Origin of the sequence: Streptomyces sp. NBC_00663 (genome assembly GCF_036226885.1) — a bacterium.
Taxonomy (GTDB): domain Bacteria; phylum Actinomycetota; class Actinomycetes; order Streptomycetales; family Streptomycetaceae; genus Streptomyces.
Map to the genome: position 1 here is coordinate 8,780,327 of NZ_CP109027.1, position 228,117 is coordinate 9,008,443.

At 71.7% G+C, this 228,117-nt stretch carries 205 protein-coding genes, 2 pseudogenes and 1 riboswitch (2 of these 208 only partly in view); of the genes and pseudogenes, 104 read left to right on the forward strand and 103 right to left on the reverse strand.

From position 1 onward, the window contains the following. The 5 genes in view from OG866_RS39975 to OG866_RS39995 are tightly spaced (at most 6 nt apart) and all read left to right on the forward strand, a layout consistent with a single transcriptional unit that may run on beyond the window. Window positions 1–698 carry the 3' portion of an ATP-binding protein gene (locus OG866_RS39975; RefSeq protein WP_329342431.1) on the forward strand. It extends 1,036 nt beyond the left edge of the window, so only the last 698 of its 1,734 coding nucleotides appear in the window; the start codon falls outside the window, past its left edge; the stop codon is at window positions 696–698. A gap of 6 nt (window positions 699–704) precedes the next feature. Next, the gene (locus OG866_RS39980; RefSeq protein WP_329342433.1) at window positions 705–1,124 is read left to right on the forward strand and encodes a roadblock/LC7 domain-containing protein; all 420 of its coding nucleotides are present in this window, start codon (window positions 705–707) and stop codon (window positions 1,122–1,124) included. Next, window positions 1,121–1,492 carry a DUF742 domain-containing protein gene (locus OG866_RS39985; RefSeq protein ID WP_329342434.1) on the forward strand — a complete coding sequence of 124 codons (372 nt, stop codon included), beginning with the start codon at window positions 1,121–1,123 and terminating at the stop codon, window positions 1,490–1,492. The genes OG866_RS39980 and OG866_RS39985 overlap by 4 nt, the downstream gene beginning before the upstream one ends. Further along, window positions 1,473–2,075 (forward strand): GTP-binding protein, encoded by a 603-nt coding sequence (locus OG866_RS39990; protein WP_329342435.1) that lies wholly within the window; start codon window positions 1,473–1,475, stop codon window positions 2,073–2,075. The genes OG866_RS39985 and OG866_RS39990 overlap by 20 nt, the downstream gene beginning before the upstream one ends. Further along, window positions 2,072–3,322: a cytochrome P450 gene (locus OG866_RS39995; protein WP_329342438.1), complete on the forward strand. Its 1,251-nt coding sequence runs from the start codon at window positions 2,072–2,074 to the stop codon at window positions 3,320–3,322. Before OG866_RS39990 ends, OG866_RS39995 begins: the two co-directional genes overlap by 4 nt. A gap of 66 nt (window positions 3,323–3,388) precedes the next feature. On the opposite strand, the gene OG866_RS40000 is transcribed toward OG866_RS39995, so the two are convergent. The 3 genes from OG866_RS40000 to OG866_RS40010 all read right to left on the reverse strand — a co-directional run bounded on the left by OG866_RS40000 (window position 3,389) and on the right by OG866_RS40010 (window position 8,491). Then, window positions 3,389–5,095 (reverse strand): hypothetical protein, encoded by a 1,707-nt coding sequence (locus OG866_RS40000; RefSeq protein ID WP_329342439.1) that lies wholly within the window; start codon window positions 5,093–5,095, stop codon window positions 3,389–3,391. Between the two features lie 182 nt (window positions 5,096–5,277). Further along, window positions 5,278–6,963, reverse strand: coding sequence for an amidohydrolase (locus OG866_RS40005; protein ID WP_329342441.1), 1,686 nt, complete (start codon window positions 6,961–6,963; stop codon window positions 5,278–5,280). Between the two features lie 10 nt (window positions 6,964–6,973). Continuing rightward, a complete protein-coding gene (locus OG866_RS40010) occupies window positions 6,974–8,491 on the reverse strand; it encodes an APC family permease (protein ID WP_329342442.1) in 1,518 nt (505 codons plus the stop codon). Window positions 8,492–8,617: 126 nt separating this feature from the next. Here OG866_RS40010 and OG866_RS40015 point away from each other — a divergent pair, with 126 nt between their 5' ends. The 3 genes from OG866_RS40015 to OG866_RS40025 all read left to right on the forward strand — a co-directional run bounded on the left by OG866_RS40015 (window position 8,618) and on the right by OG866_RS40025 (window position 10,325). Next, window positions 8,618–9,337, forward strand: a complete 720-nt coding sequence (locus tag OG866_RS40015; protein WP_329342443.1) for a TetR/AcrR family transcriptional regulator — start codon at window positions 8,618–8,620, stop codon at window positions 9,335–9,337. Between the two features lie 51 nt (window positions 9,338–9,388). Next, the gene (locus OG866_RS40020) at window positions 9,389–9,853 is read left to right on the forward strand and encodes a pyridoxamine 5'-phosphate oxidase family protein (RefSeq protein WP_329342445.1); all 465 of its coding nucleotides are present in this window, start codon (window positions 9,389–9,391) and stop codon (window positions 9,851–9,853) included. Window positions 9,854–9,932: 79 nt separating this feature from the next. Next, window positions 9,933–10,325: a VOC family protein gene (locus OG866_RS40025; RefSeq protein WP_329342446.1), complete on the forward strand. Its 393-nt coding sequence runs from the start codon at window positions 9,933–9,935 to the stop codon at window positions 10,323–10,325. A 32-nt stretch (window positions 10,326–10,357) separates the two neighbouring features. Here the strand turns inward: OG866_RS40025 and OG866_RS40030 are convergent, their stop codons facing one another. After that, window positions 10,358–10,666, reverse strand: coding sequence for a DUF4235 domain-containing protein (locus OG866_RS40030; RefSeq protein WP_329342447.1), 309 nt, complete (start codon window positions 10,664–10,666; stop codon window positions 10,358–10,360). A gap of 23 nt (window positions 10,667–10,689) precedes the next feature. Continuing rightward, window positions 10,690–11,718: a glutathione S-transferase family protein gene (locus OG866_RS40035; RefSeq protein ID WP_329342449.1), complete on the reverse strand. Its 1,029-nt coding sequence runs from the start codon at window positions 11,716–11,718 to the stop codon at window positions 10,690–10,692. Window positions 11,719–11,987: 269 nt separating this feature from the next. Between OG866_RS40035 and OG866_RS40040 the strand changes: the two genes are divergently transcribed. Then, complete coding sequence (locus tag OG866_RS40040; protein ID WP_329342450.1) at window positions 11,988–12,902, forward strand: cation diffusion facilitator family transporter; 915 nt, start codon at window positions 11,988–11,990, stop codon at window positions 12,900–12,902. A 91-nt stretch (window positions 12,903–12,993) separates the two neighbouring features. On the opposite strand, the gene OG866_RS40045 is transcribed toward OG866_RS40040, so the two are convergent. Then, window positions 12,994–13,443: a nitroreductase family deazaflavin-dependent oxidoreductase gene (locus OG866_RS40045; RefSeq protein WP_329342451.1), complete on the reverse strand. Its 450-nt coding sequence runs from the start codon at window positions 13,441–13,443 to the stop codon at window positions 12,994–12,996. 157 nt (window positions 13,444–13,600) lie between these two features. On the opposite strand from OG866_RS40045, the gene OG866_RS40050 reads away from it, so the two are divergent. Beyond that, window positions 13,601–14,047, forward strand: coding sequence for a nuclear transport factor 2 family protein (locus OG866_RS40050; RefSeq protein ID WP_329342452.1), 447 nt, complete (start codon window positions 13,601–13,603; stop codon window positions 14,045–14,047). Between the two features lie 227 nt (window positions 14,048–14,274). Here the strand turns inward: OG866_RS40050 and OG866_RS40055 are convergent, their stop codons facing one another. Beyond that, window positions 14,275–14,898 (reverse strand): LysE family transporter, encoded by a 624-nt coding sequence (locus OG866_RS40055; RefSeq protein WP_329342453.1) that lies wholly within the window; start codon window positions 14,896–14,898, stop codon window positions 14,275–14,277. A 941-nt stretch (window positions 14,899–15,839) separates the two neighbouring features. Here OG866_RS40055 and OG866_RS40060 point away from each other — a divergent pair. Both OG866_RS40060 and OG866_RS40065 read left to right on the forward strand, forming a co-directional pair. Continuing rightward, the gene (locus tag OG866_RS40060; protein WP_329342454.1) at window positions 15,840–17,054 is read left to right on the forward strand and encodes a cytochrome P450; all 1,215 of its coding nucleotides are present in this window, start codon (window positions 15,840–15,842) and stop codon (window positions 17,052–17,054) included. A gap of 13 nt (window positions 17,055–17,067) precedes the next feature. Next, a complete protein-coding gene (locus OG866_RS40065; RefSeq protein WP_329342455.1) occupies window positions 17,068–17,256 on the forward strand; it encodes a ferredoxin in 189 nt (62 codons plus the stop codon). A gap of 7 nt (window positions 17,257–17,263) precedes the next feature. On the opposite strand, the gene OG866_RS40070 is transcribed toward OG866_RS40065, so the two are convergent. Further along, window positions 17,264–17,821, reverse strand: coding sequence for a TetR/AcrR family transcriptional regulator (locus OG866_RS40070; RefSeq protein ID WP_329342456.1), 558 nt, complete (start codon window positions 17,819–17,821; stop codon window positions 17,264–17,266). 132 nt (window positions 17,822–17,953) lie between these two features. Between OG866_RS40070 and OG866_RS40075 the strand changes: the two genes are divergently transcribed. The 3 genes from OG866_RS40075 to OG866_RS40085 all read left to right on the forward strand — a co-directional run bounded on the left by OG866_RS40075 (window position 17,954) and on the right by OG866_RS40085 (window position 19,992). After that, window positions 17,954–18,412 (forward strand): nuclear transport factor 2 family protein, encoded by a 459-nt coding sequence (locus tag OG866_RS40075; protein WP_329342457.1) that lies wholly within the window; start codon window positions 17,954–17,956, stop codon window positions 18,410–18,412. Window positions 18,413–18,437: 25 nt separating this feature from the next. Next, window positions 18,438–18,953 (forward strand): flavoprotein, encoded by a 516-nt coding sequence (locus OG866_RS40080; RefSeq protein ID WP_329342458.1) that lies wholly within the window; start codon window positions 18,438–18,440, stop codon window positions 18,951–18,953. Between the two features lie 70 nt (window positions 18,954–19,023). Continuing rightward, the gene (locus tag OG866_RS40085; protein WP_329342459.1) at window positions 19,024–19,992 is read left to right on the forward strand and encodes an aldo/keto reductase; all 969 of its coding nucleotides are present in this window, start codon (window positions 19,024–19,026) and stop codon (window positions 19,990–19,992) included. Between the two features lie 9 nt (window positions 19,993–20,001). Here OG866_RS40085 and OG866_RS40090 read toward each other — a convergent pair whose 3' ends face one another. Continuing rightward, entirely contained in the window at window positions 20,002–20,799 is a 798-nt protein-coding gene (locus tag OG866_RS40090) for a phytanoyl-CoA dioxygenase family protein (protein ID WP_329342461.1), read from the reverse strand. 63 nt (window positions 20,800–20,862) lie between these two features. Between OG866_RS40090 and OG866_RS40095 the strand changes: the two genes are divergently transcribed. Both OG866_RS40095 and OG866_RS40100 read left to right on the forward strand, forming a co-directional pair. Beyond that, a complete protein-coding gene (locus tag OG866_RS40095; RefSeq protein WP_329342463.1) occupies window positions 20,863–21,741 on the forward strand; it encodes a helix-turn-helix domain-containing protein in 879 nt (292 codons plus the stop codon). 318 nt (window positions 21,742–22,059) lie between these two features. After that, complete coding sequence (locus OG866_RS40100; protein ID WP_329342464.1) at window positions 22,060–23,994, forward strand: ricin-type beta-trefoil lectin domain protein; 1,935 nt, start codon at window positions 22,060–22,062, stop codon at window positions 23,992–23,994. Between the two features lie 10 nt (window positions 23,995–24,004). On the opposite strand, the gene OG866_RS40105 is transcribed toward OG866_RS40100, so the two are convergent. The 3 genes from OG866_RS40105 to OG866_RS40115 form a co-directional block, all read right to left on the reverse strand. Then, window positions 24,005–25,261, reverse strand: coding sequence for an arsenic transporter (locus OG866_RS40105; protein ID WP_329344519.1), 1,257 nt, complete (start codon window positions 25,259–25,261; stop codon window positions 24,005–24,007). Window positions 25,262–25,336: 75 nt separating this feature from the next. After that, on the reverse strand, window positions 25,337–26,008 hold the full coding sequence (locus OG866_RS40110; RefSeq protein WP_329342466.1) for a DUF4232 domain-containing protein: 672 nt from the start codon (window positions 26,006–26,008) through the stop codon (window positions 25,337–25,339). 78 nt (window positions 26,009–26,086) lie between these two features. Further along, window positions 26,087–27,439 (reverse strand): serine/threonine-protein kinase, encoded by a 1,353-nt coding sequence (locus OG866_RS40115; protein ID WP_329342468.1) that lies wholly within the window; start codon window positions 27,437–27,439, stop codon window positions 26,087–26,089. A gap of 9 nt (window positions 27,440–27,448) precedes the next feature. Between OG866_RS40115 and OG866_RS40120 the strand changes: the two genes are divergently transcribed. Beyond that, entirely contained in the window at window positions 27,449–28,036 is a 588-nt protein-coding gene (locus OG866_RS40120; RefSeq protein WP_329342470.1) for an RNA polymerase sigma factor, read from the forward strand. A 4-nt stretch (window positions 28,037–28,040) separates the two neighbouring features. On the opposite strand, the gene OG866_RS40125 is transcribed toward OG866_RS40120, so the two are convergent. Further along, window positions 28,041–30,422: a SpoIIE family protein phosphatase gene (locus OG866_RS40125; protein WP_329342472.1), complete on the reverse strand. Its 2,382-nt coding sequence runs from the start codon at window positions 30,420–30,422 to the stop codon at window positions 28,041–28,043. Between the two features lie 286 nt (window positions 30,423–30,708). Here OG866_RS40125 and OG866_RS40130 point away from each other — a divergent pair, with 286 nt between their 5' ends. The 3 genes from OG866_RS40130 to OG866_RS40140 all read left to right on the forward strand — a co-directional run bounded on the left by OG866_RS40130 (window position 30,709) and on the right by OG866_RS40140 (window position 36,416). Next, window positions 30,709–33,804: a glycoside hydrolase family 2 TIM barrel-domain containing protein gene (locus tag OG866_RS40130; RefSeq protein WP_329342474.1), complete on the forward strand. Its 3,096-nt coding sequence runs from the start codon at window positions 30,709–30,711 to the stop codon at window positions 33,802–33,804. Window positions 33,805–33,957: 153 nt separating this feature from the next. Continuing rightward, window positions 33,958–36,201 (forward strand): glycoside hydrolase family 9 protein, encoded by a 2,244-nt coding sequence (locus OG866_RS40135; protein ID WP_329342476.1) that lies wholly within the window; start codon window positions 33,958–33,960, stop codon window positions 36,199–36,201. A 47-nt stretch (window positions 36,202–36,248) separates the two neighbouring features. Then, the gene (locus OG866_RS40140) at window positions 36,249–36,416 is read left to right on the forward strand and encodes a hypothetical protein (RefSeq protein WP_329342477.1); all 168 of its coding nucleotides are present in this window, start codon (window positions 36,249–36,251) and stop codon (window positions 36,414–36,416) included. Window positions 36,417–36,436: 20 nt separating this feature from the next. Here the strand turns inward: OG866_RS40140 and sigJ are convergent, their stop codons facing one another. Then, window positions 36,437–37,360, reverse strand: a complete 924-nt coding sequence (gene sigJ / locus OG866_RS40145) for an RNA polymerase sigma factor SigJ (RefSeq protein WP_329342478.1) — start codon at window positions 37,358–37,360, stop codon at window positions 36,437–36,439. A 173-nt stretch (window positions 37,361–37,533) separates the two neighbouring features. Here sigJ and OG866_RS40150 point away from each other — a divergent pair, with 173 nt between their 5' ends. Next, window positions 37,534–38,145 carry a hemerythrin domain-containing protein gene (locus tag OG866_RS40150; RefSeq protein WP_329342479.1) on the forward strand — a complete coding sequence of 204 codons (612 nt, stop codon included), beginning with the start codon at window positions 37,534–37,536 and terminating at the stop codon, window positions 38,143–38,145. Window positions 38,146–38,167: 22 nt separating this feature from the next. Here OG866_RS40150 and OG866_RS40155 read toward each other — a convergent pair whose 3' ends face one another. Together OG866_RS40155 and OG866_RS40160 are read right to left on the reverse strand one after the other, a co-directional pair. Then, a complete protein-coding gene (locus OG866_RS40155) occupies window positions 38,168–38,890 on the reverse strand; it encodes a 2OG-Fe(II) oxygenase (protein WP_329342480.1) in 723 nt (240 codons plus the stop codon). A gap of 24 nt (window positions 38,891–38,914) precedes the next feature. Further along, window positions 38,915–39,406: a methylated-DNA--[protein]-cysteine S-methyltransferase gene (locus tag OG866_RS40160; protein ID WP_329342481.1), complete on the reverse strand. Its 492-nt coding sequence runs from the start codon at window positions 39,404–39,406 to the stop codon at window positions 38,915–38,917. 137 nt (window positions 39,407–39,543) lie between these two features. On the opposite strand from OG866_RS40160, the gene OG866_RS40165 reads away from it, so the two are divergent. From OG866_RS40165 to OG866_RS40175, 3 genes are all read left to right on the forward strand, one after another. After that, window positions 39,544–39,789, forward strand: a complete 246-nt coding sequence (locus OG866_RS40165) for a hypothetical protein (RefSeq protein ID WP_329342483.1) — start codon at window positions 39,544–39,546, stop codon at window positions 39,787–39,789. Between the two features lie 3 nt (window positions 39,790–39,792). Continuing rightward, entirely contained in the window at window positions 39,793–40,170 is a 378-nt protein-coding gene (locus tag OG866_RS40170) for a toxin Doc (RefSeq protein ID WP_329342484.1), read from the forward strand. A gap of 516 nt (window positions 40,171–40,686) precedes the next feature. After that, complete coding sequence (locus tag OG866_RS40175; protein ID WP_329342486.1) at window positions 40,687–42,303, forward strand: RICIN domain-containing protein; 1,617 nt, start codon at window positions 40,687–40,689, stop codon at window positions 42,301–42,303. Here OG866_RS40175 and OG866_RS40180 read toward each other — a convergent pair. From OG866_RS40180 to OG866_RS40195, 4 genes are all read right to left on the reverse strand, one after another. After that, entirely contained in the window at window positions 42,278–43,273 is a 996-nt protein-coding gene (locus OG866_RS40180) for a 2-hydroxyacid dehydrogenase (RefSeq protein ID WP_329342488.1), read from the reverse strand. The genes OG866_RS40175 and OG866_RS40180 overlap by 26 nt on opposite strands. Further along, window positions 43,270–44,439: a lactate 2-monooxygenase gene (locus OG866_RS40185; protein ID WP_329342489.1), complete on the reverse strand. Its 1,170-nt coding sequence runs from the start codon at window positions 44,437–44,439 to the stop codon at window positions 43,270–43,272. The genes OG866_RS40180 and OG866_RS40185 overlap by 4 nt, the downstream gene beginning before the upstream one ends. A gap of 81 nt (window positions 44,440–44,520) precedes the next feature. After that, window positions 44,521–46,104 carry a purine-cytosine permease family protein gene (locus OG866_RS40190; protein ID WP_329342491.1) on the reverse strand — a complete coding sequence of 528 codons (1,584 nt, stop codon included), beginning with the start codon at window positions 46,102–46,104 and terminating at the stop codon, window positions 44,521–44,523. A 201-nt stretch (window positions 46,105–46,305) separates the two neighbouring features. Continuing rightward, window positions 46,306–46,857 (reverse strand): hypothetical protein, encoded by a 552-nt coding sequence (locus OG866_RS40195; protein ID WP_329342492.1) that lies wholly within the window; start codon window positions 46,855–46,857, stop codon window positions 46,306–46,308. A 324-nt stretch (window positions 46,858–47,181) separates the two neighbouring features. On the opposite strand from OG866_RS40195, the gene OG866_RS40200 reads away from it, so the two are divergent. After that, window positions 47,182–47,604: a protease inhibitor gene (locus tag OG866_RS40200; protein ID WP_329342494.1), complete on the forward strand. Its 423-nt coding sequence runs from the start codon at window positions 47,182–47,184 to the stop codon at window positions 47,602–47,604. 143 nt (window positions 47,605–47,747) lie between these two features. Here the strand turns inward: OG866_RS40200 and OG866_RS40205 are convergent, their stop codons facing one another. Beyond that, complete coding sequence (locus OG866_RS40205) at window positions 47,748–48,122, reverse strand: STAS domain-containing protein (RefSeq protein ID WP_329342495.1); 375 nt, start codon at window positions 48,120–48,122, stop codon at window positions 47,748–47,750. A gap of 246 nt (window positions 48,123–48,368) precedes the next feature. On the opposite strand from OG866_RS40205, the gene OG866_RS40210 reads away from it, so the two are divergent. After that, window positions 48,369–48,830, forward strand: a complete 462-nt coding sequence (locus OG866_RS40210) for a hypothetical protein (protein WP_329342497.1) — start codon at window positions 48,369–48,371, stop codon at window positions 48,828–48,830. An 81-nt stretch (window positions 48,831–48,911) separates the two neighbouring features. Here OG866_RS40210 and OG866_RS40215 read toward each other — a convergent pair whose 3' ends face one another. Both OG866_RS40215 and OG866_RS40220 read right to left on the reverse strand, forming a co-directional pair. Next, window positions 48,912–49,919 carry a Ppx/GppA phosphatase family protein gene (locus OG866_RS40215; RefSeq protein WP_329342499.1) on the reverse strand — a complete coding sequence of 336 codons (1,008 nt, stop codon included), beginning with the start codon at window positions 49,917–49,919 and terminating at the stop codon, window positions 48,912–48,914. A gap of 161 nt (window positions 49,920–50,080) precedes the next feature. Beyond that, window positions 50,081–51,586 carry an MFS transporter gene (locus OG866_RS40220; protein ID WP_329342501.1) on the reverse strand — a complete coding sequence of 502 codons (1,506 nt, stop codon included), beginning with the start codon at window positions 51,584–51,586 and terminating at the stop codon, window positions 50,081–50,083. Between the two features lie 198 nt (window positions 51,587–51,784). Here OG866_RS40220 and OG866_RS40225 point away from each other — a divergent pair, with 198 nt between their 5' ends. The 3 genes from OG866_RS40225 to OG866_RS40235 are packed head-to-tail and all read left to right on the forward strand — an operon-like array spanning window position 51,785 to window position 53,255. After that, the gene (locus tag OG866_RS40225) at window positions 51,785–52,360 is read left to right on the forward strand and encodes an alpha/beta fold hydrolase (RefSeq protein ID WP_329342503.1); all 576 of its coding nucleotides are present in this window, start codon (window positions 51,785–51,787) and stop codon (window positions 52,358–52,360) included. Window positions 52,361–52,392: 32 nt separating this feature from the next. Further along, window positions 52,393–52,740, forward strand: coding sequence for an ArsR/SmtB family transcription factor (locus OG866_RS40230; RefSeq protein WP_329342504.1), 348 nt, complete (start codon window positions 52,393–52,395; stop codon window positions 52,738–52,740). A 5-nt stretch (window positions 52,741–52,745) separates the two neighbouring features. Then, a complete protein-coding gene (locus tag OG866_RS40235) occupies window positions 52,746–53,255 on the forward strand; it encodes an SRPBCC family protein (RefSeq protein WP_329342506.1) in 510 nt (169 codons plus the stop codon). An 11-nt stretch (window positions 53,256–53,266) separates the two neighbouring features. On the opposite strand, the gene OG866_RS40240 is transcribed toward OG866_RS40235, so the two are convergent. The 5 genes from OG866_RS40240 to OG866_RS40260 form a co-directional block, all read right to left on the reverse strand. Further along, window positions 53,267–56,083, reverse strand: a complete 2,817-nt coding sequence (locus OG866_RS40240) for an NHLP bacteriocin export ABC transporter permease/ATPase subunit (RefSeq protein ID WP_329342507.1) — start codon at window positions 56,081–56,083, stop codon at window positions 53,267–53,269. A gap of 1 nt (window position 56,084) precedes the next feature. Continuing rightward, the gene (locus OG866_RS40245) at window positions 56,085–58,307 is read right to left on the reverse strand and encodes an NHLP family bacteriocin export ABC transporter peptidase/permease/ATPase subunit (protein WP_329342508.1); all 2,223 of its coding nucleotides are present in this window, start codon (window positions 58,305–58,307) and stop codon (window positions 56,085–56,087) included. Further along, on the reverse strand, window positions 58,304–59,110 hold the full coding sequence (locus tag OG866_RS40250) for an HlyD family efflux transporter periplasmic adaptor subunit (protein WP_329342509.1): 807 nt from the start codon (window positions 59,108–59,110) through the stop codon (window positions 58,304–58,306). Before OG866_RS40250 ends, OG866_RS40245 begins: the two co-directional genes overlap by 4 nt. A gap of 117 nt (window positions 59,111–59,227) precedes the next feature. Next, a complete protein-coding gene (locus tag OG866_RS40255) occupies window positions 59,228–59,443 on the reverse strand; it encodes a hypothetical protein (RefSeq protein WP_046256964.1) in 216 nt (71 codons plus the stop codon). Between the two features lie 459 nt (window positions 59,444–59,902). Further along, window positions 59,903–60,316 (reverse strand): PaaI family thioesterase, encoded by a 414-nt coding sequence (locus OG866_RS40260; RefSeq protein ID WP_329342511.1) that lies wholly within the window; start codon window positions 60,314–60,316, stop codon window positions 59,903–59,905. Window positions 60,317–60,515: 199 nt separating this feature from the next. Here OG866_RS40260 and OG866_RS40265 point away from each other — a divergent pair, with 199 nt between their 5' ends. Then, window positions 60,516–61,850, forward strand: coding sequence for a S1 family peptidase (locus OG866_RS40265; RefSeq protein WP_329342512.1), 1,335 nt, complete (start codon window positions 60,516–60,518; stop codon window positions 61,848–61,850). Between the two features lie 90 nt (window positions 61,851–61,940). Here the strand turns inward: OG866_RS40265 and OG866_RS40270 are convergent, their stop codons facing one another. Further along, complete coding sequence (locus tag OG866_RS40270) at window positions 61,941–64,082, reverse strand: PP2C family protein-serine/threonine phosphatase (RefSeq protein WP_443063614.1); 2,142 nt, start codon at window positions 64,080–64,082, stop codon at window positions 61,941–61,943. Window positions 64,083–64,371: 289 nt separating this feature from the next. On the opposite strand from OG866_RS40270, the pseudogene OG866_RS40275 reads away from it, so the two are divergent. After that, window positions 64,372–64,932 (forward strand): annotated as a pseudogene (locus tag OG866_RS40275) (LuxR C-terminal-related transcriptional regulator); the annotation flags it as partial. On the opposite strand, the gene OG866_RS40280 reads toward OG866_RS40275, so the two are convergent. The 4 genes from OG866_RS40280 to lanKC all read right to left on the reverse strand — a co-directional run bounded on the left by OG866_RS40280 (window position 64,855) and on the right by lanKC (window position 71,269). Further along, the gene (locus tag OG866_RS40280) at window positions 64,855–66,699 is read right to left on the reverse strand and encodes an ATP-binding cassette domain-containing protein (protein WP_443063675.1); all 1,845 of its coding nucleotides are present in this window, start codon (window positions 66,697–66,699) and stop codon (window positions 64,855–64,857) included. The pseudogene OG866_RS40275 and the gene OG866_RS40280 overlap by 78 nt on opposite strands. After that, the gene (locus OG866_RS40285) at window positions 66,699–68,402 is read right to left on the reverse strand and encodes an ABC transporter ATP-binding protein (protein WP_329342517.1); all 1,704 of its coding nucleotides are present in this window, start codon (window positions 68,400–68,402) and stop codon (window positions 66,699–66,701) included. The genes OG866_RS40280 and OG866_RS40285 overlap by 1 nt, the downstream gene beginning before the upstream one ends. 85 nt (window positions 68,403–68,487) lie before the next feature. Then, window positions 68,488–68,604 (reverse strand): SapB/AmfS family lanthipeptide, encoded by a 117-nt coding sequence (locus OG866_RS40290; RefSeq protein WP_329342519.1) that lies wholly within the window; start codon window positions 68,602–68,604, stop codon window positions 68,488–68,490. Window positions 68,605–68,665: 61 nt separating this feature from the next. Beyond that, window positions 68,666–71,269 carry a class III lanthionine synthetase LanKC gene (lanKC, locus tag OG866_RS40295; protein WP_329342520.1) on the reverse strand — a complete coding sequence of 868 codons (2,604 nt, stop codon included), beginning with the start codon at window positions 71,267–71,269 and terminating at the stop codon, window positions 68,666–68,668. A 207-nt stretch (window positions 71,270–71,476) separates the two neighbouring features. Here lanKC and OG866_RS40300 point away from each other — a divergent pair, with 207 nt between their 5' ends. The 4 genes from OG866_RS40300 to OG866_RS40315 all read left to right on the forward strand — a co-directional run bounded on the left by OG866_RS40300 (window position 71,477) and on the right by OG866_RS40315 (window position 76,960). Continuing rightward, on the forward strand, window positions 71,477–73,921 hold the full coding sequence (locus OG866_RS40300; RefSeq protein ID WP_329342522.1) for a SpoIIE family protein phosphatase: 2,445 nt from the start codon (window positions 71,477–71,479) through the stop codon (window positions 73,919–73,921). A 139-nt stretch (window positions 73,922–74,060) separates the two neighbouring features. Next, a complete protein-coding gene (locus OG866_RS40305; protein ID WP_329342523.1) occupies window positions 74,061–75,128 on the forward strand; it encodes a glucose-1-phosphate thymidylyltransferase in 1,068 nt (355 codons plus the stop codon). Continuing rightward, window positions 75,125–76,099, forward strand: a complete 975-nt coding sequence (gene rfbB / locus OG866_RS40310) for a dTDP-glucose 4,6-dehydratase (RefSeq protein ID WP_329342525.1) — start codon at window positions 75,125–75,127, stop codon at window positions 76,097–76,099. Before OG866_RS40305 ends, rfbB begins: the two co-directional genes overlap by 4 nt. 42 nt (window positions 76,100–76,141) lie before the next feature. After that, the gene (locus OG866_RS40315) at window positions 76,142–76,960 is read left to right on the forward strand and encodes a class I SAM-dependent methyltransferase (RefSeq protein ID WP_329342526.1); all 819 of its coding nucleotides are present in this window, start codon (window positions 76,142–76,144) and stop codon (window positions 76,958–76,960) included. Window positions 76,961–77,028: 68 nt separating this feature from the next. On the opposite strand, the gene OG866_RS40320 is transcribed toward OG866_RS40315, so the two are convergent. Beyond that, on the reverse strand, window positions 77,029–78,984 hold the full coding sequence (locus OG866_RS40320; protein ID WP_329342527.1) for a glycosyltransferase family 2 protein: 1,956 nt from the start codon (window positions 78,982–78,984) through the stop codon (window positions 77,029–77,031). A 158-nt stretch (window positions 78,985–79,142) separates the two neighbouring features. Between OG866_RS40320 and OG866_RS40325 the strand changes: the two genes are divergently transcribed. Together OG866_RS40325 and OG866_RS40330 are read left to right on the forward strand one after the other, a co-directional pair. Then, on the forward strand, window positions 79,143–79,643 hold the full coding sequence (locus tag OG866_RS40325; protein WP_329342528.1) for a metallophosphoesterase family protein: 501 nt from the start codon (window positions 79,143–79,145) through the stop codon (window positions 79,641–79,643). Between the two features lie 222 nt (window positions 79,644–79,865). Further along, a complete protein-coding gene (locus OG866_RS40330) occupies window positions 79,866–80,786 on the forward strand; it encodes an aminoglycoside phosphotransferase family protein (RefSeq protein ID WP_443063615.1) in 921 nt (306 codons plus the stop codon). 20 nt (window positions 80,787–80,806) lie between these two features. On the opposite strand, the gene OG866_RS40335 is transcribed toward OG866_RS40330, so the two are convergent. From OG866_RS40335 to OG866_RS40365, 7 genes are read right to left on the reverse strand one after another with little or no spacing between them, the layout of a single operon-like run. Continuing rightward, window positions 80,807–81,406 carry an SRPBCC family protein gene (locus tag OG866_RS40335; protein WP_329342532.1) on the reverse strand — a complete coding sequence of 200 codons (600 nt, stop codon included), beginning with the start codon at window positions 81,404–81,406 and terminating at the stop codon, window positions 80,807–80,809. An 11-nt stretch (window positions 81,407–81,417) separates the two neighbouring features. Next, window positions 81,418–82,521, reverse strand: coding sequence for an XdhC family protein (locus OG866_RS40340; RefSeq protein ID WP_329342534.1), 1,104 nt, complete (start codon window positions 82,519–82,521; stop codon window positions 81,418–81,420). Then, the gene (locus OG866_RS40345) at window positions 82,514–83,650 is read right to left on the reverse strand and encodes a vWA domain-containing protein (RefSeq protein ID WP_329342536.1); all 1,137 of its coding nucleotides are present in this window, start codon (window positions 83,648–83,650) and stop codon (window positions 82,514–82,516) included. Before OG866_RS40345 ends, OG866_RS40340 begins: the two co-directional genes overlap by 8 nt. Next, window positions 83,650–84,513, reverse strand: coding sequence for an AAA family ATPase (locus OG866_RS40350; RefSeq protein ID WP_443063616.1), 864 nt, complete (start codon window positions 84,511–84,513; stop codon window positions 83,650–83,652). Before OG866_RS40350 ends, OG866_RS40345 begins: the two co-directional genes overlap by 1 nt. Window positions 84,514–84,558: 45 nt before the next feature. Then, a complete protein-coding gene (locus tag OG866_RS40355) occupies window positions 84,559–85,413 on the reverse strand; it encodes an FAD binding domain-containing protein (RefSeq protein ID WP_329342537.1) in 855 nt (284 codons plus the stop codon). Next, the gene (locus tag OG866_RS40360) at window positions 85,410–87,770 is read right to left on the reverse strand and encodes a xanthine dehydrogenase family protein molybdopterin-binding subunit (RefSeq protein ID WP_329342538.1); all 2,361 of its coding nucleotides are present in this window, start codon (window positions 87,768–87,770) and stop codon (window positions 85,410–85,412) included. Before OG866_RS40360 ends, OG866_RS40355 begins: the two co-directional genes overlap by 4 nt. Next, window positions 87,767–88,240 carry a (2Fe-2S)-binding protein gene (locus OG866_RS40365; protein ID WP_329342540.1) on the reverse strand — a complete coding sequence of 158 codons (474 nt, stop codon included), beginning with the start codon at window positions 88,238–88,240 and terminating at the stop codon, window positions 87,767–87,769. Before OG866_RS40365 ends, OG866_RS40360 begins: the two co-directional genes overlap by 4 nt. Window positions 88,241–88,471: 231 nt before the next feature. Here OG866_RS40365 and OG866_RS40370 point away from each other — a divergent pair, with 231 nt between their 5' ends. The 3 genes and pseudogenes from OG866_RS40370 to OG866_RS40380 form a co-directional block, all read left to right on the forward strand. After that, the gene (locus OG866_RS40370; protein WP_329342542.1) at window positions 88,472–90,436 is read left to right on the forward strand and encodes a translation factor GTPase family protein; all 1,965 of its coding nucleotides are present in this window, start codon (window positions 88,472–88,474) and stop codon (window positions 90,434–90,436) included. Window positions 90,437–90,523: 87 nt separating this feature from the next. After that, window positions 90,524–92,386, forward strand: coding sequence for an endoglycosylceramidase (locus tag OG866_RS40375; RefSeq protein ID WP_329342544.1), 1,863 nt, complete (start codon window positions 90,524–90,526; stop codon window positions 92,384–92,386). 166 nt (window positions 92,387–92,552) lie between these two features. Beyond that, window positions 92,553–92,996 (forward strand): annotated as a pseudogene (locus tag OG866_RS40380) (glycosyltransferase); the annotation flags it as partial. A gap of 3 nt (window positions 92,997–92,999) precedes the next feature. On the opposite strand, the gene OG866_RS40385 reads toward OG866_RS40380, so the two are convergent. Further along, complete coding sequence (locus tag OG866_RS40385) at window positions 93,000–94,244, reverse strand: YncE family protein (protein WP_329342546.1); 1,245 nt, start codon at window positions 94,242–94,244, stop codon at window positions 93,000–93,002. Window positions 94,245–94,435: 191 nt separating this feature from the next. Between OG866_RS40385 and OG866_RS40390 the strand changes: the two genes are divergently transcribed. Further along, on the forward strand, window positions 94,436–95,089 hold the full coding sequence (locus OG866_RS40390; RefSeq protein WP_329342549.1) for a TetR/AcrR family transcriptional regulator: 654 nt from the start codon (window positions 94,436–94,438) through the stop codon (window positions 95,087–95,089). A gap of 64 nt (window positions 95,090–95,153) precedes the next feature. Here the strand turns inward: OG866_RS40390 and OG866_RS40395 are convergent, their stop codons facing one another. Beyond that, complete coding sequence (locus OG866_RS40395; RefSeq protein ID WP_329344522.1) at window positions 95,154–96,383, reverse strand: glycosyltransferase; 1,230 nt, start codon at window positions 96,381–96,383, stop codon at window positions 95,154–95,156. Window positions 96,384–96,588: 205 nt separating this feature from the next. On the opposite strand from OG866_RS40395, the gene OG866_RS40400 reads away from it, so the two are divergent. Beyond that, the gene (locus OG866_RS40400) at window positions 96,589–98,556 is read left to right on the forward strand and encodes a ricin-type beta-trefoil lectin domain protein (protein ID WP_329342551.1); all 1,968 of its coding nucleotides are present in this window, start codon (window positions 96,589–96,591) and stop codon (window positions 98,554–98,556) included. Here OG866_RS40400 and OG866_RS40405 read toward each other — a convergent pair. Continuing rightward, the gene (locus tag OG866_RS40405; protein ID WP_329342553.1) at window positions 98,553–98,867 is read right to left on the reverse strand and encodes a hypothetical protein; all 315 of its coding nucleotides are present in this window, start codon (window positions 98,865–98,867) and stop codon (window positions 98,553–98,555) included. The genes OG866_RS40400 and OG866_RS40405 overlap by 4 nt on opposite strands. Further along, window positions 98,864–100,465 (reverse strand): aa3-type cytochrome oxidase subunit I, encoded by a 1,602-nt coding sequence (ctaD, locus tag OG866_RS40410; RefSeq protein WP_329342555.1) that lies wholly within the window; start codon window positions 100,463–100,465, stop codon window positions 98,864–98,866. The genes OG866_RS40405 and ctaD overlap by 4 nt, the downstream gene beginning before the upstream one ends. Before the next feature lie 105 nt (window positions 100,466–100,570). On the opposite strand from ctaD, the gene OG866_RS40415 reads away from it, so the two are divergent. Beyond that, window positions 100,571–101,110, forward strand: a complete 540-nt coding sequence (locus tag OG866_RS40415) for an RNA polymerase sigma factor (RefSeq protein ID WP_329342556.1) — start codon at window positions 100,571–100,573, stop codon at window positions 101,108–101,110. Next, window positions 101,103–101,999: a CU044_5270 family protein gene (locus OG866_RS40420; RefSeq protein WP_329342557.1), complete on the forward strand. Its 897-nt coding sequence runs from the start codon at window positions 101,103–101,105 to the stop codon at window positions 101,997–101,999. The genes OG866_RS40415 and OG866_RS40420 overlap by 8 nt, the downstream gene beginning before the upstream one ends. A 1-nt stretch (window position 102,000) precedes the next feature. On the opposite strand, the gene OG866_RS40425 is transcribed toward OG866_RS40420, so the two are convergent. After that, the gene (locus OG866_RS40425) at window positions 102,001–102,849 is read right to left on the reverse strand and encodes a bifunctional 5,10-methylenetetrahydrofolate dehydrogenase/5,10-methenyltetrahydrofolate cyclohydrolase (protein WP_329342558.1); all 849 of its coding nucleotides are present in this window, start codon (window positions 102,847–102,849) and stop codon (window positions 102,001–102,003) included. A gap of 22 nt (window positions 102,850–102,871) precedes the next feature. Continuing rightward, window positions 102,872–102,955: riboswitch (ZMP/ZTP riboswitch) on the reverse strand. Window positions 102,956–103,201: 246 nt separating this feature from the next. Next, a complete protein-coding gene (locus OG866_RS40430) occupies window positions 103,202–103,555 on the reverse strand; it encodes a nuclear transport factor 2 family protein (RefSeq protein ID WP_329342560.1) in 354 nt (117 codons plus the stop codon). A gap of 170 nt (window positions 103,556–103,725) precedes the next feature. Here OG866_RS40430 and OG866_RS40435 point away from each other — a divergent pair, with 170 nt between their 5' ends. Both OG866_RS40435 and OG866_RS40440 read left to right on the forward strand, forming a co-directional pair. Continuing rightward, entirely contained in the window at window positions 103,726–104,016 is a 291-nt protein-coding gene (locus OG866_RS40435; RefSeq protein WP_329342561.1) for a hypothetical protein, read from the forward strand. A 178-nt stretch (window positions 104,017–104,194) separates the two neighbouring features. After that, window positions 104,195–105,655 carry an aldehyde dehydrogenase family protein gene (locus OG866_RS40440; protein ID WP_329342563.1) on the forward strand — a complete coding sequence of 487 codons (1,461 nt, stop codon included), beginning with the start codon at window positions 104,195–104,197 and terminating at the stop codon, window positions 105,653–105,655. Here OG866_RS40440 and OG866_RS40445 read toward each other — a convergent pair. From OG866_RS40445 to OG866_RS40485, 9 genes are all read right to left on the reverse strand, one after another. Beyond that, window positions 105,652–106,851: a type III PLP-dependent enzyme gene (locus OG866_RS40445; RefSeq protein ID WP_329342565.1), complete on the reverse strand. Its 1,200-nt coding sequence runs from the start codon at window positions 106,849–106,851 to the stop codon at window positions 105,652–105,654. The two genes, OG866_RS40440 and OG866_RS40445, sit on opposite strands and share 4 nt — an antisense overlap. Then, complete coding sequence (locus tag OG866_RS40450) at window positions 106,848–108,548, reverse strand: IucA/IucC family protein (protein ID WP_329342566.1); 1,701 nt, start codon at window positions 108,546–108,548, stop codon at window positions 106,848–106,850. Before OG866_RS40450 ends, OG866_RS40445 begins: the two co-directional genes overlap by 4 nt. Next, a complete protein-coding gene (locus tag OG866_RS40455) occupies window positions 108,548–109,741 on the reverse strand; it encodes an MFS transporter (protein ID WP_329342567.1) in 1,194 nt (397 codons plus the stop codon). The genes OG866_RS40450 and OG866_RS40455 overlap by 1 nt, the downstream gene beginning before the upstream one ends. Further along, window positions 109,738–111,390: an IucA/IucC family protein gene (locus tag OG866_RS40460; RefSeq protein ID WP_329342568.1), complete on the reverse strand. Its 1,653-nt coding sequence runs from the start codon at window positions 111,388–111,390 to the stop codon at window positions 109,738–109,740. The genes OG866_RS40455 and OG866_RS40460 overlap by 4 nt, the downstream gene beginning before the upstream one ends. Then, the gene (locus OG866_RS40465; protein ID WP_329342570.1) at window positions 111,387–112,565 is read right to left on the reverse strand and encodes an ATP-grasp domain-containing protein; all 1,179 of its coding nucleotides are present in this window, start codon (window positions 112,563–112,565) and stop codon (window positions 111,387–111,389) included. The genes OG866_RS40460 and OG866_RS40465 overlap by 4 nt, the downstream gene beginning before the upstream one ends. Before the next feature lie 89 nt (window positions 112,566–112,654). After that, complete coding sequence (locus OG866_RS40470; RefSeq protein WP_329342571.1) at window positions 112,655–113,689, reverse strand: ABC transporter substrate-binding protein; 1,035 nt, start codon at window positions 113,687–113,689, stop codon at window positions 112,655–112,657. Window positions 113,690–113,720: 31 nt separating this feature from the next. Continuing rightward, the gene (locus OG866_RS40475; protein WP_329342573.1) at window positions 113,721–114,554 is read right to left on the reverse strand and encodes an ABC transporter ATP-binding protein; all 834 of its coding nucleotides are present in this window, start codon (window positions 114,552–114,554) and stop codon (window positions 113,721–113,723) included. Continuing rightward, window positions 114,551–115,558, reverse strand: coding sequence for a FecCD family ABC transporter permease (locus OG866_RS40480; RefSeq protein WP_329342575.1), 1,008 nt, complete (start codon window positions 115,556–115,558; stop codon window positions 114,551–114,553). Before OG866_RS40480 ends, OG866_RS40475 begins: the two co-directional genes overlap by 4 nt. Then, window positions 115,555–116,547: a FecCD family ABC transporter permease gene (locus OG866_RS40485; protein ID WP_329344523.1), complete on the reverse strand. Its 993-nt coding sequence runs from the start codon at window positions 116,545–116,547 to the stop codon at window positions 115,555–115,557. The genes OG866_RS40480 and OG866_RS40485 overlap by 4 nt, the downstream gene beginning before the upstream one ends. Window positions 116,548–116,736: 189 nt before the next feature. Here OG866_RS40485 and OG866_RS40490 point away from each other — a divergent pair, with 189 nt between their 5' ends. Continuing rightward, the gene (locus tag OG866_RS40490; RefSeq protein WP_329342576.1) at window positions 116,737–117,570 is read left to right on the forward strand and encodes a (2Fe-2S)-binding protein; all 834 of its coding nucleotides are present in this window, start codon (window positions 116,737–116,739) and stop codon (window positions 117,568–117,570) included. 178 nt (window positions 117,571–117,748) lie between these two features. On the opposite strand, the gene OG866_RS40495 is transcribed toward OG866_RS40490, so the two are convergent. Continuing rightward, a complete protein-coding gene (locus OG866_RS40495) occupies window positions 117,749–119,503 on the reverse strand; it encodes an ABC transporter ATP-binding protein (protein WP_329342578.1) in 1,755 nt (584 codons plus the stop codon). A 350-nt stretch (window positions 119,504–119,853) separates the two neighbouring features. Between OG866_RS40495 and OG866_RS40500 the strand changes: the two genes are divergently transcribed. The 5 genes from OG866_RS40500 to OG866_RS40520 all read left to right on the forward strand — a co-directional run bounded on the left by OG866_RS40500 (window position 119,854) and on the right by OG866_RS40520 (window position 123,823). Then, window positions 119,854–120,939 carry an S-(hydroxymethyl)mycothiol dehydrogenase gene (locus tag OG866_RS40500; protein ID WP_329342579.1) on the forward strand — a complete coding sequence of 362 codons (1,086 nt, stop codon included), beginning with the start codon at window positions 119,854–119,856 and terminating at the stop codon, window positions 120,937–120,939. After that, window positions 120,939–121,568 (forward strand): MBL fold metallo-hydrolase, encoded by a 630-nt coding sequence (locus tag OG866_RS40505; protein WP_329342581.1) that lies wholly within the window; start codon window positions 120,939–120,941, stop codon window positions 121,566–121,568. Before OG866_RS40500 ends, OG866_RS40505 begins: the two co-directional genes overlap by 1 nt. 44 nt (window positions 121,569–121,612) lie before the next feature. Next, the gene (locus tag OG866_RS40510; RefSeq protein ID WP_329342583.1) at window positions 121,613–121,987 is read left to right on the forward strand and encodes a DUF4180 domain-containing protein; all 375 of its coding nucleotides are present in this window, start codon (window positions 121,613–121,615) and stop codon (window positions 121,985–121,987) included. A gap of 104 nt (window positions 121,988–122,091) precedes the next feature. Beyond that, window positions 122,092–123,009, forward strand: a complete 918-nt coding sequence (locus OG866_RS40515) for an SDR family oxidoreductase (protein ID WP_329342585.1) — start codon at window positions 122,092–122,094, stop codon at window positions 123,007–123,009. Window positions 123,010–123,037: 28 nt separating this feature from the next. Continuing rightward, entirely contained in the window at window positions 123,038–123,823 is a 786-nt protein-coding gene (locus OG866_RS40520) for an SDR family NAD(P)-dependent oxidoreductase (RefSeq protein WP_329342587.1), read from the forward strand. On the opposite strand, the gene OG866_RS40525 is transcribed toward OG866_RS40520, so the two are convergent. Next, window positions 123,820–125,214, reverse strand: coding sequence for a pyridoxal phosphate-dependent decarboxylase family protein (locus tag OG866_RS40525; RefSeq protein WP_329342589.1), 1,395 nt, complete (start codon window positions 125,212–125,214; stop codon window positions 123,820–123,822). The two genes, OG866_RS40520 and OG866_RS40525, sit on opposite strands and share 4 nt — an antisense overlap. A gap of 121 nt (window positions 125,215–125,335) precedes the next feature. Between OG866_RS40525 and yczR the strand changes: the two genes are divergently transcribed. Together yczR and OG866_RS40535 are read left to right on the forward strand one after the other, a co-directional pair. Further along, window positions 125,336–126,730 (forward strand): aminotransferase-like domain-containing protein, encoded by a 1,395-nt coding sequence (gene yczR / locus OG866_RS40530; RefSeq protein WP_329342590.1) that lies wholly within the window; start codon window positions 125,336–125,338, stop codon window positions 126,728–126,730. Window positions 126,731–126,817: 87 nt separating this feature from the next. Continuing rightward, window positions 126,818–127,516: a L,D-transpeptidase family protein gene (locus OG866_RS40535; RefSeq protein ID WP_329342591.1), complete on the forward strand. Its 699-nt coding sequence runs from the start codon at window positions 126,818–126,820 to the stop codon at window positions 127,514–127,516. 29 nt (window positions 127,517–127,545) lie between these two features. Here OG866_RS40535 and OG866_RS40540 read toward each other — a convergent pair whose 3' ends face one another. Genes OG866_RS40540 through OG866_RS40555 form a run of 4 tightly spaced genes read right to left on the reverse strand, consistent with a single transcriptional unit; the run spans window position 127,546 to window position 132,046 of the window. Continuing rightward, on the reverse strand, window positions 127,546–128,745 hold the full coding sequence (locus OG866_RS40540) for a Gfo/Idh/MocA family protein (RefSeq protein ID WP_329344525.1): 1,200 nt from the start codon (window positions 128,743–128,745) through the stop codon (window positions 127,546–127,548). Window positions 128,746–128,771: 26 nt separating this feature from the next. Next, the gene (locus OG866_RS40545; RefSeq protein ID WP_329342594.1) at window positions 128,772–130,115 is read right to left on the reverse strand and encodes an ABC transporter substrate-binding protein; all 1,344 of its coding nucleotides are present in this window, start codon (window positions 130,113–130,115) and stop codon (window positions 128,772–128,774) included. 10 nt (window positions 130,116–130,125) lie between these two features. Then, window positions 130,126–131,061, reverse strand: a complete 936-nt coding sequence (locus OG866_RS40550) for a carbohydrate ABC transporter permease (RefSeq protein ID WP_329342595.1) — start codon at window positions 131,059–131,061, stop codon at window positions 130,126–130,128. 19 nt (window positions 131,062–131,080) lie between these two features. Beyond that, window positions 131,081–132,046: a carbohydrate ABC transporter permease gene (locus OG866_RS40555; RefSeq protein WP_329342596.1), complete on the reverse strand. Its 966-nt coding sequence runs from the start codon at window positions 132,044–132,046 to the stop codon at window positions 131,081–131,083. Between the two features lie 169 nt (window positions 132,047–132,215). Between OG866_RS40555 and OG866_RS40560 the strand changes: the two genes are divergently transcribed. After that, on the forward strand, window positions 132,216–133,379 hold the full coding sequence (locus OG866_RS40560; protein ID WP_329342598.1) for an ROK family transcriptional regulator: 1,164 nt from the start codon (window positions 132,216–132,218) through the stop codon (window positions 133,377–133,379). Between the two features lie 137 nt (window positions 133,380–133,516). Further along, window positions 133,517–133,681: a hypothetical protein gene (locus OG866_RS40565; RefSeq protein WP_194082231.1), complete on the forward strand. Its 165-nt coding sequence runs from the start codon at window positions 133,517–133,519 to the stop codon at window positions 133,679–133,681. 82 nt (window positions 133,682–133,763) lie between these two features. On the opposite strand, the gene OG866_RS40570 is transcribed toward OG866_RS40565, so the two are convergent. From OG866_RS40570 to OG866_RS40580, 3 genes are all read right to left on the reverse strand, one after another. Continuing rightward, window positions 133,764–135,143, reverse strand: coding sequence for a S1 family peptidase (locus OG866_RS40570; RefSeq protein WP_329342601.1), 1,380 nt, complete (start codon window positions 135,141–135,143; stop codon window positions 133,764–133,766). A gap of 110 nt (window positions 135,144–135,253) precedes the next feature. Continuing rightward, window positions 135,254–136,075 carry an SAM-dependent methyltransferase gene (locus tag OG866_RS40575; RefSeq protein ID WP_329342603.1) on the reverse strand — a complete coding sequence of 274 codons (822 nt, stop codon included), beginning with the start codon at window positions 136,073–136,075 and terminating at the stop codon, window positions 135,254–135,256. A 51-nt stretch (window positions 136,076–136,126) separates the two neighbouring features. Further along, entirely contained in the window at window positions 136,127–137,200 is a 1,074-nt protein-coding gene (locus OG866_RS40580; RefSeq protein WP_329342605.1) for a hypothetical protein, read from the reverse strand. Between the two features lie 124 nt (window positions 137,201–137,324). Here OG866_RS40580 and OG866_RS40585 point away from each other — a divergent pair, with 124 nt between their 5' ends. Continuing rightward, window positions 137,325–137,711 carry a PPOX class F420-dependent oxidoreductase gene (locus OG866_RS40585; RefSeq protein ID WP_329342606.1) on the forward strand — a complete coding sequence of 129 codons (387 nt, stop codon included), beginning with the start codon at window positions 137,325–137,327 and terminating at the stop codon, window positions 137,709–137,711. Window positions 137,712–137,772: 61 nt separating this feature from the next. Here the strand turns inward: OG866_RS40585 and OG866_RS40590 are convergent, their stop codons facing one another. Then, window positions 137,773–138,186 (reverse strand): Zn-ribbon domain-containing OB-fold protein, encoded by a 414-nt coding sequence (locus OG866_RS40590; RefSeq protein WP_329344526.1) that lies wholly within the window; start codon window positions 138,184–138,186, stop codon window positions 137,773–137,775. 166 nt (window positions 138,187–138,352) lie between these two features. Next, window positions 138,353–139,108: a TetR family transcriptional regulator gene (locus OG866_RS40595; protein ID WP_329342608.1), complete on the reverse strand. Its 756-nt coding sequence runs from the start codon at window positions 139,106–139,108 to the stop codon at window positions 138,353–138,355. A gap of 197 nt (window positions 139,109–139,305) precedes the next feature. On the opposite strand from OG866_RS40595, the gene OG866_RS40600 reads away from it, so the two are divergent. The 7 genes from OG866_RS40600 to OG866_RS40630 all read left to right on the forward strand — a co-directional run bounded on the left by OG866_RS40600 (window position 139,306) and on the right by OG866_RS40630 (window position 147,282). Next, on the forward strand, window positions 139,306–140,400 hold the full coding sequence (locus OG866_RS40600; RefSeq protein WP_329342610.1) for a substrate-binding domain-containing protein: 1,095 nt from the start codon (window positions 139,306–139,308) through the stop codon (window positions 140,398–140,400). Between the two features lie 146 nt (window positions 140,401–140,546). Beyond that, entirely contained in the window at window positions 140,547–141,857 is a 1,311-nt protein-coding gene (locus OG866_RS40605; protein WP_329342611.1) for an ABC transporter substrate-binding protein, read from the forward strand. A gap of 173 nt (window positions 141,858–142,030) precedes the next feature. Next, entirely contained in the window at window positions 142,031–143,005 is a 975-nt protein-coding gene (locus tag OG866_RS40610) for a carbohydrate ABC transporter permease (protein ID WP_329342613.1), read from the forward strand. Then, a complete protein-coding gene (locus OG866_RS40615) occupies window positions 143,002–143,874 on the forward strand; it encodes a carbohydrate ABC transporter permease (protein WP_329342614.1) in 873 nt (290 codons plus the stop codon). Before OG866_RS40610 ends, OG866_RS40615 begins: the two co-directional genes overlap by 4 nt. Next, entirely contained in the window at window positions 143,871–144,914 is a 1,044-nt protein-coding gene (locus OG866_RS40620) for a hydroxyacid dehydrogenase (protein ID WP_329342616.1), read from the forward strand. The genes OG866_RS40615 and OG866_RS40620 overlap by 4 nt, the downstream gene beginning before the upstream one ends. Window positions 144,915–144,939: 25 nt before the next feature. Next, complete coding sequence (locus tag OG866_RS40625; protein WP_329342617.1) at window positions 144,940–146,385, forward strand: HAD-IA family hydrolase; 1,446 nt, start codon at window positions 144,940–144,942, stop codon at window positions 146,383–146,385. Between the two features lie 78 nt (window positions 146,386–146,463). Further along, complete coding sequence (locus tag OG866_RS40630) at window positions 146,464–147,282, forward strand: hypothetical protein (RefSeq protein ID WP_329342619.1); 819 nt, start codon at window positions 146,464–146,466, stop codon at window positions 147,280–147,282. Here the strand turns inward: OG866_RS40630 and OG866_RS40635 are convergent. Further along, window positions 147,269–149,728, reverse strand: a complete 2,460-nt coding sequence (locus OG866_RS40635) for a polysaccharide lyase 8 family protein (protein WP_329342620.1) — start codon at window positions 149,726–149,728, stop codon at window positions 147,269–147,271. The genes OG866_RS40630 and OG866_RS40635 overlap by 14 nt on opposite strands. 149 nt (window positions 149,729–149,877) lie before the next feature. On the opposite strand from OG866_RS40635, the gene OG866_RS40640 reads away from it, so the two are divergent. Both OG866_RS40640 and OG866_RS40645 read left to right on the forward strand, forming a co-directional pair. After that, on the forward strand, window positions 149,878–150,522 hold the full coding sequence (locus OG866_RS40640; protein WP_329342622.1) for a peptidoglycan-binding domain-containing protein: 645 nt from the start codon (window positions 149,878–149,880) through the stop codon (window positions 150,520–150,522). A 76-nt stretch (window positions 150,523–150,598) separates the two neighbouring features. Then, window positions 150,599–150,760, forward strand: coding sequence for a hypothetical protein (locus OG866_RS40645; RefSeq protein WP_329342624.1), 162 nt, complete (start codon window positions 150,599–150,601; stop codon window positions 150,758–150,760). Window positions 150,761–150,785: 25 nt separating this feature from the next. Here OG866_RS40645 and OG866_RS40650 read toward each other — a convergent pair whose 3' ends face one another. The 6 genes from OG866_RS40650 to OG866_RS40675 all read right to left on the reverse strand — a co-directional run bounded on the left by OG866_RS40650 (window position 150,786) and on the right by OG866_RS40675 (window position 159,933). Beyond that, the gene (locus OG866_RS40650) at window positions 150,786–153,143 is read right to left on the reverse strand and encodes a SpoIIE family protein phosphatase (RefSeq protein WP_443063617.1); all 2,358 of its coding nucleotides are present in this window, start codon (window positions 153,141–153,143) and stop codon (window positions 150,786–150,788) included. Between the two features lie 101 nt (window positions 153,144–153,244). After that, the gene (locus OG866_RS40655) at window positions 153,245–153,628 is read right to left on the reverse strand and encodes a hypothetical protein (protein WP_329342626.1); all 384 of its coding nucleotides are present in this window, start codon (window positions 153,626–153,628) and stop codon (window positions 153,245–153,247) included. Window positions 153,629–154,068: 440 nt separating this feature from the next. Continuing rightward, window positions 154,069–154,992 (reverse strand): MurR/RpiR family transcriptional regulator, encoded by a 924-nt coding sequence (locus OG866_RS40660; RefSeq protein ID WP_329342628.1) that lies wholly within the window; start codon window positions 154,990–154,992, stop codon window positions 154,069–154,071. 124 nt (window positions 154,993–155,116) lie between these two features. After that, window positions 155,117–156,829: a phospholipid carrier-dependent glycosyltransferase gene (locus OG866_RS40665; protein WP_329342629.1), complete on the reverse strand. Its 1,713-nt coding sequence runs from the start codon at window positions 156,827–156,829 to the stop codon at window positions 155,117–155,119. A 92-nt stretch (window positions 156,830–156,921) separates the two neighbouring features. Then, window positions 156,922–158,856: a phosphatase PAP2 family protein gene (locus tag OG866_RS40670; RefSeq protein WP_329342630.1), complete on the reverse strand. Its 1,935-nt coding sequence runs from the start codon at window positions 158,854–158,856 to the stop codon at window positions 156,922–156,924. Window positions 158,857–159,024: 168 nt separating this feature from the next. Continuing rightward, the gene (locus OG866_RS40675) at window positions 159,025–159,933 is read right to left on the reverse strand and encodes a BadF/BadG/BcrA/BcrD ATPase family protein (protein ID WP_329342632.1); all 909 of its coding nucleotides are present in this window, start codon (window positions 159,931–159,933) and stop codon (window positions 159,025–159,027) included. A gap of 317 nt (window positions 159,934–160,250) precedes the next feature. On the opposite strand from OG866_RS40675, the gene OG866_RS40680 reads away from it, so the two are divergent. The 6 genes from OG866_RS40680 (at window position 160,251) to OG866_RS40705 (ending at window position 168,484) form a co-directional block, all read left to right on the forward strand. Beyond that, entirely contained in the window at window positions 160,251–161,381 is a 1,131-nt protein-coding gene (locus OG866_RS40680; RefSeq protein WP_329342634.1) for an ROK family transcriptional regulator, read from the forward strand. A gap of 277 nt (window positions 161,382–161,658) precedes the next feature. Beyond that, entirely contained in the window at window positions 161,659–162,981 is a 1,323-nt protein-coding gene (locus OG866_RS40685) for an ABC transporter substrate-binding protein (RefSeq protein ID WP_329342636.1), read from the forward strand. 128 nt (window positions 162,982–163,109) lie between these two features. After that, window positions 163,110–164,030 carry a carbohydrate ABC transporter permease gene (locus OG866_RS40690; RefSeq protein WP_329342639.1) on the forward strand — a complete coding sequence of 307 codons (921 nt, stop codon included), beginning with the start codon at window positions 163,110–163,112 and terminating at the stop codon, window positions 164,028–164,030. Then, a complete protein-coding gene (locus OG866_RS40695) occupies window positions 164,027–164,932 on the forward strand; it encodes a carbohydrate ABC transporter permease (protein ID WP_329342641.1) in 906 nt (301 codons plus the stop codon). Before OG866_RS40690 ends, OG866_RS40695 begins: the two co-directional genes overlap by 4 nt. A gap of 2 nt (window positions 164,933–164,934) precedes the next feature. Beyond that, window positions 164,935–166,641 carry a hypothetical protein gene (locus OG866_RS40700; RefSeq protein WP_329342642.1) on the forward strand — a complete coding sequence of 569 codons (1,707 nt, stop codon included), beginning with the start codon at window positions 164,935–164,937 and terminating at the stop codon, window positions 166,639–166,641. A gap of 13 nt (window positions 166,642–166,654) precedes the next feature. Next, window positions 166,655–168,484 (forward strand): hypothetical protein, encoded by a 1,830-nt coding sequence (locus OG866_RS40705; protein ID WP_329342644.1) that lies wholly within the window; start codon window positions 166,655–166,657, stop codon window positions 168,482–168,484. Window positions 168,485–168,505: 21 nt separating this feature from the next. On the opposite strand, the gene OG866_RS40710 is transcribed toward OG866_RS40705, so the two are convergent. After that, the gene (locus OG866_RS40710) at window positions 168,506–169,351 is read right to left on the reverse strand and encodes an NAD(P)H-binding protein (protein WP_329342646.1); all 846 of its coding nucleotides are present in this window, start codon (window positions 169,349–169,351) and stop codon (window positions 168,506–168,508) included. 103 nt (window positions 169,352–169,454) lie between these two features. On the opposite strand from OG866_RS40710, the gene OG866_RS40715 reads away from it, so the two are divergent. After that, window positions 169,455–169,823, forward strand: coding sequence for a winged helix-turn-helix transcriptional regulator (locus OG866_RS40715; protein ID WP_329342647.1), 369 nt, complete (start codon window positions 169,455–169,457; stop codon window positions 169,821–169,823). Window positions 169,824–169,926: 103 nt separating this feature from the next. Here OG866_RS40715 and OG866_RS40720 read toward each other — a convergent pair whose 3' ends face one another. Continuing rightward, the gene (locus OG866_RS40720) at window positions 169,927–170,598 is read right to left on the reverse strand and encodes a nucleoside/nucleotide kinase family protein (RefSeq protein ID WP_329342648.1); all 672 of its coding nucleotides are present in this window, start codon (window positions 170,596–170,598) and stop codon (window positions 169,927–169,929) included. A 278-nt stretch (window positions 170,599–170,876) separates the two neighbouring features. Here OG866_RS40720 and OG866_RS40725 point away from each other — a divergent pair, with 278 nt between their 5' ends. The 5 genes from OG866_RS40725 to OG866_RS40745 all read left to right on the forward strand — a co-directional run bounded on the left by OG866_RS40725 (window position 170,877) and on the right by OG866_RS40745 (window position 176,083). Continuing rightward, a complete protein-coding gene (locus OG866_RS40725) occupies window positions 170,877–171,296 on the forward strand; it encodes a YybH family protein (protein ID WP_329342649.1) in 420 nt (139 codons plus the stop codon). Between the two features lie 165 nt (window positions 171,297–171,461). Then, window positions 171,462–172,934 (forward strand): hypothetical protein, encoded by a 1,473-nt coding sequence (locus OG866_RS40730; protein WP_329342651.1) that lies wholly within the window; start codon window positions 171,462–171,464, stop codon window positions 172,932–172,934. Beyond that, window positions 172,931–173,866, forward strand: a complete 936-nt coding sequence (locus OG866_RS40735) for a lysylphosphatidylglycerol synthase transmembrane domain-containing protein (RefSeq protein ID WP_329342653.1) — start codon at window positions 172,931–172,933, stop codon at window positions 173,864–173,866. The genes OG866_RS40730 and OG866_RS40735 overlap by 4 nt, the downstream gene beginning before the upstream one ends. Before the next feature lie 79 nt (window positions 173,867–173,945). Next, window positions 173,946–174,800: a proteasome subunit beta gene (gene prcB / locus OG866_RS40740; RefSeq protein WP_329342655.1), complete on the forward strand. Its 855-nt coding sequence runs from the start codon at window positions 173,946–173,948 to the stop codon at window positions 174,798–174,800. A gap of 143 nt (window positions 174,801–174,943) precedes the next feature. Then, a complete protein-coding gene (locus tag OG866_RS40745) occupies window positions 174,944–176,083 on the forward strand; it encodes a HoxN/HupN/NixA family nickel/cobalt transporter (protein WP_329342658.1) in 1,140 nt (379 codons plus the stop codon). Window positions 176,084–176,089: 6 nt separating this feature from the next. Here the strand turns inward: OG866_RS40745 and OG866_RS40750 are convergent, their stop codons facing one another. From OG866_RS40750 to sthA, 3 genes are all read right to left on the reverse strand, one after another. Next, window positions 176,090–177,043 carry a hypothetical protein gene (locus tag OG866_RS40750; protein WP_329342659.1) on the reverse strand — a complete coding sequence of 318 codons (954 nt, stop codon included), beginning with the start codon at window positions 177,041–177,043 and terminating at the stop codon, window positions 176,090–176,092. An 11-nt stretch (window positions 177,044–177,054) separates the two neighbouring features. Further along, window positions 177,055–178,527, reverse strand: a complete 1,473-nt coding sequence (locus tag OG866_RS40755; protein WP_329342661.1) for an APC family permease — start codon at window positions 178,525–178,527, stop codon at window positions 177,055–177,057. Window positions 178,528–178,817: 290 nt separating this feature from the next. Beyond that, window positions 178,818–180,227 carry a Si-specific NAD(P)(+) transhydrogenase gene (gene sthA, locus OG866_RS40760; protein WP_329342663.1) on the reverse strand — a complete coding sequence of 470 codons (1,410 nt, stop codon included), beginning with the start codon at window positions 180,225–180,227 and terminating at the stop codon, window positions 178,818–178,820. A gap of 137 nt (window positions 180,228–180,364) precedes the next feature. On the opposite strand from sthA, the gene OG866_RS40765 reads away from it, so the two are divergent. Continuing rightward, entirely contained in the window at window positions 180,365–181,495 is a 1,131-nt protein-coding gene (locus tag OG866_RS40765) for a sulfite oxidase (protein WP_329342665.1), read from the forward strand. Window positions 181,496–181,531: 36 nt separating this feature from the next. Here the strand turns inward: OG866_RS40765 and OG866_RS40770 are convergent, their stop codons facing one another. After that, window positions 181,532–181,738 (reverse strand): hypothetical protein, encoded by a 207-nt coding sequence (locus OG866_RS40770; RefSeq protein WP_329342667.1) that lies wholly within the window; start codon window positions 181,736–181,738, stop codon window positions 181,532–181,534. A 141-nt stretch (window positions 181,739–181,879) separates the two neighbouring features. Between OG866_RS40770 and OG866_RS40775 the strand changes: the two genes are divergently transcribed. After that, a complete protein-coding gene (locus OG866_RS40775) occupies window positions 181,880–184,129 on the forward strand; it encodes an MMPL family transporter (RefSeq protein WP_329342669.1) in 2,250 nt (749 codons plus the stop codon). On the opposite strand, the gene OG866_RS40780 is transcribed toward OG866_RS40775, so the two are convergent. Further along, entirely contained in the window at window positions 184,116–185,192 is a 1,077-nt protein-coding gene (locus tag OG866_RS40780; RefSeq protein ID WP_329342671.1) for a PP2C family protein-serine/threonine phosphatase, read from the reverse strand. The two genes, OG866_RS40775 and OG866_RS40780, sit on opposite strands and share 14 nt — an antisense overlap. 254 nt (window positions 185,193–185,446) lie before the next feature. Between OG866_RS40780 and OG866_RS40785 the strand changes: the two genes are divergently transcribed. Genes OG866_RS40785 through OG866_RS40795 form a run of 3 tightly spaced genes read left to right on the forward strand, consistent with a single transcriptional unit; the run spans window position 185,447 to window position 187,706 of the window. Beyond that, entirely contained in the window at window positions 185,447–186,337 is an 891-nt protein-coding gene (locus tag OG866_RS40785; protein WP_329342673.1) for a GNAT family N-acetyltransferase, read from the forward strand. Between the two features lie 33 nt (window positions 186,338–186,370). Next, window positions 186,371–186,697 (forward strand): hypothetical protein, encoded by a 327-nt coding sequence (locus OG866_RS40790; protein ID WP_329342674.1) that lies wholly within the window; start codon window positions 186,371–186,373, stop codon window positions 186,695–186,697. A 46-nt stretch (window positions 186,698–186,743) separates the two neighbouring features. Next, complete coding sequence (locus OG866_RS40795; RefSeq protein ID WP_329342675.1) at window positions 186,744–187,706, forward strand: phosphotransferase enzyme family protein; 963 nt, start codon at window positions 186,744–186,746, stop codon at window positions 187,704–187,706. Window positions 187,707–187,872: 166 nt separating this feature from the next. On the opposite strand, the gene OG866_RS40800 is transcribed toward OG866_RS40795, so the two are convergent. Then, a complete protein-coding gene (locus tag OG866_RS40800) occupies window positions 187,873–188,760 on the reverse strand; it encodes a Gfo/Idh/MocA family protein (protein WP_329342677.1) in 888 nt (295 codons plus the stop codon). Window positions 188,761–189,026: 266 nt separating this feature from the next. Here OG866_RS40800 and OG866_RS40805 point away from each other — a divergent pair, with 266 nt between their 5' ends. Together OG866_RS40805 and OG866_RS40810 are read left to right on the forward strand one after the other, a co-directional pair. Then, window positions 189,027–189,884 carry an aldo/keto reductase gene (locus tag OG866_RS40805; RefSeq protein WP_329342679.1) on the forward strand — a complete coding sequence of 286 codons (858 nt, stop codon included), beginning with the start codon at window positions 189,027–189,029 and terminating at the stop codon, window positions 189,882–189,884. Between the two features lie 95 nt (window positions 189,885–189,979). Continuing rightward, the gene (locus OG866_RS40810; protein WP_329342680.1) at window positions 189,980–191,752 is read left to right on the forward strand and encodes an ABC transporter ATP-binding protein; all 1,773 of its coding nucleotides are present in this window, start codon (window positions 189,980–189,982) and stop codon (window positions 191,750–191,752) included. Window positions 191,753–191,856: 104 nt separating this feature from the next. Here the strand turns inward: OG866_RS40810 and OG866_RS40815 are convergent, their stop codons facing one another. Further along, entirely contained in the window at window positions 191,857–192,204 is a 348-nt protein-coding gene (locus OG866_RS40815; RefSeq protein WP_329342681.1) for a hypothetical protein, read from the reverse strand. Between the two features lie 236 nt (window positions 192,205–192,440). Between OG866_RS40815 and OG866_RS40820 the strand changes: the two genes are divergently transcribed. Continuing rightward, window positions 192,441–192,629, forward strand: a complete 189-nt coding sequence (locus tag OG866_RS40820) for a DUF5133 domain-containing protein (protein WP_329342682.1) — start codon at window positions 192,441–192,443, stop codon at window positions 192,627–192,629. A 7-nt stretch (window positions 192,630–192,636) separates the two neighbouring features. Here OG866_RS40820 and OG866_RS40825 read toward each other — a convergent pair whose 3' ends face one another. Then, window positions 192,637–193,614: a GlxA family transcriptional regulator gene (locus tag OG866_RS40825; RefSeq protein WP_329342684.1), complete on the reverse strand. Its 978-nt coding sequence runs from the start codon at window positions 193,612–193,614 to the stop codon at window positions 192,637–192,639. 169 nt (window positions 193,615–193,783) lie between these two features. Here OG866_RS40825 and OG866_RS40830 point away from each other — a divergent pair, with 169 nt between their 5' ends. Together OG866_RS40830 and OG866_RS40835 are read left to right on the forward strand one after the other, a co-directional pair. Beyond that, window positions 193,784–194,239, forward strand: coding sequence for a hypothetical protein (locus OG866_RS40830; protein WP_329342686.1), 456 nt, complete (start codon window positions 193,784–193,786; stop codon window positions 194,237–194,239). 102 nt (window positions 194,240–194,341) lie between these two features. Then, entirely contained in the window at window positions 194,342–194,560 is a 219-nt protein-coding gene (locus OG866_RS40835; protein ID WP_329342688.1) for a hypothetical protein, read from the forward strand. A gap of 3 nt (window positions 194,561–194,563) precedes the next feature. Here OG866_RS40835 and tgmB read toward each other — a convergent pair whose 3' ends face one another. The 3 genes from tgmB to OG866_RS40850 all read right to left on the reverse strand — a co-directional run bounded on the left by tgmB (window position 194,564) and on the right by OG866_RS40850 (window position 196,227). After that, on the reverse strand, window positions 194,564–195,541 hold the full coding sequence (gene tgmB / locus OG866_RS40840; protein WP_329342690.1) for an ATP-grasp ribosomal peptide maturase: 978 nt from the start codon (window positions 195,539–195,541) through the stop codon (window positions 194,564–194,566). A 16-nt stretch (window positions 195,542–195,557) separates the two neighbouring features. Beyond that, a complete protein-coding gene (gene tgmA, locus OG866_RS40845) occupies window positions 195,558–195,749 on the reverse strand; it encodes a putative ATP-grasp-modified RiPP (protein ID WP_329342691.1) in 192 nt (63 codons plus the stop codon). A 190-nt stretch (window positions 195,750–195,939) separates the two neighbouring features. Then, window positions 195,940–196,227 carry a YkvA family protein gene (locus OG866_RS40850; protein ID WP_329342692.1) on the reverse strand — a complete coding sequence of 96 codons (288 nt, stop codon included), beginning with the start codon at window positions 196,225–196,227 and terminating at the stop codon, window positions 195,940–195,942. Window positions 196,228–196,503: 276 nt separating this feature from the next. On the opposite strand from OG866_RS40850, the gene OG866_RS40855 reads away from it, so the two are divergent. After that, entirely contained in the window at window positions 196,504–197,556 is a 1,053-nt protein-coding gene (locus OG866_RS40855; RefSeq protein WP_329342693.1) for a hypothetical protein, read from the forward strand. A gap of 50 nt (window positions 197,557–197,606) precedes the next feature. After that, window positions 197,607–198,293, forward strand: a complete 687-nt coding sequence (locus tag OG866_RS40860; RefSeq protein ID WP_329342694.1) for a maleylpyruvate isomerase N-terminal domain-containing protein — start codon at window positions 197,607–197,609, stop codon at window positions 198,291–198,293. Here OG866_RS40860 and OG866_RS40865 read toward each other — a convergent pair. Beyond that, on the reverse strand, window positions 198,286–199,359 hold the full coding sequence (locus tag OG866_RS40865) for a hypothetical protein (protein WP_329342695.1): 1,074 nt from the start codon (window positions 199,357–199,359) through the stop codon (window positions 198,286–198,288). The two genes, OG866_RS40860 and OG866_RS40865, sit on opposite strands and share 8 nt — an antisense overlap. Before the next feature lie 301 nt (window positions 199,360–199,660). Between OG866_RS40865 and OG866_RS40870 the strand changes: the two genes are divergently transcribed. After that, window positions 199,661–200,326 carry an SDR family NAD(P)-dependent oxidoreductase gene (locus OG866_RS40870; RefSeq protein ID WP_329342696.1) on the forward strand — a complete coding sequence of 222 codons (666 nt, stop codon included), beginning with the start codon at window positions 199,661–199,663 and terminating at the stop codon, window positions 200,324–200,326. Window positions 200,327–200,351: 25 nt separating this feature from the next. Here the strand turns inward: OG866_RS40870 and OG866_RS40875 are convergent, their stop codons facing one another. Both OG866_RS40875 and OG866_RS40880 read right to left on the reverse strand, forming a co-directional pair. Then, complete coding sequence (locus OG866_RS40875; RefSeq protein ID WP_329342697.1) at window positions 200,352–200,684, reverse strand: ArsR/SmtB family transcription factor; 333 nt, start codon at window positions 200,682–200,684, stop codon at window positions 200,352–200,354. A 72-nt stretch (window positions 200,685–200,756) separates the two neighbouring features. Continuing rightward, the gene (locus OG866_RS40880) at window positions 200,757–203,144 is read right to left on the reverse strand and encodes an excinuclease ABC subunit UvrA (protein ID WP_329342699.1); all 2,388 of its coding nucleotides are present in this window, start codon (window positions 203,142–203,144) and stop codon (window positions 200,757–200,759) included. 181 nt (window positions 203,145–203,325) lie between these two features. Between OG866_RS40880 and OG866_RS40885 the strand changes: the two genes are divergently transcribed. Then, complete coding sequence (locus tag OG866_RS40885; protein ID WP_329344528.1) at window positions 203,326–203,688, forward strand: PadR family transcriptional regulator; 363 nt, start codon at window positions 203,326–203,328, stop codon at window positions 203,686–203,688. Then, complete coding sequence (locus OG866_RS40890; RefSeq protein ID WP_329342700.1) at window positions 203,685–204,686, forward strand: hypothetical protein; 1,002 nt, start codon at window positions 203,685–203,687, stop codon at window positions 204,684–204,686. Before OG866_RS40885 ends, OG866_RS40890 begins: the two co-directional genes overlap by 4 nt. Window positions 204,687–204,704: 18 nt before the next feature. Here the strand turns inward: OG866_RS40890 and OG866_RS40895 are convergent, their stop codons facing one another. Beyond that, a complete protein-coding gene (locus OG866_RS40895) occupies window positions 204,705–205,208 on the reverse strand; it encodes a lamin tail domain-containing protein (protein ID WP_329342701.1) in 504 nt (167 codons plus the stop codon). Window positions 205,209–205,303: 95 nt separating this feature from the next. Next, on the reverse strand, window positions 205,304–206,269 hold the full coding sequence (locus OG866_RS40900; protein WP_329342703.1) for a DUF1152 domain-containing protein: 966 nt from the start codon (window positions 206,267–206,269) through the stop codon (window positions 205,304–205,306). Window positions 206,270–206,360: 91 nt separating this feature from the next. Here OG866_RS40900 and OG866_RS40905 point away from each other — a divergent pair, with 91 nt between their 5' ends. Beyond that, on the forward strand, window positions 206,361–206,993 hold the full coding sequence (locus OG866_RS40905; RefSeq protein WP_329342704.1) for a GNAT family N-acetyltransferase: 633 nt from the start codon (window positions 206,361–206,363) through the stop codon (window positions 206,991–206,993). 77 nt (window positions 206,994–207,070) lie between these two features. Beyond that, window positions 207,071–208,072 (forward strand): zinc-dependent alcohol dehydrogenase family protein, encoded by a 1,002-nt coding sequence (locus OG866_RS40910; protein ID WP_329342706.1) that lies wholly within the window; start codon window positions 207,071–207,073, stop codon window positions 208,070–208,072. Between the two features lie 60 nt (window positions 208,073–208,132). Here OG866_RS40910 and OG866_RS40915 read toward each other — a convergent pair whose 3' ends face one another. Next, the gene (locus tag OG866_RS40915; protein ID WP_329342708.1) at window positions 208,133–209,497 is read right to left on the reverse strand and encodes an FAD-dependent oxidoreductase; all 1,365 of its coding nucleotides are present in this window, start codon (window positions 209,495–209,497) and stop codon (window positions 208,133–208,135) included. A gap of 212 nt (window positions 209,498–209,709) precedes the next feature. Here OG866_RS40915 and OG866_RS40920 point away from each other — a divergent pair, with 212 nt between their 5' ends. Together OG866_RS40920 and OG866_RS40925 are read left to right on the forward strand one after the other, a co-directional pair. Continuing rightward, entirely contained in the window at window positions 209,710–210,363 is a 654-nt protein-coding gene (locus OG866_RS40920; RefSeq protein WP_329342710.1) for an RNA polymerase sigma factor, read from the forward strand. Continuing rightward, window positions 210,356–211,279 (forward strand): CU044_5270 family protein, encoded by a 924-nt coding sequence (locus OG866_RS40925; protein ID WP_329342713.1) that lies wholly within the window; start codon window positions 210,356–210,358, stop codon window positions 211,277–211,279. Before OG866_RS40920 ends, OG866_RS40925 begins: the two co-directional genes overlap by 8 nt. An 18-nt stretch (window positions 211,280–211,297) precedes the next feature. Here the strand turns inward: OG866_RS40925 and OG866_RS40930 are convergent, their stop codons facing one another. The 4 genes from OG866_RS40930 to OG866_RS40945 form a co-directional block, all read right to left on the reverse strand. Beyond that, window positions 211,298–212,116 (reverse strand): chitosanase, encoded by an 819-nt coding sequence (locus OG866_RS40930; protein WP_329342715.1) that lies wholly within the window; start codon window positions 212,114–212,116, stop codon window positions 211,298–211,300. A gap of 135 nt (window positions 212,117–212,251) precedes the next feature. Next, window positions 212,252–214,927: a SpoIIE family protein phosphatase gene (locus tag OG866_RS40935; protein ID WP_329342716.1), complete on the reverse strand. Its 2,676-nt coding sequence runs from the start codon at window positions 214,925–214,927 to the stop codon at window positions 212,252–212,254. A gap of 129 nt (window positions 214,928–215,056) precedes the next feature. Continuing rightward, on the reverse strand, window positions 215,057–217,555 hold the full coding sequence (locus OG866_RS40940; protein ID WP_329342718.1) for a SpoIIE family protein phosphatase: 2,499 nt from the start codon (window positions 217,553–217,555) through the stop codon (window positions 215,057–215,059). 109 nt (window positions 217,556–217,664) lie between these two features. After that, window positions 217,665–218,771: a serine hydrolase domain-containing protein gene (locus OG866_RS40945; RefSeq protein WP_329342720.1), complete on the reverse strand. Its 1,107-nt coding sequence runs from the start codon at window positions 218,769–218,771 to the stop codon at window positions 217,665–217,667. 146 nt (window positions 218,772–218,917) lie between these two features. On the opposite strand from OG866_RS40945, the gene OG866_RS40950 reads away from it, so the two are divergent. The 4 genes from OG866_RS40950 to OG866_RS40965 all read left to right on the forward strand — a co-directional run bounded on the left by OG866_RS40950 (window position 218,918) and on the right by OG866_RS40965 (window position 221,874). Then, a complete protein-coding gene (locus OG866_RS40950) occupies window positions 218,918–220,147 on the forward strand; it encodes a PP2C family protein-serine/threonine phosphatase (RefSeq protein WP_329342723.1) in 1,230 nt (409 codons plus the stop codon). A 110-nt stretch (window positions 220,148–220,257) separates the two neighbouring features. After that, entirely contained in the window at window positions 220,258–221,424 is a 1,167-nt protein-coding gene (locus OG866_RS40955) for a serine hydrolase domain-containing protein (protein ID WP_329342724.1), read from the forward strand. Between the two features lie 86 nt (window positions 221,425–221,510). Beyond that, window positions 221,511–221,720 carry a hypothetical protein gene (locus tag OG866_RS40960; RefSeq protein WP_329342726.1) on the forward strand — a complete coding sequence of 70 codons (210 nt, stop codon included), beginning with the start codon at window positions 221,511–221,513 and terminating at the stop codon, window positions 221,718–221,720. A 13-nt stretch (window positions 221,721–221,733) separates the two neighbouring features. Then, window positions 221,734–221,874, forward strand: a complete 141-nt coding sequence (locus OG866_RS40965) for a hypothetical protein (protein WP_329342727.1) — start codon at window positions 221,734–221,736, stop codon at window positions 221,872–221,874. 48 nt (window positions 221,875–221,922) lie between these two features. Here the strand turns inward: OG866_RS40965 and OG866_RS40970 are convergent, their stop codons facing one another. Together OG866_RS40970 and OG866_RS40975 are read right to left on the reverse strand one after the other, a co-directional pair. Next, entirely contained in the window at window positions 221,923–222,756 is an 834-nt protein-coding gene (locus OG866_RS40970) for a class I SAM-dependent methyltransferase (RefSeq protein ID WP_329342729.1), read from the reverse strand. Window positions 222,757–222,775: 19 nt separating this feature from the next. Then, window positions 222,776–223,666, reverse strand: a complete 891-nt coding sequence (locus OG866_RS40975; RefSeq protein WP_329342730.1) for an EamA family transporter — start codon at window positions 223,664–223,666, stop codon at window positions 222,776–222,778. A 40-nt stretch (window positions 223,667–223,706) separates the two neighbouring features. On the opposite strand from OG866_RS40975, the gene OG866_RS40980 reads away from it, so the two are divergent. Next, window positions 223,707–224,228: a MarR family winged helix-turn-helix transcriptional regulator gene (locus OG866_RS40980; protein ID WP_329342732.1), complete on the forward strand. Its 522-nt coding sequence runs from the start codon at window positions 223,707–223,709 to the stop codon at window positions 224,226–224,228. A gap of 9 nt (window positions 224,229–224,237) precedes the next feature. Here OG866_RS40980 and OG866_RS40985 read toward each other — a convergent pair whose 3' ends face one another. The 4 genes from OG866_RS40985 to OG866_RS41000 all read right to left on the reverse strand — a co-directional run bounded on the left by OG866_RS40985 (window position 224,238) and on the right by OG866_RS41000 (window position 227,408). Beyond that, window positions 224,238–225,209 carry an NAD(P)-dependent alcohol dehydrogenase gene (locus OG866_RS40985; protein WP_329342734.1) on the reverse strand — a complete coding sequence of 324 codons (972 nt, stop codon included), beginning with the start codon at window positions 225,207–225,209 and terminating at the stop codon, window positions 224,238–224,240. A gap of 83 nt (window positions 225,210–225,292) precedes the next feature. Next, complete coding sequence (locus OG866_RS40990; protein ID WP_329342735.1) at window positions 225,293–226,015, reverse strand: DUF1775 domain-containing protein; 723 nt, start codon at window positions 226,013–226,015, stop codon at window positions 225,293–225,295. Between the two features lie 70 nt (window positions 226,016–226,085). After that, window positions 226,086–226,712, reverse strand: a complete 627-nt coding sequence (locus OG866_RS40995) for a hypothetical protein (protein ID WP_329342736.1) — start codon at window positions 226,710–226,712, stop codon at window positions 226,086–226,088. 63 nt (window positions 226,713–226,775) lie between these two features. Then, on the reverse strand, window positions 226,776–227,408 hold the full coding sequence (locus OG866_RS41000) for a DUF6629 family protein (protein WP_329342739.1): 633 nt from the start codon (window positions 227,406–227,408) through the stop codon (window positions 226,776–226,778). 227 nt (window positions 227,409–227,635) lie between these two features. Between OG866_RS41000 and OG866_RS41005 the strand changes: the two genes are divergently transcribed. Next, window positions 227,636–228,117: the 5' portion of a serine/threonine-protein kinase gene (locus OG866_RS41005; RefSeq protein WP_329342741.1), read on the forward strand. Its footprint extends 1,399 nt past the window's final position; the window shows 482 of its 1,881 coding nt (coding positions 1–482); its start codon is at window positions 227,636–227,638; its stop codon lies off the right edge, out of view.

A 228,117-nucleotide genomic window follows, 5' to 3' on the forward strand; every position in this document is an offset into this window, starting at 1 on the left:
TCTTCGCCCACCTCCTGGACAACGCGGCCCGCTACTCGCCGCCCACCGAGCCGGTGCTCGTCTCCGGCAAGGAGGTGCCGAACGGTGTCGGCATCGAGATCCAGGACTCCGGCAAGGGTCTGAGCGAGGAGAAGAAGCGCGAGGCCGAACAGGCCCTGGCCGGTACCGGATCCGGTCCCGGACTCGGCGGTGTCTCGGAGGACGCGACGATCGGTCTCAGGGTCGTCGGCATCCTCGCCCGTCGCTACGGCATCCGCGTCACCTACGCGGACTCGCCCTGGCTCGGCACCTCGGTGGTCGTGGTGGTCCCGCACAAGTACTTCAGCCCGCTGCCCGCGGCCGCACCCGTGGTGCAGGCCTCCGCCCCGACTCCCGTCAGGGAGGAGACCCCGGCGCCCGCTGCCGCGACGACCGAGACGACCGAGGTGACCGACACGACGGGGGCCACGGACACCACGCCCGGCGGACTGCCCCGGCGCCGGAGCAGGCGGAGCGAGGAGGTCCGGTACACCCCGGCCGCGCGCCAGGAGCGGGGCGAGGAGGCGACGTCAGCCGTCTCCGCCGTCCCGCCGGACGCGTCCTTCGCCGGCCTGGCCGCCTTCGCCACCGCCGGACGCGAGTCCGGACCGGTCCAGGGCGGCGACGGCACGGCCGACGGCCGCGAGTCCACCGAGCACAGCACTGAAGAGAGCGACTGAGTCGACATGACGCAACAGGGAACCGACGTGAGCTGGGCGCTCCGCGATCTCGTGGAGTCCATCCCGGAGATCCGTTTCGCCCTCGTGGCCTCCAGCGACGGCAAGGCCATCACCTCCTTCGGCGCCGAGGACCCCGACGACGTGGACCGCTTCGCGGCGGTGGTGGCCGGCCTCCAGGCGCTGGCCCAGCCGGTCGCGGAGCAGTTCGCCCGGCCCGGCGGACAGCTGGGCCAGTTGCGGCTGGCGATGATCGAGGTCGACGGCGGGCACCTCTTCGTCGTACGCGCGGGTGTGGAGACGTATCTCGGTGTGCTCGCCCGTGAGGGCCTCGACCAGGGGCTGCTCGGGCACCAGATGAGGGACCTTGCCCGCCGGATGGGTGAGCTCCTCGGCACCACTCCGCGCCTGGAGGAGCACTCTGGATGAGTGCTCCCCGCCGGCCCACGGATCCGTCCGGTCTCGAGCGCTACTACGTCCTCACCGGAGGACGTAGCGGACCGGGCGGTTCGGCATCGAGTCTCGACGTGGCGACCCTCATCGTCTCCCGATCCACCCCGGGCACGGGGATGCAGCACGAGCACGAGGAGATCGTCCGGCGCTGCCGCGATCCGCTGTCGGTGGCCGAACTCTGCGCCCACCTCGGATTGCCCTTCAACATTCTCGCGGTGCTGCTGGCGGACCTGCTGGAGGCAGACCGCGTCGAAGCCCGTGACCCGATCCCGGCGCACGGCGCCGGCCGCGGGCCCGACCTCGCGCTCCTTGAGGAGGTACTCAGTGGACTTCAAAGGCTTTGACCATCCCGGGCCGGACGCCGGCGGGACCCGCTCGGTGAAGGTGATGATCGCCGGCGGCTTCGGCACCGGGAAGACCACGATGGTCCGCTCGGTCAGCGACATCAAGCCGCTGACCACCGAGGAGACCCTCACCCAGGCCAGCGCCGACGTCGACCACCTGATCGGCGTCGCCGACAAGACGGAGACCACCGTCAGCCTGGACTTCGGCAAGATCAGCCTCAACGACAGCCTGATGCTGTACCTGTTCGGCACCCCCGGCCAGGAGCGGTTCTGGTTCCTGTGGAACGGGCTGTTCAAGGGCGCCCTCGGCGCGGTCGTGCTGGTGGACACCCGCCGGCTCGCCTCCAGCTTCCGGGCGATCGAGGAGATGGAGCGGCAGAACGTCCCCTTCGTCGTCGCCCTGAACGTCTTCCCGGACTCCAAGGACTACCCGGTCGAGGAGATCCGGGACGCCCTGGACATCCCCGAGCACATCCCGGTCGTGGCCTGCGACGCCCGTGACCGGGCTTCCAGCCGTGACGTACTGGTCGCCCTCATACGTCACTTGAAGGACCGCTCCGCCGTCGCTCTGGAGTCCCGATGACCGATCAGCCCTTAAACGGCACCGACGCCCCGCGCGGCTGCCCCGTCGCCCACGGCGGAGTCGATCTCGCCCGGCTCTACGGGCCGGAGGCGGCGACCGACCCGCAGGCGATCTACGAGCGGCTGCGCAAGGAGCACGGTTCGGTCGCGCCGGTGCTGCTGGAGGGCGATGTGCCGGCCTGGCTGGTCCTCGGCTACCGGGACAACCGGCGGGTGCTCGACAACCCCCGCCAGTTCAGCAGGGACGCACGGATCTGGCGGGACTGGCGGGAGGGGCACATCCCGGAGACACACCCGCTGATCCCGATGGTCGGCTGGCGGCCCGACTGCGTCTCCCAGGACGGCGAACCGCACCGTCGGCTGCGCGGCGCGGTCACCGACGGGCTGCTCGCGGCGTCCAGCCGTGGTGTGCGCCGGCATGCCACGTACTTCGCGAACAAGCAGATCGACGCGTTCGCCGACACGGGGCACGCCGACCTGGTCGCCGACTACGCCGAGCTCCTGCCGATGCTCGTGCTCACCCGGATCCTGGGCCTGCGCACGGAGGACGGGCTCCGCCTGGTCGAGTCGTGTGCCCAGGTCTTCAAGGGCGGCGAGGGCGCTCTCGAACACAACGGCCGGATCATGCAGATCCTCTCGGACCTCACCGACCGCAAACGGGCCGAGCCCGGCTCCGACTTCGCCACGGCCCTGCTGGAACACCCCGCCGGACTCGACCACGACGAGGTCGTCAGCCATCTGCGCCTGGTGCTGATCGCCGCGCACACCACCACCAGCAACCTGCTGGCCCGGGTCCTGCAACTGGTCCTCACCGACTCCGCCCGGCTGTCCGGTCTGGTCAGCGGGCAGCTGAACATCTCCTCGGTGGTGGAGGAGGTCATGTGGGACACCCCGCCGCTGGCCGTGCTGCCGGGCCGCTTCGCCGCCGCCGACCTGGAACTCGGCGGCCATCACATCCAGGAGGGCGAGCTCCTCGTACTCGGGCTGGCCGCGGGCAACGTCGACCCGGAGGTACGGCCCGACGCGGACGTGGCCGTGCAGGGCAACCAGTCGCACCTGGCGTTCAGCGCCGGACCGCACGAGTGCCCGGGGCAGAGCATCGGTCAGTCCATCATCGAGATCGGCGTGGACGTGCTGCTGCACCGGCTGCCGGGCCTGCGGCTGGCCGTGCCGTCGGAGGAACTCTCCTCGACCGCCTCCACCTGGGAGTTCCGACTCGACAGCCTGCCCGTCGAGTTCTCCGTCTGACGGTCTCCCCGAACGACACCAGCGCTGCCCGGCCGGAACCCCGGCCGGGCAGCGGTGTGTTCGAGGTCAGCCGTCGAGCCAGTCGCCTGCCACGTCCGTGGGCACGTACCCCGTGGCGTTCCAGAGGAAGTGCGGGTGGGCGCAGGCGAACATGTAGGCGAGCAGCGCGATGTCCTCCCTGCCGGTCCCGGGGTCGTGCAGGGCATGGAACCGCTCGGCACCGACCACGCCGGCGTCCACCTGGACCTCACGGGCGCGGTCCGTGGACGCCGCGGCCATGGACGCCTCCACGCCGGCGATGTAGGTGCGGCGCAGGATCTCCCACGCGTTGTCGACATCGCCGGACCAGGGTCCGTGCACCGCCTCGAAGGCGTGCAGCTCGGCGTCGAACAGGGGCCATGCCCGGGGGTGTTGGGCCTTGCAGCGGGCGGACAGCTCGGCGGTCCTGGCGCTCAGCGCCGGTACGGTGGCCCGCGGGGCGACGGTGAGGGTGGTGCCCTCGGTGAGGATGCCGGTGCAGGGGTTGGGCTGTAGGTCGCACAGCGGGCACGCCTCGGCCGGGGGGAGGCCCTGGGTGATGCCGTCGAACCACAGGGCGTGGCGGCCCGTGAGCCCCATCCAGACGATGGTCGTCGTCATCAGCCAGGTGTTCCACATCGGCTCGTGTGCCTCGGGCGTGCAGCCGTACTTGACGATGGCCATGGCACAGGCGGCGTAGAGCGCCTTGGTGTGACCGGGCAGGTCGGCCAGCCAGAAGTTGCTGATCTCGCCGGTCAGCGCGTCGGCCCGGACGTCGGCCATGTCGTCGATGACGCGGCACAGCAGCAGCGAGGCGAGGTTCTCCTCCTGCCAGAGCTCGGTGTCGGGCGCGACGTGCCAGAACAGGCAGTCCATCATTTGCAGGGCCGAATAGGTGCTGTGGCTGAGCGGGTTGGTCTGCGGAAGCGTGACGGTGCCCGCGCCGTGCTGCTGGAGCCAGTACTCGTCCACGGACCGCTTGTGGGCCGCGAAGAGTCCGGCGACCAGGGCCCGCGCCGTGTTGGTGCTGAAGTTCTCCGCCAGGCGGCCTTCGATGAGCTGGGTGAGGCGGGTCGTGTCGATGGTGTCGACCACGCGTTTGTACTCGTGGAAGACGAGGATGTCGTCCTCGAAGCGGTGGCGGTGGCCGAGGTCGTGTTCCAGGTCGTTCATCTGCCGGGTCCAGGACCAGCCACCGGTCAGCACGCTGTCCAGCTCCCGGCGGTACGGCCAGGTCTTGACGGCGAGGGGACGCCCGGCGCTCTGCCGCCAGCCGTAGTCGTCCAGCGTGCGGGCGGGGGGTACGGGCAGCCGGCGGCACAGCGCGCAGGCGCAGGCGGTCGTCCGCTCCTGCGCATGCGGCGGGGCGAGCGCGCGGCTGCGCCAGGCCCCTTCCAGCATCGTGCAGGTCAGCCGGCATATCTCGGCGTCGGTGCCGACCTGGGGGAAGGCCGCCTCTATCACGCGCAGCCCGGCGTCGAGACGGGCCAGCCTCGCCTGCCCCTCCTCGTCGGGAGGGAGGAACGCGGGCCGCGCCAGGTGGAGGGCTCCCTCCACCCGCAGCGTGGTGCCGGGGTGCGGGGAGCGGAGAGCGTCCAGCCGGTGCTGAACGGAGCTCTGGGAATCGCGGTGTTGCTCGGTGATCCCCTTGATGTGTTCGACCAGGAGGCGGGTCAGGGCGTCCCCCGCCTCCGTGGGGCGGTGCCGGCCGGCGGGGGTGTCGGAGGGGAGGTCGGACGTGACGGCCTGAGGCATGTGGATCCTTTCGGGAAACGGCGCGCAGAACCCCCCCACCCCTGGGAAGGGCGGTCCAGGGGGAGACCGCCCATGCACTCGAACTCAGCTTCGTGAAACGAAAGTTGAAACGAGAAGCGGAACGAGGCTTCCCAGAGCGTAAATGATCTACACCGTGACCCGGCCGTGATCTCCGTTACTGCTCAAGCCCCTTGAGCTGCGTACACTCGCGCGCCACCCACGTACGTCAGCGCCACCCGCGTGTCCGCGATCCCCTCGGGCCCAGCGGCGAACGGGTCGCGGTCCAGCACGACCAGGTCCGCCAGCGCCCCCACGCGCACCCGGCCGGTGTCGTCGAGGTGGTTCACATGGGCCGAACCCGCCGTGTAGGCGGTCAACGCCTCGGCGAGTCCCAGGCGTTCGGCGGGCAGGAAGACGGGCGCGCCGTCCGCTCCCGGTGCCACCCGGTTCACCGCGACATGGATGCCCTCCAGCGGATCGGGGCTGCTCACCGGCCAGTCGCTGCCCGCCGCGAGCGTGGCGCCGGAGCGCAGCAGCGCGCCGAACGGGTACTGCCACGCGGCCCGTTCGGCCCCTAGGAAGGGAATGGTCAGCTCGTCCATCTGCGGCTCGTGCGCCGCCCACAGCGGCTGGATGTTGGCGGTGGCGCCGAGCCTGGCGAAGCGCGGCACGTCGTCGGGGTGCACCACCTGAAGATGTGCCAGGTGGGGTCGCGTGTCGCTGTGTCCGTTCGCGATGCGCGCGGCCTCGATCGCGTCGAGCGCGTCCCGTACGGCACGGTCGCCCAGGGCGTGGAAGTGGCACTGGAAGCCGAGCGCGTCCAACTCCGTGACGTACTTGGGCAGCTGACCGGGGTCGATGAAGCTGGTGCCCCGGTTGGCGGTGGCACAGCCGCACTTGTCCAGGTACGGGTCGAGCAGCGCCGCCGTCCCGGTCTCGGCGACCCCGTCCAGCATCAGCTTGACGGTGCCCGCCCGGAACCGGCCGTGGCTCAACGCGGCCCGCTTCTCGACGAGTTCGGGGATCTGCTCGGCCCCGCGCTCGCGGTCCCACCACAGGGCGCCGACGACACGCGCGGTCAGCGAGCCGTCCCGGGCGGCCGTCAGATACGCCTCGGCCGGGTCGTCCATGCCGAGGAAGTCCCCGACGAGCGCGTCCTGCCAGGCCGTGACGCCGAGCGTGTGCAGATGGCGCTGGGCGTGCAGCAGGGCGGCGAGCCGGTCGGCCGGCGTGGCTGGGGGAGCGAGGCGTCCGACGAGCTGCATCGCCCCTTCCTGGAGGGTGCCGCTCGGCTCGCCCGAGCCCGCGGGGTCCCTTTCGATCCGTCCGTCGGCCGGGTCGGGCGTGTCGCGGGTGATGCCGGCCAACGCGAGGGCGCGGCTGTTGACCCAGGCGCCGTGGTGGTCGCGGTTGGGCAGATAGACGGGCCGGTCGGGGACGACGGCGTCCAGCAGCTCCTTCGTCGGCGTGCCGCCCTCGAACGCCTCCATGGACCAGCCGCCGCCGGTGATCCACTCCCGCTCGGGATGCGCGTCGGCGTACGCGCGCACGGCGGCGACGGTCTCCGCGGCCGTCCGCGTCCCGGTGAGATCGCACTGGGTCAGTTCCAGTCCGGCCGGCACGGGATGCACATGCGCGTCCTGGAAGCCCGGCAGCAGCAACCGCCCTGCGAGGTCGACCACTTCGGTCCGCGGCCCCCGGAGCTCCAGGACCTCGTCCCCTCCTACGGCGGTGATGCGGTCGCCGGTGACGGCCACGGCGGTGGCGCTGCGGCCCCCGGAACTCCCAGGGCCCTCGGGACCTCTGGTTCCCTCGCGACCTTCGGGGGTGAGGACGGGGCCGCCGGTGAAGAGCAGGTCTGCGTACATGGTCCGTTTCCTAGTGGGGTGTCGGGATCAGGCGGGGCGCGTCCGCGTCGGTGCCCCTGCCGGTGTGGAAGTAGGCCGACCGGCGCACCCACTTGGCCCATGCCGCGGCCACGAAGCCGGACGCGATCATCGCCAGCGGTGTGCTGAGCAGGAACCAGCCGTTGTCCGCGCGGAGTGCGAAGTGATCGGTGGAGGTGTAGAAGGACCAGCCGAGATATCCGCCGAGACCGAGCAGGGTCAGCGCACTGAGCGTGGGCAGCACCACGGCCCGTACGCCCTCACGCCAGTCCTCGCGCAGCAGCGAACGGAAACGCACGGCGGCCGCGAGGGCGGTCAGCGCGTACGACAGGGCCACCACGATGCCGATGGCGCTCACCGTCGCCATGATCATGTCCGCGAGCCGGGGAATGACCAGGGCGAGGAGCGCGACCCCGGCCGCCAGCGCGCCGATCAGCACGGTCCCGGCGGCGGGAGTGCCGTACCGGCGGCTGACCTTGGACCACACCGGCCCGAGGGTACGGTCCCGGCTCATCGCGAACATCCCCCGGGCTGTTGGGATCACCCCGGCCTGGAGCGAGGCGACCGCCGAGAACATCAGCGCCACCAACGGGAGCGCGGCCAGCGGCTGCGAGGCCAGCCGGTCCCCGAAGAACGCCAGGCCCTCGGCGCCGTGCCCGGCCAACTCCTGTTCGGACAGGACGCGTTGGAAGGCGATCGAGCCGAGGAGGAACAGTCCGAGCATCGTGAACAGCGTCGTCAGGCCCGCCCGGGAGGCGTCCCGGGGGTCGCGGACCTCCTCGGAGACGCTGAACGCGGCCTCGAAGCCCCAGTAGCAGAACACCGACAGCAGCAGCCCCTGGGCCAGCGCGGTCGCGGACGGGATCGCGAACGGGTCGAACCAGCTCCAGCTGAAGGCGTGCGGGCCGGTGACGATGCCGTAGGCGCAAAAGCCCAGCAGGACCACGTACTCGAAGACCAGCAGCCCGGCCTGAAGGCGTGCCGCGGTCCGTACGCCCGTCACGGCGGTCAGGGTGACCGCGGCGAGGACCACGACGCCGAGGAGTGTCGTCTGGGCGGTGGAGCCCGGGTCCAGCGTGAGGCCGGCCAGCCGGTGCACTCCGGCGTCCCCGGCCAGCTGGATCAGGGCCGAGCCGGTGACGGCGGTGGTGTAGGCGAGGAACGCCACCGTCGCCACGATGTTCACCCAGCCGACCAGGAAACCCAGCCAGGGGGTGAGCGAACGGCCCACCCACACATAGCCGTTGCCGGCGTTCGGCTCGACGCGGTTGAGGCGGGCGTACGCGCCGGCGATGCCGAGGACCGGCAGGAACGCCAGGAGCATGATCGCCGGCAGATGCAGTCCGACGACCCCGGCCGTGACACCGAGGCCGATGCCGATGCTGGTGGTCGCGGCCGTGCTGGAGGCGGCGATGGCGACGCCGTCCAGGACGCCGAGGGACTTGCGCAGGGTCGATCCGGCGGAGGGCTCTCCGCCGGGCGGTCTCACTGAGGGCTGGTGGTCGGGCATGGCCGCGTCTCCGCTCGCACCGGGGGGCCTGGTCGGCCCCGGTGAGGCGACATGAAACTGTCCGCGGGGTTAACAGGTCAACGGTGTTGTCGTAAGGTCGGGGCATCCGGCCCACGGAGGCATGCCATGAGCGAACGTGTCGTCCCGCCCGACGCCCGGCGGCGCAGACGCCCCACCAAACAGGGTGTCGTGCTGTCCGAGGAGCTGATCGTCGCCACGGCCCTCCGGCTGATCGAGGAGCACGGCGCCGAGGCCCTCTCCGTGCGCCGCCTCGGCCGCGCCCTCGGCGCCGACCCCAGCTCCCTGTACCGCTACTTCCGGCACACCGACGACCTCATGCTCGCCGTCGCCGACGAGCTGATCGGCCACACCCTGCGCACCTGGCGGCCCACCGGAGACTGGCGGGCCGACCTGCGGGACCTGGGCCTGCGCATGCACGCCGGCGCGCTCGCCCACCCCCGGGCCGCCGTCCTCAGCTCGCACCGGGTCACCGGGCGCGACCATGAGATCCAGGCCGTGGAGACCATCCTCGGCGTGCTGCGTCGTGCCGGGTTCCCCGACGCCGAGGCGGTGCGGATCTACCACGCCTTCGTCGACCAGGCGCTCGCCTTCGCCGCCCTCGACTCGGCGAGCACCGCGCTGCCGAAACCGGCCCGGGAGGCGGCGACGGCCGTATGGCGGGCCACGTACGCCCGACTGCCCGCCGGCACCCACCCGCACATCGCCGCGACCGCCCGCCACCTCGTCGCCGACATGCCGCGCAGCTCCTACCCGACGGCGCTGGACCTGCTGCTCGGCGCGGCGGCGGCCCGGCTCGCGGAGATCCAGGACGAGGCGGCTCTCTGACCGCGAGACTGGTCCCGTCCGTTCCCCATGAGTTCAGGAGACCGACCGGCGATGACGAACCCGCCCGCACGTCCCGCGAAACAGCGGAAGCTCGACACCCTGCACCGCCTGGAGCACGACGAGGACGTCTGGGTCGCGACGGCCGACGCCGCGGGCGGGCTGCCGTTCCTCACCCCGCTCTCCTTCCTCTGGAACGGCGCCACCCTGCTCCTCGCGACCCCGGCCAAGAGCCCCACCGGACGCAATCTGCGCACCACCGGCCGCACCCGGCTCGGCATCGGACCGACCAGGGACGTCACGATGATCGAGGGCACCGTCGAGACGATCACGCTCGCCGAACTGTCCGAGGAGGACGGCGACCGCTTCGCGGCCAAGACCGGCTTCGACCCGCGTCAACTGTCCACCCCGTACGAGTACTTCAGGGTCCGCCCGGTGCGGATCCAGGCCTGGCACGAGGCCGATGAACTCGTCGGGCGAGAACTGATGCGGGACGGTGAGTGGCTGATCGCCGACTGAACCCGGCGGACCGGGATATCCGTGAGGTACAGGGCCGCGGGGCACGAACGCCCCGCGCCCCGGACCGTACGGAGGAGACATGGCACTGGTGAAAGCGGGCGTCGTGGTGCTCGACTGCGCCGAGCCGGAGAAGCTCGCCGGGTTCTACAAGGAGCTGCTGGAGGGCGAGGAGACGGACGCGACCGCCAACCGCGTGGAGATCAGGGGCTCGGAGGGGATGCGGCTGGCGTTCCGCCGGGACATGAACGCCACTCCGCCCAGCTGGCCGCGCCCCGAGAACGCCCTCCAGGCCCACCTCGACTTCGTCGTCGACGACCTGGACGAGGCGGAGCGCAGGGTCATCGGGCTCGGCGGGCGTCCACTGGAGACCAAGGACGCCTCGGGCCCGTTCGAGGAGCGCGGCTACGCCGACCCGGCCGGCCACTCCTTCACCCTGCGCCGGGTCACCCCGACGGCGCCCAAGCTGGGCTGACGACGGGGCGACCAGGCAGAGTTGACGCAGCGTCAGTCACGGCCGCCGTCGTCGTCGGTCGGCCAGACCCCGGTGGACCGCTCGATGGCCTTCGCGCCCGTGCGGTCCACCGCGCTGCGCACCACCGCGAAGATCGCGCCCTGTACGGCCGCCGCGAGCAGGATCTCGCCCCAACCCCGGTTGCGGTCCAGGGCGTCGGGCGCGTCGTCCTCGTGCCGGATCACTTTCCACGTCTTGCGGAACGCGGCCCCGGCCAACGCCCCGCTCGACCAACCCAGCACGAAACCAAGAGGCTTGTAGGCCAGGGGGAGCTTCATCTTCTTCTTGTTCTTCTTGGCCATCAGTCTCTCCTTCGTCCGTTCTGCTACGCCGGTGTGGGCCGGCCCTGAGGTGACACCTGCTCCTGCGGCGGCGGTGGGCCCGGCGGTGTCCCGTCGCCGAACGGCCGGCCGGCCAGCTCCTCGCGGTGGTGCGGGGTCAGCCAGTCCGACAGATCCGGTCCGAGCGGCACGATCCGCGTGGGGTTGATGCCGGTGTGCACCTGGTAGTAGTGGTGCTTGATGTGGTCGAAGTCGACCGTGTCACCGAAACCGGGCGTCTGGTAGAGGTCCCGGACGTACCCCCACAGCACCTCGTTCTCCGCCAGCTTCCAGCGGTTGCACTTGAAGTGGCCGTGATAGACCGCGTCGAAGCGCACCAGCGTGGTGAACAGCCGGATGTCGGCCTCGGTGATCGTGTCCCCGACCAGATAGCGCTGCCGGGCGAGCCTTCGGGCCAGCAGCTCGAGCCGTCGGAACACCGCCGAGCAGGCGGCCTCGTACTCCGCCTGCTCGGTGGCGAACCCGGCCCGGTACACACCGTTGTTGACGTCCTCGTAGACGTCCGCCATCACCGCGTCGATCTCGTCGCGCAGCGCAAGCGGATACAGATCCGGGGCGCCGTCCCGGTGCAGGGCACGCCACTCGGTGGCGAGGTCGAGGGTGAGCTGCTGGTAGTCGTTGGTGACCAGCTTCCCGCTGGGCACGTCCACGATCGCGGGCACGCTCACCCCGCCCGGGTAGTCGCTCTCCCGCCGGTCGTAGGCCTCGCTGAGGTAGCGGATGCCAAGGACCGGGTCACGGCCGTCGGGATCGAGGGTGAAGCGCCAACTGCGGTCGTCCTGGATCGGATCGGCCACCGCGAGCGACAGGACGCCCTCCAGGCCCAGCAGCCGCCGGGAGACCAGGGCCCGGCTCGCCCAGGGGCAGGCCCGGCTGACCACCAGACGGTAGCGGCCGGGCTCCACCGGCCAGCCGTCCCGGCCGTCCGTGGTGATCCGGTCCGTGAAGTGGGCCTTGGAGCGCTGGAACGTACGGTTCCCGTACGCGCTGTTGCCTCCGTCCGAGCCACTCATGCCGCCTCCCTGCTTGTGCCGTGCCGTGTCGCCGTGCGGGTGTCTGGTGACCGCGTTCCCCGATTTCGGCGTGTGAGCCCCGCCAGTCGGGGCAGTCGGCGAAGGTGAGCGGGACACATTCGAACGCAACATCGAACGCACCCCTGAACACACCACAACAGGCATCGCCACCGGCCTCACCAGAGGCATCACCACCGGCGTCGCCGCAACCACCGGGAAACGCGGCACCAACCCGGAAAGCGGACCGCAGAACGCGGGTCACCGTCCTCGTGGCGCTCGTCGCCAATCTGGTCATCGCGGTCGCCAAGGCGGTCGGCGGTCTGATCGCGCACTCCCCGGCCCTGCTGTCGGAGGCCGCACATTCGGTCGCCGACAGCCTCAACGAGGTCTTCCTCCTGGCCGCGCTGCGCCGCAGCCGCCGACCCGCCGACACACGTCACCCCTTCGGCTACGGCAAGGAGCGGTTCTTCTGGTCGCTCCTCGCCGCGGTGGGGATCTTCGTCATGGGCGGCTGCTTCTCCTTCTTCCAGGGCGTCGAGGCACTGCGCAACGGAGCCGAGGAGAAGTTCAGCGGATACGTCGCCGGGCTCGTCGTCCTCGGTGTCGCCTTCCTCGCCGAGGGCGCGTCGCTGGTGCGGGCGCTCTACCAGACGCACGGGCAGGGCGGGAAGGGCGACGGCCTGCGCGACCCGGCGCTGCGCACGGTCGTCGCCGAGGACGGCACGGCGGTGCTGGGCGTCAGCCTGGCCATGGCCGGCATGGCTCTGCACATGGTGACCGGGCAGGTCGTGTGGGAGGCGTCCGCGTCGCTGGCGATCGGGGCGCTGCTCGTCTACGTGGCCTATCGGCTCGGCCGGGAGGCCCGCGACCAGCTGATCGGGGAGGCCGTCGACACGGAGACCAGCGGGCGGATCCGGGCGCTGCTCCAGGAGCAGCCCGAGATCGACAGCGTGGAGGCGCTGTTCACGATGAAGACGGGGCTGGAATCGGTCCTGGTGGCCGCACGCGTCGACCTCGTGCCGGGCCTGGACAGCGAGCAGGTCGAGGAGGTCGCCGTACGCATCAAGCGCTCCGTCGCCGACACCTTCGCCGAGACGGACCAGATCTTCCTCGACATCACCGACCGGCCCGCGGGCGAGGCAGACGAAAGCCCCGCCGCGACGGGGGAGCGCGGCGGGGCCTGACGCACAGGTGCCCGGCCGAGGGGGCTTCATGCGCCCGGTCTCAAGATTTTTCGCGAGTTCCTTTTCGCGAGATCTTCTCCGGGCCGCTCGCTCAGTGCTCGGCGGCGGGTTCCAGCACGAAGACCGGGATCTCGCGGTCCGTCTTCTCCTGGTACTCCGCGTACGGGGGATAGGCCGCCACAGCCCGCTCCCACCACTCCGCCTTCTCCGCGCCGGTCACCTCACGCGCGGACATGTCCCACTTCTCGGGTCCGTCCTGGAGTTCCGCGCGGGGGTCGGCCTTGAGGTTGTGGTACCAGACCGGGTGCTTGGGGGCTCCGCCCTGCGAGGCGACCACGGCGTACCGGCCCTCGTGCTCGACCCGCATCAGCGGGGTCTTGCGGATCTTTCCGCTCTTCGCGCCCACAGTGGTCAGCAGGATCACGGGCATCCCGGTCTCCAGCAGGGTCGTCCCCTCGGTGCCGCCCGAGCTCTCGTACAACTCCACCTGCTCGCGCACCCACCCGGTCGGACTCGGCTCGTACTCGCCCTCGAGAGGCATGAAATCCATCCCATCGTCGTCGTGTCCCACGGTTCACTGCACGGTCCACAACACCGGAACCCCGCGGATTCATCCGCTCCGCGATGACCTCGGAGGTAATCGCCTCGCTCGGCCCCCGCGGGGCACAGTGGCAACCGTCGAAAGGGGAGGAGTACCCATGACCACCACTGCCACCGCCACCGCCGAGATCGCGACCCGTTCCGTGGTCGCGGAACTGCTGCGACGCATCGGCCAGGGCGACCCGGAGCGGATCGCCGAGCTGTACGCCGAACACGGCGACTGGAAGCTCGACTGGCCCGAGGACGAGCACGGCCACGCCGCCACCCCGTGGATCCGCCACCGCTCCACCCGCGCGGACGCCGCCGCGCACTACCGGGAACTGGCCGCCCACCATGTCCCCGAGCAGGCGGACACACAGATCGAGCGCGTCCTCGTCGACGGCGCCGACGCGGTGGTCCTCGGCGAGATCCGGCAGACGGCACGGGCCACCGGACGCCCCTATCGCGCCAGGTTCGCGCTGCACCTGACAGTCGAGGACGGGCTGATCGTCCGCCACCACGTCTACGAGGACAGCCTCGCCGTGTCCCGCGCCTTCACACCCTGACGAGCAACGCGAACCACCGGCCCCACGCCCACCATCGGCCAGGCCCACGCGCCCTGACCGGCTGCGGGGTCGGCCCATTCGCGGCGTCATCCGTCCGGCCTGTGCGCTGTTGACCGTCCGGCCGTGGCAGCACCGTACACGCCGTCACCCACCGGCCTGCGGCCTCCGACCGACTGCGCGGCCACCCGGACCGCCGCGCCCTGAGCGGCTGTGCGCGGGCCGCCCGTTCACCCCATCATCCGGACCGCGAGAGCCATGATCACCGTGCTCGACACGAGTGCCGTCACCAGTCGCCCGCGCCGTCCGGTCAGTGCCCGGCCGAGCAGTGCCCCGCCGGCGGCCAGCAGGACCTGCCAGCTCGCGGACGCGACAAAGGCGGCCAGGACGAACACGCCCTGCTCCATCGGCCGCACCGCGTCCGCGGTCCGCGTACCGAGCACCAGGGCGGCGAAGTAGATCACGGTGGTCGGGTTGAGCAGGGTGATCCCGAGCAGTGCCAGGTAGGCGCGGGCGGGGCTCGGGGGAGGCGGATCGGCGCGGGTGGCGAGCCGACGGCCGCGGTACTGGCGTACGGCGGTGACCGCGCCCCGGACCGCCAGCGCGAGCAGCAGCAGGGCCGAGGCCCAGCGCAGCGGTCCGAGCACCGGACGCAGCGCGGCGGCGAGGGCGGTACCCCCGAGCGCGGCCACCAGCGCGTACAGCCCGTCGGCAGTGGCGACGCCCAGCGCGGCACAGACCCCGGTGCGCAGGGTGGTGCGGGCGGTGAGCGAGACGAGGTAGGTCGCGACCGCGCCGACGGGCATGGCGATGCCGTAGCCCGCGAGCAGCCCCGCGACGAGCGCCCCGGTCACGACGTGAGCGGTGTCGGCCCCTCCGGACGGCCGGACTGCTGCTGGAACCGCACCGGCATGGCGGCGGCGGTCAGCGGCAGAAAGGCGTAGGTCGTAGGCATGGCGGGATTCTGCGGCCCCGCCGCCCCCACCCACAACCGGTTTTCGCCACAGCCCCGCCCGGCAGTCGCCGGAAGCCCGCCCGGCCCGTGCCGGAAGCCGGCCCCGCCTGGTCGTTCCCGTAGGCGCGCCTCGTCGTCACTGGAGCCCCCGGCCGTCCCCGGAGGCCTGCCCTGCCCTCACTGGAGCCCGGGCCGTCCCTGGAGGCGCGCCCCGTTCTCACCGGAGGCCTGCCCCGTCGTCGCCGGAGCCCCGGCCGTCCCCGGAGGCCGGCCCTGTCCTCACTGGAGCCCCGGCCGTCCCTGGAGGCGCGCCCCGTTCTCACCGGAGGCCTGCCCCGTCGTCGCCGGAGCCCGGGCCGTCCCCGGAGGCCGGCCCTGTCCTCACTGGAGCCCCGGCCGTCCCTGGAGGCGCGCCCCGTTCTCACCGGAGGCCTGCCCCGTCGTCGCCGGAGCCCGGGCCGTCCCCGGAGGCCTGCCCTGCCCTCACTGGAGCCCCGGCCGTCCCTGGAGGCGCGCCCCGTTCTCACCGGAGGCCTGCCCCGTTGTCACCGGAGCCCCGGCCGTCCCCGGAGGCCGGCCCCGTCCTCCACCGAAGCCCCCGCCGGGCCCCGCCCCGTCCGATGCCCGTGGAAGTCCCCCGCAACCCCCCGTCCCGCCCGCGGTCAGCAAGCCGTCCCGTCGGCGGCTCGTCCCGTTTTCGATTTTCGAGCGAGCATCCCCGGCCAACCTGCCCCCGCCACCGATCTGGCCGAACTTGTCGTCGCCCGTTAGATGCCCCGGGCATCTAATGAAGATCTGCACGCCGCTGCACGACGCACACCTTCGTCTGCGAGGTCTTCCATGACGGCAACCCCCCGCACGCAAACGGAACCCGTCGCCTTCCCTCAGGACCGGACCTGCCCCTACCACCCGCCCACCGCCTACGACACCCTGCGCGACGGCCGTCCGCTGGCCCGCATCACGCTCTACGACGGCCGACCGGCCTGGCTGGTCACGGGGCACGCGCTCGCCCGTACCCTCCTCACCGACCCCCGGTTGTCGAGCGACCGCACCCGCCCCGACTTCCCCGCGCCCACGGAACGCTTCGCGGCGACCCAGAACCGGAGGGTGGCGCTGCTCGGTTTCGACGACCCGCAGCACCACACGCAACGGCGGATGATGGTGCCCAGTTTCACCCTGCGCAGGGCCGTGGAACTGCGTCCGGAGATCCAGCGGATCGTGGACGAGCGGCTCGACGCGATGATCGCGCAGGGCCCGCCCGCCGAGCTGGTGAGCGCCTTCGCGCTGCCGGTGCCGTCGATGGTGATCTGCGCCCTGCTCGGCGTCCCGTACGCCGACCACGACTTCTTCGAGGAGCAGTCACGCCGGCTGCTGCGCGGTCCGAAGGCCTCCGACACCCAGAACGCGCGCGATCAACTGGACGCGTACTTCGGAGAGTTGATCGACCGGAAGCTCAAGGAGGAGCGGCCTGGTGACGGGGTGCTGGACGAACTCGTCCACGACCGGCTGCGCTCCGGCGAGCTGAGCCGCGTCGACGTCATCGCCTTCGCCACCATCCTGCTGGTCGCCGGCCATGAGACGACCGCCAACATGATCTCGCTCGGCACCTTCACCCTGCTCCAACACCCCGAGCGGCTGGCCGAGTTGCGGGCCGACCCGGCACTGCTGCCGGCCGCGGTGGAGGAGCTGATGCGCATGCTGTCGATCGCCGACGGCCTGCTGCGGATGGCCACCGAGGACGTCGAGGCGGGCGGCGAGACCATCCGGGCCGGCGACGGGGTGGTCTTCGCGACCTCGGTCATCAACCGCGACGAGGACGTGTACCCCGACGCCGACGCCCTGGACTGGCACCGCTCCGCCCGGCACCACGTCGGCTTCGGCTTCGGCATCCACCAGTGCCTCGGCCAGAACCTGGCCCGCGCCGAGATGGAGATCGCCCTGCACACCCTCTTCGCCCGACTGCCCGGACTGCGCCTCGCCGCTCCCGCGGACGAGATCCCCTTCAAGCCCGGCGACACGATCCAGGGGATGCTGGAACTCCCCGTGACCTGGTAAGAGGCTCAAGGCCATGCACATCGACATCGACAAGGACGTCTGTATCGGCGCCGGCCAGTGCGCCCTGTCCGCCCCCTCCGTGTTCACCCAGGACGACGACGGATTCAGCGCGCTGCTGCCCGGCCGGGAGGACGGCGCCGGGGACCCGATGGTCCGCGAGGCGGCGCGGTCCTGCCCCGTGGCCGCCATCACCGTGACCTAGCGACGTCTCAGCGGCCCGCCGCCCGCACCAGGACCCGCGCCGCCTCGCGCGCCTCCCGCGCGGGCGCGGTGCTCCCGGTGATCCCCGCCGTCACCATCGCCCCCTCGGCGAGCAGGAACAGCTGCCCGGCCACCGTGCCGGGCAGTCCCGCGTCCGCCACCAGGGCGGCGAGATACTCCCGGAACGCCCCTTTGTGGGCCCGCACTTGAGACGCGACCGGGGCCGACTTCGCGCCCAGTTCGCCGTACGAGTTGATCCAGGCGCACCCGCGGAAACCGTCCTCGCCGAACCATGACTCCAGCCAGTCGAAGACGGCGAGGATCCGCTCCTCGGGGTCCGGGTGGCGCTCCACGTGCCCGGCCAGCCGCCCGCGCCAGCGCACGTCCCGGCGTTCCAGGTAGGCCACCACCAACTGCTCCTTCGCGGGGAAGAGTTGGTACAGCCGCTTGAGCGAGACGCCGGAGGCGCCACGGATGTCGTCCATGCCGACGGACTGGATGCCGCGGCCGTAGAACAGCTCCTCCGCGGCGTCCAGGGCCCGCTCCCGGGCGGTCGCGCTGTCCATGAGGGTCACTCCTTGGCGATCGTGACGAACCCTGAGGGTCCTTGACGGTCCTTGACGAGAGAACGGGCGTTCTCCTACGGTAGCAGCAGCCGGGAGAACGTACGTTCTCCCTTTCTGGTCACGGAGGATGACATGACCGACCGCCCGCCCCTGCCGCCCTTCACCCGCGAGACCGCCGCCCGGAAGGTGCAGGCCGCGGAGGACGCCTGGAACACCCGCGACCCGCACAGGGTGGCGCTCGCGTACTCGCGGGACTCGGTGTGGCGCAACCGCGACACCTTCCTCACCGGCCGCGACGAGATCGTCGCGTTCCTCACCGCGAAATGGGCACGCGAGCGGGAGTACGCCCTGCGCAAGGACCTGTGGGCCTTCGACGGCAACCGCATCGCCGTCCGCTTCCAGTACGAGTGCCGCGACGCCGACGGACAGTGGTGGCGTTCGTACGGCAACGAACTCTGGGAGTTCGACGAGCACGGCCTGATGACCCGCCGCGAGGCCGGCATCAACGACGTGGCCATCGAGGAGAAGGACCGCCGCGTCTTCGGCCCGCGCCCCGAGAGCGAGCAGGGGAAGTCCTTCCCGCTGCACTAGGTTTCCCCTTCAGTAGGGTTCCGGAGTGACCCAACAGGCCGAGAAACCCTTCCTGTACGTCGTCGTCTGCGCCGCCGGGATCGCCGCCGACGTCAGCAAACTCATCACCGCGGCCCAGGAACGAGGTTGGGAGGTCGGCGTCATCGCCACGCCCGTCGCGATGAACGGCTTCTTCGACACCGCCGCCGTCGCGACCCTGACCGGTCGCCCGATCCGCTCCGCCTGGCGCAGCCCGGGCGACCCGCGCCCCTTTCCGTCGCCGGATGCCGTCGTCGTCGCGCCCGCCACCTTCAACACCGTCAACAAATGGGCGGCCGGACTGGCCGACACCCTGGCCGTGGCCACCCTGTGCGAGGCGTACGGTCTGGGCGTCCCCACAGCCGTACTGCCGTGCGTGGCCGACGCGTTGGCCGGCCACCCCGCCTACCAGGACAGCCTGATACGGCTGCGGGGAATGGGCGTGCGGTTCGGTCCGCCCTTCGCGGGCGAGCCGGGGGCGGAGTTCGGCTGGGAGCAGGCGCTGGACCTGCTCGGGCGGTGACCTGCTGAGGCTTCGGGGCGGACGCCGTACGCTCCCTTTCGTCACCACTCGGAAGGCGGGAGCAGCAACGATGGAGTACGTGAAGCTCGGTTCGACGGGTCTGGACGTGTCACGGATCTGTCTGGGGTGCATGACCTACGGCCTGCCCGACCGCGGCGTGCACGAGTGGACGCTCGACGCGGAGGCGTCCCGGCCGCTGATCCGGCAGGCGCTGGACGCGGGCATCAACTTCTTCGACACGGCGAACGTCTACTCCGACGGCACCAGCGAGGAGATCGTCGGCAAGGCGCTGCGTGACTTCGCCGACCGGGACGAGATCGTCCTCGCCACCAAGGTGCACGGCCGGATGCGCTCGGGGCCCAACGGCGGCGGACTGTCCCGCAAGGCGATCATGACGGAGATCGACCACAGCCTGACCCGCCTCGGCACCGACCACGTCGACCTCTACCAGATCCACCGCTTCGACCCGCACACCCCGGTCGAGGAGACGATGGAGGCCCTGCACGACCTGGTCAAGGCCGGCAAGGTCCGCTATCTGGGGGCCAGTTCGATGTACGCCTGGCAGTTCTCCAAGATGCAGTACACGGCGGAGAAGCACGGCTGGACGAAGTTCGTGTCCATGCAGAACCACTACAACCTCCTCTACCGCGAGGAGGAGCGCGAGATGCTCCCGCTCTGCGCCGACCAGGGCGTCAGCGCGCTGCCCTGGAGCCCGCTGGCCCGGGGCCGGCTGACCCGGGACTGGGGCACGGTCACCGAGCGCAGCGCGGGCGACAACTTCGGCAACCGCCTCTACCAGGAAGGCGACCGCACCATCGTCGAGGCGGTCACCCGTATCGCCGGCGACCGCGGTGTGCCCCGCGCCCAGGTCGCCCTGGCCTGGCTGCTGCACCAGGACACGGTGGCGGCCCCGATCGTCGGCGCCGCCAAGCCGCACCACATCGAGGACGCGGTGGCGGCGGTCGAACTCGCCCTCAGCGAGAAGGAGATAGAGGAGCTGGAGCGGTCGTACACGGCCCGTCCGATCGTCGGCCACTGAAGCCGCTCCTCAGTGCGGCCCCTGCGGTGCGAACTCGGTGCCGCAGGGGCCGGCCCCCTCGCTCTCCGGCAGCGCGACCGGCTCTCCCCGCATCGACATCGTCCGGTAGTACGCGCCGATCCGCTCGGTCGACCGTCCCACGTAATGCCCGATGAACGACCGCCGGAAGCGGTCACCGCTCCGGTTCGGCCGCGACCCGTGCACCAGGCTCCCGTTGAAGAACAGGACGTCCCCCGGCGCCATGTCCACCGGCACGGCCTCCAGTCCCGCGGGCGGCGCCACGTACTCCCGGGCGAACGACACCCCTTCGTCCGCCTCCTCCGGGCAGAACAGGTCCATCCGGTGGGTACCGGGAACGACCTCAAGGCCCCCGTTCTCCCGGTCGATCACATCGCACGCCACCCACGCCGCGACACACGTCCCCGGCTCGACCCGCAGATAGAAGTTGTCCTGGTGCAGCGCCTGGCCCCGCGCCCCCGGCGGCTTGAAGTAGAACATGCTCTGCGCGGCCAGCGCCTCCTCGTCCAGCAGGGCCTCAAGGACCACCCGCAGCCGCGTGTCGAGCAGCGTCCGACGGGCGACCGTGTTGATCTCGTGCGGCTGCATCACCCGCGGCCACACCGCCAACGGGTCGTCCCCGGGCCGCGGTGCGAAGTGCCCGGGCACCGGCCCGGCCGCGTGCAGCGCCGTGAACTCCGCGCACAGCAGGTCGATCTCCTCCTGGGCGAACAATCCCCGTACGACGGTGAATCCGTCCTCCTCGAACTCCCTCACCCAGTGCGCGGTGTCCTTGTCCGTGACGGTCATGCGGCCCTCCTCGGTCAGCGGCGTGTACGCATGTCAAGCTAGGCGGCACGGGAGTTCGGGAGGATGCTCGTGACCGCTGACGGACTGCCTGAGGCTGCTGCCCCAGGCGTGCCCGCGCCGCCCGCGGGCCTGGTCGTGCTCGGCCGCTACGACGAGTCGCCGGGCTACTTCATCAACCGGCCGCAGGGCTCCGACAGCTGGCTGTTCACCTGGACCGTCGCCGGCGCTGGGCATCTGCGCCACGGCTCGGCCACCACGCGGGCCGGGGCCGGCGACCTCGTCGCCCTCGCCCCCGGCTCCCCGCACGGCTACGGCGTCGCGCCGGACGCCCCGCACTGGCGGTTCTGGTGGGTGCACTGCCAGGCCCGGCCCTCCTGGCTGCCCTGGCTGCGCTCGTACGACCGCGGCGCGGGCCTGTACGTCGTCACCCCGACCCCGACCGGACTGCGCGACCGCGTGGAGGCGGCGTTCCACCGGATGCACGCGTCCCCGCACGACCGGATCGCCGTCGCGCACGACACCGTCGCCCGTGAACTCGCCCTGTGCGCGCTGGAGGAGGTCGTGCTGCTCACCGCCGGCGGCGCCCGTCGCCGGCCCCCCACACCCGGCCTGGACCCCCGCATCGCCCGGGTCCAGGAACTCCTCGCCGCCGACCCCGGCGCGCCCCACACCGTCGACTCCCTCGCCGCGCATGTCTCTTTGTCGCCCTCGCGGCTGGCGCACCTGTTCACCCGCCAGGTGGGCCAGTCGCCGATGCGCGCCCTGCGTGAGGCGCGGCTGCGGCACGCGGCGCGGCTGCTGGAGGCCACCGACCTGCCCGTGGAACGGGTGGCCCAGGCGTCGGGGTTCGTGAGCCCCTTCCATTTCCACCGGGTCTTCCGCGAGCGATTCGGCATGCCGCCCGGCGCGTACCGGTCCGGCGGGCCAATGGTTGAGGCATGAGCTGTCCGGGCTGATCGGATACGCGGTGGAGTGGCCGTTCAATGGTTCACCGAAGGAAAGTCATTCACTATCCCTCGGGCTATTGACCCAACGTCAAAAACACCTGGTGCGCACGTAATGCACAAAACAGCGGGCTCCCTTGTTACATCTCGCTAACCTGTGGAAAGGTGGGGCCTTGTCGGCGCACGGACAAGGACGTCCCGGTACGTGCGCGATCCCTCCCGTGCGCCCCCCACGCTTCACGAGAGCTGTCGTCGGCGGGACCACATACCCATTGGTATGGACTTTCTTGTGCAAGCCCCCGAGAGGAATGCCGCCGTGAATGACGCAGGCCTGCCGAATTCCCCTGCCCCGGCCCGCCTGTTCGACGTGACGGACGCACAACTCAGCGCCGAGCTGAAGAAGTGGACGGGCGCGGCACCGGCCCTGCATCCCGTCGGTGAACTCCTCGACCGGCACTGGGAAGCCGCCTTCGCGTATGCCCGGCTGTGCACCGACGGAGCGCGTTCCGCGGGAATGCTCACCACCGCCGCATTCACCCGGCTCTTCGGCGAATCCCTGCGGCACAACGGACCGACGGCCGCCTGGCGCCCGCAGATCCTCGTCACCGTGCGGCGGATCGCCGCCGAATGGGACACCGACCGCCGCCGCGAACAACTCCACCCCGAGCTGCGCTCCGATGCCGGCGACGGGGAGCGGGCCGCGGCCCGGCTGCTGCCGCCCGCCGGCCGGCGCCTGCTGTCCGGCGCGTTCCAGCGGCTGCCGCAGTCCGCCCGCGCTCTGCTGTGGCACAGCGAGGTCGAGGGCGAGCCGCTGGAGATACCCGGCGCCCTGCTCGGTCTGGACGTGGAGGATGTCCGGGTCGAACTGGGCCGGGCCCGTGAGCGGCTGCGCGAGGAGTGCCTCCAGGTCCACCGCGAACTCGCCCCCGAACAGGAGTGCCGCAGCTTCCTGCGGATGCTCGACGTCACCTACCGGCGCGGGGGCGTCGACGTCGACCCCGACCTCCGCGCCCACCTCGACCGCTGCAAGCACTGCCGGCACACCGCCGACCAGCTGAACCAGTTCCACGACGACCTCGGCGTCGCCCTCGCCGAGGCGGTCCTCGGCTGGGGCGGGCGCGCCTACGCGGAGGCCCGGGCCGCCCAGGAGGCGGACGCGGGGGTGACACCCGAGGAGGCCGAGCCGGCCAGGGGCCACGCCATCGCGGGCGAGCCCTTCTTCGACCTCCCCCCGGTTCCCCGCACCAGCCCCTCCGTCCCCGGCACCCCGGCCCCCGACAGGGCCGCCGCTCCCCGTACCGGGGCACCCGCGGCAGGCCCTCGTACCGGGGCTCCCGCGTCGACGCGAAGAACCCGCAGACGGCACTCGGCGAAGAAGGCCGCCCGCCGTCGCAACCTCACCGCGGCCGTCCTGACCGTCAGCACCCTGGTCGCCCTCCCGCTGGTCCTGTGGGCCGTCCACGGCGGCGACGACCCCGCCCCGACCGCGGGCTCCCGGGCCTCCGACGCACCCGACGCCGGGGCGGACCGCTCCACCACCGACCCGACCTGGATCGGCGCCGGCGAGGAGGGCCAGGGCACACTGAGCGGCCGGATCCACAACGTCGACTCCGGGCTCTGTGTGGCCGTGGTCGGCAAGAAGGCCGTCAAGGGCGCCGAGACCGAGGTCACCGACTGCACCTCGGACAGCACCCAGCAGTGGACGTACGAGACCGACGGACTGCTGCGCAGCTCCGCCGACCCCGAGCTGTGCCTCGACTCCCACCTCGGCTACTCGGTGCAGCTGGGCCCGTGCACCGGACTGGCGAAGACCGAGGCCAAGGACGTCCGCTACGACTTCACGACACGCGGCAACCTGGTGCCGCGCCAGAACCAGGACCTGGCCCTGACCCCGGCCGCCACCGACGGCACCGGCGCCCTGGTCCTGAAGGCGCGCGCCGACGACACCGCCGTCCAGCGCTGGGTCTTCGACACCTCGAAGGCCGACCTCCAGATGGAGTGGGTCAACTGGGATGCCGTGGCCGAGCCCACGCCGACCCCCACCCCGACTCCCACGCCCACCCCGAAGAAGGCGACCCCCACGCCGACCCCGTCCGCGACCGCGTCGACCCCGGCGCCGACCCCCAGCGGCGCCTATCCGAGCGACGTTCCCTGCTCCTACACGTACTCCTGCGACTGGGGCGGCCAGTACGGCTCCGGATACGGGGGCTACGGCGGGTACGGGGGCTACGGAGGCGGCGGCCGGCGCTGACCCCCGCAGCTCACGCCCCGATCAGCTGGATCGAGCCCCACAGGGCGAGGGTGGCCGGCACCAGTGCCGCCGGGACGGCGAGCAGGCCGAGGCGGGTGAACTCGCCGAGTTCGACGGCCTGCCCGTCGCGCTGCACGATCCGCCGCCACAGCAGTGTGGCCAGCGAACCGGCGTAGGTGAGGTTCGGGCCGATGTTGACGCCGATCAGCACCGCGAGGACCGCGCCCGGCCCGGCACTCGCGGTGAGCGGCAGCAGGACCAGCACCGCGGGCAGGTTGTTGATCAGGTTCGCCAGTACGGCGGCCAGCGCGGCGATCCCGAGCAGCGCCACCACACCGGACCCGTCGGGGATCGCATGGCGCAGCGCGTCGGCGAGCCCGTTGTCGACGACCGCCCGGACGACCACGCCGAGCGCGAGCACGAACGCCAGGAACCCCGGCGCGGCGGCCTTCACCACGGTCAGCGGTGTGGCCCGGCGCCGGACCAGCGCCCGCCCGGCCAGCACCAGCGCGCCCGCGAGGGCCACCCACGCCGGGTCGACACCGACCGCGGACGCCACCACGAACCCGGCCAGGGTGCAGCCGACGGTGACGAGCGCGAACCGCGGCAGCTCGGGCGGCTCGGCCGTGTCGGGAGCGGCGACGGCGGCCTGGAGGTCGTCCGCGAAGAAGCGCCGGAACACCAGGTACTCGGCGCCGATCGCGACCAGCCAGGGCAGCGCCATCAGCGCCGCGAACCGGGTGAAGCTCAGCCCGCTCGCCTCGAAGGCGAGGAGGTTGGTCAGGTTGGACACCGGAAGCAGCAGCGACGCCGTGTTCGACAGATGCGCGCAGGCGTACAGATGGGGCCGGGCCCGGACCCCGCTGCGGGCCGCGGTGGCCAGCACGACCGGGGTGAGCAGGACGACCGTGGCGTCGAGGCTCAGCACGGCGGTGATCGCCGAGGCGAGCACGAACACCGATGTCAGCAGGGCGCGGGGACGGCCCGCGGCGCGACGGGACATCCACGCCCCGCAGGCCCGGAAGAGCCCCTCGACATCACAGAAGTGGGCGAGCACGAGCACCGCGGCGAGGAACCCGACCACCGGTCCGAGCCGTTCGGCCTCGGCCCACGCGTGCTCCGGCGAGATCGCGCCGGTCGCGACCGCGAGGCCCGCCGCCGGAACCGCCACCACCGCCTCGGGCAGCCCGCGCGGGCGCACCACGGCCCAGGCGAGTACGGCGACGAGCAGCGCTATGGACAGGACTTCGGCGAGCGGGGCGTTCAGGGGAAATCCTTCGGTGCGTGTTCGAGCCGTACCCACCCATGAAAACAGGCGAAGGTAAGAGACCTCGGCGGTGGGTCAGGCGCCCGGGCCCTTGGCGAACACCGTCAGGAACACCGAGGACTCGTTGCCGGAGACCGGCACCTCACCGGCCGACCAGGACACCTTCAGCGGGTCCCGCTCGTCAGGGGGCGTCACCAGCAGGGCGTCGGGGTTGGCGGTACGGGCCCCGCTGATCTCCGGGTTGGAGAAGGTGATCCCCGACCAGGCGCTGTGGCCGGGCGCCAGCCGCACGGTCGTGGGCGTACCGGGGGAGCGCTTGGGGTCGGGGCCCAGTTGCCTGCCGGCGGCGTCGACGAAGGCGGCGCCCGGATAGCCGTGGATCGTGCAGGTGCGCCGGGAGGTGTTCGTCAGGATCACGGGGAAGTTCTCCTGTCCGGCCCCCGGGTCGTTGCGGCCGAGGACGGCCTCCAGTTCGGAGGTGTGGCAGCGGCCGCCGGCGGCCGGACTCGGGGTGGGTGAGGGGGAGGGCGGTGATGTCGTCGGGCCGGCGCTCGGGGGCACCGAGGGTGTCGCCGAGGTCACGTCGCCGGTGGCCGGCGCGGCCGTGCCCGGCAGCGTCGACGGCGCGGTCGCCGCATCGCCCTCGCCGCTGCCGCCACCGCTTCCGCAGGCTGTCAGCAGGCTCAGCACAGCGGCGGCGCTCGCGAGCAACGCCGCCCGGTGCGCGGACCGGTACATGTTCGCCATGTCTTCTCACTCCTCGTAGGGCGCGTTGTGCCCCGTCATGAGAGTCCGATGCACCGAACGCCGGAAAAGTTCGTGCGGTCAGCCCCCGGCCCGCACCGAGCCGAGGATCCCCTGGGCCGCCGAGGCCCTGCCGTCCGTCCTGATCTGCACGTACACCTGCGGCTGTCCGCCGCCGTCCGGAGGCGTGAGCCCGGCCTCGACGACCGAGCCGCCGCCGGGGCAGTCGCTCCAACTGCGGACCCGGGCGGACCAGCGGGCCAGGGTGTGGTCGCGGGCGCCGTCGTAGTGGCACTCGGGGTGGGCGAGGTCGTCGACCACGGCTGTGACGTCACCCTGTTCCAGTACCCCGGCGAAGACGCCGTTGACGTCCGCGCCGAGGTCCTGCCAGCGCGCCAGGTCGTCGGCGACGGCGAACCCCGGCTCGTGCCCGGCGCGCAGACCGAGAGCCCGCGGGTCCCACCCCGCCGCGCGTACCTGACCGGCCCACGCGGCGGGTACGGCGGCCGACACCCGCCCCGTCACGTCCTCGATCCGCCGGTCGGCGGGCACGGTGCCGTGCGGCCACAGGGCGAAGGCCGTGCCGGTCAGGGCCGCCGTCACCACCAGCCCGGCGAGAAGGGCGGGCCACCGGCGGGGACGACGGCCCGCCGCCAGCCGTTCCAGCTCCGCCGCGAACGCCCGCGCGTCGGGCCAGCGGCGCGCACGGTCCGGACGCAGGGCGCGCAGCAGGGCACGCCGGACGCCGGGATCGAGGCCCGGACGCAGCCGGTCGGGCCGTACGACCTTGCCGGGCGCGCCCGGCACCACCCCGGTGAGCAGGTGGTAGCCGACCGCGCCCAGACCGTAGACGTCGGCACGCGCGTCGATGCCGGTGCCGGGCTCGGCCTGCTCGGGCGGCCGGTATCCCGCCGACCCGGCGGCCAGGGTCAGCCCGGACGCCTCCGCGAGGATCTTGGCCAGTCCGAGGTCGGCCAGCAGCACCTGCCGGGTGCCGTCCGGGCCGGTGCGCAGCAGCAGGTTGGACGGCTTGATGTCCCGGTGCACGATCCCCGCCTCGTGCAGCGCGGCCGCCCCGAGCGCCGCCGACGCCGTCAGCCGCAGCGCCTCCGCGACGGGCAGCGGGCCGTCCTGGAGCAGTTCTGCGAGGGTGCCGCCGTCGGCGTACTCCATCACGAAGTACGGTCTGCCGTCCGGGAGTTCACCGATGTCGTGGACCTGCACCACCCGCCGTGACGCGGCCCGGCGCAGCAACCGGGCCTCGGACAGGAAGCGTTCACGGACGTCGAGGCGGTGCGCCCAGTTGTCGGCGAGCACCTTCACGGCCACCGGCGCGTCCAGCGTGTCGTCGTGGGCGAGCCACACCGTCCCGAACGCGCCGGTGCCCAGGCGTCGTTCGACCCGGTAGCGGCCGATGCGCTCGACGGAGTGCATACGACTATCATGCCTGCCGCACCGACCATGGCGAGGGGAGCAGCCGTGCCGGACCGGCCCCCGACCGAGGACCTCGCCCGGCGCGCGGCCGACGGCGACCGGGCGGCGCTCGACGCGCTGCTCGCGGAGATCCGCCCCGAGGTCGTCCGGCGCTGCGGCCGGTTCCTGCCCTGCCGCGAGGACGCCGAGGAGGCGGCGCAGGACGTGCTGCTCCAAGTCGCCCGCAGGATCGGTACGTTCGAGGGACGCAGCCGCTTCGGCACCTGGCTGTACACCGTGGTGGCCAACTGCTGCCGACAGAAGTACCGCGAGCTCAGGCGGCGCTCCGCCGAACAGCCCGCCCCGACGGTCGACGACCTTCGCGCCGACCCCCGCACCACCAGCGTCATCGCCGGATCCCGCATCGACCTGCTGGAGGCGCTGGAACGGCTGGAGCGCGAACACCCGCTGCTGGTCGAGCCGTTGGTCTACCGGGACATCTGCCGGCTGGAGTACGCGGAGGCCGCGGAACGCGTCGGCATTCCGCTGGGCACCTTCAAGTCCCGACTGCACGAGGCACGTCGACAGATCAGGCCCTGGCTGGCCGAGTCGCCGTGACCGCTCACTCCTCCTCGAGCAGCGTGATCTCCGCCCAGATCGTCTTGCCGTCGGCCGTGTGCCGGCTGCCCCAGCGCTGGGTGAGCTGGGCGACCAGGAGGAGACCGCGGCCGCCCTCGTCCCAGGTCTTGGCGCGGCGCAGATGCGGGGCGGTGTGGCTGGTGTCGGAGACCTCGCAGATGAGGGTGGTCGCGTCGTGGATCAGGCGCAGCCGGATGGGGTGCGCGCCGTACCGGATGGCGTTGGTGACCAGCTCGCTCACCACCAGTTCCGCGGTGAACGACGCCTCCGACAGACCCCAGGTGCCCAGCTGCTCGACGACCTGCTTGCGGATGGGGGCGACGAGGGAGGGATCGGCGGGGATGTGCCAGGTCGCGACCTGGGAGGCGGGCAGGCCCCGGGTGCGGGCCAGCAGCAGGGCCACGTCGTCGGTGGAGCCGCCCGGCGGCAGGAGGGTGTTCAGGACCCGGTCGCAGGTCTCGTCGAGGGAGTCGGAGAAGGCCGCCAGTGCCTCGCCCAGCAGTGCGGTGCCCGCGTCCGCGTCGCGTTCCGCGGACTCGACCAGGCCGTCCGTGTAGAACGCCAGGACCGAGCCCTCGCGCAGCTCCAGCTCGGCCGACTCGAAGGGCAGTCCGCCCACGCCCAGCGGCGGCCCTGACGGCAGGTCGACCTGTCGGGGAGCGCCGCCCGGCGGGATCAGCAGCGGGGTGGGGTGTCCGGCCCGGGCCAGGGTGCAGCGCCGCGACACCGGGTCGTACACCGCGTACACACAGGTCGCCCCGACCTCGCCCGGGCTGCCGTCGGTGCCGGCCTCCGCGGACAGCCGGACCACGAGGTCGTCGAGGTGGGTGAGGAGCTCGTCCGGGGCGAGGTCGATGTCGGCGAGGGTGCGCACGGCGGTGCGCAGCCGGCCCATGGTGGCCGAGGCCTGGATGCCGTGACCGACGACGTCCCCGACGACCATCGCGACCCGCATCCCGGACAGCGGGATCACGTCGAACCAGTCGCCGCCCACCCCGGCCCGGGCCGCGGGCAGATACCGGGAGGCCGCCAGCACGGCCGCGGTGTGCGGCAGCGAGCGGGGCAGCAGGCTGCGCTGGAGCGCGAGCGCTGTCTCCCTCTCGCGGGAGTAGCGGCGGGCGTTGTCGATACAGACGGCCGCGCGCGTTGTCACCTCCTCGGCCAGCAGTACGTCGTCCGGCGTGAACGGATCGGGCCGCCGGAACCGGGTCAGCACCGCGACCCCGAGGGTCAGCCCGCGGGCCTGGATCGGCACCGACATCGTGGAGTGGATGCCGAACTGCCGGACGGCGTCGCCGCGCGCCTGGTTCCAGGACAGCCACTCGTCCAGCTGCCCGGAGGCCACGGTGGCGACGATGGTCCGGCCCGCGACCAGTGAGTCCGCCTGGGGCGAGGAGGCCGGATACATCTCGACCTGCCCCGGCTTGGCCACGGCCTCCGGGGTGCCCGGGTTGACCGACTGGTGCGCGGCCCGGCGCAGCCCGATCGGGGTGGTGAGGGCCGGGGGAGGCTCGCCGTTCTCCTGCGGGTCCAGCAGGTCGACGCTGACGAAGTCGGCGAGCGCGGGCACGCAGACGTCCGCGAGTTCCTGCGCCGTCCGGGTGACGTCGAGCGTGGAGCCGATGCGCACGCTCGCCTCGTTGACCAGTTGCAGCCGCTCGCGGGCCAGGTAGTTCTCGGTGAAGTCGTGCGCCGCCAGACACACGCCCCGCACCCGGCCCTCGCGGTCGGTGACCGGGGCCATTCTGGCCAGCCAGGCGTGCGCCAGTGTCTCGCCGCCGGTGCGCATGTACGTCTGGACGTCTTCCGCCCGGCCCGTGGTGAGCACCCGCAGCAGATGTGCCTCCAGCTCCGCGCTCTGCGGTTTGCCGCCGATCTCCGACAGTCTGAGGCCCCGGATGCGTTCCTCGGGCAGTCCGATCACGTCGGCCATGGCGTCGTTGAGCCGGCTCAGCCGCAGCCGCTCGTCGTAGACCGCGACGGCGCACGGTGACTGCACGAGCGCCGCCGTGGCGAGCGGGTCGTCGCCGGAGCGCGGTCCGCCGCCCTCCAGGGGGGTGACGACGAGCCACCGGCCGGGGGTGCCGTCCTCGGAGCGGTGGTGATGGGCGAGCAGCCATACGGACACGGTGCGGCCGTCGCGGTGGCGGAGCGTGACCGTGCCGTCCCAGCGCGGGCCGGCCGGGGCGAAGGCCGTCGGCACACCATCGCTGACCAGCAGGTACTCGGCCGGACTCCCCACGACCTCGGTGGCCGGCCGGCCCAGCAGGCGCTCCGCGCCGGCGTTCCACTCCACGACCGTGCCCTGGTCGTCGATGACAGCCCGTGCCGTCGCGGCATCGTCGAACGGATAGTCCGGGCTCATCGTCGCCACTCCATTGCGCACACTCACAGTGAACAAGCGCGTCACTTGAGTTCCAGCCTAGTGCGTCACGCTCCCGCGCGGACCGGAACCCCCCGCGTCCAGCGCGGTCCGCTGCCGGACGGGGTCAAGGCGGAAATCCGGCCGATGTGGTGGCCGAGGCACCTGTGCTCTTCCGCACCCTTGACGGTCCTGAGTGGCAGCACGTCAGAATCTGTGTGTTCACGATCAGTTGTGAGTACTTCTGGGCCCTGTTGAGAAAGAGCCGGATGAGGGAGAGCCGCACGTCATGACGGTCACTCGCAGATCTGTTCTGATCGCCTCCGCCGCCGCCCCCGCGGCCGGGGCGCTGCTCGGCACCGCCGCGGCGTCGGCCGCCGAGGCGGCGGGAGGTGCCGCGGGCCGCAGCACGGTCGCCCTGCGGGACGGCTGGCGCTTCGCCCTGGTCGACCCGGGCGGCATCACCGACCCGACCGGCGCCTTCGCCGGCGCCGCCGACCCCGCCTACGACGACTCGGCGTGGCGCGAGGTGGCCGTGCCGCACGACTGGAGCATCGAGCTCGCCCCGACCACACAGCACGGCACCACCAGCGGCACCGGCTTCTTCCCGGGCGGCCTCGGCTGGTACCGCCTCTCCTTCACTCTGCCGCCCGGCTGTGCCGGCAAGCGCGTCGCGGTGGAGTTCGACGGCGTCTACATGGACTCGTACGTCTACTGCAACGGCACCGAGGTCGGCCGTCACCCCTACGGCTACACCGGCTTCGCCTTCGACCTCACCGAGCTGCTGCACACCGACGGCACCACCGAGAACGTCATCGCCGTCAAGGTGCAGAACCGGCTGCCCAGCAGCCGCTGGTACTCGGGCAGCGGCATCTACCGCGAGGCCCGCCTCGTCGTCACCGAGCCGGTGCACGTGGAGCGCTGGGGCACCCAGGTCACCACACCCGACATCACCGAGGAGCGGGCCGTCGTCCGGGTGCGGACCTCCGTGGTGAACGCGTCCGGCACCGCGAGCCGGGTCGAGATCCGCTCGACGGTGAAGGATGCCAGGGGCCGGAAGGTCACCCGTACGGCGTCCACGGTCGACCTCACCGACAAGGCGACCGAGACCCACGAACTCACCGTCCCCGAACCCAGGTTGTGGGACTTCGCCGACCCTCACCGCTACACCCTGCTGACCGAACTCCGTGTCGACGGGCGGACCGTCGACACCCACCGCACCCCCTTCGGCATCCGCACCGTCCGCATCGACCCGGACGAGGGGTTCCATCTCAACGGCGTCCACACCAAGTTGAAGGGCGTCGACCTGCACCATGACCTCGGCGCGCTCGGCGCGGCCGTCAGCGTCGAGGCGATCCGCCGCCAGATGACGATCATGAAGTCGATGGGCGTCAACGCCTTCCGCACCTCGCACAACCCGCCCTCGCCGGAGATGATCCGGGTCTGCGAGGAGCTCGGCATCGTGATGATGGTGGAGGCCTTCGACTGCTGGCGCAGCCCCAAGACCCGTTACGACTACGGCCGGTTCTTCGACGAGTGGTCGGACCGGGACATCGCGGAGATGGTGCGGGCCGCCCGCAACTCACCCGCCGTGATCATGTGGTCGATCGGCAACGAGATCTCCGAGTTCACCTCCACCGCGGGCCTGACCATCGCGGACCGCCTCATCGCCGGGATCAAGGCCCACGACGACACCCGCCCGGTCGTCATCGGCTCCCACCGCCACCGGACCGTGCCCACCCCCGGCACCCCCGCCGACCTGATCCTCGCCAAACTGGACGGCCTCGGCCTCAACTACAACACCGCCAAGTCGGTGGACGCGCTGCACGCCCGCTATCCGCACCTGTTCCTCTTCGAGTCCGAGTCGTCCTCCGAGACCTCCACCCGGGGCGCCTACCAGGAGCCGGAGCACCTCAACACCGGCGAGAACCACACCCCCGGCAAACGGGCCGTCTCCTCGTACGACAACAACCTCGCCTCCTGGACCATGAGCGGCGAGTACGGCCACAAGAAGGACCGCGACCGGAAGTGGTTCACCGGCCAGTTCCTGTGGTCCGGCATCGACTACATCGGCGAACCCGCGCCGTACGACGTCTTCCCGGTGAAGGCGTCCTTCTTCGGCGCCGTCGACACGGCCGGCTTCCCGAAGGACATGTACTACCTGTTCCAGAGCCAGTGGGTCGAGGAACCCATGGTCCATCTGTTGCCGATGACCTGGAACCACGAGGAAGGGGACACGGTCGAGGTGTGGGCGTACTCCAACGTCGACACCGTCGAGCTGTTCCTCAACGGAAAGTCCCTGGGTGTGCGGAAGTTCGACACGAAGACGACCGTCGACGGGCGTCGCTACCTGGAGACCACCGAGGCGACCGGCGACGACAAGACCTTCACCGACGGCCCCTACCCCGGCAGCTACACCAGTCCGAACGGCAGCGCCGGCAAGCTCCACCTGACGTGGAAGGTCCCCTACCGGGCCGGTGAGTTGAGGGCCGTGGCCCGGCGGGGCGGGAAGGTCGTCGCCACCGATGTGCTGCGCACCGCGGGTGCGGCACACGCCGTGCGGCTGACGGCCGACCGCAAGTCCGTGGCCGCGGACGGGCGTTCGCTGGTGTTCGTCACCGCGGAGATCGTCGACGCGCGCGGGGTGGTCGTGCCCGACGCCGAGGAGCTGATCTCGTTCGAGGTCAAGGGCGGCTCCCTCGCCGGGCTCGACAACGGACGTCAGGAGAGCGCCGAGCGCTACCAGGCGAGCACGCGCACCGCGTTCCACGGCAAGGCACTCGCCGTCGTACGGTCGGGCGCCGAGCCGGGGGCGCTGAAGGTGACCGGGCGGGCGGAAGGGCTGCGCTCGGACTCCGTGACCCTGCGTGCCGAGCCCGCCCGCTCGGCCGCGACCACCCCCGCGGCCGGCGTCCAGCCCGACTACCCTGTCCCGCCGAACTACCCGTACGCGGACGCCAGTTACTCCGGCCGCACCGACACCCTGCCCGCCGCGATGCTCGACGGCGACCCGGCGACCGGTTGGTCCAACGCCTTCAGCAAGGCCGCCACCGCCCTGTTGCCGGTGTTCAACGGGGCCAGGGCCGAGGACTGGGTCTCCGTCGACTTCGGGCGAACACGGACCTTCGACCGGGTGGAGGTCTCGTTCACCCTGGGCCCGGTCCACAGCCTGCCCGCGTCCGTGGAGGTGGAGGCGTGGGACGGGAAGCGCTGGGTGAAGGCGGAGGGCGCGGCTGTGGAGTGGGCGGGCGAGTCCGACGCGCCGACCGTGGTCACCTTCGACGCGCTCGGCGGATCCCGGCTGCGGCTGCTTCTGGCCAGCGGCCATCCCGGTGAAGTCCGAGGCGCGGTGAGGATCAGCAGGCTGTCGGTGCCGGCCGTCTGACCCGCCTTCGCGTACGGTCCGGACGGGATCGGGCCAATCAGTCACGTCCGGACCGTTGACGAGGTGTCATGCCTGCAACAAGCATGGCACCGACCGCACTTGGGAGCGCTCCCATCATGGGCGCCGCCCGCCGCTCACCGAGGAGCCCCGGACGTGAAAAGACGTAACACCACGCTGTTGTCCCTGACGGCCCTGCTGGGCGCGGTACTTGTCGCCGCGCCGACCTCACCGGCATCCGCCGACGAGGTCGAGCAGTTGAAGAACGGCACCTTCGACACCACCACCGAGCCCTGGTGGGCGACCAGCAACGTCACCGCGGGTCTGTCCGACGGGCGGCTGTGCGCGGACGTGCCGGGCGGCACCACCAACCGCTGGGACGCCGCCGTCGGCCAGAACGACGTCACGCTGGTCAAGGGGGAGTCGTACAAGTTCGCCTTCACCGCGGACGGTGTGCCCGACGGGCATGTCGTGCGCGCCATCGTGGGGCTCCAAGTGGCCCCGTACGACACCTACTTCGAGGTCAGCCCGCAGCTCAGTGTCTCCGGCAACAGTTACTCCTACACCTTCACCTCGCCCGTCGACGCCACCCAGGCCCAGGTCGGCTTCCAGCTCGGCGGCAGCGCTGACGCCTGGAAGTTCTGCATGGACGACGTGTCCCTGCTCGGCGGGGTGCCGCCGGAGGTGTACGAGCCCGACACCGGGCCGCGGGTGCGCGTGAACCAGGTCGCCTATCTGCCGTCCGGGCCGAAGAACGCCACGCTCGTGACGGACGGTACGGCGAAACTGCCCTGGCAGCTGAAGAACGCCTCCGGCACCGTGGTGGCGCAGGGCTCGACCACGCCGCGCGGCGTCGACGCGTCCTCCGGGCAGAACGTCCACTCCATCGACTTCGGGGCGTACAAGAAGGCGGGCACCGGCTACACGCTGGTCGCCGACGGTGAGACGAGCCGCCCGTTCGACATCGGCACCGGCGCCTATGAGCAACTGCGCCTGGACGCCCTCAAGTACTACTACACCCAGCGCAGCGGCATCCCGATACGGGACGATCTGCGGCCCGGCTACGGCCGCGCCGCCGGTCATGTCGACGTGGCCCCCAACCAGGGCGACTCCGCCGTCCCCTGCCAGCCGGGCGTCTGTGACTACAAGCTCGATGTCACCGGCGGCTGGTACGACGCCGGCGACCACGGCAAGTACGTCGTCAACGGCGGTATCTCCACCTGGGAGCTGCTGAGCACCTACGAGCGTGCCCTGCACGCCCGCACCGGGAAGCCCGGGAAGCTCGGCGACGGCACCCTCGCCATTCCGGAGAGCGGCAACAAGGTGCCGGACATCCTCGACGAGACCCGCTGGGAGCTGGAGTTCCTGCTGAAGATGCAGGTGCCCGCCGGACAGCCGCTGGCCGGGATGGCCCACCACAAGATCCACGACGAGGCGTGGACCGGCCTCCCGCTGCTGCCGAGCGAGGATCCGCAAAAGCGTGAACTGCACCCCGCGACAACCGAGGCGACCCTGAACCTCGCGGCCACCGCGGCGCAGGCGGCCCGGCTGTACAAGCCCTACGACAAGGCGTTCGCGGCGAAGACCCTCGCGGCGGCCCGCACCGCCTGGACGGCGGCGCTCGCCCACCCGGCCCTGCACGCCGACCCCAACGACGGCACCGGCGGCGGCGCCTACCCGGACACCGACGCCACCGACGAGTTCTACTGGGCGGCGGCCGAGCTGTATCTCACCACGGGGGAGAAGCAGTTCGCGGACTACGTCCTCAACTCGCCCGTCCACACGGCTGACATCTTCGGCCCCCTCGGCTACGACTGGGCCCGCACGGCGGCAGCCGCCCGCCTGGACCTGGCGACCGTCCCCAGCAAGCTGCCCGGCCGCGACAAGGTGCGCCAGTCGGTGGTCAAGGGCGCCGACCGCTACCTCACCACGCTGAGGTCACAGCCGTACGGCATGCCGTACGCGCCCACCGACAACCTCTACGACTGGGGTTCCAACCACCAGATCCTGCACAACGGCATCGTCATCGCCACCGCGTACGACATCACGGGCGCCACGAAGTACCGGGACGGCGCCCTCCAGAGCGTCGACTACCTCTTCGGCCGCAACGCGCTGAACATGTCGTACGTCACCGGCTACGGCGAGGTGAACTCCCACAACCAGCACAGCCGTTGGTACGCCCACCAGCTCGACGCGAACCTCCCGAACCCGCCCAAGGGCACCCTGGCGGGCGGGCCGAACTCGAGCATCCAGGACCCCTACGCACAGAGCAAACTCCAGGGCTGCGTCGGCCAGTTCTGCTACATCGACGACATCCAGTCCTGGTCGACCAACGAGCACACCATCAACTGGAACTCCGCGCTGAGCCGGATGGCCTCCTTCGTGGCGGACCAGACGTAGCCGGAAGACGGTTCGCAGGGGCTCCCTGCGCACGGTGACCTCCGCTCATGAGCAGAACCGCGGAGGTCATCGTGCCGGCGCTGGGCAATTCCGGGAAGGGCAGGTTCGCCCCGAGCCCCGGCTGTCTCGTCCGCACGGACCACGGCGACACCGGCACCGACCGGCGCTCCCACCAGACCCCGGAGCGCCTGCGCGACCCCCGTCGCGCCTGGTGACCAGCCGTTGAGCAGGACGCTCACCGCTCCTCCCGCCGGACGTGCGTGAGCTTCTCGGGGTTGGTGACGATGTACACGTCGGACACGCGGTCGCCCTCGGGTGTGAGGTCCATGACCATCACCGCGTACGGCGAGTCCCCCTCGAACAGCACGGCCGCCGGGTCGCCGTTGGCCTGCTCGTAGCGCAGCTCCAGGTCGAGGGCGGCGCCACGGGAGCGGAAACCGTCGATGAAGCGGACGACCTTGTCCCGGCCGCGCACCGGACGCAGCCCCGCCGTCCTGCGGTTGCCGCCGCCGTCCGTCCAGATCGTCACGTCGGGCGCGAGGATCTCCATCAGCGCGCCGATGTCCCCGCCGAGCGCGGCCTCCACGAACCGCTCGGTCGCCTCCCGCCGCACCCTCGGATGCGCGTCGTACAGCGGCCGACGCGCGTGCACATGCTCCCGGGCCCGGTGCGCGACCTGCCGTACCGCCGCCGGGGTGCGGTCGAGGATGTCCGCGATCTCGGTGTGCGGATAGCCGAACACCTCGTTGAGCACGAACACCGCCCGCTCCAGCGGCGTGAGGGACTCCAGGACCACCAGCATCGCCATCGACACCGACTCGCCGCGCAGCGCCGCGTCCTCGGCGGCGGCGTCGGTGAGCAGGGGCTCGGGCAGCCACGGGCCGACGTACGTCTCGCGCCGCCTGCTGATCGTGGCACGGCGGGCCAGGGCGTGGTTCACGGCGATACGGACCAGGTACGCGCGGGGGTTGGCGATCCCGTCCAGGGGCGAGTCGCCGCCCCGGCCCCGGGCCGTCCAGGACAGCCAGGTCTCCTGCACCACGTCCTCGGTGTCCGCGACGCTGCCCAGCATGTTGTAGACGATGCCGAACAGCAGCTCACGGTGGTCGACGAAGACGTCCGTCGCCTCGTCCGTCTCCGGAACACGGATCTCGGTCATGCGTGGCCTCCCCGGTACGCGCTCACCACTGCGAGGGGCCTCGGGCGCGGGAACGTGACATCGGAGGGCGGAAATGTGACGTGTGCCTCACCGTGAGGACGTCGCGTCACACCGCGGAGCCACCCCCGCCTCTCAACCGTGAATCCGCATCCCGCGGTCCCTGAGGAGGTCCGGTGACCATCGACTTCACCGCCATGTACGCGTCCCACGACGCCTTCCGCCGCGATCTGGCGCGGCTGGCCGACGCCGTCGCCGAGGGGCGGGGCGGCACGCCCGCGGTCCGGGCCGGCTGGCAGAACTTCAAGCACCAACTGCACATCCACCACACCGCCGAGGACACCGGACTGTGGCCGCGGGTCCGCACCCGGTGCGCCGGACGCCCGCGTGATCTCGCGCTGCTCGACGCGATGGAGGACGAGCACTCCCGCATCGACCCGCTGCTCTCCGCCGTCGACACCGCGCTGGCCGAGGGCGCGGCCGAACTCCCCGACCTGGTGCGCGCGTTGGCCGCCACTCTCGACGACCACCTCAAGCACGAGGAGGACAGCGCCCTGCCGCTGATCCAGGACGTCCTCACGGACGCCGACTGGGGCGCCTTCACCGGCCGTATCCGGGAGACGCAGGGGATTCGCGGCGCGGCCGTGTTCGTGCCGTGGGTCGTCGACGGCGCCCCTTCCGCGGACCGGGCCGCATTCCTGGACAGCATGCCGCCGCCCGTCCGCGTCCTCAACCGGCTCTTCTGGGAAGGGGGTTACCGGCGCAGGGGGCTGTGGGCGCACAGCTAGAGACACGTGCCGGCCCGCACGGCTAGGCCGCGTCGTGGAAGACCAGGCCCAGGGCGTGGCGCCGGCCCGAGCGGACCGTGCTCACGCCGTGCCGCATCGCCCCCGCGGACCAGCCGCGGCGGGTGCGCACCGGGTGGTCCCGGGTGGTGAAGACCAGGCCGTGGCCCTGCCGCAGCACGGTCGAGGTGCCCCGGGACTGCGCCCTGGGCCGCTGCTCCACCATCAGGAACTCACCGCCCGTGTAGTCGGTGCCGTACACGTCGAGCCCGACCACGACCTGGAGCGGGAAGACCAGCTCGCCGAAGACGTCCCGGTGCAGGGCGTTCCAGTCGCCCGCCCCGTAGCGCAGCAGGATCTGAGCCGACCGGTCCTGCCCGGCCGTGTGGCAGCGCTCCAGCCACTCGGCGAGGGAGTCCGGCCAGGGCGCGGGACGGCCGAGGCGGGCCGCCCACTCCCGGGCGACCGGCAGCAGGCGGGGGTAGAGCGCGGCGCGCAGGGCGGCCACCGGGTCGGGCAGGTCGTGGGTGAAGTACCGGTACTCGCCCGACCCGAAGCGGTGCCGGGCCAGGTCGACGGTCGTGCGGAACAGCTCGGGCTTGTCGTACAGCGCCGCCAGGTCACGGCACTCGGCGGGCGTCAGCAACTCGCCCGTGGGCGCGCTGCCGTGCTCGTCCAGCTCCGCGGCGAGCGCGTCCCAGTCCGTGCCGGCGACGCGTCGGCGGGCCTGCGTGGGGGTGGGGGTCATGAGGGGCCTCCTGTCGTACGGACGTCAGACGAGCGTCGGCCGCAGCGCGCCCTCGTGCGTGAGCAGCCGCACCTTGCGCTCCACTCCGCCCGCGTACCCGCGCATCGAGCCGTCGGCGCCGATCACCCGATGGCAGGGCCGCACGATCAGCAAGGGGTTGGCGGCGAGCGCCGCGCCCACGGCCGGGGTGTCGGACCGCGCCAGACCGAGCCGCGCTGCGAGCGCGCCGTACGTGGTCGTGGTGCCGTACGGGACGGCGTCCACCGCCTGCCACACGCGCCGCTGGAACTCCGTGCCGGCGGCGGCGAACGGCAGCTCGAAACGGGTGAGCCGGCCCGCGAAGTACGCGGCGAGCTGGGTGGTGGCCTCGGCGAAGGCCGCGTCGTCGCGGCGCCAGTCGGCGCGCACGGCGGGGGCGGTGCGCTGCCCCGGCATCGACAGCGAGGCGAGCTTCCCTCCCCGGCCCACGAGCAGCAGTTCGCCGAGCGGACTCTCGATGGTCGTGTACGTCGTCATGTCCCCGAGTCTGCTGCGCCGGGCGGCCTGTCACCGGCGGGAATCGGACTTCGCGCTGTGCGGTCCGCGGTACCCCTGGCGGACGGCTCTGACCTGGCGGTATTTACGGTGGAGTACCTCGGCGGTACCGTAAGGGCATGCCAGCTCTCAACGTCGAGTTCAGTGATCGTGAGCTAGAGGACCTGCGGCAGATCGCCAAGGAGCGCGGTACGTCGATGAAGGCCCTCGTCCGGGAGGCAGCCGCCGCCGACATCGCGCGGCATCGTGCCCTCCAGGAAGGCGCGGAGGCCTTCCGGCGCTTCTTCGCGGCCCACGCGGACGAGTTCGCGGCGGCCTTCCCCGACGACGAACCGGCCGTGCGGCGCGAGGAGCGGGTCGTCTGACCGATGGCCTCCGTGGTCCACATCGACGTGCCCTGGCTGCTCCAGCGTCACGAAGAGGTCCTGCCGGACCAGCCCACCATCAACGACTTCTCCGCGCTGGTGGCCGCCGTCGCCCGCCACCGGGTCGACCCGCCCCGCCTCGGGGTGGACTCCGACCCGGCCTGGCGGGCCGCCGCCCTGCTGCACACCCTCGCCCTGCTCAAGCCGCTGCCGTCGGCCAACGCCCGTTTCGCCTGCGCGACGGCCGTGGCGTACATGTTCGTCAGCGATGTCGGCATCGACCCGCCCTACGGCGCTCTCGTCGACCTCGCCCGCGATCTGATCTCCGGCAAGACCGACGTCTACGGCGCGGCCGACCGGCTGCGCTCCTGGCAGATCTGAGTCCCGGGCGGGCCGCGAGGACATGGCCGGCCCGGTCGGCCCCGACCCGCCCTCGGGGCCGCCGACCGAGGGCGGGAGGATCGGGGTCGGCGGCCGGTTTCGCACAGGAGAGCCGCCGTCCTGCGCGTGGCCTCCGAGGGGCCGGTACCAGTGCACTACGCGGTGGTGCGCGCCGGGAGCGTGCGCGGTGCTCCGGCGTGTGCGCGTGTTTCACACGGGGCGTGTGGAATACCGAAAGCGGGATGGCGAGAGCCGCGCCGACCGTGTTTCTGACTTTCTTTCAATGAGGCTGATGTTGCTCAAGTGCCTTGTTGCCATGACCCCTTTGTGCAAGGGTGAACTACCCGCGCGGGGGGTAAAGTCCGGGTCTTCATTCGTCCCGTGGGGAACCGGGCCGGACGAGCCGTCGGTGAATTTCACGCTCCTCGCGCAGCGCCAAAGAGGACGCACACGTCCCCGCTCCTTTTCGGCGAGCAGAAGCCCAGAGCCACCTGCGTGTGGGAAGGAACCCGCTCAGTGCCCACCCCCCACCCCCCTCGTCCGCCGTACCCGCCCCCCGGCGGAGTTCCAGGGGAATCCGACGACGACCTCGGTGCCCGTCTCCGCGGCCGTCCGGACGGCGAAGGGGCCCAGTCGGCCGCGCTCTTGATGGCGCGTCACTGGCAGCCGGTCCACGAGTACGCCGTGATCTGCCTCGCCTCCCGGTCGGAGGTGGCCTCGATGGTCACCGCCGCCGCCTTTCACCAAGTCCTCGACCGCGTCGCGCTCGGCGAACCCGCCACCGCGCTGCGCCCCCGGCTGCTCGTGCGCGCGCGGGACACGGTCCGGGAGTGGTCGGCCGAGGACCGAATATCCGGTGTTCTCCCCGACCTCGCGAAACCCGCCGGCGGTCGCGGTATGCGGGCGGCGAAGTCCATGACGCCGGAAAACCGCAAACTCGCCGAGCGTTCATTCCTCGCCCTGCCCGGACTCGCCCGCTGTCTGCTGTGGCACACCGAGGTCGAGGCCGAGCCGATTGCCGTCCCCGCCGGTCTGCTCGGCATGGATACCGACGCCGCGTCGGCCGCTCTCGAACAGGCGCGTGACAAATTCCGCGAGGGTTGTGTACATGCCCATCGGGAACTCGCGCCGACCAAGGATTGCCGGTTCTACAACCGACTCCTCGACGTCCCGATTCGGCGCGGCGGCGCCCTGTTGCCGGATGTCCAGCAGCATCTGGACGAGTGCCGTTACTGCCGTTTCGCCGCCGAACAACTCAGCCATTTCGAAGGCGGGTTGGGGGTGCTGCTCGCCGAGTCCGTGCTCGGCTGGGGAGCCCGCCGCTACCTCGACTCCCGCCGCGGGAACGACCGGCAGGGCCCGCGCGCCCAGGGCGGCGCCCGGCACGGCGGCGGGCGCCGTCGTCTGCTGTCCCGCATACCGTCCCCCGGCCGCCGTCCCCCCGAGGGCCCCCGGCCCTCCCGGGTGCTGCTCACCGGAGTGGGCCTCGCCTCGGTGGGGCTGATCGCCAGTGTGCTCGCCGTGAGCCTGTGGTCGGACGACGGCGGCGCCGACCCGGCCGCCTCCACCAGCGCCACCGGCAGCGAGTCGGCCCCGGACGGCGTCTCCGCCTCCCCGCCCGGCACCGCCCAACTGCCCCTGGCGCCAAGCCGGTCCAGGCTGCGCAACGTCGGCGCCGACCTCTGCCTCGACATCCGCGGCGAGGTGAAGAAGGGCGCCGGGACCGAACTGGAGGCCTGCTCGGACGACGACACCCAGAAATGGACGTACGACGAGGAGGACGGGCTGCTGCGCAGCGCCGCGGACCCCGATCTGTGCCTCGACTCGCGGGCCGACGCCGGTGTGGTCATCCTCGGCAGCTGCGCGGACGAGAAGAGCGGGCGCGCCGCCGACGTGCGCTACGACATCACCGTGCAGGGCGAGTTGCTCACCCGCTGGGACGAGCAGCTCGCCGTCACCTCCACCAGCGGGGAGCCGGACTCCGACATCGTCGTCAAGGTCCGTGACGGCTCGAACCAGCAGCGCTGGGTGACGGACGCCGTCTCGCCCAGCGCCGGCGCGCTGTCGGTGCCGGACTCCGACGCCCCGTCCGTGCGGGCCGTCGACCTCACCGAGCGGGGGGAGCCCCGCTGACCACGTCCCGGGGCGGATCGCCCGCCAGATAACCGGCCACGTTCCGCACGGCGGCCAGGGCGATCCGCACCAGCGTCTCGCGGGTGACGCCCCCGACGTGCGGCGACAGCACCACGCCCGGGGCGCGGAGCAACCGCAGGGCCGGGGTGGGGGGTTCGGGGTCGAAGACGTCGATGCCCGCCCCGGCGAGGGCGCCCTTGTCCAGGGCGTCGGCGAGGGCGTCCTGGTCGATCAGGGCGCCCCGCGCGGTGTTGACGACGAACGCGGTCGGCTTGAGCAGCGCGAGCCCTGCCGCGTCGAGGAGATGGCGGGTCTCGTCGGTCAGGGGCGCGTGCAGGGAGACGTAGTCGCTGACGCGCAGCAGTTCGTCGAGCGGCACATAGCGGGCGCCGCCGAGTCGGGTCTCCGTCTCCTCCGCCACCCGGCGTCGTCCGGTGTAGACGACGGTCATGTCGAACGCGACCGCCCGCCGGGCGACTTCACGCCCGATCTGGCCCAGCCCGACGATGCCCAGCGTCTTGCCCGACAGCTCGGTCAGGGACCGCTGGAGACGGGGGAGCGCCCAGTCGGCCTCGACGAGCGCGGTGTGGGCCGGAACCACCTGCTTGGCGAGCGCCAGCATCAGGGCGAAGGTCTGCTCGGCCACGTTCTGCGCCTCGGCGCCGCTGGAGCCGATGGTGCACACGGGCACCCCGAGGTCGCGTGCGGCCTCGACGTCTACGTAGTCGAAGCCGTGACTCGCGCACTGCACCAGCTCCAACTCGGGTGCGGCGGCGAGGTGTTCGGCGGTGACCGGGGCCAGCGCCGTGATGACGACATGGGCCGCGCGCAGCGCCGCCGGGTCCTCGTCGGCGCGCTCGACCACGGTGACCTCGGCGTCGCCGGGGAAGAGTGTGGCGAGCCCGGCGCCGGCGGTGCGACCGCCTACGTGCGGGGCGATGACGGCGAGTACGTTCTTCGGCGCGGTCATACGGGGTCCTCGGTGAGGTCGGCGGGGCCCACGGTGGTGGGGGAGGCGTGGCCGGACAGGGCGAGGGTGAGGTCGAGTTCGGCGAGCAGACAGCGGATCACGTGCTCGACGCCGGCCTGTCCGTCCAGGCCGAGACCGTAGACGTACGGCCGTCCCACGAGCACCGCCCGCGCGCCGAGCGCGAGCGCCTTGAAGACGTCGTCGCCGGTGCGGACACCACTGTCGAAGAGGACGGTGAGCCGGTCGCCGACCGCCTCGGCGACCAGGGGCAGCGCGTCGGCCGCGCCGATCGCCCCGGCGACCTGCCGGCCACCGTGGTTGGAGACCACGACGCCGTCCATCCCGGCGTCGGCGGCCAGGCGTGCGTCGTCCGGGTGCTGGATGCCCTTCAGCACGATCGGCCCGTCCCAGTTCTCCCGCAGGAACGCCAGGTCCGGCCAGGTCTTCGCCGGGTCCGCGAACATGCCCACGAAGTGCATGACCGCCGCGTTCGGGTCCTCGTGCACCGGCTTGGCCAGGGCCGCCTGGAACGCCGGGTCGGAGAAGTAGTTGGCGGTGCCGACCCCGTGCAGGAACGGCAGATACGCCTGGTCCAGGTCACGGGGCCGCCAGGCCAGCAGCGGGGTGTCCAGCGTGACCACGAGCACCGTGAACCCGGCCGCCTTCGCGCGCCGCAGGAAGCTCCGGGCGACCTCCGGGTCCTTGGGCCAGTACAGCTGGAACCAGCGCTCGGCGTCCCCCATCGCCTCCGCGACCTGCTCCATCGGTGTGCTGGAGGCGGAGGACAGGATGTACGGCACGCCCTGCGCGGCGGCGGCCCGGGCGGCGGCGCACTCGGCGTCCGGGTGCATGATCGACAGCACGCCGACCGGCGCCAGGGCCAGCGGGGCGGGCAGCGAGCGGCCGAGGACCTCCACGGAGAGATCGCGCTCGTGCACGTCCCGCAGCATGCGGGGCACGATCCGACGGCGTTCCAGGGCCGCCCGGTTGGCGCGGGCGGTGCTGCCGTCGCCCGCGCTGCCCGCCACATAGCCGACCGGCCCGGGCCCGAGCCGCTGCTCGGTGAGCTCCTCCAGGCGGGTCAGATCGGTCGGGAGCCGCGGCACGGCCCCCGACATCCCGTTGAGATAGATCTCGTACTGGAAATCCGCCCAGTGCTTGGCCATCCGATGGTCCCGCCTCTCGTCGCTGAGAACGCGTTGCGCCCCGACGATACTGGCGAGTAAGGGCCGGTCGGCACACCGGGGTCAGCCGCCCTTCGCCGCCGCGACCGGCTCCGGCTCGCCGGACCCCGCGCCCGGTCCCGTGATGGCCGGGACCGGCATGTCGACGGTGCGGGCCAGCCGTGCGCCCTGCGGCCCGTACACGGCACGGGGTTCGGGGAACACCCGCAGCAGCGTCAGGAACAGCACCGCGGAGACCACCAGCGACAGCGGCAGGCTGATGTCGACGCCGTTGGCCAGATCGCCCAGCGGGCCGACGAACTGGCCCGGGATGTTGGTGAACAGCACACCGAGCAGCGCGGAGACCCACCAGGCGGTCATGCCGCGCCAGTTCCAGCCGTGCGCGAACCAGTAACGGCCGCCGCGCTGACGGCGGTTGAAGACCTGGAGCGCCTCCGGGTCGTACCAGCCGCGGCGGGTCCAGAAGCCGAGCATCATCACGACCATCCACGGCGTCGTGCAGGTGATGATCATCGTGGCGAACGTCGAGATCGACTGGACGAGGTCCAGGCCGAACCGGCCGATGAAGATGAACGCGATCGACGCGACACCGACCAGCAGCGTCGCCTGCACCCGGGACAGCCGCGGGAACACCGAGGAGAAGTCGAGGCCGGTGCCGTACAGCGCGGTCGTGCCCGTCGACATGCCGCCGATCAGCGCCAGCAGACACACCGGCAGGAAGAACCAGCCCGGCGAGATGGCGAGCAGTCCGCCCACGAAGTCGGGGGCCGCGGGGTCGACGTAGTCCGGGGCCTTGGTCGCGATGATGCTGGCGGTGCCCAGGCCGAACAGGAACGGCAGCAGCGTGGCGATCTGCGACAGGAACGCCGCGCCGATCACCCGGCGGCGCGGGGTGTGCGCCGGGATGTAGCGCGACCAGTCGCCGAGGAACGCGCCGAAGGACACCGGGTTCGACAGCACGATCAGCGCGGCGCCGATGAAGGACGGCCAGAACAGGGACTGTGTCGCCGCGTCCGCCGAGTCGGTGAAGACACCCGTGTACGAGGGGTCGAAGTCACCGGCGAAGGCGATCGCGCCGACCACGAACAGCACGCTCGCCGAGGTCACCGCGACCTTGTTGACGAACAGCATGAACCGGAAGCCGTACACGCACACCGCGAGGACCAGACAGGCGAACAGCGCGTACGCCACGACGTAGCTCAGATCGCCGCGCGGCAGCCCGAACAGCCGGTGGGCGCCGCCGACCAGGGCGTCGCCGGAGCTCCACACCGAGATGGAGAAGAAGGCGATCGCCGTCAGCAGGGAGAGGAACGAGCCGACCACCCGGCCGTGCACACCGAGGTGCGCAGAGGAGGAGACGGCGTTGTTGGTGCCGTTGACCGGTCCGAACACCGCCATCGGACACAGGATCAGCGCACCCACGACCACGCCGAGGAGGGTGGCCGCCAGACCCTGCCAGAAGGAGAGCCCGAACAGGATCGGGAAGGCGCCCAGCACACAGGTGGAGAAGGTGTTGGCGCCGCCGAAGGCGAGCCGGAACAGGTCCAGCGGGGTGGCGGTGCGGTCCGCGTCGGGGATGCGGTCGACGCCGTGGGTCTCGACCTCGGTCAGGGACGGCGCGGACGAGGGGTCGGGCTGCGGGGACAAGGGGGCTCCAGCGAGGGGGACCGGCGGTGGAGCGCGTCGTGGCGCGGGGAGGGGGCGGGGGAGGGCCGGTCGCCGTCGCGGGGGTGTGCGGCGGGAGAGGGGCCGTCCTCTCGGGGGTCTGCCGACGGTAAGGCCGGGGTCAAGGACCGCACCAGAGGAAGTTTCATCCATTCCTCGCGCCGCTGATGTACGAAACCTCCATCACTCGGTGTCCTTCGGTGCCTCCTCCTGCTCGGCGTCGGGTCCCTGCGCCCGTACCCGCTGGACGTGTTCGAGGGAATCGCGCAGCTCGGTGAGCCAGTCGTCGGTGTGCCGCTGGACGAGCCGGACGCACCAGGCGAGCGCGTCGCTGCGGCTGCGCGCGACCCCGCCCGCGATGAGCGTGTCCAGGACCTGGCGCTCGGGCTGGCGCAGCCGGGTCATCACGGGCGCGGCCACGTGCGTGAACAGGGCGCGTTCCCCGGCGCACTCCACACCCCAGGACACCTTGCGGCGGAACCGGTGCTCGGCCTCGCCGGCCACCTCGATCCGGGCCTCGCGGGTGCGCTCCCGGAACTCCTGTATCCGGCTCTGCACGGCCGCCTCCCGCTCGGTGGCCGAGGCGCCCTCGGCGAGCCGCGGGGCGGGGATGCGGCCGATGACGGTGATCTCCTCGCGGTCGACCGTCAGCTCGGCCAGTTCCTCGAAGAGGTCGTCCGGCAGCCGTCCGGCGAACCAGCCGCGCAGCTTCTCTCGTTGCTCTGTCGTAATCATGTAATGACGATTACTCCACCGGAGCATGAACACAAGGGGGCGGAGCGGGGTCAGCCGAGAGCTCAACCGGAATGTTTCAGGCCGATTGCGGAGCCGGTGTGAACCGGCCATTCGGTCGGGCGCGGCGATCAAGAACCGTGTGGTTACTGGGCTCCGGTGTTCGAATTCCGTGACTTCGCGCCACTGATTCAACACGCAAGGTTACTGAATCACGTGGGGTCGATGTGTGTTCCGGCCGCCGACTCGGCAGACTCGCGCTCGCCGCACCGACGCCGACCGTGCCGGGCGCGGCACCACCCTCGTCTCAGCGGAAGGATGCTCATCATGCGGAACACCGCGCGCTGGGCGGCGACCCTCGCTCTCACGGCCACCGCCGTCTGCGGCCCCCTCACCGGGACCGCGCTCGCCGCCACTGACTCGCTCTACGCCCCCTCGGCCCTGGTCCTCACCACGGGCCACGGCGACAGCGCCGCCACCGCCACCCCGGCCCGCGCGGTCACCCTCACCTGCGCCCCCACGTCCTCCGGCACCCATCCCGCGGCGGCCCTCGCCTGCGCGGAACTGCGCGGCGTGGGCGGCGACTTCGACGCGCTGGAGCCCCGCGACGACGTGATGTGCACCAAGGAGTACGACCCCGTGGTGGTCACCGTCGACGGTGTCTGGCAGGGCCGACGCGTCTCCTACGAGCGCACCTTCGCCAACGAGTGCGTGAAGAGCTCCCTCGGGTCGAGTCTCTTCACCTTCTAGGACCGGGGTCGCTCGGTCCCTGTGGAACCGGACGGCCGCCCGTGGCTGGGGAGCGCGGGCGCCGTCACGGGGACCGGTGCGATCTCGCACCGGGGGCCGGCTGGGCGGAGTGGGGCCGCCCGGCCGGCCTTCGTAACGTGTGTTCACCGCCGCTGCCCGGGGATTCCGGGCAGCGGCGGAAACCGGCCGAGGAGCCCCGAGGCCCGCAACAGCCGTCGTATACGGGGACTTTCCGAGACCACCCGCAGCCGGCCGCCGCGCTCCCGGGCGCGGGACTCCGCCCGGCACAGGACGCGCAGACCGGAGCAGTCGAAGAAGGCGACAGTGCGCAGGTCGACCAGGACGTCCGGTCGAGTCACCTCCGTCACCGCGTGCAGATGCTCCGCGAGGGAGCCGGCGGTCGCCATGTCGATGTCTCCCGTCGCCTCGACCACGGTGAAGCCGCCGTCGTGCGGATAGGTGCGGGCGTACGGGTTGGCTGTTGGATCGGGGGCGCGATCGCCGGATCCCGGTGTCATGTCGGCTCCACCTCGGCTGGGGCGCGCATTGGATCTCGGTAGCTACCCCGGCCGGGTACCCGGCATCCCGCGGGTCCTCCCCGCACAAGATCTAGTTCACCCGACCCGGTGAATTTCAGGCGGAGACATTGACTCTCCACCTGTCTTTCTGCGAACAGCCGCCCTGTTCAAGCGGTCCGCGGCGTCGTACAGTCGCGGTGCTGCCCTGGTCCCCGGCCGCATCGACGGCGAAGCAAGGGGTGGGGCGTGGGTACGCCGGTACGGACGAGCGCGGACGAGCCTCCGCTGCTCACCGAGTACGGGCTCATGGAGCCCGCCTTGGAGATGGAGTTCGCGGCGCACTTCACCCGACTCGGCGGTGCCGACGCCTCGGACGCCGCCGCGGCAGCGGTCACCGGAGTGGTCGAGGCCCCGGCCGCCTTCGTCGCCGCCCTGCTGGACGCCGCGCACCGGGTGAACGGCTGCCTCCTCGCCCGCACCAGGGCCGACGTCTGCCGGATCGTCCTCACCGCCGACCGCACCGGCATCACCGTCGCGGGCACCGACGACACCACGATCGCGCTGGACCGCGCCCACGACAGCCGCGCCCGTGATCTGCCCGTGTCGGCCGTCGTCGACGGCCTGCACATCCGGCACGGGCCCGAGGGTCATGTGTGGGTGGTGTGGCAGGGGGCCTGGTGCGCCGGAGGCGGACAGCCGGAGCCGTAGGTGGCCGTGGGCGTCGGCCTACGGAGTCCGCCGGGCGCGCTCGGACTGCTTCCTGTCGTGGGTCGTCACGGTGTCCTCATCTCAGTTCGTCGCGGCCGACATGCGCAGCGGTACGAGTTCCTGGTCCCCGGGCTCCTCGGCGCGGCGGCTGACCCCCGCCCACCAGGAGGGGCCCTCCTCGATGTGACGCAGCAGGATGCCCTCGCGGATCGCCCACGGGCAGATGCCGACGGTCCTGATGCCGGTGAGCTTCAGCGCCGTGTGCCCGACCACCGCGCCGGCCAGGCTCTGTGCGGCGCGGGGCGCAGAGATGCCGGGGAGCCGGGCGCGTTCGGCGGTGGACAGGGCGGCGAGGCGGGTGATCGCGGCCTTCAGGTCCGAGCGGTGCAACTGCCGCTCCACGAACGGCCCGTGCCGTCCCGGCGGCGCCCCGCACAACCGGCCCAGCTGCTGGAACGTACGGGAGGTGACCACCGCCGTGCGGGGCCCCTCCCAGCGGATCCGGGCCGCCACGTCCCGCAGTTGATGCCGGACCCGGCGCCGCAGCGCCCGCAGCAGCTCAGGGGAGGGCGGGTCCTCGCCGGAGAGGAACTCCTGGGTGAGCCGGCCCGCGCCCAGCGGCAGCGAGGCCACGAAATCCGGCAACCGTCCCCGCCCGAAGGCCACTTCGAGGGAACCGCCGCCGATGTCCAGCAGGGCCAGCGGCCCCGCCCGCCAGCCCATCCAGCGCCGCGCCCCCAGGAAGGTGAGCTCCGCCTCCAGCTCGCCCGGCAGCGTGCACAGTTCGACCCCCGTGCGGGTCCGTACCGCGCGCAGCACCGCCCGGCAGTTGGGCGCACCGCGTACCACCGCCGTGGCGAAGGCGAGCGGCGGCGCCGAGCCCCACTCGGTCGCCGTCCGGTCCGCCTCGGTCACGGCGGTGACGAGTCTGTCGACCGCCTCCTCGGGCAGCGCGCCGCCCGGCTCGACCTGTTCGGACAGGCGCAGCCGCCACTTCGCGGTGTGCACCGGCAGCGGAACCCCGCCCTCGGCGTCCGCCACCACCAGCCGGACCGTCTTCGACCCCACATCCACCACGCTCATTCGCATGGGCCGGTGAGTACCCGCTTCGGGGCCCTCGCTCACCGCGCCGGGGTGTGATGCGCGGCAACCAGCCACGAACGGCACGCCGATGTGCGCATCCGGCCACCACGGCAGCGCGGAGGGGCCGCCGTCTCCCTGATGACGGCGGCCCCTCGGTCCTGGGGGAACTACATGTGGACGACGGGTGCGGCGTCCGGGTCCTGCTCCGGCACCCCGCGGCGGTAGAGCAGGAACGCGATCAGCGTGCCGGCGGCGAACAGGCCCGCCGACCACCAGAAGGCGGTGGTGTAGCTCTCGATGGTGGCCTGGGCCTGCACGAGCTTGTTGCTCGGGTCCTTGCCGGCCAGGTAGTCGGTCGCGGCGCTCGCGGCCAGGGTGTTCAGCAGCGCCGTACCGATCGAACCGCCCACCTGCTGCATGGCGTTGACGGTGGCGGAGGCGACACCGGCGTCCTCGGCGGCGACCCCGCCCGTGGCCAGCTGCATCGCGGGCGGCATGACCAGACCGAGTCCGAAGCCGACCACGATCAGCTGCGGCAGCACGGCGCTCGTGTACGACGACCCGACCGCGATGCCGGTCAGCCAGGCCATACCGACGGCGGCGATACCGAAGCCCAGCGGGATGACGGCCTTCGGGCCCATCCGCGGCACCAGCTTGGTCGTGCCCAGCTGGGCGCCGGCCATCAGCGCGGCGACCATCGGCAGGAAGGCGACACCGGTCTTCGTCGGGCTGAAGCCCAGGTTGAGCTGGAGGTAGTAGGTGAGGAAGAGGAACACACCGAACATGCCGCCGCCGGAGATCAGCACGGCGAGGAACGAGGCGGCGCGGTTGCGGTCGAGCAGGATGCGCAGCGGCAGCAGCGGGTGCGCGGCCCTGGTCTGCCACCAGGCGAAGGCCACCAGCAGCACACCGCCGGCGATCAGGAAGCCCCAGGTGGCGGGCGAGTTCCAGTCGTGGGTCTCGGCGTTGGAGAAGCCGTAGACCAGGGAGAACAGGCCGGCGGCGACCAGGACCGTGCCCGGCACGTCGAGCTTGGAGTTCCCGGCGTCACGGTGGTTGTGCAGCAGCAGCCAGCCACCGGCGAAGGCGACCACGGCGATGACGACGTTGACGTAGAGGGTCCAGCGCCAGTCGAGGGCGTCGGTCAGGATGCCGCCGAGCAGCAGACCCACCGCACCGCCGGCGCCGGCGATGGCGCCGTAGACGCTGAAGGCCTTGGCGCGCTCCTTGGCGTCGGTGAACGTCGTGTTCAGGAGGGAGAGCGCGGCGGGCGCGAGGAGGGCGCCGAAGGCACCCTGGAGAGCGCGGGCGGTGACCAGCATCTCGAAGTTGGTCGCGGCGCCGCCGAGCGCGGAGACCGCGGCGAAGCCGACGACACCGATCAGGAAGGCCGTCTTGCGGCCGAAGAGGTCGGCGATCCGGCCGCCCAGCAGCAGGAGGGAGGCGAAGGCCAGGGCGTAGGCGGTGACGATCCACTGCCGGTTGCCGTCGGAGAACCCGAGGTCGGCCTGGGCCGAGGGAAGGGCGATGTTCACGATGGTCGCGTCCAGGACCACCATCAGCTGGGCGAGGGCGATGACGCCGAGGATCCACCACCGCTTGGTGGAGGCAGCCTCGGGCGACGCCTCGACCGCGCCCACCTGGGCGCCGTCGGTCAGGGTCTTCTGGGACATGGCAGAACCACTCCAGGGAAGTCGTTCGGAATTTACGAAGCCATAAACGAAACTGTTTCGTACACATCGAGGCTAGAGCACTTCCAGCGAAACGGCAACGTTTCGCTGGGGAGGGAGGTCGAGTGTGATCAGCGGCACGTTCGAGGTCGAGGGCGCGGAGCTGTACTACGAGCTGCGGGGAGCGGTCCACCGCTGCTGATGATCGGCGGCGCGGGCTACTGTGCGGAGGTCGCCGCGGACCTCGCCGACGCGTTCACCGTGATCACCTACGACCGGCGCGGAACCTCCCGCGGCACCGGCCGCTCCGGGGTGCCGATGGACCTCGCCGGGCGGGCGGCCGACGCCCGCGCGCTGATCGAGGGGCCGGCCGACGGCCGGGTGCTGGTCTTCGGCGACAGCGGGAGCGCGCTCCACGCCGAGTACCTGTCCGGCCTGATCGCCCACGAGCCGTCCGTCGTGAACGTCCCGCCCGCCGACGATCCGGGGCGCGCCTTCCTCGCCGACGTGGCCGACCGGTACACGCGTGGTGGCGCCCCGGCCCCGGGGCGCCGGTTCGCCGAGACGGTCCGCGGCGAGGGGACGTACCGATGGCCGGACGGCCTGTGGCGACGGGTCCTGGGCAACCAGCACCATCTCTTCGGCACCGAGTGGGTGGAGTTCCCCGGCCTCCACATGGAGTTCCTGCGCCACCCCGAGCGGTTCGCGGCAGTGCTGCGTGCGCCGGTGACCTGGGCGTACGCGGACGACCGGCCATCGGAGTCTCGTATGCCTTGAGCAGCATATAACCGAAGAGGCATATTGGAGCCATGTCCGACGCCGCGCTCTGGACCGCCCTCGCCGATCCCCACCGGCGGGCCATCGTCGCGCTGCTCCTGGAGCGGCCGAGGTCTGTCGGGGAGATCGTGGAGGCATGCGGCCTGAGCCAGCCGAGCACCTCCAAGCATCTGAGAGTGCTCAAAGACGCCGGTCTGGTCCGGGTCAGGCAGGACGCGCAACGCCGCGTCTACGCCCTCGACCCGGCCCCGATCGCCGCACTCGACGCCTGGCTCGCCCCGTACCGCAGGCTGTGGAACAGCGGCCTGGACGCGCTGGGGCGACGCCTCGACGAGACCGCGCCGGACGGCACGTCCGAGGAACCCTCTTCGAAGGACTGATCGCCATGTCCGCAGACCCCACCGGCACCTATCTGACCCTCGACGACGGCCGCCCGGCCGTCCGCTTCAGCCGCGTCTACGACCATCCGATCGACCGTGTCTGGCAGTTCGTCACCGACGCCGACGAACTCGCCCACTGGTTCCCCTCCCGCGCCGAGATCGACCTGCGCCCCGGCGGCGAGGTCAGGTTCAGCGGCGACCCCCACATGCCGGACTCCACCGGCCGCGTCCTCGCCGTCGACCCACCCCGGCACCTCTCCTTCGCCTGGGGCGACGACGAACTCCACTTCGACCTTGAGGCGCTCGGCGAGAAGAGCACCCGCTTCACGCTCACCAACGTGCTCAGCGAGGCGAACACCGCTGCCCGCAACGGCGCCGGCTGGGAGGTCTGCCTGGCCGCCCTGGAGCGGCATGCCGACGGCTCGCCCGGGAGTCAGGTGCCCTGGAAGGAGTTCTACGACGGTTATCTCGCCGCCGGTGTCCCCTCCGGCGCCCCCGTTCCGGGCCTCGACTGACTGACCCCTGCCTATGCCAGCTGCCGCCGCACCAGCTCGTGCAGCCGCCCGTTCGTGTCCGCCAGCAGGTGCGCGGGCGGGCCCTGCTGGGCGACCTTGCCGTCCTCCATCACGATCACGCGGTCGGCGTCGAGCACCGTCGACAGCCGGTGCGCGATGACGATCCGGGTGGCGTTGAGGGCCTTGGTGGACTCGATGACCGTGCGCTGTGTCTCGTTGTCCAGGGCGCTGGTCGCCTCGTCGAAGAACAGGATGCGCGGGCGGCGGATCAACGCCTGGGCGATCATCAGCCGTTGACGCTGGCCGCCGGAGACGGCACCGCTGCCGGAGACGATGGTGTGCAGGCCCATCGGCATCCGCTGGATGTCCTCCGCGAGCCCCGCCATCTGCGCCGCCGCCATCACCTCCTCCGGCGTGTAGGGCTCGGTGCCGCAGATGACGTCCATGATCGAACCGGTGAACGGCTGGGCGTGCTGGAGCACCACTCCGCACTGCCGGCGCACCGCCGACTGATCCAGCGCCGCCAGGTCCTGGCCGTCGTACAGCACACTCCCCGAGACCGGCGGGTCGAAGCCGATCAGCAGCCTGAGCAGCGTCGACTTGCCGCAGCCGCTCGGGCCGACGATCGCCACGAACTCGCCGGCGCGGATGTCGAAGGACACGTCGTCGAGGATCAGCGGACCGTCGTCCGCGTAGCGGAAGGACAGCCGGCGGGCCTCGATCGCGCCGGTCAGCGGGCCCGGCCGGGTGCTCGCCGTGCGGACCTCGGGGGTGGCCTCCAGGACCGGCTTGATCTCCTCGAACAGCGGCAGCGCGCCCACCGCCGACACGAACGCGCCGGTCAGCTGGGTCACCGACGTCAGCACCATCGTCACCGAGGTGTTGAAGGTGAGGAACTCCGCCGCCGACATCGAGCCGCGCGCCGGGCCCGCCAGCAGCATGAACATCAGCAGGGTGCAGACCGGCAGATAGACCGCGCCGAGCACCGTGGTGAGGTTCTTGATCCGGCCCACCTTCTGCTGGAGCTCACGGCTGCGCGCGAACTCCGAGGCCCAGGCCGCGTACGCGTAGTTCTCGGCCGCCGCGACCCGCAGCTTGGGCAGTCCGCGCAGCGTCTGGAAGGCCTGGTTGTTCAGCTTGTTGCCGAGCACCACGAGCCGCCGCTGCCAGCGCACCTGCCACAGCCCGAGCCCCAGGAACACCCCGGCGATCACGACGAGCATGCCGATCGCCGCGAACGCCATCGGCACGCTGTACCAGAACAGCAGCCCCAGGTTCATCGCGCCGACCGTCACCGACTGGGCGACCACGGGCCCAACCCCCGCCAGCAGCCTGCGGATCGAGCTGATGCCCATCGCCGCGCTCGCCAGCTCACCCGTCGAGCGCTGGGTGAAGAACTTGGTGGGCAACCTCAACAGCCGGTCCCACACGGCCGGTTGAAGGGTCGCCTCGATACGGCCCTCCAGGCGCAGGATCGTCAGGTTCTGGAGCAGCATGAAGGTCGCGGCGACGAGACTGCTGACCATCACCGCGAGACAGACCTGGACGATGAGATGCGTCTGCGCCTTCGGCACGAACTCGCCGAGCACCCGGCCGGTGGCGATCGGCACGATCGCCCCGATCGCGACGGTCACGAGACCGCTGAGCAGCAGGTTCGTCAGATCGCCGCCCATGTTCTGCATGCTGAACCGCAGCAGCCGGAGCGGGCTGAGCGCACGGTCGGGCAGCGGGCGGTAGAACATCACCGCGCGCGGCTCGAACTCCTCCGCGTTGGCCTTCTCGATGGGCGTCTCCCGGCCCGTCGCCGGATGCACCGCCACATAGCCGCCGCGCCGCCACAGCAGCGCGACCGGCGCACCGGACAGCGCCCGATGCCCCACCAGCGGACCGACGTTGTCCCGCCACCAGGTGCCGTCCAGGCGCACGGCCCGGGCGCGCACGCGGGAGGCGAGCGCGATCTGCTCGACCGGGTCGAGCCGGTCGGTGCCCGTACCGGACTGCGCCGGATCGGCCAGGGTGATCCCGGCCGCCTGGGCGACCAGCTTGCACGCCGCGTACGAGGCATCCGCGTCGGCAGCGGTGGCGCGCTTGCCCGACGCCTTGCCGATGGACGCGAGCAGCGTCCGGTCGGCCTGGGCGCGAACCGCCTCACCGGCCTTGATGCCTTCGGCCGTGCGGTGCTCGTGGGTGCGCTCCACCTGCTCGATCCAACGGTCCAGCGTGGTGAGCAGCCGGTACTGCTGGTCGACCATGCTCTGCCAGACCGCCGGGTCCATCAGCAGGTCGGCGGCGGCCTCCGCCCCGTACAGCGAGCCGTACTGCACACTGCCCGGCGGCACCTGCATCCAGAAGACGTCGTCGTCGGTGATCTCCGCGGCGCGTTCGTTCGCCATCGGCGCCTGGAACAGGATGGAGAGGCTGCGGCCGACACCGAGGGCGAGGGCGTACTCCAGCGGACTCGTCGTCGGCGGGACGTACTGCGGGTTGCCGTACTCGTCGTAGGACCAGGTCTGGGTGTTCGCGGGCTGGTACAGCTCGCGCAGGCCGATCCGGTGCACCACACAGTCCCGCAACGGACGGGCCACCAGGGTGTGTTGGGGTCCGGGCGTCGGGCCGAGCAGCAGCGAGCCCGCCTCCAGACGGCCCAGGTGATGCCAGTGGCCCTGCTGTTCGGCGTCCACCGCGAACAGGTCCACCGCGCCGGACGCCACCAGCCACAGCACCTGCGGCCCTTCGAGGTCCAGTCGGTTGTGACCCGCGAGGTCGAACGGCGTGCCCATGGCGCCGAGGGCCTGGAGGACCAGGTCGCCTTCGGGTGCGGTCGTCATCTCAGCGCTCCCTGACCAGAGCCGCGTACGCGCCACCGCGCGCCACCAGCTCCTCGTGCCGTCCGCGTTCCACGATCGTGCCGTGCTGGAGTACGACGATCTCGTCGCTGTCGCGCACGGTGCTGAGCCGGTGCGCGATCACCACACAGGCACAGCCGCGCTTGCGGAGGTTGTCCATCACCGTCTGTTCGGTCTCGGCGTCCAGCGCGCTCGTGACCTCGTCGAGGACGAGGATGCTCGGCCGCCGGACCAACGCCCGCGCGATCTCCAGGCGTTGGCGCTGGCCGCCGGAGAAGTTCCGGCCGTCCTGCTCGACCCTGCTGCTGATACCGCCGGGGCGGCGCATCACCACGTCGTAGAGCGCCGCGTCGCGCAGCGCGTCCACCACCGCGTCGTCCGGGATCGACGGGTCCCACAGCGCCACGTTGTCGCGTACCGAACCCTCGAAGAGGAAGACGTCCTGGTCGACGAAGGAGACGGAGGAGGCGAGGGCGCCGCGCGGAATGTCCTCCAGACGCTGGCCGTCGATCCGGATGACGCCCTCCCAGGGCGCGTACAGGCCGGATATCAGGCGGGAGACCGTCGACTTGCCGCTGCCCGAGCCGCCGACCAGGGCCACCTGCTGACCGGGGCCGACGGTGAGGTCGAAGCCGGTCAACAGGGGTTTGTCGAGGGGGTTGTAGCCGAAGGATATGTTCTGTAGCTCGACGTGGCCTTGCAGTCGGCGGGTCGAGTCGCCGGCGCCCGGTCGGCCGTAGAGCGGGTCGGCCTGGAAGTTCTCCACGTCCTTCAGCCGGGCCACGTCGGCCGCGAAGTCCTGGATGCGGCCCGCGACGCCGTTGAGGCGGGTGATCGGGGCGGTGAAGCGGGTGACCAGGGACTGGAAGGCGACCAGGAGGCCGACCGAGATACCGCCCTCGACCGCCCGCATACCGCCGATCCACAGGATCACCGCGCTGTTGAGCGAGGCGAGCGTCGGCGCGACCATGCCCAGCCAGGCGGAGGGCACCCCGAGCCGCTGCTGCTCCTCCAAAGTGGTGGCGTGCTGCCCCGCCCACTTGCGGAAGTAGCCGTCCTCGCCGCCCGTCGCCTTCATCGTCTCGATCAACTGAAGGCCCGTGTAGGCGGTGTTGGTGAGACGGGCGCTGTCGGCGCGCAGTTTGGCCGTACGGGTCGCGCGGAGCCGGATGACCACCCGCATCGCCACGATGTTGAGGAGCGCGACGCCGATGCCGACGAAGGTGAGCTGCGGGTCGTAGGTGTAGAGGAGGACCGCGTACAGGACGACGACCACCGCGTCCACGCCCGCCGCCGCGAGGTCGCGGGCCAGTGTCTCGGCCACGGCGTCGTTGGACTGGAGGCGCTGCACCAGGTCGGCCGGGCTGCGCTGGGAGAAGAACGTCACCGGCAGCCGCAGCAGATGGCGCAGGAAGCGGGCGCTGGAGAGGGTGGAGGAGATGATGCGGCCGCGCAGCAGGTTCGCCTGTTGCAGCCAGGTCAGGACGAGGGTGAGCGCCACACAGGTGCCCATCGACGCGAACAGCACGCCGAGCAGGGAGGTCTGGCCCCCGATGAGGAACATGTCGATATAGGTACGGCTCAGCGCGGGCACCGCCGCGCCCACCAGCACCAGCAGCAGGCTCGCCAGCACCGCGGCCGGCATCGTGCCCGCCGTACCCCGCAGCCGGGCCGGCATCGCACCCAGCACACCCGGCTTACGGCCGCCCTTGGTGAAGCCGTCACCCGGCTCCATGATCAGGACGACACCGGTGAAGCTGGAGTCGAAGTCCTCCATCGGCACGAACCGGCGGCCCTTGCCGGGATCGTTGATGTAGACCCCGCGGCGGCCGAAACGGCGGCCCATGCCGTCGTAGACGACGTAGTGGTTGAACTCCCAGAAGAGGACCGCCGGTGCCTTCACCTCGGCGAGGGCGGCCGTGTCCATCTGCATGCCCTTGGCGGTCAGACCGTAACTGCGGGCCGCCTTCAGCAGGTTGCTGGCACGCGAGCCGTCCCGCGAGACACCGCACGCGATGCGCAGCTCCTCCAGTGGGACGTGCTTGCCGAAATGGCCCAGCACCATCGCGAGGGAGGCGGCGCCGCACTCCACGGCCTCCATCTGGAGCACGGTGGGCGTGCGGACGGTCTTGCCCCTGCCCTTGGGGACCGGGCGTTTGGGCGGGGCGGACCGGCGGCGGCCGCGGGTCTCCTGTGCGGTGCTCACGGCAGCAGCCAATCGACGGGACGCTGGTCGGCGAGGCGGATGGAACCCTGGGCCACGGTCATGGAGGTGAGGGAGAACGGCGGCCCGTCCGCGGACGACCACCGGTAGCCGCTCTTCGTGCCGGACGCCTTGTCCAGCTTCACCGTGACGGCCACCGGCCTGCCGTCCTTGGTGAACTGCTCGCCGAGCTGGCTGTCCCCGAGGAACGCGGAGATCTGCTGGGCCGACTGCGCCGAACGGTCCACCGACTTCACATGGCCGCGCAGCACGCCGTACTCCTGGGTGGGCACGGACGACACCGTCAGGTCCACGGCGGCGTTCGCGGGGATCGAGGCGGCGTTCTCGGCCGGGACGTACACGGTGGCGTACAGCGGATCGGAGGTGTGCGCGACTTTCTCCACGGCGGCCACGTTCGCGCCGGTCTGGATGATCTGGCCGATCGTGGCGGCGAGCGCGGTGACGCGGCCGGCGGCGACCGAGCGGACGACGGTGTCGCCCTCGGCGGTACGCACCTTCAGTACCGGGGAGTTGGCGGGCAGCCGCTCGCCCTGCTTCGCGAGCACGGCGGTGACCTGGCCCGCGACCGGGCTCTGGAGGATGTAACTGCCCTGTCCGTGGGTGAGGATGGCGGGCGCGCCCACGGTGGAGGCGACCGAACCGGTCACCGCCCACACCGACGCGGTGGCCATCACGACCACGGTCACGGAGAGCGCGAGCCAGCCCTGGGGGCGGGCGAAACGCACCGGAAGATCGAGCTCCTCCGGCGACTGGAGCTTGGCGAGGGCCTGTTGGCGGAACTGCACGGAACTTTCCCTCACCTGAAAACGAGGAAGGACCGACTGCTGGCAGCCGGTTGGTTCATGACGTCCGAGAGTCCCGGAGCCGGGAATCGGCTCCGGGACTCAGGGCACAAGGTGCGATCAGAGACCGGCGACCAGGTTCGTGACCGGGGCCACGGAGAGGCCGGTGACACCCTCGACGGTGCCGACGGCCGTGTCGACCAGGCCGGAGACCGGGGCGATGCCGTCCACCAGGCCGGTGACGGTGCCGAGGGCGTTCAGCTGGAGGCCACCGGAGACGTTGTCGAGCTCCGCGTCGGAGATCTCGACGGTCTCAACCTGGGGGGTGGAGTTCATGGTGGAACTTCCCTTCATATGGATATTCACAAGGGGGGAGCGGACCCCTGGCAGGGGCGGCCGCGTGCCGCAGACGCCGGGCACCCGTTTCCGGGAGCCCTTCGCGGCTGCCGCGGTGCGATGGATAAAAGCACGCGGCGGGCACGGGCTTCCAATCAACCAACCGCCTCACCTGGGCACTTGAGTCCCAGAGGTACCGAAGCGTGCAGGCGTGCGCACGTCTCGCCGCCGAGTTCTTCACACCCGGCACGCCTTCGGTTCACACGAGGGCTTGCGGCCGGGGAGGCGAATCCGACACTCCCGCCCCAATGACGTACGCGGCGGAGCGCGCTTGTGCAGATCCGCCGCGCACGGTGACTTGGTTGAGTATTGGATGTGCAGATTCGCTGAAGCCGGGATTCCGGGGGAACTTCGAAACGGACCGTTGCTGATCGATCGCGGACCGTGTCGGTCCGGTTGTCAGCCGAGAAGGGCGTAGACCGTGCTCGCGCGGGCCGCGAGTTGACCTGACTCCGCGTCGGTCATCGTGATGTCGGCGAATGCCATGCGCCGGCCCAGCTTGGTGATCACCGCCTGGATCAGGACATCCGAACCGGACACCGCGCGCTGGAACGAGGTCGACTGCTGCACGGTCGTCATCGGTCCGTAGGCGCCACGCGCCGCCGACACGGCGATCACCGTGGCCGTGTCCGCGGCGGCCATCAGCGCCTGGCCCGACAGCGCCCCGCCCTCCCGCGACAGACGGTCCGACCAGGGAAGTCGCAGAGTCGCCCGGTCCTCGCCCAGGGACTCGACGGCCAGGCCCAGATCGAGCACCCAAGGAGCGAAGTTGGCGGAGAGGATCTTGTCGGCTTCGGCGGTGGTCATCGTCATATGGGGGATTGTTCCCGCTCCCCGGCCGCCGGACGCGGAGCCCGGCCGATCCCGTGGCCGATTCGGTACTGCAAAGGGACTGCCAACAAACGGAATTGAACGCCCCAGGTGCCTCCTGCGTACCCACTGCCATCCAGGCGCCCCGAACAGCTGCCGACGAACGGTGGCACTGACCCCGTCCTTCAGGAGGTCGAGAAGTTTGAGTCACAAGCGAATCCCCAAGCGCAAGGCCGCGATCGCGGCAGGCGGCGTGGTGGCGCTCGGAGCGGCCGCGATTCTCCTGCCCAACGCGAACGCGTCCCAGGACGGCTCGTCGTCGAACGGAGCCGCGGCCGCCCCGAAGACCCTCAAGGCGTCGGACGCCCCGGATCTCGCCTCACAGCTCCAGGAACTGCTCGGCGACGCCTTCGCCGGTTCGTACTACGACACGGACCAGCAGCAGCTCGTCGTGAACGTCATCTCGGGCGACAACAACAACGTGGTCGTCCAGGCCAAGAAGGCCGGCGCGAAGATACGCGAGGTCGACAACAGCCTCACCGAACTCGCCGCGGGCGCCGCGACGCTGAAGGCAGACGCGACCATCCCGGGCACCTCCTGGGCCGTCGACCCCAGGACGAACAAGATCCTGGTCACCGCCGACAGCACGGTCACCGGCGCCAAGTGGGACCAGCTGGAGTCGACGGTCGACACCCTCGGCGCGGGCATGGCGACCATCAAGAAGTCGGCCGGCACCTTCAAGACCTTCCTCTCCGGCGGCGACGCCATCTTCGGCGGCGGCGCCCGCTGCTCGGCCGGCTTCAACGTCACCGCGGGCGACGGCAGCCCGGCCTTCCTGACCGCCGGTCACTGCGGCGTCGCGGCGGCCGAGTGGTCGGACGCGCAGGACGGCCAGCCGATCGCCACCGTCGACCAGGCCACCTTCCCCGGCGACGGTGACTTCGCCCTCGTGAAGTACGACGACCCGGCCACCGTCGCGCCGAGCGAGGTCAACGTCGGCGACGGCCAGACCGTGCAGATCTCCCAGGCCGCCGATGCCGAGGTCGGCCTCCAGGTCTTCAGAATGGGCAGCACCACCGGGCTCAACGACGGCCAGGTCCTCGGACTCGACGCCACCGTCAACTACCCGGAGGGCACGGTCACCGGTCTCATCCAGACCGACGTCTGCGCCGAGCCCGGCGACAGCGGCGGCTCGCTGTTCACGCAGGACGGGCTGGCCATCGGCCTGACCTCCGGCGGCAGCGGCGACTGCACGGTCGGCGGCGAGACCTTCTTCCAGCCCGTCACCACCGCCCTGGAGGCGGTCGGCGCGACGCTCGGCGCGGGCGACGCGGCGGGCGGCGGCCAGGAGGCGGGCGCCGGTGACGAGGCCGGAGCCGGTGCCGGCGACGAAGCGGGCGCGGGCGACGAGGCCGGTGCCGGACAGGAAGTCGGCGGCGAGGAGGCCGGACAGGAAGTCGGCGGCCAGGACGCCGGCGGTGACGAGGCCGGCGCGGGCGCGGACAACGGTGACTCCGGGCTGACCGAGACCCACTGACCCACGCCCCACCACCCGTTCACGGACTCGGTCCGGCCCTCCGGCGGGAGGGCCGGACCGAGTCCGTGTCACCCCTGGGCAAGGCAGCCCTCACCGCGCCCGCAGCAGCAGCAACGCCACGTCGTCGATCCGCTCCCGCGCCGCCCCGCCCTGTGCCACCAGTTCGTCGGCCAACGCGTCCAGCGGCAGGTCCCCGGCCTGCGCCAGCCGCTGCCCCAGATCGGCGAGGGCATCCTCGATGTCGACACCGGGCGACTCGATCAGGCCGTCGGTGTAGAGGGCGAGCACGCTGCCCGGGGCCAGGTCGACCTCGGTCGTCGGATACGTCGCCGAGCCGTCGATGCCCAGGAGCGGGCCGCCGGCCAGGTCGAGGACGCGTACCTTTCCGTCCGGTCGGCGCAGCAGGGGCGGGGGATGACCGGCCCGCGCCATCACGGCCCGGCCGTGGGCGGGGTCGAGCCGCAGGTACAGACAGCTCGCGAAGAGATCGGAGCCGAGGTCGATGAGCAGCCGGTTGGTGCTGCTCATGACGTCCTGCGGGGCCTGCCCGACGGTCGTGTACGCCCGTACCGCGGTCCGGATCTGCCCCATCAGCCCGGCCGCGGTGACGTTGTGCCCCTGTACGTCGCCGATCACGGCCGAGGCCGCTCCGTGTGAGGGCACCAGGTCGTAGAAGTCGCCGCCGATGTCCATGCCCTGGGTGGCGGGCAGATAGCGGGCGGCAGCGTCGACGCCGGGCAGGGTGGGCAGCGAGTGGGGGAGCAGTGCCTCCTGGAGGCCGTGGGCGAGCCGGTGCTTGGCGTCGTACAGCATCGCCCGCTCCAGGGCCTGCGCGATCAGCCCGCCGAGGCTCGTCAGGACGGCCCGTTCGTCGGCCGGGAAGGGGTGCGGTTCGGCGTAGGCCAGCACACAGGTGCCGACCGGCCGGCCGGAGGCGATCAGGGGCAGATACGCCCAGGCCTCGAAGCCGTCGGGGGTGGTGTGCCGGACCGGATACAGGTGCTCCAGCTGCCGGCGCGAGTCGAAGAACGCGGGCACTCCGCTGCCCAGGGCCTGGGCCCCCGGCGTCGGCTCGCTCAGCGGCAGCCCGTCGAAGCGCTCCACGACATGTGGGTCGGGATAGCCGCGATGGCCCAGGACGTGCAGCCGTCCCGCCCGGGAGCCGAGCATGACCAGGGCCTGGCCGCCCACCGCGGGGACGATCTCGTCGGCGACCAGTTGCACCACGTCCTCCACGCCGGCCGCCTCGGTGAGCGCCCCGGCCAGGCTCAGCACCTGCGAGATGGTGACCAGCCGGGACCGGGCGCCGCCCGACTGCGGGGCGGCCCGGCTCATCTCCGCCACGGCCCGCGCCCGGCTCACGCGTACGCTCAGCCCGGTGGTGCTCGGATACAGCCGGAACGACAGCCAGTCGCCGGGCGGTCGCAGCGCCACGAACGACGTCGTCTGCTGACTGAGCAGCGCGGCGCGGTAACGGTCCTCGTAGACCGGGTCGTTGAGCCAGGGCACCGACGCCCACAACTGGGTGCCGAGCAGGCGGCTGACCGGGACGCCGATCAGCTCGGCCGCGGCGGCGTTGGCGAAGGCGATCCGTCCGTGCAGATCGAGCGAGCACAGTCCGTACGGCAGCCGGGACACCATCCGGGCCGCCTCCACCGTGCCCAGCGTGCCCGCCGCGCCGGCCACCGGGGTGCCGGTCAGCAGATCGGGCTCCGGGAACACCGGGCGGCTCTCCTCGGCGGCCCGCTCCAGACGCACCGCGAGCCGTCCGCAGGCCGCGCTCAGATGATCCCGCTCCCGGTCGGAGAGTTCCGGCGGATGTGAGCCGGGCCAGGTCACGAAGATCGCGCCGTACTCCTTGGTGTCCGTCGCCACGGGCAGCGCGGCGAGGGCGAAGGGATAGGGAAGCACCACGGCGATCCGCGGATAGCGGCGGGCCATGTCCTCCTCGCCGCCCACCCACACCAGCCGCCGCTCCCGGACCGCCTCGGCGACCGGGATCGGGGCGCTGAGCCCCACCCGTTCCCAGGGCGCCGCGAAGGCCCGAGGCAGCCCGGCCATCACCGCCATCTCCAGGACCGGCTCGCCGGACGCCAGCAGATACACCGCGCCGGAGTGGGCGTGCACCTCGTCCATCATCGAGGCCAGCGCCAGCGACAGCAGCGGCCGCCCGACCCGCGTCCGCGCGGTCGCGGGCGCCTGCACGCCCCTGCCATCGCCCACGCCGCCCACCTCCTCGCGCGCCCCGCGGGGCCCGGGCCCGGCATGCGACGGGCTCCGGGATCAAATCTGCCCCTCGGCGGCGGGACGCGCACGGCGAGCGGACCCGGCACCGGCGATGCGAAGGCGATCCCGTGTCGCGGCCGGCCATATACCCTCTCGCGCCCCACCCATTCCCCTCCATTCGAAGCGCGGCACGGCGTACGGGAGCCGTCAGTGCGCCCCCGCGCACCCTGATGGCCGGTTCTTCGCGCCCGGGGGAGGTGCGGGACGCGAACAATGGGGCAGTCGCTTCTCACCCATGGAACCGGCGAACGGCAACGCGAGGGGACGGGCAGTGATCCGGGTTCTTCTGGTGCACGACGAGTGTCTGGTCAGGTCGGTCCTGGCGGAGTGGTTACGCAGGGAACCGGACCTGGGGGTGTACGACGCCCCCTGGCGCAACGCACCGGGCCGGCTGCGAACCCTGCGGCCGGACGTCTGCGCGGCCGACCTGGAGTGCTCGGACAGCTACGGCATCCCGCCGCTCGGTGAGCTCGACGCCCGAGCGGCCGGGGGGCCCTCGCCACGGCTCCTCGTTCTCGCCAGCGCAAACCGCCCCGGCCTGCTGAAACGGGCCGTGGAGGCGGGGGCGCTCGGCTACGTCGACAAGGAGGGCGCGCCGGAACGCCTGGTCCACGGCATCCGCCGCGTCGCTGAAGGAAAACGTTTCGTCGACGACTCGCTCGGCTTCGGTTTCCTCAAGGCCGCCGAGATGCCGCTGACCCGTCGCGAGCTGAGCGTGTTATCCCTGGCCGCCGAGGGGGCCTCCGTCGCCGAGATCGCCGGAAGCCTGCACCTGTCCCACGGGACGGTGCGCAACTACATGGCGGCCATCACCCGCAAGACCGGCGCCCGCAACCGCATCGACGCGATCCGGATCTCCCAGGGAGAGGGCTGGCTGTGACAGCACCGGCGACCAGCTGCCGACCAGGTCGCGGTAGAGCGCGGAGCGGCGCATCAGCTCGTCGTGCGTGCCGTACGCCGTCGCCCGCCCGTCCATGACCAGGATCCGGTCGGCCCGTCGCGCCGAGCTGATCCGATGCGCGACGACCACCAGCGTGCCCCCGGGCCGCTCCGCGAAGGCCCGCTCCGCGCGTTCCTCGGCGCGCGGGTCCAGATGGCAGGTCGCCTCGTCCAGGAGGACGAGTGGAGCGTACGAGAGATGGGCCCGGGTGAGGGCGATCAGCTGCCGCTCGCCCGCGGAGAGCGCCGCCGGGTCGACCGTGGCGGCGGGTCCGCCGAGCGTCTCCAGCAGCGGCAGCAGCCCCACCGCCTCGGCCGCCGCGAGCAGTTCCGCCTCGGGCACCGGGTCGGGCCGCAGCAGCCCGAGGTTCTCGGCGAGGGTGCCGGAGTGGACGTAGGCCTCCTGCGGGACCAGGACCCGGCGGGCCGCGGCCTGCGCCCCGGGCACCGGGTACCCGCACACCCGGATCACGCCACTCCCGGGCTCCAGCACGCCGGCGACGAGTGCGGTGAGCGTGGACTTGCCGATGCCGCTCGGGCCGACGACGGCGAGATGGGCGCCGGGCCGCAGTTCGAGGTCGAGGCCGTCGACGACGGGGGCCGCGGCGGGGCCGTAGGCGAAGGTGACGGACCTGAGGGTGAGGGCGGGGATGCCGGGCGGATCCTCGGCGGGGCGGTGCAGCCGGCCGGTCGGGGTGGCGGACGCCGGCCCGTCCTCGTGGAGCAGCCGGCGCAGCACCACCGCCAGCCGTGAGCCGCTGGTGCCCAGGCCGTGGACGAGGTTGCGCAGGGCGGGCAGCAGCGACTGGGTGACGTAGGAGAGCGCGCCGACCAGGGCGCCCGGGGTGACGTCATGGTCGAGGAGCCAGGGGGCGGCCAACAGCAGGAGCACGATGGGGAGTTCGCCGCCGATGGTCAGCGCGGCCACCCGCAGGACGCCCCAGCGGGCCAGCGAGGTCGCGGCCCGCCGCTCGGCGTCGATGTGGTGCCCGGTGTCGGCGGCGACCTGTTCCTCCGCCCCGGCCGCGGTGATGTCCCGCAGGCCCGGGCAGACGGCGCCGTAGCGTGCGGCGAGCGCCTCGTCGGCGACGAGGAAGGCCTCCTGCCGGCGGGCCAGCGGACGCAGCGTGGTCAGGAAGAGGGCCACTCCGGCGAGCAGCGGGAGCCCGACGACCAGCAGGAGGGGCGGGGCGAGCGAGAACAGGCCGATCAGCGCTCCGGCCGTGGTGAACACGAACGAGCGCGACACCGTGACGAGCCCCGCGAACGTGTCCCGGGCGATCTCGGTCTGCTGGGTGAGCCCGGACAGCGCCTTGGGGTCGCCCTCCCGTACGCCGTGCGTCACGACCCGGGTCACCAGGCCGTCCCTGAGCGGTTCGACCAGTTCGGCCACCGCGGTGTAGACCCGGGCCGTGCCGAACGCCCCGACCAGTACCCCGAGTCCGGCGACGCCGAGCCAGGCCAGTCCGACGCTCGCCCGTCCCGCCAGGAACCCGTCGTCCAGGGCGCGGGCGGGGGCGTAGCCGGTGAGGAACGTCTGCCCGGTCTCCAGCACCGACCAGGCGGCCAGCCGTACCACGACCCGCCACCGGTCCCGGAGGAAGCGCAGCCCTCGACGGGTGATCACGGCTGTTCCCCGTCCGTGAACACCGCGCGGTAGTCCGGCAGTTGCCACAACCTCGCGTGCGGGCCCACCGCCCGCACCCGGCCCCCGTCCAGCCACGCCACCGCGTCCGCCCGGGCCGCGGTCGCGGCCCGGTGGGCGACCAGCAGCCGGGTGCCGTCCGCGCCGGAGCCGACCAGGGACGCGGTGATCTGGGCCTCCGTCACGGTGTCGAGGCTGGAGAGGGCGTCGTCGAGGACGAGAAGCCGGCCGCCGTGGGCGAACGCCCGGGCCAGACCGAGGCGTTGGGCCTCGCCGCCGGAGCGCGGGGCGTCGGAGCAGAGCGTGGCGTACCCGGCGGGCAGCCGGTTGACGAAGTCGTCCGCGTGCGCGGTGCGGGCCGCTTCACGCACGCGCGCGGGGGACAGGGGCGCGGGCCCGAGGCCGATCTCCTCCTCCAGGGTGCCGCCCAGCAGCGCGGGCCGGTCGAAGGCGTGCCCGATCGCCCCGCGCAGCTCGTCATGGGTCAACTCTCTGAGGGGGACGCCGTCCAGGAGGACCTCCCCGGCGTCCGGGTCGACGAGTCGTCCGGCGAGCGCGGCCAGCAGTGACTTTCCGGCGCCGGACCGGCCGACCACGGCGAGGGTCGTCCCGCCGGGCACGACGAGGTCGATGTCGTCGAGGACCACCCGTCCGCCGCGACGGGCCGTCACCCCGCGCAGTTCCAGCCGGCCGGGGCCGGGCGGTAGTCGCCGGTCTCCGTAGGCCTGGGCGGATTCGGCCAGCACCTCGGTGAGACGTCCGGTGGCCGCGCGGGCGCGGGCGAGGCTCGCGAGCTGCCCCACCAGCATGCCGACGCCGCCGGCCAGCACCGCGTACCGCGAGGCCGCGAGGACCTCGCCGACGGTGACCCGGTGGTGGGCGAGCAGCAGCCCGGCGACGGCGACGACACCGAGCTGGAGCAGCGGGGCCACGGCGACGGACTGGCCGGCGGCCCGCCCCTGCACCCGCCACATGCGGTGCCCGGCCCGGGACAGCTCGGGCAACGGCCGCAGGACGCGCGCGGCTTCCCGCTGTGCGGTACCGGCCGCCTGGATGGTGCGGTGACCGCCGACGGCCTCGGAGAGCGCCGCCGCGATGCGCCCCTGCTCCTGTTGGTAGTGGGCGACGCACTCCCGGGTGTCGCGGGCGAAGGCGCGCAGCAGCAGCGCCAGCACGGGCGCCCCGGCCAGCAGGACGGCCGCGAGCCACGGATCGATGAGGGCGAGGGCCACGAGTGCGCCGACCGGTCCGGCGAGGGCGGCCAGCAGGGCGGCGCGGGCGGTGGGCGCGGTGCCGGCCTGCGCGGCGTTGCCGACGAGGCGGGCGACGAGGTCGCCGGGCCCGAAGCGTTCGGTGGCGCGCGGGCCGACGGCCAGGACATGGCCGGTCAGGCGCCTGCGCAGCCAGGAGGTGGTGCGGGCGTCGAGGGTGCCGCCGAGCACGGTCTCGGCCGCGTCGAGCAGGGCGAGCAGCAGGACGAGCGCGGCGCAGTACGCCACCCAGCGGGTCGCCGGGGCTCCGGCCAGCAGCAGGTCGAGGGCGCGGCCCAGCGCGGCGGGCAGCAGCAGCCCGGCGCCGGTGGCGGCCGTGCTCACCAGGCACAGGGCCAGACACCGGGCGGGGGCCGGACCCAGGGGCCCGAACACCGTCGTGGTCGTACGCGCTGCCGGTGCGGTCGTCATGGGGCCCTCTCCGTACGTGCGGGACCCCGGGCGGCCCTTCCCTCTCGGGAGCGGGCCGCCCGGAGCCTTGGAGGCACGAGGTGCGTCAGAGACAGAGCGTGATGCTCGCGGCGCTGACACAGGAGAGCAGGCTGAGGCTGCTGACGCCGCCGCCACCCGTCGTCTCGTCGGACTCCATGGTCTGAAGGTCGAGAAGTGCCATGTCGGTTTCCTCTCTTCGGGGTTGCCGTCACCTGTGGGGACGGGGTCGGATCACGATTCCGTCAGTTCACGGAACCGCGCTGTGGGGGCCGCCGGAGCGGCGGGAGGAAGGGCAGATGGGTGTCCGCCCCGGCGTCGAGGGCCGCGCCGAGCGCGAGCAGGCAACCGGCCGTGCCGGTGCCCAGGTCCATCGACAGCCGCATCATCTGGTGTCCGGGGAAGGCCAGTTGGCCCTGGTAGGACATGGAGAACCAGCCGAGTCCGTCGATCTGCTCGGCGAGCCGGGCCCGGGCGCCGGGCGTGGACGTGCGGGCGAGGTGCAGGATCAGCCCGGCCCGGCCCTGGAAGAGGCCCGGCTGTACGTAGAAGCGGAAGGTGGCGGCGGTGAGGATGCCGGCCCGGACGTCCGCCAACTCGCCGCCGGTGTGGGCGAGATAGTCGTCCAGGACCATCCCGACGCCCGCGCTGCCCTCGCCGAGGTAGGGCAGCGTCCGCCAGCCCTCGTCGACCTCCAGCGAGCCGTTCGGGTGCGTCACACAGGAGTCGAGGTCCCGCTGGAGGGCGGTCCCGGCCGCCTTCAACAACCGTTCCTCACCGGTCCGTTCGTACTCCCGCAGCAGGAACAGCGCGGGCCCGCTCGCCCCGCGCATCAGCCCGGCCCGGCGCCGCCGGGGGCTGTCCGGAAGGGGCTCCTCAAGACGTCGTACGAGGATGTCGGCGGCCTCGGCGGCACGGTCCCGCAGCTGCGACTCACCGCTCGTGCGGGCGAGTTCGGCGAGGACCAGGCCGAGGCCGGCCAGGCCGCCGTGCAGGTCGGAGGAGAGGTTCTGCCAGCGCTCGGCGAGGATCGAGCCGACCAGGTCGAGGGCGCGCTGCCGATGACCGAGCCGGTCCAGGACATGGGCGACGCCCGCGAGCCCGTCGTACAGCCCGAGCGGGGTGCCCGTCGGCGGGGGAGCGGTACGGGCCAGCAGCCAGCGCTCGCCCTCCTCGTACCGCTCGGCGCCGACCGCGTCCAGCGCGTACAGGACCCCGGCCGCGCCGTGGGCGAGGCCGAGGCCGCCGCCGTCGTTGAACTGGGTGATGTCGCCCGGGAAGAGCCGGTCGTCGCGTTCCGGGGTGGCCGAGGCGAGGAGGGCCTTGACCATGGAGTCACGGCTGTGGGGCCAGTCGGCGGGTTCCACGAAGGGCTTCACGAGTGCGGGGACCGGTGATGTCGTCCCGGTGTCCCGGGTGATCTCCGCGACCGCGTCGTCCAGGAACTCCTTCGGCACGTCCGGGAACTGACGCAGGATCACCTCCGCAAGATGGGCCGCCTTGCCGCGGTCGACCACGAACAGCGTGGTGACCGGCAGGAACAGGGCGATCCGCAGACAGGCCAGCGCGTACCGGTCGACGTCGACGCCCGTGCGGTCCGGCGGCGCGAAGAAGCCGGGGTGCGCGACCACCTGGCGGCCCTGTTCGTCGACCGGCGCCGCCGCCTCGAAGTCGAGCAGGGACACCGACTCCTCGTCGGGTCCGATCATGATGTTGAAGACATGCAGGTCGTTGAAGACGATGCCGCGCGCGTGGATCGCCTCCACCGCCCGCTCGACACCGTCGTACACGCGCAGCGCCCACGCCGTGTAGTCGGCCACGGCCTTCGGATCGGGGTCGGGGGTGAGCAGTGGGTGGCGCTCGGCGAAGAACGCGTTCAGCGGACGCCCCTCCAGGAAGTCCATGACCAGGAACCGGTGGTCGCCGAGCGTGAACCAGTCCCGCACCCGCGGCACCACACCCGTCCCCGCCACCTGCTCAAGGGCGTCCTTCTCCCGCTCCAGGCGGGCGATCGCGTCCGCCCCGTCGGCGGCCAGGCCCGCGTGCGGCCGGCCCTCCTTGAGGACGACTCTGCTGCCGTCGCGGGTGTCGGTGCCCGAGTAGACCCCGCCGCCGTTGGAGAAGTGCAGTGCCTTCTCGATCCGGTACGGCAGCTCGCCCACCGTCGTGGTGTTCCGCGCCGCCAGATGCGGGGCCAGGAACGCCGGGAGCGTCACCCACTCGGGGACCTGGAAGGACGGCGCCCTGCGGTCCGGCACCAGGGTTCCCTCGCCGTCCCGCACCGCCGGCACCAGCGAGCCCCGCTCGTCGACAACGAACTGGCGTGCGAACGCCCCGTAGCGGACGTACAGCGGTCCCTCGCCCCAGCGCAGATCGGTCAGGATGTACGGCCCCTCGAACCCCTCAAGGAGCTCCCCCAGCTCGCGCAGCACCACATGCAGCTGCTCCTCGTCGGCCGGGTAGAGGGTGACGAACTTGCCGCTGCTGTCGCGGGCCGCGTACTTGGTGTTGCGCAGATGCAGCAGATACGGCCCCGGCACGAACTTGAACGGGATGCGCCGCGGCACGCAGTAGTCCCACACGATCGCCGCGATCCGCTCCGCGTTCGCCCGAGTGGCCGAGGCATGGACCTTCCAGCCCTGCGCCGGACCGGTCACCCGCTTGCCGTCCGCCCCCAGCGGCGTCAACGTCAGCCAGTCGCCGATCCGCGTCGCGTCCCAGCCCTCCGGCACCTCGCGCCGCGCCACCTCGTACAGGGGCGTGGCCTGCCGCGCTCCCGCGGACAGCCGGTCCGGCGTGTCGTAGAAGTGCCGGTCGGCGAGCGCGTACACCTCGTACCGCTTGTCCATGCCTCCCCTTCCTTGGCCCGGCAACGAGCTTCCAGCGGCGGCACGGGGCGCGGACAGTCGCCGCTGTCACGAGATCACCGTGCGGAACGCATGCGTAAAGACTTGTTCGGCGACTTTCGAGCCTCACCCCCGCACCGGCCCCGCGGAGACTCCACGGAACGGTCACAGGGGCTGCGCAGGTGCCGCATAAGCGCTGTAATGGCGGACGTGGTCAGTGAGGGAGCTGCGGGACGCAGAACGAGAACGCTGCGTGCCGAAATTGCCCTCAAAGCGCTCACAGCCGGTCCCGGCGCACCCGAACGACTACGGAGCGTCCTCGAACAGGTGCTCGTCTTCGCCAGGGCGTCCTTCGCCGCCGTGTACGCCCCCAGCGACGACGGCGAGCTGCTCTGCCTCGTGGAGGGCGTCGGCGTACCGCGCACCCTGTACGGGCTGCGGGACGGCTATCCCAGGGCCGGCGGATCCCCGGTGGCCGACGTGCACCGCACCGGACGGGCGGCCTGGCTCGGCCCACGGGACCTCGCCGAGTCCGCCGAGGCGCGGCGCGTGCCGTACCGGGACTTCCATCTGGCGGCCCTGCCCGCCCACGGCGACGGGGGCGGCGGCTGTCTCGTCGCCGTGAGCGAGGGCCTCGACGGCTTCGACACCGACGACCGCAAATGCCTGGAGCTGCTCGCCGACGCCGTGGTGTGCCCCGTCCCGGCCGCCGAGGCCGCCGAGGGCGGGGAACTGCTCGCCGGCGCGTTCAGCCTCGCCATGGACACCGGGCGCGTCGAGGTCGGCGACGACATCCTCGACCTGTTCGCGCTGGGGCGGGACGACTTCGACGGCCGGGTGGAGACCCTGCTGGCGCTGACCGTGCCCGAGGACCTGCCCTCCCTGATGTCCGTCACCGAGGCGGACCACATGTCCCTGGGCGACCGCGAGCTGGAGTTCCGGGCCCTCCAGCCCACCGGACCACCCAAGTGGCTCAGACTGCGCGGCCGGCTGCTGCCCGGCGGCGAGGGCCACCCCGCCCGCCTGGTCGGCACCGTCGCCGACGCCTCCACCCTGCGCTCCGACGTCACCGACGTGGCCCGCGTCCAGCGGCTGGCCGCGGCCCTCGCCACCGCGGGCACCGTCCGCGACGTCAGCCAGGCCGTCGTCTCCGCCCTGCGCAAGCCGCTGCGGGCCGACCGGATCGCCCTGGCCGAACTGGAGAACGACCGGCTCGTCGTCACCGTCCTCGACCCGCCCGACCCCGAGTCCTGGCCCGAGCTGTGGCGGATGGAGTGGCGCACCGAATGGCCCGACGCCCCCGTGCGGGCCATGCCCACCCTCGCCACCGCCCTCAGCGAGGGCCGCGCCCAGATCTGGCCCGCCGGCACCGCCCTGGAGCCCGCCCTCGCCGAGGTGGGCCCCGGCGGCCTCGCCGTCCTGCCGCTGCCCGCCGCCGGACGCATGGCCGGCGCCTGCCTCATCGGCTGGGACACCCCGCACGACTTCGGCCCCGACGAACGCGCCCTGCTCACCGCCTCCGCCGGCCTCGCCGGACAGGCCCTGATGCGCGCCCACGCCTTCGACGCCGAACACGAACTCGTAGGTATGCTCCAGCGCCAGCTGCTGCCCCGCCGGCTGCCCAAACTCCCCGGCGCGATCGCCGTCGCCCGCTATCTGCCGAGCACGGCGGGCCTGGAACTCGGCGGCGACTGGTACGACGTGATCCCGCTGCCCGACAACCACGTCGCCCTCGTCATCGGCGACGTCCAGGGCCACAGCGCCGCCGCCGCCACCCTCATGGGCCAGATGCGCACCGCGCTGCGCGCCTACGCCGTCGAGGGCCACCCGCCGGACGTCGTCGTCTCCCGCGCCAACCGGCTCCTGATGGACATGGAGACCGACCTCTTCGCCACCTGCGCCTATGTCGACCTCGACATGGAGGAGGGCTCCGCCTGGTGCGTCCGGGCCGGCCACCTCCCGGCGGTGCTGCGGCACCCGGACGGCACGACCGAGATCGCCGAGGCCGAGGGCGGCCCGCCGCTCGGGGTCGTCGCCCAGGCGGACTTCCCGATGACCCCGCTGCGGCTGCGGCCCGGCACCCTGATCGCCCTGACCACCGACGGGCTGGTGGAGTCCACCGAGTCCGACATCGACGAGGGCATGGACCGCTTCGCCCACGAGCTGTCCGTCTCCGACCCCACCCACCTCGGCCTGGTCGCCGACGCCCTGCTCGGCAACGCCCGCCGCAGCGACGACGTCGCCCTGCTCCTGGTCCGCTACGACGGGATGGCCTCGCATCCGCTGCGCGAGAGCTGGACGGTGTGGCGGGTCCCGCAGGCCGTCGGCCACGCCCGCCGCTTCACCCGGCGCACCCTGCGCTCCTGGAACGTCACCGACGACGCCCAGGACGCCGTCCTGCTCATCGTCTCCGAACTCGTCACCAACGCCCTCGTGCACACCGACGGCCGGGTCCGCCTCGACCTCACCCTCGTCAACCACCGGCTGCGCGTCGCCGTCGCCGACTCCTCGCCCCGCACCCCGGTCAAGCCGACCAGCATCGGCTGGGAGGCCACGGGCGGACGCGGCATCCTGCTGGTCGAGGCCATGTCGGCGGCCTGGGGGAGCCTGCCGGTCAGCGGCGGCAAGCAGGTGTGGAGCGAGGTGACGCTGTGACACTCGTACGAGTGCACCGTGAACTGATCGCGTACGACGCCAGTTGATCGAATCCACCCCGCGCCACCTCGGCCTTTCGTAGCATGCAAGCCACACCGCGCACGGTCGGTAACGGGTGAACGGGTCTAAGGTGAACCAAATGAAGGCTCTTGTCCTCTCTGGTGGTGCCGGTACCCGCCTGCGGCCGATCACCCACACCTCGGCCAAACAACTCGTTCCCGTGGCCAACAAGCCCGTGCTGTTCTACGGCCTGGAGTCCATCGCCGACGCCGGGATCACCGAAGTCGGCGTGATCGTCGGGGACACCGCCGCCGAGATCGAGGAAGCGGTCGGCGACGGCTCCAAGTTCGGCCTGGAGGTCACCTACATCCCCCAGGAGCGTCCCCTCGGGCTCGCCCACGCGGTGCTGATCGCCCGGGAGTTCCTCGGCGACGACGACTTCGTGATGTACCTCGGCGACAACTTCATCGTCGGCGGTATCGCGGCCCTCGTCGACGAGTTCCGCACCCACCGCCCCGACGCGCAGATCCTCCTCACCCAGGTCCCCGACCCGCGCGCCTTCGGCGTCGCCGAACTCGACGCCGAAGGCCAGGTGATCGGCCTGGAGGAGAAACCCGAGACCCCGAAGAGCGACTTCGCCCTGGTCGGCGTCTACCTGTTCACGCCCGTCATCCACGACGCGGTCCGCGCCATCACGCCCTCCTGGCGCGGTGAACTGGAGATCACCCACGCCATCCAGCACCTGATCGACGAACGCGCCGACGTCCGCTCCACGGAGATCAAGGGCTACTGGAAGGACACCGGGAACGTCACGGACATGCTGGAGGTCAACCGCACCGTCCTGGAGACCGTCGAGCACCGTCTCGACGGCGAGGTGGACGAGGGCTCCGAGCTCGTCGGCCGGGTGGTCCTGGAAGAGGGCGCGCGGATCGTCAACTCCCGCATCGTCGGACCCGTGATCATCGGCTCCGGCACCGTCGTCGAGGACTCCTACATCGGCCCCTTCACCTCCCTCGCCGAGAACTGCCGCATCACCGACAGCGAGTTGGAGTTCTCGATCGTCCTGAGGGACTCCTCGATCCGGGGCGTGGGACGTATAGAGTCCTCCCTCATCGGCCGTCATGCAGAGGTGACCCCGACGACCGGTATGCCCGCCGCCCACCGTCTGGTGCTCGGAGACCACAGCAAGGTGCAGATCCGTTCATGAAGCTTCTCGTCACCGGCGCCGCCGGCTTCATCGGCTCCCGGTACGTGCGCGGGCTCCTCGCCTCGGAGTCCTCGGACGCGTCGCGGATCACCGTGCTGGACAAGCTGACCTACGCCGGCACCCTGGACAACCTCGAACTCGACCACCCCCGGCTGGAGTTCGTGCAGGGCGACATCCGGGACGCGGAGCTGGTCGACGAGCTGATGGCCGACGCGGACCAGGTCGTGCACTTCGCCGCCGAGTCCCATGTCGACCGGTCGATCACCGGGGCCGGTGACTTCGTGCTCACCAACGTGGTCGGCACCCAGACCCTGCTGGACGCCGCCCTCCGGCACGGCACCGGACCGTTCGTGCACGTCTCCACCGACGAGGTCTACGGCTCCATCGACGAGGGCTCCTGGCCCGAGACCCACCCGCTCGCGCCCAACTCGCCCTACTCCGCCTCCAAGGCCTCCTCCGACCTGCTCGCCCTCGCCTACCACCGCACCCACGGCCTGGACGTCCGTGTCACCCGCTGTTCCAACAACTACGGGCCGCACCAGTTCCCGGAGAAGGTGATCCCGCTCTTCGTCACCCACCTCCTCGACGGCAGGAACGTCCCGCTGTACGGCGACGGCCGCAACGTCCGCGACTGGCTGCACGTGGACGACCACTGCCAGGGCGTCGACCTCGTCCGCACCGGCGGCCGGCCCGGCGAGGTGTACAACATCGGCGGCGGCACCGAGCTCAGCAACAAGGAACTGACCGGCCTGCTCCTCGAAGCGTGCGGCGCGGGCTGGGACAGGGTCGAGTACGTCGAGGACCGCAAGGGCCACGACCTGCGTTACTCCGTCGACTGGACGAAGATCCGCACCGAACTCGGCTACGAGCCCCGGCACGACTTCGTGACCGGTCTCGCCGACACCGTCGCCTGGTACCGGGCCCACCGCACCTGGTGGGAGCCGCTCAAGCGACGCACCACCCCGCACTGAGAACTGTCCGACCGTTCATCTTCGAAAGGACCCCGTCGAACCATGTCGATCAGAACAACTGTGAAGAACGTGTTGGGTGAGAAGAACGTGCGTGTGGTGCGCCAGTTGAAGCGACGTATGTCCGGCCAGCCCCCGCAGCCGGTCAAGAAGAAGCCCACCGGGCTCGCCGCCATCTCCCACGATCTCAACAAACTCGCCGTGCACTTCAAGACGGACAAGTGGGGAACCCACCGCTACACCCAGCACTACCAGCGGCATCTCCAGCACCTGAAGAACGAGGAGTTCAACCTGCTGGAGATCGGGATCGGCGGCTACAACCGGCCCGGTCAGGGTGGCGCCTCGCTGCGCATGTGGAAGGCGTTCTTCCCGAAGGCGCAGATCTTCGGCATGGACATCCAGGACAAGTCCCATGTCGACGAGGACCGCATCACGACGTTCATCGGCGACCAGTCCGACCCCTCGTCCCTGAACGCCGTCGCCGACAAGATCGGTGACCTGGACGTCATCATCGACGACGGCAGCCACCGTCCCCCGCACGTGCTCACCACGTTCGCCACGCTCTTCCCGCGCCTCAAGGACGGCGGCATCTACGTCGTCGAGGACACGCAGTCGTCGTACTGGCCGGAGTGGATGGGCAGCGAGGACCTCGACGACCCGAACACCAGCATGGCGATGCTCAAGCGGCTGACCGACGGGCTGAACTACGAGGAGTTCGTGGACGAGCACTACCAGCCCAGCTACACGGACCTCAACATCGTGGGCGTGCACTTCTACCACAACCTCGTGATCATCGAGAAGGGCAAGAACGCCGAGGGCACCAACAAGCGCAGTGCCCTGAAGGCGCGTTACGCCAAGAAGTGATCCCGGTCCGGGAGAACAACCGAGCGCGGCCCCCGTGAACCTCACGGGGGCCGCGCTCGCTCCAACGTCTACCGGCCGCGGTTCCTGACGCGGTGCGCCGCCCCGCGCAGCACTCTGCCGAGGGTGCGCCGGACCTTGCGCGCCAGCCGCTGCGCGGTGCCGTGGCCGGGCGCGGCCACCGGGCGGACGCTCTCGCCGGAGACACGCAGGGCGAGCGGCAGCACGAGGAAACGCGGCTCGGGCGCGTTCGGCACCGGACTCAGCGCGACCCGCCATCGCGCGCCGCTCAGCTCGGCCAGCGGCAGATCGGCTTCCAGCACCGACCCCAGGCTCTCGTCCTCGGCGGGGGAGAGGGTGCCCGGCACATCGACGATCTCGGCCGCGCCGAGGCGCAGCACCACCTTGGTCTCCCCGGCCACCTGGAACGGCACGGCCGCGCTGATCCGGGGCCCGTCGACCGCGACGGTGCCCGGCGTGACCCGGTCAAGACCGAGCCGCTTGGTCGCCCGGTCCACGTCGAGGGCGAGATTGCCGTGCGGATGGGTCCAGTACGGCAGGACCACACGCCCGCCCGCCACCCCGGCCTGCGGCGTGGGCCGCTCCTCGGCCGGGGCCGGACCGAGCCGGCACTCCTTGGTCCAGCCGCCCAGCCGGACCCGCACGAAGGCGTCCCACAGACCGTCGTCCGGCGCCGTCCCGCCCGCCGCCGTCGCGGGGTCGACGGAGGCCGACGCCCGCAGCACGAGACGCACCCGGTCGCCGCCCTGGTCGGCCACCTTCTCCCGGACGACCCGCACGGGCTGGAAGTGCTGGGCGGAGCTGGCCCGTTCACGCAGCAGCAGGTCGCCCGCGGCCTGGTCGAAACGGGCGACGGAGTCGGCGCACACCCAGGCGATCGCCTCGGCGGCGTCCAGCGGCGGAGCGTCCTTCGCCAAGGCGCCCTGCGCGGGGAACCGCATCGGCTCGCCGCCCGAGGTGAACTCGGCGCTCAGCGACACCTCCAGCACCCCGTCCTGCCACTCGACGCCCTCCGGAACGGCCTTGAGGGCGATCCCGGCCTCCCACTCGGCGAACGCCATGATGTCGTCGAGCCGGTCCGCGGTGATCAGCGCGGCCACCACCCGCTGGGCGGGCGGGAGTCCGGCGGCGACACCGGGGCCGAAACGGTCCACGACGGTCGAGTGGATCTCCGCGAACAGCGCCCGCCGGTAGTCGTCGGGGAGCCCGAGCAGCCGCCTGCCGCGCATCCGCTCGACCATCTCGTTGCGCAGCCAGCGCCGGAAGAGCCGGTCGCGCAGATCGCCCGGCTTCGTGTACGTCTCGACGACGTCGAGGGCCTCGCGCAGGTTCTTGAAGTAACCGGCCGGCTCGAACTGCTGGAAGCCGGCGTTGGAGGCGTCGTCCCGGCGTACGTGGTAGTAGCAGACGTAGTCGCTGAGCACGGAGACGTTGTCCGCGCGCAGATACGCCTCGGCGATGAAGACATGGTCCTCAAGACGCCGCCTGCCCTCCGGGAAGCGCAGGCCGATGTCGTCCAGGAAGGCCCGGCGGAACATCTTGTGCGGGGTGAGGCTGTCGATCAGCGGCGCGTTCTCGACCGTGGCGTGCGGGCGGTTGCGGCGGAACAGCTCGACCGGCACGGGGCGCCCCTTGCCGGCCATCTTGCCCACGATCACATCGGCGCCGTTGGCCACGCCGTAGTCGTACATCCGCTCCAGGGCCTCGTCGCCGAGGTAGTCGTCGTTGTCGACGAACATCACGAACTCGCCCTGGGCGGCCTCGATCCCGACGTTGCGGGGCTTGCCGGACCAGCCGGAGTTCTCCTGGTGGATGACCCGGACGCGTGGGTCCTCGGCAGCGAGCTCATCGAGCCGGCCGGGCGTTGAGTCGGTGGAACCGTCGTCGACGAAGATCACTTCGTACTCGTCGGGAGGCAGCGACTGCCTCTTCAGAGACGCGATGCAGTCCTCGATGTAGACCCCGGGGTTGTACACGGGGACGACGACGCTGACCTTGACCGGCATGAGCTCGGTCCCCCTTGGGTCGCTTGTCGTTTCTGTCATGGTGCGGTGCTTGTGGCCAGATGCTAACCCGCCGCCGGGGCAGTTGATGTTTCGACCACCGCTCGGAACACATACCGATCGTGTCAAGGTTGACGATCTTGTGCGGATAGTCTGACCTTGTGCGACTGCTCCTGATGTCCGACACGCATCTGCCCAAGCGCGCCAAAGAGCTCCCCGCCCCGCTCCTGGCCGAACTCCCGCGCGCCGACGTGGTGTTCCACGCGGGGGACTGGGTGGACACCGCCACCCTCGATCTGCTGGAGCGCCTCAGCAAGCGTCTCGTCGCCGTGTACGGCAACAACGACGGACCGCCGCTGCGCGCCCGGCTGCCCGAGGTCGCGCACGCCGAACTCGGCGGCCTGCGCTTCGCGGTGGTCCATGAGACCGGTCCCGCGCAGGGCCGCGAGACACGCTGCGTCGCCCGGTTCCCCGAGGCCGACGTGCTGGTCTTCGGGCACAGCCACATCCCCTGGGACACCACCGCCCCGACCGGGCTGCGGCTGCTCAACCCCGGTTCCCCGACGGACCGGCGGCGTCAGCCGTACCGCACGTACATGACGGCGACCGTCGACAACGGCCGCCTGGACGACGTACTGCTGCACCCGCTGCCCCCGCGGTAGCCGGCGACGGCGCCGCACCGGGATCCGGGCCGCTCCGTGTGTCCGGAAGCGGCCCGGGCGCTGCGAGTGTGCGCTGTCACGGACCTCCTTCCATGAATAGGTGTGCCGCGGAGGGTGCGCGACGGTGTGCGTCCTCCGCTGTCTTCGTTGGCCGCCGCCTACCCCTGGGAGCGGGGCTCAACCCCCTAATTCGTTGGACGCCGTCGCCGTCGCCCCGCTGAGATGGGGCACGTGCTGATCGACACCACGCTCGTACGCCGTCTGCTGTCCGCGCAGTTCCCGCAATGGGCCCACCTTCCGCTCGCCCCGGTGCCGCAGTCCGGCATGGACAACGCGACCTTCCGGCTCGGCGACGAGTTGTCCGTACGGCTGCCGCGATACGCACACTGGGCGGGCCAGGTGACCCGTGAGCACCGCTGGCTGCCCCGGCTCGCCCCGCGGCTGCCGCTGGCCGTGTCCCAGCCGCTGGAGATCGGCGAACCCGGCGAGGACTACCCCTGGCCGTGGTCCGTGTACCGCTGGCTGGACGGCGACACGGCGACCACCGAGGGACTCACCGACCCGGTGCGGGCCGCCCTCGACCTCGCCGGGTTCGTCACCGCACTCCAGGACATCGACCCGACCGGCGGTCCAGGACCCGAGCAGAGCAACGCCTTCCGTGGCGTCCCCCTGGGCGACCCGCGGGACTCGCTGGCCGCCGAGGCACGGGTACGGCCCAAGCTGGAGGCGCTGCGGGGCACGGGGATGGTCGACATCGACGCCGTGACGGAGGTGTGGGAGGCGGCCCTCGCCGCGCCCGCCTGGCACAAGCCGCCGGTGTGGATCCACGGGGACCTCGCGACCGGCAACCTGCTGATGCGGGACGGCCGGTTGAGCGCCGTCATCGACTTCGGGACGCTCGCCGTCGCCGATCCGGCGGTCGATCTGCAACCGGCGTGGATGTTCCTGCCCGCGCGGGCCCGCGACGCCTTCCGAGAGGCGGTCGCCGCCGACGACGCCACCTGGGCACGGGCCCGCGGCTGGGCGCTCGCCGGATCGCTGCCGGTACCCGACGACCCGTTCTTCCAGCAGGACCCGGCGCGGGTGACGGCGGCCCTCGACCACCTGGAGCAGGTCCTCGACGACCACCGACGGTACGGGTGAGGCGCGGCGGGGTCTGCGGTTCAGCCCCGCCGCCACCGCCGTAGCCGCGTCACGACCAGCACCGTCACGACGACGGCCACGATCACCGGCGCGAGCCGCCGGGCGACCGGCACCCCGGCAGCGCGGAGCAGGTCGAGCGACCCGTCCTCCGCGGGGGACGCCACGCCGTCCGGCACCGCCGCCAGCTGCTCCGCGAGGCACGCGGCGAACTGGCCGATGATCCGGTCGCCCACCTCCGCCATCACCCCGCGCCCGAACTGCGCGGGCCGCCCGGTCACCGTCAGATCGGTGTGCACCGAGACGGCCGTACCGCCGCCGTCCTGTTCCACCAGCTTCCCGGTAACGGTGGCGCGTGCTGTGCCCTGGCCCCGGGTCTCGCGGCCACTGGCGATGAGCACCATGCGGTGGGCGGCGTCGTCCTGCTCCTCGAAGACGGCCGTGCCCTTGTACGTCACCGTGATCGGGCCGACCTTCACCTTCACGGAGCCGGTCACGGTCTTGCCGTCGTGGTCCTCGACGCTCGCCCCCGGCATACAGGGCGCCACCCGCTCGATGTCGAGGAGCGCCCGCCAGGCGTCGTCGACCGGGACGGGCACGGTGAACTCGTGGTGCAGTTCCATGACTTCCTCCGTCAGGTTCCCTGGGGATGGATGGCGCCACCGGTCGCCGTCAACGGCGTCCCCGTGCCGCCCCACCGCAACGCGACGATCTCCGCGGCGACGGAGACGGCCACCTCCTCGGGGGTACGGGCGCCGAGGTCGAGGCCGACCGGGGAGCGCAGCCGGGACAGCTCACGGTCGGTCAGCCCGCCGTCGACCAGCCGCGTCATCCGGTCGTCGTGGGTACGCCGGCTGCCCATCGCGCCGATGTACGCGGCGGGCCGGCGCAGCGCCTCCTGGAGCAGCGGGACGTCGAACTTGGGGTCGTGGGTGAGGACGCAGATCACCGTGCGCTCGTCGGTGTCGGTGCCCTGGAGGTAGCGGTGCGGCCAGTCCACGACGACCTCCACGCCCGGCGGGAAGCGCTTGGGGGTGGCGAAGACGGGGCGGGCGTCGCAGACCGTGACCCGGTAGCCGAGGAAGTCGCCGATCCGGGCGACCGCGGCGGCGTAGTCGATGGCGCCGAAGACCAGCATCCGCGGGGGCGGCGCGAAGGAGTGCAGGAAGACGCTCACCGCGTCCTCGCGCCGCTCACCGTGCGGGCCGTAGTGCCTCAACCCAGTGGCCCCGAGGGCGAGTTCACCGCGCGCGTCGGCGGTGACGGCCACATCGAGGCCGGTCGCGCCGAGTGTCCCGGACACCCGGTCCGGCCACACGGCGAGGGTCGCGCCGCGCGGAGCCGGACCGTCGGTCACCGTCGCCACGGTCACCGGACGCCCGGCGGCCACCGACGCGGCGACCTCACCGAAGGACGGGTCCAGCGCCGCGGTGACCGGCCGCACCAGCAACGTGATCTCGCCGCCGCAGGTGAGACCGACCGCGAAGGCGTCCTCGTCGCTGTACCCGAAGGTCTCCAACCGCGCCTCGCCGCTCGCCACCACCTCCTGCGCCAGCTCGAACACCGCCCCCTCCACACACCCCCCGGACACACTGCCGACGACCTCGTCACCCGGCCCGACCGCCATCGCGGCCCCCGGATCCCGCGGCGCGCTACGGCTCACGGCGACGACGGTAGCCAGCCCGAACGGCGATCCCGCCGCGTACCAGGCGCTCAGCGCCGGGAGAATCTCACGCACGATCCGCTCCTCTCACGACCGCCGCCAGGCTCTCCAGAGCGGCCAGGCTGTGCCCCTCGACGAACGCGTCCACGCTCGGCAGCGCCGCCGCCATCCCGGCCGCCAGGGGCGCGTACCCGGGGCGAGCCTTGCGGGGATTCGCCCAGATCACCCGGTACGCCAGCCGCCGCAAGCGTCGCATCTGCGCCGCCAGCAGCTCCGGATCGCCACGCTCCCAGCCATCGGACAGCAGCACCACAACCGCACCGCGCGCCAGACCGCGCTGCCCCCAGCGATCAAGGAACTCACGTACCAGTACCCCCAGCCGGGTACCGCCCCGCCAGTCGGGCACGGCCGCCGACACCGCCGCCATCGCCAGATCCGGATCACGATGCGAGAGCTCCCGCGTCACCCGCGTCAGCCGGGTACCGATGGTGAACACCTCGGTACGCGGCCCCCTGGCGGCGGCATGGGCGAACCGCAGCAGCGCGTCGGCGTACGGCGCCATGGACCCACTGACGTCCACCAGCAGCACGACCCGCCGGGGGCGTACGGCCCGCGCATGTCGCGGCAGCCGCGCCGGCTCCCCGCCACGGCGCAGCAGCTCCCGCACGGTCCGGCGCGGATCGACTTCGCCCCGCCGGGCGGGCCGCCGTCGTGCGCTGCGCCGCGTCTCGCCGCGCAGCGCGAACGCAGCCAGCAACCGATGGAGTTGGGCCTTCTCATCGGCACCGAGCCGGGCGAAGTCCCGATGGCGCAACACTTCGGCGGAGCCGGCGAGAGCGGCCACGGGGGGAGCTTCGGCTTCGCGTTGGGTGGTCGTACGAGACCCAGCGGCATCCCGCGCGAAGATCCGCAGCCTTGTGACGGGAGCGGCGGGCATCGGCCGCGCCGTCGGCTCGCCGGTGCCGAAGTAGGTGGCGAACACCCGCTCATACCGCTCCAGATCGTCCCACTCCCCGCAGAGAGTCAGCCGCCCGGCCCAATACACATCGGTCCGCAGCGCGGGCCCCAGCACATCCACGGCCCGCAAGAAGGCATGCACCCGCTCGGCGTCAGCGCCCACCCCCGCCGCGCGAAGAGCCCGAGCAAATCCAAGAAGGGCTGCGTCCACGCCGCCAAGGGGCGCGGGGCCCGCAGACGACTCCATCACTGGACTTCCGTTGAGACACTGAGCAACGCGGCAAAATCCAACCCCCGCCCCCGCTCCACATCCTCCCGATACTTGAGAACCGACCCCAACGTGGACACAGCCAACTCCGCATCCACCTCATTCGCCCCGAGCGCATCCAACGCCCGCACCCAGTCGATGGTCTCCGCGACCCCGGGCGGCTTGACCAGGTCCTCACCCCGCAGTGCCTGCACAAGCCCCGTCACCTGCTGAGCCAACCGCTCCGACACTCCCGGCAACCGCCGCCGCACGATGGCCAGTTCACGTCCGAAGCCGGGATGGTCGAACCAGTGATAGAGACACCGCCGCTTCAACGCGTCATGCACCTCACGCGTGCGGTTGGAGGTCAGCACGACCACGGGCGGGGACTCGGCCCGCAGTGTGCCGAGCTCCGGAACCGTCACCGCGTAGTCCGAGAGCAGCTCCAGCAGGAACGCCTCGAACTCGTCGTCGGCCCGGTCGATCTCGTCGACGAGCAACACCGACGGCTGTGTCTCCAGCGCCCGCAGCAGTGGCCGGGCGACCAGGAAGCGCCGGTCGTACAGCTCGCTCTCCAGGCGGTCGGCGTCGGTGATCCCGGCCGCCTCGGCGGCCCGCAGATGGAGCAGCTGACGGGGGAAGTCCCAGTCGTACAGGGCCTGCGAGGCGTCGATGCCCTCATGGCACTGGAGCCGGATCAGCGGGGCGCCGAGCGCCTCGGCGAGGGCGGCGGCGAGCGCGGTCTTGCCGACGCCCGCGTCGCCCTCGCAGAAGAGCGGCCGGGCCAGCCGCAGGGCCAGGAAGCAGGCGACGGCCAGCCCCTCGTCGACGAGATACCCCGTCGCCTCCAGGCGGGCCCGCACCTGTTCCGGGCCGGCGAACGGTCCGTCGATCTCCGTGATCGCCGCTCACCCCATCCCGGCGGCGGCCAGCACCGCACGCTTGGTCAGCACCCGCGCCAGATGCGCCCGGTACTTAGGCGAGGCCGAGATGTCCCGGGACGGCTGGGTGGCCACCGCCGCCGACTCCGCGGACCGCGCCACCGCCTCCGCGTCCCCGGCACCGGTGAGGGCTTCCTCGGTGGCGGTGGCGCGCAGCGGAGTCGTGCCCATGTTGGTGAGCCCGATACGCGCCTCGGCGATCCGGCCGTTGTCCCGGCGTACCAGCGCGGCCACGCCGACGATGGCCCAGGCCTGGGCGACCCGGTGGAACTTCTCGTAGTGGAAGCCCCAGCCGTCCGTCTTCGGCAGCCGCACCTCCACCAGCAACTCGTCCGGTTCCAGCGCGGATTGGAGGTAGTCGACGAAGAACTGCCGGGCGGGGACGGTGCGTCGCCCGCCCGGTCCCTGCACGACCAGCTGCCCGTCCAGCGCCAGCACCACCGCGGGCAGGTCGCCGGCCGGGTCGGCGTGCGCGAGGGAGCCGCCGAGGGTGCCGCGATGCCGTACGGCGGGGTCGGCGACGGTCGCCGTGGCGGCGGCCAGCAGACCGGCGTGGCGGCGGACCAGCGGGTCGCGGATTACGTCGTGGTGCGTGGTCATCGCGCCGATGACAAGGGTGTCGCCGTCCTCACGCACCCCACGCAGCTCGGCGATGCGGCCGACGTCCACGACCAGTTCGGGGAAGGTCAGACGGAGCCGCAGCAGCGGCAGCAGGCTCTGCCCGCCGGCCAGCACCTTGGCGTCCTCGCCCGCGTCGGCGAGCGCGCGTACCGCCTCGTCGACATCGGCCGGGCGGGCGTACTCGAATGCCGGGGGAATCATCGCGAGGCCTCCCTCACCGCTTGCCAGACCCGCTCGGGCGTACAGGGCATCCGCACGTCACGCACGCCCAGCGGACGCAGCGCGTCCACGATCGCGTTGACGACGGCGGGTGTGGACGCGATCGTGCCCGCCTCGCCAACTCCCTTGACTCCCAGGGGGTTCGAGGTCGCCGGCGTCTCCGTCCGGTCCGTCGTGAACTCCGGCAGATCCGCCGCCGACGGCACGAGATAGTCGGCCATCGTCCCGGTCACGAGGTTGCCCTGGTCGTCGTAGACGGCCTCCTCGTACAGCGCCTGCGCGATGCCCTGCGCGAGGCCGCCGTGCACCTGGCCCTCCACGATCATCGGGTTGACGACCCGGCCGACGTCGTCGACGCAGACGTACGACCTGATGCGGCTCTGCCCGGTCTCGGTGTCGACCTCGACCGCGCACAGGTGGGTGCCGTGCGGGTAGGAGAAGTTGTCGGGGTCGACCAGGTGCTCGGCGTTGATGGTGGGCACGAGCCCGTCGGGCAGGTCGTGCGAGGTGAAGGTCTCGAAGGCGACCTCCTGGATGGTCCTGCGGGCGTCCGGCGAGCCCTTCACCGAGAAGACGCCGTCCGTGAACTCCAGGTCCCGCTCGCTCGCTTCGAGCAGATGCGCGGCGATCTTCCGGGCCTTCTCCACCACCTTCACGGCCGCGTGATGGACGGCCGTACCACCCACGACGAGCGACCGCGAGCCGTAGGTGTCCATGCCCTGCGGGGCGGCCCGGGTGTCGCCGTGCACGACCTCGACGTCCTCGAAGGGCACGCCCAGCACATCGGCGGCGATCTGGCTCCAGCAGGTCACATGGCCCTGCCCGTGCGGGCTGGTGCCGGTGACCACCTCGACCTTGCCGGTGGGCAGCATGCGGATGCTCGCCGCCTCCCAGCCGCCGGCCGCGTACCGGAGATCCCGGAGCACCCGGCTCGGGGCCAGCCCGCACATCTCCGTGTACGTCGACACCCCGATGCCCAGGCGCACGCTGTCGCCCCGGTGGTTGCGGTCCGCCTGCTCGGCGCGCAGCTTGTCGTAGTCGAAGAGGGCGAGGGCCTTCTCGGTCGCGGCCTCGTAGTTGCCGCTGTCGTACGTCAGGCCCGCGACCGTCGTGTACGGGAACTCCTCGTGCCCGATCCAGTTGCGGCGCCGCAACTCCACCGGATCCAGGCCGAGTTCGGCGGCCAGATCGTCCATGATCCGTTCTATGGCGTACGTCGCCTCCGGGCGTCCGGCGCCCCGGTAGGCGTCGGTGGGCGTCCTGGTCGTGAAGACGCCGGTGACGTTGAGCTCGTAGGAACCCATCTTGTAGATCCCCGGGTACATGAACGCGCCCAGGATCGGGATGCCGGGCGTGACGAGCATCAGGTAGGCGCCCATGTCGACCAGCAGATCGGCCTTGAGGCCGAGCAGGGTGCCGTCGCGGTTGGCGGAGATCTCGATGTCCTGGATCATGCCGCGCCCGTGATGGGTGGCCAGATAGCCCTCGCTGCGGGACTCGGTCCACTTCACCGGCCGGCCGGTCCGGCGGGCCACCGCGAGGGCGATGGCCTCCTCGCCGTAGACCTGGAGCTTGGAGCCGAAGCCGCCTCCGACATCAGGGGCGATGACCCGCAGTTTGTGCTCGGGTATCCCGGTGACGACGGCGAGCATGATCCGCAGGATGTGCGGGATCTGGGTGGAGGAGTACAGGGTGTACTCGCCGGACGCGGCGAGCGGGGTGACCACGACCGCGCGCGGCTCCATCGCGTTGGGGATGAGGCGCTGCTGGTGGTAGCGCCGCTTCAATGTCACCTCGGCGCGTTGCCGTACGGCCTCGAAGTCCTCGCCGCCCTTCAGCGGCCAGTCGTAGCAGCGGTTGGTGCCCTTGTCCGAGTGGACCAGGGCAGTGCCCTCGGCGAGCGCGGCCTCCAGGTCGAGGACCGGGGGCAGCGGCGTGTAGTCGACCTCGATCGCCTCCAGGGCGTCGGCCGCCGAGTACCGGTCGCGGGCCACCACGACCGCGACCGGGTCGCCCGCGTAGCGCACCTCGGTGGTGGCGATGGGCGGATGGTCGGGCAGCACGATGTCCTCGGTCACCGGCCAGGCGCAGGGCAGCGACCCCAGGCCCTCCGCGAGGTCGGCGCCGCTGAACGCGGCGACCACGCCGGGGCGTTCGAGGGCGGGGGTCACATCGACGTGGTCGATGCGGGCGTGGGCCATCGGGCTGCGCAGGACGGCGAGGTGGAGCAGGCCGTTGACGGCGATGTTGTCGGTCCAGTTGGTCTGTCCGGTGATGAGCCGGGCGTCCTCCTTGCGGGGCCGGGCCCGGCCGACCTCCGGCTCGACGGTGTCGCTCATGTGCCGACCTCCTGTCCGGAGGCGGCCAGGACCGCGCGCACGATGTTCTGGTAGCCCGTGCAGCGGCACAGGTTCCCCTCAAGGGCGTGGCGCACCTCGTCCGAGGTGGGGCTCGGGTTGTCCCGCAGCAGATCCCGGGCGGCCATGATCATCCCCGGGGTGCAGTAGCCGCACTGGAGCGCGTGCCGCTCGTGGAAGGCCCGCTGGAGTGCCGTCCACTCACCGTTCTCGCCGGCGAGACCCTGGACGGTGGTCACTTCGCCGCCGTCCGCCTGCACGGCCAGCACCGAGCAGCTCTTGACGCTCTCGCCGTCCAGGTCGACCGTGCAGGCCCCGCAGTTGGAGGTGTCGCAGCCGATCGGTGTCCCGGTCAGGCCGAGGCGGTCACGCAGATAGTGGATCAGGAGGAGACGGGGTTCCACCTCGTCCTCGTAGTTCGTTCCGTCCACCTTCACCGAGACACGGGTCATGTGCCCTCCCAGGAAACACCGGACGTGATGGGCGTCACTCTAGGACCGGCCGGGGGAGGCGGCGAGGGCCGTGACGGGGCTTTGTCGAGCGTTAATCCGGTGGCGCCCTGTGCTCGGATCTGCTGCACTGCAAGGGACCGGTCCGCGATCGATGAAGGAGAGCAGTAGTGCGCTCTGCACGCATGTCCACCCAAGAAGGAATGACCCCCTCTTCGAAGGACATGACGCTTCGTGCACTTGCTCAACCTCGGGATTCTCGCCCATGTCGACGCCGGTAAGACCAGCCTGACCGAGCGGCTGCTGCACTCGGTCGGGGTGATCGACGAGATCGGCAGTGTCGACACCGGCAGTACGCAGACAGACACCCTCGCGCTGGAGCGCCGGCGCGGTATCACCATCAAGTCCGCCGTCGTCTCGTTCGCGGTCGACGACGTCACCGTCAACCTCATCGACACCCCTGGCCACCCGGACTTCATCGCCGAGGTCGAGCGGGTCCTCGGGGTGCTCGACGGGGCCGTGCTCGTCGTCTCGGCCGTCGAGGGTGTCCAGGCGCAGACACGTGTGCTGATGCGGACGCTGCAACGGCTGCGCATCCCCACGCTGATCTTCGTGAACAAGATCGACCGGCGCGGAGCACGGTACGACGGTGTCCTCGACGCCCTCGCCGAGCGGCTCACGCCCGCGATCGTGCCGATGGGGCGGGCCGTCGGACTCGGCGCGCGCGAGGCGCGGTTCGTGTCGCGCGAGGTGGCGCCCGATGTCCTCGCCGACCAGGACGACGAGTTGCTCGCCGCGTACGTCGACGGGACGGTCACGGCCGGTCAGGTACGCGCCGCCCTGGTCGCCCAGACCCGCCAGGCCCTCGTCCACCCCGTGTACTTCGGCTCGGCCGTCACCGGCGACGGTGTGCCCGAACTGATCGCCGGGTTCAAGGAGTTGCTGCCCGCCGCCGACGGTGACCCCGAAGGGCCGGTCTCCGGCAGCGTGTTCAAGGTGGAGCGGGGACCGGCGGGGGAGAAGGTCGCGTACGCCCGCCTGTTCTCCGGCACATTGCGCACCCGTGACCGGGTCCCCTTCGGCCCCGGGCGGGAGGAGGGCAGGGTCACCGCCGTCAGCGTTTTCGACGACGGCACGGACGTCCGTGCGGACGCCGTCCCGGCGGGCCGGATCGCGCGGCTGTGGGGGCTGGGGAACATCCGCATCGGCGACACCATCGGCGAACCCCGCAAGCGGCACGGCCACTTCTTCTCCCCGCCCACCCTGGAGACCGTCGTCGTCCCCGGCCCCGGCACCGACCGCAGGGCGCTGCACCTGGCCCTGACCCAGCTCGCCGAGCAGGACCCGCTGATCGACCTGCGCCACGACGAGGTACGGCGGGAACTCTCCGTCTCCCTCTACGGCGAGGTGCAGAAGGAGGTCATTGAGGCCACCCTCGCCGAGGAGTTCGGGCTCGCCGTCGGCTTCCGGGAGACCACGCCGCTGTGCGTCGAACGCCCCCTGGGAACGGGCGCCGCCGCCGAGTTCATCAAGAAGGACGCGAACCCGTTCCTCGCCACGGTCGGCCTGCGCGTCGACCCGGCCCCGCCCGGCAGCGGCGTCACCTTCGGTCTGGAGGTGGAGCTGGGCGCGATGCCGTACGCCTTCTTCCGCGCGGTCGAGGACACCGTCCGCGAGACCCTCGCCCAGGGGCTGCACGGCTGGCAGGTCAACGACTGCGCGGTCACCATGACCCACTCCGGCTACTGGCCCCGGCAGAGCCACGCCCACCAGGGCTTCGACAAGAGCATGTCCACCACCGGCGCCGACTTCCGCGGCCTGACCCCGCTGGTCCTCGCCGAGGCGCTGCGCCTGGCGGGCACACGGGTCTACGAGCCGATGCACCGCTTCCGCCTGGAGGCCCCGGCGGACACGCTGGGCGCGCTGCTGCCGGTGCTGTCCGCGGCGCGCGCGGTGCCGGAGACCACCGAGACCCGGGGGGCGCTGTGTGTGCTGGAAGGCGTGGTCCCGGCCGCCCGGGTGCACGGCCTCGAACAGCGGCTGCCCGGTCTGACGCGCGGTGAGGCCGAGTGGGAGAGCGCCTTCGAGGACTATGCGCCGGTCGCGGGCGGGGAGGGCGTTCCCGAGCGCCCGCGCACCGACCACAACCCGCTCAACCGCAAGGAGTACCTGCTGAACGTAACGGGCCGAAGGGGTTAGTGGGGCCAAAGGGAGCCTAAAACCTGAGACTTACTCATGAGTCAGAAGGTATTGACGGTGTCCGGATATCACCGGACTGTATTGAACATGCCGAATTCCCGGGCCCGTCTGCTGGTTGTTCTGGTCGTCCTCTGCGGACTCTGCGGCTTCCTGACGGTGGCGGGCTCCCCGCCCGCCACCGCGGCCACCGTCCCCGACTCCCTCTCCTTCGACGGCACGGCGCTCACGGTGTCCGGCGGGCGCTTCGTCGACGCGAACGGCCGCGAGGTCGTGCTGCGCGGCTACAACGTCTCCGGCGAGACCAAGCTCGCCGAGAACCACGGCCTGCCCTTCGCCTCCGTCGCCGACGCCCAGAAGTCGGCGAAGGCCCTGCGCGCCCTCGGCGGCGGCAACTCCGTCCGCTTCCTGCTCTCCTGGGCCTACGCCGAACCGGTGCAGGGTCAGGTCGACACCGCCTATCTGGCCGCCGCCACCGCCCAGATGCGCGCCTTCCTGGACGCGGGCATCCGCGTCTACCCCGACTTCCACCAGGACCTGTACTCCCGCTACCTCTTCGACGACGACAGCTGGTACACCGGCGACGGCGCCCCCAAGTGGGCTGTGGACCTGGGTAATTACCCGGACGAGTCGTGCGGGATCTGCATCATGTGGGGCCAGAACATCACCCAGAACGGTGCGGTGAAGGCCGGCCAGTACGACTTCTGGCACAACGCCCACGGCCTCCAGGACGCCTTCCTCACCACGGCCCAGAAGGTCATGGCGTACATCAAGCAGAACGTCAGCGCCGAGGAGTTCGCCGGCGTCCTCGGCTTCGACCCCTACAACGAGCCGTACGCCGGCACCTACGACTCCGGCCAGGCCAGCCGCGCCTGGGAACAGAACGTGCTGTGGCCCTTCTACGTGAAGTTCAGGGCCCGCATGGACGCGGCGGGCTGGCAGGACAAGCCCGCCCTCGTCGAGCCCAATCTCTTCTGGAACGGCAACGTCAGCAAGGAGGAGGGCGGCCTCCTCGACGCGGGCAGCCTCGGCTCCCGGTACGTCTTCAACACCCACTTCTACGACCAGAAGGCCATCTCCGGCATCCTGATGTGGGGCAACGCCTCGGACGGCCAGTACGTCACCGACTTCGGCACCGTTCGCGACCGCGCCTCGGCGCTCGGCACCACGGCCGTCGTCAGCGAGTTCGGCCACCCCCTCAACGGCTCCACCGCGGGCAAGGCGCCGACCGTCCTCAAGGCGATGTACCAGGCCCTCGACTCCCGGGTGAAGGGCGCCAACTGGTGGGCCACGCCCGCCGGTTCGGGTCCGGTGCTGTCCGGTTCGCAATGGCAGTGGGACATCTACAACGGCCGCCACAGCGAGCTGATGAACGGCAACCCCGACAAGGTGCAGACCAGCGGGGACGCCTGGAACGACGAGGACCTGTCGGCCGTACGCCTGGACGACAACGGTGTGGTGACGCTCCGTCAGGACGCCAGGCTCCTCGACCGCCTCTACCCGAGCGCCACCTCGGGCAGCACCCTCGCCTTCACCTACGAGGACCGCTCCCGTGACGGCTCCACCACCCTGACCTGGAACCCGGTACCCAGCTCACTGCCGAACGTGTCCTCACTGGTGGGCTCCGGACAGTACGGGCTGCTGGTGTGGCGCTCGGGCAGCGGTACGGCACCCACCGAACTCCATCTGCCCGCCTCGTTCCCGACGGCGACCACCACGGTCGTCTCCGACCTGGGAACGGCCTACGCACCGCCCGCCTACACGTCCTCCACCCCCATCGGTACGGCCCTGGAACCCGGCGGCACCGGCAGCCGGCGGCTCCTCGTCACCGACTCGGACTCCGGGAAGCTGCACTACGCCCTCGTCACCAACGGAGCCACCTCGCCCTCGGCGGCCGTGCTGAGCGCGGCCAAGTCCGAACTGGCGACCTGGATGGCGTCGAAGTTCAGCTGAGGGAGGTTGACCCTCTCCTTACGTCAGGCTTGAGGACGGACCCCGACGAAAGGGCGGGTGAATGAGCTACAACGTGGGGCGATCGTCGTGTGCCGAGTGCGGGTCGCGTGTGGCTTGTCGCGCAGTTCCCCGCGCCCCTTGAAGTCGGACCAGGTACCGCGCCCCACTGAGTGAACTCGCCGTGACGGCGCTGAGGCGGGCCGGGCTGCGTGGGGTCCTCCAGACGGGCGCCGCCGGGCTCGCGGCCGACGGCGACGACGTCCTGACGGTCGGCGACGTACCCCACGAGCTGCTGTTCCCGCGGGTCGCCGCGGTGGTCCACCACGCCGTTGCGGGCACCGCGGCCGCGGGACTGCGTGCCGGAGTGCCCGCGGTACCCGTGCCGGTGACGGCGGACCAGCCGTTCTGGGCGGGACGGCTGGCCGCACTCGGCGCCGCGACCGATCCGATCCCCTTCCGGTCACTCACGGCCGAGACGCTCGCCGAGGCACTCGGGCGTGTCGTACGGCGGCAGACCTACAGCCGTGCCGCCGCCGGCGCCGCACGGCTCATGGCCGGCGAGGACGGGGCGGGCACGGCGGTGAAGGCCGTCGAACGACTGGCGGGCTGACCGTCAGGAGGCAGGGCTCGTCCAGTTCGCCGCGACATGGCCGAGCCGCACCCGCTGGGGGTGATCGCCGACCGGGACGGACACCGTCTTGTGGCCGGTGGCGAAGTCGATCGCCGTGACCTGGTCGGCGCCGCTCTCCGAGATGACGCAGCTCTTCCCGTCGCCGCTGACCGTCGCCCAGTACGGCTTGGAGGCGGTGATCAGCGGGCCCTCCTGGAGGGTGGTGCGGTTGACGACGGTCGCGTAGTCGTCCATGGTCCCGGCGACGCACAGCTTGGAGCCGTCGGGGCTCATCGACAGACCGTGGTGGCGCGAGTCGTTGACGTACGTGGTGCGGTCGTCGCTGGTCGCCGGGTTCTTCGGCAGGGTCTTCATCCGGGTGATCTTGTCCGTGGCGAGGTCGTACTCGAAGAAGCCGTTGAAGAACGACACCTGGAAGTACAGCTTCGACTCGTCCGGGGAGAACACGGCCGGGCGGACCGCGTCGGAGTAGTCGGTGAGACCGAGCGCGTCCAGCTTCGGCCGCATGTCGATGGTCTTGACCTGCTGGTACGTGGTCGCGTCGACGACCGTGATGTGCCGGTCGCCCTTCGTCCAGTCCAGCCACGGGGCGTCGCTGTCGGTGTTCACGTCACCGATCGCCATGTTGTAGATGTACTTGCCGTCCTTGGTGAAGATGTTCTCGTGCGGCTTGTCGCCCGTGGCGAACTTGCCGACCTGTTTGCCGGTGTTGATGTCGAGCACGTGCACGGTGTTCGCGGTCGAGGCGGACACCGCGACGCGGGTGCCGTCGGGAGAGACCGCCATGTGGTCCGAGCGGTAACCCGACACGGGGAAGCGCCAGTTGATGGCCCCGGTGGCCAGGTTGATCGACACGACGTCGGCGAAGCTCGGCCGGGAGACGACGACCGAGGTGCCGTCCGGCGTGGTGTACATGTCGTCGGCGAACTGGTCGTGGCCCTCGCCGACGCCGTTGCGGATCGCCATGAAGTAGATCCACTTGATCGGATCGGCGTTGATCTCCGCCATCCGGGCGTCCTTGTCGGGGATGACGTTGATCCGGCCGACCTTGGCCAGATTGCCGCTGGACTGGAGGACGTCGGCGGTGCCGTCCCAGTTGTTGCCGACGAACAGCACCTCGCGCAGGGCGGCGGCGTCCGCGGCGGAGGCGGCGGTCGCCGGGGCGGTGGCGGTCAGGACGACGGCGGCGGCCAGGGCGTACAGGTGCCTGGTGCGGAAGGCAGGCATGACGGCTCTCTCCTCTGAGTGGGGTTCATGAGTAGGACATGCCAAAGGTGGGGCTCGGAAACAGCGGCTCGGAAACTGAACACAGGCGCATTCAGAGTCAACTTACTGAAAAGTAAGGAAGAGGTGCCCTGTCCACAAGACTGCGTGCACGACAAAATTGGCGAGCCACTGGACGATCAACGGAGGTGACCGTGGCGGGCAGGCTCAAGGCGCCGACCGGCCGCTACGGCGGCAAGACCGCCGAGGAGCGGCAGGCGGAACGGCGTCGGCGTTTCCTGGACGCCGCGCTTCGGTTGTTCGGGGACACCCCGGGCTATCGCAACACGACCGTAGCCGCGCTCAGCGAGGCCGCCGGGCTGTCCACACGGCAGTTCTACGAGGAGTTCCGCACGCTGGAGGACGTCCTCGCCGCGCTGCATCTCCAGGTCAACGGCTGGGCGGAGGAGGCGGTGGTGGCGGCGGTGGCCGACGCGGAGGCGCTGCCGCTGGCCGAGCGGGTCGCGGCGATCTTCCGTGCGTACGCCGCGAATGTCACCGGCGATCCGCGCCGTGTGCGGATCACCTTCGTCGAGATCATCGGGGTCAGTCCGCAGTTGGAGGAGCAGCGGCTGGCTCGGCGGGCGCGGTGGGTGGAGCTGGTGTGTGCGGAGGCGGGCGCCGCCGTGGCTCGGGGGGAGGCTGCGCCTCGGGACTATCGGCTTCCTGCCACGGCGTTCATCGGGGCCGTCAACGGGTTGCTCCATGACTGGAGTTCGGGGTGGGTGGACGCTTCGTTGGATGAGGTGGTGGAGGAGTTGGTGCGGCAGTTGTTGGCGATTTTGCGGCCGGTGGGTTGGGAGGATTGATGTTTTCCGCGGGTTCGTTGTGGCTGGTCGCGCGGTTCCCCGCGCCCCTTTAGGGCGTTGCCGCTCAGTCGTTCAGACAGTTCAGTGCCTCCAGTACGGGGACTACGCCGTCCTCCTCGCGAATTCGAGCCCCCAGCTGCCGTGCCCGCTCCCGGTACCCCGCGTCGCCGGTGATCCTCGTCAGGGCCGACGCCAGTCTGTCCGTGGTCAGGCGGCGGAGCGGAACCGTCGTCGGCGCCACGCCCAAGGCGACCAGGCGTTCCGACCAGAAGCCCGCGTCGAACTGGATCGGCACCGGGATCGCGGGCACCCCGGCCCGTAGGCCCGCTCCGGTCGTGCCCGCGCCCGCGTGATGGACCACGGCGGCCATGTGCGGGAAGAGCGCCGAGTGGGCGATCTCGCCGATGGTCAGCATGTCGTCGCCGTCGGCCGCCAGTCCGGCCCAGCCCTGTTGGAAGACGCCGCGCAATCCCGCGCGTCGGAGCGCCCGCACGATGTCGGCGCTGAGCCGTTCGGGGTCGGGCACGGTGGCGCTGCCGAGGCCGACGAAGACGGGTGGCGGGCCGGCGTCGAGGAAGTCCCGCACGCCGGGCGGGAGCTGGGTGGAGACGTCGTACGGCCACCAGTAACCCGCGACGTCCAGACCGGGCCGCCAGTCGCTCGGCCTGGCCACCACCAGGGGGCTGAAGCCGTGCTGGACGGGCCAGTTCCGGCGCTCCCGGCGGCGTAGTGCCGCGACGCTGCCGACCCGGCCGAGGCCCAGGCGGGTGCGTACCTCCGGGACGACCGACGAGAAGACGTGCTCGATGGCGAGGCCCACGCCGTGGCCGGCCGCACGGTTGCCGACGGTGCCCCAGGAGCCGCCGCCCAGCATGGGAGGGGCGAACTCCCTTGTCGCGGCGACCGGTTGCAGGCTGAGGCCGAGGGTCGGCAGGGACAGGCCCTCGCCGATGGTGTGGCCGAGCGGGGCGAGGGAGGCCGAGAGGAGGAGTACGTCGGCGGCGCGGGCCGCCGTCACCAGGTCGTCGGCCATCGTGCCCGCCAGAACCCGCGCCATCGTGACCGCCCGCAGGAGCTTGCCGGGTCCGGTGGCGCTGCGGTGCAGCCCCTTCCCGCGCTCGGACTCCAGCACCGTCCGCGGGTCCACGGGGAGGGCGTGGAAGCCGAGCCCCGAGCCCGCCACCAGCGGCTCGAAGGAGCCGTGGGTGACCAGGTTGACCTCGTGCCCGGCCCGCAGCAGACCGTGCCCCAGTCCGGTGAAGGGGGCGACGTCGCCCCGGGAACCCGCCGTCATGATTGCTACGCGCACGAGCGCCAGTATGTCGGGACCGCGGCACGCGCGGGGCGAACGACCCGTGCGAAGGGGCGAGTTCACGCCTGCCGCAGCCGTTGACTTCCGCCTCCGGGGGCTCTACTTTCGGCGCGCGATACGTTCGGCTATTCGATCCTCGTTCGAGATATCGACCCTGTCGTGCGTTCTTCCCCTCCCAAGGAGCCGCATGTTTCCCCCACCCCCCTCACCCCGCCGCGGGCTCGTGCGCCGTGTCAGAGCCGCCGCCGTACGGGTCGTCGTCCTCGTCCTGACCGCCACCGCCGCCCTGCTCTTCGCCCAGCCCACCCCGGCCCAGGCGGCCACGAGCCGGCAGATGGCCGTGCCCACCGCGCCGATGGGCTGGGCCTCCTGGAACAGCTTCGCCGCCGCCATCGACCACGACGTGATCAAGCAGCAGGTCGACGCGTTCGTGGCGGCGGGCCTGCCGGACGCGGGCTACAAGTACATCAACATCGACGAGGGCTGGTGGCAGGGCACCCGGGACAGCGCCGGGAACATCACCGTCGACGAGTCCGAGTGGCCCGGTGGCATGAAGGCCATCGCCGACTACATCCACAGCAAGGGCCTCAAGGCCGGCATCTACACGGACGCCGGCAAGGACGGCTGCGGCTACTACTTCCCGACCGGCCGCCCCGCCGCCCCCGGCTCCGGCAGCGAGGGCCACTACGGCCAGGACATGCTCCAGTTCTCGAAGTGGGGCTTCGACTTCGTGAAGGTCGACTGGTGCGGCGGTGACGCCGAAGGGCTCGACGCGGCGACGACGTACAAGTCGATCAGCGACGCCGTGGCCACGGCGTCGGCCACCACCGGACGTCCGCTGACCCTCTCCGTCTGCAACTGGGGCTACCAGAACACCTGGAACTGGGCCCCGGGGCTCGCGCCGATGTACCGGACCAGCACCGACATCGTCTACTGGGGCAATAACCCGTCCCAGACGAACATGCTGTCCAACTTCGACCAGGGCCTGCACCCGCTCGCCCAGCACACCGGCTACTACAACGACCCCGACATGCTGATGGTCGGCATGACCGGCTTCACCGCCGCCCAGAACCGCACCCACATGAACCTCTGGGCCATCTCCGGCGCCCCGCTCCTCGCCGGCAACAACCTCGCCTCCATGAGCACCGAGACGGCGAACATCCTCAAGAACCCCGAGGTCATCGCCGTCGACCAGGACGCCCGCGGCCTCCAGGGCGTCAAGGTCGCCGAGGACAGCACCGGACTCCAGGTGTACGGCAAGGTCCTGTCAGGCCAGGGCAACCGTGCCGTCGTGCTGATGAACCGCACGTCCTCCGCGCAGAACATCACCGTCCGCTGGTCCGACCTGGGGCTGACCAACGCGAACGCGACCGTGCGTGACCTGTGGGCGCGCTCCGACATCGGCTCCTACGGCACGAGTTACACCACCAGCGTCCCCGCGGGCGGGTCGGTCATGCTGAGCGTCACCGGCGGCACCGAGCAGTCGGCGAGCACCTACACCGGCACGGCGAGCTTCTCCGGCGTGGTCGCCGGAAGCACCGGAGTGAAGGTCGTCGACGTCGCGTACACCAACAACACCTCCAGCGCCCGCACCGCGACCCTCAAGGTCAACGGCCAGGGCACGACCACCGTCTCCTTCCCGCCCACCGGCTCCTCCCAGGGCACGGTCTCGGTGATGGCCGGCCTCTCGAAGGGCTCCGCGAACACGCTGACGTTCACCAACGCGCCCACCCTCGCCGACATCACGGTCCGCCCGCTGCCCGGCGCCAACAGCACCCTGGTGGTCGGCACCCAGTCCAGCCGCTGCCTCGACCTCTACAACAACACGATCACCAACGGCACCCAGGCCGAACTGTGGGACTGCAACGGCGGCCAGAACCAGCAGTGGACGTACACCTCCCGCAAGGAGCTCGTGGTGTACGGCAACAAGTGCCTGGACGCCTACAACCTCGGCACCACCAACGGCACCAAGGTCGTCATCTGGGACTGCAACGGGCAGAACAACCAGAAGTGGAACGTCAACAGCGACGGCACGATCACCAATGTCAACGCCGGTCTCTGCCTGGACGCCAACGGCGCGGGCACGGCCAACGGCACGCTGATGGTGCTGTGGACGTGCAACGGCCAGGCCAACCAGAAGTGGACGCAGAGCTAGGCCGGCCAGCGGACCAGGACGCCGACGGCCGCCGCGCCGCCCAGGAGCAGGCACGCGAGCAGCCGTCGGCGCAGGTTCCGGTATCTCGCCTCGTACTCGTCCCGCAGTCTCCCGGCCCGCATCGCGGTGTGCTGCCAGGAGGCGCGGGCGAGTGCGAGGTACTCGGCCTCGAACCGCCCCTCCACCTCGGCCCGTTGGGCGTCCGTCAGCCAGTACAGCGGGGTCGTGAACCGCTGCGCGGCCGTACGGCCTTCCTCCCGTGTCGAGACGAGCAGCAGATGGCCCTCGATGTCGTTGAGGAACTCGCTCACAGAGCGGTCAACTCCTTCTCCCGCTCGGTGTCGTGGTGCCGGTCGAACGCCGGGGACTCGCTGCGGATACGGGGGAGAGCAGTGAAGTTGTGCCGTGGCGGGGGACAGGAGGTCGCCCACTCCAGGGAGCGGCCGTAACCCCACGGGTCGTCGGCCTCGACCTTCTTGCCGTACTTGGCCGTCTTCCAGACGTTGTAGAAGAACGGCAGGAGCGAGGCGCCGAGCACGAGCGAGAAGATGCTCGACAGAGTGTTGAGGGTGGTCAGGCCCTCCACCGCCAGATAGTCGGGGATCCGGCGCTGCATACCGTTCACGCCCAGCCAGTGCTGGACGAGGAACGTGCCGTGGAAGCCGGTGAACAGCGTCCAGAACGTGATCTTGCCGAGGCGCTCGTCGAGCATCTTGCCGGTGAACTTCGGCCACCAGAAGTGGAAGCCGGAGAACATCGCGAAGACGACGGTGCCGAAGACGACGTAGTGGAAGTGGGCCACCACGAAGTACGAGTCGGAGACCGCGAAGTCGATGGGCGGCGAGGCCAGCATCACGCCCGTCAGACCGCCGAAGGTGAACGTGATCAGGAAGCCGGTGGCCCAGAGCATCGGGGTCTCGAAACTCAAGGACCCCTTCCACATGGTGGCGATCCAGTTGAAGATCTTCACGCCGGTCGGTACGGCGATGAGGAACGTCATGAAGGAGAAGAACGGCAGGAGGACTCCGCCGGTGACGTACATGTGGTGGGCCCACACGGTGACCGACAGGCCGGCGATGGCGATGGTGGCCGCGATCAGGTTCATGTAACCGAAGATCGGGCGCCGGCTGAAGACGGGGATGACCTCGGAGATGATGCCGAAGAACGGTAGCGCGATGATGTACACCTCTGGATGGCCGAAGAACCAGAAGAGGTGTTGCCACAGCAGGGCCCCGCCGTTGGCGGAGTCGAAGACATGGGCTCCGAACTTGCGGTCCGCCTCCAGGGCGAACAGCGCGGCGGCCAGGACCGGGAAGGCCAGCAGGACCAGCACACCGGTCAGCAGCACGTTCCAGGTGAACACCGGCATGCGGAACATGGTCATGCCCGGCGCGCGCATGCAGATGATGGTGGTGATGAAGTTGACCGAGCCGAGGATGGTGCCGAAGCCGGAGAAGGCCAGACCCATGATCCACATGTCGGCGCCGATGCCCGGCGAGCGGACCGCGTCCGAGAGCGGGCTGTAGGCGAACCAGCCGAAGTCGGCCGCGCCCTGCGGGGTGAGGAAGCCGCCGACCGCGATCGTCGAGCCGAACAGGTACAGCCAGTAGGCGAACATGTTCAGCCGCGGGAAGGCGACGTCGGGGGCGCCGATCTGGAGCGGCATGATCCAGTTCGCGAAGCCGGCGAACAGCGGCGTCGCGAACATCAGCAGCATGATCGTGCCGTGCATCGTGAACGCCTGGTTGAACTGCTCGTTCGACATGATCTGGAGACCAGGCCGGGCGAGCTCGGCGCGCATGAGCAGCGCCATCACGCCACCGATGCAGAAGAACGCGAACGACGTGACCAGATAGAGCGTTCCGATCGTCTTGTGATCCGTGGTCGTCAGCCACTTCAGGTGTCTCATGCCCCGCCTGTGTCCGTGCCCCGCCCGGACGTCACACTTCGGGGACGCGACGAGAATCACGGAAACGGCTGTGACGATCCCGAGGGTGCCGGACACGAACGGAACATGAGCAACGACGACGACTTCGCCGCTGCCTATCGCGAGCACTACTGGGCGGTCAGCCGCTATGTCGCGCGGCGACTGGACGGGCGCACGAGCGACGTGGAGGAAGTGGTGGCGGAGGTGTTCACCGTCGCCTGGCGCCGCCGCGCCGACCTTCCGCCGGTCCCGCTGCCCTGGCTGTACGGCGTGGCACGCAACTGCCTGGCCAACGCGGTACGCGGCCATGGGCGGCGGCGACGCCTGGTGGACCGGATGGGCAACGACGACACCGCGCACGGGCGGCACATCGAGGCGGGTCCGGACGCGGAGACTCCCGGTGCCTGGGTGCATGACGCCCTCGGCCGGCTCTCCCCGGCCGACCAGGAGGTGCTGCGGCTGACGGCGTGGGAGGAACTCGGCATCGAGGAGGTGGCCGTCGTCCTCGGCTGCGGCCGACGCGCCGCGTCGATGCGGCTGCACCGGGCCCGGCGCCGGCTGAGAGCCGAGATCGACCGCATGGGCCCCACGACCGCCGCCGCCTTGAAGGAGAACGGCCATGGCTGACGAACTCGACCTCCTGCGCCGCGCCAACCCGGTGCCCGTCGACGGTCCCCACTTCGGCGACGGCCCCCTCGACCACCACGCCGAGCGGCGGCTCGACCGGCTGCTGCGGCAACGGACCGCCCGCCGTCCCCGGCTGTACTGGGGGCTCGCGGCCACGGGAGTCGTCGCCGCGCTCGTGTCGGCACTCCTGTTCACCGGCCAGACCACCGCGCCGGCGGTCGCCGCACCCCGCCCGCTGCTCGTGCTGGCCGACTCCAGCCCCGTACCGCTGAAAACCCTGGCCGGGCGGGCGCGGTCGGCCGCCGAGGACGGTTCGCCCGCGCTCCGCAAGGGCACGCATGTGCGGACCTGGAGCCTGGGCATGAGCGACGACAAGCCGCCGATCACATATCCGGAGGAGCGCATCGTGCGCTGGAACGCCGACGACAGTCACACGGAGATCGTCGACGACGGCCACGAGCGCACCGAGCAGACGTACCCGCCCAGTTGGAGCGACGCCCCGCCGCAGTCGCCCCCGCCGGCCGACGTCGCCCGTCTGCGCGCCTATCTTCAGGAGGCCGCGTACAGCAAGACCCCGCTGAACACCGGCGAGCTCCTCAACGCCGTCGACTACGTGCTCGACACCTGGCACTTCGGCGCCCGGGAGTCGGCGGCGCTCGTCCAACTGCTGGCGGACACCGACGGGTTGAAGCCCGTCGGACAGGTGACGGACCGGCTGGGGCGGCGCGGGCAGGCGTATGTGTACGAGCAGTCCGGGACCCGCAAGATGCTGATCATGGACCCGGCCACCGGCGCCGTACTCGGCCTGGAGACCACCTTCACCGAGGCGGAGCCCGAGTACGGAGTGAAAGCCGGCGACGTCATGGACTACAGCGCCTGGACGCGCTGACTCACACCCCGAGTTGCCGGGCGGCGGCGTCCACCGTCTGCTCCAGCAGCGTGGCGATCGTCATCGGACCGACGCCGCCCGGCACCGGGGTGATCAGCGAGGCCCGTTCCACCGCGGAGTCGAAGTCGACGTCGCCGATGTTGCCCTCGTTGTACCCGGCGTCGATCACGACCGCGCCCGGCTTGATGTCCTGGCCCTTGACGAGCTTCGGCCGGCCCACGGCGGCGACCACGATGTCCGCCTCCCGGACGGCCGCCGACAGGTCCGCCGTACGCGAGTGGCAGTACGTCACCGTCGCGTCCCGGGCGAGCAGCAGCATGCCGGCCGGCTTGCCGAGGATCGCGCTGCGGCCGACGACCACGGCGCGCTTGCCGGACGGGTCGACGCCGTACTCGTCGAGCAGCCGCATGATCCCGCCGGGCGTGCAGGACACGAAGCCCGGCAGGCCGAAGCTCATCGTCGCGAACGAGGCGAAGGTGACGCCGTCGACGTCCTTCTCGGGCGCGATCGCCTCGAACGCGGCCCGCTCGTCGATGTGCGCGCCCATGGGGTGCTGGAGCAGGATGCCGTGCACGGCGGGGTCGGCGGAGAGGGCCTGGAGCGTGTCCACCAGTTCCTCGGTGGTGGTCGCCGCGGGCAGTTCCACATGCCGGGAGGCGATGCCCGCCTTGCGGCAACGGTTCTGCTTCATACGGACGTACGTCACCGAGGCGGGGTCCGCGCCGACCAGTACGGTCGCGAGACAGGGCGTCGTGCCGGTGCGTTCGGTGAGGTCGGCGGCGCGCTCGGCGCTGTCCTCGACGATGCGCCGGGCGAGCGCGGTGCCGTCCATGAGACGTGCCTGAGACATGATCCACTCCTGGGCTGGTAGTCGGGTTCGCCCAGGCGCACGGCTTCATGTCGTACGGGCCGCTCCCCGGTGGTGCTCCACCTCAGCGCCAGTCACGGCCCGCCCACAGCCTAACCCGGCGCCGTTCACCTTGACCGGCGGCGTCTGCGCAGGCCGTGCGGGGGTGGCGGGAGCGGGCGGGGCCGCGTCCGTCGTAGCACCGACCGCACCAGAGCGGCGGACACCAGCCGGCCTGCCGTCGCTGCCGGCAGTGCGCGCCGGGACCGTACCGGAAACGATCGGCCGAGGCCCGCACGCGCCGAGAAGGTCCAGGTCAACCGGGACGTGATCTGGACCTTCGGCAGACTTCTCCCTACTCGTCCCATGCCTGGAGCATGATCTGTTCGGCGATCTTGCCGTCGCGCAGCGTGATCATGGACTCGGCGAAGACCCGGACCCCGTCCGCGTACTCGCAGGACTCGGTGTACGCGACCTGGTCGCCCTCGACGATGCACCTCTCCAGCTTGTGCGCCTTGATGTCACGGTTGTAGACGTCCTCCAGGAGCTCGCCGATCTCGCCCCGGCCGTGCAGGACCCTCGGATTGCTGGGCTGGGTGTTGCGGTCCACGATGCGCAGCTCCGCGTCGTCCGCGTAGAGCGACAGCAGGTTCGCCGCCTTGTCGCCCTCGATGCCCTGACGCAGTGTCTCCGTGTTGAAAGCGCCCATGATGACCTCCTGTGAGGCCCGCGGCCCGAGGGGGAGGGGCCGCCCGGGTCTCACCTTCGAGGCTCCTCCGCCCCGCCGGTCTCGGCAAGCGCAACGGAGGTACTGCGCCTGACGGGTGAGAGGCGCCCGGCACCCGTGTCCCCGCCCGGCGCGCCGACGTTGCTCACAACATGATCTCCACTCGACGTATCGTCGCCGTCGTCGGCCTCGCCGCCGGTGTCACCGGCCTGGCCGCCCCGATGGCAAGCGCGGCCCCCGCGGACGCCGACGCCGCCCAGCTGAGTCCGATCGCCACGCTCGACTCACTGGCCCTGAGCGACATCCCCGCGGAGCGCAAGGCCGAGATCCCGCGCCCCTCGCAGCAGCTGGACCAGCTCAACCGGCTGAACGACCTGAACCAGCTGACCCAGGTCACCGACCTGGCCGCCCCCGTCACCGGGCTGCTGCCGGGTATCCAGTAGTCGTCTGATCCGCGTACGGACGCGTACGCGTACGTCCATATCAAGGGCCGTCCGGGCAACCGGGCGGCCCTTGACATTGCCCGGGGCCGCACGGAGCATGCGCTTAGTAAGTGAATCTTGGTTCACACAGCGAACATGTCGCGAACAAATTCACGTAGCGAACAAAGAGGTCCGCATCATGCCCATCTCCCGCGAACTCCTCATCGGCGGCAAGGACGTCCCCGCCGCCTCCGGCCGGACGGCCGAGGACCTCAACCCCTACACCGGGGAGGTGTACGCGACCGTCGCGGCGGCGGGACCAGAGGACGTGCGGCGGGCCGTGGACGCGGCCGACGCGGCGTTCGAGGAGTGGGCGGCGCTGGCCCCCTTCGCCCGGCGCGCGATCCTGCTCAAGGCCGCCGACCTGCTGGAGGGCAAGGGCGACCAGGTCGCCGAGCTGATGGCGGGCGAGGCGGGCGGCACCCGGCCGTGGGCGTACTTCAACGTGGCGCTGGCGTCCAACATGCTGCGCGAGGCGGCGGCCGCCGTGACCGCCCCGCGCGGTGAGGTGCTCACCGCCCAGGAGCAGGGCGCCCTCGGCCTCGCGGTGCGCGAACCGGTCGGCGTGGTCGCCGCGTTCGCGCCCTGGAACGCGCCGGTCATCCTCGGTGTACGGGCGGTCGCGGCGCCGCTGGCCGCGGGCAACACGGTCGTCGTCAAGGCGAGCGAGGACGCGCCGCTGGCCTGCGGCCTGTTCGTGGCCGACGTGCTGCGGGAGGCCGGGCTGCCGGACGGCGTCCTCAACGTCATCACCAACGACCGGGCGGACGCCGCCGAGATCGCCGAGGCGCTGATAGCCGACGAGCGGGTGCGGGCCGTGAACTTCACCGGCTCCACCGAGGTGGGCCGCATCATCGGCGAGCACGCGGCGCGCCATCTCAAGCCCGCCGTCCTGGAGTTGGGCGGCAAGAACGCGGTGATCGTGCTTGCCGACGCGGACGTGGACTACGCCGTCGACGCCGTCACCTTCAGCGTGTTCATGAACGCCGGGCAGATCTGCATGTCCGGCGACCGCATCCTCGTCCACGAGTCCCTCGCCGAGGAGTTCACCCGCAAGTTCGCCGCCAAGGCCGCCGCACTCCCCTCCGGCGACCCCTCCGACCCGCACACCGTGGTCGGCCCGCTGGTCGCCGCCTCCGCCGCGCAGCGCGTGGCCCGCCTGGTCGAGGACGCCGTCGCCAAGGGCGCGAAGGTCCTCACCGGTGGCGGAGAGCCCGACGGGGCGGTCCACCCGGCGACCGTGCTCACCGATGTGCCGAAGGACGCCGAGATCTATCACGCGGAAGCGTTCGGGCCGGTGTGCGTGGTGGAGACGTTCGCCGACGACAACACCGCCGTGGCCGTCGCCAACGACACCGACAACGGTCTGACCTGCGGCATCATCACCGAGAACGCCACCCACGGCCTGGCCGTCGCGCGCCGGGTCCGCACCGGCATCGTCCACATCAACGACCAGTCGGTGGCCGACGAACCGCAGGCCCCGTTCGGCGGGTTCAAGTCCTCCGGGTACGGCCGCTTCGGTGGCCGCTGGGGCATCGAGGCCTTCTCCAACACCCGCTGGGTGACCATCGCCACCCAGCAGGCGCACTACCCCTTCTAGACGCCCTGTTCCGGCCCGGCGTCCAGGAAGTGGAAGCCGGGCCGCGGGTGCATCAGGAAGTCGTGGTGGGAGATGTTCCACGCGTAGGCCCCCGCCAGCGAGAAGAGCACCCGGTCGCCGGCCCGTAGCCCGGCGGCGGGCACCCGGCGCGCGAGGGTGTCCTTCGGTGTGCACAACTGCCCGGCGAGGGTGATGTGTTCACCCTCCGCGCCGGGCCGCGGCCAGGGATGCGGCCACCCGTCGACGGGGAGGACCGAGCAGGGCTGGTCGTGTCCCTTCGTGGCCGGGGTCCGCAGGTGATGGGTGCCGCCCCGGACCACCGCGAACTCCTCGCCGTGGCTGCGCTTCACGTCCAGCACCTCCGTGGCGTACCAGCCGCAGTACACAGTCAACGCCCGTCCCGGTTCGATCCGCAGCGTCAACTCCGGGTGCCCCTCGGCGAGTCGGGCGAGCCCACTGCCGTACCTGGCCCAGTCGAAGCGGCGCTCCGGGGCGGTGTAGTCGACGTGCATGCCGCCGCCGACGTTGACCTCGGCGAGCGGGACACCGAGGCCGACGGCCCAGCGCACCACGGCCTCCGCCGCCGTGAGAAGCTCCGGAGCCTCCAGGCCGCTGGCCAGGTGAGCGTGGACACCCCGGAGTTCGAGATACGGGTAGGTGCCGTCGGTGAGGGCGCGCACGACTTCGGCGGCCTGGTCCGGGTCCATGCCGAACGGGGTCGGCCGCCCGCCCATCGCGAGCGAACTGCCCGCCAGCGCACCGTCGTCGAGCGGCAGGTTGACGCGCGGCAGCACCGCGACCCGGCGCCCGGTCCGCCGCGTCAGCTCGCCCAGCACGCGCAGCTCGTACGCGCTCTCGACGTGGAAGCGCTCAACTCCCGCTTCCAGCGCGGCCGTCACCTCGTCCGGTGTCTTGCCGGGGCCGCCGAAGGCCAGCGGGCGACCCGGCACGGCCTGGGCGACATGGGCGAGTTCGCCGCCCGAGGAGACCTCGTAGCCGTCGACGTACGGACCGAGCGCGGCGAGGATCTCCGGCTCGGGGTTGGCCTTGGCGGCGTAGTAGAGCTCGACGCGCTCGGGGAGGGCGTCCCGGACCGTCGCGGCGTGAGCGCGGAGGGCCGCCAAGTCGTAGACGTAGGCGGGTAGTTCGTCAGGGGTCAGGGATCGGACCTGGTCAAGGACCGGCGGGGTCGTCATCGGGTGCTCCCGGTCAGGATGTCCTCGGCGAGCGGGGACGGCAGACGGACGTATCCGGCGTCGCGGTCGGCCTTGCGCTCCCAGCGGGTGAGCAGGTTGGCCTTCGCGGGCAGCGGCACACCGGCGAGGAGGGCGGCGAGCCGCGGCGGGCAGCCGTGCCGGTCGGCGTACCGCTGGAGCGTCGCCCGCACCCGGCCCCACAGCGCGGCCTCCGCCCGCGGGTGCAGGTCGGCGAGGGCGGCGAGCAGTTCGGCGACATGGTTGACCAGCAGACAGTAGACGACCCGGTCCCAGCCGCGCCGCGCGTCGTACGTCATCGGGCCCGCCACCTCGGGCGGCAGCGCGGCCAGGGTGGTGGCGTGGTGCTCGGGGAGCAGCTTGGTGCCCTCCAGGTCGCGGAAGAGGACCTGGGTCGGCATGCCGTCGCGGTCCACGCAGACCAGCACGTTCTGGAGGTGCGGTTCCAGGACCAGCCCGTGGTCGAAGTAGGCGGCCAGGACCGGCGGGATCAGCAGGTCGAGATAGGCCGACCACCAGTCCAGGGCCGCCCGGGCGTCCGGGGTGCCGAGGAGGCGGGAGACCTGTGCCGCGCTGGTCGGGTACTCGTCGGCTACCGCGGCGGCCAGCAGGGGAGTGGTCCCCGGCGCGAGCCGTGCCGGCAGGCCCTCGCGGACGATGACACCGAAACCCTCGAGCAGGGCCTGGTCCGGCGTGCCGTCGGGGCCGGGCAGGGCGAGGGTGCGGTAGGCGGGCTCGCGGAGCACCGCACTGCCCGGGAAGCGCTGGGCGAGGTCCGCCAGGGCCGGGGCGAGGGCGCGGGTCAGGGCGACGGCACCGGAGAGCTCGTAACTGCTGTTCTTGCGCAGACAGTTGGTGATCCGCACGTTCAGACTGAACTTGAGGAAGGTCTCCCCGTCGTACAGCGTGCGCACCGACGCCGTGGCGGCGAACGGCCGCCCGCCCGGGCCGAGATCGAGGACGTCGCCGCGCGCGAGGGCCGCGCGCAGGGCCGGATGGCCGCGGAGGGTCTCGTACTGCCAGGGGTGGGCGGGCAGCAGCCGGTAGCCGTCCGGGAGGTCGGCGCGCGGCTGGTCCAGGGGTGCGACGGCCGACGGCTCGGCGGCCTCCTCGGCGATCAGCCGGTCGCGTACGGCGAGGTGCCGCAGCGGGAAGACGGCCCCTGCCTCCGGGGCGTACGCGGCCCAGGCGCGCGGGTCGCCGGTGCGGGCCTTGGGGGTGGGGTGGAAGCGGTGCCCGAACAGCAGGGACTGCTCGGAGACGAGGTAGGCGTCGGCCGTCGCCGAGGCGCCCGGGGCGGCGAGCGCGCCGGTCACGGACGCGTGGCTGGAGGCGACCTGCTCCAGGAACTCCTCGTTGCGCACGCCGGTGCGCAGGGACAGTTCGTCGTGCGTGTACTCGGCGAGCCGTCGCCAGTCCACCTCCGTCCAGTCGCCGTCGCGCTGTTCGTGCACGGGCCCGGCGAAGCGGTGCGCGCCGAGGAGCGAGGTGCGGCGCAGGGCGACGCGCAGCAGGACCCCGCGGCGCGGGAGCCGCAGCAGGAGCGTGCCGTCGGCGACGACACTCTGGCGTTCCGGCCCGGACACCTCGCGCAGCAGACAGTTGAGGAGGGTGTGGGCCACCACCTCGTCGGCCGTGGGCAGGACGGTGCGCGCGGGCGTGGGGGTGAGCGAGGGCATCAGCGGCTCCAGCGGGGGGTCATGGAGGGGAGGAGGGTCGCCACGGCGGTGACGGCGGCAGCGGCGGCGCCGGTCAGCACGGGCGCGGCGGGGCCGAAACGGGCGCTGCCGGCCGCGGCGGCGAGGCCCGCGGCGACCGCGCCGGCCTTGGAGAAGAACTCCAGCGACCCGAACATGCCGCCGGGCGCCCGCCCTTGGGCGCACTCGGCGGCCAGCACCTGAAGACACACCAGGCCGAGCGTGAGACCGGCACCCAGCACCAGCCGAACGGCGATCAGCGCGGCCAGGTTCGTGGCGACGCCGTGCCCGGCCAGCCCGAGGGCGATGAGAACGAAACCGAGCACGATCCCGGCCCGGGGACGGCTCCGGAAGGCCGCGTGCACGGCCAACGCGGCCACCAGATAACACAGGTGGGGCAGGGCGAAGAGCACCCCCGACAGGGTGGGGGACGTGCCCGGCAGCCGGTCGTCGACGAGGGCGATGAGGTAAGGGAAAGAGATGACGGTGGAGAACACGAACGCGAACTCCAGTGTGTACAGGGCCCGGAGCGAGACCACGGGGGCCGTCACCGCAAGGGTGACGGTGCCGCCCTCCCGCCGCTCGACCGGATCCGGTTCCGGCAGGGCCGCGAGCAACAGCGCGGCCGTCAGCGGCAGTACGGCGAGCAGCGCGTACTGGCGGTGCGGGGACAGCCAGCCGGACAGAGCGCCGACCACGATCGGCGCCACCACCAGCGCCGCCCGGGCGCTGCCCTGCATCAGGGTGAGCGCCTTGGACAGGGCCGGGCCCTCCAGGGCCGCGCCCAGATATCCGTTGGAGGCGGCGAACGTACCGCCCAGCACGCCCTGGAGGACGAGCGCCACGGTGAAGGTCGCCAGCGAGTCGGCCCAGCCCGCGAGCAGGAACGCGACCGTGAGACCCAACTGGGCCCGCAGCAGCAGCCGTTTGCGGCCGTAGCGGTCGGCGAGCCGCCCCCACAGCGGGGCCGCGAGCGCGCCGAACACGGTCGGCACGACATACAGCACCCCCGCCCAGCGGGCCTGGCGGTCGCCCAACTCCGGGAGGATCGCGGTCAGATACGGCGGCAGCCCGAGGGCCGCGAAGGAGGCCACGAAGTAGCAGCCCGCCACCGCGCGCACCTGGCCGCGTCCGAACGCCGAGCGGGGCATCCGGACGACCTGGGCGGCGCTCATGACGGACCCCCGCCCGGCCGGTCCGGCAGCAGGTAGTTGGGGCCGGTGGTGTAGTGCTTGTTGATGTCGGCCGCGCCCGAACGCTCCTTGGACAGCAGCGTCCCGGCCGTGACCATCGCCTTCACCGGCAGCCGCGGAGCGAGCAGCACCCGGGCCCGCAGCTCGTCCCCGGCATCACCGCCGAGCCGGTCCACCGCCTCCGTCAACCGGTCCCGTACGAGATCCAGCACGGCCCGGCGCTGCCGGGGCAGCCCGAACGCGTAGGCGCCCGCGCACAGATGGACGGTGATCGTGGTGAACACATCGGCCACCGGACCGTCACCCGTGACACAGGTCCGGGCATCGTCGAATCCCCACGGACCGGGCAGGACCGCACCCAGCCGCCCCGGGTTGATCCGCGGGCCGTCGTCGTCCTTGAACAGCAGCCGCAGACTGCCGGGCCGCAGCACCAGCGAGACGTTCTGCTGGTGCGACTCCAGCGCGATGCCGTACCCGAACAGCGTGGTCTGCCAGTCGAAGAGCAGCGTCAGGAAGGCGTCCAGCAGGGCGAGCGGGTCACCGCCGTAGAAGCGCTCCGCCAGATGGTCCAGGACCAGCCGCCCGTCGGGAGCGCGGGCGAGCAGGGCGGCCAGCGGGACGACCTCGGCGTCGGCCGGCGTGGCCGGGAGGCGACGGCACAGGGCGGCCAGCAGTTCGTGCCCAGCGTGGGCGTACGTGCTCTCGTCGGCGTGCAGGATCCTGTCCCGGAAGCGGGGTTCACGGGCGAGCACGGCCTCGACCAGCCGCTGGCCCGCCGCGCCGTCGACGAGGGTGCCGGGCTTGATGGACCGCTTGTTGCGCAGGCCCAACGTGGCGGTGGCCAGGGGGAGTTTGAGGTGACAGGTCTCGTCCACGGCCACCGTGCGCATCGACAGGGTCGGAACGACGTCGAGGTGGGCGCGGTCGGCGAACAGGGATCCCTTGGGGAGGCCTGCCTGGCGCAGGGCGTCCACCGTCAACGGGTGCACCGGCAGCGGGAGATGGGTTCCCTCTCCTGCGGGCAGCCCGAGTTCGGCGCAACTGGGCCAGAACTTCGGGAGCGTGCCGGTGAGGGTGACGGACTCGCGGGGCAGTGCCAGCCAGCGCAGGGCGAACCGGGGGTGGAACTCTGGGGCGTACGCGAGTAGTTGGGCGTCGGTGAGTCCCGCACGGCCGCGCGCTGTCGGGTACACGGGATGGTCGAGACGGGCCGCGAGGGTGTCGTACGCGAGCGGCGGCCAGTGGGCGGAGTCCGCGCCGAAGCCGACCGGTGTGGCCGCGTGCAGGCGCATCGTGTCCAGCGTCTGCCGGCACTCCTCGGCGAAGGCGTCGTAGCCCGCGCGGTCGACGGGGTCGGCGAGTGCGCGCAGTGCGGTGAGGACGGTGTCGTACGAGGTCAGCTCGGCGCCGTCCGACTCGCGGACGAGCAGCGGCAGTCGGGCGGCGTACTCACACTGGAAGCCGTCCTCGGCGACGGGCAGGAGGAGCGAGTCGCCGTCGGTGGGCAGCCGCAGCCAGCGGCCGTCCGGACGCTCGACGAGGCTGCTGCGGGTGCGCAGGCCCACGACGTCCTCGCGGAGGAGGGCGCTGAGGACGCGGGTCAGCAGCTCTGCTTCACAGGTCGCCGTCATGGCTGGATCTCCCAGAGCAGGCCCGCCAGGAAGTCGGCTGTCACCCGGTCCACCGTCGGCTGGTCGGTGCCGGTCGCGCGCAGCACGCCGAGGTAGTCGCGGTTGGTGCGGTACAGCTCGTGCCGCTCGCCCGTCGCACGCAGCGGACGGTACGTCAGCTGGACGCCGTCCACGGTGAGTTCCGCGGCGGCCGGGGCTTCGGTGAGCAGGCCCGCGCGGTCGGCGCACGGGTACTCCAGGCGGGCGGCCCCGTCGGAGCGGGCACCGAGGTCCGCGGGGAGCGGCGCGCCGAGGTGGGTACGGAGGATGTGCTCGAAGAGCGGGATCTCCAGGAGCCGCGCCAGCAGCAGGTCGCACTGGTCGCCGATGGCGCGGTAGTTGACCTCGATGATCCGCGCCCGGCCCTCGTGCACCACGAACTCGGTGTGGCAGGCGCCGAACCCGACGCCCAGCGCGTCCAGTTGGGCGAGAACCTCGGCGGCGACCGGCTCGGGGTGGGCGGGGACGAAGGTGAGGCGCTCCTCGATGAAGTACGGCGGGGGCGACAGCTCGGTGTGGAAGCCGCCCAGGACATGCCGGACCCGCCCGTCGCCGAGGGTCTCCAGGGTGTACAGCTCGCCGGGGAGGTACTCCTCCACGACCAGGACGGTGCCCGGGCGGCGGTCGAAGATCTCCTTGGACCGGACGGCCAGCTCCTCCGGGTCGTCGACGAGGACGACGTCCTCGCTGGCCACACCCTCGCGCGGCTTCAGCACGCAGGGATAGGGGGCGTCGGTGAGGGCGGCGGTCGGTTCGGTGATCTCGGCCGACCAGACCGTGTCCACGCCCGCGTCGGCGAGCCTGCGGCGCATCTCCGCCTTGTCCTTGCAACGCAGGGTGGCCCGCCAGTCCTTGCCGGGCAGCCCGAAGTAGGCGGCGGCCAGGGCGGCCTGGGTCTGGAGGTGGTCGCTGTTGGTGAAGACCGCGTCGGGGCGGTGGTGGGTGGAGATACGGGTGACCACGGCCCGGAAGTCGCGGACGTCGCACTCCAGGATCTCGACGTCCGGGTGGACGGCACGGTGGGCTACGGGCTGGTCGGTGAGCACGGTGACGTCCAGGCCCAGCCGGCCGGCGGCGGGCAGGAAGCCCTCGGTGACGGAGTCGGTCGGATTGAGGGCGAGCAGGTACAGGCGCATGGGAGAGGCGCGACTTCCGCTAGTGGGTGGGGGGTTGCAGTGGGGCGGGCCGGACCGGCGGGCCGTGACCCGCCCCGTTTCAGCGGGAGTTACTTGGCGGGGAGCTCGACGCCGGTGGCCTTCGCGACGTCCGCGAGCATCTGCTCCGCGGCCTGCACACCGATGCCGGACATCCAGGTCTCGTCCGGCACCTCGAAGACCTTGCCGTCCTTGACGGCCGTGAGGTCCTTCCACACCGGGTTGGAGGTGACCTGCTTCTTCTGGGTCTTGTCGTCGACGTCCGCGGAGGTGACGAAGATCAGGCCGGCGTCGGCCTGGTCGATCTGCTCGGGACTGACGTCCTTCATCGTGACCTCGGGGTCGTTCGAGACCTGCGAGGAGGGCCGCTTGAAGCCGATGTCGTTCAGGACGACACCGCTGTAGGAGTTGGACTGGTAGAGACGGGTCGGACCGGCGATGAAGCGGACCACGGACGCGGTCGGCATGGTGCCGCCGTCCTTCTTCTTGATGGCCGCGCCGAGCGCCCTGGCCTGCGTCTCGTACTCCTTGAGCCTGGCCGCGGCCTCCTTCTCCAGACCCAGTGCCTCGGCGTGGACCTTGAGGTTCTCCTTCCAGACACCGCCGGTGGTCTCGGTGAAGACGGTCGGGGCGATGGCGCTGAGCTTGTCGTAGACCTTTTCGTGGCGGACCTTGGAGGACAGGATCAGATCGGGCTTGAGCGAGGCGATCTTCTCCAGGTTGGGCTCCAGGAGCGGGCCGACGTCGGCGGTGTCCTTCAACTCGCCCTTGAGGTACGTCGGGAAGCCGCCCTCGGTCTTGAAGTGCGGGGCGACCGCGCCGACCGGGTCGATGCCCAGCAGCGTCACGTCGTCCAGCTCACCGGTGTCGAGGACGACGACCCGCTTCGGCCGGGACGGGATCTTCACGTCGCCCATGACGGTCTTGAGGGTGCGCGGGAAGGCGCCCGAGTCCGCGGCGGGCTTGGCGGCGGTGGAGTCGTCGGAGTCCGAGTCGCTGCCGCAGGCCGTCAGGACGGCGGTGCCGAGTATCAGTGCGAGCAGGGAGGCCAGAATCTTGCCGATTCCGGGCATGGCGAAGCGCTGGAACACGGGGGGTTGGAACATGGGGGGTTGGTTCTCTCTTCGTGGGTGATGGTCAGGCGGTGGCGGCGGATCGCCGTACCGCGCTGCTTCTCGGGACGACCAGCGGGGTGCCGGTCTCCGGGTCGGGGACGACCCGGCAGTCCACGTCGAACACGGACTTGACGAGTTCCGCGTCGAGGACGTCCGCCGGGGCTCCGGCGGCGGCGAGCCGGCCGTCCTTGAGGACCACCATGTGGTCCGCGTAACGGGCGGCCTGTCCGAGGTCGTGCAGCACCATCACCACGGTGCGGCCGGCCTCGGCGTGCAGTTCGGCGACCAGGTCGAGTACGTCGAGCTGGTGCCTGAGGTCGAGGAAGGTGGTGGGTTCGTCGAGCAGGAGCAGTTCGGTGTCCTGCGCCAACGCCAGGGCGATCCAGGCGCGTTGGCGCTGGCCGCCGGAGAGCCGGTCGACGGGCTGCTCGCGCAGCGACGTGGTGCCGGTGCGCTCCAGCGCGTCCTCCACCGCCTTCTGGTCGGCAGTCGACCAGGGGCTCAGCAGCCGTTGGTGCGGATAGCGGCCCAGGCGGACGAGCGCCTCGACGGTGATCGCCTCCGGTGTGACCGGCTGCTGCGGCAGCAGCCCCATACGCAGGGCCAGGCTCCTCGCGGACATGCGGTGGATGTCGGAGCCGTCGAGGGTGACGGTGCCGGCGGCCGGGGCGAGCAGGCGGCTCAGCCCGCGCAGCAGCGTGGACTTGCCGCAGGCGTTGGGGCCGACGATCGCCGTGACCGCCCCGCCGGGGAGCGTGAGGTCGAGTCCGCCCACGACGAGGCGATCGCCGTAGCGGAGGTCGAGGGACTCGGTGGCGAGCTGGTTGGGCGTGTTCACGGGCGTCTCCGCGGTCATGCGTGGGTCCTCTGTACGGGCGAGCTCTGGCGGAACATCAGCACCAGCAGCCAGGGCGCGCCGAGCGTGGCCGTGACCGCGCCGACCGGCAGCCCCTCGATCGGGAGCAGATGCTGGACCACCAGGTCGGAGGCGAGCAGCAGGACCGCTCCCGTGAGCCCGGCCAGGGCGAGGGACACGGCGGTCGGCGGGCCGGTGAGGAAGCGGACGATGTGCGGTACGGCGAGCGCGACGAACGTCACCGGACCGGCGAGCGAGGCGGCGAGGGATGCCAGTACGACGGCCAGTACGAGGAGTTGGAGGCGTGCCGTGGCCGTGTTGAGGCCGAGCGCGCCCGCCGAGTCGTCGCCGAGGTCGAGCACCGCGAGCCGGCGGTGCAGGACGAGGGCGGCGGCCAGCGCGACCAGCATGGCGCCGCCCGCTCCCCACACCTCCGTCCACGTCCGCCCGTAGACCGAACCCGTGGTCCACTGGAGCGCCGACCCGGCGAGCTCGGCCGGGAAGCGCACGATCATCAGGTTCACGGCGGCGGCGAGGCCCGCCTGGACGGCGAGGCCGGTGAGCACCAGTCGGGTGACGGAGAGCCCGGAGCCCCAGGCGAACACGCCGAGCAGCAGGGCCGACAGGAGTCCGCCGGCCAGTGCGCCCAGGGGGATGAGGTTCTGCGAGGCTCCGGCCGCGATCAGCGCGACCGCGCCGAGCGAGGCGCCGCCGGTGACGCCCATGACGTCAGGTGAGGCCAGCGGATTGCGGAACAGCCGCTGGAGCACACAGCCCGCCACGCCGAGTCCGGCACCACCGACGATCGCCGCCACGGACCGGGGCGCCCGGAACTGCTGCACCACCAGTACGTCGCCGCCGTCGCCGAGCCCGACCAGGGCGCGCAGCGCGGTACCGGCGGGGATGCGCATCTCACCGGTCGTCAGGGAGACCGTGAGCAGCACGAACAGTAGGACCAGAGCGCCTCCCGCGAAGACCGCGACCCGGGTGCGGATGCCGTTCATCGGGCCACCTTCCGAGCCAGCAGCGCCAGCAGCGGCGCGCCGAGGAACGCGGTCACGATGCCGACCTCCAGTTCCGAGGGGCGCAGCACCATCCGGCCGAGCACATCGGCCGACAGCAGGAGCAGCGGACCGGCGATCAGACAGCCGGGCAGCAGCAGCCGGTGGTCGCCGCCGAGCAGCGGCCGGACGAGATGCGGGGCGGCCAGGCCGATGAAGGCGACCGGCCCTGCCACCGCGACCGCCGACCCGGCGAGCAGGACGACCGCGAGTCCGCCCGCGAGCCGGATCCGGGCCACCGGGACGCCGAGGGACTGGGCCGAATCGTCGCCCAGCGCAAGGGCGTTGAGGGCGGGGGAGACGGCGAGCGCGACGACGATCCCGAGCAGCAGCGTCGGCAGGACCGGCCACAGGGTGTCCAGCGGACGCCCGGCCAGGGAACCGGCGAGCCAGAAGCGGGCCTCGTCGAGCGTGCGCTGGTTCAGCAACATCACCGCGGACGTCCAGGACAGCAGCACGAGTTGGAGGACGGTGCCGCCGAGCGCGAGCCGTACGGGATCGATGTCCCCGGCGCGCCGGGCCAGCGCCTGGGCGAACAGGGCCGCTCCGGCGGCACCGGCGAAGCCGAACCACACATAGGTGACAGGGTCGTTGAGCTTCAGGGCGAAGATCGCGACGACGACCGCGAACGACGCGCCCGCGTTGATGCCGAGGGTCGTCGGCGAGGCGAGCGGATTGCGGGTGATTGCCTGCGCAACGGCACCGGCGACACCCAGCGCGGCACCGACCACGAGGCCGATGACGGTCCGCGGCAGGCGCAGTCCCGTCACCACGAGCGCGTCCCGTCCGTGGCCGTCGCCGAACAGGGCGTCGACCACTGTGGGCAGCGGCACGGAGCGGGCGCCGAGCGCGAGGCTGAGCGCGGTGCACAGGGTCAGGGCGGCGAGGCCGGTGAGGAAGAGCGGTATGTGCCGGGAGGCACGAGAGGGCACACCTGTGGGGGGTGCGCCCTGTTGGGTCGCAGTCACGAGCAGTGAGCTTAGGTGAGGCTTGCTTTAGTTTTCAACTGGCTGTGGGATTGCTTTGACGGGCCTTGACGTGGCACTCCCTTGATCACGGTAAGGTAAGGCTTGCCTATCAGCGACCCTCTCGGGTCGAACCTCCCGCACTGGAGCACGCCGATGTCCGTGGCCCTGAAGACCTCGCCGGACGGAGCCGTCGCCCAAGCCCTCGGCGACGTCTACCGGCGGCTGGCCGACACGTGCGAGGCGCTGGACGTGCGGGTCGCGAAAGCCGGGCAAGCGGGCGTGACGGCGGCCGAGTTGGCGTCCGACCGCACGGCACTCGACGCCTTCGTCGACGCGGAGACCGCACGCGTTCACGATCGCTACGGCGTACGTCCGCGCCCGGACGTCGCCGCCTCCCGCGCCCTGCACGACTACGCCTGGACCGTAGGCATGCTCCTGGGCGGCACCTGGTACCTGGAACGCCGCGTTCCGCGCATCCGCCCCGAGGACCTGCACCTCGACCTGACCACGGGGGCGTACACCATCACGCCCGGCACCGAACTCGCCTGCCTGGCCGGCGATCCGGTCGCCGACCGCCCCGGCGTCCTGACACTCCCTCAGGAAGAGCAGCTGCGCGCCCGGTTGAGGATGGCCCTCGCCGACCACATGCGTCCCCTGCTCGCCGCGATCGCACCCATCGCGCGCCGCCGCTCCCGCGCCCTGTGGGGCATGGTCGCCGACGACCTCGTCTCCGCCCTGTGGTACCTGGGCCGGATGCTCGGCCAGGAGGGCGCCGCGATCACGGCCGCCACCGAGGTGCTGCCGATCGCCGTACCGCCGTACCCCAGCGGCGCCGACTTCCGCTACCTCGCCGGCGCCGACGGCCGCCGCCACGCCACCCGTACCCGCACCGGCTGCTGCATGTTCTACGCGATCCGCCCCGCCGAGCCCTGCTCCACCTGCCCCCGCACAGGCGACGCGGAACGGCTGCGCCGGCTGGAGAGGTAGGGGCTGGAGAGCCAGGGCGCCCTCACGGCCTCTGCCGGAGCGTCGGCCTCCGGCCTACGGTGAGGCGATGACCATCGACCAACCGCGGACGGGGGCGGCGTTGCTGGCCGGCATCGTCGGGTCGAAGTCGGCGCGCGCCCTGGTACGGATGCGCAACCGCCGCACCTGAGACCGCAGTTCACTCCGCCGTGGCGAGGAACTGTGTGGCCGCCAGCTCCGCGTACAGCGGATCGGACGCCACCAGCTCCCCGTGCGTGCCCACCGCGCGCACCCGGCCCGCGTCCATCACCACGATCCGGTCGGCCATGGTGACCGTGGACAGCCGGTGCGCGACGACGAGGACGGTGGTCGTACGGGCCACGTCGGCGACCGTGTCCCGCAGCGCCGCCTCGTTGACCGCGTCCAGCTGCGAGGTCGCCTCGTCCAGGAGCAGCAGCCGCGGGCGGCGCAGCAACGCGCGGGCGATGGCGACGCGTTGACGCTCGCCGCCCGAGAGCTTGGTGCCGCGATGTCCCACGAGCGTGTCCAGTCCGCCGGGCAGCCGGGCCACCAGCCCGTCGAGGCGCGTCGTCTTCACCACGCGTGTCAGCGCGTCGTCGGGCGCCTCGGGGTTGCCCAGCAGCAGGTTGTCCCGCAGGGAGCCCGACAGGACGGGCGCGTCCTGCTCGACGTAGCCGATCGCCGAACGCAGCTGCGGCAGCGGCCAGTCGGCGAGGTCGCGGCCGTCCAGGGTGATGGTTCCGGAGTCGGGGTCGTAGAAGCGCTCGATCAGGGAGAAGACGGTGGTCTTGCCGGCGCCGGACGGGCCGACGAACGCCGTCATGCCCTGGGCCGGCACCGAGAACGTCACCCCGTGGTGGACATACGGCAGATCGTCGGCGTAGCGGAAGCGGACATCGGTGAAGGAGACGGTGGCAGGTGCGGCACCCGGGGTGGGCAACGGGGCGGGCAGATCGGCCGGTTCGGCGGGCAGTCGCAACGCCTCCTGGATCCGGGCGAGGGCCGCGGCGCCCGTCTGGTACTGCGTGATCGCGCCCACGACCTGCTGGATCGGGGACATCAGATAGAAGACGTACAGCAGGAACGCCACCAGCGTGCCCACGTCGATTGCGTCGGTCGCCACCCGCGCGCCGCCGACCGCCAGCACCGTGATGAAGGCGATCTGCATCGCCAGGCCCGCCGTGTTGCCCGCCGCCGCCGACCACTTGGCGGCGCGCACGCTCTGCCGCCAGGACTCCTCGGCGGCCTCGTGCAGCGTGCGCTCCTCCCGGTGCTCCGCGCCGGACGCCTTCACCGTGCGCAGCGCGCCGAGGATCCGCTCCAGCGAGGCTCCCATCACACCGACCGCGTCCTGCGCCTGCCGGCTGGCCCTGTTGATACGCGGCACGATCACCCCGAGGACGGTCCCCGCGGCGGCGATGACGGCCAGGGTGACACCCAGCAGCACCGGGTCGACCAGGCCCATCATGACGATCGTGGCGACGAGCGTGAGGCCGCCCGTGCCGAGGCCGACGAGGGAGTCGGTGGTGACCTCGCGCAGCAGCGTGGTGTCGGAGGTGACGCGGGCCATCAGGTCGCCGGGTTCGGTGCGGTCCACGGCCGTGACGCGCAGCCGCAGCAGATACGACGACAGCGCGCGCCGCGCGCCGAGCACCACCGACTCCGCGGTGCGGCGCAGCACGTACGAACCCAGCGCTCCCAAAGCGGCGTTGGCCACCACCAGCGCCGACATGACGAGCAACGCGCCGGTGACGGTGCGGTCGTGGGACAGGTCGTCGATCAACTCCCGTGCCACCAGCGGCAGCAGCAGCCCGGTGGCGCCGGTGACCAGCGAGAGCGCGGCGCCCAGCAGCAGCGTCCACCGGTGCGGCCGCACGTATCCCAGCAGCAGCCGCCAGGTGGGAGTGGCCTGTTCGGGCTCTGCGATGCTCACGGCGCTCCCTCGGAGTCGGTCGGAGCATTCAGGCTACGTCGGCCGCCGTGCGCGCAGCGCGCCGGTTCCGGGTCATGGAGAGCGCCACCGCCGGGCTCGCTCGACATGGCCGTGCTCTGCACGATCGTCATCCGTCCCTTCGACGACCTCGGGCCGCGGTCGGCCGCCCCGGCCGCCGACCGCGCGGACGTCGTGCTGATCGAATCGGGCCTGCCGGGGACCTCGGCCCCGACACGTCACCGAGACCCTGGTCCAGGTGCCGCACCGGCTCCGCTCCCGTCCCGTTACTGATCGGTTACGCGTAGGGTCGAGGGGAGAACGGACAGGGTCGACGGAAGGGTTTCACCACCATGGCGCAGGAAGTACGCGGCGTGATCGCACCGGGCAAGGACGAGCCGGTCCGGGTGGAGACGATCGTGGTACCCGACCCCGGCCCGGGCGAGGCCGTGGTGCAGATCCAGGCCTGCGGGGTCTGCCACACCGACCTGCACTACAAGCAGGGCGGCATCAGCGACGACTTCCCCTTCCTGCTGGGGCACGAGGCCGCCGGCGTGGTGGAGTCGGTGGGGGAGGGCGTCACCGATGTCGCGCCCGGTGACTTCGTGATCCTCAACTGGCGTGCGGTGTGCGGGCAGTGCCGGGCCTGTCTGCGCGGCCGGCCCCAGTACTGCTTCAACACGCACAACGCCGAGCAGAAGATGACGTTGACCGACGGCACCGAGCTGTCGCCCGCGCTCGGCATCGGCGCGTTCGCCGAGAAGACGCTGGTCGCGGCGGGCCAGTGCACCAAGGTCGACCCCTCGGTCTCCCCGCAGGTCGCGGGCCTGCTCGGGTGCGGGGTGATGGCCGGGATCGGCGCCGCGATCAACACCGGCAACGTCGGCCGGGGTGACACGGTCGCCGTCATCGGCTGCGGCGGCGTCGGCGACGCGGCGATCGCCGGGGCGAACCTCGCGGGCGCCGCGCGGATCATCGCGGTGGACATCGACGACCGCAAGCTGGAGACGGCGAGGAAGCTGGGCGCGACCCACACGGTCAACTCGCGCGAGACCGACGCGGTCGAGGCGATCCGTGAGCTGACCGGCGGCTTCGGCGCCGATGTCGTCATCGAGGCGGTGGGGCGTCCGGAGACCTACAAGCAGGCCTTCTATGCCCGCGACCTCGCCGGCACCGTCGTTCTCGTCGGCGTGCCGACCCCGGAGATGAAGCTGGAACTGCCGCTGCTCGACGTCTTCGGCCGCGGTGGCTCGCTGAAGTCCTCCTGGTACGGCGACTGCCTGCCCAGCCGCGACTTCCCCATGCTGATCGACCTGCATCTGCAAGGCCGCCTGGACCTGGAGGCGTTCGTGACCGAGACCATTGAACTCACCGACGTGGAGAAGGCGTTCGAGCGCATGCACCACGGCGACGTCCTGCGATCGGTCGTGATGCTCTGATGACCGCCCGCATCGAACGCCTCGTCACCTCCGGCCGGTTCAGCCTGGACGGCGGCACCTGGGACGTCGACAACAACGTGTGGATCGTCGGCGACGACCACGAGGTCATCGTCATCGACGCCGCCCATGACGCCCGGGCGATCGCCGAAGCGGTGGGCGAGCGTCGCCTGACGGCGATCGTGTGCACCCACGCCCACAACGACCACATCGACGCCGCGCCCGCCCTGGCGGACCTCACGGGCGCCACGATCTGGCTGCACCCCGACGACCTGCCCCTGTGGAAGCAGACCCACCCCGACCGCGACCCCGACGCCCACCTCCTGGACGGCCAGGTCATCGAGGCGGCGGGCGCGGATCTGCGGGTCATGCACACACCCGGCCACGCTCCCGGCGCGGTCTGCCTCTACGACCCCGGGCTCGCCACCGTCTTCACCGGCGACACGCTGTTCGCCGGCGGACCGGGGGCCACGGGACGGTCGTACAGCCACTTCCCGACCATCATCGACTCGATCCGCGACCGGCTGCTGGAACTGCCACCGGAGACAAAGGTCCTGACCGGTCACGGCGACTCCACGACCATCGGCGCGGAGGCCCCGCACCTTCAGGAGTGGATCGCCCGGGGCCACTGAAATTCCCCGGGGCCGGTGGTGGGCAGAGACTAGGCTCACTTGTCATGACCACCGATGAGCTCACGAACCTCCATGGCGTCACCGTCCTGCGCTGCACCCCTGACGGCCCTTTGCTCGACGGCGAGCGTGCCGCGCTGGATCTCATCGGTGACGCCATGGGGCGGGGCGCCGACGTGGTCGCCGTGCCCGTGGAGCGCGTCGCGGAGGAGTTCTTCCGGCTGCGGTCCGGTGTCGCCGGGGCGGTCATGTTGAAGTTCGTGAACTACCGGGTGCGCCTCGCCGTCGTCGGGGACGTCTCCCGCCACCTGGGCGAGAGCGCGGCCCTGCGCGACTTCGTCCGCGAGACCAACCAGGGCGGGCACGTCTGGATCGTCGCCGACGACGCCGAGCTGGGCGAGAGACTGCGTCCGACCGGGTGACACGGCCCTGAAGGGCGACGGGAAGCCTTCAAAAGGCGACAGAAGATGTCCGGTTTACCGGGGACCGTGGAGTCGACAGCAACGGTCGTACGGGAGGTTCGGACATGGCAGCACAGCCACTGAAGGGCAAGGTCGCGCTGGTCGCAGGGGCGACACGGGGAGCCGGGCGGGGCATCGCCGTGGAACTCGGGGCGGCCGGCGCCACCGTGTACGTGACGGGACGCAGCACGCGCGAGGGCCGCTCCGAGTACGACCGCCCCGAGACGATCGAGGACACCGCGGACCTGGTGACCGAGGCCGGCGGCAAGGGGATCGCCGTCCCCACCGACCACCTCGAACCCACACAGGTCAGCGCGCTGGTCGACCGTGTCGCCGACGAACAGGGCCGCCTGGACGTCCTCGTCAACGACGTCTGGGGCGGCGAGCGGCTCTTCGAGTGGGACAGCCCGGTGTGGGAGCACGACCTCGACAACGGACTGCGGCTGCTCAGGCTCGCCGTCGAGACCCACGCGATCACCAACCACCACGCCCTGCCGCTGCTGCTGCGCCACCCCGGCGGCCTGGTCGTCGAGATGACCGACGGCACCGCCGAGTACAACGGCGCGCACTACCGCAACTCCTTCTTCTACGACCTGGCCAAGTCCTCCGTCCTGCGGATGGCCTTCGCGCTCGGCCATGAACTGGGCCCGCGCGGGGCCACCGCCGTCGCCCTGACGCCGGGCTGGCTGCGTTCGGAGATGATGCTCGACGGCTTCGGCGTGCGCGAGGACAACTGGCGCGACGCCCTCGCCCAGGTCCCGCACTTCGCCATCTCCGAGACCCCCCGCTACGTCGGCCGCGCCGTCACCGCCCTCGCCGCCGACCCGGACGTGACCCGCTTCAACGGCCGCTCCCTCTCCAGCGGCGGCCTCGCCCAGGTCTACGGTTTCACCGACCTCGACGGCAGCCGCCCCGACGCCTGGCGCTACCTCGTCGAGGTCCAGGACGCGGACAAGCCGGCCGACGTGACCGGGTACCGCTGACGCGCGACGCCGCCTACGGTTCGGCCGCATGACACGTTTCCAGGGATACGGAGTGCTCATCACCGGCGCCGCCCGCGGCATCGGCGCCGCCACCGCCCGGCGGTTCGCCGCGGACGGCGCACGCGTGCTGGTGACCGACAAGGACACCGCGGCGGCGGAGAAGACCGCGGCGCACCTGCGGGACGAAGGCCTGACGGCACAGGCGTACGGCTGTGACGTGGGCGACCGGGCGGCGGCCGAGGCGGCCGTCGCCCACGCGGCCGACGCCTTCGGGACCCTCGACGTCCTGGTCAACAACGCCTTCCACTGCACCCCGGACGCCCCGCTGTTCGAGGACGAAGCCGACGACGAGTGGACGGCGGACCTCGACATCACCCTCACCGGCGCCTACCGCTGCTCCCGCGCCGCCCTGCCCCACCTGGCCGCCTCCGGCCGCGGCGCGATCGTCAACGTCGGCTCCGTGAACGGCCTCGCGGACTTCGGCAACCACGCCTACAGCGCCGCCAAGGCGGGCCTCGGCTCCCTGACCCGCACCCTCGCCGGGCACGCCGCCGAGCGGGGCGTCCGCGTCAACCTCGTCGCGCCCGGCACCGTACGCACCACCGCCTGGGAAGGCCGGGACGACGAACTCGCCCTCTTCCGCGAGCTGTACCCCCTCGGCCGGGTCGGCGAGCCCGAGGACATCGCCGCCGCCATCACCTTCCTCGCCTCCCGCGACGCCGCCTGGATCACCGTGACGACCCTCGTCGTGGACGGCGGCCTCACCCTGGGCGACACCGGGTTCCGCCGGGCACGACGCGCACCGGCCGGCTAACGCGGCTCAAGGATCCGCGTCATCGCCCCGACGATCCGCTCCACGTCCTCGGTCGACGTCCGCCAGTTGCTGAACGCCGCCCGCAGCCCGGGAGTGCCGTCGTAGACGGTCGGGGTCACGAAGACCTCGCCCGTCTCGGCGAGCGCGTGCGCCAGCGCGCCGACCCGCTCCTGGGTCGGATCCTCGGCCAGGGTGAAGCAGACGACGTTCAGCCGCACCGGTGCCAGCAGCCGCAGCCCGTCGAGAGCGGCCACGCGCTCTCCGAGATCGCGGGCCAGCGCCACGTTCCGCTCGACGATCTCGCGGTGCCCCTCGCGGCCGTAGGCGACCAGGGAGAACCAGGCGGGCAGAGCGCGCAGCCGCCGGGAGTTCTCCGGCGTCAGATGCACGAAGTCGGGCTCGCCGACCGGCAGTCCGAGATACGGCGACGCGTTGTGGAACACCGCCACCTGAAGATCCCGGCGCCGGGTGAACTGCACCGCCGCGTCGTACGGCACGTTCAGCCACTTGTGCAGGTCGACACAGACGGAGTCGGCGGCGTCGAGACCGTCGACGAGAGCGGCGTACGACGGGGAGAGCGCGGCGAAGCCGCCGAACGCGGCGTCCACGTGCAGCCAGAAGTCGTGCCGCTCCTTGAGCGCGGCGACGGCCCGCAGGTCGTCGAAGTCGACGGTGTTCACCGTGCCGGCGTTCGCCACCACGATCGCCGGACGGCCGTTCAGCTCGGACAGGGCCCTGTCGAGGGCCGCGACGTCGACGGCCTCCCGGTTGCCGGCCAGCACGGGTACCGGCCGCAGCCGGTCGCGGCCGATGCCGAGGACGGACAGGGCCTTGCCGATGCTGGAGTGCGGGCTGCCGGACAGCACGTCGACCGGGCCGAGGGCGGCTACGCCGCCCCGGGACACGGACACGCCGAGCCGCTCGCCCAGCCACTCACGGGCGATGGCCAGACCCACGGTGTTGGACGTGGTCGCGCCCGTGACGAAGGCCCCGCTGTGCGCCTCGCCCAGCCCGAACAGCTCCCGCAGCCAGCCGACCGTCTCGCGCTCCAGCGCCGTCGCCCAGGAACCGGCCGCCCCCGAGCCGTTCTGGTCGTAGGCCCCGGTCAGCCAGTCCCCGGCGACCGAGGCGGGCGTCGCGCCACCGGTGACGAAGCCGAGATAGCGCGGGCCCGCGGAACCGGAGAACCCCGGCGCCCACCGCTCGGCGAACCGCGCCAGAGCCGCCTCACCCCCGGCACCGGCGCCGGGCAGCACCTCGGGCAGGGGCGCCTTGTCGAGCCGTACGACCGGCCGCTCGGCGAGCCCGGCGAGCTCCTGGACGGCCAGGTCGCGGGCGGAGGCGAGGAGTTCGGGGAGCCGGGAGAGGTCGTCGGCGAGAGTGCGGTGCATGGAGGGGAGCGTAGGGGAGGGGCGGTGACGGAAGTCTGGTCCACTTGAGCGAAACTGGACCGATGACGACCGGACGGCCCCACGGCAGGGCGACCAACCCGACGACGACCGGACCACGCCCATGACCGCAGGCTTCGCCGCTGCCCTCGGCCCCTGGCGCGAACGCCCCGGCCCGCTCGCGCACTCGTTCTCCACGGCCCTCCGCGAGGCGGTCGTCGACGGCCGTCTGCCGGCCGGCACCAGGCTGCCCTCCGAGCGGGAGCTCTCCCGCGTCCTCGGCGTCAGCCGTGGCACCGTCGTCGCCGCCCTCACCCTGCTTCGCGACGACGGCTGGCTGCACACCCGGCACGGCAGCGGCAGCCACGTCCGTCTCCCGGCCCGCCTCACCGAGCGCACCACCCCCTGGTCCCTGGACCGCGGGGGAGCGGGTGACGCGGACCTCGATCTCACCCTCGCCCTGACGTCCGCACCGCACGAGGCCTACCTCGCCGCCCTCGGCCGGGCCGCCGAGCGCAGCGCCGCCCTGCTCGTCGACTCGGGCGCCGCCACGGCCGGCCTGCCGCGGCTGCGGGAACTGCTGGCCGACCGGTACACCCGGGACGGCCTCGCGACCCGCCCGGAGCAGATCCTCGTCACCTCCGGCGCCCAGGCCGCGCTCACCCTGCTCCTCGACCACCTGCACACCGACCGCCGCCGCCCCGTCGCCGTGGAGAGCCCGTCCTATCCGGGCGCACTGGCGGTCCTGCGCGGCCGGCGGGCACGGCTGCTGCCCGTGCCGGTGACCTCGCGGGACGGCTGGGACACCGGCCACCTAGCCACCGCCGTACGCACCGGAAGCCCCCAGCTCGCCTATCTCGTCCCCGACTTCCAGAACCCCACCGGCGCCCACATGGACGCCGTGACCCGCGCGGAGATCGCCCGCCTGCCCCTGACCGTCATCGCCGACGAGACCCTGCGCGACCTCGATCTGCGGACCCCGCCCGGCACCGAGCCCCATCTGGCCGGGCCGCGCGTGATCCAGATCGGCTCGGCCGCCAAGACCCTGTGGACCGGCCTGCGGATCGGCTGGATCCGGGGCACCGCGGATCTCGTACGACAGCTGCGGCGCAACCCGCTCCAGCCGCAGCTGTCGCCACCGCCCCTGGAACAGCTCATCGCCGCCGAGCTCCTCGGCGAGGGGCTGCCCGAGGTGCTGGCCGACCGCCGGGACCGGTTGCGCGCCCAGCGCGATCACCTGGCCGGGCTCCTCGACGGGACCGGATGGACGTACACGGTCCCGGACGGCGGGCTGTCGCTGTGGCTGCACCTGGGCACCACACCCGCGACGGCGCTCGCCGCCCGCGCCGCCCGGCAGGGGCTCGCGGTGACGCCCGGGCCGCACTTCGCCGCCGATCGCACCACGCTCACCCACCATCTGCGCCTGCCGTTCACGGCGACCCCCGACGTCCTCAGCCGGGCGGTGGAGCTGCTGCGGCGCTGTGACGAGCAGGAAGTTCACCGTTTCGTCACAGCCTGAACCGGCATACAACCGATGCCCCCGCGCACCGGTCAAACAGGGAGATCGCACCGGACACGGAGTGCTACAGGAAAGGCAAGGCCCACCATGGGGGACATACGCAGACGAGGGGCCGTCGCCCTCGCTCTCACCGGACTGGCCGCACCGCTCACGCTCGCGCTGGGCACCGCGCCCGCGCAGGCGGCCACGAGCTGCACCACCCAGACCGGCCCGTACCAGAAGCAGGTCGAGAAGTTCCTCGGGCTCACGGTCGACGGCAAGCAGTCGACGACCGACTGCAAGGCCATCCAGGCCTTCCAGAACAAGCACGGCATCACGCCCAACGCCGGCTACGCGGGTCCCGTCACCTGGGGTGTGATGGACCTGATGCAGAAGCAGAAGGCCGTCGGCACCAACCCCAACAAGGAAGGCAAGTGCCCGACCAACAAGGGCCGCATCGCCTGCGTCAACCTCACCCTCCAGCTGAGCTGGATCCAGGACGGGAACAAGCTCGTCTACGGGCCCGTCCCGGTGCGCACCGGCCGGAACGGCTACGAGACCCGCACCGGTCTGAAGAAGATCTACTGGCGGGACATCGACCACGTCTCGAACATCTACAACGTGCCCATGCCGTACAGCCAGTTCTTCGACGGCGGCCAGGCCTTCCACTCGGTGAACCTCAGCATGTGGAACCCGCCGGGTTCGCACGGCTGCGTCAACATGACGAAGACGACCGCGAAGAAGTACTGGTCGCTGCTGAAGAAGGGCGACGACGTCTTCGTGTACGGCCGTAAGCCGGGCACCTGATCGGCCACCCGGCCCGCGGCGCACGCCCGTTACCGCGGCGCGTCCCCGAAGTCCGGTATCTCCAGCCGTACCCCGCCCTGCCGCGCGGACTCGTGCGCGACGATCCCCGGCAGGGTGTAGCGGGCCGCCACCCAGGCGTTCACGGACGGCAGGGTGCGGGAGTTGACCGCGGTGACGAAGTCGTCCACCAGGAAGTGATGGCTGCCCTCGTGTCCGTTGTGCAGGTTGTCGAACTCCCGGGGCAGCCGGGAGCGGTCGTGCACCGGGGCCGAACCGGAGGTGAAGGCGGCCCGAAGGTCCGGTGCGATGTGCTGGAGTGACGGGTCGTCAGGGGACAACGTGGGCTTGGGCTCAAGGAGTTCGCTGATGTCCTTCACGCCCTTCTTGTCCTGCCACAGCGCGAACGTGGCGAGCTGCTCCATGCTCGCCTCCGTGCCGAAGAACCGGAAACGGGACTCACGGATGTGGGACGGGTAGCCCACCCGCCGGAACTCGTTCGTGCGGAACGAACCGCCGCCCGCCACCTCGAACAGGGCGGTGGCGTTGGAGAAGTCGTTCCCGAACTGACTGACCTCCTTGTCGAAGACCCCGTCCCCGCGGTCGTCCACGACGCCGATCGCCGACACGCTCACCGCATGCGTCTGCCAGGCCCCGAGCACTCCGCCCACCGCGTGCGTCGGGTACAGCAGCGGGGGATAGCTGGCCGTCGCCTTCCAGTTGTCGCCGCCGCTGTACTGGTACGCCTCGTAGAAGCCGAGATCCATGTCGTGGACGTAGTCGCCCTCGGCGTAGAAGAGCCGTCCGAAGGCGCCGTCGGCGATCTGGTTGCGGGCGTGCACGGTCGCCGGGTTGTACTGGCTGGTCTCGCCCATCATGTACGTCAGCCCGGTCGCCTTGACCGTGTCGATGATCGCCGCGATCTCCTCGGTGGTGATCGCCATGGGGACCGCCGAGTAGACGTGCTTGCCGGCGTTGAGGCCCTGGAGGACCAGCGGGCCGTGTGTCCAGCGCTGGGTGAAGATCGCGACCGCGTCCACCGCCTCCGACTCCAGCATGGCCTGGTACGACGGGAAGGTGCCCGACAGGCCCTCGGCGGCGGCGAGTTGCTGGGCGCGCTCGGGGAGGAGGTCGGTGACGTAGACGTCGCGGACACCGGGATGGGCCAGGAACAGCTTGGCGAACTGGCCCGAGAACTGCCCGGCGCCGACGATGCCGAGGGAGAACGTCATGGAGGAGATGCCTTTCATGGGTCGAGTCACTGGCCGAGGATGAAGTTGATCTGGTCGTTGGTCTTGGTCAGCCCGCTCACCGGGGCGCCGTTGGCGAAGACGTCCTGCATGGCCGGGCGCATCAGCGCGTAGACGTCCGCCGCGTAGTCGGTGACCGGGAAGGCGAACGTCCTGGCGTGCTTCTTGTCGGTGACCGGTTCGGTGAAGGCGGACACGTCGATGCCCTTCTTCCGGTACGACGCCACGGCCGCGGCGGTGCCGTCAGGAGTGGCCGGGAAGACGATGCCGTAGCGGCCGACGGTCTTCTGGCACTCGTTCGAGGCCAGGTACGTCACCCATTTCTTCGCGCCCTCCTTGTTGCGGGCGTTCTTGGTGACCGAGTCGGCGAGGCCGTTCATCATGGTGGCCCGCTTGCCGCTCGGGCCTGTCGGGGTGACGGCGGTGCCGACGTCGAGGCCCTTGGTGCCGTAGTACGTCGAGATCATCCAGGCGCCGTCGAAGGCGGTCGCCGCCCGGCCGGAGGCCACCTGGGCGTTGGCCGGGTTGGCGCCGTCGGTGTAGTCGGTGAACGGCGCGAGATAGCCCTTCTTCGCCAGGCCGAAGTACCAGTCGATCACCGACTGGAAGGTCTCGCTGTCGTATTCGTAGGCATCTCCCCAGCGGGCCTTGTCCGTGTAGTTCCAGCCCGCCGAGCCGGTGAACGGGCTCCAGGTGGTCTGCCCGTCGGCGTCGCCCGCGCCGGCCGTGGCGAGGCCGTAGACCTTGACGTGGTGCCTGTCGAAGCCCGGTTCGTCGCCGCGCCTGCCGTTGCGGTCGACGGTCAGATGCGCGAGGGCCTTCTCGAAGGTGCCGCCGTCCTTCGGGTTCCACGACAGGGAGTTGAGCCGGTCGCCGGTGAGACCGGCGGCCTCGGTCAGCTTCTTGTTGTAGAAGAGGGCGACGGTGTCCCAGTCCTTGGGGGCGCCGTAGCGGTGCCCGTCCTGGCCGACCCAGTTCGCGCCGAGCCCGGCCTGGTAGGAGGAGTCGTCGATGCCCAGGTCGTCCAGCGGTTCGAGCACGTCGAGGTCGGCGAACTGGCCGAACTTCTGGATGTGGTCGGTGAACACGTCCGGCTCGGTGCCCGCGATGAAGCTCGCGGTGAGCTTGGTCCAGTAGTCGGCCCAGCCCAGCTGCGTGATCTTCACGTCCAGTCCCGGGTTCTCCTTCTCGAAGCCCTTCGCACAGGCCTGGTAGGCGGGCAGCTGGTTGGCGTCCCACAGCCAGTAGGTCACCGAGTTCGCGCCCGAGCCGGCCGCGCCTCCCTGCGCGCACCCGGAGACCAGGGACAGCGTCAGCGCCCCGGTGAGCGCCATGACGGTTCGAATTCGCATCCCTGTCCCCTTACTTGACGCCGGTGAAGCTGATGGTGCTGACGATGCGGCGCGCGAAGACACCGAAGAGCAGCAGCATGGGAAGGGCCGCGATGAGGGTGGCGGCCATCAGGCCGGACCAGTCGTAGCCGGTCTGCGGGGTCTGCGCCCGGAAGATGGCGAGCGCCACGGTCAGCACCCGGGAACTGTCGCTGTACGACACCATCAGCGGCCAGAAGTAGTCGTTCCAGGAGGTGATGTACGTCAGCACCCCGAGCGTGAGGATCGGCGTGGACGCCATCGGCAGCATCACCCGGAAGAAGATCCTGACCTTCCCGGCGCCGTCGAGCAGCGCGGCCTCCTCGACCTCGCGGGGCACGTTCATGAAGAACTGCCGCAGGAAGAACACCGCGAACGGCGTCATGAACATCGTCGGCAGCGCGATGCCCAACAGGTTGTCGATCAGGCCGAGTTGCTTGATCAGCACGAAGTTCGGCAGCAGCGTGAAGATGGTGGGCACCATCAGCCCGGCCAGGAACAGCCCGAACATCTTGTCCCGGCCGCGCCAGCGCAGCCGGGAGAAGGCGTAGGCGGCCATCGCGGAGAAGAAGATCTGGCAGACGGTGATCAGGGTCGAGACGACGACCGAGTTGATCAGATAGCGCCAGAACTTCAGACCGCCGCCCGATCCGCCCTGGGCGATCGCCTCCTCCGTGGACTGAAGGCCCAGCGCGCGCTCGAAGCCGCCGGTGGTGAAGTCGACGGGCAGCGGGTCGCCGGGGTGGGCGGCCAGGGCGGTGTTGGATGACAGCGCGGTGCGCAGGATCCAGTAGAACGGCAGCAGCGTCACGAGCACGATCGCGGCCATCACCACCCAGGCCGCGATCCGGCCCACGGAGGGGCGGCGCCTGAGCGGTCGTACGGATACCGGTGCCGTCTTGGCCGGCGTAGCGGTCACAGCAGCCATGTCGGTGTCTCCCCTCTCCTCAGCCCAGGTCCGTCTGACCGGCGCGGGTGATCCGGTACTGGAGCACCGTGATCGCGCTGAGCACCACGAGCAGCGCCACCGACATCGCGGAGGCGTAGCCGAACTGGAAGCGGCCGAACGCGGAGCCGTAGATGTAGAACTGAAGGACGTTGGTGGCGTTCGCCGGTCCGCCGTTGGTCGTCACGGCGACCGTGTCGAACACCTGGAACGATCCGATCACCGTCATGATCAGCACGACCGCCAGGACCGGTCGCAGCAGCGGCAGCGTGATCCGCCAGAACATGCGCCCCTCGCTCGCGCCGTCCACCCTGGCGGCCTCGTACATGTCGTTGGGGATGGCCTGGAGGCCCGCGAAGAGCAGCAGCGCGGTGTAGCCGACGTGCCGCCACACATTGATCAGGGCGATCGTCGGGATCGCCCAGGTCTCGTCGTTGAGGAACGGGATGCGGTCGAAGCCGAGCCCCGCGACGACCTCGTTGCCGATGCCGAGCTGGGTGTCCAGGATCCAGAGCCAGACGATGCCCGCGACGACGTTCGACATCAGATACGGGGTGAGCACGATGCCGCGCAGCACCGCCGACTGGGTCAGCCGCTGGAGCAGCACGGCGATGGCGAGCGCCGACACCGTCTGCACACCGATGTTGATGACCACGTAGACGACGGTGACGCGCAGCGAGTCCCAGAAGATCGGGTCGTGGACCATCCGGTCGTAGTTGTCCAGGCCCACCCACTCCGCCGGCGTCAGCAGGTTGAAGCGGGTGAAGCTCAGATAGATGCCCCGCAACGTCGGCCAGAGCAGGAAGACCACGAAGCCCAGCAGCGCCGGTGCGAGGAACACCGCGGCGAGCCGGCCGTCCCCGCCGCCCTCCCGGGCTTTCGCCCTTCCCGTCCTCGGTGTCGTCCGTGCGCCCTCGGCGCCACCCACAGGGAGGCGCGACGGAGGGCTGCTGGAGGCGATGGTCATCGGGAGACTCCCTCGTCTGCGGCGGCTCATCCTCGGGGCACTTACTTTTGTGGCGAAAGAATAAGGACGTCAAGAGGTGTGCGAACATCTTTTCCAAGCCACCCTCGGCCGCTTAGAGTGGTCACGTTGTTTTCATTGCGAAAGAAACGGACGGGGGATACTGACCGTCATGACCGCAAGTGCCGCCAGCTGGCACCCCCTGAGCCCCGGAGAACGTTCGGTGGCGATCGAGGTGCTCGTCCACGGGCCCCTGTCGCGCACCGAGCTCGCCCGACGCCTCGACCTGTCCGCGGGCAGCCTCACCCGGCTGACCAAGCCGCTCATCGAGTCGGGCCTGCTGATCGAGGTGCCCGAGGCGGGTGCGCCCGCCGAGGTGCGCCAGGGCCGCCCCTCGCAGCCGCTCGACGTGGTCGCCGACTCCCGCTCGTTCATCGGCTTCAAGGTCACGGGCGACATGGCCTACGGCGTCGTCACCACCCTGCGCAGCGAGATCGTCGCCCGCCATGACCGCCCCCTCACCACCCATGACCCGGCCGAAGTCGCCGACCTGCTCGCGGAGATGGCCGACGAGCTGGCCCGCGCCCACCCCTCGCGGGTCGCCGGCATCGGCATCGGCGTGGGCGGCCTGGTGCAGGAGCGTGCCGTCGTGGGGGAGTCGCCCTTCCTGCACTGGCGGGACGTCCCGCTCGCCGAACTCGTCGAGGACCGTACGGGGTTGCCGGTCGTCATAGAGAACGACGTCGCCGCGCTCGTCGAGGCGGAGACCTGGTTCGGCGCGGGGCGCGGCCTCGACCGTTTCGTCGTACTCACCATCGGCGCCGGCCTCGGCTACGGACTCGTGCTGGGCGGTCGCCGGGTCCCCTACGCCGAGGAGGACCGCGGCTTCGGGCGGCACTGGATCGTCAACCCCAACGGTCCGCTCACTCCCGAGGGTGAACGCGGCAGCGCTGTCTCCCTGTTGACCATCCCCAACATCCGCTATCAGGTGCGGGCCGCCACCGGCCGCGACCACACCTACGAGGAGATCCTCACCCTCGCCGCCGCGGGCGAGCCGATGCCGGCCCGGGTCATCGACGAGGCCGCGCGGGCACTGGGCGTCCTCATCGCCCAGATCGCCAACTTCGCGATGCCGCAGAAGATCCTGCTCGCCGGCGAGGGCGTCGGTCTGATGGACGTGGCGGGCAAGGCGGTGGACGACACCATCCGCTTCCACCGGCATCCGCTGGCCGCGCCGATCGACCTGGAGACCAAGGTGTCCGACTTCCACGACTGGGCCCGCGGGGCTGCCGTCCTGGCGATCCAGGTGCTGGTCCTCGGGGCAGCGGAAGCGTGAGTTCCACCACGGTTGACCTGGGTGAACTCCCAAAACACGGTGGTCAGATGGACGTGATCAGCAACACGGTCCGAAATGTCCGTATTGCTCGTACTTACTCACGGCGCCTTCACCTTCGGCCCCGTATGCTTCACATCATGTCCACCACTGTTGAACCGGCTTCCGATAGGTCGGCTGACGAGGTCAACGAGGAGATCCGGGCCCTGTGGTTCCGGTCGGGCGGGACACTGAGCGGCGAGCAGCGCGAGGAGTACCGGCGTCTCGTCCTGGAGTGGGCCGCCGCGGCCCCGCAGCCGGCCTGACGCCCAGCCTCAAAAGACCCCGCAAGCTCGCAAGGCCACTGAAGGCACCCGTTCTCACGGGTGCCTTTTCGCACATCAGGCCTCAGCCCCACGTCGCCGAGTAGTACCGCTGATACGCCTTGCGGTCCTGCTCCGCCCGGATGTACCGCGTCGCCACCAGCGCGATCATGCTGCCCCCGACCACCAGCAGCCCCGGACCGACGTTCCGGGTGTCCGTGAGCCGGGCCAGCAAAGTCTCGCCCTGCGCGCCCCCGCCCGTCGCGGGCGCGGAAGACCCCGGCGTGGCCGCACCGGGAGCGCTCGCGCCCTGCGTGGCGGAGACGGACGGCGCCGGCGAGGCGCCCTGCTGTTTGCCACCGGCGGGGGCCGACACGAGGAGCTGCACCCCGAGCTGGTTCAGTGCCGCCGTCACCGGCTGGAAGAACGTCGTACCGCCGGCCGTGCAGTCGCCGCTGCCGCCGGACGTGATGCCGAGCGCGATCCCCTCGGAGAACAACGGCCCCCCGCTGTCCCCGGGTTCGGCGCACACGTTCGTCTCGATCAGACCGGACACCGTGCCCTCGGGGTAGTTCACCGTCGCGTTCAGCGCCGTCACCTGCCCGTCGCGCAGGCCGCTCGTACTGCCGCTGCGGAACACCCGCTGGCCCACGGACGGATCGGCCGCGCCCGTGATCAGCACCCCTTTGCCGCCGCCCACGGCCACGACCGCCGCACCGTCGCCCGCCTTGCCGCTGTCGTACTGGACCAGGGAGAAGTCGGCACCCGGGAAGTTCTGCGCGGTCGTCCTGCCGAGCTGCGTCCGCCCCCGGTTGTCCGCGAACCAGACCGACCCGGTGGGACCGCAGTGCCCCGCGGTGAGGATGAAGTCCTGCTGTCCGTTGGTCACGTTGAAGCCGGCCGAGCAGCGTCCGCCGGTCGACAGGATGGGCTGCGCCCCGTTGACGCGGGGCGTGAACGTGCCCTCGGCGCGCTCCATGCGGACGAAGCCGCCGATGCCCTCGGCGACCTCGGTGAGCCGCTTCCAGTCGGTGGCGGAGACGGTGCTGTCGGCCCGTACCACCACCTCGTTGGTCCGGTAGTCGAGGGCCCACGCCGTGCCGGCCACCCGGGGCGCCGAACGCAGCGTGCCGGTCGCCGACTTGAGCTCGTCCATGCTGTGCGGGACGACCTTCGCCGTGGCGCCCGCGCGGCGCACCTCGGCGGCGGTCTTCTGGTCGGTGACGGCGACGACCGGCCGCCCGTCCGTGCCGATCCAGCTGCCCGCCGTACGCGAAGTGCCCAGCCGGGACGCCAGATCGGTCCCCGTCTGCGCCGCGGACCCGGCGGTCGTACGGGTGAGGGCGGGGGTCCCCGCTGGTTCGCTCGCGACGGCACGGGTCACCATCGTTGCGCCCAACAGGAGTCCGCCGACGGCGGCCAGCCGTGTCACTCGCCGGACCGTCCGTCGTCGTGCGTGCCTCATGCATGGCTCCCGAACCCCGAGCGTGCGGCGCCAACACCGCGGGGCCTCGCGGAAGTCGAGTGCCCTCCCCTCATACGCGCCCCGGGGCTGTCGTGTTCAAGCGGCCGGCGTCACTTCTTGCGGCCGACCCCGCAGTAGAGGGCCACCTCGGGCGGCTCCGCCCCGTCCACGCGCTCGGCGCGCCACCGCGAGCACGACACGATCCCCGGCGCCAGCACGTCCAGACCGTCGAAGAAGCGGGCGACGGCCTCGGGGGTGCGTTGCGTCAGGCGGGGCGTGCCGTGCTCGTTCCAGAACCGGACGGCCGCGTCCACGTCCGGCATGCCCGGGTGCACGACGGTGTGCGACAGGACGAGATGGCTGCCGACCGGCAGCGCGTCCATGAGCCGGCGCACAAGGCCGTACGGGTCCTCGTCGTCGCCGATGAAGATGACCACACCGAGCAGCAGCAGGGCGACCGGGCGGGTGAAGTCCAGGGTGGCGGAAGCCCGTTGGAGGATGGCGTCGACATTGCGCAGATCCTCGTCGAGATGGTCGGTGCGGCCCTCGGGCGTACTGGTGAGCAGGGCGCGGGCGTGGGTGAGGACGAGCGGGTCGTTGTCGACGTAGACGACCCGCGCGTCGGCGGCGAGGCGCTGGGCGACCTCGTGCGTGTTGTCCGCGGTGGGCAGCCCGGTGCCTATGTCGAGGAACTGCCGGACGCCCGCCTCACCGACGAGATGACGCACGGCTCGGCCGAGGAAGCGGCGGTCGGCGCGGGCGTACTCGTCGATGGCCGGGTGGAGTTCGCGGATCCGGTCGCCCGCCACCCGGTCCACCTCGTAGTAGTCACCGCCGCCCAGCCAGTAGTTCCAGATCCGGGCCGTGTGCGGCCGCAGTGTGTTGATCCGGCTGCGCAGGGACGCGGCGGTGGCCGGCGAGTGGTCCGTCACGGGGCTCTGTTCTCCTGGAGTACCTGCTCGGATACGACGACAACGCGCAATCTAGACCGCGAAGTTCACGTCTGCCGAGGGTGCGGAGGCAACTCCGTTCAGCGCATTCGGCGCGAGCGCGGCCCAGCTGTGCTCGTCACCCCACACGGACGTCGGCCCGACATAGGGGTGCAGCAGCGCCACGAGCGCCGGATCGCCACGTCCGTTGAGCACATCGGAGGCGATCTTGCGGGCGATCCCCGCGAGGAAGTCGGCCAGCTGGATCCGCGGATCCCATCGCGCCTGGACCAGCTCCATGCCGTCGAAGCCGACGCCCGCCCGGCCGGCGGTCTCCTCGATCCAGGCGATGCGGTCCGGCGTCAGCATGTTCTGCCGGTCGTGGACCAGCCGGACCGTGCGGCGGCCTCCCGCGCTCCAGTGCGCGGCCGTGTGGACGATCGCGGGCAGCAGCGGATTGAGCGCGGGGATCAGCGGATAGTGCTCCCCGACCCGGGTCCGGTAGGCGTCGGCCCGCGTCCGCGTCGCGGCCAGCCGCTCCAGGGTCCGCGCCACGTCCGGCCGGGGCGCGGCGCGGCGCAGGGCGGCGATCGTACGGAAGAACGCGGCCACGGGCTCGTCGGGTTCGCCGTTGCCGCGTACACGCAGCAGGTGGTTCGCCGCCTCCAGGAAGGCCCGCCACAGGTCGGGCCCGAAGTCCGTCGGTCCCTGTCGGTACAGGGCGAGGACCCCCGCGGCGTCACCGTCACCGCTGTCACCGCCGTCACTGTCGTCCAGCAGCAGGGCGACCGCCCGGTCCACGACGAAGTACGCCTTCTCGGTCAGATGCACATGGGCATGCCCGTGCAGCGGCCCCGAGGCCGCGAGCAGTGACTCCAGTGCCGCCCGGTGCTTCTCCCGCAGCAGATGGTTGGCCTTGTACTCCTCGGCGGGCGACCGGATCCGCTCCCGCAGCTCCAGAAGGTACGCGGCGGCGGTCTCCAGGGGGACATCCACACTGCCGTGCGCGAACACGTCCGTGTTGCCGCCGGTGAGGTTCTCGCCGTCCGACCCGGACTCGTCGCAGGCCACCTCGACGAGTGCCCCCGGGATCGCTCCTCGTACGCCCTCCTCGGGATTCCCTGTCACACGAAGCTCCCTGTCCGTCCGCCACCCCCCAGCATCCCTCGTGCGCAGCGCGAGGTGAACCGAATTGTTCACGGACGCCCACCTGACGCGAGCAGGCGGAGGGAGCGCTGCCTAGACTCCGGGCATGAGTGACACGACGCTGGACCGGCTCGGCGCCGGCAGCTACCTGCTGATCACCAGCTTCCGCAAGAACGGCACCGGGGTACCCACCCCGGTATGGGTGGTCCGGGACGGGGACGCGCTCGGGGTGTGGTCCGCCGCGGACTCCTGGAAGGTGAAGCGGATCAGGGCCCGCGCCGATGTCCTCGTCGGGCCGTGCGACCTGCGCGGCAACCCCACCGGTGAGTCGGTCCCCGGCACCGCGGAGATCTGCGACGCGCAGACGAGCGCCCGCTATCGCAAGCTCATCGCCCGCAAGTACGGCATCCTCGGGCGGCTGAGCCTGCTCGGCAGCCGGCTGCGCCGGGGGACGCACGGCACGGTGGGGATCCGGGTGACGCTGACGGACTGAGCGGGGGGAGTGAGCGGGGGGAGTGAGCAGGGGGTGCTCAAGGGGACGGTGTCCCCGGCTGTCAGGTCCAGGCGCGGTAGGGCTCGTCGAGCAGCTGGAAGACGGGCTCGCCGCGGACGGGGTCCTTGGCCGTGGACAGCCGGACCCGGTCGCCGCTGTGGATGCCGATGGGCGGGCCCATGACCCGGCCGCGGACGACGAAGCCCTCGGCCATCTCGATCATCGACACGTTGCGCGCGGCGGGCGTGTTGCGGTGCACGACCGTGGAGTGCCGGACCGTCCCCGTGCCCTCGCTGCGTTCCGTGCGCAGGTCGCTGCCCTGGCAGACCGGACACAGCAGCCGGTGGTACATGGCGGTGCCGCACCAGTTGCAGCGCTGGAAGAGCATGGCGTTCTGGTCGGGGGCCGCGGGTTCGAGGACCGCCGCCGCGGAACCGGATGCCTGCTGAGCGACGCTTCCTGAGAAGTGGTACACGCTGGTCAACTCCCTGCGCTCGACCGGAATCCCACGTGCGCGGGTCACCCGGGCACGGATGTGCGCGGCGCTCTGTGCCACCGTGCACAACCGCAGCGTATGGCACTGAGTGTCGTCCGTAAAGGTACTCGGTACCCTGAATTTGTCGCCCGCCGAGAGGCGGGAGTCAGTGCTGGCCCGGATCCCGTTCGAGCGTGGCCTCGATCTCCTGGACGACCCGCCACAGCGGTGCGCCGCGGCGGGACACGAGCACCACCACGTCCTCGGAGTCGTCGGCGTGCCCCGGGCCGGTGGGCGCGGGCGACGGGCCGAAGGCCGACTGGACGTAGCCGAGCGCGTGGTCCATCTCCGTGCCGACGTCTGCCTTGCCGTCCGAGCGCAGCCACGACCGCAGCGCGTTGTTGTGCGCCGCGGCGACGGCCGCCGCGATCACGTCGGCGTGCAGGGACCCGTCGCGCCGTCCGGCGAGGCGGCGGCGGAGATACTCCGCGAACGCGCGCTCGTAGCGCCACACCACGGACAGCTCATAGGCGCGCAGGCCCGGCACCTTCTTGGTGAGCCGGTAGCGCTGCACGGAGAAGGTCGGGTTCTCGGTGTACATGCGCAGCACCAGCCGGACCGCCTCGCAGACCCGCAGCACGGGGTCGTCGGCGTCGTCGCCGGCGGCGAGGTAGTCGGTCACGTCGGCCAGGGAGCGCTCGTGGTCGGGGAAGACCACGTCCTCCTTGGAAGGGAAGTAGCGGAAGAACGACCGCCGGCCCACCCCGGCGAGCGCCACGATGTCGTCGACCGTGGTCTGCTCGTACCCCCGCTCCAGGAACAGCTGGAACGCCGCCGCGACCAGGGCGTCGCGCATGGGCGGCTTGGCGGCCGCCGTTTCCGTCTTCTCGCCGCGCCGGGGCGCCGCGCTGCTGGAGCTCATGGACGGGAACGTAGCACCGGTACGTCCGGTATGGCACTCAGTGCTCTCAGCCTGGGGGACTGAGTGCACTATGGGCGACCGCGATCGTATTGATCGGAAGTGATCGATACGCTTGGGGGCGTAGAGTGAACGGCCCGGGATCACGCTCCGCGTCGGCTCGGGGAACGTTCGTCCAGGCCTCGCACCAGGGGGATTCCATGCGACTGCATGTCGACCAGCGTCATGAGCGGGTGCTCGAACTAGTCCGGCAGCGCGGCAGCCTCCGGGTCGCCGAACTCGCCGCCGAACTCGGGGTGTCCGCGGTGACCCTGCGGCGCGACGTGGAGGCCCTGGCCGCGCAGGGGAGGGTGCAGCGCTTGCACGGTGCGGTGGTGTGGCCGGGGGACACCGTGGCCGAGACCCGGGTGCGGCCGCCTGCGGCCGAGGGTGCGGTGATCGGAATGATCGTGCCGAACACCCAGAACCTGTTCGCGGACATCGTGCACGGCGCGCGGGAGGCCGCGGCCGCGCAGGGCGCCCGGCTCGTCCTGGGAGTGACCGGATATGTCGAGGCCGAGGACGCGGTGCAGGCCGAGCACCTGGTCGCGGGCGGGGCGGAGGGGCTGATCGTCGCCCCGAGCTGGTTCGACGGCATCCCCGTGGACGGTCAGGAGAAGTGGCTGCTGGAACACGGTGTGCCCGCCGTCCTCGTCGAGCGGCTGGCCCCGCCCACCAACCCGGCGGCGGCGCTCGACCGGGTCCGCACCGACCGCGCGCACGGCGCGGCGGTGGCGGTGAGCCACTTCGCCGCGCTCGGCCACCGCAAGGTGACGGCGGTGTTGCAGGAAGGCCCGCACGCCGCGCAGATCACTGCGGGCTACCGGGCCGCCGTGGAGTCCCTGGGCCTTGACGTCGCGACCGGCGCGCCGACCGTACGGGAGCACGGCGACTACGAGGCGAGCGTCGACTATCTGGTCGAGGCGGTGAAGAAGCGTGGTGTCACCGCGGCGCTGGTGCACAGCGACGCCGACGCCATCGTGCTGGTGCCCCGCCTTCAGGCGTGCGGCATTCGGGTGCCCGACGACCTCGCGCTGATCGTGTACGAGGACGAGGTGGCCGGCCTCGCCGACGTGCCCCTCACCGCCGTCGCGCCGCCCAAGCGCGCGGTCGGGGAACTGGCCGCCAAGCTGCTGCTCCAGCGGCTCGCGGAGCGCGCGGGCGGGGCGGCGGACCCGGCGCCGCGTCAACACCTCGATCTGCTCCCGGAGTTGATAATCCGCGCGTCCTGCGGGGGTCACCGTTCCGCGCACTGAGTCCACCCGGAACGAAGTGATCGATCGCTGAGCGCTGTTCGATCGTTTTGATTGTCTTGCGCGAATGCTCTTGACTCCGATCGTCCGCGCGCAAAAGATGTGCTGCGTCCGCCTCTTCCCGTACGAGGTCTCGTAGGAGACGTGCAATGACGCGCACTTCACGTTCGTTCCGTACCGCTTCCCTCGCCGCCGTCGCCGCCCTGGGTCTGCTGGCCACCGCCACCGCGTGCGGCGGCGACGACTCCTCGGACGCCGCGTCCGACGGCAAGCCGGTCACCCTGACCTACTGGACCTGGACCCTCGGCGCCAAGTCGACCGTCGACGAGTTCAACCGGACGCACAAGGACATCAAGGTCAAGTTCACGGAGATACCCGGCGGCACCGAGGGCTACAGCAAGCTCGCCAACGCGGTGAAGGCGGACAACGCGCCCGACGTGGCCACGATCGAGTACCAGATGGTCCCCGAGTTCGCGAGCCAGGGAAACCTGATCGATTTGACCAAGTACGCCGGTGAAACGGTCAAGTCGAAGTTCCCGGAGTCCGTTCAGAGCCTTGTGACCTTCGGCGGCAAGACCTGGACCGTGCCCTACGACGTCGCCCCGCAGCTGTACTACTACCGCACCGACCTGTTCAAGAAGTACGGCATCGAAGTCCCCAAGACCTGGGACGAGTTCAAGACCGCAGCGGAGAGGGTCAAGAAGCAGGACAAGAACGTCCGCCTCGCCTCGATGCCTAAGAGCGACCCGGCGCTGCTGGCCGCGCTGTCCTGGCAGGCCGGCGGCAAGTGGTTCGCGACCGAGGGCGACGCCTGGAAGCCCGGGGTGAACGACGCCGCCACCAAGAAGGTCGCCGCCTACTGGGACGGCCTCGTCGACGACGGCCTCGTGCAGTCCTTCGCCGGCTGGAGCCCCGAGGAGGCCAAGGCCCGCACCGACGGCAAGACGCTCTCCTTCCTCGGCGCATCCTGGTCCGCGGGCGGCATGAAGACATCTATGCCCGACCTCGCCGGCAAGTGGGCCGCGGCCCCCATCCCCAACTGGGGCACCGCCGCGAGCGGCAACTACGGCGGCACCTCCTACGGCGTCCTCAAGGGCAGCGACCAGGCCGAGGCCGCGGCCGAGTTCATCACCTGGCTCACCACGAACAAGGCCGGCGTCGAGGCCCGCCTCGCCGACCTGGAGTCACCCAGCAGCGCGCTGCCGGCCAACCCCGAGATGCGTGAGGTGGCCGCCGACAGGTTCGACACGGCGTATCTGAAGGGCCAGGACCTCTACGCCCTCGCCTCCGAGCAGGTCGACACGATCGTGCCCGGCTGGACATGGGGCCCGAACCAGATGGACGTCTACACCGCCGTCCAGGACACCACCGCCAAGTCCGGCTTCACAGCGGGCGTCGAGGCGGGCCAGCAGAAGGCGGAGTCGGGGATACAGGACCGGGGTCTGAAGCTCGCGAAGTAGCAGCACCGCGAGCACGGACACGAGAACAGGCTGACGAACCTCAGGGGCGCGGGGCCGTGTCGATGTGCGGCTCCGCCGCGTGCGCGCGACCAGCCCCCACGCCCCCGCAGCCGCACAACAACCCGAACCACCCCCCCACCCCGCCCTTGACCCCCGCCCGCCAAGGAGCCCACGTGGCACAAACCTCCACCCGGCCCGCAAGCCGGCAGGCCGTGCGGCACCAGCCCCCGCACCAGTCGCCGGTCACCTCACAACTCCGGCGCGACCAACGCCGCACCGCCGCCCTCTTCATCGTCCCGTTCTTCATCCTCTTCGCCGTAGTCATGGTCGCCCCCATCGTCTACGCACTCTGGATGAGCCTCTTCCAGGAGCGTTCCTCAGGACTCGGCTTCGGCGGCGCCGAACGCGTCTTCGCGGGATTCGACAACTACGCCAACGCCCTGACCGACGACGGCTTCCGATCCTCCTTCGCGCACATCGCGCTGTACTGCGCCCTCTACATCCCGGTCATGATCGGCGGGTCGCTGGCCCTCGCACTCCTCGTCGACTCCGCGCTGGCCCGCGCCAAGCGCTTCTTCCAGCTCGCCCTGTTCCTGCCGCACGCGATTCCCGGACTGATCGCCTCGATCATCTGGATCTATCTCTACACACCCGGTCTGAGCCCGGTGCTCGACGGGATCGGCGCGCTCGGCGGAACCTGGGACTTCTACACCGACGACCATGTGCTCGCGTCGATGGTCAACCTGTGCGCCTGGCAGTGGACGGGCTACAACATGGTCATCTTCTACGCCGCCCTCCAGGCCGTCCCGCGCGAAGTGATCGAAGCGGCCGTCGTGGACGGCGCCGGAGCCCTGCGCACCGCCTTGCGGATCAAGGTCCCGATGATCGCCTCCGCGGTCGTCATGACCGTTCTGTTCACCTGTGTCGGCGCGATCCAGATCTTCACCGAGCCGAAACTCCTCAACCAGCGAGGCGCGCCCTCCATCGACACCGAGTGGTCTCCCACGCTCTTCATCTGGAAGGCCGGGTTCGTGCAGCACGACTACGGTCTCGCCGCCGCCGCGTCCCTGATGCTCGCCGCGCTCGGCATCGCCCTCTCCTACCTCGTCACCCGGCTCGGCAACCGGTGGAAGGCGGCCACGTCATGAGCACCCTCACCACCAGCCGGCGCCGCGCGTCGACAAGTGCCCTGCTCTCCAAGGGAGTTGTCAACGGCATCCTGGTCGTCGCCGCGTTCTACACGCTCATGCCGGTCAGCTGGCTGCTGATCGCCGCCACCAAGAACCACCGCGACCTGTTCGCCACCTCGGGGTTCGCCTTCGGCGACTTCAACCTCTTCGTGAACCTCGAACGGGTCCTGACCTTCAACGACGGCATATACCTGCGCTGGTTCGGCAACAGCATCCTCTACTCCGTCGTCGGCTCCGCCGCCTCCACCCTCCTGTGCGTGGCCACGGGCTACGCCTTCGACAAGTACGCGTTCCGCGGCAAGGAGAAGCTGTTCGGCCTGGTGCTGGGCGGTGTCCTCGTCCCCACCACCGTCATCCAGCTCCCGATGTACCTGCTCGCCAGCAAGGCGGGCATCGTCAACACCTACTGGGCGCTGCTGCTGCCGGCCCTGGTCAACCCGTTCGGCGTCTACCTCGCCCGCGTCTTCTCCGAGGGCTATGTCCCCAACGAGGTCCTGGAGGCCGCCCGCGTGGACGGGGCCGGCGAACTGCGCGTGTTCTCCCGGATCTCCCTGCCCATGCTGGCGCCCGGCTTCATGACCATCTTCCTGTTCTCGTTCACCGCCAGCTGGAACAACTTCTTCGGCGCCCTCGTCATGCTCAACGACGACTCGCTCTACCCGGTCAACCTGGGCCTGTTCATGTGGAACAGCGTCACCCAGCAGCAGCCCGAGTACTACTCGCTCGTCATCACCGGCTCCCTCGTCGCCGTCGTCCCGCTGATCGTCGCGTTCGTGTGCCTCCAGCGCTTCTGGCGCTCCGGCCTGACCGCGGGCGCCGTCAAATGACCATGTCCGTCCAGGAAGGCACCCTCCTGAACACCAGCCAACCGCCCACCGTCCTGCTCGCCATGGACTCCACCATCCACCAACGGCTCCTGACGGAAGGCTCCCTGGACCGACTCCGCTCCCTCTCGCGCGTCGACATCGCCACGGTCGTCACCGACCTCGCCACCGCGGACGCAGGCCAACTCGCCGAGGCCGAGGTGCTCTTCACCCACTGGGGCGCACCGGAACTCACCGAGGAGACACTGCGCCGCCTGCCCCGGCTACGGGCGGTCGTCCATGCGGCCGGCTCGGTCAAGCACCATGTCACCGATGCCGTCTGGCGACGTGGCATCGCGGTCTCGACCGCGGCCGCGGCCAACGCGCTGCCGGTCGCCGAATTCACCCTGGCCGCCATCCTGTTCGCGAACAAGCGTGTCCTCGACGTCGCCCGTGACTACGCAGCCCTCCGCGCCCGGCCCGACCTGCTCCCGTACTTCAGCGGCCACGGCAACTACCACCGCACGGTCGGGATCGTCGGCGCCTCCCGCATCGGACGCCGCCTGCTCGACCTGTTGCGCCCGCACGACCTCGACGTGCTCCTGCACGACCCGTACATCGACGACCGGCAGGCCCGTGCCCTGGGAGCGGAACCGGCGGGCCTCGACGAACTGGCCCTGGCCAGCCACGTGGTCTCCATCCACGCGCCCCAACTTCCCGAGACCCACCACATGTTCGACGCCCGACGCATCGCACTCCTCAGGGACGGCGCCACCCTGATCAACACCGCGCGCGGCTCCCTCGTCGACACGAACGCCCTCACCGCGCACCTCGTGACCGGCCGCCTCCACGCCGTTCTCGACGTCACGGAACCGGATGTGCCGCCCGCCGACTCGCCGCTGTTCACCCTGCCCAACGTGCTGCTCACCCCGCACATCGCCGGTTCCCTCGGCAACGAGCTGCACCGGATGACCGATTGGGCCATCGACGAGGTCTCCCGGTTCGCGCAGGGCTTGCCGTTCGCCCACCCGGTCGGCTCCGAGGAACTGTCCCGCTCGGCCTGAACACCCCGTACCCGAAAGGAAAACCGTGCGGAACCGTGTCCTCGTCGTCGGCATCGACGGCGTACGTCTCGACGTGCTGCGCCGACTGCCCACCCCGCACCTCGACGCCCTGGCCGCCGACGGCTTCCTCACCCCCATCGAGGTGGACGCGGACACCCCCACCATGTCGGGTCCGTGCTGGGCGACGATCGTCACCGGCGTCACCGCGACCCGACACGGGGTGTGGAGCAACGACTTCACCGGGCACCGCCTCGACGTCTTCCCCGACTTCGCCACCCGGCTCGCCGAACAGGACGGCCGCCGCACCTTCGTCGCGGCCGGCTGGCGCCCGCTGATGCAGGTCCGCGACGGCGGCCCGCTGTTCCGCGCCCCGTCCAGGACCGTCTTCACCGAGCCGGCCGCGGACACCCCAAAAGCCTGGGAACGCTGCGACGAACAGATCACCGACGCGGCCGTGCAGGTCCTGGCCGAGGACGAGATCGAGGCGGCGTTCGTCTACCTCGGCGCCCCCGACGAGACAGCGCACTTCCTCGGCTGCGGCGAGGCTTACGAGGCGTCGATACGACAGGCCGACGTCCGCCTCGGCCGCCTGCTCGCCGCGCTGCGCTCCCGTCCCTCCCACGCCGACGAACACTGGACCGTCCTCGTCGTGACCGACCACGGCCATGTCGACGCGGGCGGTCACGGCGGCCGTACCCCCGAGGAGCGCACGGCATGGCTGGCCGCGGCGGGCCCCGGAATCGGCGCCGCACCACCGGTACTCCGGCACGTGGACGTCGCCGCGCAGGCGTTCGCGGCCCTCGGCCGCCACCCCGACCGGCACTGGACCCTGGACGGCAGCCCCTTCGCCGCCGCCCCGCACGCCGTGCTCCTCGACATGGACGGCACCCTCGTCGACACCGAGTCGCTGTGGCTGCGCACGGTCCGCGCGAGCGCACCCGACATCGACGTGACCCAGGTCCTCGGCCGCTCGGTCCCCGAGACCGCCGCCCACCTGCACGCCCGCACCGGCGGCGACCCGCGGAAACTGGCCGCCGATCTGGAGGCACGCTTCCTGGCAGCCGTCCAGGACGAGGCGACCCCGCTGCCCGGCGCCCTCGAACTCCTCGACCTCCTCGGGGAGTTGAACATCCCCGCGGCTCTGGTCTCGGCCTCCTCACGGCCCGTCGTCGACACCGTCCTCGGCCTCCTCGGCCGCGACCGGTTCCGTACGACCGTCGCCGATGGCGAGACGCGCCGCACCAAACCCGCCGCGGACCCCTATCTCGCCGCCGCCCGGCACCTCGGCGTCGACCCCGCGGCCTGTCTCGCCGTCGAGGACTCACCCACCGGCGTCACGGCCGCCGAGGCCGCCGGCTGCCGGATCCTCGCCGTCCCGTCGTACGCCCCCATCGCGCCCGCACGACGCCGCACGGTGGTGGCCGACCTGAAGGGGATCGGCCGGCGCGAGCTGTGGGCGGCGGGGCTGTGACCTGGTGATCCGGCATTTTGTTCGACGTGCGCCCGCCACGTACGATCGCATCCCGCCGCCGCCGAGGAGAAGACCCGCATGCCGCGCATCCTGTATGTCACCGACCTCGCCTACGAGGCACGCGGGCGGCGCTACGGCGACGAGGACATCTTCCTGACCGCACGGCTGCGCGAGGACTTCGACCTCGCCCTGTGCAACCCGCGGGACGCGGCGGCGCTGATGGACGCCTTCGACGCGGTGGTCATCCGCAATAGCGGTCCGGTGCTCACCCACCAGGAGGCCTACGACGCCTTCCGCGAGCGAGCGCTGGCGACGGGAGCGCGGGTGTACAACCCCCTCTCCGGCCAGGCCGACATGGCCGGCAAGCAGTACCTGCTCGACCTGGCCGCGGCCGGCTACCCGGTCATCCCCACCGTCGACCGCGCCGACGACCTGCACCGCCTGCCGGACGCGGACCGGTATGTCGTCAAGCCCAAGCTGGGCGCCGACTCCATGGGCCTGAGGATCGTGTCCGCCGCCGAGGTGGGTGCCTTCGCGACCGGCGACGTGCTGGTCCAGCCGTGCGTCGACTTCGCCTACGAGGTGTCCTTCTACTTCGTCGACCACGACTTCCAGTACGCCCTGTACGCGCCGCACCCCGACCGGCGCTGGCAGCTGGAGCCCTACGAAGCCACCGCGGACGACCTGGACTTCGCGCGCCGGTTCATCGACTGGAACACCCTCGACCACGGCATCCAGCGTGTCGACGCCTGCCGCGCCCCCGACGGGGAACTGCTGCTCGTCGAGCTGGAGGACCTGAACCCGTATCTCTCGCTCGACGTGCTGGACGACGCGGCGCGGGACGCCTTCGTGGCGGCGCTGAAGGCGTCCCTGCACCGGTTCCTCAGCCGAGGGTGACGGTGATCTTCTGGGTGACTCCGGCCAGGCCGGTCATGTCCCCGAAGGTCAGCCGCAGCGTGGAGCCCGTCGTGGCCGAGGTGACCGTGGACGGCTTGGACACCACCGAGGACACCGCCCGGTTCCAGGTGAGGGTGAGGCCCGTGTTCATCCGCTTCGGGTCGCTGACGCAGATCACCGCCGTGCCGTCGCTCTTCTCGCTGATCATCACGCAGCACGGGTCGCTCGCGACGAGGTCGCCGACCGTGCCGCCGAACCAGAAGTTGACACCGGTGAACCCCGACGAGGGCACGGTCACGCCCTGGTGGTCATCGGTGTTGGCGAGGACGGTCAGCCAGCCGGTGGCGGTGGCACGCGCCTGGGTCTGGGCGGCCGTGGCGCCGGGCATGAGCAGATAGGCGTAGGTCCCGTCGGTCGGGTTCGTGCCGTGATCGGCGTACAGGGTCAGGTACTTGCGGTTGAGGACCGTCGTGGAGCCGCCCTTGTTGATGTCGCTCCACTTTCCGTCGCGCGAGTCCCTGAGCGCGGTGAAGCTCGCGCCACCGGGGAAGACGTAGCCGCCCATGCCGCCGATGTGCGCCCAGCCGGCCCCGGTGAACGTCTGCGACCAGGGGTAGGCGGCGGACTGGACGGTGCCGTCGACGGTGAACGCGTGGCTTCCGGTGGGGCCGAGGTTGCGGTTCTCGATCGTCGACTCGACCGTCGTGCCGTCGGTGCACTTGATGCCCGCGCCGAGGCAGAGGATCGAGTCGTCCAGACAGAACCACGACTTCTTCGCCATGAGCGTGGACTGAAGTCCCTTGAGGTACTGGCCGATCGCGGCCCGCTGTCCGTCCGTGGCCCCGCCCACCCAGTTCACGTCCGGCAGCGAGGCGCCCCAGTCGCCGCCGGCCGCGTCCGCGAGGACCTTGCGGGAGGCCGTGGTGCCGGGCAGGCGGTAGGGGTCGACGGTGGGCCAGAAGGCGTCGCTGTACTGGCCGTTGGCGTAGGTGTCGCCCCACCAGTAGAGCATTCCGGAGCCGGTGTGCCAGCCGCGCAGGTTCTCGCCGTTGCCCGTCTCGTAGTACGTGATCCTGCGGTCGGCCATGCTGATCGACGCGGCCCAGCCGGGTCGGCGGTGGGTGGCCCGCGCCATGCCGGTGAACAGTCGGTGGCCGGTCGGTTCGGCGATCGCGGTGACCGTCGTGTCGTCCACGACGCTCTGGAGACGGGCGAGCCCCGTCAGCCCGAGGGAGGGGTCGCTCAACGGCGGGCTGTAGTAGTCACGCTGGATCCACCCCTTCACCAGACCGCGCCAGCGCGCGTTCTCGGCGGCGCTCGCACCCTGGCCCAGCAGGACGATCGACGCGAGGATCGGGTGACCGCGCAGGTGGTCGTTCTGCTGGATCTGCTTGGTGTCGGCGGCCGAGAGGCCCCGGCTGACCGCCCGCCCGGAGACGCCGTCCATCACCAGCCCGTTGTAGAGGAAGGGCGCCCAGGCGTTCTCCACGGCGTCGAGGACGATCTGCCGGTTCGCGTCGGTGACCTGCCACGTCGACCCGGCGAGCAGCGCGAACAGCATCCCGAGCCCGCCGAGCAGGACGGAGCCGTACGAGCCCGTGTACGGCACGGTCGTGTGCTGGACGAACGACCCGTCGGTGTAGAGGCCGTCGCCGCTCGTGACATACGGGAAGACGGGGGAGAGGGCGTCCCGGGCCAGCGCGACCTTCGCGGAACTCGCGCCGACGATCCCCCGCAGCGCCAGCACCCGGCACAGGTCGACCCGGTTGGCCCCGGTGCTGGTGCCGCTGTAGCTCGCGACGGCGGAATCGGGGACGAAGTGGTCGACCGCGGCGAGGTAGTTCGCGAGCTGGGTCGCGGACAAGGCGTCGTACATCAGCACGCACACGTCCAGCAGGGCCTGCGGGGCGCCGATCTGCCAGCTGTACCAGTTGCCGTACCGGGTCTGGCCGGCGTTGTAGACCTCGGTGTGCAGATGGTCGAGGCCGGTGAGGATCGCGGTCTTGAGGGCCGCGTCGCCGGTGCGGCCCGTGCCCTGCTGGCAGTAGGCCTGGGCGAGCGTGCTGAGCCGGTTGTAGCTGGCGTTGAGGTTGCCGGAGTAGCCGTAGGACTCCTGGTCGGTGTCGGGTTCCGGGTCCGCGTACACCAGGTCCGGCCACAGCGAGCCGGACGCCGGTGCCATGGCGGACTGCAACTGGGACGCGGTGGTGCCCAGTTCGGTGAGCCGGCTGCGGAACGGCTCGGCGGTGGGACTGAAGCCCTCGCCGAGGATCAGGGTGCGCCACTTCGCCCGCAGGGTCGTGAACTCGTCCGCCTCCGCGGTCTGCGCGGCGGACGCGGAAGCGGCGGAAGCGGCGTTGGACTGTGAGGGGACGCCCAGCGCGACGGCGGTACCGGTGCTTGCGGCTGCGGCCAGCAGGCCGCGACGTGACCAACGAGTCGTCATGACGGCGGTTTCTAGCACGGTATCGCTCAAACGCTCAATAGATCACGCCAATTTGAACGTATCGATCGTTTCCGTCGGGAGGCGGGAATGAACTCCTTGGACACCGGCCCCGTATCTCTCTCCGAAGCACCGGACGGAAGGAGAACGACGTGTCGACATCGCCCGAGCCCGGCCGGCCGGACGACCGCCCGGTCCTCGAACCGATCCGAGTCCTGCGCCCGCGCCGCACCGACGCCCTCGCCGAACTGATGAAGGACCTGCCCCGACGCACCACCGGCTTCGAGTCCGTGGTGATGCCGCGACGGGTGTCCGGGCATGAGGACTTCGGCGTCGAGGACGCGACCCAGGAACTGCCGCCGGTTCGCGCAGCCGGCCCCGGCCACGGCCCCGGCTCAGGCCTGCGTCGCGCCGCCGTCGTGGTCGCCGTGGGCGCGGCGGCCCTGGTGGGCTTCGGCTGCGCGCTGCTGCTCCCGGGCCGGGCCGACGGCACCGCCGCGCCCGCGCCGTCCCCCACGCCCTCGGCCCCGTCGAGCGGTCCCGCCACCACCGACCCCGACGGCGCCGGGACCCTCCGGGAGGGAGACAGCGGCCCCGAGGTGACCGACCTCCAGGAACGCCTGCTGCGCATCCCCGACGTCTACGCGAACGGCTCCACCGACGGCACCTACGACACCGTCCTCACCGAGGCCGTGGCCCGTTTCCAGCTCTGGTACGGCATCCGGGGCGACGAGACCGGCGTCTACGGCGACGACACCCGCCGCGACCTGGAGTCCCGGACGGCCACCGGCGGCTGACCCACGGCGGGGATCGGTCGAACGCGGGGCAACGCACAGCACAAGAGGCCCCGATCAGGCGCCCGGAGACGTCATCATGACGGCACCACCGCGTTCCGCGCAGCGCACCCTGCCCCCGAAGGCCACGCCGATGACCCTCTCCCGCATTCCCGGCCTCGTCCTGCCCGCCGTCTTCCTGTCGGCCCTCGTCATCGGCGCGTTCTGGTACTGGCGCCACCGCCACGACGACCCGCCCTGACCGGCCTCGCCGTCAGCGCCCGGGATCAGATCTCGTCGTACGGCACCCGGATGTCCACCACGCACACGTCGTCGCGGCGCTCGCCCTCCAGCAGGTCGGTCAGCAGCGGGCGCAACGATCGCGGGCCGTCGGCCCGGTGGCTCAGGACGGCATCGGCGAGCCGCTTCAGGCCCCGGTCGATGCCCTCGGCCGGGCGCTCCACCAGTCCGTCCGTGTACAGCATGAGCCGGTCGCCGGGTTCGAGCCGGCACTCGGCCTCCTCGAAGGCCGGGGAGCCGCTCGCCCCGAGCAGCATCCCGCCCGGCCGGCCCAGGTACCGCACCTCGCCCGCGCGCTGGAGCAAGGGCGGCGGATGTCCTGCCTGCGCCCACACCAGACGGTGTTCGGCGGGGGAGTAGCGGGCCAGGACCATGGTGGCCGTGCCGTGCGAGTCACGGGAGTGCAGCAGCAGGGTGTTGAGCCGGGCGAGGGCGCCGGTCAGCGAGGAGCCCGTGATGACCATGCCCTTGGCGGTGAACCGGAGTTGGGCCATGGTGGCGACGGCGTCGATGCCGTGGCCCGCGACGTCGCCGACCACGAACAGGGCGTCGCCGTCGGGCAGTTCTATGGCGCTGAACCAGTCGCCGCCGACATGGACCCCTGACTGGGCGGGCAGATAGGCGACTTCGACGCGCAGTCCGGCCAGACGCAGGGGATGGGTGGGCAGCGGGAGCAGCGCGTGCTGGAGCCGGCCGGCGAGGGTGCGCTCGGCACGCAGGTCGTCGTGCTGCGTGAGGATGGCCTGTTCGCTCTCGACGAGAGCGAGTTCGGCTCTGCGCTGCGCGGTGAGGTCCTGGAGGAAGCCGTGTACCTCGACGGGGGTGCCCTGTGCGTCGGTGACCGCCTCGGCCACGATCCGCAGATGCCGGACGCCGTCCGTGGCCCTGACCCGGAAGGGCACGGCGAGCGGCCGTCCGCGGCGCACGAGGTCCCTGACGGCACGGGTCAGTGCCGGGACGTCCTCGGCCAGCGCGAGCTCGGGCAGCGCGGCGATCCGCACCGGGCCGTCCGCGGGATCGCGGTCGAGGACGGCGTAGACCTGGGAGGACCAGCCGACCTCGTGCGTGAGCAGGTTCCAGTTCGCCCAGCCGAGATTGCCGAGCCGCTGTACGTCCGCGAGCCGCTGTTCCTGGAGGTCGGAGGAGTCGTGCCGGATCCAGGTGAGGGCGAGCGCGCCGCCCAGTTTCGCCACGCGCACCGTGTACGTGGACAGTTCGGAGATCCCGGCCACCATCGCCTGCTGGGCGAAGGGCTCGCCGTCGTACGGCTCCCCGCTGGTGAGGGTGTGCAGACAGCCCTGCCACAGCGGCTCGCCGGCGAGGTTCGGGAAGCACTCGAGGAGCCGCAGCCCGACCAGTTCACGGCCGGTGCGGCCGAGGGCGTCGAACGCCTCCTCGGTCGCGGCGGCGACACGGTAGTCCTCGACCTCGCCGGACGCGGCACGCAGCGGGGCGAGCAGCAGACTGGCGCCGGGCAGCGCGTCGAACACCGTCTGGACGGGGTGGTCGGCGACCGGTTCGCTGCGCGGGTCGAAGGCGCGCAGCCGGCCGGCGCAGAGCTGGGTGACGGCCACCAGGTGTTCCCGGTGGTGCGGGGCGAACGGTCCGCCCTGGGCGCGCAGGAAGCCGATGCAGACCTCGGCGGTGTCCTGCGTGACCACGGGCACCCAGGCGCGGGACCGCCAGCGCTCGGGCGGGTTGCCGATCAGCAGGTGCCGCTCGCTGTCCGTGTGGATGTCCTCCAGCCAGCGCGGCTCACGGGTCCGCAGGGCCTCCAGAGGGGCGATGCCGCGGAGCGGTGGCACATGGCGCCACTGGGCGGCCAGCGTCTCGTCGATGCCGGCGTGCCCGATCAGCGCCAGGCCTCCGGCGGGCAGGTGCGCGTAGATCATGATGGCGTCGGTCTCGGCGCCCGGCGACAGATGTTCCAGCAGACACCGGGCCAGGTCCTGAGGTGTGCCCACGCGGACCAGGGCCTTGCCGAGCCGGCCCAGGTCGGTGGTGTCGTGCCATGCGAGCGTCGTCTCGGGCCGGGCGGCGTTTAGGGCCGGCCCGGACAGGCCGGTCGACAGGGGCGGCACCAGGTCGCCGAGGGTGAGCCAGCACTCCTCCAGCAGGGTGCGGTGGGCCGCCTTGGCGCGCTTGACCAGTTCCTCTCCGGCCGCGTCCGGAGAGCAGCCGGTCATGGCCATCACGGCGCCCTTCGCCCGCTCCACGACGGTCGAGGTCGCAGCTTGGTCCCGCAACCGGTCCATCTCGGCACGCTGCCGGGCGACGATCTTGGCCAGCGCGGCCGTGTCGGGGGCGGTACCGGAATCCGCGGGGATGGCGGGCTCGCTCGTCACGCCCTGAGCATCGCACACGTGGACCGCCCCGGGGGGGGTCTTGTCGGGACCGGTTTCACTCGAAAGTGCGGGGTCAAGGAACCTTTGCCGGGGAGCCTTCGTCAGCGTCCGGCGTTCTGGTCGATCAAGGCCCGGGTGACCGCGCGGACGCTGCGCGCGATGTGCTGGAGTTGCAGCACCTCCGCCGCGTACAGCTTGATCGTGTGCTCGATGACCGACTCGGGCAGCCCGAGCCCGGGCAGGTCCGCGCGGGCGGTCTGGAGGGCGGTGCGGGCGACCCGGATCTCGTGCTGGACCTGGATCTGCGCGTGCCGGGCGAGGAGGACGGGGTGGCGGATGAGCGCCGGGTAGCTGGCGTAGCGCGCCGGCACCAGCTCGCGCAGCCACTTGGCGGCCGAGCGCTCCCAGTCGTAGCTGCCGGGCGACTTGACCTGACAGGGCCAGTCCTGGCTGATGCGCGTCGTCGTCGTGACAGTCATGGTCATCGCTTCCCGGTGTGCGGCGTCGTGTGGGGTGGTCCGACGGTTGTGGGCGGCCCCGGCCTAGGGGATGACCGGGGCCGCCGCGGGCGCTCGCGCAGGCGATGCCCGATCGAACATCCGCGGCGCCGACGCGGGTAGGTGACGGCGGCTGCGGATGTCCGTGCAGGAGCCCGGGACGGCAGACGGTGCCCACGCGGAGGATCGTGCGGGGTGCGCATGGGCGGACCGTCGGCTTTCTACGGGCGACTCTGGGTTGAGGGTGCGGAGGGTGGGGACGGGGGTGCGGAACGAGTCCCGGGAGCGGCCCGGTCGCGATCCGTGAGCAGTATTTATATATGCCGTCCGCTTTGCAAGACGTATGAAAACATTCATGCGTGATTTGATCAGGATGATCCCTGTGTGAGCTGGTTCGTCGGGAGTGGCCGAAGGGGCCGGTGGCGGGGTCAGTCCCGCAGGAAGAACTGGTGCTGCTCGGAGATCTGCTCGTACTCCTCGAGCCGCGCCTGGGTGCGCTCGGGATCCGCGTCCGTCATGGCCTGGAGCAGCGCGGCGGCCATCACGCCGGGGGCGGCGTAGGAGTCGAAGACCAGACGGGAGCCGGTGCCGGTGGCGAAGACCACGTCCGCCTCGTCCGCCATCGGGCCGAGCGCCAGGTCGGTGATCAGGGCGACCTTCAGCCCCGCGCTGCGGGCCACGCGCAGGGCCGTGAGCGTCTCCTGCGCGTGCCGGGGCATCGAGAACGCCAGCACCCAGGTGCCGCCGGCCTCGCGGGACTGGAGCAGCGCGTCGTAGGCCACGCTGCCGCCCAGCGTCACCAGCCGTACGTCGGGATGGACGCGCCGCGCCGCGTAGGCGAAGTACTCCGCCAGCGACACCGAGATGCGCACGCCGAGGACGGTCAGCGGCGTCGACGCCGACAGCTTGCGGCCCATGTCGATGAGCTGGTCGGGGTCGGCGAAGTCGCGGCGCAGGTTCTCCAGGTTCTCGATCTCGGCGTCCACCGCGGCCTGGAGTTCGTTGCCCTGGTTCTCCTCGGCCGCGAGGGGCCCGCCGGCCAGGGTGCCCAGGGCGATGGACTGGAGTTTCTCGCGCAACGCGGGGTAGCCGCTGAAGCCCACCGCTGCCGCGAACCGGGTCACCGACGGCTGGCTGACCCCGACGCGCTCGGCGAGGTCGGTGATCGAGAGGAAGGCCGCCTCGGTGATGTGCTCGATCAGGTACTGGGCGATCCGGCGCTGTCCCGGGGACAGTCGCGGCCGGTCGAAGAGGTTCCTGAGCTGGGAAGTCGGTGCGGCCTCCGCTTCCGGTACCGACTTGCCCGAAGTGATGGCGGATGCCTGCGCACGTGCCTGCTGCGGCGATGGCACGGGTGCGCCTCCTTTGTCTTCCACAGTGCCTCAACATAGCTCACACACCCCCGTGACCAGGGGTTGTGGACGGGCCTCGGGAACTCGGCGGACGCATGCTCAAGTTGCTCACGAGGGACGGGTGTCACCGTCGATAGACCGTGATCGAATGACCAATATGGTCGATCGAACGGGCGCTGTCGATCAGTTCGGCCAGTCGTCCCGTGGCCTTCGCCGCCGCCGAATCCGACACCACGAGCAGCCCGCGCACCGCGTCCGGCTCCGCCGTGCGCGGATCGGCCGCCTCGATGCCGTAGTACGACGGCACTCCGGCGCCCTTGTACACGAGCCAGACCCGCTCGCCCGAGTACCGCTCGCGCAGCCGGTCGGCGAGGCGCCCCAGGTCCTGACCCCAGTCCACATTGGAGTCGTGCAGCCGCAGATGCGTCTTGTCCGGACCGCCGAACGCTTCGTTGGAGTACGGCAGATAGAACGGATAGGCGCGCACCGAGCTGACCGCGACGAACAGCACCAGCGCCCCGGCCACGGCACCGGCCCACCGCCGACGCAGCGCGAGGACCCCGGCCGCCGCCACCGCCAGGAACATCGGCACGAAGATCGCGTACCGGGTGCCGAAGTCCCGTGACCCCGTCATCGCCGCGCCGAGCAGTACGGCGGTGGGGACCAGCAGATAGGGCGCCGCGGGCCGCAGCCGCCGTACCGCCACGACCGCGACGGCCCCGGCGAGCCACAGCGCCAGCATCCCGAGCGGCGTCTTCACCAGCAGCGCGGCCGGCAGGTAGTACCAGAGGGACCCGGTGTAGAGCCGCCCGAACAGGAAGCCCTGCCACGGCTGGTCCTCGAAGCCGAACTGCACCCGCATCCCGTCCCGGTACGCCTCCGGGAACGGCAGCAGATCGACGAGCAGCGCCCGCGCCCCGTGCACGACCGGCACCCGCTCCACCGGCGTCCAGCGCAACCGCGGATCGACCACGAGATACGACGCCCATACGACGACCAGGGCGCCCAGCGCGAGAACGGCGGCCCCGGCGACCGCACGGACCAGCCTCCCGCGCCGGTCCTCCACGGTCGACGGCGCGTCACCCTGCCTGCGTCCCTCGGTGTCGGCGTCGGTCTCGGCGCGCCACACCGACCAGGCGGCCAGTGCCAGCAGCACCGGAACCGCCGCCAGCGTGCTCATCTTCGTGGCCGGCGCGGCCCCGGCGGCCAGCCCGGCGAGCGGCACGTACAGCCGTGGACGGTGCCGGGCCCGCCACAGCAGCCACACCGACGTCAGCAGGAACCCGGCGGCCGGAACGTCGAGGGTGGCGAGGGAGCCATGGGTGATGAGGTCGGGGGAGAAGGAGTACAGAGCGAGGGCCATGAGCCCGCCCGCCGGGCCCAGCAGGTCACGGGCGAAGGCGAAGACCACCAGCCCGAACGCCAGCGTCAGTGCGATCACCGGCAGCCGGGCCCACAGCATCACCCGCCAGGGGTCGTTGCCGGACTCGTACAGCAGATGCCGCCCGACCTGTCCCTGGTCGCCCACGAAGGACGGGTCGTAGTGCGGGTCGGCGAACGCGATGCCGGCTTCGACGATCAGCTTGCCCAGGGGCGGGTGTTCGGGGTTGTAGCGGACGCGGTGCTCATGGAGGTAGTCGGTGGCCGTGGCCACGTACACGGGCTCGTCGATGGTCGGCGTCTGCCGCACCGCCGTCGTCACCATCGCGACGGTCATCTGGGCGAGCAGCAGACCCACCAGGAGCGGCACGAGCCAGGGCCGCCGTCGCGGCGGGCGCGCGGGGACGGTGGGGAGGGGTTCCCGGTCCAGGACCGAGTGCAGTTCGCGCGCCATCATCCGCCCCGCGATGACAGGGGCCGCGCGGGAGCGGGAGCGATGCCGAGACGCCTCATGCGCCTACTCTGCATCAGCTCCCGCCCCCGGGGACGTCACCGCTTCAGGAGTCGTACCGACAGACCTTCCGCCGTGTAGACGGGTACGGCCCGCAGCGTGTCGGAGTTCAGCTCCACGCGGTCGAACCGGCCGCGCAGCCCCGCCGTGCTCAGCACGCGGACCACGCTGCCGGCCACCGGCGGCTTCTCGGCGTCCAGGCGCAGCGTGAGCACGCTGCCCATGCCGAGCACCGCACGCCGCGTGACCTCCAGCGCGGGACCGCGGCCCGAGCGCAGGGTGACGTCGAGCGCGGCGGACTCCTGGGCGTAAGTGCCGTGGATCTGCACCGACTTGGCCGTCGCCACCGTCAGTGTGCCGCCGGAGACACGGACGTCGCCGTGGCCGAGGGCGTGGGCGGAGGCGGCGGCCAGCACGCCCTCCTTGACGACGGTGCCGCCCGTGTACCGGTTGTGGCCGGTCAGGGTGAGCGTGCCGGTGCCGCGCTTGGTGAGGCCGCCGTCCCCGTCGATGTCGTTGCGCCAGCTGTCGGCCGCCTGGAAGCCGCCGGCCGACGCGTCGAGGGTGACGGTGACGTCGGAGTCGAAGGAGCCGTACCCGTCCGCCGCGGCGAACAGGTTGAGGCGGCCCCACTGCTCCCAGCCGTCCAGCAGGACGTACCCCGAGGGCAGCGCGGTCGTGCGCAGCACCTCGCGCCGCTGCTCCGCGTCCAGATAGGGCAGCCGCGTCTCCAGCAGCACCTCGGCGCCCTTGGGCACGGTCAGCGGCTCGCTGCGGCCGTGCCGGGTGAGGACGTACGTCAACTTGGGCTCGACCAGGCAGGCGTTGGCGTCTCGGTCCGCGTAGGCGTCGCCGGCGTCCGTGTGGGCGTAGGCGTAGAGGGTGTCGGCCGTCGTGCCGGTCTTCTCCTGGAAGTAGGCGAGGGCCTGGGCGCGGGCGGCGGCCTTGAGGTCGGCGTTCGCGGAGTCGGCCAGCGCGGCGGCGGCCAGGGCGGTGGCCATGACCCGGCCGCCGAGCACATCGACGGTGGAGTGCATGCCGGACATGATCCGGGTGTGGCTGAGCTCGAAGGCGCGGGTCACCAGCTCCTGGAACCGCTCCGGCACCGCGTACGCGAACGCCAGCGCCGCCAGGTGGAAGGCGTTGGTGTGGCCGCTCGGGAAGCCGCCGTCCTCGGCTGCGGTGGTGCCGCGCTGGCGCAGCAGCTGGGGCACGACGACCACGTCCGAGTCGTACACCGGGTAGCCGAGCGCGTCGGTCGTGCCCGTGTCGACGACCTCGCTGTCCTCGTTCATGCGCCACGGACGCGGGTACTGGAAGGCGAACTTGGCCGGGTTGCCGGAGGCGAACGGACCGCGCACGGTGTCCACCAGCTTGGCCACCAGGCCGAGGTCCGAGGTGTACGAGCCGGCGCCGAGCGCGGAACCGGCGGGCGCGCCCGCGGGGACGGCGTCGCTGACGGTCGTCGCGGGCGTGGTGTCCGGCGCGCTGGTGATCGAAGTGACCGCCTTGGCACCCGACTTGTACAGGTCGGCGAGCGGACCGAGCGCGCCGATCATGGCGTAGCTCTGGTGCTGGCGGTCGTAGACGAACGCCTCCCTCGCCTGCGCCTCGGTGCGGGCCTGGGTGAGGCGGGCGCAGTAGCGCATGTTGGCGCGCAGGATCTCGGGCAGCAGCGGGGTGCCGGTGTTCCAGGCGCCGCCGGTCTTCCAGATCTCGGCGAAGCCGCCGAGGGCGCGGATGACCGCGTTGGTCTCGGGCGTCTGGTTCGCGACGACATTCGTCCTGTAGTCGTCGACGAACGCGAGGGCGGCGGTCGCGGCCTTGGCGTCGGCGGCGCCCAGCCAGGAGGCGAAGGTGGGCGCGGCCAGCACACCGGCCGAGACGCCGAGGGACGTCCGGAGGAACCCCCTTCGGCTCGGGGCGAGTTCACTGACCGGCGAGTGCGAGCGGGGCCCGGCGGTTGACGGCATGCGGCTGCCTCTCTTGAGTTCTTCGGCCGTGACGGCCGGGGGAGTCGTGCGAAGGACTGCCGTGGGGCGCGGGAGGCCGGACCGGCCGTATGCGCTTTCTGCGGCGTACGAGCGAAGATCTACGGGCGAGTCGTGTCGGACGGGGGTGGGCCCGGCGTCCGGCAGGTGTCACAGGAGTGAACGCGCCAGCGCCACCGCTCCCTCGACCGGCGGCACCCGCAGCGGCTGTGGCCGCGCTGTCGGAACCCTGTCGGCGAGGGCGGTGGTGAAGGCGTCGTACAGGAGGGGTTGGGCGAGGATCGTGCCGCCCGCCACCACCACGTCGTCGACGGCTACGCCGCGCGCGGCGAGGCGTGCGACGAGGGCGGCGAGGGCCCGGCCGCCTTCGGTGATCACCGTGCGGGCGAGGTGTGAGCCCGCGTCGGCGGCGGCGAACACGGCGGGGGCGTGCCGGCCCCATTCCGCGGAGACGTCCTGGGCGCGTTCGAGTGCCGCGCCGAGCGCGGGCACCTCGGGCACCTCGAAGGCGGCGAGCAGACCGGCGGCGAGGGCGTCGGGCTCCTCTCCGCGGTCGTGGGCGGCCCATACGGCGCGTGCGGCCTCGCGGACGAGACCGGCCGAGCCGCCCTCGTCACCGAGGACCGCGCCCCAGCCGCCGACCTGGACGAGGGAGCCGTCGGCGGTCCTGCCGACGGCCACCGAACCGGTGCCGGCCACCAGGCCGACCCCCTTGTCCAGGCCCGCCGCGGGGGCGAGGAGTTCGGCGTCGCCCACGACCAGTGCGGGCACGTCGAAGTGGAGTTGCAGTGCGGTACGGATCTGGGCGCACTGACGAGGGGTCTCGCAGGCGTGCCCGCCGACGGCGAGGGCGGTCGGGCGGACGCCGGTCGGCAGGGCCTCGGCGACCAGCGCGGCCAGCCAGCCGGCGGCGGCCACGGGGTCGTGTGGCCGCCAGCCGAGACTGAGGCGGACGTGGTCGGTCACCGGGGTGTCTCCCGCGAGCGCACGCAGGTGCGTCTTGGTGCCACCCACGTCGATGCCCAGCACGAGCGGGCCGGAAAACGAGGCTTCCCGCACGGATCCTCTTTCGTCGATGCGTGGTGCTGCGACGGCGGGCGAACCGTGCCTGGAGGAAGGGCAGTTCAGGAGCTAGGGAAGCCCCGGGACGGGCTTCTGACGGACCACGGCAGGCGAGTACCGTGACGTTCGTTAGGAAGTTAACTAACGAAGTACAGTGCGTCAAGAGAAATCGCGTACTCGGCCTCCGGGCGGGCCCAGCGGGGCCCGTGGGGCGGGGACGCGTGACGTCATGGCCTTCCATCGCCGCTCCCCGTTCAGACGCTTCGAGCCGGGGCGCGGCGCTCGACCTGTGTGGGAGAACTGTGGAACACGACGTGGCGGAAGCCCCCCGTCTGACCGAGAGCGCCAGCGCTGTCTTCGCCGTCCTGGCGCGGGCCGGCACGGCGACCCGCCCGCAGCTCGCGAGCCTGGCGGGCCTGTCGAAGCCGACGGTGTCCTCCGCCGTCGCGGAACTCGAGAGCGCCGGTCTCGCCGCCCACTCCGGCACCGCCTCCGGGGCCACCGGCCGCTCCGCCGCCGTATACGGTCTGGGGCCCGCCGCCGGAGCGGTGCTCGCCGTCGACCTCGGCCCGGCCCTCACCCGGGTGCGTGGCTGCGCCCTGGACGGCACCCTGCTCGCCCAGGCCACCGGCTCCCGGGACGAGGCCGCCGACGTGGTCCGCGAGGCCGTGTTCGCGCTGCCCGACGGGGCGCCGGTGCGTTCCATCGTCGTCGCCGTCGGTGATGTCACGGCGGGGGAGGACGGCCGGGGCCAGCGCCCGGCCACCGCGAAGGCGGGGCCCGTCTTCGACGCCGTCACCGTCGCCCTGCCCCGGGGCGTGCCGGTGCATCTGGAGAACAACGTCAACTGCGCCGCGCTCGCCGAACTGCACGAGGGTGCCGCGCGCGGCCGGGCCTCCTTCGGCTATCTGCGGATCGGCGTCGGCATCGGTCTCGGCATCGTCGTCGGCGGCCAGGTGCTGCGCGGGGCGAACGGGGCGGCCGGTGAGCTGGCCCGGCTGCCCTACCCCTGGGACGACGCAGTGGAGCCGCGCCAGGAGGCCCTGGAGGAGTACATCGGCGCCCGCTCGCTGGTGCGCCGGGCCGCCGAGGCCTGGCCGGACGGCGACGGGCCCTGTCCGCGCACCGCCGACGAGCTCTTCGCGCACGCCCGGGAGGGCCGGGCCACGGCCCGCACGGTCGTGGACCGCCACGCGGCCGACATCGGCCGGCTGGCCGCCGCCGTGACCGCCGTACTGGACCCCGGACTGATCGTTCTCGGGGGCAGCACGGGCGCCGATCCGCAGCTCCTGGACGGGGTGCGGGCGGAGATGGCGCGGCTGAGCTGGCCGACCGAGGTGGTCAGCAGCACGGTCGGTGATCTCGGCACCGTCGTGGGTGCCTCCCGGCTCGCCGTCGCCCGGGGAGTCCAAACCGTGACCGATGTGGCGCGGGCCAAGGATTGACGGTTTCCGGCTCGGTCTGCCAATGTCCGGACAAGCGCTTTCTAAGTCGGCCGGGACGCCGGCTTGGAGCGAGCGTCCCGCCCGTACGCGACGTACGGCAACCGCACGAGGGCGTGCCCGTGCGGTGACGGCCAGGACGGCCGGGGATCCTCGCCCGTCAGGAAGACGCGGCCGGGCGAGGCCGCGCCCCCCAGAAAGTGACTTTTCCTGCAAAATGCACCCGTGCCGCCTCGATCGGCGCCGTGCTCCGTCCCCTGCGACGAAAAAGGGATCGAAGATGACCAATGTAGGTGCGCGGCGCTCTCGCCGACTCGGCCGCGGCGGTATGCGCCGCATTGTCCCCCTTGCTGCCGCTGCCTCGGCAGGTGCCCTGCTGCTGACCGCCTGCGGAGGCGGAGGCGACTCGGGCGGTACCTCCAAGTCGCTGACGTTCTGGATCTCCACGGTTCCGGGGCAGGACGCGGGCTGGAAGAAGATGGTGGCGCAGTACAAGAAGGAAACCGGCGTCGCCGTCAAGCTCGTCAACATCCCCTACGACGGCTACACGACGAAGCTGCACAACGCCGCCCAGGCGAACTCGCTGCCCGACGTGGCGACCGTGCCGGCGCTGGACCCGATCTGGTCGAACAAGCTGATCGACCTCAAGGACATCGCCAACAACAAGACCAACAAGATCAACGCCAACTTCGTGGCGAAGGACTCGTCCGGGAAGGTGCTGTCCATCCCCTCGGACGTCACCGCGTCCGGCATGTTCATCAACAAGTCGCTCTTCGAGAAGGCCGGCGTCGAGTACCCGACCTCGCCCGACAAGACCTGGACCTGGGACGAGTTCATCAAGGCGGCCAACACGGTCCGCGAGAAGACCGACGCCAAGTACTCCCTGACCTTCGACCAGTCGCCGTCGCGACTGCGCGCCATGGTGTACGAGATGGGCGGCAAGTACGTCCATGCCGACGACTCCGGCAAGTTCTCGGTGGACGCGGCGACCAAGAAGGCCGTGAACACCTTCGTCGGCTGGAACGACGACAAGACCATGCCGAAGTCGGTGTGGACGTCCGGCGCCGACCCGTCCGCCATGTTCCAGAGCGGTGACGTCGTCGCCTACTGGTCCGGCGTGTGGCAGGTGCCCGCCTTCGCGGACAGCATCAAGAAGTTCGAGTGGGCGAGCGTCCCGACCCCGGCCCAGCCGGTGCAGGCCAGTGACGTCAACAGCGGCGGCATGACGGTCGGCTTCAACAACAACGCCGACGCCTCCAAGGCCGCGACGAAGTTCCTGTCCTGGCTGTACGAGCCGGCCCACTACAAGGCGCTGTGCGAGGCGTCCGGCTTCCTGCCGGTCGAGAGCGGTCTGAACCCGACGTACCCCTTCAAGTCCGAGGCGGCGCAGGCGGCGTTCAAGCTCTACAACGAGGAGATCCCGCTCTACGACCCGATCTCCGGCTACTTCAACGGCGCGCAGACCAACTGGGTGCTGAAGGGCAAGAGCCTGACCGAGGACCCGACCAAGACGGAGCTCGGCAAGGCGATCAACGGCCAGCAGTCGGCCGACAAGGCCCTTCAGAACATCGTGGACGGCTACAACCAGCAGGTCGGCGGCTGAGCGTAGGCCTCCGGAAGGCCCGGGCGGCGGTGTCCCGACCCCGCCGCCCGGCCCCGGGCACCCCACGTGATGCCGGGCCCCTGGCCTGAGCCCACCGCACCCCATTCCCCCAGCACGGAGTCAGGAAGATGACAAAACGCGCCTCGGACGTGACCGCGAGCCCGCCGGGCCGGCCCAGGAGACGCAGTAAGTACACCGTTGCGCCGCTCGTTCTCATCGCGGCCAATGTCGTGCTCTTCTCGCTGTTCTTCGTCTGGCCTGCGGTGATCGGGCTCGTCTACTCGTTCACGAACTACACGGGTGTGGGGGCGTTCCAGTTCGTCGGACTGGACAACTACCAGAACCTGTTCGGGGACTCCACGTTCTACGACGCGCTGTCCCGGACGCTGCTGTACACCGTGCTCGTCGTTCCGCTGAACTTCGTGCTCTCGCTGCTCATCGCCAACCTCGTGGTGAGCAAGCAGGCCAAGGGCGCCTCGATCGCCCGGGTCGTCTTCTTCATCCCGTGGCTCATCTCGCCCATTGTCGTGGGTGTCCTGTGGCGGTGGCTGTTCGGTGAGAACTTCGGACTGATCAACTACGTCATCGAGAAGCTCGGCGGGAGCGCGATCGCGTGGCAGTCCAACGCGGACCTGTCGCTGGGCGTCGTGGTGATGGCCGGCGCCTGGTGGGGAACGGCCTTCTCGATGCTGCTGTTCATCGCGGCGATCAAGAACGTGCCCACCTCGTACTACGAGGCGGCCTCGCTCGACGGGGCGGGACCCTGGCGCCAGTTCTTCAGCATCACGCTGCCGAGCATCGCGCCCACCTCCTTCATCGTCATCCTGCTCAACACGATCAACGCGATGAAGGAGTACCCGCTCTTCCTCGCCCTCAACAACGGCGGACCGGGCACCTCGAACAACCTGCTCGTCCAGTACATCTACCAAACCGGCTTCAAAACCGGCCAGATCGGCTACGCGAGCGCGGCGTCGTTCGTGCTCATGCTCATCCTGATGGCCGTCGCGATCATCCAGCTGATCGTCAACCGGCGGATGGAGAACCGATGACCACCACAGACATGCCACGCAAGGTCGACGCCGGGTCCGGACGGGCTGTCACCAAGAAGCGGTCCCGCGGCGCGGGCGGCAACGGTGGGCTTCGCAGCGTGGTGTCCGCGACGACACTGATGTGGATCCTGGCGGCCCTCTACGGCCTTCCGGTGCTGTGGTTCGTCCTCAGCTCCTTCAAGCCGGCCGGAGACCTGTTCTCCCTTCCGCTGACGATCCTTCCGCACAACCCGACCCTGTCGGGTTACCAGGCGGCCTGGGACAGCGCCAACTTCTCGCAGTACTTCATCAACACGGCCATCGTGTGCGTGATCACCACGATCCTCACCGTGGGCGCCAGCTGCTGCACCGGCTACGCCCTGGCCAAGTACGACAACAAGTGGCTGAAGTTCTTCTTCCTCTGCATCCTGGCCACCACGATGCTGCCGTCCGAGGTCATGCTCGCCCCGGAGTTCCTGGTCGTCCGAGACCTGGGCCTCTACAACTCCTTCAGCGGCATCATCCTCCCGGCGGTGCTCACCGCGACCGGCTGCTTCATGTTCCGCCAGTTCTTCCTGACGGTCCCCGACGAGCTCATCGAGGCCGCCCGCATCGACGGCGCCCGCGAACTGTCCATCTTCCTGCGGATCATGGTGCCGATCTCCCGGCCCATCATGCTGACGCTCGCCATCCTGTCCTTCCAGTGGCGCTGGAACGACTACATCTGGCCGCTGCTGATGCTCAACGACCCCGACAAGTTCACCGTGCAGATCGGCATCCAGAGCCTCGTCGGGGCGCAGAACATCAACTGGTCGGTGCTGCTGGGCGGTTCGGTCATCTCGATGATCCCGCTGATCGCCGTCTTCCTCGTGTTCCAGCGCTACGTCATGAGCGCCGACATCAACGCAGGCCTGAAGGACTGATCTTGCCCACTCCGCTCGACCACGAGTTCGTCCGGGCGGCGGCGCGAGCCGCCGACGGGTCGGCCGCCCCGCTCGCGGCCGACCCGGACGCGGAACCCACCGGGCCGCACCGCACCCTGGCCCGGCGGGTGAAGACACTGGTCGCGGCGTACCGCTCGCCGGACTCCGCGCTGCACGGCAGCGAGCGGGCCGTCGCCGCCGCGCTGACCCACCTCCGCGCCCTGCGGGCCGTGCAGACACCCTCCGGTCTCTTCGCCGGCGGCGACAACGTCCAGTCACCGCCCGACTCCGCGTTCACCGTCAACGACGTGTGCGACGCGTACGTCCTCGCCGCCGACGCGGGACCGGAACTGGGCGAGGTCACGGCCGCGCTCGCCGAGATCGCCGGCGCCGCCACCGACAGTCTCCTGACCGGTGGCGTGCACACCCCGAACCACCGCTGGGAGCTGTCCGCGGCGCTGGCCCGGCTGCACCGGTCGTTCCCCGACGACCGGCTGCTCGCCCGCGTCGAGGAGTGGCTCGCCGAGGGCGTCGACATCGACGCCGACGGCCTGTACTCGGAACGCAGCGCCGTCTACGCGTCCATCGTCACCAACCCGGCGCTGCTGTTGCTGGCCGAGGTGCTCGGGCGCAGCGACCTGCTGGACGCCGTCGAACGCAACCTCACCGCGACCCTGGACCTGATCAGGCCGGACGGCACGGTGGAGACCGTCCACTCGCGCCGCCAGGACCAGAGGCTGTCGTTCGCGCTGTGGCCCTACCTGCCGCACTACCGGCTGCTCGCGATCCGCACCGGCCGGGGCGACTTCGCCCGCGCGGCCCGCCTGGCGGCCGCCGACGGCATCCACGACCCCGACCTGCTCGCCCAGACCCTCCTCACCCCGGAGCTGTGCCGCGCCCTGCCGGCCTCGGACGTGGAGCAGCTCCCGCGCGACCGGTACCTCCCCACCGCCCGCCTCGCCGCCCACGCCTCGGCCACCGCGCACACCGTGGTGTACGGCGGCTCCGACGTGCCCGAGCACCGGCGCATCCGCTCGGGCCTCGCCTGCAACCCCACCTTCCTGCGCCTGTTCGCCGGTGCCGCCGTCCTCGACGCGGTCCGCCTCTCGCGGGTGTTCTTCGACCTGGGCCCGTTCCGTGCCGACGCCATGGAACAGCTCGCCGACCACCGGTACCGGCTCACCCAAACCCTCACCACCGCCTACTACCAGCCGCTCCCGAAGGACCACAGGCGCGACGACGGCGCCTACCGGCTGGTGGACGAGGGCCGCTTCTCCGCGGCGATGGCCTTCCCCGACCGCCCTCAGGACGAGGTCTCCCACACGACCCGGATCGAGGTCGACCTGCGGGAGGACGGGGCCGACCTGCGGATCGACATCAGCGGCCCCTCGGTGCCGTGGGCCCTCGAACTGACCTTCCGGCCGGGCGGCGAGCAGCAGGGCGCCGTACCGCTCGGCGACGGAACCTGGTGCCTGACGACCGAGCCGATGACCTACCGCGTCGGCGACGACGAGATCCGGGTCGAGGCCGCCGTCGAGACGGGCGAACCGCTCGCCGGACCGGACCGGACCGACGTACTGCGCTACGACCCGGGGCAGGACTACACCGTGGCCGGCGGCACCGACGCGACGACCGGGAACCGCGTCTACCTCGGCGGGCACGGACCGCAGGCACTGACCCTCACACTGCGCGCCACCTCTCAGGCATGAAGGGCTGATCTCCTTGCACCTCCCACGCCAGCTCGGCCCGCTGCACGACCTGCCGGACACCCCGGCGGCGTACGACGCCGTGCTCGCCGACGTCACCGAGCAGGCCCTCGCGCGCCTCACCCCCGAGGGCAACCTCGAACACCCCGACTGCGTCGACGACATCGGCGACACCTCGCTCGGCATCACCTCCCTGCTCGCCTTCGCCTGGCAGCGCACCAAGGACGACCGGCTGCCCGAGGCGGTCCGCCGCAGCCTCGCCTTCCATCTGCGCGAGCGGGTCTACACCGACGACAACCCCGGCTACCCGAACCTGACCCTGCGCAACTCCGGCCTGCCGTACGCCCGTTACACCCTGGCGGCCGGTGCGCACCCCATCGGCGACTGGCCGAGCACGGTGTGGGCGCTGCTCCAGGCGGTGAACCTCCTCGACGCGGCCGACGGTCTGGTCGACGACGTCCAGCGCGCCGAACTCCTCGACGTGGCCCACGGGTACTGGCGCTGGCTGACCGAGGCGACCTTCTTCAACCCGCAGGAGGCGGGCAACCAGGCGATCGGCTGCGTCGTCGGCGGGCTGATGCTCGCCCGCCATCTCCCGTCGGCGGAAGGGGAGTCGGTCCGTGCCCGCGCGATCGAGCTGTACGTCGAGAAGATCCGCGCCCACCGGGTCGCCGACCGCGGCGCGCTCCTGCCGCCCGAGCACGGCGGCGCCTACGACAACAACTACGGCCCGATCTCCCTGTCCTTCCTCGCCCAGGCCCACCGGATCAGCGGCGAGGAGATCTTCGCCCAGGACGGCGACGCCCTCGCCCGCTACATCGACGCCCGCCTGACGAACGGCGGCTTCGACAACGGCGGCCCCCGCTACAGCGAGCAGCACTCCGCCTTCGAATCGGTCCTGGGCCTGCGGTACTTCGGCGCCCGTATCGGCGCCGACCTCGGCCGTTACCGGGCCGACAGCCGCTGGGCCCGGCACGCGGTCAAGGCGGACGGCGGGGTCGACGGACACTTCGCGTGGATGCTGGTCTGGCAGATCCAGGACACGACGCGCTGGCACCGGGAGGCGTCCACCGCCCCCGCCCGGCATCAACTGCGTGCCGGGACGGTCTCGGTGGCCTTCGACGACCGGATGACCCCGGCGGTCGTCGAGGCCGCGGGCACCTACCACCTGGCCGCGGCCGTGAACCGTCAGCACGGCTTCGGCCCGGTCGTCGACGGCTTCCTGCTCTGCCGCCCCATGGGCGAGGTCCGCGTCCGCGACCTGCGCACCGACGGCCTCACCGCCAAGCTGGTCACCAAGCCGGCCGTCGGCCGCGACCACGTCCTGCGGCATGTGCGGTCCCTGTACGTCACCGACGGCACGAGCCTGTGGATGACCGTCGCGGTGGAGCGCCTCCCCGGCACGCCCTACCTGCTCGCCGGGATGCCGTACGCCGCGGACGACGGCGACCGGGTGCGCCGCACCGCGGACGCCGAGGTCGTCGCCGCCGGTGAACTGCGGCTGACGCACCCCGAGTCGCAGGGCATCGACCACTTCGACGCCCGCTCGGAACAGACGCAGGAGCAGGCGGCGTTCGCGCTCGCCGCCGACCCCCGGGGGTACGGCAACCCCGACGAGGGCTGGCTGCACCTGGTGTCGTCCACGGCCCTGGAGGCCGAGCCGGTGCCGGACGCGCCCGAGGACCTGCATGTCTTCGCGGTGCGCTACGGACCCGGTGGAGAGTTCACGCCCACGTTCGAGCACGGCGCCGAAGGACTGACCGTCCGCACGGAGGCCTTCACGGCCGTCATCGGTGATCCGGCCGGAGACGCCCAGGGGGAGCCGGAGCTGACGCTGCGCGCCTGAGCCCAGCCGGCCTTTCGACGCCTACCGGAACGCGGCGGCGTTCCGGCGCGCCCACTCCGCGAACGTTCCCGGTGCCCGACCGGTGACCCGCTCGATGTCGGGGCTGACCCGCTGCTCGGCCGGGGTGGGCGTGCCGAGGACGGCGAGGGTGGTGTCGGCCACCGGCTCGGGCATGAACCGCAGCAGCCGCGCCCGCGCCTCGTCCCGGCCCAGCTCGACGAAGCGCACCGGCTCACCCACCGCCTCCCCGAGGGCCACGGCCTGCTGACGGGGCGTCACCACGGTCGGGCCGGTCAACTCATAGGCCTGTCCGGCGTGTCCGTCCTCACGCAGGGCCACCGCGGCCACCGCCGCGATGTCGGCCGGGTCGACCGTGGGCAGCCCGACATCCCCGAACGGCGCGGCCACGGTGCGCTGTTCACGCACCGACTCCGCCCACTGGAACGCGTTGGAGTGGAAGCCGCCCGGTCGCAGTGACGTCCACTCCAGGCCGGAGTGCCGCACTGCCTCCTCGATGGCGCGGCCCGTGCCGCCGTGCGAGGCCGACTCCGGCCTGGTCACCACGCCCAGCGAGGACAGCAGCACGACCCGCCGCACCCCGCCCGCCCCGGCCACCTCCAGCAGACGCGGGACGTCGAGCAGATGCGCGACGGGACCGCCGTCGTGCAGGAACAGCGCCTCCGCGCCGTCGAACACGGGCTTGAGGCTGTCGGGATCCGTCAACTCCGCCCGCCGCGCCAGAACGCCGTCCGGGACATCCCCCTCGGCGATCCGCCGGGACGTCGCCGTCACCTGGGCACCGGACGCGGCCAGCGTCCGGACGAGCTCCCGGCCGACGTTCCCCGTCGCCCCCGTCACCACGATCATGAGTAACTCCCTTGTGAAACCGGCCTTGTTGCCGACGAAGGGACGCTAACACCGTGGATATAGTAGGTACCTAGAGGAAAGTGACTACCCCGGAGGGTTGCGGATGCAGGTCACGGACACCACCACGGAACCCGAACTCGCCTGCCCCATAGCCCCGGTGGTGGACATCGTGTTCAGCCGCTGGACCACGCCGATCCTGTGGAGCCTGCACGCGCACGGCCGGCAGCGGTTCGTCGAACTGGAGCGGCGCATCGCCAGGATCACGCCGAAGGTGCTGACACAGCGGCTGCGCCAGCTGGAGCGGGACGGCCTGGTCGTACGGACGTACCACCCCGAGGTGCCGCCGCGGGTCGAGTACGAGATCAGCGAACTCGGCCGCAGTCTCGCCCCGCTCTTCGCGCATCTCGCCGACTGGTCGACCGAACACCTCGGCGAGGTCGAGAAGGCCAGACAGGCCTACGACACCGAGTGACGCGGGCTGCGGCGGGCCCGTCGCCCAGGACACCGCCTGCGCGGGCTGTGACGGGCCGGTCGCCCGGGCCACCCCTGGCGCGGGCTGTGCCAGACCCGTACGCCTACGACACCGCCTGCCGCCCCGGGGTGTCGAGCGCGGCGACCGGCACGACCAGATCGGCCCGGTCCCGGGTCGCCGCGACCAGGTCGGCGTTGCGCTGATCCGTGCGCATCACCCAGGCCACGGCTTCCTCGTGGCCCTTGCCGAACTCCTCGTGCCGGGCCACCAGGCGCCGGATCCGCTCCGTCTCCTCCAGCTCGCAGAACCACACCTCGTCCAGCTGCTCCCGCACCCGCGTCCAGGCGCCCGTGCCCAGCAGCAGATAGTTCCCCTCGGTGACGACCAGCCGGGCCGACGGCGGCACCGGGACCGCCCCCGCGATCGGCTGCTCCAGCACCCGCTCGAAGCCGGGCGCGTACACGAGGTCGTCACCGTCCTCCTCGGCACGCAACCGTCGCAGCAGCGCCGCGTAGCCCGCCGCGTCGAAGGTGGGCGGCGCCCCCTTGCGGTCCCGCAGGCCCAGCCGGTCCAGTTCGACGTCGGCGAGATGGAAGCCGTCCATCGGGACATGCGCCACCCACGCCTCCCCGCCCGCGTTCAGCTCCCGCACCAGCGTCTCGGCGAGCGTCGTCTTGCCCGCGCCGGGACTGCCCGCGATACCGAGAAGCGCGCGCCGTCCGCCCTGGACCAGGGAGCGCGCGCGAAGAAGCAGGTCGTCGAATGTCAGCGGCACACTGGAGAGTGTGCCATCCGGCCAACGGGTCACCGGGTCACCGGGCCGCCCGGCCGCCCGGCCACCGGGTCACCGGGTCACCGGGTCACCGGGCCGCCCGGCCACCGGGTCACCGGGCGGCCGCCCGGCCACCGGGCCACCGGGCCGCCCGGCCACCGGGCCGCCCGGCCACCGGGTCACCGGGTCACCGGGTCACCGGGTCACCGGGCCGCCCGGCCACCGGGCCGCCCGGCCACCGGGCCGCCCGGCCACCCGACGAACGAGGACGTGGGGACGGGATGCAGGAGGGAGCCGCCACCGTGCCCGACGACGACGCCGCACAGATCCGCGCGCTGATCACGAGATGGGCCGACGCCGTCCACCGGGGCGACCTCGACGGCGTCGTCGCCGACCATGCCGACGACATCGTCATGTACGACGTACCGCCGCCCCACCACGGCATCCGCGGGCTCGCCGCCTACAGTGCCGCCTGGCCGCCGTTCTTCGCCTGGCAGGCGCAGGGTGCCTGCTTCGACATCGAGTCCCTCGACGTCACCGCGGGCTCCGACGTCGCCTACGCCCACGCGCTGCTGCGCTGCGCGAGCCCCGAGGAGCTCGCCGAACACCCTGACCTGCGGCTGCGGCTGACGTTCGGTCTGCGCAAGGAGGACGGCCGCTGGCTCGTCGCGCACGAGCATCACTCGTTCCCTCACGACTGACCCGCCCCATCCGGAACCAGCCGATATGACCGATCGTCATACAACTGGGCGAACATCCACTGCGCACGGCGCGGATGCGGGTTAATTTGTCCCTGTTTCTCTTTTTCCGCGGCCCCTGACCAGGGCTGAGCACCTCCATGGCATTGACGGGGTAAGGGGTGGACGATGGCGCACGGCATGAATGCCCTGCTCGCCGAAGGACGACGGAGTGACAGGGCGATCGTGCCCGGCACGTCCCGGCACTGGCGGGGCGACGCGCTCCTCGCCGCCGTCGCCGGAGTCTTCGTCCTCGCGCAGCTACTTCTCGTACGGCCGGGAATGGGCCTCGGCTGGGACGAGACGGTGTATGTCAGCCAGGTCGGCTCCGGCGCCCCGCCCGCCTTCTTCAGCGCACCGCGCGCCCGCGGTGTCTCCCTGCTGGTGGCGCCCGTCGCGTCCTGGTCGACGTCCACGGAGCTGCTGCGCGTCTACCTCGCCGTACTCTCGGGGCTCGGCCTCTACCTCGCCCTGCGTGTGTGGCGCGGGCTGTTCCGGGTGCGCGTCCTGGCCGGCGCGGGGGCGCTGTTCGCCTCCCTGTGGGTGACCCTCTTCTACGGTCCGCAGGCCATGCCCAACTACTGGGTCGCCATCGGTGCCCTGATCGCCGTGGCCGGTTACCTCAAGGGCCATGCCTGGGGGCTCCTGGCGGGCGCCGCCCTCATGGCGTGGATGCGGCCCACCGACGCGGTCTGGGTGACCGTGCCGCTGCTCGTGCTCATGGTGGCCGCCCGGCGCTGGCGGCTGCTGACCGCGCTCCTCGCGGGGCTGGCCCTCGGCGCCGTGGAGTGGGTCGTCGAGGCGTACGTCTCGTACGGCGGCCTGGGTGAGCGGCTCGACGAGGCCTCGCGCATCCAGGGCGGGCTCGGCTGGAACATGGCCGTCGACGACCAGTTGCGCAGTCTGGTGGGGCGCGCGCTGTGCCGGCCGTGCACCGGATCGATGCCGAACCCGCTGATCACCGCGTGGTGGTACGTCCTTCCGCTGCTCGCCGCTCTCGGTGTCGCCGTCGCCGTCCGCGCCGGGCGTGCCGAGCGCACGCTCGTGCCGCTCGCCTGCGCCGTCACGGCGGCCGTCCCGTACCTGTTCATGATCGGCTACGCCGCACCGCGCTTCCTGCTCCCCGCCTACGCGCTGCTCGCACTCCCGGTCGCCGACGCGCTGCTGCACCTGGCCGCCAGGCCGAACGGCACCTGGCGGCCCGTCGCGGCCAGCCTGCTCGCGCTCGGCCTCGCCGCGCATCTGGCCGTCCAGCTGACCGTCCTGGACCGCGCGGTCTCCAACGCCACCGCCGCCCGGCAGGGCTGGGAGCGGACCGCCGCCGAACTGCACCGCCTCGGCGTCCGCCCGCCCTGTCTGCTCACCGGGCACGAGGCCATCCCCGTCGCCTACTACACCGGCTGCTCCTCGGCGGCGACCGGCGGCCACAACGCCAACTCCACCGCGGCCGAGATCCGCGCCACCGCCCGCCGCGTCCCGGTCGCGTACCTCACCCCACCGGAGGGCGGCACGGCCCGGTACGCGCGGCACTGGACGCCGTACCAGGCGGACGGGGTGCTGGTACGTCTGGCGCCACCGGGCCCAGCGGGCGGTGGCGAATGACGTCCGAACCGGTCGTCCTCGGCCCCTCGCGAAGACGCGTCTACTGGCACACCGCGGTGACCCTCGCCGTCTTGGTGGGCGCGGGCTGTCTGGCCCGGCGGCACTGGCCGGTGCTGGAGCGCGGGGCCGTGGGACTCGCCGTCGCCGACCAGGGGTGGTTGCTGGTCGGCGGTGCGGCGGCCGCCGCGACCTGGGTGTGCGCCGCGCTGGCCCAACAGGGCGCGGTCGTGCCGCGGTTGCCCCAAGGCCGCCTGGTGGCCGCGCAGTTCGCCGCCGGTGCCGCCAACCACCTGCTGCCCGCCGGGCTCGGAGCGGGAGCGGTGAACCTGCGTTTCCTCATGCGCTGCGGACTGTCCGCGGGGCGTGCCGCGAGCGCCCTCGCGGTGAAGGGCACCGCCGCCGCGGTGGTCCGGGCCGTGCTGATCGTCGTCCTCGCGGTGGCCTGCCCCGGCGTCCTGCGGGTGCCGCGGCCGAACCTCGTCGTCCTGGCCGTCGTGGTCGCCGCCGTCGCGGGCGTGGCCGTCCTCCTGGCGGTGCCCCGCTGCCGGCGTGCCCTCGCCGTCGTCCTCGCGGACATCAGGGCCGTGCACGCCAACCCGCCCCGGGCGGCGGCTCTCTGGGGCGGCCAGCTGGCCTTCGCCGCCCTGCACGCCCTCGTCCTGATCGCCGTCACCCAGGCCGTCGCGCTCTCCCTGCCCCCGGCCCGGGTGGCGCTCCTCTACGTCGCCGCCAGCAGCGCCGCCGCCCTGCTGCCCACGCCGGGCGGCCTCGGTTCCCTCGACGCGGCCCTCGGCTTCGCCCTCACCGCGAGCGGCGCCCCGGGCGCGACCGCGGCCTCCGCGGTCCTCGGCTACCGCCTGCTGACGGTGTGGCTGCCCCTGATCCCGGGGCTGGTGGTCCTGGCCGTACTCGTGCGCCGTAGATCCCTGTGACCCTCACCCGTGTTTCCTTGCCGCGGACTTCAGGTAGGACCCGTGTGTCGGCCCGGAGACGACCAGGGGGGGGAACGTGATGACGGCGAGCGACCAAGGAGGGCGCCTGGGGGAGGAGTTCTTCACTCCCGGGACCTCGTCCTTCACCGAGTTCCTGACCGCCCACCGCCCGGCCCTGCTGCCCACGCGCCCACCCTTCCCCGACGGCGTACACGCCGCCCCGGACCGGTTCCCGCACGGCACCACCGTGCTGGCCCTCGCCTACCGCGACGGTGTGCTGATCGCCGGCGACCGCAGGGCCACGATGGGCAATCTCATCGCCCAGCGCGACCTGGAGAAGGTGCACCCCGCCGACGACCACACCGCCGTGGCCTTCGCCGGCACCGTCGGTCTCGCGCTCGACATGGTGAAGCTGTACCAGGTCGAGCTCACGCACTTCGAGAAGATCGAGGGCATCCCGATGACCCTCAACGCCAAGGCGCGGCGGCTGGCCGGCATGATCCGGCAGAACCTCGGCCAGGCCATGCAGGGGCTCGCGGTCGTGCCGCTGCTCACCGGGTACGACGACACGGCGCCCGAGGGCGAGCGGGGCCGCATCTTCAGCTTCGACGTCGCCGGCGGTCTGTACGAGAAACGGGACTTCCACGCCGAGGGATCCGGATCGCCCTATGCCCGGGGCGCGTTGAAGAAGCTGTTCCACCAGGGCATGTCCCGGCGCGATGCCGCGCTCGCCGCCCTCCAGGCGCTGTACGACGCGGCGGACGACGACTCCGCGACCGGCGGGCCCGACATCAACCGACGGATCTTCCCGATCGTCTCGGTCATCACCGAGGACGGCTTCGAGCGGCTGCCGGAACAGGAGACGGAGGAGCTGAGCCGCGAGACGGTGGACCAGCGCCGCACCCGCCCGGACGGCCCCCACGCGACGCCCTGAGCCGGCCGCCCGGCTCTGACCATCCCCTTTCCCCTTCCGTGGGGAAGATCTGCCACGGCCTTTACTGCACATGAGTTGCAGTTACCGGAGGATGGCACAAGGCTGCCTGTCGCGGCCGCTTCGCCGAACGAGAGATCCTCCCGATGCCGGTCGCCCCTGACTCCGCTCCGCCCCTCCCCGCCCCGGCCACCGGAAAGGCCGGGGTACGGCAGCGCGTCCGCGGCTCGATGACGCGTGAGGAGTGGATCAGGGTCGGGGGGATGGCCGCGTTCATCCTCGCCCTGCACGTCATCGGCTGGTTCACCCTGGTCGCGCTCGTCGCGCCCGAGCACTACAGCGTCGGCACGAAGTCCTTCGGCGTCGGCATCGGCGTCACCGCGTACACGCTCGGCATGCGACATGCCTTCGACGCCGACCACATCGCGGCGATCGACAACACCACCCGCAAGCTGATGGGGGAGGGGCAGCGGCCCCTGTCGGTGGGCTTCTGGTTCTCGCTCGGCCACTCCAGCGTCGTCTTCGGCCTGACGTTCCTGCTCTCCCTGGGCGTGAAGGCCCTCGCGGGCCCGGTCCGCGACGACGGCTCCTCGCTCCACGACATCACCGGACTCATCGGTACGACGGTCTCCGGGACCTTCCTCTACGTCATCGCCGGCATGAACCTGGTGATCCTGGCCGGGATCTGGAAGGTGTTCCGCCGGATGCGCGCGGGAACCTTCGACGAGGCCACCCTTGAGGAGCACCTGAACAACCGCGGCTTCATGAACCGCCTCCTGGGCCGTGTCATGGGGTCGATCACCAGGCCCTGGCAGATGTACCCCCTCGGCCTCCTCTTCGGCCTGGGCTTCGACACCGCCACCGAGGTCGCGCTGCTCGTCCTGGCGGGCTCGGGCGCGGCGTCCGGCCTGCCCTGGTACGCGATCCTGTGCCTGCCCGTCCTCTTCGCCGCCGGCATGTCCCTCCTGGACACGATCGACGGCACGTTCATGAACTTCGCCTACGACTGGGCGTTCTCCAAGCCGGTCCGCAAGGTCTACTACAACCTCACCATCACCGGCCTGTCGGTCGCCGTGGCCCTCCTGATCGGCACGGTCGAACTCCTCGGCCTGCTCGCCGAGAAGCTCGACCTGCGCGGCCCGTTCTGGACCTGGATCTTTGGCCTCGACCTCAACACCCTCGGCTTCGCGGTCGTAGCCCTGTTCGTGCTGACCTGGGCCGTCGCCCTGGTGGTGTGGAAGGTGGGCCGGATCGAGGAGAAATGGACGACCGACCTCGCGGACTGACCCCGCTCACGACCGAAGGTCCTTGCGCCACTTCAGGATCTGCTTCTCCGCATCTCCCGTGTACGACCAGGGCGTTCGGGTGGCACGCGGGCCCTGGACGCGCAGGAGCGTGCCCGCGATGTCCGTCAGGCCCCCGTGACAGGCCGCGTGGGTCAGGTAGTTGAGGTCGCGCAGCTCGCCGGGGGCGATCGTGGTGCCGGGGCGGTCGGCGAACCAGCGTTGCCAGGTGCGGCGTACGTCGCTGACGGCGCCGTCGTGGGTCCAGTGCTCGGCGAGGCCGACCGCCGACTGGCGCCCCTTGGCCGCGTCCAGGGCGTAGCGGTACTCCTCGACGCGGGCGTACTGGACCAGGACCGGCAGCGCGCATCCCGGCGGTGCCACCCCGGCCGCGTCGCGGGCGAAGTCGTACATCAGGCCGTGCGTGCCGTGCCAGCGGGAGGAGTAGTAGTGGAGTATCTGGAGATGGCCCTCCACGCTGTAGGGGTCGCGCCGGTGCAACTCGTCCCACCAGCGCGCCAGTTCCTGTCGGCGCACCCCCGACGGGTAAAGGCGGGCGACTGAGATCAGGGAGATCCAGGGCGTGGGATCGTCCGGATACGCGTCGGCGGCCTGGAGGCAGGACAGCACGGCGGTGTCGATGCGGTGCTGGTCGATCGGCACCCCGCGGCCCGCGGTGATCGCCACATTGAACGCCCGGGCCACCTCCGTCGCCGCCCGCAGCACCAGCGCGTCACCGCTGTGCGGCTCGGCGGCCAGCCATGACTCGGCCGTCGAACTGCTCGCACAGGCCTGCGCGAGCAGCCGGACGCGGTGGCCGCGGCTGAGCCAGTCGGGGCCGGTCGTGCGCAGCAGTTCCCGCAGCCCCTGCCAGCGGCCGATGACGATGTCATGGCGGGCGTCGCTGAGGGCCATGTCACCGCAGTCGGGGTCGAAATCGAGGGTGAAGCGGTCTCTCACCATGGCCGGCTCCCTCAGAAGTCGGTGGGGAGACCCTGATGGACACGGGACTGCGCGACCACGACACCCTCGGGGACGTAGTCCGCCTCGACGGTGTGCGTGGCGTCGAGTTTGGCGGGGCGGTAGTAGTCGCTGCCCTGTCGCCAGTACCAGAGCATCGGCAGCACCCCGACGGCCAGACCGCCGATGCCGATGGTGATCGCGGCGGCGCTCAGCTCGCTCAGCGACTCGATGAAGATCCAGAACATGAACACGGCGCCCAGCAGCGGCCACAGGCCGCCGAGCAGGAAGTTGGCCGCCGACTTCAGCAGCATCTTGCGGTAGGCGACGACGACCGCGAGGCCCGCGAGCCCGTAGTACACGGCGATCTGGAGACCGATCGCCGAGATGGCGTCGGAGAGGATGTCGCCCACCGTGCCCAGCAGGTTGGAGGCGATGAGCATCACCAGCGCCACCACACCGACCACACTGATGGCCACCGACGGCGTGTTCCACCGGCGGTGCACCTTGCCGAGCGCGGACGGCATCGTACGGTCGCGGCCCATCGCGAACAGCGAACGCGTGACCTGGATCAGCGTGGTCTCCAGCGTGGCGATGGTCGACAGCATCACCGCGACGACGAGCAGCTTGCCGCCCCAGCCCGGCCAGATCTCCTCGCCCAGCACCGACAGCACGTTGGCGTCGTTCTCCTCGATCTGCCGCGAGGACAGCACGACGTTCACCGCGATGGTGAAGGCCTCGAAGAGCAGGAAGACGATGCCCACCCCGATCAGGCCCGCGAGTCCGGTCGTACGACGGCTGTTGCGGGTCTCCTCGGAGAGATTGCTGGTGACGTCCCAGCCCCAGTAGTAGAACGCCGCGATGAGCGCCCCCGACGCGAAGCCCGAGACGCCGTCGAACTGGCCGAAGCCGAGCCAGGACCAGTCGAAGGCGCGGGCGTTGTCCGAGTGGAAGAGGGCCAGCACCGCGAAGAGGGCGAGTATGGCGAGTTCGATGCCGGACATGAGCAACTGGGCGCGGACGGTGAGCCGGGCGCCGCCGAGCACCACCAGCAGCATCACCACGAACCAGGCCGCGCCGACCAGCGTCGACAACGCGGTGTTGTCGGCGAGTTCCCCGTCGAACAGAGCCAGCGTCATCGAACCGGCGGGCAGCGAACCGGCCACCATGAAGATGGTCGCCGACACCACCAGCGCCCAGCCGCTGAGAAAGCCGAGGAACGGGTGGAGCGTGCGGCCCACCCAGGAGTAACTGGCGCCCGCGTTCACGTCGATGCGGCTGAGGTAGCTGAACGCCAGGGCGATGCCCAGCATGGGGATGGCGCAGTACAGCAGGGCGGCGGGGCTGGCCAGGCCCACCGAGCCGACGAGGACGGCCGTGGTGGCGGCGATCGAGTACGCCGGGGCGCTGCCCGCGACGGCCATCACCACCGTGTCGAAGGTCCCGAGGGCGTTGGCCTGTAGCCCTCTGCCCCTGTTGTTGCTCATGACTTGCTGCTTTCCGTCGTGCACGACGCAGGGACGACCAGGTCCCGACGGCGTAAGGGGGGTGGGGGGGTGGAACCCGCCTCCCACGACGAGGGATGGCCTCGGGCAAGGGGCGGCACAAAGGGGGGCGGCAGACACCGTTCAGCACTGCGTCGGCAGACGGTCACACCGTGTGTGCGAGTGATGATAGCCCTACCCGTCGGCCTTTCAAGATGGGGCGGAGGGCAATCTCCCGTTTCCAACTCCGCCGCAGGTCAGGGGCGTTGCCCGGGGCGGAGTCGGGGGGCGGGTCAGTCGCCGATGCGGTCGATCTGGCGGAGCTTGTTGGTGGCGTCGAGAGCGGCGACCTTGTACGACTCCGCGAGCGTCGGGTAGTTGAACACCGCGTCGACGAGATAGTCGACCGTGCCGCCGCAGCCCATCACGGACTGGCCGATGTGGATGAGCTCGGTGGCGCCGGTCCCGAAGCAGTGCACACCGAGCAGGGTGCGGTCCTCGGGGGACACCAGCAGCTTCAGCATGCCGTGCGAGTCACCGATGATCTGGCCGCGGGCCAGCTCCCGATAACGGGAGATACCGACCTCGAACGGGATGCTCTCCTCGGTGAGTTGGTCCTCGGTCCGGCCCACGAAGCTGATCTCGGGAATGGTGTAGATACCGATGGGCTGGAGGTGGTGCATCCGCCCGACCGGCTCCCCGAACGCGTGGTACGCGGCCGAGCGCCCCTGTTCCATCGAGGTGGCGGCCAGTGCCGGGAAGCCGATGACATCGCCTACGGCGTAGATGTGCGGCACCTCGGTGCGGTAGAACTCGTCGACCGTGATCCGCCCGCGCCGGTCCGCCGACAGGCCCGCCTTGTCGAGGTCGAGGTCGTCGGTGAGGCCCTGGCGGCCCGCCGAGTACATCACGGCGTCGGCGGGGATCTTCTTGCCGCTCTCCAGGACGGTCAGCGTGCCCCGCGGATGCCGCTCCACCGCGGCCACCGTCTCCCCGAACCGGAAGGTCACGGCCAGGTCCCGCAGGTGGTACTTGAGCGACTCGATCACCTCGACGTCGCACAGGTCGAGCATCCCGGCCCGCTTCTCCACCACGGTGACCTTGCTGCCGAGCGCGGCGAACATGGACGCGTACTCCATGCCGATGACCCCGGCGCCGACGATGACCATCGAGCGCGGAACGTGCTCCAGGGCGAGGACGTTGTCGGAGTCCATGATGGTGCGCCCGTCGAACTCGACACTGTCCGGGCGGGCCGGCCGGGTACCGGTGGCGATGACGATGTGCTCGGCGCTCAGCAGCCGTTCATGCCCGGTCACCTCGCGCAGGGCGACGGTGTGGGGGTCGACGAAATGGCCGGTTCCGGCGTAGAGGGGGATGTGGTTGCGGGAGAGCTGGCTGCGGATGACGTCCACCTCGCGGCTGACCACGTGCTGGGTGCGCGCGGTCAGATCGGAGACGGTGATGTCCTCCTTCAGCCGGTAGCTCTGCCCGTACAGATCGCGCTGGGTCAGACCGGTGAGGTACAGCACGGCCTCGCGCAGGGTCTTGGAGGGGATGGTGCCGGTGTGGATGGAGACCCCGCCGACCATGTCGGGGCGGTCGATGATGGCCGCCCGGCGGCCCAGCTTGGCCGCGGCGATGGCGGCCTTCTGGCCACCCGGACCGGATCCGATGACGAGCAGGTCGAAGTCGAAGTCAGGCACCCTCAGGAGTCTGACAGCCCGAGGGTGCGCTGCGGAAGACCGAGCAACTCACCGGCGCGGATGATCAGTTGAGCCGCCGGAGCCGAGCGGGTGCCGAGCGGGGTGCCGAACCCGGCCCTCGGCGTGACAATGCCGTCATGGGTCATCGAATCGGCGACGCGAGCACCCCCGCCCGGCTGGCCGCCCCCGACGAGGGCATCGGCCACGACGAGCTGGCCCTCGCCACCCGCAACCACGGTCTGCCCCTGGAAGCCCTGCGCTACGACGTCACCCCGCCGGGCCTGCACTACGTCCTGACGCACTACGACATCCCGTACGTCCCCGACGACACGCGGTGGCCGCTCACCGTCGGCGGCCTGGTTCGCCGGCCGCTCCGCCTCACCCCCGCCGATCTGCGGGCGTTCCCCCAGGTCACCACCCGGGTGACGCTGGAGTGCGCGGGCAACGGCCGGGCCCTGCTGACGCCCCGCCCGGTGAGCCAGCCCTGGCTCGTCGAGGCCGTCGGCACCGCCGACTGGACCGGCGTACCGTTGCGGCTGCTGCTGGAGCGGGCGGGGGTCGAACCCGGCGCCGTGGACGTGGTGTTCACCGGCGCGGACCATGGCGTGGAGCGGGGCGTCGAGCAGGACTACCGGCGCGCCCTGCCGATCGGGGCCGCCACCGGCACCGAGCCGGAGGTGCTGGTGGCGTACGCGATGAACGGCGCCCCGCTGCCGCCGCAGCACGGCCGCCCGCTGCGGCTGGTCGTGCCCGGCTGGTACGGCATGGCGCACGTGAAGTGGCTGCGCGAGGTGACCGTCGTCGACACGGAGTTCACGGGTTTCCAGCAGTCCGTCGCCTACCGGCTGCGCCAGGACCCCGGCGACGAGGGTGAACCCGTCACCCGGATCGTGCCGCGCGCCCTGCTGGTCCCCCCGGGTTTCCCGGACTTCATGTCCCGGACCCGGGTGGTCAGGCCCGGTCCGGTGCCGCTGGAGGGGCGCGCCTGGTCGGGGCGGGCACCCGTGACCCGGGTCGAGGTGAGCGCGGACGCCGGGCGGACCTGGCAGGAGGCCGACCTGGAGCCCGACGGCGGGCACCGGTGGGCGTGGCGCCGCTGGCGCTCCACCTGGACGGCGACGCCCGGCGAGCACACGCTGAGCGCCCGGGCGAGCGACGCCGACGGACACACCCAGCCCCTGGATCAGCCCTGGAACCGTGGCGGTTTCGCCGTCAACCTCGTCCAGCGGGTGCCGGTGCTGTGCCTCGACGAGGACGCGGAGAACTAGGGCCCGGCGCGTGCCGGGCCGGGAAGGCCGTGCGGGCTACGGCAGCAGCTTCTCCAGCGCGGCGGGCCCCTCGCTCTCCAGCTTGCGCCTGGCCCATTCCAGATTGCGCGGGGTCAGGTCCCGGCCGGCGGCGAGCACCACGTCCTCGGCCGACACCTCGGTGCCGGTGCGGGTGTGGAGCAGGGCGTCGGGGGTGGCGCGGTCCTCGGCGGGCCCGGACGCGCCGGGCTGTGACGTCGGCATGATGGGTGCTCCTCGGGTCGTCATCGGGTCCGATATCACCATTCACCCGGCGGGCGCGGTGTGCATCCGGAGAGCCCGTGCCCGGGGTGCCGACCAGATGGGGCGGGCGTCTAATGGGGGTAGCGAGCAAAGGTCGATGCCATGTCACCCACCCGCAGCACGCCAGGGGGCGGGAGGCCCGTCGCCACCGGGGGACTGCGGCGGTTGGGGCAGTGGTGCGCCCGCCACTTCGCCGTCGTCCTCGTGGCCTGGCTCGTCGCCATCGTCGCCCTCCAGGTTCTCAACCGGTCCGTCGGCGGCGAGTACGAGGACAACTTCTCCCTGCCGGACGTGCAGTCCCAGCAGGGCCTGGACGTGCTGAAGAAGCATGATCCGGCGGCCGGCGGCTACAGCAGCCAGATCGTCGTCCACGACGCGCAGAAGGCGCTGACCTCGCTGGACTCCCAGATGTCCACGACCGTCGGCGACCTCCAGAAGCTGCCGCACGTCCTGGCCGTCCAGAACCCGCTCACCGCCTCCACCTCGCCCGTCGGACCGCTGTCCAAGGACGCGAAGACGGCGTACGTCACCGTCCGCTTCGACGTCCAGCCCTCCACCCTCGGCGACGACTATCTGCACGGCGTGGACAGCGCGGTGCAGCCGCTGCGGGCGGCCGGCGCCGACGTCGAGTACGGCGGACCGCTCGGCGAGCTGGCGCGGCCCGCAGCCGACGACCGGGTGAGCGAACTGATCGGCTTCGCGGTCGCGATCGTCGTCCTGCTCATCGGCTTCGGCAGTGTGATCGCCGCCGGACTGCCCCTGGTGACCGCGCTGCTCAGTGTGCTCGGCGGACTGGCCTGCCTGGGGCTGCTCGCCGCGGCGTTCACCTTCGCCACCGTCTCGCCGACCCTGGCCACGATGATCGGTCTGGGCGTCGGCATCGACTACGCCCTGTTCCAGATCACCCGGCACCGGCAGAACCTCATGGACGGCGCCGACCCGGTGGTCTCCGCGGGCCGTGCCAACGCCACCAGCGGCCGGGCCGTCCTCGTCTCCGGCTGCACGGTCATCGTCGCGCTCGGCGGGCTGTCCGCGTCCGGTGTGACCTTCATCAGCAAACTCGGCCTGGCCGCGGCCGTGACGGTCGTGTCCGCCGTGCTCGGCGCGCTGACGCTGGTGCCCGCCCTGTTCGGCCTCATCGGGACCCGCATCGACCGCTACCGGGTGCGCCGCCCGGTCGCCGAGACCGACGCCGCCGCGGGGGAGACCCCGCAGGGCACCTGGCACCGCTACGCCCAGCGCGTCGAACACCACCCCCTGCGCTATCTGGCCGCGGGCGTGGTGACGGTGGTCGTCCTCGCCATCCCGGTGTTCTCCATCCAGCTCGGCCACATCGGCGACGGCGCCGACCCCACCTCCTTCACCGACCGGCGCGCCTACGACCTGATGACGGACGCGTTCGGGCCCGGCTCGAACGGCCCGCTCACCGTCGTCATCGACCAGACCTCCGTCTCGTCCTCGAAGCGCTCCACCCTCGCCACGCAGGCCCAGAAGACCCTCGACGGCGTGTCCGGGGCGGCCTCGGTCACCCCGCTCACCACCACCAAGGACGGCGACGTCCTGATCGGCACCGTCTACTCGAAACAGTCCCCGCAGAGCGCCGACACCACGGACCTGACGAACCGGCTGGTGGACGACACCCTGCCCGCCGCGGTCTCCGGTACCGACGCACAGGGCTATGTCACGGGGACGACGGCCGCACAGGTCGACTTCCGCGACATCGTCGCCGGCCGGCTGCCGCTGATCATCGGCGTGGTGGTCGCCCTGGCCTTCCTGATCATCCTGGCCGTCTTCCGAGGCCTGCTCGTCGCCGTGAAGGCGGCCGTCCTCAACGTGCTGTCGATCGCGGCCTCGTACGGGGTCGTCGTCGCCGTCTTCCAGTGGGGCTGGGGCGGGCCCGCGCTCGGCGTCTCGGGCAAGGTGCCCATCGAGAGCTATGTGCCCATGATGATGTTCGCGATCATCTTCGGGCTCAGCATGGACTACGAGATCTTCCTGCTGTCCCGCGTCCACGAGGCCTGGCTGCGCACCCGGGACGCAAAGGCGTCGGTCGCCCATGCGCTGGAGATCACCGCGAGGGTCATCACCTGCGCGGCACTGATCATGGTGAGCGTGTTCGCCGCGTTCATCGTCAGCGACAACATCGTGGTCAAGATGCTCGGACTGGGCCTCGCGGTGAGCGTGTTGATCGACGCGACCGTGGTGCGGCTGCTGATGGTGCCCGCCGTGATGACCCTGCTGGGCCGGCACGCCTGGTGGACACCGCGGTGGCTGGACCGGATCCTGCCGCACATCGACGCCGAGGGGGACCAGGAGTCGGCGGCCGTGCAGCCGAAGGTCATGCAGGGCTGAGGACGAGCATCGTCACGTCGTCCACGGCGGTCCCGCAGTGGACGAGCAGATCACGCCACACCCGCTCCACCAGGACCGCCGGTTCGAGGTCGGGGAAGCCCGTGAGCCGCTCGGTTAGGGGGTAGAACACCCCACTCGCGCCCCTGGCCTCGCTGACCCCGTCGGACGCCAGGAACAGCCGGTCACCGCGCCGCAACGGCACGGTGAGCCCGGTCGGACGCCCGGAGTCGGCCAGCCCAAGACCCAGCGGCACCCCGGCCGCCACCTCCAGCTCGACGGCCCGCCCCTGGCGCAGCAGCACCGGCGGCGGATGCCCGCACACCACGATCCGCACGGCCCGGGCGTCGGCGGCGAAGTCCAACAGCACGGCGGTCGCGAACAACTCGGCGTGCGCCACGTCCGCCGAGTCCACCATCAGCCGGCGGTCGAGCCGCGCCGCCACCGACTCCGGATCCGGCTCGTCCAGCACCGCCTCCCGGAACGCCCCCAGCAGCGAGGCGACCGTGGCGACGGCCGCCAGCCCGTGCCCCTGCACGTCCCCCATCACCGCCCGCACACCGTGCGGCCCCTGGCGTACGTCGAAGAAGTCGCCGCCGACCAGCGTCCCGCGCTGCGCCGCCCGGTACAGCCCCACGCACCGTACCGGCCCGACCCGCTCGGGCAACGGCGGCACGACGGCCCGTTGCGCGGCCTCCGCGACCGCCCGCTCGGTGACCAGCTGGGCGTCCCGGCGGCTGCGCACGAAGGACACGACCACGCTCAGCGCCGAGACGAAGGCGACGGTGAGCAGGTCGGCGCTGCCGGGGTCGTCGAGCCGGAACGCCGGGACGACAAGGACGGTCACGACGAGGGCGCCGAGCACGGCCGTCGCCGCCGGGCCGTACGACAGCACGGCCAGCGGAGGGATGGCGCCCAGCAGAAAGCCGATGTCCAACGGGTCCGGGCTCGCCAGAGTCGCCGCGCACACCCCGCCCAGCAGCGCGGCGGGCAGCACCCGCACCCACCCGGGCGGTGGCGCCCCGCGCAGCCAGCTCCGCCGCTCCGGCTCCCACTGCTTGCCCACGCCTCCACGGTCCACCGGACGGAGGCGGGGCGCACGCCGAGGGGCCGTGGCCAGACGCTCCGGCCGCCGCTGCGAAAACCCCTGGACCGTGGGCCGACCGATCTTCTAACGTGTCCCCGTCACGCCCCAGGCCCGACGGAAGGAGGCGAGTGCCGTGCAGTTCACCCACATCCAGCGCTCCCTTCCCGTTGCCCCGGGCGTGCGTGTCTGAGTTCCCGGGAGCGCTCCACGCAGTCCGCATCCCGGAGGAATCCATGACCGGTCTGGTCATCCGCCCGCTCGACGAGAGCACCGTTCACGACTTCGACACCCTGCCCGACCCGCTCGGCGTGCGCGCCGCGCACCCGCTGACCCGGCACCGCCCCGACTGGCAGCGCGTCGCCCTGCGCGACGGCCGGATCGTCGCCCGCGCCGCCTGGTGGGGCGGCCCCGACGACACCGAACCCCTCTGCGTCGACCGCCTCGACATGGCCGAGGGCGAGACGGAGGCCGCGGCGGAACTCCTGCGCACGGCCCCCTGGCGCGTCGACATCGACTTCAGCCTTCCGCCCGGCTGGCGCGAGGACCCGGCCCTGCGTGCCGAGGCCGAGGCCCGCTTCGCCGCCGCGCGAGCTGCCGGGTACGAGCTCCTCGTCGAGCGCTTCCATTACCGCTGGACGCCCGAGTGCGGTCTGCCCGAGCGCCCCGGCCGCCTCGTCTTCGGCCCCGAGCCCGACGACGCGGTCTTCTTCGACGCCCTGCGCCGCATCCACTCCGTCACCCTCGACGCGCACAGCGCCAAGGCCGCCGAGGAAGGGGGCCTGGACCGGGCCGCCCAGGAGGAACTGGACTTCTTCCGCTGGTGCCCCTCCCCGCGCGAGTGGTGGCAGGTCGCCCGCACACGGGACGGGGAACTGGCCGGCCTCCACATCCCCGCGCGCAACCACCAGGCCCCGATCGTCGCCTTCATCGGCGTCGTACCGGAACAGCGCGGACACGGCTACGCCTACGACCTGTTGACCGAGTGCACCCACTACCTCGTCGAGCAGGGCGCCGAGTACATCGTCGCCGCCACCGACCAGGGCAACTTCCCCATGGCCGCGCACTTCGCCAAGGCCGGCTATCCCGTGACCCGGGAGCGGGTCAACTTCCATCTGACAAGGTGAGCCAGACCATCGGCACCGGGTGACGGAGGCGCAGTGGGGTTCGAGGGCCAGGTCTGGCAGGTACGCGGCGGCGACGAGCCGGTGGGGGAGATCCTCATCGACGACGCCGACTTCCCCTGGCTCTCGGGCCACTTCACGGCGGGGCCGGCCTACGACGCCGTACGAGAACTGTTCGCCCGGGAACTCGCCCTGGCCGAACGGGACGACGACGGTCACTGGGCCGAGTGGGAGCGGGTCCACGACGAGATCCGGCGACGGGTGTCGCTGGCCTCGCCGGACGGCCCGGTCCCCGAGTTCCTGCTGCACATCGACGGCGACCGGGCCTGGTTCCGGTGGAGCGACAAACCGTTCGACGCCTAGCCGCCGAGCCTGGGATCTTGGACGGCCGACCGTGGAGAGGAACCCTGTGCAGCGAGCAGCCGAAGCCGTCGCCGACCACTACGCACTCGGCGACGGGCCGTGGACCATGTCCCCCGTCGCCCGGGGCGCGCTGGGACAGATCTGGAGGCTGTCGGGCGGCGGCACCACGTGGGCGGTGAAGGAACTGCTCTTCGGCTGCGACACGGAACAGGTACGACGGGAGGCCGCCCTGCGGGACGCCGCCGAGGAGTTGGGGGTCTCCGCGCCCCGGCTCCTGGCCAACCGCGCGGGCGCCCATGTCACACAACTCGACGGCTCCTGCGTCAAGGTGTACGACTGGGTCGGCGGCGGTGAGGCGGATCCCGCCGATCCGGAGATCCTGAACTGGTGCGGGCGGACGCTGGCGATCCTGCACCGGGCCGGCGAGGGGACGACCGAGACACCGAACGCGTGGTACGAGGAGTCTCCCCAGGAGGCCGACTGGACCAGGCTGTCGAAGCAGGTGCGCCAGGCCGGAGTGCCGTGGTCCGACGCGCTGGGCCGGTTCCTCGACACGCGGATGCCCGAACTGGCGCGGCACGTCAGCCCGTCAGGACCGGAGGGCGTGGTGACGTCCCATCTCGACCTCCAGCCGCAGAACGTCCTCGTCGGCCCGGCCGGACCCACCCTCATCGACTGGGACAACGCGGGCCCCGTCGCGGCGGACCGCGAACTCGCCCGTGTCCTCTACCGGTGGGCGGGCGGCAACGCCTTCTCCGCCGACGCCGCCCGCCGGGTCACCCGGGCCTACCGGGACGCCGGCGGCCCCGCCAGGATCACCGGCCTCGACTCCTTCTCGATGCTCTTCGCCACGGACCTGAACTTCGTGTACGTCCAGGCCGAGTGCGCGATCGACCCGAAGGTGACCGCCGCACAACGGGAGTTCGCGAGCCGCAGGGTCGTCGACACCCTGGCGACCCTGCCGGACGTGGCCGCCATGACCCGCCTCGCGGAGACCGTCACGGCCTGAGGCACGACCGCGCCGGTCTCCGCGAGGAGACCGGGCCACGGTCAAGCCGTGGTTTGGTGAGGGGGTTCGGCCGAGGCGATGAGGCCCGGCCGCGGTCGTCCCGATGCGCGGGTGGGCCGTGGTCGTGCGGACGAAGATTCGGCCGCCGGCGCCCCCGTCGCGCGGGTCAGCTTCGGTCGTCGCCGAGTAGCGTCTCGGCCGTGGCGAGGATCTCGGTGACGCGCAGTCCGAACACCGCGTCGCACGGGTGCGGTCGGCCGGTGCGGGCCGCCTCCAGCAGGGCGTCCGCGGCGCGGCCGAGGGCGGGGACCGCGCCCTCCGGGCTCCTCGGCAGGAACACCGCCCCCGCCTCGCCCCGCAGTTCGACGGCAGCGCCGGCCGCGGCGGGCGGTGCCGTGAGGCTCAGGGTGAGGGTGCTCGACGCCCCACCCGTGTGCTCCAGGACGAGGTGCACGGTGTCCGCGGGACCGTGCGCGGCCGCCGCCACCCGCCGTACGTCGCCGAGGACCGGGAGCAGCACCGACAGGGCGTGCGGGCCCACGTCCCACAGCGCCCCCTTCTCCCGCCGCCACGGCGACGCCCCGAACGGGCTGTCCGTGGTGAACACCGCGCCCAGCCACTCCGCCCGACCGGTGAACCAGCCCTCCCTCGCGGCCTGTTCGGTGATCCACGCCTCGGTCACGCTCTGGAAACGTGTCGTGAAGAAGACGACCGAGGCGACCCCGGCCTCCCGTACCGCCGCCACCACGGCCCGGCCCTGCTCGACCGTCGGCGCGAGCGGCTTGTCCAGCAGCAGATGGCAGCCCGCCCGCGCGGCCCGCACCGCCAGATCGGCCTGCACCTCGGGCGGCAGCGCGACCGCGACGGCGTCCACGTCGGCGAACAGCGCGTCGACGTCGTCGTAGGCCCGGGTGCCGAACCGGCCCGCCAACTCCTTCGCGGCCTCCGGGCGACGGCCCCACACCCCGGCGAAGTCCAGTTCCGTGTGCTCGCTCAGGGCGGGCGCGTGCGCCCCCTCGGCCCACGGGCCGGTACCGAGCAGTCCGATGCGCATGCCGCCGCCTTTCGCCGTCCTCGCTGGTCGAGGGCGAGCGTGCCACACACACCCGAAGCCCGCGCAAGCGGATCGGGGAGACGGACAGAATACCGGTCGACGTGCCCCGCGATTCAGTCCCCGTGGTGCTGAATGCGTTCTCTTTCTTCTATTGGACCTGCGGGCCAGGACCGGTTCAGGCTGGAACGCGTGTCCGGAGGCACGTTTCCCTGTCGGCCCACCGGACACCCCAGCCCCGCACGGCAGCCGCAGAGAGGCCAATTCCCATGCACACGCGACGCATCGGTGACGTCGAGGTCAGCGCCATCGGCCTGGGCGGGATGCCCATGTCCATCGAGGGGCGCCCGGACGAGGCCCGCTCCCTCGCCACCCTGCACGCCGCCCTCGACGCGGGCGTGACGCTCATCGACACCGCGGACGCCTACCACCTGGGCGCCGACGAGGTCGGCCACAACGAGACCCTGATCGCCAAGGCCCTCGCCTCCCACGACCGGGGTGCGGACGTCCTCGTCGCCACCAAGGGCGGCCATCTGCGCCCCGGCGACGGCAGTTGGACCCTCGACGGAAGCCCGCGCCATCTGAAGGAGGCCTGCGAGGCGTCGCTGCGCCGGCTCGGCGTCGAGGCCATCGGGCTCTACCAGTTCCACCGTCCCGACCCCCGGGTGCCCTACGCCGACTCCGTCGGTGCCGTACGGGAGTTGCTGGACGAGGGCAAGATCCGCAGGGCGGGGATCTCCAACGCGAACCCGGAGCAGATCCGGCAGGCGAACGAGATCCTCGGGGGACGCCTGGTCTCCGTGCAGAACCAGTTCTCCCCGGCCTTCCGCTCCAGCGAGCCGGAGCTGGAGCTGTGCGACGAACTCGGTATCGCCTTCCTGCCCTGGAGCCCCCTCGGCGGCATCTCCCGGGCGCGTGAACTCGGCTCCGCCTACGCGCCGTTCGCCCGGATCGCCGAGGCGCACGGGGTGAGCCCGCAGCGCGTGTGCCTGGCCTGGATGCTCGCCAAGTCGCCGGTCGTCGTACCGATCCCGGGTGCCAGCAGGCCGGAGACCATCCTCGACTCCCTCGCCGCGGCCGACCTCATCCTGAGCGCCGAGGAGATCGCGGCTCTCGACCAGGTGTAGCTCCAGGAAGCCAGGGCAGAAAGCGCTTGCCCAGCCGGGCGGGCCCTGATGGAGTTCCCGCCTGACCACCCGAACCCTGGGAAGGACCACCACCAATGGCCTCGCCGTTGGAGAGACCGCTCGACCACCGCTACCGCGGCGAGCACCCCATCCGCACCCTCGCCTACCTGTTCCGCGCCGACCGTCGCCGCCTCGCCGCGGCGGTCGGCATCTTCACGGTCAAGCACAGCCCCGTCTGGCTGCTCCCGCTGATCACCGCCTCCATCATCGACACCGTCGTCCAGCACGGGCCGATCACCGATCTCTGGCTCAGCACCGGGATCATCCTGCTGATCCTGCTGGTCAACTACCCCCTGCACATCCTGTACGTCCGTCTCCTGTACGGCAGCGTGCGCCGCATGGGCACCTCACTGCGCTCCGCCCTGTGCACCCGCATGCAGCAGCTCTCCATCGGCTACCACTCCCGGGTCAGCGCGGGCGTGCTCCAGGCCAAGGTCGTACGGGACGTGGAGACCGTCGAGCAGATGGTCCAGCAGACCGCGGAGACCGGCCTCGGCGCGGGCACCGTCCTCATCGGCGGCCTCGTCATCATCGGCATCCGCACCCCGGAGTTCCTGCCGGTGTTCCTCGTCGTCGTCCCCGCCGCGGCCCTCGTCGTGGCCCGCCTCAGGGCTCGGCTGCGCACCCACAACGAGCACTTCCGGCACGAGGTCGAGACCCTGTCGTCACGGGTGACCGAGATGACCCGGCTGATCCCCGTGACCCGTGCCCACGGCCTGGAGCGCAAGGCGCTGCGCCGGATGGACGGCACCCTGCACCGGCTGCTCACCTCGGGCAACCGCCTCGACCTCGTCAACGGCCGCTTCGGCTCGCTGGCCTGGGTGGTGCTCAACGTCGTCGGTGTGCTCGTCCTCGCGGGCGCCGCGCTGGTGTCGTACTACGACGTCTGGGGCGTCACCCCCGGCGACGTGGTGATGCTCAGCGCGTTCCTCACCACCCTCACCAACTCCACGACGACGCTGGCCGGTCTCGCGCCGGTCATCAGCAAGGGCCTGGAGTCGGTGCGTTCGGTGGGCGAGGTCCTCCAGGCGCCCGAACTGGAGGACAACGCGGGCAAGTCCGAGGTCGGCGAGGTCCGCGGCGCCGTCGCCTTCGAGCGGGTCGGCCACACCTACGGGGCCGGTGAGCGGCCCGCCGTGCACGACTTCACCCTCTCGGTACGGCCCGGCGAGACCGTCGCCCTCGTCGGGGCGTCCGGCGCGGGCAAGTCCACCGTCCTCAACCTCGTCATCGGCTTCATCCGCCCGACCTCGGGCCGACTGCTCCTCGACGGCACCGACATGAACGACCTCGACCTGCGCACCTACCGGCGGTTCGTGTCGGTGGTGCCGCAGGAGTCCATCCTGTTCGACGGCACGATCCGGGAGAACGTCGCCTACGGCATGGAGGACGAGGCCGACGAGGAGACCGTGCGCGCGGCGCTGCGCGACGCCAACGCACTGGAGTTCGTCGACCGGCTGCCGCAGGGCCTGGACACGGTCGTCGGCGAGCGCGGGGCCCGGCTGTCCGGCGGCCAGCGGCAGCGGCTCGCCATCGCCCGCGCCCTGATCCGGGACCCGCGGGTCCTCGTCCTCGACGAGGCCACCTCGGCGCTGGACACCCGCTCGGAGGCGCTGGTCCAGGAGGCCCTCGCCCGGCTCCTGCGCGGACGCACCACCTTCGTGGTGGCCCACCGGCTGTCCACCGTGCGGGGCGCGGACCGGATCGTGGTGATGGGCGAGGGCCGTATCCAGGAGATCGGCACGCACGAGGAACTGCTGCGCAGGGGCGGCGCGTACACGGCGCTGCACAGCGGGCAGGTCGCCTGAGGCCCGTCGGTCGAGGCCGGGTCGAGGTCCCGCTGACGCGGAGCGGGGCCTCGACCGACGGGAGACGGAGGGAAACGGCCCGCGGGTGGTGCCGGTGGGCCGGCTCAGGCCGCGCTGCTGCGCGGGACGCGGTGCGGGCAGCGCGTGTCGTGGTCGGTGCCGCAACTCGTCCACCAGCGTTCGCAGCACGCGGCGTCGAGTTCGGCCTGTACGACGTCGTCGTCGACGGCCTCGGCGATGTCGAGCCCGGTCACCGAACCGGCGTGGCCGGCCCGCGTGAGCTCGTGCCATTCGGCCTCGCGGACGACGGCGATGACCGGGACGAGGCTCGCGGCGGCGCAGAGATACACAGCCCAGGTGGGGCCGTGCCGGTACTGAAGGACCGCAGTCCAGGAGAGTCCGGCACTCGTGGCGACGTAGAGCGCGCAGAGCAGGCGGGGGAGGCAGTTCATGGCGTACACCGTTCGTGCGGGGGTCTGCCCCCTGTTCAACTGCCGACGGCCCGTGGGGAAGCGGGTCGGTTCCAGGGTCGCCGGAACGTCACTCCTGTGGGTTTCCCGCAGGCCGGAATCGAGCGGTACTCGGGCACGGACAGCCAGGATTCCGTCAATTGCGGGCCGGGGAGCGGGAGATATGACCGCTTCGTCGCCGGTTCCCGCCCAACGGATCGTGGAGAGAGGGGCCTTTCGTGCTCGTGCCGGACCCCAAGGTCGTCAGGAAGCTGCTCACGCAGTACGCGTCACTCCGGATCGCCCACGCGGAGCGAGGAGACGTCGTAGTCGCGAGGGAGCTGGAGGACGTGAGCTACACCCTGTGCGTCCTGATGGGCGCCACCGCCGTCCACGACGCCCTCGACAAGGCGGACGCCCTGTTGTAGCCCGGGTTCAGCGGGGCGCCGGGGACCGCGGCGCCCCGTGGAACGCCGCACGGTAGGCCTGCGGGCTGGTTCCGGCCACGCGCCGGAACCGGTCGCGGAACGCGGTCGGGGAACCGAATCCGGCCTGCCGCGCGATGCGTTCGATCGGATGGTCGCTGTTCTCCAGCAGGTACTGGGCGCGCCGCACCCGCGCCCGGAGCAGCCACTGCATCGGTGTGGTGCCGGTCTGCTCACGGAACCGGCGGCTGAAGGTGCGTTCGCTCATCCCCGACCGGGAAGCCAGCGCGCCCAGGGTGATCTCCTGGGCCAGGTGGTCCTCGATCCACTCCAGGACCGGTTCGAGGGTCGAGCCGCGCGGCACGGGCGGATGGTCGTGCACGATGAACTGGGCCTGCCCGCCCTCCCGTTCGAGGGGCATGACCGACATCCGCGCGGCGTCGGCGGCCACGGCCGAACCGAAGTCGCGCCGGATCATGTGCAGACACAGGTCGAGGCCCGCGGCGGCACCCGCCGAGGTGAGGATCCGCCCGTTGTCGACGTAGAGCACGTCCGGCTCCACCCGGACCCGGGGGAAGCGGCGGGCCAGTTCGCCCGCGGCCACCCAGTGGGTGGTGGCGCGCAGCCCGTCCAGCAGCCCGGCCTCCGCGAGGGTGAACGCACCCACGCACACCGAGGCGATCCGGGTCCCCGCCTGCGCCGCCCGCCGCAGCGCGTCGAGGACGGCGGCGGGGGCCGGTCCCGCCTCGGGGGAGCAGCCGGGCACGATGATCGTGTCCGCGTCCGCCAGCGCCTCCAGGCCGCGCTCCACGCGGAGCGAGAAGCCCCCGTCGGCCCGTACCTCCGGCGTCAGGGCGCAGAGCCGGACCCGGTAGGGACTTCGGCCGTCGGGCAGCCGTGTCCAGTCGAAGACCTGCATCGGCGCCGCCATGTCGAACGGCACCACCAGATCGAGAGCCAGGATCGCCACGGTGTGCATGACGGCCACGATAGGCAGGTTCCCGCCAGCCCTGTCACCCCGGGGCTGAGAGGGAATCGCTGGTGGGGCGGCTTGGCGGGAATCCGTTGGTCCCTGTCGTTCCAGCCCCTGTGCGCCGCCCAGGAAGATCCCTAACGTGGGCCGCCGACCCTGCACGACCGACCCTGGACCTCACTCGATGACCAAGCTCCTGCTGTCCCTCCATGTCCTGGCCGCCATCGTCGCCGTCGGCCCCGTCACCGTCGCGGCCAGCATGTTCCCGCCCGCCGTGCGCCGGGCGGGCGAGCACCCGGCGGGCGCGGGCACCGTGGCCCTGCTGCACCGCATCTGCCGCGTCTACGCCGGTCTCGGCCTCGCCGTGCCCCTCCTCGGCCTCGCCACCGCCGCCGCGATGGGCGTGCTGGGCAGCGGCTGGCTGACCACGTCCATGGCGCTGACCGCCGCGGCGGCCGGAGTCCTCGTCGCCTTCGTCCTGCCCCGGCAGGCGGAACTTCTCGAGGAGCTCGACGCGGGCCGGTCCGTCGAGCGGGCCGGCACCGTCCAACTCGCCATGTTCACGGGCATCTTCAATCTGCTGTGGGCCACGGTCACCGTCCTCATGATCATCCGGCCCGGCTCCACGACGGGCGCCTGAGTCAAGCCGAACGGTGGAATTCACCCCGCAGTGTGCACGGGCGCCTAGACTCGACAGCCGTGCCCATACCTGTGGGCCGTGACACGAAAGGCACGTTGACGGGTGTTCCAGGATTCCCCCATCTATGACCGACTCATCGCGGAGCGCGGCGACATACCCACTCAGGTTCGCAGGGAGGCCGAGCGAGTCAGCAGGGAACTGGAGTTCGTCATGCAGCCTCTCCAGTCCATGAGCCGTGCCCATCTCGGCGAACTGCCCTCACCGCCGCCACCCCCGGGATGGCAGCGCAACGCGCTCATGCCCGGCCCCGGACAGCTGTGAGGGTCAGGTCAGCGCGGTGTTCACGCCGTTGACCCGAGCCCCCTCGTCGGGCACCGGACGGGCCAGCCACTCGGCGATGGTGCGCGCGATCGGCTGACCCGTCTCCACTTCCACGAAGCCGAACTGCCCCGACTGGTTGCACTCCAGGAACCACCACGTCCCGTCGGCGTCCTCGGCGAAGTCGAAGGCGCCGTAGGCCAGTTCGGCGCCCTTCAGATAGCCGCGCACCGCGTCGGCGACCCGCGGCGGGACATCCGTGGCGCGCCACGGACGGTCCGGGGAGGCGAAACGGACGTCCACCTCGCTCTCGTCCGCCGCCGTCGGCTTGCGCGCGGCCAGCATCCGCTCACCCACCACCGTGAGCCGGATGTCCGCCCGCTTGGCTATCCGGCGCTGAAGCAGCGTCGGACCGAACGCCACGGCGTCGAAGTCCGCGTCCGGCGCCACCCTGCTGGTCGGCACCGCCCGCGGCGGGTCCTGCGGATGCGCCCCCGACACCGGCTTGACCACCAGATCCGGGTACCGCTCGGCGAACTCGCGGGCGGCCTGCGGGAACGTCGTGATCAGCGTCGCGGGAACGGGCAGCCCGCAGTGCTGGGCCAGCCGTAGCTGCCAGGGCTTGTGCCGGGCCCGGCGGGCCGCGTCGGGATGGTTCATCCACCGCGCCCGCGAGCTGCGCAGCATGCCGTAGAGGGCCTGTGAGGACTCCTCCGTCAGCCAGTCGGACGGCTCGGCCGCCCGGGTCGCCGCCGTGCCCGGCCTGCGCACCCACACGGACCGCAGCCCGCCGATGCTCACCAGCCGGCCCCCCGACGAGAGATGGCCCCGGAAGGAGCCGTGCACGTACTCCCCGGACAGCGCCACGTTACCGGTCAGGTCGGCGGGGTCCAGCCGGACCACCGGCACCCCGGTCGCGTGGAGTTGGACGACCACCATGTCGGCCGTCACGTCCGCTTCACAGGTCAGGATCAACACAGTCATGTGCGCTGGTCCGTGTTCAGTCGTCGAAGTGCGTCTTCGAACCGGCTGTGGAGGTCGTGGTGCCCAACTCTCTCAGCAACGCCAGGTCATGGGCGGCTATCCGCCCGTCCGAAAGCACGTTCAACTGCCGCCCGGAGTCGTACACATACGGAGCGGTGGCCTCCGACTGTGCTGCCGGACGGGCGTAGTTGAGCGCGAACGGTTGCATCGTCTCTCCCTCGTGGGTTCTGCGCCGAACCAGCGATGGTCACTTGCACCGTCGCTCGGGGAGCCGACTGCCGTCGGCTTCCTGAGACTTATACGAATCGAACGAGTGATTGGTTTCCTTACTCTGTGTCACCAGAGGTCGTTGGGGGTTCGGGGACGGGGGAGGCGGGTGAGGGACTTGGGGCGGGTGATCAGGTGGTATCGCCGAAGTCGTCACGCTCCGCATACGCGCGCATGCTGCGCAGAGCGAGCAACAGCACGCCGATGTCGTCCAGATAGACCGGGTCGACCAGCACATCGGTCGGCAGCAGGAAGTAGGCGAGGGCGCCCCAGAAGACCCAGCGCGGACCGGTCGGCAACCCCGCACGCCGCAAATCCCGCCGGGCGCGCAGCAGTCGTACGAAGACCACCACGGCCACGGCCAGCAGAACCGCCGCGAGCACCGCTGCGGCGACGACCACGGTGGAGGTCGTGTCCACGGTCCCTCCTCATGTCGGGTGCGCGGTATCGGGTTGTGTACACGTCTTCACGGATTCCCGCTCCGGCCACGGGTATGGCCCACCGGCTCCGAACCGATGCCATCGAACAACAGTGGGAGTGCGGAGGTGCGGGCGGCGGGCGGCCGTCATACCCGTGGCGCATCCGAGTGGCACGGGCAGCCTCGAACACCTAGTAATGGTCACCGTAATGTTGCGTTTCGCGCCTCGGGGGCGCAGTAGCGGCGGGCCGCATCCCACTCCTTTGGAGAGCCGCGCATGACCAGTCGCCCGTCAACACCCCAGTCGAACGACCCCGCCATATCCCCCACACAGCCGATCAGCCCCTTCACACCGGCCGGGGAGCCAGCGGACGGGAGCGTTGCGGCGTACGGCGATCCGGTCGACGGCCTCGTACGTGCCGCCGTGGCCGACCGTCCCCTGGACGAGGTGGCCCGGCTCATCACCCTGCTGGAGCAGTCCCCGCTGTACGCGCGGGCCACGGCCGACGCGCTCCGCGCGGTCGGCGTGCACCGCTCCGTGGACGACGTCACCCGGCTCGTGGTCCTGCTGACCCGGCCGCCCCGGGACGCCTCCGGAGCCGACGAGGCGATCCGCGCCGCGGCCGAGTCCCGCCCCGTCGAGGAGGTGACCCGGCTGATGGCCCTCCTCCAGCAGGCCCCGCTGGAACCCCACTGCGGTCAGGAAGCGGTCCGAGCGGCCGCCACCGGCCGGCCCGTCGAGGAACTCGTCGAGCTGATCGGCCGGCTGGCCGAGGAACGCAGCGGAACCCACCCACCGCGGCCCGCCGACGCGGCGGAACCCGACGGACCGCCGCAGGCGGCCGCCCCCGTGGCGGCCGACGGGACACCGGTGCCGGGCACCGCACGGGCTCGCCTGCGCGGAGCCCCGCCGGCCTGGCTCGTACGGCTGGCCGCCGTGGCGCTGTTCCTCTGCGCCGTCGCGTACTTCCCGGTCCATCAGGACGGTGTCTCCCTGCGCCGCTACGGCCTCGTCCTCGGCCTGGCCGGTCTGTGCCTGCTCCTCGGGCTGCTGGTGACCGTGCGCCCCACGGCTGCGGTGCTCACGCTCGCCGTCCTGGTGCCCGCGGCCCTGGCCGCGGCCCAGCTGTACGCGGCCCGCTTCGACGCGGGCCGGCTGTCCCGGGCGCTCGACCTCACCCTCGCCCCGGCCTGGGCCGCCGGACCGGCCGCCGTGTGCGCCGCCCTCGCCGCGCTCATTGCCCTGGTCGTACGGCCGGCGGCGGCCCCGCCCGCGGGCCTGAACCCGGCCGAACGGCTGCCCGCGGAGGCGCAGCGCACGGCGAACTGACGACCCGTACGCCCAGTCACCGGCATGGTCATGGCGCCTACGCTGGCGCCATGACCACCGCAGCAGCCGACACCACGCCACCAGCCGACGTGCTGAGCGCCGCGTACACGGCCTTCGCGGACGTCGTGCGTCCACTGGGGGACGAGGAGTCCTGGCGGTCCACCGGGTGCACAGGATGGGCGGTGCGGGATCTGATCCTCCACTGCGTCGCCGACTGCCAGCGCGCCCTGGTCGCCCTGCACACACCGGCCGCCGGACCCGCCGACCGCGACGCCGTCACCTACTGGCGGGACTGGCGGCCCGACCCCGTCGGCGCGGCCAACGGACGACGCTGGATCCGGGTGGGCGCCAGCATGTTCCTGGACTTCCGCCAGCTGCGCGAGCTGTACCTGGAGACCGCTGCGGCGACGGTCACGGCCGCCACGGCGACGGCGCCGGACCGTCTCGTCGCCACCCAGGGCCACGTCCTGACCGCCGGGGACCTCATGACGACCCTGGCCGTCGAGGCCGCGATCCACCACCTCGACCTCGTCGTGGAGCTCCCCGGCGCTCCAGGACCGTCATCCGCGGGCCTGGCCGCGGTACGCGCCACCCTCGACGGGCTCCTCGGCCGCCCCGTCCCTCTGCCGTGGAGCGACGAGCACTACGCCCGCGCGGCCACCGGACGCGTGCCCCTCACGGAAGCCGAACGCCGGTCGCTGGGTGCCGACGCGGAGCGCGTCCCGTTGTTCAGCTGACGCCGTCGCCGTCCTTCGAGGGCTTGCGCTTGAGGCGTTCGAAGGTGCGGGTCAGCTGCTGAAGCGGGGAGCCGGGCTGCTGCTCGGCGGTCGCGGCGGGCGGCTCGGCGACGCCCGCCGCGCGGTAGGCGGCCAGCGCCTCGTTGGCGCGCTCGGCGGCCTCCCGGTACAGATCCCGGGACTTGGTCATGGCGTCGAGCGCCTCCGCGTACATCGCGACGAGCTCACGCTGGCGGGCGAGCTCCTCCTCGACGGTCAGCAGCCCCCACCGCTCGCGCAGGGCGGTCACCGCGTCCTCGGCGTCGCCGGGCAGCGGCCTCGGCAGCGCGGCGAACCGGGTCAGGACGTCGATCAGCTCCGTGGGCGGCGTCCCGTCGAGGAAGACGCTGCGGACGGCGAACTCATCGGCCTCGTGGCCGTCGGGCAGCGGGGGCAGGACGACGGCACCGCCGCGCGGCACCTGCACATCGAGGGCCTTCAGTGCCCAGTTGACGGCCCGCAGCTGATGGGGCGCGGCGCGGTGCTCCACCACGCGGTGTTCGAGGCCCGGCGGCAGCAGCCCGGCCAGCGGACGCAGGCCGCGCTCGTCCGGGGTCATGGCCTCGTGGACGACGACATGGACCGCCCAGGACTCGCGCGCACAGCTCTTGAGCAGGCGCCGCATCTCCTGGTCGTCCTCGGGGAGCCGGTTGACGTCCCGGAAGCGCAGACCGAGGACCGTGTCGTGGTCCCACTCCGCCTCCGGGCCGAGCGGCCAGAACTTGCCGACGGGGGAGGGCCAGGCCAGGTTCCACGGCCGTTCCGCCTCCGCGACCAGCACCCACTCCTCGTCGGTGAGGGTCAGCCGGGCCCGCACGGTCACCTCGCCCTCGACCCGCCAGCGGGCCTCGAAGACCCGTTCCTCGGGCAGCTCCTGGAAGTCGTCGATGACCCCTTCCTCCTTGAGCTGCCGCAAATGGGAGGCGCGCAGGACGTCCGCCGCGGCGGAGTCGACATGGCGGCCACGGGCCTGCCACACGGTGGAGGGGGTCGAGGTGGGCGACGGGGCGGTGGAGGAGATCGGCATGAGTCCATCTGGAGGCGGGGGCGCGTGCGTGTCCCAGTATCGTCGGCGCGGGCGGGTGGAGATCGGGCGGGGTCGACAGGTGAGACACGCGCCCGGCGGCGGGGATCACCCGGGGTGTGCGGAACGCGCTTGCGGAGGGCGCCCTTCACCCGTGTCGTACGGCGGGCGGGACCAGCACAATGACCGGCACGAACAGGGCCTGCCCACCATCCGCATCGGGGCGGGTCCTGTTCGCCGTCCGCGTCACGGCGACCCTGGGTGCCATGGCGCGCTTCGGCCCCGGCGGGGGAAGGATGGGTCCATGACCACCATCGCCATCATCGGGGCGGGCCCCGGACTGGGCGCCGCCGTGGCCCATCGCTTCGGCCGCGAGGGTTTCGACGTCGCCCTCGTCGCCCGCCACCTCGAGCGCACCGCCGCCCTCGCCGCCGGTCTGACCGGCCAGGGCGTCACCGCCCGCGCCTTCACCGCCGACGTACGCGACCCGAAGGCCCTGGCGGCCGCCCTCGACGAGGCGCGGGCGGCACTGGGCCCGATCGAGGTCCTCCAGTACAGCCCGGTCCCGCAGCCCGACTTCATGCGGCCCGTCCTGGAGACCACCCACACCGACCTCACCGGGCCGGTCGAGTTCTCCGTCTACGGCCCCGTCACCGCCGTCCAGCAGGTGCTGCCCGGCATGCGCGAACTCGGCCGCGGCACCGTCCTGTTCGTCAACGGCGGCACCGCCGTCGTCCCCCACCCCGACCGCGCCGGCACGTCGATCGCGTTCGCCGCGCAGAGCGCGTACGGCCATCTGCTGCACGACAGCCTCGCAGGCGAGGGCATCCATGTCGCGCAGCTGGTCATCCCCGGCGCGATCGTCGCCGGCCACCCCCGCAAGGACCCGGCCGTCCTGGCGGACACCCTGTGGCAACTCCACCGGGACCGGCACGGGTTCCGGCACTTCGCCGACGACCTCGACTCCTGAGCCCCGGCCTCCGCGGCCCGGCTCGCTATCCGGCCGCGGAGGCGTCCACCAGAGCCGACAGCAGTCCCGGAAAGCGCTCCTGCATCTCGTCCGCGCGCAGCGCGTTCATCTTGGTGGTGCCGACGTAGTACTGCCGGATCAGACCGGCCTCCCGCAACACGTTGAAGTGGTGGGTCAGCGTCGACCGGGACACCGCCACGTCGAACGTGCCGCAGCTCATCTCCGTACCGGCGCCCGCGAGTTGGGAGACCACGGCCCGCCGTACCGGATCCACCAGCGCCTCCAGCACCTGCTGGAGCGACACCTCCGCCACGGCGGGGTGCTCCACCGTCCGTGGGGCGGTGCGGGGGCGGGCCATGGGACTCCCTCGGGGCGACTGCGGTGCCGCCATGGTACGGCGGTCGCCCCGTCGGGCCGGCGGCGCTCCGGGTCAGGCGCCGACGTAGTCCGCGAGGTGCTCGCCGGTGAGGGTGGAGCGGGCCGCGACCAGGTCGGCCGGGGTGCCCTCGAAGACCACGCGACCACCGTCGTGACCGGCGCCGGGGCCGAGGTCGATGATCCAGTCGGCGTGGGCCATGACCGCCTGGTGGTGCTCGACGACGATGACGGACTTGCCGGCGTCGACCAACCGGTCCAGCAGGCCGAGGAGTTGCTCCACGTCGGCGAGGTGCAGCCCGGTCGTCGGCTCGTCGAGGACGTAGATGCCGCCCTTGTCGCCCATGTGCGTGGCGAGCTTCAGACGCTGCCGCTCACCGCCGGACAGCGTGGTCAGCGGCTGGCCGATGGTCAGATAGCCGAGGCCGACGTCGACGAGCCGCTCCAGGATCCTGTGCGCGGCCGGGGTGTGCGCCTCCCCGGAGCCGAAGAACTCCTCGGCGTCGGTGACCGACATCTCGAGCACCTCGCTGATGTCCCGGCCGCCGAGCCGGTACTCCAGGACCGACGCGTCGAACCGCTTGCCGTCGCAGTCCTCGCAGGTGGTGGAGACACCGGCCATCATCCCGAGGTCGGTGTAGACGACGCCCGCGCCGTTGCAGGTGGGGCAGGCGCCCTCGGAGTTGGCGCTGAACAGCGCCGGCTTGACGCCGTTGACCTTCGCGAAGGCCTTGCGGATCGGTTCGAGCAGTCCGGTGTAGGTGGCCGGGTTGCTGCGCCGCGAGCCCTTGATCGGGCTCTGGTCCACCGACACCACGCCCGCGTCGAGCGGCACCGAGCCGTGCACCAGCGAGCTCTTGCCGGAGCCGGCGACGCCGGTGATGACGGTGAGCACCCCGAGCGGGATGTCGACATCGACGCCCTTGAGGTTGTTGGCCGTCGCGCCCCGGATCTCCAGCGCGCCCGAGGGCCTGCGCACGCTCTCCTTGACGGTGGCCCGGTCGTCGAGATGCCGGCCGGTGATGGTGCCGGAGGCCCGCAGGCCCTCCAGGGTGCCCTCGTAACAGACGGCGCCGCCCGCGACACCGGCGCCGGGGCCGAGGTCGACGACATGGTCGGCGATCGCGATCATCTCCGGCTTGTGCTCCACGACGAGCACGGTGTTGCCCTTGTCGCGCAGGCGTAGCAGCAGGTCGTTCATGCGCTGGATGTCGTGCGGGTGCAGTCCCGCGGTCGGCTCGTCGAAGACGTAGGTGACGTCGGTGAGCGAGGAGCCGAGGTGGCGGATCATCTTCACGCGCTGCGCCTCGCCGCCCGAGAGGGTGCCGGCGGGCCGGTCAAGGGCGAGATAGCCGAGGCCGATCTCGACGAAGGAGTCCAGGGTGTGCTGGAGCGCGGTGAGCAGCGGGGCCACCGAGGGCTCCTTGAGTCCGCGCGCCCAGTCGGCCAGGTCCCTGATCTCCATCGCGCAGGCGTCGGCGATGCTGATCCCCTCGATCTTCGAGGAGCGGGCGCCCTCGGTCAGCCGGGTGCCCTCGCACTCGGGACAGAGGGCGAAGGTGACCGCGCGCTCCACGAAGGCCCGGATGTGCGGCTGCATCGCCTCGGGGTCCTTGGACAGCATCGACTTCTGGAGCTTGGGGATCAGCCCCTCGTAGGTGAGGTTGACGCCGTTGATCTTCACCTTGACGGGCTCGCGGTACAGGAAGTCGTGCCGCTCCTTCTTGGTGTACTTGCGGATCGGCTTGTCCGCGTCGAAGAAGCCGGACTCCCTGATGACCCGTACCACCCAGCCGTCCCCGGTGTAGGTGGGGATGGTGAACGGGTCCTCGTTCAGGGACTTGGAGTCGTCGTAGAGCTGGGCGAGGTCGATGTCGGTGACCGTGCCGCGGCCCTCGCAGCGGACGCACATGCCGCCGGTGCGGTTGAAGGTGACCTTCTCGGTCCTGGTCTTCTCGCTGCCCCGGTCGACGGTGAGACCGCCCTGCGCGGAGACCGAGGCGACGTTGAAGGAGTACGCGCTCGGCGGACCGATGTGCGGGGTGCCGAGCCGGCTGAACAGGATGCGCAGCATCGCGTTGGCGTCGGTGGCGGTGCCGACGGTGGAGCGGGGGTCGGCGCCCATCCGGCTCTGGTCGACGCTGATCGCGGTCGTGAGACCGTCGAGGACGTCCACCTCGGGCCGCGCGAGCGTGGGCATGAACCCCTGGACGAAAGCGCTGTACGTCTCGTTGATCAGACGCTGCGACTCGGCGGCGATGGTGTCGAAGACGAGCGAGCTCTTGCCGGAACCGGACACCCCGGTGAACACCGTCAGCCGGCGCTTGGGGATCTCGATACTGACGTCCTTGAGATTGTTCTCGCGCGCCCCGTGCACGCGGATCAGATCGTGGCTGTCGGCGACGTGCGGCGCGGAGGCCTGCGGGTCCGTCTTCCTGGCCATGTGTGTCGTCTCTCCTCCGTCGGACCGGGGCGCTCGGCGGAGCCGAGGCGGCGTGGCTCTCAGGCTAGGTCCGGACCCGAGGCCGGCGCTTCTCCATTCCTGATCGTCCGGACGAGCGGGCGTGTTCGGCTCGCAGAATATATCGGCAGCCGATATATTCAGTCTCATGGCATCGAGGAACATGACACAGGCGGCGTTCTTCGTCCTGACCGCCCTGGCCGACGAGCCGCGACACGGCTACGGCATCCTGCGCGAGGTCGAGGACCTGTCCGACGGCGCGGTGCAGCTGCGCGTCGGCACGCTGTACGGCGTACTGGACCGGCTCACCGCGGACGCACTGATCGTGCTGGACCGTGAAGAGGTGCAGCAGGGCCGGCTCCGGCGCTACTACCGCCTCACCGACGAGGGCATGCGGGCCCTCGACGCCGAGGCGGAGCGGATGGCCGCGGGCGCCAGCGCCGCCAAGCAGCGCATCGCCGAGGGCCGCAAGGCCGGCGGCACCCCGCCCGTCACCGGACCCGGACTCGCGGGAGGACTCGCATGACGACCCTGCTCGAAGCGCGCTACCGCACCGTGCTGCGCCTGCTCCCCGCCTACTACCGCCGGGACCGGGAGGAGGAGATGGTCGAGGTCTATCTCTGGGACGTCGACCAGGAGACCCAGGACCAGAGCAGGCCCACCCTCGGCGAGGTGGCCAGCATCGCCGCCCTCGCCGTGCGCAGTCGACTGGCCACCGCCGGCGCCCCCCGGCGCTACGCCCTGCTCGGCTCGGCCGTCCGGAACTTCGCGCTGTACGCCGTCCTGCTCCAGGCGGCGGCGATCGTCTCCGACGAGGTCCTGCGGGTCACCTGGTCGGCCACCCGCGGCCCCCGTGAATGGGATGTCTTCCTGACCGGCTTCACCGGCAGCGGTCCGCTGCCGACCGTCGTCGCGATCGCCGGATGGGTGCTGCCGCTGCTGTGGACGGTCGGGTTCTTCGCCCTCGTCCACGACCGCCGGCGCCTGGCCCGCGCCGCCGTGCTGCTGGCCGCGCTGCCCTCGCTGTGGCCGCTGATCGAGCCGTTGGTCACCGAATGGCCCCTGTCCGCGCCCTACTTCGTCACCGCCAACGCGCTGTTCGCCTGGCTGCCGGCGCTCGCCGTGTGCGCCGCGTACCACCGCGACGCCCCACCCGCCGTACTGCCCGTCGGCACTCCCGGCCTGGCCTTCCTGGCCTGCTGTGTGATCACCGGGGGCTCGGTCGCGCTCCTGCCCACCATGGCCGACATCGCGTGGGCACCCGCGACCTGCTTCGTCCTCGCGGCCCTCGGCTGGCTGCTGCTGCGCACCCGGCGCGCGGAATCCGGTGCCGGAAGCGGAGCCCTGGCCCTGGCGTCGCTGGGCCTGCTGATCCTCGCGGTCCGGACGGCGTCGCTGGTTCTGTGGCTCGGCCTCCCGCTGCCCTCCGTCTATCTGGTCGGCGCACTCGCCCAGGCGGGCGCGCTCACCCTTCTCGTGGTGGCGCTGGCAGTGGTGGCCAGGCGCGACCTCGCCCCCCGCTGACGGGGCCGCGCCGCGCGCTCAGCTGTGGAACTTGACGTATCCGTCGCGGTCCGGGTCCGACCCGCTCTTGGTGTAGGAGTGGACGTCGGCCCGGCTGCCGGCGGGCTTGAACAGGTAGATCGTGTCCTTGTCGTTGTTCCACATGAAGTTGCAGTTGTCGCGGTACACGACGTTCTTGGCGTCCGAGTCGCTGCCGTTGCCGCCGCGCAGCTTCACGTAGTCGCCCGGCTGGAGGTAGTGGTTCGCGGTGAACTCGAAGTAGTTCCCGGCCGCGTCCTCGACCCAGTACCCCTTCAGGTTCACGGTCTTGGTCGAGGAGTAGTTCTTGATCGTCACATACTCGTCTCTGGTGTTCCCGGTGGAACAGTTGTTGGAGTCGCTCCCGGGCGCGTCGTACTGGACCCCGCGGATCTTCAGCGCGGACGTGTACTCGGCGGCCTGCGCGGGCACGGCGGTGAGCGCTATGAGCGTGCCGGCGGCCGCGGCGGCGGCGGCCGTGGTGGTGGCAAGGCGTATACGCATGACAAAGCCCCCCTGTGAAGGTTCAGTGAAGAAGAACCTGGAGCGTATACAACCTTCTTGTGCGATCACCGCCGGGTTCCCGAAATGTGACCACGTCAGTGCGGGTAGACGCGCGGAGGCCGCTGCCGGGGCAGTTCGTCGCGGAACTCCGCGATGACGGAGTGGATCTGACGCATCAGCGCGGTGTTCTCGAGCCGGTCGAGATAGAGGTTGCGGCCGGCGAGGGCGACGGCGTCCACGCAGAAGTACAGGGTCATCAGCGGATTGATGAACAGCTCGCTGCCCCGGGTGCGTTCGGTGAAGCGCACATCCCCGAAGTCGCCGCGCACGGCCGCGGCGACGGAGCCGTTGACGATGCTCGGATGATCCGGGGTGCACTCCTGGGCGTGGGCCACCGCGTCCAGGTACAGGGCACCCTCCCGGCTCTCGCGGGGGAGCGAGAACACGCCCAGATGACCGCCCTCGCGATCCAGGGCGGCCAGGTTCTCCAGGACCAGGGAGTGGTTCACCCCGTGATGGGCGTCCACCCCGAACCCCAGGCAGGCCACCAGCCGTTCGGGTACGTCGTCCAGCCCGGCCACCGCCGCCAGGCTCGCCATGTCCTCCTCCGGGGTGCCCAGGCCGTGCTCGTCGCCGCGCAGGAGGATGTCGGTCCCGCCGTCCACCAGCACGATCGCGTCCACCGGACCCAGGTGGTCGAGGAGCGTGCGATAGGCGGCCCGCAGCGGGCGCACCCCGGTGAGCGGGAAGGCGTACACCGTCGAGGGCAGGCCCTGCCGGTCCAGCCAGCGGGCGAGGGTGCGCTCGGGGAAGTAGTCGCCGCGGGCGGCGGTGTCGGGGCGGACGGCGGCGACGTCCTGGTCCAGCCACACGTCCAGGTCCAGGCCGTGGAGGTCCGCGAACGACAGGTTGGCCAGGTGCACTTCCTTCCCGGCGGCCTGGAGGGCGAGCGCCAGGGGGAGACCGGCGTAGACGTCGAAACCGCCGCCCGCGCCGGCGACGAGTATCCGCCGTGCGTCGCGCAGGCGGGTGAAGAAGGCGGGCTCTTGGAGGGAGAACACCGCAGGACGTTAACAGGCGATCTTCCGTCCATGGCGGCTGTGGGGGAGTGGCAGACTTGTGGGAGCGCTCCCAACCGGTCAGGATGCTGCGATGACTTCGCCAGCAGTGATCCGCCGGTACCGCCCCGGCGACCGGGCCGCCCTCGACGACATCTGCGTCCGCACCGCACACAACGGCTTGGACGCCAGGCCGGTCTACGCGGACCCCGGCATCCTCCCGGTGATCTTCGCGCAACCGTACGTCGAGTTGGAGCCGGACCTCGCCTTCGTGCTCGACGACGGCCAGGGGCGGGCGGTCGGATACATCCTCGGCGTCGCCGACACCCCCCGCTTCGTGGCCGAGTTCCGCGCCAAGTGGCTCCCGCTCGTCGCCGACCGCTACCCGGAGGGCGGCGCGGCCCCCGGCAGTCCGGACGAGCTGATGATCCGGCTCCTGCACGACCCCGAGCGGATGATCGTCCCCGAACTCGCCCCGTACCCGGCCCACTTGCACATCGACCTGCTCCCGGAGTGGCAAGGGCGCGGCTACGGCCGGGAGTTGATGCGGACCTTGCTGCGGGCCCTCGCCGAGCGCGGGGTCCCGGCCGTCCACCTGGTGATGGCGAGGGCCAACGTCCCCGCCCGCGCCTTCTACGACCGCCTCGGCTTCCGTGAGATCCCGGTACCGGACCCGGGGTCGATCGCCTGTCTCGGGCGTACGACGGGGGAACGCGAGCGGCTCTAGCTCCGGCATACTACGATGACTGTCGAAGTTCGATATTCATCGAAATCTAAACGCCGGATCGGACATGGGGAGACGAGATGGCCAGGACCGTGCGATTCCATGAGGTCGGCGGACCCGAGGTGCTGCGGCTGGAGGACGCGCCGGTGGGCGAACCCGGGCCCGGCGAACTGCTCATCCGCGTGGACGCGATCGGCCTCAACCGGGCCGAAGTCCTGTTCCGCAGCGGCCAGTACATCGAGCCCGTCAAGGAGTTCCCCGCCCGGCTCGGCACCGAGGCCGCGGGTGTCGTCGAGGCCGTCGGCCCGCGGGTGAGGGGGCTCGCGGTCGGCCGGCCGGTCAGCGTGGTGCCCGCGTTCTCGATGAACGAGTACGGCGTCTACGCCGAGCGCGCGCTCGTGCCCGCCCGGGCCGTGCTGCACCGCCCCGAAGGGCTCGACGCCGTGGCCGGCGCGGCCGTGTGGATGCCGTACGTGACGGCCTACGGCGCACTCGTCGAGGTCGGCGGGATGCGGGCCGGGGACACGGTCGTCCTGACCGCCGCCTCCAGCAGCGTCGGCCTGGCCGCGATCCAGGTCGCGCGGAGGGTCGGCGCGGTCCCCGTCGCCACCACGCGCACCCGCGCCAAGGCGGAGGCGCTGCGGAAGGCGGGCGCCGCCGAGGTGATCGTGACCGACGAGGAGGACGTCGCCGAGCGGATCCTCGGCGCTACGGCAGGGCGGGGCGCCGAGTTCGTCTTCGACGCCGTCGCGGGACCCGGAGTGGTCGACCTGGCCCGGGCTGTCGCTCCCGGCGGCACGCTGCTGCTGTACGGGGCACTGAGCGGGCGGCCGACCCCGTACCCGGGCTTCGAGCTGGGCATGCCCGCGCTGAACATGCGCACCTACACACTGCACGAGACGACCCGCGACCCCGAACGGCTGCGCCGCGCCGAGGCGTTCGTCGCGTCCGGCCTGCGCACGGGAGTCTTCTCGCCCGTCGTCGACCGGACCTTCGCGCTGGAGGACATCGCCGAGGCACACCGCTACATGGAGGCGGGCGCACAGGTCGGGAAGATCGTCGTCACCGTCGAGCACCGCTGAACGCGCGAAGGGGCCGGGGAGTGCACCCCCGGCCCCTTCGCCCTGTCCACGGCAACTCGCTTACGCGCCGCTCGCCTTGAGCATGTCCTCACGCTCGACGATCTTCACGCGCTCACGGCCCTGCGGCTCGCCCAGCGCCTGCTCGGCGGCGTCCAGCTTGTACCAGCCCTCCCAGGTGGTGAAGCGGATCTCGCGCTCGGCGAGGAACTCCTCCACGGCCTCGGGAGCGGGCGAAGCCGGCGTCTGGAGACGGTCGTTCGCGTAGTCGTCCAGCAGATTGGCGACCGTCTCGTTGGCGTCGCCCTTGGTGTGGCCGATGAGGCCCACCGGGCCGCGCCGGATCCAGCCGGTGACGTACGTGGACCGGAGGTGCTCGCCGCTCTCCTGGAGGACCCGGCCGCCCTCGTCCGGGACCGTGCCCGAGTCGATGTCCCAGGGCAGCTTGGGCAGCTTGTCGGAGAGGTAACCGACCGCGCGGTAGACCGCGTTGACGTCCCAGTCGGTGAACTGGCCGGTGCCCTTGACGTTTCCGGTGCCGTCCAGCTCCGTGCGCTCGGTGCGCAGGCCGACGACCTTGCCGTCCTCGCCGAGGATCTCGGTCGGCGACTCGAAGAAGTGCAGGAAGAGCTTGTGCGGGCGGTCGCCGGTGTCGCGGATCGCCCAGTTCTCCAGGGTCTTGGCGACCATGTCGACCTGCTTGTTGCCCCGGCGCTCGGCGATCGAGCCCTCGTCGTAGTCGATGTCCTCGGGGTTGACGATGACCTCGATGTTGGGGGAGTGGTCCAGCTCGCGCAGCTCCATCGGGCTGAACTTCGCCTGCGCCGGGCCACGGCGGCCGAAGACGTGGATCTCGACGGCCTTGTTCGCCTTGAGGCCCTCGTAGACGTTCGGCGGGATCTCGGTCGGCAGCAGCTCGTCCGCCGTCTTGGCGAGGATGCGGGAGATGTCGAGCGCCACGTTGCCCACGCCCAGGACGGCGACCTTCTCCGCCTCCAGGGGCCAGGTGCGCGGCACGTCGGGGTGGCCGTCGTACCAGGACGCGAAGTCGGCGGCGCCGTAGGAGCCGTCGAGCTCGACGCCGGGTATGCGCAGCTCGCGGTCGGCCATGGCGCCGGTCGAGAAGATCACGCCGTCGTAGAAGGCACGCAGGTCGTCCAGGTGGACGTCGGTGCCGTAGTCCACGTTGCCGAAGAGGCGGACCTGCGGCTTGTCCAGGACCTGGTGGAGGGCCTTGACGATGCCCTTGATGCGGGGGTGGTCGGGAGCGACGCCGTACCGGATCAGCCCGAACGGGGCGGGCATCCGCTCGAAGATGTCGATGGACACACCGGGCTCGGTGGCCACGTCGGACTTGAGCAGTGCGTCGGCGGCGTAGATGCCGGCCGGGCCGGCGCCGACGATGGCTACCCGCAGGGGGCGGGGCATGATCAGGTTCCCTTCGAGAGGCGACAAGCGATCTCGTCGGGAAGCCTAAGCTAAGGCAAGCCTAACCCGGTACGCGGGTCCGATCTATGGGCTCATAAGGCTACTTTATGAGCGGGCGCGGGCCGCGCGAGCACCCTCTCACACCCTGCGGGAACCCGATCGCGGGGATCGGCCAACAGTGGTCGACCATGCCCATACTTCGAGGGAACCGCATGAAATCCACCGGCGATCCGTGCGTCGGAGACCGCCCCGCCGTCGCCCGCCACGACGACGTCCCCTCCGACGCCTCGGTCGTCGAGCGGTCCTGGGCGGAGCCCGAGGCCTTCGAGCTCCTCTTCCACCGGTACGCCGACGACATCCACCGCTATGTGGCCCGGCGGCTCGGCACCGAGGCCGCCGACGACCTCATGGCCGAGACCTTCGTCGTCGCGTTCCAGCGGCGCCGCCGCTACGACCTGACGCGCCCGCACGCCCGCCCGTGGCTGTACGGGATCGTCTCCAACCTCGTCGGCCAGCACCGGCGCGCCGAGGCGCGGCGGCTCAGAGCGCTCTCGCGGGTCGCCGCGACAGGAAGTGGTGACGGCGGTGAGGCGCTCGCGGACCGGGTGGCGGCGCGGGTGAGCGCCGAGCGCACGCGCGCCGAACTGGCGGGCGCGCTGGCGAAGCTGCCTGCCCGGTACCGGGACGTCCTGCTGGTGATCGCGTGGGGAGACCTCGACTACGCGGAGGCGGCGGAGGCGCTCGGCATCCCCGTGGGCACCGTGCGCTCCCGGCTGCACCGCGCGCGGACCAGGCTGCGCGAGGCCCTGGGCGGGTCGGATCCCACAGCCCTGCACGAGGAGACAGAGGAGACCGGACGTGGATGACCTCACCGCCGTACGTGAACTGGAGGCCGACGTGGCCCCGCTCACCGACGAGGCCCGATTCGCCGCCCGCGCCCGGCTGTGGCGCGCCGTCCTCCAGGAGGGCCGCCCGGGCGCGCTGTCGCGGCGGCTGATGCTGCGCGTCGCCGTCGCCGGAACGGCCGCCGCCGCGGTCGCCGGCGGGGTGGTCGTCGCCACCCGGAGCGAACGGGACGCCGACAGCCCGCGGATGGCCACGCTGAGCGCGGCGGAACTGCTGCACAAGGCCGCGGCGCGGACACGGGCCGACGGCGCGGGGATGCCGGTCCCGCGCGACGACCAGTACCTGTACACCAAGACGTACATCAGCCGGACCTACGTGAAGGACGGGCGGACGAAGACCTGGACGGACGAGAGCTGGACCTCCGTGGACGGCTCCAAGCCCTCCAGGCGCCAGGAGTACGGCAAGGTCCACAACGACCCCCCGCTGGGCGAACACGAGGTGATGTGGCCGCCGACCGAGTACGCCGCCCTGGCGAAGTGGCCGACGGACCCGGACGAACTCCTCGAACGGTTGCGGATGGGCCAGGACGGGGACGACCGGACGGCGTTCGTGAACGCCATCCAGTTCTTCGTGGTGCCGCGCGTCATGCCGCCCGGACTGGAGGCCGCCTCCTTCGAGGCGGTCGCGCGGATTCCCGGCATCCGGATCGACCGCGGGGTCGTCGACGCGCTCGGCCGCCAGGGGATCGCGGTCTCCTACCCGGAGTTCGACTTCGCGTTCCTCTTCGACACGAAGACCTACGCCTACCTCGGGCTGAACGTGGACGGGGGCACCGGGGAGCTGGTGGACGGCCGGATGAAGCTGCGCGACCGGTATCACGAGCTGCGTGCCCGGGCGGAGTCGGGCGTTGTCGACCGCGTCGGACAACGCCCGTAGGCAGCCTCCGGCTCTCGGTCAGCCGATGTGGTAACTGTCCCCGTACACCTGCCAGTCCAGCGGCGGGTCGAGGTTCAGGTTGCCCTTGCGCAGGAACACCCGCTGGGCCGTGTCGACGCGGCTGGTGTCGCTGTGCGCCTCCTCCTGCTTCATGGCCCACACCCGGGCGTCCAGGAAGGCGTTGAGGTAGGTGACCTCGTCGCCGCCCTGGGCCGGCGGCCGGGCCCGGTTCAGCGCCCGCTTGCGTATGTTGCGGAAGCTGGTCGGGTCGCCGCCGTCGCCGTGCATGACGATGGCGTCGTAGTACGCGAACTGCCCGAGCACACGCAGCCCGTCGGTCTTGCCCTGCCGCACGGCCGGGTTGAAGTACACGCGGTCGCGCTCGTCGTCCTGGGCCCGCCGGAACTCCGCGTCCTGCGCCGCCCGGCGCCAGTCCCCGGGGAAGTTCGGGTCCAGGCCGGCGTGCGAGTCGCTGCCGTCGACCTGGCGCAGCGCCGGCAGATAGCGGGCGAGGACGTTGCCGGGCTTGCGGTCGGTGTACAGCTCGACGAGGTCGAGCATGTCGCCGGTGCCGGAGCAGAAACCGATGATGCCCGCGGTGTAGCCGCGGCCGTCGCCGATGTCCTCGATGTACTTGTACTGCGCCTTCCAGTCGAGCGAGGAGTTCTCCGCGCTCGACACCAGCTGCATGGCGATCTCCTTCTTCGCCGGGTCGTCGAGTCCGACCGCGGCACAAAGGGCCGCGGCACTGGGGGAGTTGAGGAGCGGGGCCGACGCCAGGGACGCGCCGATCAGGGTGAGGAGGGTGCGGCGCGAGGTGCGCGCGGGGTGCTTCACGGCGGCTCCAAAGGGAGGTGGGGGGTGGGGGGATGGCCGTACGTGACACTGATAGGAAGGTTTCCTATCAGACGACGCGCGGGAAGAACACCCTTCCCGTCGAAGGTTCGTACCAATGAACCGGAGGAGCGCCGGCTACGGCAGCGGCTGCTCCGCCCAGATGACCTTGCCCTCGGGCGTGTACCGGGTGCCCCAGCGCTCGGCGAGCTGGGCGACCAGGAACAGTCCACGACCGCCCTCGTCCGTCATCGCCGCGTAGCGCAGATGCGGCGACGTGCTGCTGCTGTCGAAGACCTCGCAGATCAGCGTGCGGTCGTACAGCACCCGGACCCGGATCGGCTCACCGCCGTAGCGGATCGCGTTCGTCACGAGCTCGCTCAGCATCAGCTCGGTGGTGAACTCCAGCTCCTCCAGGCCCCATCGCGCCAGCTGCCGGGTGACGTCGGCGCGTACCCGGCCGACCGCCGCGGGGTCGGACGGCACCTGCCACTCGGCGACCCGGGCGGGGTCGAGCGCGCGGGTGCGGGCCACGATCAGGGCGATGTCGTCGCTGGGGCGGGCCGTGAGCTTGGAGTCGAGCACGACCTGGCAGGTCTCCTCGGGCGACTCGCCGGCCCGCTCCAGGGCGGCGGCCAGCAGCTCCAGACCCACGTCGATGTCCCGCTCCCGGTCCTCGACCAGCCCGTCCGTGTAGAGCACCAGCCTGCTGCCCTCGGCGAGTTCGAGGTCGGCGGTCTCGAACGGCAGACCGCCCAGACCCAGCGGAGGACCGGCGGGCACGTCCGGGAACTCCACGCTGCCGTCGGGGCGGATCAGCGCGGGCGGCGGATGTCCGGCGCGGGCGACCGTGCAGCGCCGGGACACAGGGTCATAGACGGCGTACAGGCAGGTCGCGCCGGTGACAGGAGCGCTGTCGCCCTCCTGGGTCTCGTCCTGGTCGATCCGGCCGACGAGTTCGTCCAGCAGCACCAGCAGTTCTTCGGGAGGCAGGTCGAGGGCGGAGAAGTTGTGGACCGCGGTGCGCAGCCGCCCCATCGTCGCCGCCGCGTGCAGACCGTGACCGACGACGTCGCCGACCACCAGGGCCACCCGGGCGCCGGACAGGGGCAGTACGTCGAACCAGTCGCCGCCGACGCCCGCCTGCGCGGGCAGATAGCGGTAGGCGATGTCCAGGGCGTTCTGCTCGGGCAGACTGCGCGGCAGCAGGCTGCGCTGGAGCGTGACCGCCATGGTGTGCTCGCGGGTGTAGCGGCGGGCGTTGTCGATGGAGACCGCCGCCCGGGTCACCAGCTCCTCCGCCAGGGCCAGTTCGTCGGTGTCGAAGGGCTCCGGCTTCTGCGAACGCCAGAAGTTGACCACGCCGAGGACCAGGGCCCCGGCCCGCAACGGCACGGTGATCAGCGAGTGGATGCCGAACTCCAGGACCTGCGCGGTGCGTTCCAGATCCTGGGCCCGCCACCCCGGCGACTGGGCCAGCAGGGACTCAAGGACCGCCTGACCCGAACGCAGGGCGCGAGCCTGCGGGGCGGACGCCACCAGTCGCATCCGCTCGCCCACCGGATACAGCGGCGCGTCCTTGCGGATCCCGCTGAACGCCGTGCGCCGCAGTTCGGTCCCCGCCTCCGGCTGCCCGCCGCCGAGCACCGCGTCGAACAGATCCACCGTGGCGAAGTCCGCGAACCGCGGCACGGCCAGCTCCGCCAGCTCCTCGGCGGTCCGGGTCACGTCCAGGCTGGTGCCGATGCCCACCCCGGCGTCGTAGAGCATGTTCAGCCGTTCCCGCGCCGCCTCCGCCCGGCCCGACAGGGCCCGCAGCTCCGTGGAGTCGCGCAGGGTCGCCACCGTGCCCGCCGGGCCGCCCTCCAGCTCGGTGGCCCGCTGGTTGACCGCCAGCAGCCGGTCGCCGACCAGGTGCACCTCGTCCGTCGCGACCCGCCCGGAGGCCAGCAGATCGGCCACGTCCGGCGGCAGACCGAGGTCGAGGACCTGCCGCCCCTCGGCGTCCGCGGCCAGATGCAGCAGCCGCTGCGCCTCGTCGTTGGCGAGGAGCAGCCTGCCCTCCCCGTCCGCGATGAGCACACCCTCGCGCACGGCGTGCAGCACCGCGTCGTGATGCTCGTACATGCGGGTCATCTCGTGCGGACCCAGACCGTGCGTCTGGCGCTGCAACCGTCTGCTGACCAGGGCCGTGCCCAGTGTGGCCACCGCGAGGCCGCCGGCCGCCATCGCGATCAGCAGCGGCAGCTGCTGGTCCGCCGTCCCGCCCACGTGTTCCGTGGTGATCCCGGCCGACACCGCTCCGACGACCTTGCCGTCCGGGTCCTTGACCGGCACGACGGCCTGCACCAGCGGCCCGATCGTCCCGTCGATCTGCTCGGTCACCACGTGCCCGGCCAGCGCGGGCGCGAGGTTGCCGACGAACTTCTTGCCGATGCGGTCCGGCTTGGGATGCGTGTAACGGATCCCGTCGGTGTTGAGTACGACGATGAAGTCCACGCCGGTCGCCTCGCGGGCGGCCTCGGCCCGGGGCTGTAGCACCGCCGTGGGATCCGGGGCGCTCAGCGCCTCGCGGGTGCCCGGGGCGTTGGCGAAGGCCTCGGCGACGGCGACCGAGCGGTTGCGGGCCTCGGTCGTGCTGTCGTGCCGCACCTGGAGCACCAGGGCCACCACAGCGGCCACGACCAGCAGCAGCACGATCACGACCTGGAGCACGAACACCTGCCAGGCGACACTGCGTCCGCCCAGCGCCGACCGCGCCTCCACCCGCCCGCGCCGCGACCGGCCTGCGTCACGCTGCGAGAGTCGGGCCATGTGCCATGTCTACACTGCACGGCCCCAGGAGGCGAGAGGCGTCACGGACCGTGACACGTCCTGCACGAGACCTCGGCATCGCCCTCGCAGGTCCTGACGCCGCAGGCGTGACGGGTCGGCCACGACGGCTCACCGCTGCCGCCGCCGTCGCTCCGGGCGCCGCGTCGCCAGCAGCAGGGCGATGTCGTCCGGGCGGTCGGCGGTGTGCTGGGCCGCCGTGGTGAGGCCGTCGGCCAGGCCCGCGAGGCTGGTCGAGGGGTTGCCGGCCCGGGTCAGGGCCACGCGCAGGGAGTTGATGCCGTCGTCGATGTCGACGCCGGGCCGCTCGACGAGACCGTCGGTGTAGAGCGCGAGAACGGCGCCGGGCTCCATCTGCAACTCGGTGACCGGGTAGCGGGCCCCGGCGTCGACGCCGAGGACGACGCCGCCGGCCAGGTCGAGGACGCGGGTGGAGCCGTCGGCGTTGCGCAGCAGGGGTGGGGGATGGCCGGCCCGGGCCGCGCGGGCGAGCCCGGTGACCGGGTCGAGCCGGATGTAGCAGCAGCTCGCGAACTGGCCGGGATCGAGGTCGATGAGGAGATGGTTCGTGCCGGTCATGACCTCGTCGGGCGGCCGGTCGCCGAGCGCGAACGCCCGGACCGCGCTGCGCAGTTGCCCCATGGTCGCGGCGGCCTGCACACCATGTCCCTGGACGTCCCCGATCACCAGGGCCAGGCCGTCCCCCGACTCGACGACGTCGTACCAGTCGCCGCCGACCTCCATGCCCTGGGTGCCCGGCAGATAGCGCCCGGCGGTCTCCACCAGCGGATGGTCCGTCAGCCGCCGGGGCAGCAGCGCCTGCTGGAGCCCCCGGGCGAGCGCGGCCTCGCTCTCGTAGCGCTGGGCCTTCTCCATGGCGTGCGCGATCAGCCCGGCGAGCGCCGTCAGCACCGAGCGCTCCTCGCCGCTGAAGCTGCGCGACCCGTCGAAGCCGAGGATGCAGGAGCCGACCGGGCGACCCGAGGCGATCAGCGGCAGGAAGGCGCGGGCACCCTCCGTGGCGTCCAGCGAGATGCCGGGGTAGGCGGCGGAGAGCTGCTCCATGGAGTCGAAGAAGAGCGGCCGGCCGGTGGTGAGCGTCTCGACGCCGGGCAGCTGCTCGTCGAGGCCCACGCCGTCGAACGGGGCGAGGAACCCCGGCGGGAAGCCCGACTCCCAGGCCAGGAAGAGATGCCGGTCCTGGAGGAGGTAGAGGGCGAACCGCCGGCCGCCGAACGCCGGGAGCAGCTCCCGCATGACCACCGCGGAGACCTGGCGGGCGGTGACGGCCTCCGTCAGGGCGATGGCGAGGACGATCGGCCGGTACAGCGGGGCCAGCGAGGACGCGCCGGCCGCGGCGCCGGCGCCCCCGTCCGCGGCCTCCACTTGCGCCCCGGCCGCGTCGGACATCCGGCTGCTCGGCTGGACCGTGCAGGTCAGCACGTCCGGGCCGGGATAGACCGACAGCGCCAGCCAGTCGCCCTCGTAGGACTCCTGCGCGGGGTCGGGAGGCCGCCGTACATGCAGATGCACCGGGGCCGGAGACAGCAGGGCGCTGCGCAGATGGTCCTCGAAGTCGGGCTGGCTCAGCCAGGGCACGCTGTCCCACAGCGGGCGCCCGAGGAGCAGGTCGCGCGGCTGGTGCAGCAACTGGGCGGCGCGCGGATTGGCGTAGGCGACGAGCCCGAGCCGGTCCAGGCAGAACACACCCTCCGGCAGCAGGTCGGCGGCGGCGTCGCCCGCCGCCGAGGGGCCGGGGTCGAGGACGAACCCGCGCACGGGCCGCGAGCCGGACCCGGCGGGCGTGGCGTCCGGGGTCCAGAACTCCATCAGCCGCAGCCCGCCGTCCGGGGCCCGCACATACAGCGGCAGCGACGGAGGCGGCCGGTTCGCGGCGGTCTCCTGGAGCGCGGCCAGCACCCGCTGCGCGTCTACCGGGGACACCGTGTCCGCGAGTGCCTGGACGGTGCCGGCGAACTCCGTCGGCGCCACCCCCAGCAGAGCGTGCAGCGGCGCGTCGGCGGTGACCACGTCGGTCGCCGGGTCCCAGGCGAACCGGCCGAGCCGCCCCACGGACGGGTGCACGGCCGGCGGCCGTACGCACAGGGGCTCGCCGTCCCAGGCGACCGGTCCCTGGTGGGCCTCCAGGTGTGCGGCCAGTTCCTCGGCGACCCGCGTCAGCCGCTCCCGCGCGGACAGCACCTCGGCCGCGTCGGCCACCGCGGGCCGCAGCACGGTCAGCACGCCGTACGTCGACGAGGCGCCCACGACCGGCACGTACAGCGAACCGAACTGGAACGGCAGCCCCGCCGCGAACTGCGGATAGCGGCGCATCGTCTCCGTGGCGTTCGGCAGCACCACATGCACCCCGAGCCGGTAGGCGTCGGCGACGGGGAACGGCCGGTCGGCGTGCAGCCGCCACCAGGGCCGGAACAGCGGCCCCGGCAGCCCCGCGAGGACGGCCAGCCGCAGCACCCCGGGGGTGTGCGAGCGCAGATAGATGCCGCCGGCGTGCCCCCCGGCCGCGCCGATCGCCTCCGTCGAGGCGTCGATCAGCAGTGCGGCCAGCGGTCCGGGCGTCCCGTGCGCGTCCTCGTCGCTCCCAGTCATCGGCCCTGCCTCGTCGCTGTGCCGCCGCTCGGGCGACACAGCAAGAATGCGCCACGGGACGTGTGCGGCGCACCCGGACGGCAGCCAGGAACGAGAGTGGCACGCGGTGTCAGGGGCGCAGCCCCTGGAGCCCCTCGTAGGCCGCCGACACGATCTCCAGGCCCCGCTGGTCGTCCGCGGGCTCCCGCATCTGGTGGGTCACGTAGGCCACCGCCATCCGGGCCTCGGGATCGACCATGACGAGGGATCCGCCCCACCCGCCCCAGCCGTACGTCGTGCCGAACAGGCCGTAGCCCAGGCCCCAGCGCATCGGCATGCCGAGGGTGCGGTCCGTGCCGTCGAACTGCTCCTCCCACGCCCGCGCGCACCCCGCCGGGGAGAGCAGCCGCACCCCGCCCACCGTGCCCCCGCACGCCATCGCCGACTGCACGAGCGCGACGGACCGGGCGTTGCCGTAGCCGTTCGCCGCGGGGATCTCGGCCCGGCGCCAGGCCAGGCTGTTGGCGTCCCGGACCCGGAGCGCGGTCGCGGTGGCGGGCTTGGGGTCCGCGTTCGGGGCGCTCGCGGTGTAGTCCTCGTCGTACGAGGGCGGCGGGACGGCGAGCGCCACGCGATGGTCGTCCCGCGGGCCCAGACCGATCCGGAAGTCGGCGCCGAGGGGCCCGGCCACCTCCTCGGCGAAGAACGTGCCCAGGGTGCGGCCCGTGATCCGGCGGACCACCTCGCCCACCAGGAAGCCCTGGGTGAGGGAGTGGTAGCCGGCCGCGGTTCCCGGCTCCCACTGCGGGGCCAGCGCCGCGAGCCGGGCCGTGACGGCCGGCCAGTCGTAGATCTCGGCGAGCGGCCCGTCGTAGTCGGGCAGGCCCGCGGTGTGCGACAGCAGATGTCGTACGAGCACCTTGTCCTTGCCCGCCGCGGCGAACTCCGGCCAGTACCGGGCCACGGGCGTGTCCAGGTCGAGTTCGCCCCGGTCCGCCAGGATCAGCGCGGACAGGGCCGTCATCGTCTTGGTCACGGAGAAGACGGTCACGACGGTGTCGCGCTCCCACGGCCTGGTCCGGGCCGCGTCCGCGTATCCGCCCCACACGTCCACCACGGCCTCGCCGTCCACGAAGACCGCGGCCGAGCCGCCGGCGTCCCCCTCGTCCAGGAAAGCGGCCAGTGCGTTGGGCACGGCCGTGAACAGATCGTCGTACGAGCCCTGGATGTCTGCCATGGGCGGAATCTAGCGCCGGCCGAGGGGGCGTGGGCAACCGAATTTCCGGGCGGAGGCGGGGCAGAGCACGCGGTCGGCGGGGAAACGGCGGCCGTGGCTCATATCGTGGGAAGTGAGGCGATATCGGCGAGTGAGGCGGCAGAGCCATGGCGGACGCTGGGATCGACCACGCGGCGGTGTTCCAGGCGCTGCCCGGCATGGTGGCGGTACTGACCCCCGATCTGGTGTACGTGGACGCCAACGAGGAGTTCGTCCGCATGTCCGGCCGCAGCCGGGAACAGCTCGTCGGCCACTATCTCTTCGACGTCTTCCCCGACAACCCCGGCGACCCGGCCGCCTCCGGCATGCGCAACCTCGCGGCCTCGCTCCAGCGCGTCCTGGCCACCGGTGAGCGCGACACCATGGCCGTGCAGCGCTACGACGTGCACTCCCTGGAGGAGCCGGGACAGTGGGAGGAGCGTTACTGGAGCCCGATCAACGCCCCCGTGCTCGGACCCGACGGAGAGGTCGTCCTCCTGGTGCACCGGGTCGAGGAGGTCACCGAGTTCGTCCGCGACCGCGGCGGCCCCGTCGGCACCCGGGCCCGGGCGCTGGAGGCCGAACTGTACATCCGCGCGAGGGAGTTGCAGCAGGTCAACGAACGGCTGAGAAAGGCCCACGCGCGCGAGCGCGAGGTCGCCCTGGCCCTCCAGGAGGCGATGCTCCCGGCGCCGCGCCAGGTGCGCGACCACCGGGCGGCCGTACGCTACCGGCCCGCCGTCGGCGCGCTGAACGTCTGCGGCGACTGGTACGACCTGGTGGACCGGATCGGCGGCGACCGCATCTGTGTCGCGGTGGGCGATGTCGTCGGTCACGGACTGGCGGCGGCCTGTGTGATGGGCCAGCTGCGCAGCGCGCTGAGCGCCGCCTCCCGGGTCGCCGACGGGCCCGCGCAGGCCCTCGACGTCCTGGGCCGGTACGCGAACGTCGTCCCCGGCGCCGAGTCCGCGACGGTGGTCACCACCTTCGTCGACTTCGACGCCCGCACCATCACCTACAGCAGCGCCGGCCATCTCCCACCGGCCCTCGTCCACGCCGACGGCCGGGTGGAGTTCCTCGACGCGGCCACCGATCCGCCGCTGGACGCCAGCCCCGACCCCGTCCCGCGCCCCGAGGCGACGGCCGGCTTCAGCGCGGGCGACACGCTGGTCCTCTACACCGACGGACTGGTGGAGCGCCGCCGCGAGGACATCGACACCGGCCTCGAACGGCTCGCGGACTCCCTGACCCGGCACCGCAAGGCCGAACCGGAACCGATGGCGGACGCGGTGCTGCTGGAGCTGCTGCCACCGGAAGGCGCGACGGACGACACGGCGTTGATCGTCGTGCGGCTGTGAGACGGCGGGGCTGAGACCGACTGGGCCGGATGCAGCAGCACAAGGAGCAGGCGCCAGAGGGGGCCGAGAGGCTGGACCGCAGTCCAGCCCACCCCCCCCGGGAGCCCTTGATGCCTCTGCGTTCCGCCCTGCGCGCCGCCTCCCTCGCCGCGCTCTGCGTGGCCGTACTGACCCCGGTCACCACCGCCGGCCCCGCGTCCGCCGCACCGAAGCACGGCGACGACCACCGACTCCAGGAGCAGCTCGACCGCTTCGTCCACAGCCCCGGCGGCCCGCCCGCCGTCATCGCAGTCCTCCAGTACGGCAGGAAGACCCGCGTCCTCACCGCGGGCGCCGCAGACCTCCGCACCGGCCGCCCGCCCCGCCCCGACGACCACATGCGCATCGCCAGTACGGCGAAGGCCTTCAGCGGGGCCGTCGCCCTGACACTGGCCGACCGCGGCGCCCTCGACCTGGACGACACCCTGGCCCACCGACTGCCCCGACTGCCCGCCGCCTGGGGCGCGGTGACACTGCGCCAGCTGCTCCAGCACACCAGCGGGCTGCCGGACTACTCGGAGAGCACCGCGTTCCGGGACGAGATCCGCGCCGACCCACGGCACCACTTCGACTCCCGCCGCCTGCTCGACTACGTGGCCGACAAACCGCTCCGCTTCGCACCCGGCAGCCGCTACCAGTACTCCAACTCGGACAACATCGCCGTCGCGCTGATGGCGGAGGCGGCGACCGGGACACCGTACGAACGCCTCCTGCGCGAACTCGTCTACAGACCGCTCGGCCTCGACCGCACCAGCCTCCCGCAGGGCTACCGGATGCCGAAGCCCTATCTGCACGGCTACGCCGTGGACCCGCCCGCCGCGCCGGAGGACGTCAGCGAGGTCCTGGGCATGTCCGGCGTGTGGGCCTCCGGAGGCATCGTCTCCACGCCGGCCGACATGACCCGCTTCGTGCGCGGCTACGTCGGCGGCGCGCTCTACGGCGGACGCATGATCCACGCCCAGCGCCGCTGGATCGAGGGCGCCTCCGAGCCCGCCGGGCCGGGCCACAACCGGGCGGGCCTCGCGCTCTTCCGGTACGACACCCGGTGCGGTGCCGTGTACGGCCACACCGGCAACACCCTCGGCTACACCCAACTCGTCGCGGCCAGCCCCGACGGCCGCCGCTCGCTGACGTTCTCCGCCACCACCCAGATCAACAAGGCGACGGACCCCGCCCAGGTGGAACGGATGCGCGAGCTGGAGGAGAACCTCGTCTGCGCCCTGCTGCGGCATCCCTGACGGCCAGAGCAGAGCGGAGCGGAACGGACGGGCAGGGCGCAAAGGAACGTGCCCTGCCCGTCGCCGCTGGTCTACGGTGTGCCGTCGTGGACGAGACAGGCACGAGCGAGGCCAAGTTGTTCGAGCGTGAGCTCCGGCGGTCGGCCCTGGACCTGCGCGCCCGGCTTCGCCGGCACCCCGTGCCCGGGCCGTTCTACGCGGGGGAGACCGACGACGGCCTCAACGGCCCGTACCACCTGCCCGAGCACGTGCTCTCCAGCGACCTGCGCCACGCGTCAGCCCGCCAACCCCCGTGAGGTGGCGGGTCTGGTGCAGATGGCCCGGGACGAGCCGATGGGCGGCTACGCCTGGGACGACGACCGGCACTGGACCCCGCGGGCGGTGCGCGAGTGGTGGGCCGGACGCGCACACGTCCACGCCTGGATCGAGTCCGAACTCGCGTCGCGGTGAGCCCGCTCCCACCGCTGTGACGGGGTCACCCTCACGATGGCGGGTTCGTCACCGCTGCGTCCGGCCCGCACCGCGCGATGACGTCGTGGCCTTGCGCCCCCGTACCGCCCAGGCGCGAGCCGTCAGCGGGATCGTCCCGTCGGCCCGCGTCGGCACCCGTGCGCGCAGCGTCCGCCGCAGGTCCTCGCGGCGGTCGGGGGAGAGGGCGGCGACATGGCCGGGGGCCGGGCCCTGTCCGGACAGGAACGGGGTCCACAGGTCGTCGAAGTGGGCGAACAGGGTCGGGATCTCGATCGGCGCGACCGTGACCTCGGTCAACCCCGCCTCGCTCCACAGGGTGCGCAGTGCGGACGGTCGGCAGAGCGGGAAGCGGCGGCCCTCGTCGTGGGCGTCGGCCGACGGGTCGACCGTGGTGGCGGCGGCCCAGAAGTGGCGCAGGAAACCCATGCCCTCGGCGTAGTCCCACACATAGGCGGCCACCACGCCGCCCGGCCGCACCCCGCGCACCGCCTCCGCCAGCGCGACGCCGGGCGCGGGCAGGAAGTTCAGCACCAGTCCGCTGACGGCCACGTCGAACACCGCGTCCCCTACCGGCAGCGCCTGGGCGTCCGCCACGGCGACACACGTCGGCGGGGGAGCGGACGCGCGGGCCGTCGCCGCGAACCCGGCGGAGCGCTCCACGCCCAGCAGGGCGCGAGGCCGGCACCGTACGGCCACCGTCGAGGTGAGCGCCCCCGACCCGCAGCCGACGTCCAGCCACCGGGCCTCGGGCGGACAGGCCAGCCACCGGACGAACTCGTCGGCGACCAGCCGGCTCCACCGGCCCATGTACCGCTCGTAGGCGTCGCCGGCGGTCCACACATCGAAACGTCGTTCGCTCACCCCTCCACCTTGCCCCGTTTCAAGGGGCGTTGCAGGCGGCCGGCACGGGCCGAGCGGCCGGACGCGCGCGTCCCGGGCGGCCGAGCGCGACCCCGAGCAGCACCAGCGGCAGCCCGCACATCTGCCGGACGGTCAGCGCCTCGCCCGCGAGCGCCGTGCCGAGCAGCACCCCGGTCACGGGGTTGAGCAGCCCGATCAGACCGACCGTCCCCGCCGGCAGCCGCCGCAGTCCGGCGAACCACACGGTGAAGGCCAGTGCCGTGGCGACGACCGAGACATAGGCGAAGGCGAGCAGCGCCGGCGCGGACAGGGCGGGCGGCGGACCCTCCACGGCCGCGGCGACCGGCAGCAGGAACAGCGCCCCGGCGGTGAGCTGCCAGGCGGTCGAGGCGAGCACCGCGCCGCCCGCGTTCCACCGCTTGGTCAGAATGTGGCCGAAGGCCGACACCAGCATCGCCCCGCCGGACGCGAGCATCCCCGGCACGCTCACCCCGTCCGCGCCGGTGAACAGCATCAGGCAGACGCCGACGAGTCCGACGGCGGCGCCGGTCAGAGGGGCGGTGCCGGGCCGCTCGGCGACCAGGGACCAGGCGATGAGCATCATCGTCAGCGGGGACACGGCCATGACGGTCGAGGCCACGCTCGTCGGGAGCAGTTGCGAGGCGGCGTAGACGAGGACGAAGAACACGCTCACGTTGAGCAGCCCGAGCACCGCGGACCGCCACCACCACACACCGTGCGGCCGTCGCCGGGCCAGAGCCAGCAGCACCAGACCCGCCGGCAGCGCCCGCAGCGCGGCCCCGTACAGCGGGCGGTCCGTCGGCAGGAACTCATGGGTGACGTAGTAGGCGGTGCCCCACGCCACCGGCGCCACCGCGGTCAGCGCCACCCACCGTGCATTGGCTTCCATGGAAGCCAATATAACTTCCCGGGAAGCTAAAGTGGGGTGCATGTCTGAGAACGACCGGCAGTCGCCGGACCGCGTGGCCCGTATCCAGGCCGACTGGCGCCGCGAGCGGCCCGATCTCGACGTCGGTCCGCAGGGCGTGATCGGCCGGCTGCACCGGCTCGCCGACCGGCTCACCGAGGAACTCGTGCTCGTCTACGGCCGCTACGGCCTCGGTGAGGGGGAGTTCGACGTCCTGTGCGCCCTGCGCCGGGCCGGTGAGCCCTATGAGCGGGCGCCCGGCGAGCTCGCCGCGCACACCATGGTCACCACCGGCGCGATGACCAAGCGGATCGACCGGCTGGAGCGGGCCGGCCTCGTCACCCGCCGCCGCTCCGCCGACGACCAGCGCGGCCGGATCGTCGCCCTCACCGGCCCCGGCCGCGCACTGGTCGACCAGGCCTTCACCGACCACATGCGCAACGAACGCCGGCTGCTGGACCTGCTGACACCCACCGAGGCCGAGACCCTGGAGAAGCTGCTCACCACCTGGCTCTCCCGCCTCGAACCTCCGACGCCGGACTGACCGGGCCGCTCAGACGGTGATGACGAGCTTGCCGCGCGGATGCCCGCTCTCCAGATGCCGTACGGCGGCCACGGCGTCGTCCAGGGGGTAGGTGCGGTCGATCACCGGGACGATCGCCGCCGTCTCCGCCAGGGCCTTGAGCCTCAGGAGATCCGGTTGCCGGGTATGGGCGAAGACCGGGCGCAGGCGCTGCCCCACGAAGACGGACAGCACCAGACCGCGCACCCAGCGGTCCAGGCCGCCCAGTACCGGGCCGCCGTCCTCGCCGCCGACGAAGACGACCGTGCCGCGCGGGGCCAGGACCCGGCGCAACCGGGACAGGGAACGGTTGCCGGCGGCGTCGACGACGAGGTCGTAGCGCACGGCGCGCGCGGTGATGTCTTCCCGGGTGTAGTCGATGACGTCGGTGGCGCCCAGCGACCCGACCAGATCGGCCGCGCCGGGACCGCACACCCCGGTGACCTCGGCACCGTAGTGCGCGGCGAGCTGTACGGCGAAGGTGCCCACGCCGCCCGAGGCGCCGATCACCAGCACCCGCCGGCCGGGGGCCGGGCGAGCCAGGTCCAGGGCCTGGAGCGCGGTGATGCCGGATACGGGCAGGGCGGCGGCCTGCTCGAAGGACAGGCCCGTGGGCATCGCGGCGAGCTGCTCGGGCCTGGCGCGCGCGTACTCGGCGAAGGAGCCGTCGCACTGCCCGAACACCTCGTCCCCCGGCTTGAACCCGGTCACCTTCTCCCCGACCGCGGCCACCCGGCCGGCCGCGTCCCAGCCGCGCACGACATGGGCGGGGCGGCGCAGCCCCAGTTCGGGACTGAGCCGGGCGATGTAGGGCCGGCCCGTCATCAGATGCCACACACTCGGGTCGACGCCCGCGGCCCGTACCTCCACGAGCACCTCGTCGTCGCGGGGCACGGGACGCTCGACGTCCCGCAGTTGCAGTGAATCGGTGGAGCCGTACGCGTACTGGACGATGGCCTTCATCGGGGCACTCCTCCGCGCCGGTTCGACGGTGTCCCTCCGGATGGTCCCGACGAACCGCGCGACTGACCAGCCCCCACGAGGCCCTAACGCTGGGCGCCGCCCCTGCGGCGTACGGCGAACACGACGGCCACGGCCACGACCAGCACCACCGCGACAGCGATCCACGCCCCGGCCGACAGACCGCCGTCGTCGTCCTGTTCGGCGTCGGCCGCCTGCGGGGTCGGCGAGGCGTCGGCCTCCTCGGTGGCCGGCGTCGCCGACACGCTCTCGGACGCGCTGGGGGACGGGCCGACCGGTGTCGCGCCCGGCGCGGCGGCCTTCAGCTCCAGCACCGGCGCCGGACTGCCCTCTTCGTGCCCGTGCCCGTCGTCGTCGCCGGACTCGCCCAGCTCGATCCAGCGGTCGACCTTGCCGTCGCCGTACGTCTGGAGCGTCTTGAACGCCAGCTCCTTCGCGTCCGGCAACTGCCGTACGACGATGGAGTATGCGGCGTCGGCGCCCACCTTCAGCGCCGCGCCCCGCACGGCGTAGCCGTCGTCGGTCCTGCTGAACTTCCAGCCCTGGGGCCCGTCTTCGTAGGTGACGTCGGACGGGGCGATGCCCTCGGGCAGGACCACCCGGATCTGGGCGATCCCGGCGGTGGCGGACTCCGACTCGGCGGTGAAGGTGAGTTCGGCGTTCCGGGCGAGGGCCCGCGCGTCGTCCGACTCGACCTCCACATGGGCGGCGGCCGGAACGGCGGTGCACAGTACGGCGGTTGCCGCCGCGGCCACGGCGACGGTCAGACGGCGGGTGATACGGGACATGGGTGTCTCCAGGCAGGGTGGTATGACGGGGCCGCCGTACGACGAATGCCGAACAGGCGTCCCGATCGGGTCAGGTGACGAGAACTGCCCGACCCGGCGGCGGCCCCCGCCGCACCACCGCGTACGCGAGGACGGGCCCCATGGGCGCGGTCCTCGCGTCCTCCGCCGCGGGCGGAACCGGCACACCCAGCCGCCCGGCCGGCGGCGGCCAGGTGAACAGCGCCCGCGCGGCGGCCACATGGTCCCGCACCGAGCCCAGCACCCTGCCCACACCCCGGGCCAGCGTCCAACAGGCCATGTCCGCTCGGTGCAGCAACACCGCGACGAGTACGGCGACCAGGGCGTGGGCCGCCGTCATGGCCACGGAGCCGTGCAGCGGCTCCCGCACCGGCGTGTGGCCGTGGTGGTGGACATGCGGCCCCCGCGGCGGGTGCGCGGTGAGCGTCAGCCACAGATGCAGCCCCGACTGCCCCGCCACGCTGCACACGACGACCGTGCCCACATGCCGCGGCCGGCGCACGCCGACCAGCCCCAGGCCGAAGAGCCCGGCGGCCACGGTCGCCCCCTGCGCCCACGGCACGGACTCCGCACCGAGCAGATGGTGGGCGCTCACCCCCAGCACGGCGCCGACGACGGCGAACACCGCGGCCCGCAGGACGGGCAGGGGTGCTCGGGGGTTCGCGACGTGCGGGTTCATGACCCGCTCATCCTGGCCCACGGCAGGCGCGGAGCGCAGGCCGCTCCGGAAAGATCGACGGCGTCAGGGGGAAACCTCCACCGCCCCTCGAGACCGTGCACGCACCCAGCCGAGCAGCACCACCGAGCACAGGGCGGCCAGCGCGCACCAGGTCGAGACGAACTCCAGCCGCCACAGCGCCGAGCAGACCAGCGCACCCACGCCCATCAGCAGCCCCAGCACGCACAGCCGCCGATCACCCGAGAGCAGCAGCGCGCCCACGGTCGCCAGCAGATACCCGGCGACGATCAGCGGGGTGTGGGGCAGCCCGATCGCATAGCCCATGGTGTGCCCGCGGATCTCCGCCGTCACCGGCCCGGAGACAAGGGCCTGCGCGAGTGCCGCGGCCGTCACCGCGCCGACCACCACCGGCACCGCCAGCCGGCGCCGGACCCGCGGCGCGGCAGCGCACCACACGGCCACCGGCACGCCGAAAGCCAGCACGGGCAGCGCGATGACGGCCCACACCACGGTCGCCGCCCCGCTGCCGCCACCGGAGTTCCACACCAGCGCCTCCACGATCTGATGCGCCCCTAGCAGCAACGGAAGCCCGGCCAGCGGGACATCGCGCGGATTCCGCACCCGCGCCAGACAGGCGACACCGACCGCCGAGACCGCCGTACCGGCCACCAGGTCGGCCGTAGCACTCCAACACATCACGCCACCCGGGGCTTTGCACCGCGGCCACCCGTCGTGACCGCCCATCACGTTACGTCCGCGCCGGCCGAGGTCCGGGAGGACACGGGAGGGGGCAGCCGTAGCGGGCGTGCGCCCGGGTCCTGATCAGAACGCGCCGGACACCCCTTAGGCTTCTGCCGTCGGTCAAACCGTCAAACAGATGTCGACCGACGAGACAACCAGGGGAGCAGGGGGGACGGGGGCCGATGAACGACGTGTCCGAGGCGTTCCAGCCACTACAGGGGGACGATCCGGTTCAGGTGGCCGGCTACCGGCTGGCCGCCCGGCTCGGCGCGGGCGGCATGGGGCGGGTCTATCTGTCGCACACCCAGGGCGGCCGACCGGTCGCCATCAAGGTCGTACGGCCGGAACTCGCCGACAACCCGGACTTCCGCCGTCGCTTCCGCCGGGAGATCAACGCGGCCCGGCAGGTCAGGGGCGCCTACACCGCGGAACTCCTCGACGCCGACGCCGACGGCACACCGCCCTGGCTGGCCACGCTCTACGTCCCGGGCCCCTCCCTCGCGGAGGCCGTCCACCGGCGCGGGCCGCTGCCGGTCCCGGCGGTGCTGTGGCTGATGGCGGGCGTGGCCGAGGCGCTCCAGGCGATCCACGGCGCCGGCATCGTGCACCGGGACCTCAAACCGTCGAACGTGCTGCTGGCCGCCGACGGTCCGCGCGTCATCGA

Coding starts and splice junctions, on each gene's coding strand:
- OG866_RS40430 (WP_329342560.1), bottom strand. CDS start 103,555: ATGGGCGCTTTCAACACGGAGACACTGCGTCAGGGCATCGAGGGCGAC.
- tgmB (WP_329342690.1), bottom strand. CDS start 195,541: ATGACTGTGTTGATCCTGACCTGTGAAGCGGACGTGACGGCCGACATG.
- OG866_RS40865 (WP_329342695.1), bottom strand. CDS start 199,359: ATGCCGATCTCCTCCACCGCCCCGTCGCCCACCTCGACCCCCTCCACC.
- OG866_RS40735 (WP_329342653.1), top strand. CDS start 172,931: ATGACGTCCGAACCGGTCGTCCTCGGCCCCTCGCGAAGACGCGTCTAC.
- ctaD (WP_329342555.1), bottom strand. CDS start 100,465: ATGAGACACCTGAAGTGGCTGACGACCACGGATCACAAGACGATCGGA.
- OG866_RS40465 (WP_329342570.1), bottom strand. CDS start 112,565: ATGCGCCTGTACCTGCTCGCCCTCAATCCGACCGACTCCGTCACCGAG.
- OG866_RS40180 (WP_329342488.1), bottom strand. CDS start 43,273: ATGACCGCGCCGAAGAACGTACTCGCCGTCATCGCCCCGCACGTAGGC.
- OG866_RS40240 (WP_329342507.1), bottom strand. CDS start 56,083: ATGACGACCGCACCCGAAGGCGACCTGGTCCTCCAGGCCCTCGGCGCC.
- OG866_RS40595 (WP_329342608.1), bottom strand. CDS start 139,108: ATGAGCTCCAGCAGCGCGGCGCCCCGGCGCGGCGAGAAGACGGAAACG.
- OG866_RS40800 (WP_329342677.1), bottom strand. CDS start 188,760: ATGCGCATCGGACTGCTCGGTACCGGCCCGTGGGCCGAGGGGGCGCAC.
- OG866_RS40830 (WP_329342686.1), top strand. CDS start 193,784: ATGACCAAGCTCCTGCTGTCCCTCCATGTCCTGGCCGCCATCGTCGCC.
- OG866_RS40475 (WP_329342573.1), bottom strand. CDS start 114,554: ATGACCGCGGAGACGCCCGTGAACACGCCCAACCAGCTCGCCACCGAG.
- OG866_RS40095 (WP_329342463.1), top strand. CDS start 20,863: ATGCTCGTGACCGCTGACGGACTGCCTGAGGCTGCTGCCCCAGGCGTG.
- OG866_RS40525 (WP_329342589.1), bottom strand. CDS start 125,214: ATGCACCGCACTCTCGCCGACGACCTCTCCCGGCTCCCCGAACTCCTC.
- yczR (WP_329342590.1), top strand. CDS start 125,336: ATGACCGCAGGCTTCGCCGCTGCCCTCGGCCCCTGGCGCGAACGCCCC.
- OG866_RS40170 (WP_329342484.1), top strand. CDS start 39,793: ATGGCCTCCGTGGTCCACATCGACGTGCCCTGGCTGCTCCAGCGTCAC.
- OG866_RS40620 (WP_329342616.1), top strand. CDS start 143,871: ATGACCATGTCCGTCCAGGAAGGCACCCTCCTGAACACCAGCCAACCG.
- OG866_RS39995 (WP_329342438.1), top strand. CDS start 2,072: ATGACCGATCAGCCCTTAAACGGCACCGACGCCCCGCGCGGCTGCCCC.
- OG866_RS40005 (WP_329342441.1), bottom strand. CDS start 6,963: ATGTACGCAGACCTGCTCTTCACCGGCGGCCCCGTCCTCACCCCCGAA.
- OG866_RS40860 (WP_329342694.1), top strand. CDS start 197,607: ATGACCACCGCAGCAGCCGACACCACGCCACCAGCCGACGTGCTGAGC.
- OG866_RS40290 (WP_329342519.1), bottom strand. CDS start 68,604: ATGGCACTTCTCGACCTTCAGACCATGGAGTCCGACGAGACGACGGGT.
- OG866_RS40050 (WP_329342452.1), top strand. CDS start 13,601: ATGACCACCACTGCCACCGCCACCGCCGAGATCGCGACCCGTTCCGTG.
- OG866_RS40670 (WP_329342630.1), bottom strand. CDS start 158,856: ATGCCGTCAACCGCCGGGCCCCGCTCGCACTCGCCGGTCAGTGAACTC.
- OG866_RS40950 (WP_329342723.1), top strand. CDS start 218,918: ATGGCGGACGCTGGGATCGACCACGCGGCGGTGTTCCAGGCGCTGCCC.
- OG866_RS40360 (WP_329342538.1), bottom strand. CDS start 87,770: ATGAGCGACACCGTCGAGCCGGAGGTCGGCCGGGCCCGGCCCCGCAAG.
- lanKC (WP_329342520.1), bottom strand. CDS start 71,269: ATGGACAAGCGGTACGAGGTGTACGCGCTCGCCGACCGGCACTTCTAC.
- OG866_RS40330 (WP_443063615.1), top strand. CDS start 79,866: ATGGGGCACGTGCTGATCGACACCACGCTCGTACGCCGTCTGCTGTCC.
- OG866_RS40460 (WP_329342568.1), bottom strand. CDS start 111,390: ATGACGGCGACCTGTGAAGCAGAGCTGCTGACCCGCGTCCTCAGCGCC.
- OG866_RS40490 (WP_329342576.1), top strand. CDS start 116,737: ATGTCCGTGGCCCTGAAGACCTCGCCGGACGGAGCCGTCGCCCAAGCC.
- OG866_RS40550 (WP_329342595.1), bottom strand. CDS start 131,061: ATGGCTGCTGTGACCGCTACGCCGGCCAAGACGGCACCGGTATCCGTA.
- OG866_RS40690 (WP_329342639.1), top strand. CDS start 163,110: ATGACAAAACGCGCCTCGGACGTGACCGCGAGCCCGCCGGGCCGGCCC.
- OG866_RS40980 (WP_329342732.1), top strand. CDS start 223,707: ATGTCTGAGAACGACCGGCAGTCGCCGGACCGCGTGGCCCGTATCCAG.
- OG866_RS40955 (WP_329342724.1), top strand. CDS start 220,258: ATGCCTCTGCGTTCCGCCCTGCGCGCCGCCTCCCTCGCCGCGCTCTGC.
- OG866_RS40415 (WP_329342556.1), top strand. CDS start 100,571: ATGAGCAACGACGACGACTTCGCCGCTGCCTATCGCGAGCACTACTGG.
- OG866_RS40655 (WP_329342626.1), bottom strand. CDS start 153,628: ATGACCATGACTGTCACGACGACGACGCGCATCAGCCAGGACTGGCCC.
- OG866_RS40185 (WP_329342489.1), bottom strand. CDS start 44,439: ATGGCCAAGCACTGGGCGGATTTCCAGTACGAGATCTATCTCAACGGG.
- OG866_RS40125 (WP_329342472.1), bottom strand. CDS start 30,422: ATGAGCCCGGACTATCCGTTCGACGATGCCGCGACGGCACGGGCTGTC.
- OG866_RS40220 (WP_329342501.1), bottom strand. CDS start 51,586: ATGTCCCAGAAGACCCTGACCGACGGCGCCCAGGTGGGCGCGGTCGAG.
- rfbB (WP_329342525.1), top strand. CDS start 75,125: ATGAAGCTTCTCGTCACCGGCGCCGCCGGCTTCATCGGCTCCCGGTAC.
- OG866_RS40230 (WP_329342504.1), top strand. CDS start 52,393: ATGTCCGACGCCGCGCTCTGGACCGCCCTCGCCGATCCCCACCGGCGG.
- OG866_RS40025 (WP_329342446.1), top strand. CDS start 9,933: ATGGCACTGGTGAAAGCGGGCGTCGTGGTGCTCGACTGCGCCGAGCCG.
- OG866_RS40940 (WP_329342718.1), bottom strand. CDS start 217,555: ATGACTGGGAGCGACGAGGACGCGCACGGGACGCCCGGACCGCTGGCC.
- OG866_RS40505 (WP_329342581.1), top strand. CDS start 120,939: ATGACCGCCCGCATCGAACGCCTCGTCACCTCCGGCCGGTTCAGCCTG.
- OG866_RS40500 (WP_329342579.1), top strand. CDS start 119,854: ATGGCGCAGGAAGTACGCGGCGTGATCGCACCGGGCAAGGACGAGCCG.
- OG866_RS40910 (WP_329342706.1), top strand. CDS start 207,071: ATGGCCAGGACCGTGCGATTCCATGAGGTCGGCGGACCCGAGGTGCTG.
- OG866_RS40000 (WP_329342439.1), bottom strand. CDS start 5,095: ATGCCTCAGGCCGTCACGTCCGACCTCCCCTCCGACACCCCCGCCGGC.
- OG866_RS40665 (WP_329342629.1), bottom strand. CDS start 156,829: ATGATGGCGCGCGAACTGCACTCGGTCCTGGACCGGGAACCCCTCCCC.
- OG866_RS40140 (WP_329342477.1), top strand. CDS start 36,249: ATGAGCAGAACCGCGGAGGTCATCGTGCCGGCGCTGGGCAATTCCGGG.
- OG866_RS40215 (WP_329342499.1), bottom strand. CDS start 49,919: ATGCGAATGAGCGTGGTGGATGTGGGGTCGAAGACGGTCCGGCTGGTG.
- OG866_RS40870 (WP_329342696.1), top strand. CDS start 199,661: ATGACCACCATCGCCATCATCGGGGCGGGCCCCGGACTGGGCGCCGCC.
- OG866_RS40320 (WP_329342527.1), bottom strand. CDS start 78,984: ATGCCGGTCAAGGTCAGCGTCGTCGTCCCCGTGTACAACCCCGGGGTC.
- OG866_RS40755 (WP_329342661.1), bottom strand. CDS start 178,527: ATGAGCAACAACAGGGGCAGAGGGCTACAGGCCAACGCCCTCGGGACC.
- OG866_RS40535 (WP_329342591.1), top strand. CDS start 126,818: ATGGGGGACATACGCAGACGAGGGGCCGTCGCCCTCGCTCTCACCGGA.
- OG866_RS40070 (WP_329342456.1), bottom strand. CDS start 17,821: ATGGACAGCGCGACCGCCCGGGAGCGGGCCCTGGACGCCGCGGAGGAG.
- OG866_RS40975 (WP_329342730.1), bottom strand. CDS start 223,666: ATGGAAGCCAATGCACGGTGGGTGGCGCTGACCGCGGTGGCGCCGGTG.
- OG866_RS40565 (WP_194082231.1), top strand. CDS start 133,517: ATGTCCACCACTGTTGAACCGGCTTCCGATAGGTCGGCTGACGAGGTC.
- OG866_RS40995 (WP_329342736.1), bottom strand. CDS start 226,712: ATGAACCCGCACGTCGCGAACCCCCGAGCACCCCTGCCCGTCCTGCGG.
- OG866_RS39980 (WP_329342433.1), top strand. CDS start 705: ATGACGCAACAGGGAACCGACGTGAGCTGGGCGCTCCGCGATCTCGTG.
- OG866_RS40345 (WP_329342536.1), bottom strand. CDS start 83,650: ATGGAGTCGTCTGCGGGCCCCGCGCCCCTTGGCGGCGTGGACGCAGCC.
- OG866_RS40815 (WP_329342681.1), bottom strand. CDS start 192,204: ATGAACTGCCTCCCCCGCCTGCTCTGCGCGCTCTACGTCGCCACGAGT.
- OG866_RS40645 (WP_329342624.1), top strand. CDS start 150,599: ATGACGGCACCACCGCGTTCCGCGCAGCGCACCCTGCCCCCGAAGGCC.
- OG866_RS40895 (WP_329342701.1), bottom strand. CDS start 205,208: ATGCGTATACGCCTTGCCACCACCACGGCCGCCGCCGCCGCGGCCGCC.
- OG866_RS40455 (WP_329342567.1), bottom strand. CDS start 109,741: ATGAGCGCCGCCCAGGTCGTCCGGATGCCCCGCTCGGCGTTCGGACGC.
- OG866_RS40425 (WP_329342558.1), bottom strand. CDS start 102,849: ATGTCTCAGGCACGTCTCATGGACGGCACCGCGCTCGCCCGGCGCATC.
- OG866_RS40205 (WP_329342495.1), bottom strand. CDS start 48,122: ATGACACCGGGATCCGGCGATCGCGCCCCCGATCCAACAGCCAACCCG.
- OG866_RS40785 (WP_329342673.1), top strand. CDS start 185,447: ATGACCGGTCTGGTCATCCGCCCGCTCGACGAGAGCACCGTTCACGAC.
- OG866_RS40045 (WP_329342451.1), bottom strand. CDS start 13,443: ATGCCTCTCGAGGGCGAGTACGAGCCGAGTCCGACCGGGTGGGTGCGC.
- OG866_RS41000 (WP_329342739.1), bottom strand. CDS start 227,408: ATGTGTTGGAGTGCTACGGCCGACCTGGTGGCCGGTACGGCGGTCTCG.
- OG866_RS40375 (WP_329342544.1), top strand. CDS start 90,524: ATGCCGAATTCCCGGGCCCGTCTGCTGGTTGTTCTGGTCGTCCTCTGC.
- OG866_RS40365 (WP_329342540.1), bottom strand. CDS start 88,240: ATGACCCGTGTCTCGGTGAAGGTGGACGGAACGAACTACGAGGACGAG.
- OG866_RS40035 (WP_329342449.1), bottom strand. CDS start 11,718: ATGAGTGGCTCGGACGGAGGCAACAGCGCGTACGGGAACCGTACGTTC.
- OG866_RS40810 (WP_329342680.1), top strand. CDS start 189,980: ATGGCCTCGCCGTTGGAGAGACCGCTCGACCACCGCTACCGCGGCGAG.
- OG866_RS40115 (WP_329342468.1), bottom strand. CDS start 27,439: ATGCACTCCGTCGAGCGCATCGGCCGCTACCGGGTCGAACGACGCCTG.
- OG866_RS40235 (WP_329342506.1), top strand. CDS start 52,746: ATGTCCGCAGACCCCACCGGCACCTATCTGACCCTCGACGACGGCCGC.
- OG866_RS40305 (WP_329342523.1), top strand. CDS start 74,061: ATGAAGGCTCTTGTCCTCTCTGGTGGTGCCGGTACCCGCCTGCGGCCG.
- OG866_RS40015 (WP_329342443.1), top strand. CDS start 8,618: ATGAGCGAACGTGTCGTCCCGCCCGACGCCCGGCGGCGCAGACGCCCC.
- tgmA (WP_329342691.1), bottom strand. CDS start 195,749: ATGCAACCGTTCGCGCTCAACTACGCCCGTCCGGCAGCACAGTCGGAG.
- OG866_RS40255 (WP_046256964.1), bottom strand. CDS start 59,443: ATGAACTCCACCCCCCAGGTTGAGACCGTCGAGATCTCCGACGCGGAG.
- OG866_RS40435 (WP_329342561.1), top strand. CDS start 103,726: ATGATCTCCACTCGACGTATCGTCGCCGTCGTCGGCCTCGCCGCCGGT.
- OG866_RS40695 (WP_329342641.1), top strand. CDS start 164,027: ATGACCACCACAGACATGCCACGCAAGGTCGACGCCGGGTCCGGACGG.
- OG866_RS40915 (WP_329342708.1), bottom strand. CDS start 209,497: ATGCCCCGCCCCCTGCGGGTAGCCATCGTCGGCGCCGGCCCGGCCGGC.
- OG866_RS40420 (WP_329342557.1), top strand. CDS start 101,103: ATGGCTGACGAACTCGACCTCCTGCGCCGCGCCAACCCGGTGCCCGTC.
- OG866_RS40130 (WP_329342474.1), top strand. CDS start 30,709: ATGACGGTCACTCGCAGATCTGTTCTGATCGCCTCCGCCGCCGCCCCC.
- OG866_RS40020 (WP_329342445.1), top strand. CDS start 9,389: ATGACGAACCCGCCCGCACGTCCCGCGAAACAGCGGAAGCTCGACACC.
- OG866_RS40560 (WP_329342598.1), top strand. CDS start 132,216: ATGACCGCAAGTGCCGCCAGCTGGCACCCCCTGAGCCCCGGAGAACGT.
- OG866_RS40875 (WP_329342697.1), bottom strand. CDS start 200,684: ATGGCCCGCCCCCGCACCGCCCCACGGACGGTGGAGCACCCCGCCGTG.
- OG866_RS40010 (WP_329342442.1), bottom strand. CDS start 8,491: ATGCCCGACCACCAGCCCTCAGTGAGACCGCCCGGCGGAGAGCCCTCC.
- OG866_RS40555 (WP_329342596.1), bottom strand. CDS start 132,046: ATGACCATCGCCTCCAGCAGCCCTCCGTCGCGCCTCCCTGTGGGTGGC.
- OG866_RS40515 (WP_329342585.1), top strand. CDS start 122,092: ATGGCAGCACAGCCACTGAAGGGCAAGGTCGCGCTGGTCGCAGGGGCG.
- OG866_RS40725 (WP_329342649.1), top strand. CDS start 170,877: ATGCAGGAGGGAGCCGCCACCGTGCCCGACGACGACGCCGCACAGATC.
- OG866_RS40770 (WP_329342667.1), bottom strand. CDS start 181,738: ATGCCGACGTCACAGCCCGGCGCGTCCGGGCCCGCCGAGGACCGCGCC.
- OG866_RS40605 (WP_329342611.1), top strand. CDS start 140,547: ATGACGCGCACTTCACGTTCGTTCCGTACCGCTTCCCTCGCCGCCGTC.
- OG866_RS40065 (WP_329342455.1), top strand. CDS start 17,068: ATGCACATCGACATCGACAAGGACGTCTGTATCGGCGCCGGCCAGTGC.
- OG866_RS40685 (WP_329342636.1), top strand. CDS start 161,659: ATGACCAATGTAGGTGCGCGGCGCTCTCGCCGACTCGGCCGCGGCGGT.
- OG866_RS40450 (WP_329342566.1), bottom strand. CDS start 108,548: ATGCCCTCGCTCACCCCCACGCCCGCGCGCACCGTCCTGCCCACGGCC.
- OG866_RS40385 (WP_329342546.1), bottom strand. CDS start 94,244: ATGCCTGCCTTCCGCACCAGGCACCTGTACGCCCTGGCCGCCGCCGTC.
- OG866_RS40585 (WP_329342606.1), top strand. CDS start 137,325: ATGAGTGACACGACGCTGGACCGGCTCGGCGCCGGCAGCTACCTGCTG.
- prcB (WP_329342655.1), top strand. CDS start 173,946: ATGACGGCGAGCGACCAAGGAGGGCGCCTGGGGGAGGAGTTCTTCACT.
- OG866_RS40745 (WP_329342658.1), top strand. CDS start 174,944: ATGCCGGTCGCCCCTGACTCCGCTCCGCCCCTCCCCGCCCCGGCCACC.
- OG866_RS40075 (WP_329342457.1), top strand. CDS start 17,954: ATGACCGACCGCCCGCCCCTGCCGCCCTTCACCCGCGAGACCGCCGCC.
- OG866_RS40480 (WP_329342575.1), bottom strand. CDS start 115,558: ATGAACGGCATCCGCACCCGGGTCGCGGTCTTCGCGGGAGGCGCTCTG.
- OG866_RS40750 (WP_329342659.1), bottom strand. CDS start 177,043: ATGGTGAGAGACCGCTTCACCCTCGATTTCGACCCCGACTGCGGTGAC.
- OG866_RS40335 (WP_329342532.1), bottom strand. CDS start 81,406: ATGGAACTGCACCACGAGTTCACCGTGCCCGTCCCGGTCGACGACGCC.
- OG866_RS40945 (WP_329342720.1), bottom strand. CDS start 218,771: ATGGCAGACATCCAGGGCTCGTACGACGATCTGTTCACGGCCGTGCCC.
- OG866_RS40060 (WP_329342454.1), top strand. CDS start 15,840: ATGACGGCAACCCCCCGCACGCAAACGGAACCCGTCGCCTTCCCTCAG.
- OG866_RS40570 (WP_329342601.1), bottom strand. CDS start 135,143: ATGAGGCACGCACGACGACGGACGGTCCGGCGAGTGACACGGCTGGCC.
- OG866_RS40470 (WP_329342571.1), bottom strand. CDS start 113,689: ATGTTCCAACCCCCCGTGTTCCAGCGCTTCGCCATGCCCGGAATCGGC.
- OG866_RS40990 (WP_329342735.1), bottom strand. CDS start 226,015: ATGTCCCGTATCACCCGCCGTCTGACCGTCGCCGTGGCCGCGGCGGCA.
- OG866_RS40440 (WP_329342563.1), top strand. CDS start 104,195: ATGCCCATCTCCCGCGAACTCCTCATCGGCGGCAAGGACGTCCCCGCC.
- OG866_RS40935 (WP_329342716.1), bottom strand. CDS start 214,927: ATGGCCCGACTCTCGCAGCGTGACGCAGGCCGGTCGCGGCGCGGGCGG.
- OG866_RS40195 (WP_329342492.1), bottom strand. CDS start 46,857: ATGATTACGACAGAGCAACGAGAGAAGCTGCGCGGCTGGTTCGCCGGA.
- OG866_RS40765 (WP_329342665.1), top strand. CDS start 180,365: ATGGGTCATCGAATCGGCGACGCGAGCACCCCCGCCCGGCTGGCCGCC.
- OG866_RS40635 (WP_329342620.1), bottom strand. CDS start 149,728: ATGACGACTCGTTGGTCACGTCGCGGCCTGCTGGCCGCAGCCGCAAGC.
- OG866_RS40775 (WP_329342669.1), top strand. CDS start 181,880: ATGTCACCCACCCGCAGCACGCCAGGGGGCGGGAGGCCCGTCGCCACC.
- OG866_RS40315 (WP_329342526.1), top strand. CDS start 76,142: ATGTCGATCAGAACAACTGTGAAGAACGTGTTGGGTGAGAAGAACGTG.
- OG866_RS40710 (WP_329342646.1), bottom strand. CDS start 169,351: ATGATCGTGGTGACGGGGGCGACGGGGAACGTCGGCCGGGAGCTCGTC.
- OG866_RS40285 (WP_329342517.1), bottom strand. CDS start 68,402: ATGACGACCGCACCGGCAGCGCGTACGACCACGACGGTGTTCGGGCCC.
- OG866_RS40225 (WP_329342503.1), top strand. CDS start 51,785: ATGATCGGCGGCGCGGGCTACTGTGCGGAGGTCGCCGCGGACCTCGCC.
- OG866_RS40855 (WP_329342693.1), top strand. CDS start 196,504: ATGACCAGTCGCCCGTCAACACCCCAGTCGAACGACCCCGCCATATCC.
- sigJ (WP_329342478.1), bottom strand. CDS start 37,360: ATGACCGAGATCCGTGTTCCGGAGACGGACGAGGCGACGGACGTCTTC.
- OG866_RS40805 (WP_329342679.1), top strand. CDS start 189,027: ATGCACACGCGACGCATCGGTGACGTCGAGGTCAGCGCCATCGGCCTG.
- OG866_RS40905 (WP_329342704.1), top strand. CDS start 206,361: ATGACTTCGCCAGCAGTGATCCGCCGGTACCGCCCCGGCGACCGGGCC.
- OG866_RS40890 (WP_329342700.1), top strand. CDS start 203,685: ATGACGACCCTGCTCGAAGCGCGCTACCGCACCGTGCTGCGCCTGCTC.
- OG866_RS40400 (WP_329342551.1), top strand. CDS start 96,589: ATGTTTCCCCCACCCCCCTCACCCCGCCGCGGGCTCGTGCGCCGTGTC.
- OG866_RS40985 (WP_329342734.1), bottom strand. CDS start 225,209: ATGAAGGCCATCGTCCAGTACGCGTACGGCTCCACCGATTCACTGCAA.
- OG866_RS40510 (WP_329342583.1), top strand. CDS start 121,613: ATGACCACCGATGAGCTCACGAACCTCCATGGCGTCACCGTCCTGCGC.
- OG866_RS40545 (WP_329342594.1), bottom strand. CDS start 130,115: ATGCGAATTCGAACCGTCATGGCGCTCACCGGGGCGCTGACGCTGTCC.
- OG866_RS40085 (WP_329342459.1), top strand. CDS start 19,024: ATGGAGTACGTGAAGCTCGGTTCGACGGGTCTGGACGTGTCACGGATC.
- OG866_RS40395 (WP_329344522.1), bottom strand. CDS start 96,383: ATGACGGCGGGTTCCCGGGGCGACGTCGCCCCCTTCACCGGACTGGGG.
- OG866_RS40880 (WP_329342699.1), bottom strand. CDS start 203,144: ATGGCCAGGAAGACGGACCCGCAGGCCTCCGCGCCGCACGTCGCCGAC.
- OG866_RS40165 (WP_329342483.1), top strand. CDS start 39,544: ATGCCAGCTCTCAACGTCGAGTTCAGTGATCGTGAGCTAGAGGACCTG.
- OG866_RS40630 (WP_329342619.1), top strand. CDS start 146,464: ATGCCGCGCATCCTGTATGTCACCGACCTCGCCTACGAGGCACGCGGG.
- OG866_RS40730 (WP_329342651.1), top strand. CDS start 171,462: ATGGCGCACGGCATGAATGCCCTGCTCGCCGAAGGACGACGGAGTGAC.
- OG866_RS40715 (WP_329342647.1), top strand. CDS start 169,455: ATGCAGGTCACGGACACCACCACGGAACCCGAACTCGCCTGCCCCATA.
- OG866_RS40600 (WP_329342610.1), top strand. CDS start 139,306: ATGCGACTGCATGTCGACCAGCGTCATGAGCGGGTGCTCGAACTAGTC.
- OG866_RS40090 (WP_329342461.1), bottom strand. CDS start 20,799: ATGACCGTCACGGACAAGGACACCGCGCACTGGGTGAGGGAGTTCGAG.
- OG866_RS39985 (WP_329342434.1), top strand. CDS start 1,121: ATGAGTGCTCCCCGCCGGCCCACGGATCCGTCCGGTCTCGAGCGCTAC.
- OG866_RS40110 (WP_329342466.1), bottom strand. CDS start 26,008: ATGGCGAACATGTACCGGTCCGCGCACCGGGCGGCGTTGCTCGCGAGC.
- OG866_RS40920 (WP_329342710.1), top strand. CDS start 209,710: ATGAAATCCACCGGCGATCCGTGCGTCGGAGACCGCCCCGCCGTCGCC.
- OG866_RS40885 (WP_329344528.1), top strand. CDS start 203,326: ATGACACAGGCGGCGTTCTTCGTCCTGACCGCCCTGGCCGACGAGCCG.
- OG866_RS40160 (WP_329342481.1), bottom strand. CDS start 39,406: ATGACGACGTACACGACCATCGAGAGTCCGCTCGGCGAACTGCTGCTC.
- OG866_RS40155 (WP_329342480.1), bottom strand. CDS start 38,890: ATGACCCCCACCCCCACGCAGGCCCGCCGACGCGTCGCCGGCACGGAC.
- OG866_RS40445 (WP_329342565.1), bottom strand. CDS start 106,851: ATGACGACCCCGCCGGTCCTTGACCAGGTCCGATCCCTGACCCCTGAC.
- OG866_RS40260 (WP_329342511.1), bottom strand. CDS start 60,316: ATGACGATGACCACCGCCGAAGCCGACAAGATCCTCTCCGCCAACTTC.
- OG866_RS40355 (WP_329342537.1), bottom strand. CDS start 85,413: ATGATTCCCCCGGCATTCGAGTACGCCCGCCCGGCCGATGTCGACGAG.
- OG866_RS40120 (WP_329342470.1), top strand. CDS start 27,449: ATGCCTGCCGCACCGACCATGGCGAGGGGAGCAGCCGTGCCGGACCGG.
- OG866_RS40540 (WP_329344525.1), bottom strand. CDS start 128,745: ATGACGTTCTCCCTCGGCATCGTCGGCGCCGGGCAGTTCTCGGGCCAG.
- OG866_RS40520 (WP_329342587.1), top strand. CDS start 123,038: ATGACACGTTTCCAGGGATACGGAGTGCTCATCACCGGCGCCGCCCGC.
- OG866_RS40030 (WP_329342447.1), bottom strand. CDS start 10,666: ATGGCCAAGAAGAACAAGAAGAAGATGAAGCTCCCCCTGGCCTACAAG.
- OG866_RS40615 (WP_329342614.1), top strand. CDS start 143,002: ATGAGCACCCTCACCACCAGCCGGCGCCGCGCGTCGACAAGTGCCCTG.
- OG866_RS40200 (WP_329342494.1), top strand. CDS start 47,182: ATGCGGAACACCGCGCGCTGGGCGGCGACCCTCGCTCTCACGGCCACC.